The 215,185-nt window shown below is 36.2% G+C and carries 179 protein-coding genes, 4 tRNA genes, 2 other RNA genes and 1 pseudogene; 103 read left to right on the forward strand and 83 right to left on the reverse strand.

The features are described from left to right. The first annotated feature begins 463 nt into the window (after positions 1-463). The 3 genes from BT999_RS05280 to BT999_RS12500 all read left to right on the forward strand — a co-directional run bounded on the left by BT999_RS05280 (position 464) and on the right by BT999_RS12500 (position 1,516). A tRNA-Leu gene (locus BT999_RS05280) sits at positions 464-547 on the forward strand. A gap of 285 nt (positions 548-832) precedes the next feature. Next, positions 833-1,188, forward strand: a transfer-messenger RNA (tmRNA) gene (gene ssrA / locus BT999_RS05285). Between the two features lie 190 nt (positions 1,189-1,378). After that, positions 1,379-1,516, forward strand: coding sequence for a hypothetical protein (locus tag BT999_RS12500; RefSeq protein ID WP_178139319.1), 138 nt, complete (start codon positions 1,379-1,381; stop codon positions 1,514-1,516). A gap of 56 nt (positions 1,517-1,572) precedes the next feature. Here BT999_RS12500 and tig read toward each other — a convergent pair whose 3' ends face one another. The 4 genes from tig to BT999_RS05305 form a co-directional block, all read right to left on the reverse strand. Further along, complete coding sequence (gene tig, locus BT999_RS05290) at positions 1,573-2,895, reverse strand: trigger factor (protein ID WP_072696736.1); 1,323 nt, start codon at positions 2,893-2,895, stop codon at positions 1,573-1,575. 267 nt (positions 2,896-3,162) lie between these two features. Next, positions 3,163-4,077, reverse strand: coding sequence for an NAD(P)/FAD-dependent oxidoreductase (locus tag BT999_RS05295; protein WP_072696737.1), 915 nt, complete (start codon positions 4,075-4,077; stop codon positions 3,163-3,165). 8 nt (positions 4,078-4,085) lie between these two features. After that, positions 4,086-4,400: a thioredoxin family protein gene (locus BT999_RS05300; protein ID WP_072696738.1), complete on the reverse strand. Its 315-nt coding sequence runs from the start codon at positions 4,398-4,400 to the stop codon at positions 4,086-4,088. A 15-nt stretch (positions 4,401-4,415) separates the two neighbouring features. Beyond that, the gene (locus BT999_RS05305; RefSeq protein WP_072696739.1) at positions 4,416-5,795 is read right to left on the reverse strand and encodes an amidohydrolase family protein; all 1,380 of its coding nucleotides are present in this window, start codon (positions 5,793-5,795) and stop codon (positions 4,416-4,418) included. Between the two features lie 386 nt (positions 5,796-6,181). Here BT999_RS05305 and BT999_RS05310 point away from each other — a divergent pair, with 386 nt between their 5' ends. Together BT999_RS05310 and BT999_RS05315 are read left to right on the forward strand one after the other, a co-directional pair. Continuing rightward, on the forward strand, positions 6,182-7,795 hold the full coding sequence (locus BT999_RS05310) for an RNA repair transcriptional activator RtcR family protein (protein ID WP_072696740.1): 1,614 nt from the start codon (positions 6,182-6,184) through the stop codon (positions 7,793-7,795). Between the two features lie 95 nt (positions 7,796-7,890). Beyond that, entirely contained in the window at positions 7,891-8,166 is a 276-nt protein-coding gene (locus BT999_RS05315) for a hypothetical protein (protein WP_072696741.1), read from the forward strand. A gap of 87 nt (positions 8,167-8,253) precedes the next feature. On the opposite strand, the gene BT999_RS05320 is transcribed toward BT999_RS05315, so the two are convergent. Beyond that, complete coding sequence (locus BT999_RS05320; RefSeq protein WP_072696742.1) at positions 8,254-9,849, reverse strand: sigma 54-interacting transcriptional regulator; 1,596 nt, start codon at positions 9,847-9,849, stop codon at positions 8,254-8,256. Positions 9,850-10,424: 575 nt separating this feature from the next. On the opposite strand from BT999_RS05320, the gene BT999_RS05325 reads away from it, so the two are divergent. The 8 genes from BT999_RS05325 to cuyB all read left to right on the forward strand — a co-directional run bounded on the left by BT999_RS05325 (position 10,425) and on the right by cuyB (position 20,084). Further along, the gene (locus BT999_RS05325) at positions 10,425-11,231 is read left to right on the forward strand and encodes a Bug family tripartite tricarboxylate transporter substrate binding protein (RefSeq protein WP_281246535.1); all 807 of its coding nucleotides are present in this window, start codon (positions 10,425-10,427) and stop codon (positions 11,229-11,231) included. A 66-nt stretch (positions 11,232-11,297) separates the two neighbouring features. Continuing rightward, positions 11,298-11,780, forward strand: coding sequence for a tripartite tricarboxylate transporter TctB family protein (locus BT999_RS05330; protein ID WP_072696744.1), 483 nt, complete (start codon positions 11,298-11,300; stop codon positions 11,778-11,780). A gap of 11 nt (positions 11,781-11,791) precedes the next feature. Continuing rightward, positions 11,792-13,300, forward strand: coding sequence for a tripartite tricarboxylate transporter permease (locus BT999_RS05335; RefSeq protein WP_084650605.1), 1,509 nt, complete (start codon positions 11,792-11,794; stop codon positions 13,298-13,300). 17 nt (positions 13,301-13,317) lie between these two features. Then, positions 13,318-14,919, forward strand: coding sequence for a sulfatase family protein (locus BT999_RS05340; RefSeq protein WP_072696745.1), 1,602 nt, complete (start codon positions 13,318-13,320; stop codon positions 14,917-14,919). Positions 14,920-15,382: 463 nt separating this feature from the next. Beyond that, positions 15,383-16,699: a histidinol dehydrogenase gene (hisD, locus tag BT999_RS05345; RefSeq protein WP_072696746.1), complete on the forward strand. Its 1,317-nt coding sequence runs from the start codon at positions 15,383-15,385 to the stop codon at positions 16,697-16,699. Positions 16,700-16,728: 29 nt separating this feature from the next. Then, a complete protein-coding gene (locus BT999_RS05350; protein ID WP_072696747.1) occupies positions 16,729-17,931 on the forward strand; it encodes a DegT/DnrJ/EryC1/StrS family aminotransferase in 1,203 nt (400 codons plus the stop codon). A 277-nt stretch (positions 17,932-18,208) separates the two neighbouring features. Next, on the forward strand, positions 18,209-19,207 hold the full coding sequence (gene cuyA, locus BT999_RS05355) for a D-cysteate sulfo-lyase (protein WP_072696748.1): 999 nt from the start codon (positions 18,209-18,211) through the stop codon (positions 19,205-19,207). A gap of 166 nt (positions 19,208-19,373) precedes the next feature. Then, on the forward strand, positions 19,374-20,084 hold the full coding sequence (gene cuyB, locus BT999_RS05360; protein ID WP_072696749.1) for a cysteate racemase: 711 nt from the start codon (positions 19,374-19,376) through the stop codon (positions 20,082-20,084). Positions 20,085-20,095: 11 nt separating this feature from the next. On the opposite strand, the gene BT999_RS05365 is transcribed toward cuyB, so the two are convergent. Further along, positions 20,096-20,761: a GntR family transcriptional regulator gene (locus tag BT999_RS05365; RefSeq protein ID WP_143145498.1), complete on the reverse strand. Its 666-nt coding sequence runs from the start codon at positions 20,759-20,761 to the stop codon at positions 20,096-20,098. A 406-nt stretch (positions 20,762-21,167) separates the two neighbouring features. On the opposite strand from BT999_RS05365, the gene BT999_RS05370 reads away from it, so the two are divergent. The 4 genes from BT999_RS05370 (at position 21,168) to BT999_RS05385 (ending at position 24,662) form a co-directional block, all read left to right on the forward strand. Further along, on the forward strand, positions 21,168-21,788 hold the full coding sequence (locus tag BT999_RS05370; RefSeq protein WP_072696751.1) for a C1 domain-containing protein: 621 nt from the start codon (positions 21,168-21,170) through the stop codon (positions 21,786-21,788). Positions 21,789-21,977: 189 nt separating this feature from the next. After that, complete coding sequence (locus BT999_RS05375) at positions 21,978-22,742, forward strand: class I SAM-dependent methyltransferase (protein ID WP_072696752.1); 765 nt, start codon at positions 21,978-21,980, stop codon at positions 22,740-22,742. Between the two features lie 201 nt (positions 22,743-22,943). Beyond that, on the forward strand, positions 22,944-24,014 hold the full coding sequence (locus BT999_RS05380; protein WP_072696753.1) for a hypothetical protein: 1,071 nt from the start codon (positions 22,944-22,946) through the stop codon (positions 24,012-24,014). Between the two features lie 72 nt (positions 24,015-24,086). Continuing rightward, positions 24,087-24,662: an HAD family hydrolase gene (locus tag BT999_RS05385; RefSeq protein ID WP_178139320.1), complete on the forward strand. Its 576-nt coding sequence runs from the start codon at positions 24,087-24,089 to the stop codon at positions 24,660-24,662. 106 nt (positions 24,663-24,768) lie between these two features. On the opposite strand, the gene BT999_RS05390 is transcribed toward BT999_RS05385, so the two are convergent. From BT999_RS05390 to BT999_RS05400, 3 genes are all read right to left on the reverse strand, one after another. Then, entirely contained in the window at positions 24,769-26,007 is a 1,239-nt protein-coding gene (locus tag BT999_RS05390; protein WP_245790990.1) for a TSUP family transporter, read from the reverse strand. Between the two features lie 2 nt (positions 26,008-26,009). Continuing rightward, positions 26,010-26,798 carry a DUF169 domain-containing protein gene (locus tag BT999_RS05395; RefSeq protein ID WP_072696754.1) on the reverse strand — a complete coding sequence of 263 codons (789 nt, stop codon included), beginning with the start codon at positions 26,796-26,798 and terminating at the stop codon, positions 26,010-26,012. Positions 26,799-27,155: 357 nt separating this feature from the next. Further along, the gene (locus BT999_RS05400; protein ID WP_072696755.1) at positions 27,156-29,426 is read right to left on the reverse strand and encodes an STT3 domain-containing protein; all 2,271 of its coding nucleotides are present in this window, start codon (positions 29,424-29,426) and stop codon (positions 27,156-27,158) included. A gap of 275 nt (positions 29,427-29,701) precedes the next feature. Here BT999_RS05400 and BT999_RS05405 point away from each other — a divergent pair, with 275 nt between their 5' ends. The 12 genes from BT999_RS05405 (at position 29,702) to BT999_RS05460 (ending at position 44,029) form a co-directional block, all read left to right on the forward strand. Further along, positions 29,702-31,672 carry an N-acetylmuramoyl-L-alanine amidase gene (locus BT999_RS05405; RefSeq protein ID WP_072696756.1) on the forward strand — a complete coding sequence of 657 codons (1,971 nt, stop codon included), beginning with the start codon at positions 29,702-29,704 and terminating at the stop codon, positions 31,670-31,672. Between the two features lie 210 nt (positions 31,673-31,882). Further along, a complete protein-coding gene (locus BT999_RS05410; protein ID WP_072696757.1) occupies positions 31,883-32,446 on the forward strand; it encodes an OmpH/Skp family outer membrane protein in 564 nt (187 codons plus the stop codon). A gap of 106 nt (positions 32,447-32,552) precedes the next feature. Then, entirely contained in the window at positions 32,553-33,596 is a 1,044-nt protein-coding gene (gene lpxD, locus BT999_RS05415) for a UDP-3-O-(3-hydroxymyristoyl)glucosamine N-acyltransferase (protein ID WP_072696758.1), read from the forward strand. Between the two features lie 104 nt (positions 33,597-33,700). Then, positions 33,701-34,171 carry a 3-hydroxyacyl-ACP dehydratase FabZ gene (gene fabZ / locus BT999_RS05420; protein WP_072696759.1) on the forward strand — a complete coding sequence of 157 codons (471 nt, stop codon included), beginning with the start codon at positions 33,701-33,703 and terminating at the stop codon, positions 34,169-34,171. Then, positions 34,171-34,977, forward strand: a complete 807-nt coding sequence (lpxA, locus tag BT999_RS05425) for an acyl-ACP--UDP-N-acetylglucosamine O-acyltransferase (RefSeq protein ID WP_072696760.1) — start codon at positions 34,171-34,173, stop codon at positions 34,975-34,977. The genes fabZ and lpxA overlap by 1 nt, the downstream gene beginning before the upstream one ends. 132 nt (positions 34,978-35,109) lie before the next feature. Beyond that, positions 35,110-35,961, forward strand: coding sequence for an LpxI family protein (locus tag BT999_RS05430; protein WP_072696761.1), 852 nt, complete (start codon positions 35,110-35,112; stop codon positions 35,959-35,961). Positions 35,962-36,044: 83 nt separating this feature from the next. Further along, entirely contained in the window at positions 36,045-37,730 is a 1,686-nt protein-coding gene (locus BT999_RS05435; RefSeq protein ID WP_084650608.1) for a glutamine--tRNA ligase/YqeY domain fusion protein, read from the forward strand. 138 nt (positions 37,731-37,868) lie between these two features. Continuing rightward, on the forward strand, positions 37,869-38,225 hold the full coding sequence (gene yajC, locus BT999_RS05440) for a preprotein translocase subunit YajC (protein ID WP_143145499.1): 357 nt from the start codon (positions 37,869-37,871) through the stop codon (positions 38,223-38,225). A gap of 116 nt (positions 38,226-38,341) precedes the next feature. Next, entirely contained in the window at positions 38,342-39,934 is a 1,593-nt protein-coding gene (gene secD / locus BT999_RS05445; protein WP_072696762.1) for a protein translocase subunit SecD, read from the forward strand. Between the two features lie 54 nt (positions 39,935-39,988). Further along, positions 39,989-41,107 carry a protein translocase subunit SecF gene (secF, locus tag BT999_RS05450; RefSeq protein WP_072696763.1) on the forward strand — a complete coding sequence of 373 codons (1,119 nt, stop codon included), beginning with the start codon at positions 39,989-39,991 and terminating at the stop codon, positions 41,105-41,107. 142 nt (positions 41,108-41,249) lie between these two features. Further along, complete coding sequence (gene metG, locus BT999_RS05455) at positions 41,250-43,253, forward strand: methionine--tRNA ligase (protein WP_072696764.1); 2,004 nt, start codon at positions 41,250-41,252, stop codon at positions 43,251-43,253. Between the two features lie 227 nt (positions 43,254-43,480). Then, entirely contained in the window at positions 43,481-44,029 is a 549-nt protein-coding gene (locus BT999_RS05460; protein ID WP_072696765.1) for a ferritin-like domain-containing protein, read from the forward strand. 319 nt (positions 44,030-44,348) lie between these two features. Here the strand turns inward: BT999_RS05460 and BT999_RS05465 are convergent, their stop codons facing one another. The 5 genes from BT999_RS05465 to BT999_RS05485 all read right to left on the reverse strand — a co-directional run bounded on the left by BT999_RS05465 (position 44,349) and on the right by BT999_RS05485 (position 50,129). Continuing rightward, positions 44,349-45,947, reverse strand: a complete 1,599-nt coding sequence (locus tag BT999_RS05465; RefSeq protein ID WP_072696766.1) for an L-aspartate oxidase — start codon at positions 45,945-45,947, stop codon at positions 44,349-44,351. A 136-nt stretch (positions 45,948-46,083) separates the two neighbouring features. After that, on the reverse strand, positions 46,084-46,755 hold the full coding sequence (locus tag BT999_RS05470; protein ID WP_072696767.1) for a DUF4254 domain-containing protein: 672 nt from the start codon (positions 46,753-46,755) through the stop codon (positions 46,084-46,086). Positions 46,756-46,785: 30 nt separating this feature from the next. Continuing rightward, positions 46,786-47,295 (reverse strand): YdcF family protein, encoded by a 510-nt coding sequence (locus BT999_RS05475; RefSeq protein ID WP_178139321.1) that lies wholly within the window; start codon positions 47,293-47,295, stop codon positions 46,786-46,788. A 130-nt stretch (positions 47,296-47,425) separates the two neighbouring features. Beyond that, positions 47,426-49,180, reverse strand: a complete 1,755-nt coding sequence (locus tag BT999_RS05480) for an ARMT1-like domain-containing protein (protein ID WP_072696769.1) — start codon at positions 49,178-49,180, stop codon at positions 47,426-47,428. 52 nt (positions 49,181-49,232) lie between these two features. Further along, positions 49,233-50,129, reverse strand: coding sequence for an NAD(+)/NADH kinase (locus tag BT999_RS05485; RefSeq protein WP_084650609.1), 897 nt, complete (start codon positions 50,127-50,129; stop codon positions 49,233-49,235). 235 nt (positions 50,130-50,364) lie between these two features. On the opposite strand from BT999_RS05485, the gene BT999_RS05490 reads away from it, so the two are divergent. From BT999_RS05490 to cobU, 4 genes are all read left to right on the forward strand, one after another. Next, positions 50,365-52,293, forward strand: a complete 1,929-nt coding sequence (locus BT999_RS05490; RefSeq protein WP_084650610.1) for a two-component system sensor histidine kinase NtrB — start codon at positions 50,365-50,367, stop codon at positions 52,291-52,293. Between the two features lie 54 nt (positions 52,294-52,347). After that, a complete protein-coding gene (locus tag BT999_RS05495; RefSeq protein WP_072696771.1) occupies positions 52,348-53,817 on the forward strand; it encodes a sigma-54-dependent transcriptional regulator in 1,470 nt (489 codons plus the stop codon). An 85-nt stretch (positions 53,818-53,902) separates the two neighbouring features. Further along, positions 53,903-54,205 (forward strand): c-type cytochrome, encoded by a 303-nt coding sequence (locus BT999_RS05500; RefSeq protein ID WP_072696772.1) that lies wholly within the window; start codon positions 53,903-53,905, stop codon positions 54,203-54,205. Between the two features lie 11 nt (positions 54,206-54,216). Continuing rightward, positions 54,217-54,786: a bifunctional adenosylcobinamide kinase/adenosylcobinamide-phosphate guanylyltransferase gene (gene cobU / locus BT999_RS05505; RefSeq protein ID WP_072696773.1), complete on the forward strand. Its 570-nt coding sequence runs from the start codon at positions 54,217-54,219 to the stop codon at positions 54,784-54,786. A gap of 20 nt (positions 54,787-54,806) precedes the next feature. Here the strand turns inward: cobU and BT999_RS05510 are convergent, their stop codons facing one another. Continuing rightward, positions 54,807-55,718 (reverse strand): tRNA1(Val) (adenine(37)-N6)-methyltransferase, encoded by a 912-nt coding sequence (locus BT999_RS05510; RefSeq protein WP_072696774.1) that lies wholly within the window; start codon positions 55,716-55,718, stop codon positions 54,807-54,809. A gap of 206 nt (positions 55,719-55,924) precedes the next feature. On the opposite strand from BT999_RS05510, the gene BT999_RS05515 reads away from it, so the two are divergent. The 3 genes from BT999_RS05515 (at position 55,925) to BT999_RS05525 (ending at position 59,757) form a co-directional block, all read left to right on the forward strand. After that, a complete protein-coding gene (locus BT999_RS05515; protein WP_072696775.1) occupies positions 55,925-59,161 on the forward strand; it encodes a UvrD-helicase domain-containing protein in 3,237 nt (1,078 codons plus the stop codon). A 12-nt stretch (positions 59,162-59,173) separates the two neighbouring features. Further along, entirely contained in the window at positions 59,174-59,518 is a 345-nt protein-coding gene (locus BT999_RS05520) for a DVU0772 family protein (RefSeq protein ID WP_072696776.1), read from the forward strand. Positions 59,519-59,681: 163 nt separating this feature from the next. Further along, positions 59,682-59,757: transfer RNA gene (locus tag BT999_RS05525), tRNA-Asn, on the forward strand. Positions 59,758-59,906: 149 nt separating this feature from the next. On the opposite strand, the gene BT999_RS05530 is transcribed toward BT999_RS05525, so the two are convergent. After that, positions 59,907-60,830 carry a hypothetical protein gene (locus tag BT999_RS05530; RefSeq protein WP_072696777.1) on the reverse strand — a complete coding sequence of 308 codons (924 nt, stop codon included), beginning with the start codon at positions 60,828-60,830 and terminating at the stop codon, positions 59,907-59,909. A 334-nt stretch (positions 60,831-61,164) separates the two neighbouring features. Next, a tRNA-Asn gene (locus tag BT999_RS05535) sits at positions 61,165-61,240 on the reverse strand. Between the two features lie 169 nt (positions 61,241-61,409). Here BT999_RS05535 and BT999_RS05540 point away from each other — a divergent pair. The 4 genes from BT999_RS05540 (at position 61,410) to leuD (ending at position 66,230) form a co-directional block, all read left to right on the forward strand. Further along, positions 61,410-62,369, forward strand: a complete 960-nt coding sequence (locus tag BT999_RS05540; protein ID WP_072696778.1) for an ankyrin repeat domain-containing protein — start codon at positions 61,410-61,412, stop codon at positions 62,367-62,369. 426 nt (positions 62,370-62,795) lie between these two features. Beyond that, the gene (locus BT999_RS05545; RefSeq protein ID WP_072696779.1) at positions 62,796-64,352 is read left to right on the forward strand and encodes a 2-isopropylmalate synthase; all 1,557 of its coding nucleotides are present in this window, start codon (positions 62,796-62,798) and stop codon (positions 64,350-64,352) included. Continuing rightward, complete coding sequence (locus BT999_RS05550) at positions 64,342-65,625, forward strand: 3-isopropylmalate dehydratase large subunit (RefSeq protein WP_072696780.1); 1,284 nt, start codon at positions 64,342-64,344, stop codon at positions 65,623-65,625. Before BT999_RS05545 ends, BT999_RS05550 begins: the two co-directional genes overlap by 11 nt. 104 nt (positions 65,626-65,729) lie before the next feature. Continuing rightward, the gene (gene leuD, locus BT999_RS05555) at positions 65,730-66,230 is read left to right on the forward strand and encodes a 3-isopropylmalate dehydratase small subunit (protein WP_072696781.1); all 501 of its coding nucleotides are present in this window, start codon (positions 65,730-65,732) and stop codon (positions 66,228-66,230) included. Positions 66,231-66,335: 105 nt separating this feature from the next. Here leuD and phoU read toward each other — a convergent pair whose 3' ends face one another. The 10 genes from phoU to BT999_RS05605 all read right to left on the reverse strand — a co-directional run bounded on the left by phoU (position 66,336) and on the right by BT999_RS05605 (position 77,403). Beyond that, positions 66,336-67,007: a phosphate signaling complex protein PhoU gene (phoU, locus tag BT999_RS05560; RefSeq protein ID WP_072696782.1), complete on the reverse strand. Its 672-nt coding sequence runs from the start codon at positions 67,005-67,007 to the stop codon at positions 66,336-66,338. Between the two features lie 64 nt (positions 67,008-67,071). Beyond that, positions 67,072-67,827 (reverse strand): phosphate ABC transporter ATP-binding protein PstB, encoded by a 756-nt coding sequence (gene pstB / locus BT999_RS05565; protein ID WP_072696783.1) that lies wholly within the window; start codon positions 67,825-67,827, stop codon positions 67,072-67,074. 68 nt (positions 67,828-67,895) lie between these two features. Beyond that, on the reverse strand, positions 67,896-69,650 hold the full coding sequence (locus BT999_RS05570; RefSeq protein ID WP_072696784.1) for a sensor histidine kinase: 1,755 nt from the start codon (positions 69,648-69,650) through the stop codon (positions 67,896-67,898). Continuing rightward, positions 69,643-70,320, reverse strand: coding sequence for a response regulator (locus tag BT999_RS05575; protein ID WP_072696785.1), 678 nt, complete (start codon positions 70,318-70,320; stop codon positions 69,643-69,645). The genes BT999_RS05570 and BT999_RS05575 overlap by 8 nt, the downstream gene beginning before the upstream one ends. Positions 70,321-70,358: 38 nt before the next feature. After that, entirely contained in the window at positions 70,359-71,225 is an 867-nt protein-coding gene (gene pstA, locus BT999_RS05580; RefSeq protein ID WP_072696786.1) for a phosphate ABC transporter permease PstA, read from the reverse strand. 9 nt (positions 71,226-71,234) lie between these two features. Further along, positions 71,235-72,113, reverse strand: coding sequence for a phosphate ABC transporter permease subunit PstC (gene pstC / locus BT999_RS05585; RefSeq protein WP_072696787.1), 879 nt, complete (start codon positions 72,111-72,113; stop codon positions 71,235-71,237). A gap of 132 nt (positions 72,114-72,245) precedes the next feature. After that, entirely contained in the window at positions 72,246-73,064 is an 819-nt protein-coding gene (locus BT999_RS05590) for a phosphate ABC transporter substrate-binding protein (protein WP_072696788.1), read from the reverse strand. Between the two features lie 353 nt (positions 73,065-73,417). Then, on the reverse strand, positions 73,418-75,325 hold the full coding sequence (gene glgB, locus BT999_RS05595) for a 1,4-alpha-glucan branching protein GlgB (protein ID WP_072696789.1): 1,908 nt from the start codon (positions 75,323-75,325) through the stop codon (positions 73,418-73,420). Continuing rightward, on the reverse strand, positions 75,318-76,805 hold the full coding sequence (gene glgA, locus BT999_RS05600) for a glycogen synthase GlgA (protein ID WP_072696790.1): 1,488 nt from the start codon (positions 76,803-76,805) through the stop codon (positions 75,318-75,320). Before glgA ends, glgB begins: the two co-directional genes overlap by 8 nt. A gap of 121 nt (positions 76,806-76,926) precedes the next feature. After that, complete coding sequence (locus tag BT999_RS05605; RefSeq protein WP_072696791.1) at positions 76,927-77,403, reverse strand: NUDIX domain-containing protein; 477 nt, start codon at positions 77,401-77,403, stop codon at positions 76,927-76,929. 212 nt (positions 77,404-77,615) lie between these two features. On the opposite strand from BT999_RS05605, the gene BT999_RS05610 reads away from it, so the two are divergent. Beyond that, positions 77,616-79,007: a sigma-54-dependent transcriptional regulator gene (locus tag BT999_RS05610; protein ID WP_072696792.1), complete on the forward strand. Its 1,392-nt coding sequence runs from the start codon at positions 77,616-77,618 to the stop codon at positions 79,005-79,007. A gap of 381 nt (positions 79,008-79,388) precedes the next feature. On the opposite strand, the gene BT999_RS05620 is transcribed toward BT999_RS05610, so the two are convergent. The 5 genes from BT999_RS05620 to purM all read right to left on the reverse strand — a co-directional run bounded on the left by BT999_RS05620 (position 79,389) and on the right by purM (position 83,434). Then, entirely contained in the window at positions 79,389-80,132 is a 744-nt protein-coding gene (locus BT999_RS05620) for a hypothetical protein (RefSeq protein WP_072696794.1), read from the reverse strand. A 131-nt stretch (positions 80,133-80,263) separates the two neighbouring features. Further along, a complete protein-coding gene (locus BT999_RS05625) occupies positions 80,264-81,052 on the reverse strand; it encodes an enoyl-ACP reductase FabI (protein WP_072696795.1) in 789 nt (262 codons plus the stop codon). Between the two features lie 60 nt (positions 81,053-81,112). Next, positions 81,113-82,015, reverse strand: coding sequence for a phosphoribosylaminoimidazolesuccinocarboxamide synthase (locus BT999_RS05630; protein ID WP_072696796.1), 903 nt, complete (start codon positions 82,013-82,015; stop codon positions 81,113-81,115). Positions 82,016-82,032: 17 nt separating this feature from the next. Further along, on the reverse strand, positions 82,033-82,332 hold the full coding sequence (locus BT999_RS05635) for a hypothetical protein (protein ID WP_072696797.1): 300 nt from the start codon (positions 82,330-82,332) through the stop codon (positions 82,033-82,035). Positions 82,333-82,357: 25 nt separating this feature from the next. Further along, complete coding sequence (gene purM, locus BT999_RS05640; protein ID WP_072696798.1) at positions 82,358-83,434, reverse strand: phosphoribosylformylglycinamidine cyclo-ligase; 1,077 nt, start codon at positions 83,432-83,434, stop codon at positions 82,358-82,360. Positions 83,435-83,545: 111 nt separating this feature from the next. On the opposite strand from purM, the gene BT999_RS05645 reads away from it, so the two are divergent. From BT999_RS05645 to BT999_RS05690, 10 genes are all read left to right on the forward strand, one after another. Continuing rightward, complete coding sequence (locus BT999_RS05645) at positions 83,546-84,892, forward strand: hypothetical protein (protein WP_072696799.1); 1,347 nt, start codon at positions 83,546-83,548, stop codon at positions 84,890-84,892. A 30-nt stretch (positions 84,893-84,922) separates the two neighbouring features. Then, entirely contained in the window at positions 84,923-85,963 is a 1,041-nt protein-coding gene (amrS, locus tag BT999_RS05650; protein WP_072696800.1) for an AmmeMemoRadiSam system radical SAM enzyme, read from the forward strand. A 672-nt stretch (positions 85,964-86,635) separates the two neighbouring features. After that, on the forward strand, positions 86,636-87,394 hold the full coding sequence (locus BT999_RS05655; protein ID WP_072696801.1) for a sulfite exporter TauE/SafE family protein: 759 nt from the start codon (positions 86,636-86,638) through the stop codon (positions 87,392-87,394). Between the two features lie 105 nt (positions 87,395-87,499). Then, positions 87,500-89,230, forward strand: a complete 1,731-nt coding sequence (locus BT999_RS05660) for an L-aspartate oxidase (protein ID WP_072696802.1) — start codon at positions 87,500-87,502, stop codon at positions 89,228-89,230. 23 nt (positions 89,231-89,253) lie between these two features. Next, a complete protein-coding gene (locus BT999_RS05665) occupies positions 89,254-89,592 on the forward strand; it encodes a succinate dehydrogenase/fumarate reductase transmembrane subunit (RefSeq protein ID WP_072696803.1) in 339 nt (112 codons plus the stop codon). Positions 89,593-89,607: 15 nt separating this feature from the next. Beyond that, a complete protein-coding gene (locus BT999_RS05670; protein ID WP_072696804.1) occupies positions 89,608-90,894 on the forward strand; it encodes a 2Fe-2S iron-sulfur cluster-binding protein in 1,287 nt (428 codons plus the stop codon). Further along, the gene (locus BT999_RS05675) at positions 90,894-92,297 is read left to right on the forward strand and encodes a cytochrome b N-terminal domain-containing protein (protein ID WP_072696805.1); all 1,404 of its coding nucleotides are present in this window, start codon (positions 90,894-90,896) and stop codon (positions 92,295-92,297) included. The genes BT999_RS05670 and BT999_RS05675 overlap by 1 nt, the downstream gene beginning before the upstream one ends. Positions 92,298-92,340: 43 nt before the next feature. Continuing rightward, positions 92,341-93,222 (forward strand): fumarate hydratase, encoded by an 882-nt coding sequence (locus BT999_RS05680; RefSeq protein WP_072696806.1) that lies wholly within the window; start codon positions 92,341-92,343, stop codon positions 93,220-93,222. A 67-nt stretch (positions 93,223-93,289) separates the two neighbouring features. Further along, a complete protein-coding gene (locus BT999_RS05685) occupies positions 93,290-93,883 on the forward strand; it encodes a FumA C-terminus/TtdB family hydratase beta subunit (protein WP_072696807.1) in 594 nt (197 codons plus the stop codon). 477 nt (positions 93,884-94,360) lie between these two features. Next, positions 94,361-96,052, forward strand: coding sequence for a sigma-54-dependent Fis family transcriptional regulator (locus BT999_RS05690; protein ID WP_072696808.1), 1,692 nt, complete (start codon positions 94,361-94,363; stop codon positions 96,050-96,052). Between the two features lie 451 nt (positions 96,053-96,503). Here BT999_RS05690 and BT999_RS05695 read toward each other — a convergent pair whose 3' ends face one another. Then, complete coding sequence (locus tag BT999_RS05695) at positions 96,504-97,385, reverse strand: NAD(P)-binding domain-containing protein (RefSeq protein ID WP_072696809.1); 882 nt, start codon at positions 97,383-97,385, stop codon at positions 96,504-96,506. A 518-nt stretch (positions 97,386-97,903) separates the two neighbouring features. Here BT999_RS05695 and BT999_RS05700 point away from each other — a divergent pair. The 3 genes from BT999_RS05700 (at position 97,904) to BT999_RS05710 (ending at position 100,691) form a co-directional block, all read left to right on the forward strand. Next, positions 97,904-99,283: an SLC13 family permease gene (locus BT999_RS05700; RefSeq protein ID WP_072696810.1), complete on the forward strand. Its 1,380-nt coding sequence runs from the start codon at positions 97,904-97,906 to the stop codon at positions 99,281-99,283. Positions 99,284-99,529: 246 nt separating this feature from the next. After that, positions 99,530-100,042 carry a PAAR domain-containing protein gene (locus BT999_RS05705; RefSeq protein ID WP_072696811.1) on the forward strand — a complete coding sequence of 171 codons (513 nt, stop codon included), beginning with the start codon at positions 99,530-99,532 and terminating at the stop codon, positions 100,040-100,042. A gap of 43 nt (positions 100,043-100,085) precedes the next feature. Continuing rightward, on the forward strand, positions 100,086-100,691 hold the full coding sequence (locus tag BT999_RS05710; RefSeq protein WP_072696812.1) for a type VI secretion system amidase effector protein Tae4: 606 nt from the start codon (positions 100,086-100,088) through the stop codon (positions 100,689-100,691). Positions 100,692-100,770: 79 nt separating this feature from the next. Here the strand turns inward: BT999_RS05710 and BT999_RS12705 are convergent, their stop codons facing one another. After that, complete coding sequence (locus BT999_RS12705; protein WP_281246534.1) at positions 100,771-100,905, reverse strand: hypothetical protein; 135 nt, start codon at positions 100,903-100,905, stop codon at positions 100,771-100,773. 144 nt (positions 100,906-101,049) lie between these two features. Continuing rightward, on the reverse strand, positions 101,050-102,336 hold the full coding sequence (locus BT999_RS05720) for a phenylacetate--CoA ligase (RefSeq protein ID WP_072696814.1): 1,287 nt from the start codon (positions 102,334-102,336) through the stop codon (positions 101,050-101,052). A 275-nt stretch (positions 102,337-102,611) separates the two neighbouring features. Here BT999_RS05720 and purD point away from each other — a divergent pair, with 275 nt between their 5' ends. Beyond that, positions 102,612-103,895, forward strand: coding sequence for a phosphoribosylamine--glycine ligase (purD, locus tag BT999_RS05725; RefSeq protein WP_072696815.1), 1,284 nt, complete (start codon positions 102,612-102,614; stop codon positions 103,893-103,895). Between the two features lie 305 nt (positions 103,896-104,200). Continuing rightward, positions 104,201-106,144: an EAL domain-containing protein gene (locus BT999_RS05735; RefSeq protein WP_072696817.1), complete on the forward strand. Its 1,944-nt coding sequence runs from the start codon at positions 104,201-104,203 to the stop codon at positions 106,142-106,144. Between the two features lie 243 nt (positions 106,145-106,387). Here BT999_RS05735 and BT999_RS05740 read toward each other — a convergent pair whose 3' ends face one another. The 13 genes from BT999_RS05740 to BT999_RS05800 form a co-directional block, all read right to left on the reverse strand. Then, positions 106,388-107,047, reverse strand: a complete 660-nt coding sequence (locus BT999_RS05740) for a NirD/YgiW/YdeI family stress tolerance protein (RefSeq protein WP_072696818.1) — start codon at positions 107,045-107,047, stop codon at positions 106,388-106,390. Between the two features lie 81 nt (positions 107,048-107,128). Beyond that, positions 107,129-107,635, reverse strand: coding sequence for a DUF6985 domain-containing protein (locus BT999_RS05745; protein WP_072696819.1), 507 nt, complete (start codon positions 107,633-107,635; stop codon positions 107,129-107,131). Between the two features lie 35 nt (positions 107,636-107,670). Continuing rightward, the gene (locus BT999_RS05750; protein WP_072696820.1) at positions 107,671-108,162 is read right to left on the reverse strand and encodes a hypothetical protein; all 492 of its coding nucleotides are present in this window, start codon (positions 108,160-108,162) and stop codon (positions 107,671-107,673) included. A gap of 53 nt (positions 108,163-108,215) precedes the next feature. After that, positions 108,216-108,854: a TetR/AcrR family transcriptional regulator gene (locus BT999_RS05755; protein ID WP_072696821.1), complete on the reverse strand. Its 639-nt coding sequence runs from the start codon at positions 108,852-108,854 to the stop codon at positions 108,216-108,218. 29 nt (positions 108,855-108,883) lie between these two features. Continuing rightward, positions 108,884-110,023 (reverse strand): ABC transporter permease, encoded by a 1,140-nt coding sequence (locus tag BT999_RS05760; RefSeq protein ID WP_072696822.1) that lies wholly within the window; start codon positions 110,021-110,023, stop codon positions 108,884-108,886. Next, on the reverse strand, positions 110,020-111,015 hold the full coding sequence (locus BT999_RS05765; RefSeq protein WP_084650624.1) for an ABC transporter ATP-binding protein: 996 nt from the start codon (positions 111,013-111,015) through the stop codon (positions 110,020-110,022). Before BT999_RS05765 ends, BT999_RS05760 begins: the two co-directional genes overlap by 4 nt. Positions 111,016-111,028: 13 nt before the next feature. Next, positions 111,029-111,967, reverse strand: a complete 939-nt coding sequence (locus tag BT999_RS05770) for an HlyD family secretion protein (RefSeq protein WP_072696823.1) — start codon at positions 111,965-111,967, stop codon at positions 111,029-111,031. Positions 111,968-112,330: 363 nt separating this feature from the next. Further along, entirely contained in the window at positions 112,331-113,134 is an 804-nt protein-coding gene (locus BT999_RS05775; protein WP_072696824.1) for an ADP-ribosylglycohydrolase family protein, read from the reverse strand. A gap of 23 nt (positions 113,135-113,157) precedes the next feature. Next, positions 113,158-114,558, reverse strand: coding sequence for an MATE family efflux transporter (locus BT999_RS05780; protein WP_072696825.1), 1,401 nt, complete (start codon positions 114,556-114,558; stop codon positions 113,158-113,160). An 8-nt stretch (positions 114,559-114,566) separates the two neighbouring features. Then, entirely contained in the window at positions 114,567-115,883 is a 1,317-nt protein-coding gene (lysA, locus tag BT999_RS05785) for a diaminopimelate decarboxylase (protein ID WP_072696826.1), read from the reverse strand. Positions 115,884-115,997: 114 nt separating this feature from the next. Then, entirely contained in the window at positions 115,998-116,888 is an 891-nt protein-coding gene (gene argB, locus BT999_RS05790; protein WP_072696827.1) for an acetylglutamate kinase, read from the reverse strand. 46 nt (positions 116,889-116,934) lie between these two features. Continuing rightward, entirely contained in the window at positions 116,935-118,365 is a 1,431-nt protein-coding gene (gene hslU / locus BT999_RS05795; RefSeq protein ID WP_072696828.1) for an ATP-dependent protease ATPase subunit HslU, read from the reverse strand. A gap of 119 nt (positions 118,366-118,484) precedes the next feature. Then, positions 118,485-120,107, reverse strand: coding sequence for a glycosyltransferase family protein (locus BT999_RS05800; protein ID WP_072696829.1), 1,623 nt, complete (start codon positions 120,105-120,107; stop codon positions 118,485-118,487). A gap of 211 nt (positions 120,108-120,318) precedes the next feature. Between BT999_RS05800 and BT999_RS05805 the strand changes: the two genes are divergently transcribed. The 5 genes from BT999_RS05805 (at position 120,319) to ruvB (ending at position 124,053) form a co-directional block, all read left to right on the forward strand. After that, positions 120,319-120,921, forward strand: a complete 603-nt coding sequence (locus tag BT999_RS05805) for an RlmE family RNA methyltransferase (protein WP_072696830.1) — start codon at positions 120,319-120,321, stop codon at positions 120,919-120,921. Positions 120,922-121,010: 89 nt separating this feature from the next. Further along, complete coding sequence (locus BT999_RS05810; RefSeq protein WP_072696831.1) at positions 121,011-121,751, forward strand: YebC/PmpR family DNA-binding transcriptional regulator; 741 nt, start codon at positions 121,011-121,013, stop codon at positions 121,749-121,751. A gap of 20 nt (positions 121,752-121,771) precedes the next feature. After that, the gene (gene ruvC / locus BT999_RS05815) at positions 121,772-122,269 is read left to right on the forward strand and encodes a crossover junction endodeoxyribonuclease RuvC (RefSeq protein ID WP_072696832.1); all 498 of its coding nucleotides are present in this window, start codon (positions 121,772-121,774) and stop codon (positions 122,267-122,269) included. Between the two features lie 99 nt (positions 122,270-122,368). After that, a complete protein-coding gene (gene ruvA / locus BT999_RS05820) occupies positions 122,369-122,983 on the forward strand; it encodes a Holliday junction branch migration protein RuvA (RefSeq protein ID WP_072696833.1) in 615 nt (204 codons plus the stop codon). Positions 122,984-123,057: 74 nt separating this feature from the next. Further along, a complete protein-coding gene (ruvB, locus tag BT999_RS05825; protein ID WP_072696834.1) occupies positions 123,058-124,053 on the forward strand; it encodes a Holliday junction branch migration DNA helicase RuvB in 996 nt (331 codons plus the stop codon). A gap of 66 nt (positions 124,054-124,119) precedes the next feature. On the opposite strand, the gene BT999_RS12605 is transcribed toward ruvB, so the two are convergent. Further along, positions 124,120-124,221 (reverse strand): hypothetical protein, encoded by a 102-nt coding sequence (locus BT999_RS12605; RefSeq protein WP_084650611.1) that lies wholly within the window; start codon positions 124,219-124,221, stop codon positions 124,120-124,122. 31 nt (positions 124,222-124,252) lie between these two features. Here BT999_RS12605 and BT999_RS12290 point away from each other — a divergent pair. Next, positions 124,253-124,387 (forward strand): annotated as a pseudogene (locus BT999_RS12290) (Holliday junction DNA helicase RuvB C-terminal domain-containing protein); the annotation flags it as partial. A 66-nt stretch (positions 124,388-124,453) separates the two neighbouring features. Here the strand turns inward: BT999_RS12290 and lpdA are convergent. The 3 genes from lpdA to BT999_RS05850 all read right to left on the reverse strand — a co-directional run bounded on the left by lpdA (position 124,454) and on the right by BT999_RS05850 (position 127,148). Then, on the reverse strand, positions 124,454-125,851 hold the full coding sequence (lpdA, locus tag BT999_RS05840) for a dihydrolipoyl dehydrogenase (RefSeq protein WP_072696835.1): 1,398 nt from the start codon (positions 125,849-125,851) through the stop codon (positions 124,454-124,456). A 66-nt stretch (positions 125,852-125,917) separates the two neighbouring features. Continuing rightward, positions 125,918-126,646 carry a thermonuclease family protein gene (locus tag BT999_RS05845; RefSeq protein ID WP_072696836.1) on the reverse strand — a complete coding sequence of 243 codons (729 nt, stop codon included), beginning with the start codon at positions 126,644-126,646 and terminating at the stop codon, positions 125,918-125,920. After that, positions 126,606-127,148, reverse strand: coding sequence for a hypothetical protein (locus BT999_RS05850; protein ID WP_072696837.1), 543 nt, complete (start codon positions 127,146-127,148; stop codon positions 126,606-126,608). Before BT999_RS05850 ends, BT999_RS05845 begins: the two co-directional genes overlap by 41 nt. Positions 127,149-127,386: 238 nt before the next feature. Here BT999_RS05850 and BT999_RS05855 point away from each other — a divergent pair, with 238 nt between their 5' ends. Then, entirely contained in the window at positions 127,387-128,358 is a 972-nt protein-coding gene (locus BT999_RS05855; protein WP_072696838.1) for a glycosyltransferase family 9 protein, read from the forward strand. Here the strand turns inward: BT999_RS05855 and BT999_RS05860 are convergent, their stop codons facing one another. Genes BT999_RS05860 through BT999_RS05870 form a run of 3 tightly spaced genes read right to left on the reverse strand, consistent with a single transcriptional unit; the run spans position 128,359 to position 132,242 of the window. Next, positions 128,359-129,552, reverse strand: a complete 1,194-nt coding sequence (locus BT999_RS05860; protein ID WP_072696839.1) for a bifunctional 2-C-methyl-D-erythritol 4-phosphate cytidylyltransferase/2-C-methyl-D-erythritol 2,4-cyclodiphosphate synthase — start codon at positions 129,550-129,552, stop codon at positions 128,359-128,361. Between the two features lie 42 nt (positions 129,553-129,594). Beyond that, positions 129,595-131,430, reverse strand: coding sequence for an ATP-binding protein (locus tag BT999_RS05865; RefSeq protein ID WP_072696840.1), 1,836 nt, complete (start codon positions 131,428-131,430; stop codon positions 129,595-129,597). A gap of 5 nt (positions 131,431-131,435) precedes the next feature. Further along, a complete protein-coding gene (locus BT999_RS05870) occupies positions 131,436-132,242 on the reverse strand; it encodes a transglutaminase-like cysteine peptidase (protein WP_072696841.1) in 807 nt (268 codons plus the stop codon). Positions 132,243-132,288: 46 nt separating this feature from the next. Here BT999_RS05870 and BT999_RS05875 point away from each other — a divergent pair, with 46 nt between their 5' ends. Further along, the gene (locus BT999_RS05875; protein ID WP_072696842.1) at positions 132,289-133,179 is read left to right on the forward strand and encodes a cobyric acid synthase; all 891 of its coding nucleotides are present in this window, start codon (positions 132,289-132,291) and stop codon (positions 133,177-133,179) included. On the opposite strand, the gene pssA is transcribed toward BT999_RS05875, so the two are convergent. The 5 genes from pssA to BT999_RS05900 all read right to left on the reverse strand — a co-directional run bounded on the left by pssA (position 133,176) and on the right by BT999_RS05900 (position 137,208). After that, a complete protein-coding gene (gene pssA / locus BT999_RS05880) occupies positions 133,176-133,943 on the reverse strand; it encodes a CDP-diacylglycerol--serine O-phosphatidyltransferase (protein WP_072696843.1) in 768 nt (255 codons plus the stop codon). The genes BT999_RS05875 and pssA overlap by 4 nt on opposite strands. A 23-nt stretch (positions 133,944-133,966) precedes the next feature. After that, positions 133,967-134,629 carry a phosphatidylserine decarboxylase family protein gene (locus BT999_RS05885; RefSeq protein ID WP_072696844.1) on the reverse strand — a complete coding sequence of 221 codons (663 nt, stop codon included), beginning with the start codon at positions 134,627-134,629 and terminating at the stop codon, positions 133,967-133,969. A gap of 510 nt (positions 134,630-135,139) precedes the next feature. Next, positions 135,140-135,529, reverse strand: a complete 390-nt coding sequence (locus BT999_RS05890; protein WP_072696845.1) for a hypothetical protein — start codon at positions 135,527-135,529, stop codon at positions 135,140-135,142. 424 nt (positions 135,530-135,953) lie between these two features. After that, positions 135,954-136,337: a pancreas/duodenum homeobox protein 1 gene (locus BT999_RS05895; protein WP_072696846.1), complete on the reverse strand. Its 384-nt coding sequence runs from the start codon at positions 136,335-136,337 to the stop codon at positions 135,954-135,956. 109 nt (positions 136,338-136,446) lie between these two features. Continuing rightward, on the reverse strand, positions 136,447-137,208 hold the full coding sequence (locus tag BT999_RS05900) for a metallophosphoesterase family protein (protein WP_072696847.1): 762 nt from the start codon (positions 137,206-137,208) through the stop codon (positions 136,447-136,449). A 194-nt stretch (positions 137,209-137,402) separates the two neighbouring features. On the opposite strand from BT999_RS05900, the gene BT999_RS05905 reads away from it, so the two are divergent. Both BT999_RS05905 and BT999_RS05910 read left to right on the forward strand, forming a co-directional pair. After that, a complete protein-coding gene (locus BT999_RS05905) occupies positions 137,403-138,038 on the forward strand; it encodes a 5-formyltetrahydrofolate cyclo-ligase (protein ID WP_072696848.1) in 636 nt (211 codons plus the stop codon). Continuing rightward, entirely contained in the window at positions 138,023-138,802 is a 780-nt protein-coding gene (locus BT999_RS05910) for a purine nucleoside phosphorylase YfiH/LACC1 family protein (protein WP_072696849.1), read from the forward strand. Before BT999_RS05905 ends, BT999_RS05910 begins: the two co-directional genes overlap by 16 nt. 47 nt (positions 138,803-138,849) lie before the next feature. On the opposite strand, the gene BT999_RS05915 is transcribed toward BT999_RS05910, so the two are convergent. The 3 genes from BT999_RS05915 to BT999_RS05925 form a co-directional block, all read right to left on the reverse strand. Continuing rightward, complete coding sequence (locus BT999_RS05915) at positions 138,850-139,965, reverse strand: DUF3179 domain-containing protein (protein ID WP_178139322.1); 1,116 nt, start codon at positions 139,963-139,965, stop codon at positions 138,850-138,852. 215 nt (positions 139,966-140,180) lie between these two features. Next, entirely contained in the window at positions 140,181-141,926 is a 1,746-nt protein-coding gene (locus BT999_RS05920; protein WP_072696851.1) for an SWIM zinc finger family protein, read from the reverse strand. Beyond that, positions 141,926-145,285, reverse strand: a complete 3,360-nt coding sequence (locus BT999_RS05925; protein ID WP_245790991.1) for a DEAD/DEAH box helicase — start codon at positions 145,283-145,285, stop codon at positions 141,926-141,928. The genes BT999_RS05920 and BT999_RS05925 overlap by 1 nt, the downstream gene beginning before the upstream one ends. Before the next feature lie 140 nt (positions 145,286-145,425). Between BT999_RS05925 and BT999_RS05930 the strand changes: the two genes are divergently transcribed. The 12 genes from BT999_RS05930 (at position 145,426) to BT999_RS05985 (ending at position 156,071) form a co-directional block, all read left to right on the forward strand. After that, positions 145,426-146,379 (forward strand): TerC/Alx family metal homeostasis membrane protein, encoded by a 954-nt coding sequence (locus BT999_RS05930; RefSeq protein ID WP_072696972.1) that lies wholly within the window; start codon positions 145,426-145,428, stop codon positions 146,377-146,379. A 584-nt stretch (positions 146,380-146,963) separates the two neighbouring features. Next, on the forward strand, positions 146,964-148,154 hold the full coding sequence (locus BT999_RS05935; RefSeq protein WP_072696852.1) for a saccharopine dehydrogenase family protein: 1,191 nt from the start codon (positions 146,964-146,966) through the stop codon (positions 148,152-148,154). 188 nt (positions 148,155-148,342) lie between these two features. Continuing rightward, the gene (locus BT999_RS05940; RefSeq protein WP_072696853.1) at positions 148,343-148,771 is read left to right on the forward strand and encodes an FKBP-type peptidyl-prolyl cis-trans isomerase; all 429 of its coding nucleotides are present in this window, start codon (positions 148,343-148,345) and stop codon (positions 148,769-148,771) included. A gap of 42 nt (positions 148,772-148,813) precedes the next feature. After that, a complete protein-coding gene (locus BT999_RS05945) occupies positions 148,814-149,983 on the forward strand; it encodes a homocysteine biosynthesis protein (RefSeq protein ID WP_072696854.1) in 1,170 nt (389 codons plus the stop codon). A gap of 47 nt (positions 149,984-150,030) precedes the next feature. Continuing rightward, positions 150,031-150,864 carry an ATP-dependent sacrificial sulfur transferase LarE gene (larE, locus tag BT999_RS05950; protein WP_072696855.1) on the forward strand — a complete coding sequence of 278 codons (834 nt, stop codon included), beginning with the start codon at positions 150,031-150,033 and terminating at the stop codon, positions 150,862-150,864. A 146-nt stretch (positions 150,865-151,010) separates the two neighbouring features. After that, complete coding sequence (rfbF, locus tag BT999_RS05955) at positions 151,011-151,805, forward strand: glucose-1-phosphate cytidylyltransferase (protein ID WP_072696856.1); 795 nt, start codon at positions 151,011-151,013, stop codon at positions 151,803-151,805. Between the two features lie 99 nt (positions 151,806-151,904). Then, positions 151,905-153,023 carry a CDP-glucose 4,6-dehydratase gene (rfbG, locus tag BT999_RS05960; protein ID WP_072696973.1) on the forward strand — a complete coding sequence of 373 codons (1,119 nt, stop codon included), beginning with the start codon at positions 151,905-151,907 and terminating at the stop codon, positions 153,021-153,023. A gap of 3 nt (positions 153,024-153,026) precedes the next feature. Continuing rightward, on the forward strand, positions 153,027-153,509 hold the full coding sequence (locus tag BT999_RS05965; protein ID WP_072696857.1) for a dTDP-4-dehydrorhamnose 3,5-epimerase family protein: 483 nt from the start codon (positions 153,027-153,029) through the stop codon (positions 153,507-153,509). Positions 153,510-153,581: 72 nt separating this feature from the next. Beyond that, positions 153,582-154,097, forward strand: a complete 516-nt coding sequence (locus BT999_RS05970; protein ID WP_072696858.1) for a GlcG/HbpS family heme-binding protein — start codon at positions 153,582-153,584, stop codon at positions 154,095-154,097. Positions 154,098-154,348: 251 nt separating this feature from the next. Beyond that, entirely contained in the window at positions 154,349-154,654 is a 306-nt protein-coding gene (locus BT999_RS05975) for a DUF6506 family protein (RefSeq protein ID WP_072696859.1), read from the forward strand. Between the two features lie 217 nt (positions 154,655-154,871). Next, positions 154,872-155,108, forward strand: a complete 237-nt coding sequence (locus tag BT999_RS05980; protein WP_072696860.1) for a DUF3781 domain-containing protein — start codon at positions 154,872-154,874, stop codon at positions 155,106-155,108. Positions 155,109-155,264: 156 nt separating this feature from the next. Further along, on the forward strand, positions 155,265-156,071 hold the full coding sequence (locus BT999_RS05985; protein WP_072696861.1) for an MBL fold metallo-hydrolase: 807 nt from the start codon (positions 155,265-155,267) through the stop codon (positions 156,069-156,071). Positions 156,072-156,330: 259 nt separating this feature from the next. Here BT999_RS05985 and BT999_RS05990 read toward each other — a convergent pair whose 3' ends face one another. Further along, entirely contained in the window at positions 156,331-159,111 is a 2,781-nt protein-coding gene (locus tag BT999_RS05990) for a tetratricopeptide repeat protein (protein ID WP_072696862.1), read from the reverse strand. 35 nt (positions 159,112-159,146) lie between these two features. On the opposite strand from BT999_RS05990, the gene BT999_RS05995 reads away from it, so the two are divergent. From BT999_RS05995 to BT999_RS12710, 12 genes are all read left to right on the forward strand, one after another. Further along, positions 159,147-159,509: a molybdenum cofactor biosynthesis protein MoaE gene (locus BT999_RS05995; protein ID WP_072696863.1), complete on the forward strand. Its 363-nt coding sequence runs from the start codon at positions 159,147-159,149 to the stop codon at positions 159,507-159,509. A gap of 175 nt (positions 159,510-159,684) precedes the next feature. Next, the gene (locus tag BT999_RS06000; protein WP_072696864.1) at positions 159,685-160,872 is read left to right on the forward strand and encodes an MFS transporter; all 1,188 of its coding nucleotides are present in this window, start codon (positions 159,685-159,687) and stop codon (positions 160,870-160,872) included. A gap of 126 nt (positions 160,873-160,998) precedes the next feature. Beyond that, positions 160,999-161,916 (forward strand): DHH family phosphoesterase, encoded by a 918-nt coding sequence (locus tag BT999_RS06005; RefSeq protein WP_072696865.1) that lies wholly within the window; start codon positions 160,999-161,001, stop codon positions 161,914-161,916. 96 nt (positions 161,917-162,012) lie between these two features. Beyond that, entirely contained in the window at positions 162,013-162,354 is a 342-nt protein-coding gene (locus BT999_RS06010; protein WP_072696866.1) for a DsrE family protein, read from the forward strand. Between the two features lie 89 nt (positions 162,355-162,443). Further along, on the forward strand, positions 162,444-163,574 hold the full coding sequence (gene tsaD / locus BT999_RS06015; RefSeq protein ID WP_072696867.1) for a tRNA (adenosine(37)-N6)-threonylcarbamoyltransferase complex transferase subunit TsaD: 1,131 nt from the start codon (positions 162,444-162,446) through the stop codon (positions 163,572-163,574). A gap of 170 nt (positions 163,575-163,744) precedes the next feature. After that, a complete protein-coding gene (gene trxA, locus BT999_RS06020) occupies positions 163,745-164,068 on the forward strand; it encodes a thioredoxin (RefSeq protein ID WP_072696868.1) in 324 nt (107 codons plus the stop codon). 20 nt (positions 164,069-164,088) lie between these two features. Further along, positions 164,089-165,021, forward strand: coding sequence for a thioredoxin-disulfide reductase (trxB, locus tag BT999_RS06025; RefSeq protein ID WP_072696869.1), 933 nt, complete (start codon positions 164,089-164,091; stop codon positions 165,019-165,021). Continuing rightward, positions 165,014-165,745: an outer membrane protein assembly factor BamD gene (locus BT999_RS06030; RefSeq protein WP_072696870.1), complete on the forward strand. Its 732-nt coding sequence runs from the start codon at positions 165,014-165,016 to the stop codon at positions 165,743-165,745. The genes trxB and BT999_RS06030 overlap by 8 nt, the downstream gene beginning before the upstream one ends. A 153-nt stretch (positions 165,746-165,898) precedes the next feature. Beyond that, positions 165,899-167,989, forward strand: coding sequence for a methyl-accepting chemotaxis protein (locus BT999_RS06035; protein ID WP_072696871.1), 2,091 nt, complete (start codon positions 165,899-165,901; stop codon positions 167,987-167,989). 55 nt (positions 167,990-168,044) lie between these two features. Next, the gene (locus BT999_RS06040) at positions 168,045-169,040 is read left to right on the forward strand and encodes a cache domain-containing protein (RefSeq protein WP_072696872.1); all 996 of its coding nucleotides are present in this window, start codon (positions 168,045-168,047) and stop codon (positions 169,038-169,040) included. A 116-nt stretch (positions 169,041-169,156) separates the two neighbouring features. Continuing rightward, entirely contained in the window at positions 169,157-169,927 is a 771-nt protein-coding gene (gene kdsB, locus BT999_RS06045) for a 3-deoxy-manno-octulosonate cytidylyltransferase (RefSeq protein WP_072696873.1), read from the forward strand. Positions 169,928-169,932: 5 nt separating this feature from the next. Beyond that, entirely contained in the window at positions 169,933-170,517 is a 585-nt protein-coding gene (locus BT999_RS12710) for an acyltransferase (RefSeq protein WP_084650613.1), read from the forward strand. Between the two features lie 389 nt (positions 170,518-170,906). Here BT999_RS12710 and BT999_RS06055 read toward each other — a convergent pair whose 3' ends face one another. Continuing rightward, positions 170,907-171,194 carry a hypothetical protein gene (locus BT999_RS06055; protein ID WP_072696874.1) on the reverse strand — a complete coding sequence of 96 codons (288 nt, stop codon included), beginning with the start codon at positions 171,192-171,194 and terminating at the stop codon, positions 170,907-170,909. A 196-nt stretch (positions 171,195-171,390) separates the two neighbouring features. Then, positions 171,391-172,098, reverse strand: a complete 708-nt coding sequence (locus tag BT999_RS06060; protein WP_072696875.1) for a carbonic anhydrase — start codon at positions 172,096-172,098, stop codon at positions 171,391-171,393. Positions 172,099-172,313: 215 nt separating this feature from the next. Here BT999_RS06060 and BT999_RS06065 point away from each other — a divergent pair, with 215 nt between their 5' ends. From BT999_RS06065 to BT999_RS06090, 5 genes are all read left to right on the forward strand, one after another. Continuing rightward, positions 172,314-173,315, forward strand: a complete 1,002-nt coding sequence (locus tag BT999_RS06065; RefSeq protein WP_072696876.1) for a Tim44 domain-containing protein — start codon at positions 172,314-172,316, stop codon at positions 173,313-173,315. A 103-nt stretch (positions 173,316-173,418) separates the two neighbouring features. Next, complete coding sequence (locus BT999_RS06070; RefSeq protein ID WP_072696877.1) at positions 173,419-173,742, forward strand: pyrimidine dimer DNA glycosylase/endonuclease V; 324 nt, start codon at positions 173,419-173,421, stop codon at positions 173,740-173,742. Between the two features lie 84 nt (positions 173,743-173,826). Then, positions 173,827-174,834, forward strand: a complete 1,008-nt coding sequence (locus tag BT999_RS06075; RefSeq protein WP_072696878.1) for a glycosyltransferase family 2 protein — start codon at positions 173,827-173,829, stop codon at positions 174,832-174,834. Between the two features lie 835 nt (positions 174,835-175,669). Further along, complete coding sequence (locus BT999_RS06085) at positions 175,670-177,514, forward strand: bifunctional lysophospholipid acyltransferase family protein/GNAT family N-acetyltransferase (RefSeq protein ID WP_072696880.1); 1,845 nt, start codon at positions 175,670-175,672, stop codon at positions 177,512-177,514. A 169-nt stretch (positions 177,515-177,683) separates the two neighbouring features. Continuing rightward, positions 177,684-178,412, forward strand: a complete 729-nt coding sequence (locus BT999_RS06090; protein ID WP_072696881.1) for a GntR family transcriptional regulator — start codon at positions 177,684-177,686, stop codon at positions 178,410-178,412. A gap of 74 nt (positions 178,413-178,486) precedes the next feature. Here the strand turns inward: BT999_RS06090 and BT999_RS06095 are convergent, their stop codons facing one another. The 3 genes from BT999_RS06095 to BT999_RS06105 all read right to left on the reverse strand — a co-directional run bounded on the left by BT999_RS06095 (position 178,487) and on the right by BT999_RS06105 (position 181,870). After that, positions 178,487-179,923, reverse strand: a complete 1,437-nt coding sequence (locus BT999_RS06095) for a WG repeat-containing protein (protein ID WP_072696882.1) — start codon at positions 179,921-179,923, stop codon at positions 178,487-178,489. 148 nt (positions 179,924-180,071) lie between these two features. After that, a tRNA-Arg gene (locus tag BT999_RS06100) sits at positions 180,072-180,148 on the reverse strand. A gap of 60 nt (positions 180,149-180,208) precedes the next feature. After that, positions 180,209-181,870 (reverse strand): bifunctional ADP-dependent NAD(P)H-hydrate dehydratase/NAD(P)H-hydrate epimerase, encoded by a 1,662-nt coding sequence (locus tag BT999_RS06105; protein WP_072696883.1) that lies wholly within the window; start codon positions 181,868-181,870, stop codon positions 180,209-180,211. A 150-nt stretch (positions 181,871-182,020) separates the two neighbouring features. On the opposite strand from BT999_RS06105, the gene zapB reads away from it, so the two are divergent. The 5 genes from zapB (at position 182,021) to lpdD (ending at position 185,156) form a co-directional block, all read left to right on the forward strand. Continuing rightward, complete coding sequence (gene zapB, locus BT999_RS06110; protein ID WP_072696884.1) at positions 182,021-182,278, forward strand: cell division protein ZapB; 258 nt, start codon at positions 182,021-182,023, stop codon at positions 182,276-182,278. A gap of 9 nt (positions 182,279-182,287) precedes the next feature. Continuing rightward, the gene (locus BT999_RS06115) at positions 182,288-182,554 is read left to right on the forward strand and encodes a cell division protein ZapA (protein ID WP_072696885.1); all 267 of its coding nucleotides are present in this window, start codon (positions 182,288-182,290) and stop codon (positions 182,552-182,554) included. An 82-nt stretch (positions 182,555-182,636) separates the two neighbouring features. Next, positions 182,637-182,820, forward strand: a non-coding RNA gene (gene ssrS / locus BT999_RS06120) — 6S RNA. 281 nt (positions 182,821-183,101) lie between these two features. Beyond that, entirely contained in the window at positions 183,102-184,661 is a 1,560-nt protein-coding gene (gene rny, locus BT999_RS06125; RefSeq protein WP_072696886.1) for a ribonuclease Y, read from the forward strand. Between the two features lie 111 nt (positions 184,662-184,772). Continuing rightward, positions 184,773-185,156, forward strand: a complete 384-nt coding sequence (gene lpdD / locus BT999_RS06130; RefSeq protein ID WP_072696887.1) for a prenylated flavin chaperone LpdD — start codon at positions 184,773-184,775, stop codon at positions 185,154-185,156. Between the two features lie 17 nt (positions 185,157-185,173). Here the strand turns inward: lpdD and BT999_RS06135 are convergent, their stop codons facing one another. The 5 genes from BT999_RS06135 to BT999_RS06155 form a co-directional block, all read right to left on the reverse strand. Then, entirely contained in the window at positions 185,174-185,662 is a 489-nt protein-coding gene (locus tag BT999_RS06135; protein WP_072696888.1) for a hypothetical protein, read from the reverse strand. Positions 185,663-185,758: 96 nt separating this feature from the next. Next, the gene (locus BT999_RS06140) at positions 185,759-187,891 is read right to left on the reverse strand and encodes a methyl-accepting chemotaxis protein (RefSeq protein WP_072696889.1); all 2,133 of its coding nucleotides are present in this window, start codon (positions 187,889-187,891) and stop codon (positions 185,759-185,761) included. Between the two features lie 224 nt (positions 187,892-188,115). Continuing rightward, positions 188,116-189,714, reverse strand: coding sequence for a hypothetical protein (locus BT999_RS06145; RefSeq protein WP_143145501.1), 1,599 nt, complete (start codon positions 189,712-189,714; stop codon positions 188,116-188,118). An 81-nt stretch (positions 189,715-189,795) separates the two neighbouring features. Next, positions 189,796-191,157, reverse strand: a complete 1,362-nt coding sequence (locus BT999_RS06150; protein ID WP_072696890.1) for an RsmB/NOP family class I SAM-dependent RNA methyltransferase — start codon at positions 191,155-191,157, stop codon at positions 189,796-189,798. A 39-nt stretch (positions 191,158-191,196) separates the two neighbouring features. Then, complete coding sequence (locus BT999_RS06155) at positions 191,197-192,081, reverse strand: linear amide C-N hydrolase (RefSeq protein WP_072696891.1); 885 nt, start codon at positions 192,079-192,081, stop codon at positions 191,197-191,199. A 282-nt stretch (positions 192,082-192,363) separates the two neighbouring features. Between BT999_RS06155 and BT999_RS06160 the strand changes: the two genes are divergently transcribed. Both BT999_RS06160 and BT999_RS06170 read left to right on the forward strand, forming a co-directional pair. Then, positions 192,364-192,639 carry an HU family DNA-binding protein gene (locus BT999_RS06160; RefSeq protein ID WP_072696892.1) on the forward strand — a complete coding sequence of 92 codons (276 nt, stop codon included), beginning with the start codon at positions 192,364-192,366 and terminating at the stop codon, positions 192,637-192,639. Between the two features lie 65 nt (positions 192,640-192,704). Beyond that, the gene (locus BT999_RS06170; protein ID WP_420705168.1) at positions 192,705-193,679 is read left to right on the forward strand and encodes a UshA-like (seleno)protein family 2; all 975 of its coding nucleotides are present in this window, start codon (positions 192,705-192,707) and stop codon (positions 193,677-193,679) included. A 106-nt stretch (positions 193,680-193,785) separates the two neighbouring features. Here the strand turns inward: BT999_RS06170 and serS are convergent, their stop codons facing one another. Together serS and BT999_RS06180 are read right to left on the reverse strand one after the other, a co-directional pair. After that, a complete protein-coding gene (serS, locus tag BT999_RS06175) occupies positions 193,786-195,135 on the reverse strand; it encodes a serine--tRNA ligase (RefSeq protein ID WP_072696895.1) in 1,350 nt (449 codons plus the stop codon). A 92-nt stretch (positions 195,136-195,227) separates the two neighbouring features. Further along, positions 195,228-195,431 carry a dual CXXC motif small (seleno)protein gene (locus BT999_RS06180; protein WP_072696896.1) on the reverse strand — a complete coding sequence of 68 codons (204 nt, stop codon included), beginning with the start codon at positions 195,429-195,431 and terminating at the stop codon, positions 195,228-195,230. Positions 195,432-195,630: 199 nt separating this feature from the next. On the opposite strand from BT999_RS06180, the gene BT999_RS06185 reads away from it, so the two are divergent. After that, entirely contained in the window at positions 195,631-196,386 is a 756-nt protein-coding gene (locus BT999_RS06185) for a tRNA lysidine(34) synthetase (protein ID WP_072696897.1), read from the forward strand. Positions 196,387-196,412: 26 nt separating this feature from the next. On the opposite strand, the gene BT999_RS06190 is transcribed toward BT999_RS06185, so the two are convergent. The 7 genes from BT999_RS06190 to BT999_RS06220 all read right to left on the reverse strand — a co-directional run bounded on the left by BT999_RS06190 (position 196,413) and on the right by BT999_RS06220 (position 215,158). Further along, complete coding sequence (locus BT999_RS06190; RefSeq protein WP_072696898.1) at positions 196,413-196,640, reverse strand: sunset domain-containing protein; 228 nt, start codon at positions 196,638-196,640, stop codon at positions 196,413-196,415. Positions 196,641-196,768: 128 nt separating this feature from the next. Continuing rightward, positions 196,769-208,054, reverse strand: a complete 11,286-nt coding sequence (locus tag BT999_RS06195; protein WP_072696899.1) for a cadherin-like domain-containing protein — start codon at positions 208,052-208,054, stop codon at positions 196,769-196,771. A gap of 193 nt (positions 208,055-208,247) precedes the next feature. Next, complete coding sequence (locus BT999_RS06200; RefSeq protein ID WP_072696900.1) at positions 208,248-210,383, reverse strand: site-2 protease family protein; 2,136 nt, start codon at positions 210,381-210,383, stop codon at positions 208,248-208,250. Beyond that, positions 210,368-211,714, reverse strand: a complete 1,347-nt coding sequence (locus BT999_RS06205) for an efflux RND transporter periplasmic adaptor subunit (RefSeq protein ID WP_072696901.1) — start codon at positions 211,712-211,714, stop codon at positions 210,368-210,370. Before BT999_RS06205 ends, BT999_RS06200 begins: the two co-directional genes overlap by 16 nt. Before the next feature lie 3 nt (positions 211,715-211,717). Continuing rightward, complete coding sequence (locus BT999_RS06210; RefSeq protein WP_072696902.1) at positions 211,718-212,506, reverse strand: efflux RND transporter periplasmic adaptor subunit; 789 nt, start codon at positions 212,504-212,506, stop codon at positions 211,718-211,720. Between the two features lie 62 nt (positions 212,507-212,568). After that, positions 212,569-214,113, reverse strand: coding sequence for a TolC family protein (locus tag BT999_RS06215; protein ID WP_072696903.1), 1,545 nt, complete (start codon positions 214,111-214,113; stop codon positions 212,569-212,571). Between the two features lie 394 nt (positions 214,114-214,507). Then, complete coding sequence (locus BT999_RS06220; RefSeq protein ID WP_072696904.1) at positions 214,508-215,158, reverse strand: DapH/DapD/GlmU-related protein; 651 nt, start codon at positions 215,156-215,158, stop codon at positions 214,508-214,510. Positions 215,159-215,185 lie beyond the last annotated feature (27 nt).

The following is a 215,185-nucleotide window of genomic DNA, read 5'->3' on the forward strand; positions in this document are numbered from 1 at the left end:
AAATTGACGTTATTTCGGTCGCCTCATATACTTATAATAAAATTACATTTTTATTATAATCTATTTAAACCCCTATACTCCCACGAAATTTATTTTATTGGTCGCCTCCGGCAGGGGAAAGGGTTTTGTGTGAAACCCTTTCCAAACCCCACATAAGGGGCTGGTCGCCCCTTAACCCCACTGACGCAAATACATTAGTTGATGCCTAACGGCATCAAAAGTGGGTACGCACTTTAGCCTCTTTTAACGGCAAATATAATACTAGGTTTATTGGTGAAAATTAACTGATTTCTTGTATTTATTTTGCTGCCACGAAATTAAGTTTTTTGGGGCGTCTTTGATGACTTATAATAAAAGTATTTTTTATTAGTCTAATTTATTTTGAAAACTGGATAATTTTAACTTGACTAAAGTCAGTTATTTTGTTTATAAGTTCAAACGTTCTGATGAACTTTTTTATTCTGGCCGGGTGGCGAAATGGTAAACGCGCTGCACTCAAAATGCAGTGTCCTTGGACTTGAGAGTTCGAATCTCTCCCCGGCTACCAGTTATAAGTTTATTCTTTAAGTCTAAAAGAAAATCTTTTAGGCTTTTTTATTTAATAATAACCTCAAAACACGAATAAGAAAAATAAGTAACTTTCTGTAAAATTAGTTGTTTTTGTGTCTTAGAATATTTTATATTCTGTATCAGCAGGGTATAAAATGATGAAAAAAGAACGCAAAGAAGAGTGTTGTAATTATTTTTATTGAAAAGATACTTGTCTTTTGGGTTTAACGTCTTATATTGTGTATTATTCAACAGTTATTATTTAACAGTGTTTTTAATTCATGGGGACGCACTGGTTTCGACGGGGTTGTAAAACCAGAATTGCAGGTCGAGGCGCCGCTGGCCTCGTAAAAAGCGGCAACAATGTAATTGCAGAAAATAACAATTACGCACTAGCTGCTTAATTAAGCAGCCCACCGATGCGACGATGTCTGATAATCGCAAAAGTGGACACTTTATCAGGCTGATTTTCCCTTTAGCTTTTGGGAGGGAAGATGAGTAAAAACAATCTAAAGCTGGCGTCAAGGCGTTTGTTTAGAGACAAACCTTGAGGCGATGACCACTAAGTCTAGACTAAACCTGTAGACGTTCTGAGTGGAGCTTTCTCGGACGCGAGTTCGATTCTCGCCGTCTCCACCATCACTAAGTTTCAAGAAGACCAGTAAAACCCAGAAAGACTTGATAAACAAGGATTTCTGGGTTTTTATTTTTCAGTAGCGTTCGTTAAAGAACTAGACTTTCCACGAAAAGAGGGTATAAACATTTATGAAGTTTATACCCATACAAAAAAGTTTATACCTATGCCCTAAACTAGTATAGCAGTCGAATCATGACGAAAATTACTGACATAACAATAAGCCAAATTCATGCAGCTTTTGATGTTATTAACAGAGGAAGTAGAGAAACAGCTCAACGCATATGTATCATTGTTAAATCAGTTTTTGAGTATGCGTATAACAGACCTTAAAAGGCAATTCGTTTATTACTTTTCTTTGTTTATAGTTAAGACATAACTATTTCAATTTACTTATCAACTCTAATATCTTTTCCATCTTTATCTATCATGATTTTTTTAGTTTTGTTATATAAAAGTTCCATAGCTTTATCAGTTAATAGACGATCTTCTATTTTCTGAATTATATTATTTTCTTGCATAAATTTGTAAAGTTCATCCGGGGATTGTTTATTTTTTATAGCAAGTTGATTAATATGTTTATTAAGCTCATCTTCAGAAATACTTAAATTTTCTCGAATAGCAAGAGAGAGTAAAAATATATGAATTTTAGTATTTTTTATTGCCTCTTCTTCTGCAAATTGACTTAGATCTTTTAGGATCACACTTATTTCATTAGAGTTGTGTCCACATATTTTTAATCTTTCTTTAACTTCTTGTAAATATTCACTTTTATAAAATGCCAAAAGACTTATAGGGAGTTCTATTTTTAGGGGTTCAATTAGCTCGTTTAGAAGTTTCTGTTGTCCTTCGAGTTTGACTTTTTGTGCATGAATATTCATTGCTTGACTTAAGACTGTTCTCTCGAAATCTTTCAGATTTTTAAATCCGAGTGATATAGCAAGCTCCTCTGTCATTTCAGGAAGAGTCTCTTTATAAATTTGTTTCAATTTTACCTTTAAAGAAACCTCTTTTCCGCGTACTAAAGGATAAGAATAGTCTTGAGGTACAACTATTTGTGAAATTTTTTCTTCACCGTTCTTTAACTGAAAGGTTATTTTATTTAACTCAGTGTTATTTCCTTCTTCTAATTTTAGATAGTAGTTTTTCCCCTGCATTCCTGGAACGGGTTTGTTTTGATACAAAGATTCAAAATCAATAATACATATTTCACTTGCCTGCGGAGTTCTCAATTCTTTAATCTCTGTTAGTTGTATTTTTCCTTTGCAAAAACGGCGTGTTACGTTGTAAACATCTTTAGGGGTAATGTTAGGCTCGAATACTTTTATTGTTAACTTGTCTAATTCTGGCAAAGGGACATTCGGAAGAATTTCGAAATAAAAAGTAAACTTAAAACTATTGTTACGTATAAGAGTTTGTTCACCTTCTTGATAGTCAAATCGTACTTGTGATAAAGGGTTAATTTTTGTTTCCTGAAAGATTTTTTGTACTGCATCATCTACGGCTTTATCTGTAGCTTCTTTTTGTATTTTTTCAGAATATTCAGTTTCTATTCTATCATGAGGGGCTTTACCTTTTTTAAAACCTTTAACCTCTATATTTTTTGCAAATTCTGAAATGACTTCATCAAGTGCCTTATTTACATCATCTTTGTTTAATTGTACGAGTATTTTTCGTTCTAAAGAAGTTATTTCTTCTATGGTATATTGCATATTAGTGTCCAATATAAATTATTTGTTAGCTGTAATTTTTTTTTTAAATAATATTTTCAAATTAATGTTGTTTTATCAAATAAGCTTGATGCCGTAATAAGATTCAAAAAAATAATAAAAAATTATGTTATGATATTGAGTTATTGTGATATATTCTACTTGTCAAATCTAAAACAATGCTGTCCTTTTTGTTAACAGGGCAGCATTGTTTTAAAACTCCTAAAAAACAGAGTGATGTTAGCATAGTGTTTTTTCAGCAAATGCTTTTTATTCGATAGAACGAATAAATTTTTCTGCTTCTAAAGCTGCAATTGTGCCGTCACTCATAGCTGTTGTTATCTGTCTATATTTTTTTACAATGACATCTCCAGCGGCAAAGACACCTTTGATGTTTGTGTGCATGTCTTGATTGGTTATTATATAGCCTTTATCCATCTCTAAAATTCCTTCAAAAACTTGAGTCAAAGGTTTTTGACCGATAAAGACAAAAATCGCATCAATTATTTCTGTAAAAACTTTGTTGTTTTGAGAGTTTTCAAAATATACTTTTGCTTTACCTTTCCCTAAATCTTCGACTTGGATAATTTTAGTGTTGGTACTCACTTTTACTTTGCCTGTTTCAAGGGCTGCTTCTTGTGTTGATTTAGCTGCGACACATTGTGGAAAAGCTTCAACAATATGAATGGACTTTATGCCTAATTGAAGAAGGAATAAGCTTTCGTCAAAACCTGCATTGCCACCGCCGAGTATAATAACATCTTTATTCTTATATGCTGATCCATCACAGATTGCACAATAGTGTATATTAGGAAAATCAGTTTCTAATGGGAAAGGATTTGGCTTTCTTCCCGTTGCAACTATTACGGCTTTTGCGGCATAAACATCGCCCATTGTAGTCGTAGCACTTTTAAAATCTTGTGTAAAATCTACGCTTTCAACTTCATCTACTTCAACAATATTGACACCTAAAGATTCAACATGGGCACGGGATTTTTCCATAAGTTCAATACCGTGAATAGATTTATAAGAGGGCATATTTTCAACAGTATGTGTCCAATTGACCAAACCACCACATACTTCCTTTTCCAGAATGGTAACACTAAGATTGGCTCTTGCGGCGTATATTGCAGCAGTCATACCTGTAATGCCACCACCTATAATAAGCAAGTTACTTGTATTCATAAAAACCTCTATGCCTTTGCAAAGAAAGCAATTGTTTCTTTAGGGTTCATAATACCTGAGTTACTTGCTTTTTTCTCACCATTTTTAAAGACTACTAAGGTGGGAACACGCTCAACGCCAAATTTTTCCATCAAAGCACTTTCTTCTTCTGTATCAATAGCAGCAATTTTTATAGAGCTATTTTGTGCGTGAACTTTTCCTAATACTACCCCCATCACTTTACAGTGAGGGCAGAGGGTTTTGTGAAAGATGATAATACCGTTGTTGTTGGCAATAAATTCGTCAACATTTGCTTGTGTAAGACTTTCAATACCTTCTAACATAATTATACTCCTTTTTTATCGTACAGCGACTGCTTTTCTAAAAGTTAATTTTCCTGTTGTTTCTTGTGCACAAAATTCATAATCATTTATTACATGTGATCCTCGTAAGAAAACATGTTGTGGAAATCCTTGTAATGTTAGACCTTCATACGGTGAATAATCACAGTTTTCGTGTAACTGGTCTAACTTTATTTCTTTTTTAATATTTGGATTAAGAATTACAAGATCGGCATCGGTGCCAACTTCAATTCGACCTTTATTTCTCAATCCAGCGATACGTGTAACATGACTAGCCGTAATTTCTGCAAGCTTCATCATGCTGATTTTCTTATTAACGACACCTTCGGTAAACAAAATTGGCAAGCGTAATTCAATACCGGGTGTTCCAAGAGGGCATTTAAAAACGTTACCTGATGATATGTTTAATTTATGTTCAAGGTGAGTGCTATTATGACGAGTTGTTATAAAATGAATAATACCGTCACTTATACCCTTCCAGAGGGCATTCATATCTTCTTTTTTTCTAAGAGGTGGTAGTGCAATGTATTTATAACATTCTCTATCATTTAGTTCATGACTTTGATACTTTCTGTCTGTAAAAATTAAATGCAGGGGAGAAGTGGTAATTGTAACGGGTAGGCCTTCTCCTATTTGTTTATATAAGGCGTTAACAACCTCTTTAGAAGAAATGTGGTCAACACAAAATGCCATTCCACCAGCTCTTGATAGGTTACACATTCTGTCAAAACTTTCTTTTTCACTCCAATAGGGGTGAGCAGTGGAAAGACTATATGGAGCAGTTTTTTGTTTCAAAGTATGCAATTCTTCAAGAAGGATAGACGAAGCGTTGCTCTCGCACTGTATAAATGCAGTGCCACCATAACACGAATGTTCACGCAGGACAGTTGTTATATTCTCGTCGCTCATGTGTCTTTCACCAAAAGTCGATAAGACGCATGATGGAAATCCGTTTAAAGTTTGGGAAATTAGGTCGTTAAGATTGTCTTTGGATAGTGGGGTATTACAGTTTTGGTGAAAAGAATAATCAATAAAAGAATTATTTTCTAAAGCATCTTGGTAGTAATTTAGATAGTCTAGGTTGTTTGGTAATGGTGTTATTTCTTCAACAACTGTAGTTATGCCACCATATAAAGCCGCTATGGAATTTTGTTTAAATGCATTCGCAGAAAATCTTCCGTGAGAATCTAAAGAAAGCTGAGTGTGTAGATCAACCCCTCCTGGTAATATATATGTATTTTGTACATCAATTACTTTTGAGCCTGCTTTCTCTATATTATCACTTATTGCAGCAATCAGACCATTTTCAAGTAAAATATCGGCTTTGTATATATTGTTTGCCGTTACAATGTTGCCGTTTTTAAGTATAGTTTGCATATTATCCTTTATCCTAAGAATCATAAATTTTTTAATTCTAACAATTCATAAATGATATAGCATAAAACATGCCAGACATCGCGAGTTGAAAATGTTAGATAACTATTTTAAATATAACGCATAATAAAAAACTTATCTTTTTTTGTGCTTATTATGCTTTATATCTATCCTATAAAAAAAGGAAAATCATGATAATATATGTTATAACTATGAAATATTAGGCTATGATTATATATACGGTGTAGTTATCTTATGTGTTTGTGTCGTTTTTATGAATATAATAAAGAAATATTTAATTAATTTACTATGTAATCAAGAGGTTACACTTGTGTTTTTAGAGTAATTGCGATATCTTCTGGAATATCATAATATTTTAGGATACCCATATGAAAAAACAATATGTGATTTTTCACGCCTCTCCAGATTGTAATGATACCAGTGAAAGTGTGTTATTTGAATGTGTTAAGTCTGTTATTGATACCTGTGTTTCTGGTGATGTTGCGGTAGATATTATACATATATTATATTTACAGGGTCAGAAAAAAATTGCTGATAAAACTGCAAAGGAAATGTCTGAACAATATCCAGAAATTGAAATAAAGTTAGATGAAGGCCCATCATATAAAGAAGATATACATCAAGATAACTTTTGGCAGGTTTATACAACTTTTTATAATTTTTATAATGCTTTTCCTTTTGATTATCAAAAATATGATTATTTTTTATATTTACCTCAATATAAAGGAACAATAAACACAATAGCAATTGTTCATACATTGAATTATCTTAGGATAAACTGTAAGATTATTCAGCAAAATATCACTTCTGATAACTTAGATAAATCATCGTTTAGCTTTTCACCTTTTGATTTAAAATTTGCTGATTATCTTTTGGCTATACGCAAAATGAAAATGGAAAGTCTTTCTAACTTAGATTTTTTGCGTTTTAATATTCAAACAAAAAATAAGCTGTATAATGGAATAATGAATAAAATAGAAAAGGTTGCGTTGAATTCTACCTCTCCTATTTTATTATATGGAGAGCCTGGTGTTGGAAAAACAAAACTAGCAAAACAAATATACGAATTAAAACGAAAAGCAGGTGTTTTAACAGGAAACTACGTTGAAGTGAACTGTAGCACACTCAAAGGTGAGGGCTTAATATCCACTTTATTTGGACATACCAAAGGAGCTTTTACAGGTGCAGCAGGTGCAAGGAGTGGATTATTAAAAGTAGCACACAATGGTTTAGTGTTTTTAGATGAGGTAACAGAGATTCCTGTTTCTGAACAAGCTATGTTTTTAAAAGCACTTGAAGAAAAGCGTTTTTTTCCTTTGGGTGCAGATACTGAAGTTTCAAGCAATTTTCAAATAATTTGTGGTACAAATAAAGATATAGATTCAGAGGTTGCTAAAGGGAATTTTCGTTATGATTTACTTGCTCGTATAGGGTTATGGCGTTTTGAACTTCCGCCATTACGTGAAAGAAAAGATGATATTCCAAGTAATATTGCTTATGAATTAGAGCAATATACACTAAAGACAACAAGAGCCGTAAAATTTTTACCAATGGCACTTAAAAAATATTTAGCCTTTGCATTATCCGAAGACGCTCAATGGGAAGGCAATATGAGATCCTTAAGTGCTTCTATAGAGCGTATGGCAACCTTTTCGACAGCAGGGCATATTACTATAGATGTTGTAGAAGATGAAATTAAAGAGTTACAGTCTTTTAAAGTAAATAAAGAAAGTAGAACAAATGATAAATTTCCAATTCTACATTCACTTTTGGGAAGTAAGATTAAAGATATTGACCTTTTTGATAAATTCTGCTTAGAGGGGGTATTAGCAATATGTAAGAAAGCTATGTCAAAAAGTGAAGTAGGGAGAATCCTGTTTGCAAGCTCTCGCTTACATAAGCAAAAGACAGACGATACAACAAGGTTGAGTAGTTATTTGAGATCACATGGTATAACATGGGAACAAATAAGAAAACTATAGTCAGTTCATATAAAAAATTGCATGTTTACAAAAGATTGTTTGTTATAGGTTTGAGTAAAACGAATTTTAATTAATGTTTTTGGTAGGGAATGATTATGAAAACAATTATTGTTTGGGACGAAAGTGCTGACCGCATAAATGAAATGCAAATAAGTCTTCCACAAGCACTGAAAGTTATGGGAATCAAAGCACGTATTCAATGGAATAGTGAACCTCCTTTGCTAAGTAGGATGCAACTTTTTGGCACTACTCCTGCGATTGAGATTGATGGTGAGTTTTGGCGGCACACTATTGGCAAAGCAGTTTCTGAAAAAGAATTTATAGAATTATTAGAACATGTTGCTAATTGTAGATCATGTTGTTCTATGTAAAGTAATTACGCAGTATTTTTGATCAATATTAACCAGTGTAATAAATAAATATTATAAGGCTGTGTACATTAAATATATAACATACTGTTAATCTTGTATCATTTGCCATGTTATATTGTATTTTTTTAGGAATAGACGCAATCTATGTGAGTCGTTTTGTGTGCTTTTTATTTGACGTGATTTATTAAATAGTGTTCGCCCTGCCTCAGCTAGTGTTTTATATTTTTTACATTCTTGTAATACGGCTTCTAATTGGACAAGCTCAAAATAGTCTAAATTACTGTAAATTTCTTCATCTAAAAGGCTTTGAGACAATTCAAATGTTTCAGTGGTTGTATTTTGCCAACGTATCCAATTTGATTTTAAGTATTGCATCTCTCGTGATACAATATCAACCGTTATACGCCCATCAGTTGAATGTGCGGCCATTCTTTGGACGCTTGCATGCAGATCACGTAGATTATATCTCCATACTGATTGTTTACTACGTGCGAAATCAATATACATTTTTTTGGCTTCTTTGTGCATAAGAAGAAGTGAACAAATATTAGTTGATATATTATTCAACTCATAATCAAGGTAAGCTTCAAAATCAATAGATCGTTCTTTAAGGCTTGGTAAAGAATATTCCCACATAGATATTCTAGCAAGTAAATCTTCTCTAAAGAGTCCTTGTTTAGATGCGGAAACAAGGTCAACATTTGAAGCACAGATTAAAAAGAAATTTCCATACACTGGTGTTTCTGATCCGATTGGAAACCATATACCGTCTTCAATGGCTCTTAGGAGCATGCCTTGGCATTGCATATCAAGCAAAGATATTTCATCAAGGAATAGTACCCCGTTATTAGCACTTGCAAGAAGACCTTTATAGTTTGCAATTGCACCTGTGAATGCACCTTTAACGTGTCCAAAAAGCTGTGATGCAGCAAGATCGTTATTAAGCGTTGCACAGTTTACTTCAATGAAAGGACCTTGAACGTACCCCTTTTCTTTTAATAATTTTGCCATTTGTTGAGCTATTCGTGTCTTACCGCTACCTGTTGACCCATATAAAAGTAGTGGCCCACGACTGTTAGCTACAGCGTTTTCCATTTCTGATACTATATTCAACATTTCTGGGTGTTTACTTTGAATGCCACCAAGCAGTACATTATATCCCAAAAGTGTATGTTGCTGACACTCATAGGCGATATCACGATATACACTCAAATCAATAGAACGAAGCAAAATTTGTTGAGAGCGATATTCTGAACTTATTGGAGTAAATGGTATCATATACTGGCAAGCCAAACGACTACTGATTCCATAATAAAACATAAATGTGCGTAGAGTGGCTTGTTTGGGGTGTGTAAAATAATAATTATATTTTGATGTGTCATATTTATATGTCAATATATATTTGTAAACAAACTGTGCGACTTTTTTTGTATCATATTGGTCACAATCAAAAACATCGTAAGAAAAATGAATGTGCTTATACTTTTCCTGTAGTTTTTTTAGCATTTTCTCAAAAAGCTTAATATCTTCTATGAAATAAAAAATATGCACTTGTGTGATTGGCAATTGGTTTTGTTCAATACATCCTTCAATTTGAGTCCACCTTTTTTCTTCTCCATTATCATCATTATAAACAAGTAAATCTAATATCTCATAAAAAGCAAACAGGACATTCTCTTTCATAAATTCCCCTTATATTTTTAAAACAAAGAATAAAACAACTCATAAATAGCACTATTTTTCTTCGAGTACTCATGCTTGTGAAAATTATCCCTATCGTTTATATGTGGCTACACTGCCTAATAAAAATGTGATAATTATATATGTAATGTCTTATATTTATTACAACTTTATTTGCATGCAGAGATATTCTATCTAAATAGATATAATATGCAATATTTTTGATATGATTATTTGTTAAAAGTTCTAATAATTAATCGTGTTAATATTTATTGCACCATTGTTCACAAGCTAATTAGGATAAAAACAAAAAGTGGCATGTTTTTTGTAATTACCTTTGTGAAAGGTTATGTGGAGAGAGGTCATTAGTTATAGTCAATAATAAAAAATAACAAAAAACTGTATCAAGTAAAAATGGAGATTACCAAATGAAAATGTTCTTTAAAAGTCTTCTTTTGTTTATCGTTACTCTGTGTACTCTTTTACCTGCAAATGCAGCCGATTATCCAAAACGTACCATTACAGTAGTCAACGCCTGGCTACCAGGAGGTCAGGTTGAACTTGCGTTTAGACCTGTCATGGATGAAATGATGAAATCATTAGGTGCGACAATGGTTTTATCACCTAATGCCGGTGCTGGTGGTCTTATTGGTACGAATAAAGCTTTACAGGCAAAACCTGACGGCTATACCTTGCTATTAACTACAGAAGGTTCAATGGTATCACTTGTTGGTCTTAGAAATGTTCGCTTTGGACTTGATGACTGGGTATCAATTGGTTCGTATGCCACTGGTCCATTATCTCTTTGCATAAATGCAAGTGAGTCTAGATTTAAAACTCTTGAAGAATTTATTGCTTATGCCAAAGAAAATAAAGGTAAAGTATCTATTGGCATAACAGGTAAACTGAGTATCAACCATATTGCAGCAGCATTACTTATCGAAGCTTATGGGCTTGATGTTCGGTTAGTGCCTTTTGACGGTGCCTTACAAGTCGTTGGAGCCGTAGGTAGTGGTCATATTGATGCAGGCATTTCAGAGATGTTGTATAATACAAGCATTAAAGGCATTGCCATGTATTCAAAAGAACGTAATCCAAATTTCCCAGATATACCAACTTTTACAGAAAAAGGCTATCCACAAGTAAATTGGGGTAATCACTTCGCTCTTTATGCAAGTTCAAAAATTCCCAAAGAGTCAGTAACAGTACTTAGAGAGGCTATGACAAAAGCGGTTAATAGCCCAACATCTCTAGATACTCTACAAAAACTCCATTTTAATACTATATTTCTTAGTGGAGACGAGCTTGATGCGTTAATGAGAGACAGAGTTGCCCAGTTAAACAAGCTTGTTGAAAAAGGCGTTATTGAACCTGAGAAACAATAAAGTAGATAACCTGCTAATTTCATAATAATTTATTATGAAATTAGCAGGTATTTCACAGGATTTTATATGAAAACAAAAAATGAATTAAAAAACGATATATTTTTTTCTATAGTAACGCTTTTATTTGCCTTGTTCTTTACCATATCTATTTTTGTTACAATTGAGGCACGAGATGAAACAATTGTTGGTGCTAGAACCTTTCCATATTTCATTGCGGCAGGACTTTTTATCTTAGGTACATGTTTGTTTTATTCAAGCTTGAAACAACTAAAGCTTAATGAGTTTACTTTAGAAGATACTTTAAATTTGTCTTTTAAACAAATTCAAGCAGTTAGTTTGTATTTGCTTATATTAGTACTCTATTGTTTGGGCATTATGTATATCGGTTATATTGTTTCATCTGCTCTTGTCTTGTTAGTACTCATGCTATTTTATGGTGCTAGAAATAAACTAATTATTAGTCTTATGGTCTGCATTGTGCCTTTTGTTATGTGGCTTGTATTTTCCGTTCTTATGGAAGTTCAGTTTCCTCAAACCTTATTATATTAAAAGGATTTTTTATGACAGAATGGATGTCTGATATTTCTATAGGTATAATACATGCTTTAAATGTGTGGGTTTTTTTAGCTGCACTCATAGGCGTAATAATTGGTACTCTTATTGGAGTTTTACCAGGTCTTGGTCCTCCTGTTGCTATTTCGCTCGCTATTCCTTTAACATTTGGATTTGATCCGCTTATTGGTATGAGTGTTATGCTTGGAATATATAAAGGTGGCACATACGGCGGATCAATTTCGGCAATTCTTATTAATACTCCTGGAACTCCAGCTGCTTCGGCTACTGTTTTAGATGGGTACCCCTTAGCACAGCAAGGAAAAGCAGGAAAAGCTTTAGATATCGCTTTGTATGCTTCTGTTTTTGGTGATGCATTTTCTATTCTTCTTTTATGTGTTATCGCCCAACCTATTGCAGCCGTAGCCTCAAAATTTGGACCGATTGAGTTATTTAGTTTACTTTTGTTCGCAATGACAGTCATTGCTGGTTTAGCTGGTAAATCTATGGTTAAAGGACTAATCGGTGCAGGCTTTGGCTTAGCATTGAGCTTGATAGGTCTTGACCCCGTGGAAGGTTTGCCCCGTTTTACTTATGGAATAGATTCGTTAGAGGCTGGCTTAAACGCTATTCCTATAATTGTTGGTTTATTTGCTATTGCGGAACAAATGCAACAGGTTGCCGAACGGGCTCGTGTGAATGAATGTATGGAAGAAGAACCAAAAAGTCTTGACCCTGGTGATGACCATGCAACATGGAAAGACGTAAAGTCTGTTTTACCAATATTTTTTAGCGGTTCATTGATTGGTGCAAGCATTGGAGCTTTACCTGGTACAGGTGCTGCTGCTGCCGCATTTATGAATTATGGTTTAGCTAAAAAACGCTCTAAGAATCCTGAATTGTTTGGTAAAGGCTCGCTAGAAGGTGTTGCTGCTGCAGAATCAGCCAATAATGCTGTATGTGGTGGAGCATTAGTGCCAATGCTTACTCTTGGTATTCCAGGTGATGTTGTAACAGCCATTCTAATGGGTGCTCTGATGTTACATGGAATTAACACTGGACCTTCTGTCTTCGTAGAACACCGAGCATTTGTTTTTACTTTATTTGGAATGCTACTTGTTTCGGTCTTTATGTTGTTATTTGTAGGAAAAATAGCCTGTAATGCCTGTCGGCGTCTGGCGTGTTTACCTAATTATTATATTTTTCCAGTAGTTTTACTCTTATGTGTTGCTGGTTCTTATGCTTTATCATTCAGCATGTTTGATGTTTGGGTAATGTTAGCATTTGGAGTATTAGGTTTTTTCTTAAACTATATGGGAATACCTTTACCACCATTTATTATTGCATTTATTTTAGCCCCAAAAATGGAACAATCACTAAGACAAGGCTTAATTATTTCTGGAGGAGATCTTTCAGTCTTAATTACCCATCCACTTTCAGCATTTTTTCTTATCCTAACCGTTTTTACAATTATTAAGATTGTACTCGGTGCAAGGAAGAAAACTAGTACAATATAATCTTATTTGGAGGATTTATGAAGAAAAAACCAGAAATTAAAAATGCTATCGTTCTTATGTTCGATACATTGCAATTTAACTATGTTGGAGCATACGGAAACAGCTGGATCCAAACTCCTTGGATGGATCGCTTGGCAAAAGAAGGAACTTTGTTTGAAAACTTTTATGTTGAAGGTTTACCAACAATTCCTTGTCGTCGTGCAATGCAAACAGGTAGATATACATTACCTGTTTCAGGTTGGGTTCCATTAAATATGGAAGATACTACCATAGCCGATCTTTGTTGGGGTAGACCAATTGATACAGCTCTTATCTTTGACTGCCCACAATATCGCTTGCCAAAATTTGGTTATACCAGAAGCTTTGACCAAGTAATGTTTACTCATGGGCACGAAGCAGATGATGCATATTTTGAGAACGATGACCTTAACCTTTATGATTGGAAAGATTATGTTGAAGATCATACTTTAGATGCATATTGTGAGAAATATGGTACTAAAGTTATGGAAAACGCAGTTAGAGATGAAATCAACAACTACCTACGTCAACGCCAATATTATGGTGACGAAGAAAGCAGATATGTTTTCAAAACAATATCTAATGCTATTGAATATTTAGAAAAAGCAGATCGTGGTAAGCAGTTTTTCATGTGGATAGACTCATTTGATCCACATGAGCCATGGGATCCACCATCAGTTTGGGATCCTAAAACACCATGCATGTATGACCCTGACTACAAAGGTAAGGATATGTTCTTGCCTTGTGCTGAATTAGTTGACGGTTTGTATACAGAAGAAGAACTTCACCATATTCGTATGCTTTATGCTGAAATGGTTACCGTTTGCGACAGACAATTAGGTCGCCTGATGAAAGCAATCCATAAACTAGGTTACGATGAGAACACCATGCTTTGGATGGTATCAGACCATGGTCAACCTCTAGGTAACGGCGAACACGGACACGGCTTAATGCGTAAATGTCGTCCATGGCCTTATGAAGAACTTGCACACGCCCCTTCTATTATCAGAGTACCAGGAGCAAAAGCTGGACAAAGAATTTCTTCATTTATCCAAAGTGTTGACGTTGCTCCAACCGTTTGTGCTTGGCTTGGAATTGGTATTCACCCAGATATGCAAGGTAAAAACTTATTACCTTTGATTTTTGGTGAAGTAGATAAAGTGCGTGATTTTGCTATTGCCGGCTACTTTGATTATTCATGGTCAATCATTACTGAAGATTGGTCATATATTCACTGGTTACAGCCAGATGAAGATGGTAAAGTTATGCGTTTAAAATTCTATCGTGGTAATATTGATGGTAGTCACTTAGAAGCGACTGGTGGCAAGGGTAAAATGATGGCTCACCTTCAAGATGCTTTAGAAGAGGCGACGGGTATTAACCTTGCTGAAGAGCGTCATAAAAAGAATGCTACTACAGATGGAGCAGCTCAATGGACTTGTACCCCAGCTGCAACTTCAGAAGTTCCAACAAAAGATGAGTTATATAACCGTAAAACCGATCCTTTCCAATTAAAGAATGTCGCTGATCAAAATCCAAAAATTGCCTTAGAATTATTGCAAAAGCTAAAAGGCTTTATGGCTGAATTACGCTCAAGCTAAGGTTTCTTAGGTTTAGATAGTATACTTGGAAAGTTATGTTTAGTTAAATAAAACATAACTTTCCATTTTTTATGATAATATTACTTCCTTAGTAATGATATCGATTGTTAAGATAAAAAAATAAAATCCAGTAGATCAATATTTACTAGTATGAGAGATACAGTCGATAATGTATTTTATTTATTTTATGTATTAACAAATCACTTTTTAAGATTCCTCCAAAGATTTTTATTGGAGGATAGTCATAATAATATAGAAAAATAAAGAATAAATATTATAGTGTTAACCAACTCAGCCAAGGCTTTTGCTATGCAATACCACATAAAATATTACATAAAATATTACATGTAATATTGACAATGAATAAACGTGGTGCTAAAAGTAATTTAAACACATGTTTTGGGATATTTTTAACAATGTTGAAACATATTAAATTTCTTACATGAATAAAAGAGGTTACTTTATGTATTTTGTAAAAAAAGCTTTAATGACAGCTGAAGAAAATAGTGGTGATGCGAGACGCATTGTTGAAGCTACACTAAAAGATATAGAACAGCGTGGAGAAAGCGCAGTTAAAGCATTGGCTATGAAATATGATAAGTGGGATCAAGATTTTATTCTTTCTGATGAAAAAAAAGCACGCCTAATAGCCTCTGTTCCTCAATCTGTAAAAGATGATATTAATTTTTCTTATGAACAAGTTTCTTCTTTTGCAAAGGCACAACGCAACAGCATAAAAGAAATCGAATATACATCCTCTGCTGGGGTACGTTTAGGACAACGCATTATTCCTATGGATGTTGCTGGTTGTTATGTTCCTGGTGGGCGTTTTGCTCATGTTTGTTCTGCTATTATGAGTGTAGCAACAGCTAAAATGGCAGGGGTTAAAACAGTTGTTGCTGCTACTCCACCAAGAGGAACAAGTATTGATGCCGCTACTTGTTATGCGATGGATCTTGCTGGGGCGGATATTATTCTTGAAATGGGCGGAATGCAGGCTATTGCAACTATGGCATATGGATTATTTACTGGTAAAAAGGCAAATATTATCGTCGGTCCAGGAAATGCTTATGTTGCTGAGGCTAAAGCCTATTTATGTGGCACAGGTAAATGCACCATAGACGTTTTTGCTGGTCCTACAGAGTCAGGTATTATTGCTGATGATAGTGCTGATCCTATGACCATAGCTATTGACCTTGTGTCTCAGGCAGAACATGGCTCTAACTCGCCTGTTTGGCTTTTTACAGATAGTAAAGAATTAGCAGAAAAAGTAAACAGATTAGTGCCTCAAATTATTGCCGATATGCCAGACCCAGAAGTGCCTGGTGCAGCTTGGAGAGATTACGGAGAAATACTTGTTTGTGAATCAAGAGAAGAGTTGTGTAAAGTTAATGATATGTATGCACCAGAACATATTCAAGTAATAGCAAAAGACTTGGATTGGTGGATTAAAAACTTACACTCATACGGCTCTTTATTCTTAGGAGAAGGTAGCACAGTAGCACAAGGCGACAAATGTTCGGGAACAAACCATATTTTACCAACAAAAAAAGCTGGTTATTACAGCGGTGGTTTAAATGTTCATAAGTTTCTTAAAATATATACATACCAAGAGATAAACACTAAAGATGCTTCTGAAATCAGTGCTGCTGCCTCTCGTTTATCTAGAGTAGAAGGAATGGAAGGACACGCTCGTGCTTGTGATTGGCGTTTACAAAAATTTTTTCCAAAACAAAAATGGGATTTTACAGTTTACCAACATCCAACCTATAAATACTAATCTTTAGACTGTTTTTTAGGAGTATGGTTATGTCAAATCAAGTCTTTAAAAAAAACTTTAACCAACAAGAAGATATTTCACAAGAAGCGATTGATGCGGCTCTAAAGGTTTTAAAAAGTGGTAGGCTGTTTAGATATAACAATGGAGAAAATGAAGTAGGAGAAACCGCCAAATTAGAAGTAGAATTTGCCTCTTATATGGGTAGTAAATATTGTTTAGCGTGTGCATCTTGTGGCAGTGCTTTATATCTGGCTTTAAAAAGTATTGGCGTAAAAGTTGGAGATGTTGTTTTGTGTAACTCATTTACTTTAGCACCTGTCCCTGGTGCTTTAGAAAATTCTGGTGCTAAAGTTGTTTTAGTAGAAATTGAAAGCGAAAATTATACTATCGACTTGGTTGATTTAGAAACAAAAGCAATAGAAACAAAAGCTAAGTTTTTGCTGTTGTCCCATATGCGTGGACATATTGTAGATATGGATAAACTTATGCAAATTTGTACTAGGCTTAATGTAAAAGTTATTGAAGATTGTGCTCATACTATGGGTGCAACTTGGAATGGGAAAAAAAGTGGCAGTTTTGGTATAGTTTCTTGTTTTAGCACTCAAACCTATAAGCACTTAAACTCTGGTGAAGGCGGTTTATTGGTTACTGATGATCCAAAAGTTATATCTAAAGCAATATTATATTCTGGCTCTTATATGTTGTATGACAAACATGTTTCAAGGCCTGAACTAAGTGTTTTTGATGAATTTAAACTAGAAACTCCAAACTTTAGTTTAAGAATGGATAACTTAAGGGCGGCTATATTAAGAGTGCAATTAAAGACGCTTGATACTCAGTGTCAGCGTTGGAATGAGCGTTATGCTGTAGTCGAAACTATATTAAGAACAGCGAAGCACCTTTGTTGTCCCAAAAGGCATTCTAAAGAAGGCTTTGTCGCTAGTTCTTTTCAGTTTAGCATTGAAAATCAGAGTGAAGACAAAATTAGAGAATTTTTAGCTGCGGCTAATCAATCAGGACTTGTTATAAAATGGTTTGGAGAAAAAAAGCCAGCTGGTTTTACTTCGTCTTATAAAACGTGGCAATATCTTATAACTAATTTTAATCTAACAAATACTGACAATATTTTATCTAAACTATGTGATTTTCGCTTACCTTTAACCTTTAGTCTCGATGATTGTAAGTGTGTAGCGACCATAATTAAAAATTTATCAGATGAAATCTTTAGTTAAATAGTCTTAGTATCAAATACTTATTGAAATAATTTTTTAAGCAAAAAGGATAAATAGCTCAAAAAAATTTTTGACATACGATGTATGACTTTGTAGGCGATAAAAAAATGTTGACAATATGCTAAAAATCATGGGTAAGTTACAAGAGATATTACATACAACGTATTAACCTTTAAACAGGCTATTTACTTAACAGGCTATTTATTTAATGGGCGATTGATGATTAGTTTTATTCCCAACTATAAAATTTTAAACCACTATTTAAAAGGAATATTCCATGAACTTTACAAATTTTCCTCGTAAACAATTCTTACAAGGTGCTACTCCGTTAGAAGCTATGCCTAATTTATCTAAGGCATTAGGAGGTAGAGTAAACCTTTATATTAAACGAGATGACCTTTTACCAGGAGCCGCAGGAGGGAACAAAACTCGTAAACTAGAATTCTCTTTTGGTGAAGCTTTGTCTCTTGGTGCTGATACTATTATTACTTGTGGAGCTGTTCAATCAAACCATGCACGTTTAACAGCATCTTGGGCTGCAAAAGAAAACTTAGAGTGTCATCTTATATTAGAAGAACGTGTAAAGGGTTCTTATAAGCCTAATGCATCAGGGAATAACTTGTTATTTCATCTATTAGGAGTAAAAAGCATTCGTGTTGTGCCTGGTGGTTCTAATATGATGGCAGAAATGGAAAAGACCGCCGAAGACTTAAAAAAACAAGGTAAAAAGCCATATATAGTGCCTGGTGGAGCCTCTAACCCTGTAGGAGCCTTGGGCTATGTCGCTTCTGTTTCTGAAATTTTACAACAGCTTAATTCTATGCAGTTAAAAATAGACAGTTATGTTGTACCTTCTGGTTCAGCAGGAACTCACGCTGGTACCGTTGTTGGTATGTTTGGTGAAAACGGAAATATTCCAGTTATAGGTATAAACGTATCAAGACCAAAAGATGTACAGGAAGACATTGTTTATAATTTAGCTAATGCTACCGCGAAGTTATTAAACCTAAAAACAGAATTACCCAAGGGCAATATTGAGTGTTTTGCAGATTATTTCGCACCAGGTTATTCCTTACCAAATGACGGCATGGTTGAGGCAGTAAAACTTTTTTCTAAACACGAAGCTATTTTACTCGACCCTGTGTATTCAGGCAAGGCAGCAGCAGGGCTTATAGACTTAGTACGCAAAGGGCATTTTAAAGAAGGTTCTAGTATATTGTTTTTACACACAGGTGGTTCACCGGTGCTATACGCTTATTTAGACTCTCTGCTATAAAAACTAAAAAGGGTAGTGCATGTTTGTGTGCTATCCTTTTTAGTAATTAATAATCAGCTTTAAATTAAAGACTTAAAACACTTTTAGATAAAATGATTAAAAGCGATTAAACTAATTTTAACAAAAGAATATTAAAAACACACTTTATACTTTAGAGTAAGTTGCTATGAATAAACCAGAAAAAATAGTTGGCATTTTAGGTGGTATGGGCCCTGAGGCAACTGTTGACTTCATGCAGCGCTTAATTAAATTAGTGCCTGCTAAAGATGATAGCGACCATATCCGCTGTGTTGTGGATAATAATCCTAAAGTACCTTCAAGAATGAAGGCTCTTATCGACGGTGATGGTGAAAACCCTGGTCCTTGTATGGCAGATATGGCACAAAGATTAGAAAAATGGGGTGCAAGTTTTTTAGTAATACCTTGTAACACAGCCCATTATTATTATGATTATGTAAAAAATTCCGTAAATATACCTGTTTTAAACATTTTAGATTTAACAACCAATTATGTTGTTAAACATTTTCCTGAGGTAACAAACATAGGAATTTTAGCCTCTAACGCAGTACAAAAAACTAAAATGTACGAAAAATGTTTTGAACCGTATCACAAAAACATAATCTTTCCTGACAAAATATTCCAGAATAGATTATTATCATTAATAAAAGATATTAAAAAAGGTTTGTGTGGAGAAGAACAACAACAAGAATTACAAGTAATTGTTGATCATCTAATAACAAAAGATGCGAATTTATGTATAATTGCATGCACAGAACTCAGTGTAATTGCAAGTACGTTTAAAAGCCCTTTTGTAGATGCCTCACAAATATTAGCAATGCGTGTTATTGAGATTATCAAAGAAGAGAAAAACAACTAAGTAATAATGTATTATGATTGATTATGTATGATTTTACCATAGGCATTATTAACTAACTTTAAACCGCCCATAATGTTATTTTGTATAAGAGGTATAAGTTGTTTGGTGTTTTTAGTTTTTAACAACTCTACGATTTGTATATGTTCGTTTACAAATATCGTTTGATCTTCGTTTTCATATTGGTAAAGGTTAAGATAGACTTCAATAGTATCCATCATTTTATCAACAATATTACATAAATGAGACATAGAAGAAGCACGATAAATAATGGAATGAAACTTTCTATCTAGTGCAAAAAATGTTTCTGATACATCGTTTAGATTTTTAAAAGATTCTAAAAGCTTCTCTAACTCATCAAAATCTTTTTTTGTTAGTTTGGTCATTGCTTCTAATGTTAATGTGGATTCTAGCTCACAACGTATCTTATATATTTGTTCTATCTCTCGTAGTTGAGGGGGAGGAGCAACCACAATACCTTTATATGGAATATTCTTTACTAAACCAGAGCGATCAAGGCGCATTAAAGCTTCTCGAATAGCACCTCGTCCAAGTTGTAGTTCGGATTCGAGATCAGCAACGACAAGGTGAGTTCCTGGGAGTTTATCCCCTGATACAATAAGGTCACGAATTTTGCTATATGCTAGTAAAGATTTCATAGAATTAGATTGTGTGGTCAACGTAAGATTCCTTTAGTTTTGTATGCAATACCCTAAACATTAATATATCTTATTTATAAAAAAACTCCAGAGCAATTTAAGACCATATTGTTTTTTGAATTATTTTTTTAAGTGGGAATAAAATTGCTTTTTTTACCCTCAAAACAATCAAATTTTAATAAAAGGGTATAAACTTCACCTCGTTGGATTTTACATCTAATAAATTCAGCAACGTATATGAATTGTTCGATTCTCGCCGTCTCCACCAATTTAATAGTTTTTAACGAGCTAGAAATATTAATAAAAAGCTAGACAATCAAGAGATTCTTAGGGTAATTTTAAGGGTAACAAAGCTCTTAGCTAAAAATGTACCCTTGTTTTTTATCCCAAACACACTTTTAGGGATTTATACTTTAGAGGATCTGTCATGACAAAGCTATTTTTTCAACTCGTTGTTTGTGTATTTTTTTGCTCGGTAGCACTCGCTTCTGATTGCCAAAAAGGAGAGATAACACAGACATTAAGAGATTTTGATGATCAAATTATTCAATCGTTTGATATAACATCTAACGGTATTCAAGGGTATCTTGTTAAAGATGGTCAAATCCTTGCAGGGGATCATATAACTGTTTATGCGGTTCCTGAAAAAGGCACTTATTGTTCTTTGTATGGTGAATACATTGTTGGCATGCGTTTATTAGATAGCTGTAAAAACGCCAAGATGAAGACGAAGTATAAATGTTTAGAGATTGTTGAAATAGATTGTATAATGAAACCAGGATATGACTTGGCATACAAATATACCACCCTTGGCTTTGTCGGAGATGAATATATTAAACTTCGTTCAGAACGAGTCGTTTTTGATAAGGCTGATACTAAAAAAAGGTTGTCTGCGATACAAAAAAACAATCCGGGATCAGTTCTATATATGTCTGTTCCTGACCCAATGCCGTCACCTTATCCTAAAAAAATATTTAAGTCCTTTTATAAAACACCAGAACCCATTTATGGCAATCAGCAAAACAGTATTGATACAGACCTCAATTAAGCTTTTATTTGATGAATGCTAAAGGGCAAAGTTTTGGGTTGTGTTCTTTTTCATGCAGTATAAAGATTCTTAAATCACAAAAAATATTCATTTTACAGATTTTTTTCTTATTCATTTGTTATTGAGCAATAGTTTTGAATCTGTTACTAAAAGAAAAAGTGGAGTAATTGTAGATACAAAGGAGTCAATATGAATGATATACAAATGCAACTGTTGATTGATTTGCATAAATCAAATTTAAGGCAGGGACCAGGGGGCGAGGCGGAAACCAAGAAAATGTTGAAACTTGCCGATATTGATAAGTCTAAACCTTTGAAGATCGCTGATATTGGGTGTGGTACGGGGAATTCCTCTATCTTGCTTGCCAAAGAGTTAAATGCCCAAATTACTGCCGTTGACTTTTTACCTGAGTTTCTTGAGGTACTTCAAAGCCAAGCCAAGGCACATAAGGAGCATAAGGTTGCGGAAAAAATTACAACATTGAATTGTTCTATGGATTCTCTACCGTTTGCGACTGAGGAATTTGATCTAATCTTTTCTGAGGGAGCAATTTATAATATGGGTTTTGAAGCAGGGGTTGCCGATTGGAAGAGGTTTTTAAAACCCGGGGGTAAGCTTATTGTTTCAGAAATTACATGGTTAACGGCTAAACGTCCACAGGAGCTTCAAGCTCATTGGGACGCTGAGTATCCTGAAATTGATGTGGCTTCGGCAAAAATCAAAATTCTTGAACAGCATGGTTATTGTCTCGAAGCTTATTTTTATCTGCCTGTGCATTGTTGGAAAGATAATTATTACTTACCCATGCAGAAAGGTTTTGATGCTTTTCTTGAGCGAAATGGGCAAAGCACTCAGGCAAAAGAGATTGTTGAAGGTGAAAAAGCTGAAATAGCCCTTTATGAAAAATACTCTGATTATTATAGCTATGGTGTTTATATTGCAAGAAAACTTTAATCACTTTAAAGGTATCGGCTTTTTATATTTTTAGGGTATGTTTAAAACATATTACTTCTGTGATTCTGTATGATATTAGAGTAGCAGTTTATTTTTGAGAATTTTAAGAACTAATTTATAGTTAAAAGCATACTATTTGATATTTTTCAATATTCCAACTATAATATCACAAAATAACTTGTTTATGACAGGATATATAGAATGAGTATAGCACAAAGCAATACGCCTAACGAAAAAAAATCCCACCAAACCATAGAAACAGGGTTGGACAATCAAGATATTTCAACAACAAGAGTATATCTACCGGTTGAGCCAGATAAGACAGTTAGGAAAAATAAAACCGCTTCCGGTCTAATTGTGCTTTCGCCTCCGCCTTTAGATTTACCCTATGGAATAGGATATTCGTTTGGAGGAAAAGGAGATCCAGAAGATTATTTACGGGCGTGGGTGCGTCAAAAAAACGAGAAGGGTGCTATTCCTCTCGCTAAGACTCCAATGATGTATGTAACGCCAAACTATATGGAGCCGAGTATAGGTTTGTTGGAAATACTTCCGGTTTGTTTACTGTTGCAACTATTGGCTTTTACTGCTTATCTTGTGGGCTTTTGGGGAATATTTGAGCCTTTTATTTCTTCCTTGGTTGCTTTTGCCATTGGACATATAGCTATATTGTCAACGTTTGCATTCTTTTTATACAATGTGATTGTATTGATAAAATGCCCTGTTACTATTTGTTTTAATCGTTTGCGACAAGAAATATATTGTTATGACCGCTCAGGTGAACTGATTATTATTCCCTTTACTTCCGCTCGTTTTGTGCTTGTGATAGAGAAAAATACCGCTGCATATTTGTGTGTTGAGAATTATGGGCAAACAAGTTTCGAGTTTCCCTATATGATGCTTGCCGCTGTTATTACTGGTTCCAAAGATGCTTCCAAAGCTGCTGATATTAATATTCTTTTAAAAGAATGGCAAACAATAGATCATTTTATGAGGTCGGAAGACGGATATAAAGATATTCCTTTATCTTCTTTTGAGTTTTTTGGTTTACGTTCGAGAAAAATAATACCTTTTTTAGTAAGAGATTTCCAAAAAACTCATCGCTGGGCACCCGAAATAGAAGCCTTACTCTGGGAAGAAAATAAAGATGCTCCATTGCCTAATGGTTGGCAATATATGAAGAGAATACCGTATAAAATTCCTTGGGGTGGGTTTGATAACACTAAATTACTTGAGGAACGTGAGAAAAGATTACAACAAAAAGCCTCATAATTATAACAACCAACACTATTTTTATTTATAGTTAAAAGTTTTATTTTATTGTTTTTTTATAAGGAGATATGTTTGATAAAAGCAATATTATTTGATGCGTTCGGTACGCTTTGTGAGATTCGTAATAAACAAAACCCTTATAAGCCGATTATTAGAGCGTGGAGTTTAGGTGTTGCCGCCGCTTATCAAACGCTTATGACCAAAGATATTTCCGAGACAGAATTGGCTATTGAGGCGGGCTGTTCTGCTGAAGAGCTTAAAAAAATACAGGCAGGAGTTCAAACGGAAATAACTTCGATGTGTCTTTATCCTGTGCTTCAATCTATTAAAGAGCGGAATTTAAAATGGGGCATTGTTTCTAATCTTGCTACGCCTTATGCAGCCCCTTTATTAAAGTTGCTTCCGTTTCAGCCTGATGTTTGTGCGTGGTCTTTTACTACAGGTTATAGAAAGCCGGAAGAGGGTATTTATGCTTACGCTTGTGAAAAGTTGGGGTTAGGGTTTAATGACTGTTTGATGGTTGGCGACTCGTTGGAAAATGATTACAATATGCCAAAAAAACTTGGAATGCAGGCGAGATATTTAAAACGATCAGGGGTAGATAAAGACCAGTTTGATTGTATTGCTACGCTGTATGAAATTTTATGATATAATTAAGAACTCTTTGTTTTGTGTTTAAAATGATTGTAAATAAAAGCCCCTGTACACAGAATGTGTTGTACAAGGGCTTAGTTTGTTTTATAATATTATTCTTTTATGGTAATATCTTAATTCCGAATAAACCTTCTGTGGTATACTTGATACCAACATAAAGAGCTAAGACAATAAAGATTCTCTTCATCCATTTATCAGAAAGATACTTTGAAGTTTTAGGTCCTACATAAGAACCGATAATGATACCAACAAGTTCAACACCGATTAAGTTCCAATCTATCGGTGTTCCTGCTGTCAGGAAGGTAGAAATAGAGGTAATCATACCGATTAATACTGCGAGGGCGGAAGTTCCTGCGGCAAGATACATTGGAAGCTGGGTAACACTGGTTAAGAAAGGAACCAATAAAAATCCGCCACCAACGCCTAAAAATGAAGCCATAGAAGCGATAACAAAACCGCCTAAAGCAATTAATACAGGGTTAAAAGAAAAATCAACACCGCAGAAGTTGAAATTTACTTTAGCGAGGCTAATAGAGTTAATTTTAACGCCAGTCATAACGCTTTCACCTGATTGAGTGCAAGCTTTTGACATTTTTTCAAAAGCTTCGGTGGCTGCTTTGGCTTTTTTCTTGGTTGCTTGTCCGGCGGGAGTTGTTTCCCAGAACAGATAACAACCTAAGAACAGAACGAAGAGACCGAAGTAACCGGAATATTCTTTAAAGCTTATTTTGCCTGCTGTTAAAGTAGGAACAAGCCAAGAACCAAAAATAGAACCGGCACCTAAAGCTAAGGCAAGAGGAACAACAACTCTTCCCATACGCCAATAGTTAAAAGAAGAAAAGGCGGCTGAGGTTCCTACCAAACATTGGTTGGAAACACGGATAGAGTCAGTAATAACTTTATTAAGAGCAGGAGAGGTTGTTTTGAAAGAACTAGCATAAGCTCCAAACCCAAAAATAGCCATGTGTCCAACGCTTGCCATAACTCCACCGAACGCACCAACGGTTGAGAAAATCCAACCTACCCAAACGGCCCATAAAAATGCTAAGTAAAGAGGTATATTGGGAGCACCGGGAATACCTAAAAATCCGGGTGCGGCACTTGGGTCTAAATGACCGGGTTTTGGAGCTTCACCGGGTTGAATGGTTGGAGTTGCTTTAATTGCTTTTTCGAGCTTACTTAAGCTGTCGTTTTTAGTCGGTGTTGCCGAGCTTGATTGTGTTGTCGGTGTTGCCGTTGCATTTGTCATATTTTGTGCAAAAGCAAAAGAGCTTACGCCTAATATCGCTAACGCTGTTACAATAAGTATAATCTTTGACAAGCCATTTTTCAATTTCATAATTATTCATCTCCTTTGTCTTTTTTGAAAATCAGTAGAGGACAGTTTTTACAAACGTCAGCACCCGGGAACGGATCTCCGGGTCTTGTAATTGAGCTTGAACCCAAATTGCGTTTACGCTCAAGCAAACGTTCGACTGTCATCAATATATGTTCTCCGGGAATTATAACGTTGACTTCGCCGCGTTCTGTTTTTCCGGAGTTATAGCTACCTGAACATGCCGGTAAAATATTGGCATGTTTGTTAAGATAGGAATATACATTTCCGCCACAAGCCGAAGAACTCATGGTTATATTAGCATGTAAAGGGTGAATGTCTGTTGCTGCCATCCAGTCTATAGCTAAGTGATATGATTGCATATTGTCGCAATAAAAGTGTACAGTACTAGGCGGCATTTTAGCATCGCCTAAAGGGCCAACACCAAGAGCCTTTAATTTTCCGAGAGGAAGACGTGGTTTAGAAAGAGAAAACTTTTTAGCTTGTTCAAAATTACGCACATATTTCATTTGAGTTTTAATTTCATCATCATCGATATCTTTCCAGCCAAAGCTAACTTTCCCGTTGGAACAAGCTAATTTATCAGGAGTTCCAAGTACTGTTTGAGCTTTCATTCGAGCTGAAACTTCCCATTGACAAAAAGTCATTGGTTTTACAGGGAGGTAAACATCATGTTTATCCTTAAATTCTTCTATTGATGCATCGTCGAAAAGAAAAGTTAAGGCAATAGGGTGGTGATATAGACGAAATTCGTCCATTAAAATCTTTTGTGCTTCTGCATAACTAAGACTCATATTTTTTCTCCTTATTTTATATGTTGTTTGATTTAATGGGCTATTGTGAATTAATATACAATTAGCCTAAAACTAATTAAATTCTTACTATGATTTCATAGTAATGTCTAGGTGTAAAAAAATAATGGGTAAAACTTCTTTGTCTTTTTATTTTTACGCACTTAAGCTATTGTAAAAATTTATTTATTTTGTTTGTATCTTAAGCCTAAAAGAAGTGTATTTTTTATATTTATTTTTTTGTATCAATTTGAGGCTTGTGTATTAATAAACTTTTATATGTTTGTAATAAAAAACAACAAGCCTTTATGTATTTTTTGTCATACATAAAGGCTTGTTGTGAAGTAGTTGTGAAAAAAGTTATTTTACTCTAAAAACTCTGGTGAAAGTATTGTCAAAGACAAGTTCAAAATAAGGGCTGAATCTTGGATCGTTTGGTTCCGATAAAAGCAGTTGAACCATCAAGGTATTATATATCTCAGAGCTTACGATAATTTTTTCTTGTGTTTTTGTGTTTAATATAAAGTGTTTTTCGGTGATTCGGAAATAGTTTTTTCTTTCTACTTTTTCCGGTGTAAAAATATCAATACTGGCGGCGTAAACCGGTTGTAAGGTTGGGTGTACTATTATTCCCGAGTCGAAGTTATATGTAATGTTTTTATTGAGATTGTTGACAAGATAATCTTTTCCTTTTTGAGTTTTAAAATCCCAAGTTCCAAAATATGAAATCCAATGAGAGATAGGAATAAGGTCAAAATTAACAACGAGATATTGCTCTCCATATTGTTCAACCGGGGCATTAATCGGTGGTGAGTTTTCAAGCTCTTCCAATAGGGAGTGGATTTGTTCCGGAGTCATGGAATTCATAGTAGTATAGGGAGCATTATTGAGCTTGGCGGTATATTTAATAATTTGGCGAGCTAAAAAAGGGTTTTCCGTACTATAGACCAAAGCGGGAAGATATAGAGACGTTCCGCTATGTCTTGCTCCGTCTGCAATTGTATAGCGTTTGGCAAAATGGTGTGCGGCATAACCCCAGTCCCACCAGATCCAAACAAAGCTGTTAGGAGCTGTATTTTTTTTGATAAAAATTAAGGCTTCTGCGGTTTCTCTGGAAATTGAAGGTCCTAGGCTGATTTGTGATGTTTTGTTTACTATAGGTAAAGAAAGGAATAGGCTTATAATCAGGGCGGTTAAAAGCCCCAAAGATTTAGAAAATGATGTTTTAAACATATAGCTGATAAAAGAAAGCAAGCTTGCCGACCCGACAAAAAAACCGAGGCTGATAATTGGGGCACCGAACATACCCATTCTTCCGCCAAGCTTTAAGCTTGATAAAGAAATTGCCAACAAAGGAATTAAAAAAATAAGACTGGGGTAAAAAATAAGCAGTACAATAAATAGTATTAAACCGCTTACAACCATAAAAGTCCAGGGGTGTAGATAGGTTAAAAGTTCTTTGAATTTTATATCATGCACTTCTACTATTGACTGAGTTACTGCAGGATATGGCAAAACAGGGTTGTTAATATTGGTTGTTGTCGGAGTGTGCTTTATATAACTCATTATTGAGGCGTAAAAATCATTCCATACGGCTTCGCTTAGGCAGAATATAGCAACAGCTAGCCAAAGCAGGGCTGTTATAAAAAAATAGAAATATTTGATTTTCTTTTCAGGTTTAAATAAAATCATTAAAAACTTGTTTAACGTTGAATTTTGTTTGTATGCTTGCTTGTTATAATATTGATAAAGCAAGATAAATAATAAGAGGCAACCACCCAAAATACCGCCATAAAAAGCATTGCTTAAAGGCAACGAAAATAAAAGAGCTTTTAGTAATAATGACTTTTTAGTATTGGGACGGGCGAAAACAAGGATAAAAAGCGGAGTAAATAAAGCAAAAAATCTTGTGAGGTATACAAACAAAGAGTGCCAGTCTTGAGACCAATAACCTAAAAAACCCCCCAAAAACAGTAAAAAGTAAATTCCGATACCGTCTTTGTGTTCGGTTATTATATCAGGTTTTTGAGAGCTGTTTTTCAATTTTAATGATGATAATAAACGTAAAGCAATGGAAAAAGGGGAATCAATATACTTTTTTAACCAATAGGCGGGAATTAAAGGAAGAAGAACCGCAAATAAAAGAGTAATTAGGTCAGTATCATAGCTTCCAAGAGTTGTACGTCCAAAAAAACTTGGAGATAAAGAACAGATTATTCCGGCACCCATTCCGGCAAAAGGATAGCCAAGCACAGCCCCCCATAAAGTTATTGCAACGGCGATAAGACTTGCTAAAATTGGAACAAGCCAAAAAGCGACCTCGGCTGTTGGAAGTTTTGTGATTGTTGTTGCATATTTGGCGAGCAAAGACATGGGGTGTCCTTTGCCAAATTCAAAATCTTCGGCACCGGCTATCCAGTGATAAGCGTCGTGTGTTGAGAGTAAGTGTTCGCCTTCTATCATATATTCACTGTTGTTCCAAACATTCAGTTCATACATTCTTAAACTTAAACTTAGCGAAAATGAGATAATTACGGCAAGTAAAAGAACGCCGAGCGTAACGTTTGATTGATTGCGATATGATAAAAGGTTGTTTGACCAATGATTTTGCATTATACTTTCTGTTTGCATAAATTAAGCAAGGTGTCCTTTTGATTAAATTTTCTGGTTGTTGCCTGTATAAAATAAATTTTTGACTTGTTTTTATTCCGTTAATATTAAATGTGTTTTGTGTGAAGACTATTCACAATAGTCTCATTTTGGTTAAAAATTTTAGGTCTTACTTTTGAAACAATACTTGTATTCTTTTAAAAAATAGTCTAGATATTTTATAAAGTATTGTGCTTTATTTTTTCTCTTACTTTACTTGTATAAATATATAAGATTTTTGAATTGAGATTTTATTGATGATAAACAATAAACATTTTTATATTAAACCGTTTTTGATAAACTTTGTGGTTATCTTGCTTGTTCAAGGACTTTTTTGTTCTATTTTTTTTCAAGCTGCTTTTGCTGCACCCAATAATTCCGCGACGAAAAAATATGATGCTTTGTTGGTGGAATATAATAAGCTAAAAGCAAACAAAGATAAAGTTCGTTTTAGACATAACTGGGAAAAAATTATTAACGACTTTGACGAGTTAAATAGAAGCAATGATAAAGCTCTTGCTACTAAGTCATTGTTTCAACAAGCGAAAATCGCTGAAAGTTTGTCCCAATATACTCGTGCGTCTCAAGATGTTAAAAAAGCAATATCTTTATTTAATGAGTTTATAAAGCGTTATCCGAAAAGTGAATTTATTGATAACGCCTTATATTCCCGAGGGTTGTTGTTGCTTGCTTTAAATAGTGAAACGGCAGCTCAAAAAGATTTTGAACTAATTATTGCAAAATATAAAAAATCGGAATTTGTTGATAATGCCAAGTCAGAGTTGGAAAAAATAAAAAAAGATAAGCCTAAAGTGGCGAACCCTGTTATTCCAACTACTAATGATAAATTTGAAGCTCTTCATACCGAGCTTTTAAATAATTCAAAAAATGATCAAAAAAATACAGTTAAGCCAAATATTCAAGAAAATAAAACAACAGTAAATAACGAGCCTGATCCGGATAAAGCCCAAAAACTTTATGCTCAGGCAGTAAAAGAGTGGAAAGAAACACAAACAAAAAATAGTAAAGCTGTTAAAAATGAAGTTTGGAAGAAGCTTGCCGAAGATTTTTATCAGGCATATTTAACCGCACCAAACGGAGAAGTTGCTCCAAAAGCTTTATATCAAGCAGCCAAGGCTTACGAGTCTTTGGCTTTGCGTACTCAAAAAAACGCTGATTGGGAACAGGTAGCCACTAGTTATTTGTTGTTGGAAAAAAACTTTCCTGAGAATAGCTTGGCTGATGATGCTTTATATTCTGCCGCTCTGATTTTTAAAGATAAATTAAAGCAAGTGGACACTGCCAAAGTACATTTTTCTTCTATTTTAAGCTTGTCAAAAAAAGGTGATATGTATGGCAAGGCACAAAAGCAGCTTTCTTCTTTAACTGCGGTTAATGCGGTTAACGTAGCAAAAGAGAATGTCTCTAAAAAAAATACAAAACTTGAAGAACAAAAAGAGAAAAACACTGAGCCAAAGGTTGATCCAAAAGTTGATTCAAAAGGGAATAGCCCTGTGCCAACAAGACTGGTAGAACAGCTTGGACTGGATATAAAAACCATTATGATTGATGCCGGACACGGCGGTAAAGACCCGGGAGCGGTTGGTAACGGGTTAACGGAAAAGAAGATTGTTTTAAATATGGCAAAAAAACTAGGGGAAAAGCTTACTAAAATGGGGTTTAAAGTAGTTTATAGTCGAGATAAAGATGTTTTTATTCCCTTACAAAAAAGACCTATGTTCGCTAACTCCAAAAAGGTCGACTTATTTGTTTCACTCCATATAAATGCGAATCCCGACTCTCAGGTTTCCGGTATTGAAACTTATTATCTTGACGTAGCCAGCAATAGCGGGGCGATTAAAGTTGCGGCAAGAGAAAACGGAGTGAGCATAGGGAAAATAAGTGATTTACAAGCAATTTTGGCTGATTTTATGTTGGGTTCAAAGTTGAGTGAGTCGCGAGATATTGCAAAACTTGTCTTGGAAAATATGAAAACTAGTGTTAGGGGCGGTAATTTAAAGGTTTCTGATAACGGAGTAAGGTCAGCCCCGTTTTATGTTTTGATGGGGGCAAAAATGCCGGCGGTTTTGGTGGAAGCCGGATATTTAACTAATTCTAATGACCTTGAATTATTAAAAAATGATTTATATTTACAAAAGATAACAGATGGTATAGCTAATGCTATAATGATTTATAAAAAAAATATTACAAATATTGCTCAACGTTAATCGTTTATTTTAAAAAACTAAAAAATAGGCTGAAATAACCTTGACTAATAAGTAAGTGCGATATATAAAAAGTTAGTTTTACGAAAAAAGTCTAGACTTTTTATCGTGATAACTATAATATAAACAACAATGTCTTTTATTTGCTTAATGGATACAAATTTATTTAAAGTCTAAAATATACTTTAGACTTATAACAAGGAGCTATATATTATGGTTAAGTGTTTTTTTCTTGCTCTCGCAGGAGTAATGCTTTTTGCCGCACCTGTTTTTGCAGCAGAGCTTAAACTTGGTATTTTTAATATGCAGTACGTTGCGACTCAGTGTGATGCCGCTAAAGCTGTTCAGAAAAAAATGCAAGATCAGTTTTCCGCTGAAAAAACAGCAATTGAAAAACAAGAAGCTGAATTGAAACGTCGTGCTGAAGAAATGCAAAAAAGTGGTGATAAAATGACTCCTGAAGCCAGAGAGGACAAAAGAACCCAATTTATCCGCATGAAACGCGACTACGAAGATAAGGCTAGAAGCTTCTTGCGTAGAGTAGAGCAAGCAGAAATGAAAGCTCGTCAAGACATTACTTTGCTTATCGTTAAAGCCGTTCAAGAAATTGGAAATGCCAAAAGTTATACTGTTATCATGGACGGTATGAGTGCCGGTGTTCTTCATGCTGATAAGAGCGTTGACGTTACTCAAGCTGTTTTAGACGAAGCAAACAAAATCTATAAAACTAGCGGAATCCCTGCGTTGCCAAGTGCAAATGCAAAGCCTAAAAAGTAAGCTTTTTTAAAAGCAGAGCTTTAAATTTTGGTCGGCTAACGCCTTTTTATGGGTTGCCGACCATTTTTTATGATAAAACTGTATAAATGCAAGAATATAGAGGGTGATGATGGAATTTACACTTAAATTTATTGCCGATAAAATGGGGCTAGAACTTAAAGGCGACGACTGTATTATTACCGGATTAAATACTCTTGAAGTTGCCGGACCACAGGATATAAGTTTTTTGGCTAATCCTAAATATATCTCTTCTATTGAAACAACAAAAGCCGGGGCTGTCGTAATTTCTCCCGAATATGCTCATCTGGTTAAAAGAGCTATTATTAGTTCTAACCCTTATTTTGATTTTGCCAAACTTTTAACATTTTTTTCCAAACCACAAGGGTCTTTTCAAGGAATCAGCCCACAAGCTTATATTCACCCTGAGGCTGAGCTTGCGGAAGATGTTACCGTATATCCTTTTGCTTATGTTGGTGCCAAGGCAAAAATAGGCAAAGGTTCTTGTCTTTTTTCAGGCGTGTATATAGGTGAAGATTGCAAGGTTGGAGATAATTGTATTATTTATCCCAATGCCGTGTTGATGGCTTCGGTTGAACTTGGTTCTGATTCGATTATTCAGGGCGGTGTTGTGTTGGGGGCTGATGGTTTTGGCTTTGTTCCGAATGGGGATAATATTTTTAAAATTCCTCAGATTGGTAAGGTTTCAATCGGAAAAAGGGTTGAAATAGGTGCAAATGCAACTATTGACCGTGCTGCTTTGGATTATACCACAGTCGGAGATGACACGAAAATTGATAACCTTGTTCAAATAGGGCATAACTGCAAAATCGGAAACGCCTGTTTGATTGTTGCCCTTGTTGGTATTTCCGGCAGTACAAAAGTTGGCAATAGGGTAACCTTGGCCGGGCAAGCCGGTTTGTCGGGGCATTTGTCAATTGGCGATGATGTTACCGTAGGTCCGCAATCAGGAGTTGCTAAAGATATTCCTTCCAATAGCGTTGTTGGCGGTAGCCCGGCTATGGATAAAAGAGATTTTTTAAGAAACGCAATCATCGCTCCAAAGCTTCCTGAGATGTATAATAAAATAAAGGGTTTAGAAAAAGAGGTTGCCGAGTTAAAGGCTCTTGTCCAAACTTTGGCAAATAAATAAAATTTTCTACTCTTGTGTTTTTGTTTTTTATCAGTAATAATAAATAAATTCATTTTTATAAATACTGTTTATGTAACTTATAAAATTTTTAATATGGTGAATATATGAGCGAACTTGTTAAACCTTTTCCTGATTTTGACTTAAAAGAAATTTTAAGGCTTTTACCTCATCGTTATCCTTTTTTGCTTGTTGATAGAGTTACTGACTTTGTACAGGGTGAGAGTATTAAGGCCTTTAAACATGTTACTTATAACGAACCTTTTTTCCAAGGACATTTTCCGGGTTTCCCCGTTATGCCGGGGGTTTTAATTGTAGAAGCCTTGGCTCAAACCGGTGGGCTTATGGTTTTAAAGAGCATGGAAAGTGTGCCGACTGATAAACTTTTTCTCTTTTCGGCTATAGATAAAGTTCGTTTTCGCAGGCAGGTTGTTCCCGGAGATCGTTTAGATTTGCATGCTCGTTTGTTACGTCAAAAAATGATCTTTTGGAAAATGGAATGTAAAGCTTATGTAGATGGTCAACTCGCTGCTGATGCTGAATTAACTGCTGCAATTGTTGATCGAGAAGGTGTTTAATGAGTACAAAAATTCACCCAAGTGCGATAGTTGACCCAAAAGCAGAATTGGCGGAAGGTGTAGAGGTTGGACCTTATGCCATTATCGAAGCCAATGTTTTTATTGGCAAAAATTCAAAGATAGACGCACATGCTTCTGTTAAGTCCTATACTCGTATGGGCGAAAAAAATCGTGTTCATTCCTATGCCTGCATTGGTGTTGAACCTCAAGATTTAAAATTTCATGGTGAAGAAAGTTGGTTGGAAATAGGCAATAATAATAACATCAGAGAATTTTCAACGCTGAGCCGTGGTACGGAGCTTGGAAGTTTTTCCACCAAAGTAGGCGATAATAATCTTTTTATGGCTTATACTCATGTTGCCCACGACTGTCAGCTTGGAAACAATATTATTATGTCAAACTGTGCAACTTTAGCAGGGCACGTTCAGGTTGATGACTTTGTTATTTTAAGCGGTCTTTCGGCCGTTCACCAGTTTGTCAGAATTGGTACGCATGCTTTCGTTGGCGGAAAGACAGGAATTGCTCAAGATTTGCCTCCTTATATGCTTGCTATAGGCAATAGAGGCGGGGTGCAGTCGCCTAATTTGGTCGGTTTAAAACGTATGGGAGCAAGTCAAGAGCTTGTTAGCATAATGAAAAACGTTTTTCGTATGTTTTGGAAGTCTGATTTAAGCAGAAGTGAAGCCCTTGACCAAATAGAAAAGGAATATGGACAACATCAAGAAGTAATTAATTTTGTTAACTTTGTTCGTTTGAGTGAGCGTGGAGTTCTCTCAACTTTTGAACAGTCTAAAAATAGTGATTAAGCTTGATTTATTTTGTTTTTAGCCAGCGGTTTTTTTGACGGATAAAAATAAAATATGTTTAAATCGCTTATTTATAGATATTTGCTTCTTAATCGTGTATTTTTTATAAATTATTAAACTAACCTGATAGTTATGGATATTTTTAAACAAAGTCCTGTTGTTGGAATTATTGCCGGTGGTGGTCAGTTTCCTGTTTTAGTAGCAAGAGCGGCACATGCCAGAGGGCTTAAAGTAGTTATGACAGGCTTTGTCGGGCATACAGACCCCTTGATTGCCAAAGAGGCTGATGCTTTTAAAATGATACATTTAGGGCAGTTAACTGCTTTAGTGAATTTTTTTAAAAAACATAATGTGGTGAATATTTGCATGGCAGGAGCGGTTTCTAAACCAAAAGCTCTTGATTTGCGTCCTGATTGGCGAGCCGCTAAAGCTTTATTTAATCTTGCAAGGCGAGGAGATAACGATTTATTGTCTTTAGTTGTAAGAGAGCTTGAAGCTGATAATTTTCTACTTTTTCAGGCGGCTGATTTATCTCCTGATTTGCTTGCTCCGGTTGGCATACTTACCGCTAATTTACCTGATCATGTTTTACAGGAAATGCAATATGCTTGGTCTGTCTTAAAGGGAATTGGCTCTTATGATATAGGACAGGCGATAGTCGTCAAAGAACGCATGGTGATTGCTGTTGAAGCTATAGAAGGTACTGATGCAACTATCAAGCGAGCCGCCGAGCTTGTTGGTGAAGGTTGTGTTTTGGTAAAAACCTTAAAACCTAACCAAGATGGACGCACCGACCTTCCGGCTTTAGGTTTAAAAACAATTGAGTTATTAACCAAATATAAATATGCCGGGTTAGGATATGAGGCGGGAAAGAGCCTTTTTTTTGATGTTCAAGAAGCGATTAGGTTGGCAGAAAAAAATAAATTGAGCATAGTTGGAATTCCGAGTGAAGGCATAGAAAATTTGACTAATTATAATCAATAATTATATAAAAAATTACTTGTTATTGAATTTTAGTTTTTTTGAAATATTAAATCAAAACTTAATTAAGTTATAAGGTAAATAAGATGAATGTAGATAGCATAATCGAAAATGAGAATAATAAAGATTCAGCCGTAAAACAACCCTCTGACTTTATTCGCACTCGCATTCAAACAGATTTGTTAAACGGAAAGAATAATGGGCGTTTACATACCCGCTTTCCACCTGAACCAAACGGTTATCTACATTTAGGACACGCTAAATCTATTTGTTTGAATTTTGGTGTTGCCAATGAATTTAACGGCTTATGCAACTTGAGGCTTGATGATACTAACCCCACAAAAGAAGAAGTTGAATATGTTGATTCTATTCGCAATGATGTTAAGTGGTTAGGGTTTAGTTGGGACGATCGTGAGTTTTTTGCCTCTGATTATTTTGAATTTTTTTATGAACAGGCGGTTCGTTTAATTAAAATGGACAAGGCTTATGTTGATAGTTTATCGGCCGATGAAATCAGGGCATATCGAGGAACTCTAAAAGAACCCGGAAAAAATAGCCCTTATCGCAATCGCAGTATAGAAGAAAATCTTGATTTGTTTAAGCGTATGCGTAATGGAGAGTTTGAAGACGGAACTCATGTTTTAAGAGCGAAAATAGATATGAGTTCGCCTAATGTGGTTATGAGAGACCCGACTTTATACCGCATTCGCAAAGTTGCACACCATAGAACAGGTGATAAGTGGTGCATTTATCCTATGTATGATTTTGCACATTGTTTATCTGACTCTCACGAGGGCGTTACTCACTCTTTGTGTACTTTGGAATTTGAAAACAACCGAGAATTATATGATTGGGTTTTGGAAAACCTTGAGCTTTTTCGTTCGCAACAAATAGAATTTGCTCGTTTAAATATTACACGCACGGTTTTATCAAAACGTAAACTCATTCAGCTTGTACAAGAAAAGCATGTTAACGGTTGGGACGATCCGCGTATGCCGACTTTAAGCGGTTTAAGACGCAGGGGATGTACGCCGGAAGCTTTACGTAACTTTTGTTCTCGTATAGGCGTCTCCAGAGCTGACAATATGGTTGAATACAGCATGTTGGAATTTTGTATGCGAGAGCATTTAAACGCTATTGCTCCTAGGCTTATGGCAGTTCTTGACCCGATTAAAGTCGTAATTGAAAACTATCCCGAAGGGCAAGTTGAATGGTTTGACATGCCGCTTGACCCTGAAGATGAAAGTAAAGGCAAGAGAAAAGTTCCTTTTGGGCGTACTCTTTTTATAGAAAGAGACGACTTTAAAGAAGAAGCACCGAAAAAATATCACCGCTTATCTGTGGGCAAAGAAGTTCGTTTGCGTTACGCTTACTATATTGTTTGTCAAAGTGTAGTAAAAAATGAACAAGGTGATATTGTTGAACTGCGTTGTACTTATGATCCGGCAACAAAAGGCGGTTGGTCTGAAGACGGGCGTAAAGTAAAAGGCACTCTACATTGGGTAGAAGCTGAGAACGCCGTTAAAGCCGAGGTTAGGCTTTATGATTATTTGTTTAAAGTTGATAATCCGAGTGCGGAAGACGACTTTTTAACCTGTATTAATCAAGATTCTTTGAAAAAAATCGAAGCTTATATCGAACCGGCTTTAAATCAACGTGAAATTGGAGATATAGTCCAGTTTGAACGCTTGGGTTATTTTAGAAAAGATGAAGATTCAACTCAGAACAAATCTGTATTTAATCGTACCGTCGGTTTAAAAGAATCTTGGTAAAAACTTAACCTTTAAGCGATTTTTTGTTTAAAGAATGTTTGCAACTTTTTCAGATAAGGTATAAACTCAAAAGGTTGATTGTTTTATTGGAAATATTTTTTTGGTAAAAAAGTTATTTGTTAAATATATGGAGGTTTTATGTTGTTTGTTGAAGTAGCTAGTGCTATGGGCGGAGCCGGTGGCGATGCTGCGGCTCAGGGGGGCTTAGGTGGTTTTGCCTCTTTTGTTCCTTTAATTTTAATGTTTGCGATTTTTTATTTTTTGATTATTCGTCCGCAACAAAAAAAGAATAAAGAATATAAAGAAATGCAGGCATCCTTAAAAGTCGGCGATAAAGTGATTACTGCCGGTGGAATGTATGGCGAAATCACAGAAATTAAAGGTGATTTGGCTGTTGTTGACCTTGGAAATAAAGTTGTTGTTACTGTAGGGCGTGCTTATATTGCGGCGGCTCCTACTCCAAAGGTTAGTAAAGAAAGCGACAAGAAAAAATAAATGTGAATAATCATAAGACCTTTGTAATATATTTTAAATAGTTATATTGCAAAGGTCTTATTTTGATTTTTAATATATTTAACAAATACATACAGATTTAGAGTTAGGAGTTTATTATGACAAACAAGCTGAGCTTTAGAATTGCCGTTAGTTTGGTAATTTTAATTACAGCTGCCGCATATGCTTTACCATTTTTTTCGAGTGTGGAAAATTCATCTTTTATTCAATATTTTCCGTCAAACCGTATTAATCTTGGCTTAGATCTTAAAGGCGGAATGCACTTAACGCTTGGAGTTGGAGTTGATAAAGCAATAGAAAACTCTTTGTTACAAAATGGTAGAGAGCTTATCGTTTTAGCTCGCAAAGAAAAAATTGTCGTTCAAAAACCAAAACTTTTACCTGATGGCAGTCTCGAATTTACTTTACTGAATCAGGACACAAAAAATACTTTGTCTGAACTTTTAACAAAATATTTTCCGACAATAGAGGTTGTTTCAAGCTCTGTTGTAGGTGATGGAAAATCTTTACGTTATGTTGTTAAGTTTTCTGATGCCGAGCGTGGTCGTTTGGCCGATTTAACCTTAGACCAAGCTCTTAAAACAATTCGTAATCGTATTGATGAGTTTGGCGTATCTGAACCTGATATTAGAAAGTTTGCCGAATCACAACGTATTCAAATTCAACTTCCGGGGCTTGAAGATCCCGCCAGAGCGGTTGAACTGATTGGAAGAACAGCGGCTTTAGAATTTCGTTTGGTTGCTTCACCGACAGATAGCGGGTTAGGAGCAACAGAGGTTTTGCCTTATGCTACTTCGAGAGGCGAAAATCAAAAACAAGGCGAAACAGTAACTGTTTATAAAGATACTTTATTATCAGGTAAGAGTGTCGCCGACGCCAGACAAGGTTTTGATACTCGTCCGGGTGGAAATAATGCACCTCTTGTTGAAATTAGTTTTGATGCTAGCGGGGCTACTTTATTTGAACATATCACAACAGAATATAAAGGGCATTATTTAGCTATCGTTTTAGATGATAAAGTTTATTCCGTAGCCAGAATTAATGAACCTATTAAAGGTGGTAAAGCACAAATTTCAGGCTCTTTTTCAGTGCCTGAAGCTACAGACCTAGCACTCGTGTTACGTGCCGGTTCTTTGCCTGCTCCCGTTACTATTTTAGAAGAGCGTAACGTAGGGCCTTCTCTTGGACAAGATTCGATAGATAAAGGGCTTCAGGCGACCATACTTGGCTTTGTGCTTGTTGTTGTCTTTATGACTGTTTATTATAGAGCTTCCGGTTTGATTGCTAATTTAATGTTATGTCTTGATTTAATTTTATTATTGGCAGGTATGGCGATTTTTGGTGCAACTCTGACCTTACCGGGTATAGCGGGCATTGTCTTGACTCTCGGTATGGCGGTTGATGCTAACGTTTTGATTTTTGAACGTATCAGAGAAGAGCTGAATTTGGGAAAAAGTTCGTTAGAGGCCGTTAAAGAAGGTTTTTCAAAGGCATCGGTAACGATTATTGACTCAAACCTGACTACAATCATAGCTGCTGTGATTTTATATCAATTTGGAACAGGACCGATTCGTGGGTTTGCAGTAACTTTATGTATTGGTATTTTAGCTTCTATGTTTACTGCTGTTTATGTTGCACATATTATTTTTGATCTTTGGGTTAAAAAAGACGATAGCAAAATCAGCATTTAATGAAAGTAATTTATAAAGTTTATCTGTTAACTATTGCAGTTATGGAGCAAAATAATGAAATTTTTTAGTTTGGTTCCCAATAATCTAAATATTGATTTTGTACGCTTACGCAGAATCTCATATTTTATTTCGGGTTTTATTTTATTAATTGGTATAATATCTTTAGTATATAACGGTGGATTGCGTTATGGAATAGACTTTGCCGGTGGTGCTATTGCACAAGTTAAGCTTGATAAAAGCGTTGACGCCGAAGCAATCAAGGCGGCGTTAAAAGGTTCTGCTCCTGAGGGTTTTACTGTTCAAAGTTTTGGAGCTAAAGAAGATAACACTTGGCTTATTCGTATTCCAAGTTTTCAAAATGAAGATAGTAATAAGGTTCGTCAAAATATTACGAACGCCTTTGCAAGCAAATTTGCTGATGCTCACCCGATTTTAGAGCGTTTGGAAGTCGTTGGTCCTAAAGTTGGGGCTGATTTAAGAGCCAAAGCCTTGGAAGCCATGTTTTATTCTATTTTGTTTATGGCAGTTTATATCTCAGGGCGTTTTGAACAAAAATGGGCTATTGCGGCTTTATTGACCGTATCTTTATCTGCTGTTTTATATATCTTGGCACAATTTAACGTAAGTATCAGTTGGCTTGTGTTGTTTGCTCTGTTAATTACCATTGGTTTATGTGTTAAATTGCGGCTGACCTTTGCACTTGGAGCTATTGTCTCAATTTTGCACGATATTTTGATAACCGTTGGTCTTTTGTCAATTTTAGGCGTTGAGTTTGACCTTACTACTATTGCGGCATTATTGACCTTAGTTGGTTATTCTTTAAACGATACAATTATTGTTTTTGACCGTATTCGTGAAAATATCCGTGAAAATACTTACAATAAAGTAAAGTTGAATCTGGAAGAAATTATTAATAAAAGTGTTAATCAAACTTTAAGCCGTACTATTTTGACTTCGGCGACGACTTTATTGGTTTTATCGGCTCTTTTAATTTATGGCGGAAGTTTAATTTTTGACTTTGCTTTAGTTATGTTTATGGGTGTATTTATAGGAACGGCATCATCAATCTTTGTTGCCAGCCCTGTTTTATTGGCGTTAGGAACAGCAACCGTGTTGCCTGATGAAAATGAAAATAATAAACCTGTTGTTTATGAAGATGGTTCTCAAGTATAAGTAATTAATGAATGTTTTATTGGAAAAAATGTAGGTTTGGCTTATGTTTTTTCCAATATTTATTATTTTTTATGTTTTAACTTTTTGGGCTTTATTTAAGAACAAAGATTTTTACTCTAAAAAGTTTTAAAGGTATTATCCGATGAAAAATTTTTATCTTTCAACTCCTATTTATTATGTTAACGCAAAACCTCACTTAGGACATGCTTATACCAGTATTTTGGCTGATTCTCTTTGTCGCTTTCATCAGCTTAAAGGTGAAAAAACTTTTTTGGTAACAGGTTCAGATGAACATGGTGATAAAATCGTAAAAGCCGCCGAAAAAGAAAAACTTGATGTTAAAACTTTTACAGACAATATAAGCCAAGCATTTAAAGATATTTTACCTAAGCTTGGAGTAAACAACTCTGCTTTTGTGCGTACCAGTAGTGAAAAACATAAAAAATGCGTGCAAGAATTTTTGCAAAAAGTTTATGATAAAGGTGATATTTATTTTGGAGAATATGGCGGGCATTATTGCTATGGTTGTGAACGCTTTTATACGGAAAAAGAATTACTTGCAGACGGAACTTGCCCTCAACACTTAGTTAAGCCCGAATATATTAGCGAAAAAAACTATTTTTTCAAAATGTCTAAATATCAAGATTGGTTAGTTAAACATATTGAGGAAAATCCTGATTTTATACGTCCGGAACGTTACCGCAACGAAGTTCTCAGCATGTTGAATAGTGGCGATTTGGAAGACTTGTGTATCTCTCGTCCAAAGTCTCGTTTAAGTTGGGGAATTGAACTGCCCTTTGACAATAATTATGTATGTTATGTCTGGTTTGATGCGTTATTAAGTTATATTTCAGCCTTAGGCGGAGAAAAAGGACAAGCGTTTAACGAATTTTGGAATAATGCCGAACATTTAGTGGCTAAAGATATTTTAAAACCTCATGCTATTTTTTGGGCGTGTATGTTAAAATCAGCCGAGCTTCCGATTTATAAACATTTAAACGTGCATGGCTATTGGCTTGTGCGTGATACTAAAATGTCAAAATCTCTTGGAAATGTTGTTGCTCCGTTAGATATGATTGATAAATATGGTTTGGCGACTTTTCGTTATTTTCTTTTAAGAGAAATGCATTTTGGATCTGATGCGAGCTTTTCTATTGAAGCTTTAGTTAGTAGGCGTAATGCTGATTTGGCGAATGATTTGGGGAATTTGTTTAGCCGAGTTTTGGCGATGAATGCTAAATATTTTGGTTCGGTTTTACCGCAAAAAGTTGTAGACGGCGAGCTTGAACTTGAACTTGCTTCTTTAGCAAAAAATTCTTTTCAAAACTTTCAAACCATGTTTGAAAACTTGCGTTTTTCCAACGCTCTTGAGGCATTATGGGAACTAGTGAGGGCTTTGAATAAGTATATAGACAGTGCTGCCCCGTGGGTGTTGCATAAAGCTCAAGAAATTCCTCGCCTTGGAACGGTTATATATACTTTACTTGAGTATATGAGAAAGATAAGCTTGCATTTATGGGCTGTTATGCCTGAAACTGCGGAAGAAATGTTAAGTTTGTTGGGGGTTAAGTTTGATATTAATCAAGTTAACTTAGAAGCCGAAATTGAAAGTTTCGGAAGCTTGCAAGTTGGTTCTCATTTAGCGGCAAATTGCAATTTATTCCCGCGTATAGATGTTGTTAAACCAGATAACTCAATTGGCTCGATTGGCTCGACTGGCTCGACTGGATCAACAGGGAAAACAAAAGCAAATAAAGAGAAAAAAGTTGCCAATGTTCAAAGCGAAACTTTAAAATCAACCGAATCTTATCTTGATTTTAGTGATTTTCAAAAGCTTGATTTGCGTATCGGAACTATTTTGGAAGCAGAACAACACCCGAACGCCGATAAACTTTTATGTTTTAAAATTGATGTTGGTGAAGAGTCAACTCGCCAAATTGTTTCAGGTATAGCCGAATTTTTTAACCCAAAAGACTTAGTTGGCAAACAGGTTGTTGTTTTAACAAATTTACCGCCGAGAAAATTAAGAGGTGTAGAATCGCAAGGCATGATTTTAACTGCCGCTTATAGTAACAATGAAAACAAAGAAGTTTTAAGTTTATTGACTGCTATGGAACATATTAAAAGCGGTGCAAAAATTTCGTAAGCAAAAATATTGTTGTTAATATAGCATATATGTTGAACTTTTTAGGCTGTCTATTTTGACAGCCTATTCTTTTTGTTAATAGAACTTGAGAATAATATTTTTTTATTTTATTATCAGTAATAGACTAATAATAAAAAATGCTTATTGTTATAATATGTTTTGGTAATTAATTGATAAATTAGAGTCTTAACTAATATTTTTTCTACTTTTAACTAAAGGAGTCTACAATGGCTAATAATAAAAAAGACACAAGCAAGAAAAAGGTTATTGATACTTTAAACGAAGCTCGTGCAAGAGAACTACACGCAATCAGCCTTTATATGAGCCAACATTACGCACTTGATGCTATGGATTATGGTGAATTGGCGGCGAAAATGAAACTTATTGCCATAGACGAAATGCGTCATGCCGAAAATTTTGCCGAACGCATTAAAGAGCTTGGTGGAGAACCGGTTACCGGACACGGTTCTAAAGTAGTACGTGGTAATACCGTATTGGAAATATTTAACAGCGATGTAAATGTTGAAGATGATGCGATTGAAATGTATAATCAAGCTGTAAATATTTGTAGAGAAAATAACGACAATATCAGCATGAAACTCTTTGAAACAATTATCGCCGAAGAGCAATTGCACATGAATTATTTTGAAAATATCTCTCAACATGTTAAAAATCTTGGTGATACTTACTTATCAAAAATTGCCGGAACTTCTGCTTCAACCGGTCCTACAAGCAAAAGCTTTGCCCTTAACTTAAACCCCGGGGCAACAGCGTAACATAGACCTAATAATAAACGCTGAACGCAAAACTGAGTTTTGCATGCCCTTACTTTAGAAGTATTGAACAAAAAAAGAGACAAGCTTATTTTTTATCTTGTCTCTTTTTTATTGCTAACTATTAAAGACCATTGCAAAACTCCGTTTTGCGTGCTTTTATTATCGTTTGATGCTCTGTGTGTACATAGCATCAAACGTTTTAAGACACAAAAACCACTAATTTTACAGGAAAATTTAATTTTCCTTATTCGTGATTTTTGGAGCGTCTTTCTGACGAAAGCCACTTTGAGACTATTGTGCAATTGTCTCTACTATGTATTTAGTCAATCATGTTATGACAGCCGAGTTTTTTCGGGTTACGCATTGCCGCTTGTGTTAAGACATAAGCACTCTGGCAACCATGGAACAAGTCTATTAAAGATTTATTTATCGTTGTTAATTTATAAAAATCATGTACATGGGTTGATAAGTCTCTAAGTTCTTCAAAAGCTCGTCTTAAACGTGCATGACTACGAATAATTCCAACATAATTCCAAGTAGTGCTACGAATTGTTGTCCAATCTTGGGCAATTAAGGCAGGGTCGTCATTTTTTTCATTCCCGATATATTTCCAATCAGAGATTGATTCTAAAAGACGATTGGATAAGCGCAAGCTAGTAATATTTTTATTAATGTGTTCCGCCGCTTGATAACCCCAAACCAGAGCCTCCAATAAAGATGTGCTGGCTAAGCGGTTAGCTCCGTGTAAACCGGTACAAGAACATTCGCCTATACTGTAAAGATTATTTAAAGAAGTTTCTCCCCAAAGGTTTGTTAATATTCCGCCGCAAAAATAATGTGCTGCCGGTACAACCGGAATAGGTTCTTTTCGAATATCAATACCTGATTTGAGACAGTGTTCATAGATAGTCGGAAATCTCTCTTTTGGGTCAGTTTTCAACGTTTTTGTATCAAGAAAAACACAAGGTGAACCAGACGTTAAAAGTTCGTTGACTATGGCTTGAGAGACAATATCTCGAGGGGCAAGTTCTTCTCTCTGGTCATATTTTTTCATAAACCTTTCACCCTTTGCATTAATGAGCCTTGCTCCTTCGCCTCTCATTGCTTCCGTTATTAAAAAGCGTGAAGGGGCATGGTCAAAAAAAGCTGTTGGGTGAAACTGTACATACTCAAGATTGGTCATTCGTACCAAAGCTCGACTTGCCATAGCAAAAGCAGAGCCTATTACTGATGGATTATTGGTTGTGTGCAAAAATATTTGTCCGGCTCCGCCACTGGCTAAAATCGTTACGTCTGCTAAGATTGTTTGAACGGTAGAGTTGTTTTCGTCAAAAACATGAGCTCCGCAACATTTATTTATTACTTGATAGCGATAGGTTTTGCTTTGAGAGTGGTGGTGGATAGTTAATAAGTCTATTGCCGTGTGTTGAGTTAAAACTTTTATGTTGGGGTGGCTTGCTACGGCTTTTGTTACGCCTTGCATAATCGCTAAACCCGTATAGTCGGCACAGTGTAAGATACAGGGGCTATGGTGTCCGCCTTCTCTGGCTAAGTCCCAAGCATTTGCGGCGTTATCTGATTTTATTTTGGCAAAAGGTATTTTGAGACGATCAATAAGAATTTTGTCAACAATTTCCGGGCCTTTTCTGGCTAAATGTCTTACTGCCCAATGGTTATTGAGATTATGTCCTGCATTTAGAATATCGCCTTCTAATTCTTTGGGGTTTTCTTTGGCGGCTTTATAGACGATACCACCTTGAGCAAGGGGAGAGTTTCCGCTTAAAAGTTCTTTTTCAGAAGTAATAAGGGTTACTTCCAGTCCTTTGTCAGCAAGTATCAAGGCGGCGGTTGAGCCGGCTAAACCTGAGCCGATAATCAAAGCTTGGGTTTTTATCGTATTTGTTTTATTGAAAGTCATTTGTCAACTCTTTGGTAAAAGCTCTTTAACTCAACCAGTAGTATTTATTAAGTTTTTATCAATTTTTAAGGTTGATTAAGATTTGTTTTTACTCTGATTTCTCAATGTGCAAGTTAGATTTTTTAATAAGTCAATTCTACTGTTTCTTTTTTGTATTATAAAGAGCAGGGTTTAGATTTGGGTCGTTATACATTTTAAACTGATAATAGACTTTCATTTGTTTTTTACCCGTATAGTAATCTTTGATCAGTTCTAATAAAGCGAGGCTGATGTCTTCTCTTTGTTCAATAAGAACATTTAACTTGTTTTGACAGCTTTCTTTATGAGTTTTATCAACGTCTTGCCTATCGATTTGTTCTTGCATGTGGTAAATTTTTAAAGCCAGTATCGATAATCTGTCTATTGCGAGAGCCGGTGGTTCTGTATTATATTTTTCTGATTTTTGTTCTGTTTGTGATTGTTTCAAGATGTTTAATAAACAAAAATCCACGGCTTCCATGCGGTCATTGCGTTTTTGATTACAAACATCAATGCGATATTTACAATCGGCAATTATACTTGCATCTACGTCTTTACGCCTTGCCTCATCTTCTATATGCCAGAGGGTAAAATTCATATAATGTTGGGCGATAATTGTTTCTTGTAAATTTTTAAAAGAAACGTTTTGCTGAGGCGGAATTATATAAGGGTCATCAATTAGTTGTTGATGCCATAACTCAACGGTTTTACACTGTTCTTTAAGGCTTGATTTTATTGTTTCCAATAAAGCAGTTAAATTTTGGGAAATATCATTAGTTTGTTGTTTCATTTAGTCAACTCAAATAGCGGTTATATTATTTTATCGTATTTTGAATAAATAGGCAGGGTAGGCTACACCTTCCCTGGCAATAGAATATAAATCTCTTGCGAAAAAACTTTTTGGGTAAGCTGTTGTGTTTACTTTAAACCCTTCTTGTTCAAAGGTCAATTTTGTTCTGGGTAGGTGAAAAAACTGGCTGATAATAGCAACGCTTGGTTGTTTTTCTGTCTTAAAATCGTTCAATAATTTATTGTTTTGTATGATATTTTTTAAATTAGTTGCTGTTGCTCTGGTATTATTCCCTTGATTATCCATTATAATATTTTGTTTGGGTATACCTTTTTTTACTAAGTAGTTTCGCATAACCAAAGCTTCGTCGTTACCTCTGGGATCAAGTCCGCCGCTAACTATAATTGTTTTGTAACAGTTTTTTTTATAGAGTTCATAAGCAGTATCTAAACGTGCTTTGAGTTGCTTTGACGGTCTGCCTTCATAATGTACCATAGAACCAAGCACTACGGCAATATCAGCCTGATTATGTTTTTGCATTAACAAGCCGGATAGGGGCAAAAGTATTATTGTTGTTACAGATAATATCAATAAAACAAAAAATATTTTGATATGTTTTTTATTAAACATATAACCGTTACCCCGCTTCCCCAACGATATTTTACATCAATTATTTTTTGTGGCTTAAAGTAGCATCAAAAAATTTTCCAACGCCATATTCACTACGACGGAAGAAACGTTCCGGTGCGGGACCTGTAATTTGTAACTCGGGGTGTTCTTTTTGAACGCTTAAGGCAATATGTAATTCTTTTGTGCAACCTGTTGAAAAAGTTGAATCTTTGCCAGACCAGACCGAGGGTACTTTTTTCTTCATCAAGGCAAAACTTTTTTCTATGTCTTCAGTTGTTTGAAAACGCCAGACGTTGAGGTAACCACTGCGTTGCACTCTTTCCCACATATACATAAGATCGTCGCCGTCCATGCCTTGTATAAAGTGTTCGGCGGGGTTAATAATAAACGTATTTTCCAGTTTGTCTCGCAAATACTTGACGAAAGTGCTTACAACCGAGACCGCAACAGAAGTTTGACCGGGAATAGAGCCAATAATAGCACTATAAAACATAACGGTTTTACCTTCTTTTTTGGCTTTTGCCATATTGGTGATAATTGAGTTGGCAATATTTATTAAGTCTTTTTCCGAAAACTTTTTGATGTGATTCGGGCGGGCTTTACATTGTATGAAGAATTCTTTTGTTTTTTTGTCTCGCCAAAAAGAAATAATATCTCTGGTAAAAGAAAGACTACTTCCTATTAATGCAGAATAGTTGCGTTGACCTTTGGCAACTATGAGGTCTGCTTCCTTCCATGCTCGAGCAAAGGTTGTGCTTGTACGATAAAAATTAAGTTGTTCTTTTGTTCCATCATCAATAATCACAAAGCGATGTTCTCTTAACGCTTGAAGTAATTCATTTTTACTGCTTGAGTTGTTATTAAGAAAATATGCATTTTCCAAAAGTGGTTTTAAGGTCGGGTCTGTTTGCACGTCCCAGATTGTTGGAGCATTAAAATAAAATCCGTTTTTTACGGCTAAAATTACTTGATGTCCGAGTTTTAATAAATGTTTTATTATAAGAAGGTCAAAGAAAAAACCTCCGGCAATATCGGGGATAAAAAGAATCTTTTTATATTCGTTGTTTTCTGATTCAAAAATAGGATATAAACACTCTAAATGGTTTCTATTTTTTTTAAATTCCTTTGGTAGCTCCTCGGGAGAAAACGTTTCCTTCTCTTCCCAGATCTCTTCCATTGTTGAAATTGACAATAAACGCCTTAATTCCATTAAGTCTAATTCTTGGCGTAATTCATGGATATTTATTTCTTTTGTGATGATATTGCGAAAAAACAACAACTTTTCTTTAAATTTATCATCATCAAACGCTGTTTTCCCCAACAGATTGGCTTTTTGTTTTTTGAGAATAAAAGGGTCAGGGTCGGCACACTGAGAAAGAACGATATTCACAAGGCGTTTAATCATGCGAGAGGGTAAAATAATATGCAGGGTAATATAAGTTTTAAAACGCAACCTACAAATATTTAAAATACGTGTATGAGTTTTAGGGTCTAATGAATAACTGCGGATAAGTTTTACGATAAATTTCCACGCCTTAAAATACTCGTGCATGATTGAGCGAGAATGCGGACAATTTAAAATTCCCAAAAATGTTTCATCAGAGGCGGGAATATAGACTTGTCCTTCTTGTAGTGAAACAATAAATTTTAACTGTTCGGGAGAGGCAACCGAATTTTTATTTTGGAAATATTCAATATTGTTTTCAGTTAAAAAGTGATTGATCCAAGCTTCTAAAATCGGGTCTTGAGAAAAATCAATATCTTTTACTTGTTTTATTGAAGGTGGGGTTTTCATTTGTACCTCCCGTTATTTTATGATGGTATAAAGATACAATTTGTTTATATTGTTAGGACGGAGCTAAACCTATAAAACCTTTTTGTTGTAATCTTGCAAAGTAAGAAGAACGTCCTTCAATTTTCGCAAAAGCCAAAGCATTGGGCAAACCTTTTATTGTTATACTGTCTCCAACTTTAAGCGGTAACATATCTTGTCCGTCTCTGGTGAGAAATAAGTCAGGGCCGCCTTCTCTTACAGAAAGAGTGAAGGCAGATTCATGACCAAGTACAAGCGATTTAAAATTACATAAAAATGGGCAAATAGGAGTAACGGAAATTACATTAAGCGATGGCAAAATAAGAGGGCCGCCGGCTGATACGGAATATCCGGAAACACCGGTTGGCGTAGCAATAATAAGACCATCAGCTCGAACAGCTCCAACGCACTCATCGCCAACACATAAATCAAGGCTTACTAAACGGGCTAAGGCACCACGCCCGATAACGGCATCATTTACGGCAAAACCTGAAAAAAACAGCTTGTTTTTGCGTTCTACTTTTATACTTAAAGCTAAACGCCACTCAATATTAAAACCTTTGTTTAAAATACGCTCAAAATCATATTCCCATGAGCTTAGAGGAGTTTCAGCCAAAAATCCGACTCTTCCGAGGTTAACGCCTAAAAGAGGAATTTGGCTTTTGACCAATCTTCTGGCAACGCTGACTATAGTTCCGTCGCCGCCTAAAATAATGCAAAGATCAGGACGTTTTTCTTCAAAGGCTTTACCTTCAGAATATTGATTTTCTCCAATCATAACAACGTCTATACCATGTTTGACAAACCAGTTTTTAAACTGTTCTCCTAAATCGGCGGCTTTTGAGTTTGATCTTTTTAAGACTAAACAGACTAAAGAGATTTGATCTTTATTAATCATGGTTGTTGGTTGTGTTGATTGGTTATTTTTCATTTCTGTGTTGTGCCTTTGCTTTCTCTAAATATTAGTCAATATAATATATTAAAAATAAATTGTAAAATATGGTCTTGCTTTTATGTTAAGAGTATTTGTTTGAAAAAAATAATAAAAACAAGCTTGTTATAGCAATATTAAGAGTGTTTTGATTTGGTGAAAAAAATTATGTGTCTTGATAGCTTTTTTTTAGCGAATGTTTTACTTATGAGTTAAAGAAAAATATTGGGAATTAATGATGCAGGTTTATGAAAAAAATCAAGAACGCAGCACTTTGGTCTTGGTGATTTTAACTTTCTTTGTTGTTGGCATTAGCTTAATTTTTTCAACATGGCAAGGGTTAAAAAACCAAGAAGAAATAGGTGATAAAAACTTTTATATAACGGCTCACGCAATCTTTCAGGCGGTAGCCAGTGTGATTGACGTAAATGCGTTAAAATCTCGCACGACTTTAACGGCTTTGGAAGAAAATTTTTTAAATGAACTTGAAAAAGATAATAATTTGGTGTTCGTTGGTATTATTGATGCGTCCGGCGGACGAATTTTAACTTCAGGAAGCCAGGAAGGTAGTTTGCATCTTAGCGAAGAAGCTCTTGCAAAAATGGCGGAAAGCGGAGAGTGGAGCGGACGCACTTTTTTTGATAATACGCCGATATATATTTTCAGTAGGCGTGTCTTGCCACCTCAGTTAAAATCAGAGACTCTTTTTTTAGGTATTACTCCGCCGAAAAATATTGAAAGAGACGGTTTTAAAACAGGCTTAAAAAACAATTCTCCGACTTTACAATCTTTCCCTGCGGAGAATATGGAAAAAGGTGTTTTTTTAGTTGTTGGCGTTAATATTTCTCGCCCTTTGTCGCTTTATCGGGCTTTTAAAAATAACGCATTTTTTCAAGCTTTTTATATCCTTCTTTTGGCGATTTTAATTTTTATTTTGGCGATACGCTTTTTAGCCGGAAAAGATTTGGCAGTTAAAGTTTTTAGGCTTGAACAATTTCAAAACAGCTTGATACAAAACTTACCTGATGGTTTAATTACAATTAACGCAATGGGTGAAATAGAAACGATTAACCCTGCTGCGGTAAATATTCTTTTAAGGGCTTTTCCGGATATGATAAATCTTTTAAACTCCAATTTATCCGAGCAGGAGGTTGAACTTTTAAGTAAAAACGAAAAAAATTATACGTCAGTTGATTATATTAAGTTTAGCCAATTTTTTTCCGGAAAAAACATTAATATTTTACCAAAAGTTTTTATTGATTCTTTTTGTAATTGTATGGAAGTTCAACAAGCTGAGAAAACCCTTGATTTAAGTTGGTCTCAGTGTCGTTTAGATAACTTTGAGCTTGAGATTTTAGCTTTATCTTTAAGCGAAGACTTTAAAAAGGTTGAAAAAACTTGTGGTGATAAACTGATTATTATTCGAGATCGTACTCACCTAAAAGAATTGGAAAAAAGTTTGGCAGAGGCAGAAAAGCTGGCTGCCGTTGGATCTTTGGCGGCGGGAGTAGCCCACGAAATTCGCAATCCTTTGTCTTCGTTACGCGGGTTTGCTCAACTTTTTGCAAAAAAAATGCTCGGAAAAGAACCTGAGTCAAGTTATGCTCAAACCATGGTCAGAGAAGCTGATCGTTTAAACAGGGTAGTTACCGACTTATTGTTTTTGTCAAAACAAAGTAAGTTAAACATTACAGCGTTAAATATAAAAGAAATTGTTAATCATCTTGAAACACTGATTAAATTGGATTTATCAAGGCATAACATAGTAGTATTCAACAGGTTGGAAGTTGAAACAATTTATGCTGATTATGACGCTTTAAGCCAAATTTTATTAAATCTTGTTTTAAATAGTGTTGATGCCGTAACTGAAAGTAAACAAAAAAACAACTTGTCTGAACCTCAAGAGTTGAAAATAGAGAGCGAAAAAGGTACTTATCAAGGTAAACAAGGTGTATGGCTCAGAGTAAAAGACAAGGGTGTTGGGTTTCCGTTAGAATTAAAAGATAAAATTTTAAAACCTTTTTTCAGTACAAAAGGAAAAGGCACAGGTTTGGGTTTGGCTCTTGTTGAACGCTATGTTAAAGAACATGGTGGAACGCTTGAAATTGAATCACAAGAGGGCGTTGGTACAAGCGTGAGTTTGTTTTTTCCTGATTATATTTAGATTTGATCATATATTTTTCAACCGTAATTTGTTTTTTTATAAGATGTGGGACAAATGAAAAAAATTTTAGTGGTAGATGATGAACCCGGACATAGAATGATGTTGCGAGCCGTTTTGGAAGATGCGGGTTGGGAGGTTTTTGAGGCTGAAAGTGCAGAAGAAGCCTTTGACCTGCTTGATTCGGCGTTTGTTCGAAACGGTTTTGTTGAATCGACGCAAGTTGATATGCCTGATGTGATGATTTTAGATATTCATCTTCCCGGTATTGACGGACACGAGGCTTTAGGGAAAATACATAGCTTATATCCAAACTTGGTGGTTGTTATGTTAACGGCTTTTGGAAGTGTTGGGTCTGCTGTTGAAGCAATGAAAAAAGGGGCTTTTGATTATCTTACCAAACCTTCTGATAATGATGAATTGTGTGCCGTATTAGAGAATGCTTTAAGATACGCTCAGGTTTTAAAAGTTCAAAACAGTCAAAATCTGTCAAGTTTTTCAACAGAAAAAGAAGTTTTGGAAAACCTTGTTGGTCAAAGCAACACGATGAAAAAATTACGTGAACTTATTCGTCAGGCTGCCCCAAGCGAAGCGACTGTTTTAATTTTAGGTGAATCAGGTACGGGAAAAGAATTAATCGCTGATGCTTTACATGCTTTAAGCGAACGTGCGGAAAAACCTTTTATAAAAATAAACTGTGCGGCATTACCGGCAAACCTGCTTGAAAGCGAGCTATTTGGATATGAAAAAGGGGCTTTTACAGGTGCGGTAAGGGCGAAACCCGGGCGTTTTGTCTTGGCTGATGGTGGCAGTCTTTTTTTAGATGAAATCGGAGAGTTGTCGTTAGATTTACAGGCAAAACTATTAAGAGTTTTACAAGAACGCATTGTGGAACCTTTGGGCGGTGTAAAGGGCGTTCCCATTAATGTCAGAATTTTTGCGGCAACCAATCGAGACTTAAGACAAGAGGTAAAAGAGGGCAGGTTTAGAGAAGATTTATATTTTCGCTTAAATGTAATTGAAATTGCTTCTCCGCCTTTGCGTGAGCGTTTAGACGATTTGCCCGAACTTTGTGCAAAAATTTTGGCTAGGTTGGTGCAAAAAAATAAAAAGTCAGTAAGAGGGATTGAACAGGAGTTTATGGAATGTTTGTCAAAATATTCATGGTCAGGCAATATTAGGGAATTGGAAAACGTGTTGGAGCGAGCTTTAATTTTAAGCAGGGGTGATAACCTCAGCCTTGGTGTGTTGCCTGAATATATTCTTCACCCTGAACCTTTTGAAACAATTATAGACCCAAAAGAAAACGTTTTGATAAATAATCGCATTCAAAATTCATCGGAATTTTTGGCTGCGTCTCAAGACGCAAGTAATTTTGAAAAATATAAAGAAGAGGCTGAGAAACAAGCTCTAAGCGAAGCCTTGAAAAATTATGATGGACACAGAGAAAAAACTGCAGATGCGCTGGGTATAAGCCGACGAACTTTACAATATAAACTCAAAAAATATGGGTTGACTAAACGCTAAATAATACTATTATCGTTTTAGATAGAGACAGCGTTTTTTGTTGTATTTTTATTTTTCTTTAACCTTTATCTTGTTGAGGTTTATTATGAAAAAACTTATTATTAGCTTGGTTTTAGTTTTTGGTGTGTTCTCTGTTTTTAGCATGGGGGCTTTTGCGGCTGAAGACGGTGCAAGTCTATATAAAGAACGTTGTGCCGGTTGTCATGGTGCCGACGGTGCAAAAAGTACTCCGGTTAAAGGCACAAGTCAGGAAATAGAGAAAAAACTTAAGGGTTATCTCGACGGTTCATACGGCGGAACGAAAAAAGCTGTTATGGCGGGTATTGTGAAAAAACTTTCCGATGAACAAATTAAACTTGTTTCAGCTCATATCGCCACATTTAACTAACTTTATAATAAATGAATCATAAACTTAATGTTTTATTTCTAGGAGGAGCCAGAAGTGGAAAAAGCTCTCTGGCTCTTTCTTATGCCGAAAAGATTGGGAAAAAACGACTTTTTGTTGCAACAGCACAAGCTTTTGATGAAGAAACAAAAGAACGTATCTTAGCACACAGGCAAGAACGAGGTTCTTATTGGCAGACCTTGGAAGTTCCTCTTAATTTAAGTGATATTTTTTATCAATCAGAGGAAAAGGCTGATGTTATTTTAGTAGATTGCTTGACTATGTGGTTAAACAATATGGTTTTTGCCGAGATAAAAGACAGGGTTGAACTTTTAGAAGATAAGGTCAAAAGAAAAGCTTTAATGGTTAAAATTATTGGAGAATTTGAAACTTTTTGTGTAAATATGCAACAGTTTTCAGGTTCTGTTGTTTTAGTTAGTAACGAACTTGGTTTAAGTCTTGTTCCCGAAACTTTATTAGGGCGTTTTTTTAGAGATTTATCAGGTAAAATAAACCAGATAGCGGCACAGCATTGCCAAAAAGTATATTTTGTGGCGGCGGGTTTGTCTTTAACTTTAAAATAATAATATATTACAATATATTATCAGTTGCGTTTTTGATTGCAACTTAAAAATGGGCAAAAGTCCAAAGCTTCCTTAGTTACGCAGTTATTGCGATATAAAGTTAAAGGGGGTAAAAAACTTGGTTTAACGGGTAATTCGTTAATCGCTTCGATCAAAAAAAACGGAGCAACTTTGTTCTCATTTCCGTAAATATGGAGTATGCGTTTGGGATACAAATTTAACTCGGTTAACTGGTTTAATAAATAATCCTTTCTGTTTGTGGGATAAACACAATATAACGCACCTTGTTTTTTAAGTTTGTGTTTTGCAAATAAGGCAAAACTTTTTAAAGAACCTCGCTCTTCAAATAAAGCGATACGTCTTAATTCTGATTGTGGAACTTTTCCGCACTGTGAAAGACGATAGGGCGGGTTTGTTACGATAAAGTCATATTGATTTGTGATTAGGCTTTTATTGTGTAATTGTTTTAAACCTTGTAACGACAAAGGTTTTTGAAGTTTTTTTAAGGCGGAAAATTCTTTGCTAAGATCGAGGTTGATTATATTAAAAAACTCATTAAAACCAAGGTTTAAAGCATTTTTCAAAGCCGCTTTGCACAGATCGGGAATAAGTTCATAACCGTCCGCAAATAAAAGAGGTGTTTTGTTTTTTGAGTTGTTTTGATTCAGTAGGAAAAGAGCAAAAGGAATAACTCCGCAACCTGTTCCCAAGTCAGCGAAATTTAATATTTTTTTCTTCTGTTCATAAGTACTGGCATTGGCACTGACATTAGCACTGGTATCTTTACATGAATTTTCACAGTCGTATACAAAAGAAGCCAAAAGTAAAGCTTCCGCAGAAAAGCGAAAGCTTCCCTCGGGTTGTATTAAGGCTCTTGGAAATAGCGTTCTTGATTCTTGTTGAGAACTTATAGTGTTTTTAGAAAAAATCATAAATAATAGTAGACAAAAATTAGGACTTATTGGTATTGTTAAAATGAATTTTGATAAAATCTTTATTTATTATATATTTTAAAATAAATTTAACAGTATCATCTCGTTAAAAACAATCTGTAGCTTAGCTGTTAATTGATGTAAATAAAATTATTATTTTTGGAAGCATTTTTAAGGGTTATTTTTTATTAGGTTAATTTATTGCTATGCAAACATTTCGTGCGGATCTTCATATACATTCTCGTTTTTCAAGGGCAACCAGCTCTAAACTGACGGCACATTACCTTGCGGCTTGGGCAAAGATCAAGGGTCTTGAGCTTATCGGAACCGGTGATATTACTCACCCCGTTTGGCGTGAGGAGCTTAAAGAAAAACTTGTTTATAATAATAAAACGGGTTTTTATCACTTAAAAAATGCTGTTGATATTGATCACGAACTTCCGCTTTATTCCGGATTAAAAATTTCCGGAGAGACAAATTTTATTTTACAGGGCGAAATTAGTTCGGTTTACAAAAAAAACGGAAAAGTGCGTAAAATTCACAATATAGTTTATTTTCCAAACTTTGAAGTTGCGGATAAATTTTCTGAAAAACTCGGAAAAATCGGGAACATAAGTTCAGACGGTCGACCGACTGTGGGTCTTGATGCAAAACAGGTTCTTGAAATGGTGCTTGAGTCTCACCCTGATTCTTTTTTGATTCCTGCTCATATCTGGACTCCTTGGTTTTCTTTGTTTGGTTCAAAATCAGGTTTTGATTCAGTTGAAGAGTGTTTTGGATCTTTGTCCGAACATATTTTTGCTCTCGAAACCGGTCTTTCTTCAAATCAAGAAATGAACCGCCTGATTAGCTCGTTAGATCGTTTTAAACTGGTTTCAAATTCTGATGCACATTCCGGAGAAAACCTTGGACGAGAGGCAAATATTTTTTCAGGAACCTTGTCTTATCAGGGCGTTTTAAATGCTTTGCGGGGGTCTGATGGAAAAAGTATTAACTCAACAAATTTGATAGGAACAATTGAATTTTTCCCCGAAGAAGGCAAATATCACCTGGACGGACACAGAAAATGCAATATTGTCATGGAACCATCTGAGAGCAGAGCCAGACACGGTATTTGTCCTGTTTGCGGAAAACCCTTGACAATTGGGGTTTTAAACAGGGTTTTGGAACTTGCGGACAGGGAAACACCGGTTTTTAAAAGTGCTAGTAGCGAACAATCTTTAATCCCTTTGGCGGAACTCATTTCGGAAGTTGTTGGAACAAACTCGAAAAGTCGCCGTGTTAGCGATATGCACGCTAGATTAATTTCTCGTTTTGGCGCGGAATTATCTATTTTAAGTCAAGTTCCGGAAGATGAACTTATGCGTTTTTCCGCACCGCTTGGCGAAGCAATTTCTCGCATGAGGCACGGTGCTGTATTGCGAGAGGGTGGATATGACGGAGAATATGGCGTTGTAAGAGTTTTTAGTGAAAAAGAACAGAAAGAACTTTTAAAACGAGGTACTTTGGTTGGTTTTTCCTTGGATAATCTTATTGTTCCGCTTTGTCCTTCGAGAGAAAAGAAAGAAGCTCAACAGCAAGAACAAAGTGATCCTAATGACCATCTTAACGAAGTTCTTATGCCTGCTTTACCCAAAAATTACGAGGAGGTTATAAGAGAAATTCGCTTTAACGTAAATCAAAAGCGTGCTCTTTGTTCCAGTGCCGGACCAAACTTAGTGATAGCCGGTCCGGGAAGTGGAAAAACGCGTACTTTAATTGGACGTATTTTACATCTTATCGAAAACTCAATCAGTATAAAAAATATTTTAGCCCTTACTTTCACCAGACGTGCCGCTACTGAAATAGACCAAAGATTATTACAATATTTAGGAGGCGGAACGCCTATCCCGCGAGTTGATACTTTGTATGCATTGGCATTTGAAGTTTGGCAGAATACACACCGCAGTAAGCCGATTTTATTGTCTTCCGAAAACGCTTTAAAGCTGTTTATTGAGGCAAATGGGGAACAAAATATTACCAAGCTCCGTGATAATTTTCAAGAAATCAATCTGAATCGTGAGCGTTTGCTACCTTTAAAAGACGAGCTAAAAATCCAATATCAAAATTATTGTCAACAAAAAACAGCTTGGAACTTGGCTGATCTCATTGAACTTTTGGAAAGTTGGCGTGAACAGATGGATACGGGAATTTATTCACGCCCTTGGACGCATATTCTTGTTGATGAAATACAAGATTTGTCAAATTTGCAACTGGCTTTAATCAAGGCCTTAACGCCGCCTGATGGTCTTGGTTTTTTCGCTGTTGGCGACCCTGATCAAAGTATTTGTTCTTTTCAAGGTGCCGGTGGTGATGTTGAAAATTCATTAAGAGAAAACTGGCCTCATTTGAACGTAATACATCTTGATGAAAATTACCGTTCAACCCCTGAGCTATTGGAACTTTCTTCTGGTTTTATACGTTCTTATGCTTTGAGTCCGACGATGCATCAGGCTGGTTTAAGCACTGATCAAACGCAGAAACAAGGCGATATTCGAGTTTTTCACGCTTCGAGTGATAAAAGTGAAGCTTTTTGGATAGGTTCGCAAATTAAATCTTTTTTGGGTTTGCCATCACACAATATTATCGACCATGCCAAAAATATAGATAAAAACACCTCTCATTTCGACTCTATTGATGGGAAAGGGGAGTATAGTTTAAGTGATATTGTGGTGTTGGTGCGGACAAAAGAGCTTATTCCGGTAATTAAAAACACTCTTCAAAGAATGGGTGTTCCTTGTTCTACGCCTGAGACAGAAGTTTTTTGGCGAGAGCCGAGAGTTGAAATGATTATTAATGCGGCATCAAGACAGTTTGGTATTAACTTAACCGAAGAAGAAAACTTGAAATGTCCTGAAAAAATTATAGCAAAAGGTCCTTTGGGGATCGCTGCATATTTTTCTGATTCTTTGCCGTTTGATGCACTTTTTTGGCAATCTCAAGCTTTTAAAACCTTAGTCAAAAGTTTTGATAAATATTCAGGTTGGTCGGGGTTGATTAATTGGATTAGTATGCAAAGCGAGCTTGAATTGGCAAAAAATAATAGTGAAAAAGTCCAGTTGCTGACTATTAATGCAGCTAAGGGCTTAGAATTTAAAATTGTTTTTTTACCGGGGCTTGAAGATGGATTAATTCCTTTTATGGGTGTTGATTTTCTTAGTGGAAAGTTGAAAAATAAATCTCTTTCTGTTAATATAGATGAAGAGAGACGGATTTTTTATGTTGGGTTAACCAGAGCCCAAGACGCCGTTTTGATGAGTTATTCTTCTAAAAGAGAATTTTCAGGACATGCCCTTAGACTAAAACCCTCTAAATTTATTCATGAACTTCCTAAACGCAATATTTTATTTTCTACTTTAAAAGCACATCACAGTATCAGGGAAACGCAATTAAAATTATTATAAAGGAGGATTATAATGAGTTCGCTAAAAGATTTTTCTCAGCTTAATATTGATTGGAATTTAAGTCCGGAACACGCTGTAACTATGTATTTGGAGTGGGGTAATAATGATTGGCACGCCGAACACCCACCTGTGCGTTCAAAAGATGATTTTGCTCATTATTTCGTGGTTGATACTTGGGGAGAGTCGCCTATTATTCGTTTAGTCAGGCGTAATTCCGAAAATGCTGTTGAGCTGATTTCCGTACCTTTACCTGATTCGTTAAAAGCGAACTATGTAAAAGAATATGGTAACTTACGTGGCGTTTTTGAACCGACTCAGGAAATTAAAGCTTGGATTAAATCAGAAATGGGTCATTAAGATTATCTTATTGATTTAATTAATGATAAAGCCGAAATAAATATTGGTTATATGTCTTTTGTTGAGTATTTTTTTATATTTATTCTCTTTTTTTGAAGAAACACTTGACATTTTTGAAAAATTCTCATAAACAAGGTTTTCGCACTAATAATGCGTTTATTATTCCTCGGTAGCTCAGTAGGTAGAGCGGGTGACTGTTAATCACTAGGTCCGCGGTTCAAGCCCGTGCCGAGGAGCCAGAATGTTAGAAAGGACTCATCAGAAATGATGGGTTCTTTTTTTTGTTTTTGTCTTATGTATGTATATAAAAAGGAGTATTTTGGTCTGTATTTCACCTGGAGGTTATTGTAGCATTGATACCCACTTGAACACATGAAAGGTCTATAACTTATATTGTCTTGGGACTATTGTTATCTTGGTGGTTGAATAGAGGAAAGTCATATTTGACAATATCAGTAATTATTCTACTGACAGAAGCTCTTTTAGATCCTATTTTTTTGTAACTTGTTGTTATGATCTTAGCATCAAAGTACATGCTTTCAAGCTCAGCCATGTCAGTATCTTTTATATCGTCAATAAATTGATCATTATCTATTGTTGCCCAGAACATTTGCCCTTCACTTGAAAATTGCCATTTTGTTTTAAATGGAGATATATATACAATTTTGACTAATTTATTTTCAGTAGTAATAGACTGTTCTTCTGGAGAGCTAAGTATAAAATATTTTCTATCTTTTTTTTCTAATGCAATGATATTTATATTATCTTGCTTTAATTCTATCTTAGATACATCATTATGCTCAAGCACCTTAGTGAAGTCATCAAGCCCATCTCTAATCTTTGCATCATTGATAAGTTTTATAAGTGTATTTTTTTCCTCGTTGCTCATCAATTCATCTTTAGATATTGCTTCTATAAACAAGTCTAATTCACCATTAGTTGCTTTTAATTTGTTAGATATTACCTTAATAACATTTAATAAAAAACCACCAATAGCTCCTTTTGTCTTTTTGTAATCATATCCAAAAAATTGTAACAATGTCATTGGAGCGAAAACTAATGTTATAATAGAAGCAAAAATTTCGAGAGAACCTTCTTTATTTGCCCCTATTGTGACTTGGATATTTACCCCAAGTATTTCTTTTGATATTTTTTTAAGAGTGGATGTAAGTCCTAGTATTGATAATGCTAGATATTCAGCGTCAACGTTATGAGGAAACGCTTCATTTGATATGCCATATACGATACTAAAATCATCATTTAATTTACCACGCTCAAAACGGGGATCATCTGGTATAAGCGAAGAAGACATTAGCACCCCCTCAATAATTATTATATCAGCTTATAGCTGCCATAAATTATAGGGCATTTATAGAAAATACACAACTCCAAATATAACTCTGTGTATCAAATATACTGTCATCGGTAATGGAAAAGTATTCTTAATAGACAATTCAAGAAATTAAATTACTAAATAGTCTCAAAATAATATAAGTCTTAGATAGTTTCTGTGTTAAAGTTGGTATCAATGCTACGAGAGCCTACAAGTTAGATATATACCAAATACACATCCAATCAATATTTTTGTATACTATAGCATAACAAAAAAAGAACCCACCATTTCTGATGAGTCCTTTCTAAAATTCTGGCTCCTCGGCACGGGCTTGAACCGCGGACCTAGTGATTAACAGTCACCCGCTCTACCGACTGAGCTACCGAGGAATAATAGACACTTTATTAGTGCGAAAACCTTGTTTATGAGAATTTTTCAAAAAGGTCAAGTTGTTTTTTTAGTGATATTTATCTTTTTGATTTTAGCATATTTTCTTTGTGTTCTTGAGTCGTTTTGATACGATATTAAAAAATAAGGCGTAATTTTTTGGAGTGTCCTATGTCTTTTCCTGTGCGTTTTTATGATAGTTGCAAATATTTTCAACTCGTTATCTTGTGCTTTTTCTTCACTTTCTTTTTTTCTTTTAATCAGGTTGCTGTTGTGAGTGCAGTGCCTGTTGGGAAATATAATGAATATTGGTTTGGGCGTTTTGCTGAAGCTGAAATCATCATAAAAGCTATGAGTGATATAAATTATATAGACGAAGATGGTAATACCGTTCTTATATTGGCAATAAAATATAACAGCGATTATAACCAGCTTGAGCAATTAGTTGAGCCATTACTTAAATTGGGTGCTAACGTAAATGCTAAAAATAAACATGGTCTTACTCCACTTATGACAGAGGCATTTTATAATAAATCATATAATATTTTAAGTTTGTTACTTAAAGCAGGTGCAGATGTAAATGTAAAAAATATAAGCGGTTACACTTCACTTATGTTTTTGGTTGACGATTCAAGAATCTACGATTCCGCTGACCCTAACCTAGGCTTAAAATCTGTCGAAATGTTTATTAAAGCAGGTGCAGATGTAAATGCAAAAACTAGTGATGGAGAAACGCCACTTATGATCGCTGTGACTTATCATAACAATCCTGAAGTGGTAGCCCTTCTTGTTAAGAGCGGTGCTGAGATTAATAGCCAAGATAACAATGGCAATACTGCCTTTATGTTGGCAGCAAGCCGCAATAAAAATCATGAAATAGTTAAGTTATTACTGAATAGTGGAGCAGATATTTATTTTAGAAATAATGACGGCAGAACCCCAATAATAGAAGCTGTTTTACACTTAGGGGCAGAAAGAGACGTTGAAGCTATTGAGCGTATTAATATATTGTTTAATGCCGGGGTAAATATAAATGCTTCAGATATAAATAAAAAAACAGCTTTGGCTTATGCAAAAGAGATAGGATATTCTGAGTTGGTTGTTACTTTACTGGGTTTTGGGGCAAAATAATGCAAAAATAGATTTACTATAAATTTATTCTTGACTTTTTTTTTAGATCACATATTTTAAACGAAATGTTTGTATATTTATACAAATAAAATAAAAAATTCAAACTTAACTAAAATAAACTTAACTTTGGAGCCGTAATAAATGTATTCAATAAACCATAATAATATTTTTGGTCTATTACTACTTCTATTACCTGTTGGCTCCGGCAAGTGGGTTTGATTCTTTATGTTTAAAAAACATAATTAGAGTAATAAACTAACGAAAGCCGAGCTGTAAAAGTTCGGCTTTTTTATTTATTTTTGTTTGAGGACTTGAGTTGAAATTTGTGTCATTCGCTTGGTGGAAAAAAAATATTATAAAAATCTGAATAAAAGATTGAAAAGATATCTAAATAACATTAAAATTAAAAAGATAAGGAAGTGTAAAATGGAAGACAATCGTGTTATTATTTTTGATACAACGCTAAGAGACGGCGAACAAGCGGCCGGCGTTAATCTTAATGTTCAAGAAAAAGTACAACTTGCGAACCAACTTTGTAAATTAAAAGTAGATGTTATCGAGGCCGGTTTTGCGGCGGCTTCTCCCGGAGACTTTGATTGTGTTGCGGCGATTGCTAAAGTTGCTAAAGGAACGGGAACTACCGTTGCCTCTTTAGCTCGTACTCGCGAGGCTGATATTAGAGCGGCGGCAAAAGCCCTTGAAGTAACGGACAAAGCACGCATTCATACCTTTATAGCTACCAGCCAGATACATATGGAATATAAGCTTAAAATGACCAGGGAACAAGTTTTAAACGAAGTACGCTCTGGCGTTAGTTTAGCTCATAGTCTTTGTAAAGATGTTGAATTTTCAGCCGAAGATGCCAGTCGCTCTGACTTAGCTTTTTTAATTGAAGTTTTTAAACTTGCTATTGAGTGTGGTGCTACGACTTTAAATATTCCGGATACTGTTGGTTATGCTGTGCCTGATGAATATGGTGCTTTTGTTAAAAAAGTGATTGAAGGGGTGAATGCTCCTAAAAATGTAATATATTCAGTGCATTGTCATGATGACTTAGGTTTAGCGGTTGCTAACTCTCTCGCCGCTTTAAAAGCAGGGGCAAGACAAGTTGAGGGAACTATTAACGGTCTTGGCGAGCGTGGCGGAAATGCGGCTTTAGAAGAAGTTGTTATGGCTTTAAAAACCCGTCGTGATTTTTATGGTTTAACTTCAAATTTAGTTACACAACAATTGATGCGTACTAGCCAACTTACAGCCAAGCTAACTGGTGTTGCTGTTCCTCCTAATAAAGCTATTGTCGGTGGAAATGCATTTAGCCATGAAGCTGGCATTCATCAACATGGAATTTTAGCAAATAGAGCAACCTATGAAATTATGAATGCCGAAGACGTTGGTGCGATTGCTGCTGTTTTAGTGTTGGGAAAACATTCAGGCAAACACGCCTTTAAAGATCGCCTCTCCGCTTTGGGTTATCAATTAAGCGAAGAACAAATTGAAATAGCGTTTAAAGCCTTTAAGCTGTTGTGTGATGCTAAAAAAGATGTAACTGATGCTGATCTTGAGGCCTTGGTTATTGATAATATTTTAGGTATTTCAACAACAGATGCATTTGTTTATAAAAATTATACTGTTCAGGCAGGTTGTGCTGATGTTCCGGCTTCTGCCATGGTAAATTTGACTAAGGGTAAAGAAGGGTTAAGAGATGCCGCTGTGGGAAATGGTCCTGTTGATGCGGCTTATAATGCCATAAAACGTATTATAGGTTTTGAACCAACTTTAACTCAATTCCAAATTAAAGCTACAAGCCAACTTTCTGATGCTTTAGGAGAAGCCATTGTTGTTCTTGAACACGATGGAATTAAAGCTCAAGGGCGTGGGGCTTCGACAGATATTATTGAGGCTAGCGTGAAAGCGTATGTAAACGCTGTAAATCGCTTACTTATTTTAACAACTGCCAAGGAGGCAAAAAATAATGGAAACTAAAAACAGTAAATATACTTTAGTAGAAGCAATTATTGCCAAACATATTGACCCAAAATCAGGCGAAAAAGTAGAGCCGGGTGCAATTTGTCGTGTAAATGTTGATTTTGCTTTTGCCAATGATATTACCACTCCGCCTGCTATTCATGAATTTCACAGAATGGGTGCAGATCAGGTTTTTGATAAACAACGTTGTGCGGTAGTACAAGACCATTTTACTCCTAATAAAGATATTGCATCAGCAACTCAAGTTAAAAAGATTCGTGAGTTTGCTAAGGCGAAAAAAATGTTATTTTGGGAAGTGGGTCGTGTTGGAGTAGAACACGCGTTTTTACCGGAACAAGGTTATGTTTTGCCTGGTGATATTGTGCTTGGTGCTGATAGCCATACTTGTACCGGTGGTGCTTTGGGTGCTTTAGCGACCGGCGTTGGTTCTAGCGACTTGGCGGCGGCTTGGGCCTTAGGCGAAACTTGGCTTAGAGTGCCTGAAACTATCAGAGTAGAGTATACCGGAAAGCGTAAACCTTTTGTTACCAGTAAAGACATGATTCTTGCTCTTATCGGTATGATTGGCGTTGAAGGTGCTAATTATATGGCGATTGAATTTGCCGGCGAAGGTATCGCTGATCTGAATATGGACGAGCGTTTTACCATGGCGAATATGGCGATTGAAGCCGGCGGAAAATGTGGTTTGTTTGTACCTGATGAAAAAACCTTAGCTTATGCTAAAGCCAGAGCGAAAAGAGAATTTACTCCTGTTTATCCTGGTGCTGATGCAAAATATGCCAAAGTTATCAAAATAGACTTGAATAAGCTTGAGCCTGTTGTGGCGTTGCCTCACCTTCCTGATAACGTTAAGCCCGTTACTGAAGTTAAAGACATGAAAATTGACCAAGTCTTTATTGGTTCTTGCACTAACGGTCGTATTACTGACCTTGAACAAGCCGCTTCTATCTTAAAAGGGCGTAAAGTGCATGATGATGTGCGTTTAATTGTTATTCCTGCTTCTTATGAAGTTTATAATCAAGCAATGGAAAAAGGTTATATTCAAACCTTTTTAGATGCCGGTGCGGTTATTACAACCCCATCTTGCGGACCTTGTTTGGGCGGACATTTAGGTATCCTTGCTCCGGGTGAGCGTTGTCTTTCTACTAGCAACCGTAACTTTATCGGACGTATGGGTAGTACGGAGAGTGAAGTTATCTTAGCAAGCCCGCTTGTGGCTGCCACAGGTGCGGTTTTAGGGCGTGTTGCTCATCCTAATGAGCTGAAATAACTTTGTTATTTACGGTGAGCTGAAATAACTTATTATTTACGCTGAGCTGAAATAACTTATTATTTACGCTGATTAATTAAACATATTTTATATCGGAGTATGAAATGAAAAAACAATTAAATGGAAAAGCTTGGGTTTATGGGGATAATATTGATACAGACGTAATTATTCCGGCTCGTTATTTAACGACTATTGACCCTATAGAATTAGCTAAACATTGTATGGAAGATATTGATAAAAGCTTTGCAACTGATGTAAAAGCCGGTGATGTTATGGTTGCGGGTAAAAACTTTGGTTGTGGTTCAAGCCGTGAACACGCCCCGATCGCTATTGTTGGAGCAAATATTTCTTGTGTAATCGCCGCCAGTTTTGCCCGTATTTTTTATAGAAATGCGGTTAACGTAGGTCTACCGATTTTAGAATGTCCCGAAGCGATTAAAGATATTCAAAAGGGTGATGAAATAAGCGTTGACGTTGATAAGGGAATTATTACCAATAAACGCACAGGTAAAAATTATACAGCAAAAGCGTTTCCTCCGTTTTTACAGGAGCTTATCAGCCTCGGTGGTTTAGTTCCTTATGTTAAAGCACGTTTAGGAAAATAGTTTAATCTAATCAAAACGCATATAACCTAAAACGTTAAAAAGCCATTGCACCAGTAAGCTGAACTTATTGTGCAATGGCTTTTTTTATTCGTTTAATGGAATATTTTAACAGTGTGCGTGTTTTAAATTTTCACCTTTATAAATAAAATAAGTGTGTTCGGCTATATTTATTGCACGTCTGCAAATACGATTTAGCGAGCGAGAGACTAAAATACTGTGCATGGTGGTATAAGAGTTAAAACTAGCCGCTTCTTTTTCCGTTTTGGTCATAATATTTTGCATTACGGTCATTTCGGCTTGAGATATTTCATCGTCGAGTTTACAGATATGAAAAATGCTTTCGGCATCTTGATCTTTAAATGCGTTAGTTGCTTTATGCAATATTGTTTGAGCCAAATTAATAAGCATTTTATTTGTTTCTTCTACTAATTTATATGAGCTGTCTTCAATATTAAGAATGCGTTCGGCGATAATAGTCGCTTCGTCTCCAATACGTTCAAGGTCGTTAATAATGCGTAATGTTCCGATAACAAAACGTAAATCCTTGGCTACGGGTTGAGCTTTTACCAATAATGATAGGCAAAGATTGTCAATTTCAACTTCAAGACTATTAATCGTATCGTCGCCCTCTATAACGGCGATTGCTTTGCCAACATTACCGGAGTGTAAGGCATCTAAAGCTTCGTCAAAAGCGATAGTTGTGCTTGCAAACATAACAAGCAGACGAGTTCTTAAGTTTGAAATCATTTGTTGGGTTTGTGTTTCGTGGCTTAACATAAAAGTTACCTTTATCTTTATTCGTTTTTTATTAAGTTTTATATCAGTTTGTTTTTATTGTTTTTTAACCGAAACGTCCTGTAATATAATCTTCTGTTTGTTGATTTTTGGGACGAGAAAAGATTTGTTCGGTTTCACCATCTTCAATAAGTTTTCCCATATAAAAAAAGGCTGTGCGATCTGAGACTCTTGCGGCTTGTTGCATATTGTGAGTAACAATAATAATAGTCAGGTTTTTTTTAAGCTCGTGGATTCCTTCTTCTATTTTTTGTGTCGCAATAGGGTCAAGGGCACTTGCCGGTTCGTCCATCAATAAAACTTCAGGTTCAACCGCCAACGCTCTGGCGATACAAAGGCGTTGTTGTTGACCGCCGGATAAGCCGAGGGCAGAACTATGAAGCCTGTCTTTAACCTCGTCAAAAATAGCGGCACGTCTTAGAGATTTTTCAACACGTTCTTCAAGTTCGCTTGTTTTTTTCATGCCGTTTACTCTTAAACCATAAGCAACGTTTTCAAAAATAGTTTTGGGAAAGGGGTTTGGTTTTTGAAAGACCATGCCGACTTTACGCCTTAAAGCAATTAAATCGGTTTTATTACTGTTTATGTTTTCTCCGTCCAATAGAATTGTCCCTTCGAGTTTAGTATTGGCAACTAAATCGTTCATGCGATTTAAGCAACGCAAAAAAGTGCTTTTTCCACAACCCGAAGGTCCGATTAGTGCCGTTACTTGATTTGTGGGAAAGTTCAGATTAACGTCAAATAAGGCTTGATTTTTTCCATAATAAAAATCTATGTTTTGTGTTTCTATTTTAAAAGTCATTAAAAACTCCGTTATCGTTTGGCTTATATGAATTTGTTGAGTAATTTATCTGGTTATTCTTTTGTCGGTTATTCTTGTGTAGGAAGTTTGATATAAAAAGTTGTGTTAGCGAGTTTACTTGGGCTTTCTACCAATATTTCTCCGTTAAACTTTTCGATAATCTGTTTGGTTATGGCTAGACCCAAACCTGTACTTTGATGATGTTTTGATTTTTCTGTTTTATAAAAACGTTCAAAAATTCTGGTTTGTTCTTTTTTAGGAATACCTTCTCCAAAATCAGAAACAGCCAAAACACAATAAGTATCTTCTTTATATATATTAATAAGTATTGACGCATGGTCAGGTGAGTGGCGATAGGCGTTTTCCAATAAGTTCCTAATGGCTTGCACCAATAAATTTTCATTGGCTAAAACGTAACAGGTTGTACTATTTTCCGCCGTCGTTTCTATAATATTTTTTGTTGTTTGAGAGCCTAAAAGTTGTTTGGCATTATTCAAACAATCCATGAATGATACACGTTTAGTTTCAATTGTTTGATTTTTATTTTCAAATTTTGCCAAAACCAATAAGTCTTCGATCAAATTGTTTAAGAATAAACTGTTTTTTATAATTTTTTGGGAAAAACTTTTAATCACATCTTGTTCACATTCATTATGATATAAAGTCTCGGCGTAACCTTTAATTGTAGTTAAAGGAGTTCGCAATTCGTGGGAGACATTGGCAACAAAGTCTTTTTGGGTGCGTTCAAGTTGTAATTTAGTCGTAATATCGTCAATAATAACAATTAATTTTACGAGGTTGGTGGCTTCTTCGGCTGTGTAAAGTTGAATTAAAAGTTGTTTATTATTAAGAGTTTCATAGTTAAAATTAAGGGTAACACTTTGAGTTTGTTTTAACATTTCTTCCCCTGCTGCTTGAAGTTCGGGGAGTGGAATTATTTCAATCAACTGTTTGTTTAAATAGTGTTTGGTTTCGGGAAAAAAGTTGTGTAATTTTGAATTGTGAGCTGTTACGTTGCCATTTTCATCAAGTATGATTATTGCCTCTTGAAGCCCGTCAAAAATACTTTTAAGTTGACTGTTTTGGTTTTGTAAAGTGTGCATATTTTTTTGTATGCCTTTGGCAATAATTCTAACAGCACGAATTAAAGGATAAAACTCAGGTATTTGGATAGAACTGATAGTTTGTTTATAGTTGCCTTCCGAAATATTTAAAATCATAGTTTCTAAGTTTTGCAGGTTCTTTTTTAGTTTGTGTGAGCGAATAAAAAAGAATAAAAAAGTAACTAAAAATGTTATAATAATTAATAAACCCAAAAGTTTAAAATGAGATTCAAGTTTTTCTTGAACGGTTGAAAGAGGAACGGCTAAACGTAAAAAACTGTTATCATAAAGCCTTGTTATTGCATAAATAGTTTCTATTCCGGAAGTAGCACTTGTACGAACAGAGCTTCCAACTCCGTTTTGTTGGGCAAGGATAAATTCCAACCTGTCGCTGTGGTTATCTATTCCTTTTACAGTATTTTCAGGTAAAGAAGAATCAGCAAGCATTTGTCCGTTTTCTCCGATATGAGAAATACGCACATTTGATTCTTGGTTGATTCTTATAAGGTTTTGTTCTTTTAAAAGTTCCGGTGATTGTTTTGTTAAAATACCGAGCAACTTTACTTGGTTTAACGCTTGATCTATTTCTTCTTTTACTAAAGATTTATAAAGCAGGCTATGAAGAGCTGTTAATATACCGATTAGTGCTAGAGTTGACAGTATAATTAACAAAAAAGAAACACTTTGATTTTTAAGTTGATTTTTAATTTTTCTAAACATCTTTTATCCTATATCCTACGCCTCTTACTGTTTCTATAAGTTCTGATTCTTCCAAAAGTTTTTCTCTAAGGCGTTTAATATGTGCATCAATTGTACGACTATATCCGTCAAAGCTATCGCTCCAGGCGGAATTTAAAAGCTGTTCACGACTACGCACCAAACCTTTATGTAACAATAAATCTTGAAGCAAAGAAAATTCCGTTAGGGTTAAATGTATAGGATTATTGTTGATATGTACTTCATGGCTGTCTGTGAAAAGAGAGATATTTCCTGTGCTTAGTTTTGTTTTATCGGTAGATTTGTGATAGTGTGTTAAAATTGAGCGTATTCTTAAAACTAGTTCTCTTGTGCTAAATGGTTTTACAACGTAATCGATTGCTCCAAGTTCAAAACCGATAATCCTGTCAATTTCTTCACCTCTGGCGGTGAGCATAACGATTGGAATATTCTTTGTTTGTTGTTTTGCCTGTAATCTTTTACAAACGGAAAAGCCATCAATTCCGGGTAACATGACATCAAGAATAATAAGATTTGGGTTATGTTTTTGTGCTAAATCAAGACCTTCTTCGCCGGAAGAGGCTTCTAGTACTTTATAATTTTCTTGTTTTAAATTAAAGCTCAAAAGTTCTCTAATGTCTTCTGTGTCTTCAATAATTAATATAGTTTGCATGGCATATCATCTTATTTTTTTATATCAGGTTATTTTTTCTAAACTTTTTGTTGAATGCGGTCTCTTACTATAATCGCTGTTAAATTCATTAATAAGACTAGCCCAAATAATACGAGAGCTGTTCCGTATTGAAGGGGGAGGGTTTTTTCAATTTCAGTACCAGCCGTTGCTAAAACATACATATGAGTAGGCAGGGACATAACGGGACTAAAGATAGATTCAACGCCTTTTGGAGTAAAAAAGACAGTAGCAGTAAACATAATTGCGGCGGTTTCTCCCGTTGCTCTAGCTAAACCAAGAATAGCTCCCGTTAACATTCCCGGCAAGGCAGAAGGTAAAACAGCTCGCCATATTGTTGTACTTTGAGTTGCACCTAAGGCAAAAGAGGCTTCGCGATAAGTAGAGGGAACTTGTCTTAACGCTTCTTCAGAAGTGCTTATAATAACCGGTAGGGTAACAATACTTAATGTTAAAATACCTGAGATTAAAGATATTTGAAGTCCGCAAAAAATTACAAAAAATGATAAACCAAAAAGACCAAAAACAACAGAAGGAACGCCCGCCAAATTGTTTACGCCAAGGCGTATGTATTTAGCAAAACGACTTTTCCCGGCGTATTCATGAAGGTAAACAGCAGAGCAAACACCGAGGGGAAAAGATATTAACAAAGCTCCGCCCGCCAAAAGACTTGTTCCTATAATACAAGGCAAAATACCACCTTCGGTCATAGAATTTTTAGGCGAAGAACTTAAAAACTCCCAAGTGATTGCCGAATATCCGTTTATTGCAATAAAACTACAGATAGCGACTAAAGCGAATAAATTAATAAAAGTAGAAAAACGAAAGATAAAAAAAACGACTTTTTCTTTTAAATAGCGGTATATTTGAAATGTATGAGCTGACATAAGTTGATCCTAAAGCGTTTGTTTATGTTTTTCTGAAATATAATAAGCAACAAAATTAAACAAAAAAGTAAATAAAAACAAAAGTAGGGCGATACAGAATAAAGCTTGATAATGTTCTCCTCTAAAAGGAGCTTCGGCTATTTCTGCGGCAATAATAGCAGGTAAAGGACGAACGGGGTCAAATAAAGAGCTGGGTATAATCCCCGCTCCGCCGGCGACCATCAATACAACCATTGTTTCGCCTATACTTCTTGACATGCCGAGCATAACGGCTGTTGCCAATCCTGAAAATGCGGCGGGTATAGTAACTTTGGTGATAGTTTCAAGCTTTGTTGCTCCTAAAGCGAGAGAGGCCTCTCTTAAAGAACCGGGAACAGCGAATAAAGAATCTTCGGCAACGGAACAAATAGTTGGAACACTCATAAAAGCGAGCATTAACGCCGCATTAAACAAGTTTAACCCCGTATCGAGGTCAAAAGCTTCTTGTAACAAAGGGGCTAATACAACCATACCAAAAAATCCGATTACAACAGAAGGCAGGGCAGCCAAGAGTTCTATAATCGGTTTAATAATTCTTCTAAGTGTGCTTGGTGCAAGCTCTGTTAAGTAAACAGCCGTCATTAAGCCAAGGGGCATTGCGATCAGCGTTGCAACAATCGTAACTGCGAAAGATGCTATAATCATGGGGAATATGCCAAATTCAGGTGGTGTTTCAGCAGGATACCACGCAAAACCCGTTATAAAGTCCCAAATTGGTATCTTTGTAAACAAAGGAATACCTTCAATAAATAAAAATAAAACAATCAGTAAAAGAAAAAACAAAGAACAAGCGGCTAAAAAAGCTAAGATTATTTTTATAAGTTGTTCTTTTTTTGAAGCTAGAGACATGTGGTTTGATTCCTTAATATACTTACTTTATTTTAGAAGCGTTTAAAATAAGTCATGTTCTTACTGTTTACCTACAAATAGATAGGATAAACAGTAAGAACTTTTATTTGTTATAAAGAGAGCTTTTATAGCTTATTTAACAGGAATAAAGCCAACTTCTTTAACGATTTTTTGTCCTTTTTGTGGGTCAAACATAAAGTCAATAAAAGCTTTTACGCTATCTTTAGGTTCGCCATCAGTAAAGAGGTAAAGTTCACGAGAAATAGGCCATTTTTTTTCTAATACAGATGAAGCAGATGCTTCTACATCATTAACTGTTAACGCTTTGATATTTTTGTTTAAATAACCAAAACCAACATAACCAATCGCACGCTTGTTTTTAGTAATACTTGTTACAACAGCACCGCTTGAAGCTTGTAATAACGCAGCCGGAGACACTTTTTCTTTGTGCATTACAAGTTCTGCCCAGCTTTCATAAGTGCCTGATGAGGTATCACGAGAAGTAACAACTATTTTTCCGTCAACTCCACCGAGGTCTTTCCAGTTAGTAATTCTACCTGAATAAATGTCTCTTAACTGTTCAATGCTAACGCTTTTCACGGGGTTGCTAGGGTGTACGATTGGTACAATAGCGTCCCAGGCAACGGCGAAACGAGTAGGGGTAACGCCTCTTTTTTTAGCGTCTTCAATCTCTGTACTTTTTATATCACGAGAAGACATAGCAATATCACAAAGCTTTTCATTTAAAGCTTTTATTCCGTTACCTGATCCGCCACCAGAGATTGACACGGTAACAGATGGGTTGTTTTTCATAAAAACTTCACCGGCTTTTTGAATAACAGGTAATACAGTTGTAGAACCATTTATTTTTACTTCATTAGAACTGGCGAATGCGGTAGAAGAAAAAACAATAGAAAGTAAAGTTAAACATGAAACGAGTATGTTTTTCATAAAAACTCCTTTAAAAATCAATTTGTTAGGGTGATGTTTGACTGTTGACTTGGAAAATTTCTATATACTTTTTATTAATATATATCTTTTTTCTTCAGTTAAAGACCATTGCAAAACTTAGTTTTGCGTGCTTTTTTCATCGTTTTATGCTCCGTATACACATCGCAGAAAACATTTTAAGTCATAAAAATCACTAATTTTACAGGGAAATGAAATTTTCCTTATCCGTGATTTTGGAAATGCCTTTCTGAATAAAGCCACCATGAGAATATTATGCAATAATCTCGGTTAAGATTTTTATAAGGTTTAAATATGACGATTGTGTTACGAAAAAGTTTTATTTGTGTAATATTTTAATCTATAGGCACTAAACATACCGCACCCAAAGGCGGAAGGGTGAGTGCTATTCTGTGCCCTGCATAATAATCAAAGGCGTTAATTGGGTTGGGGTTCGTTACATTACTGCCGTCATAACGTTCATGGTCGGAGTTGAAAATTTCTTGCCACCTGCCGCCGTGGGGGCAGTTAACATGATAATTATAACGCACAATCGGAGTAAAGTTAAAGACCCAAAGCAAAGGTTTTGCGTTATTTGTGTTACGAGAAAAACTATAAATAGAATTGTTATGATCAGAAAAATCCATCCAACTAAAGCCACTCCAATCATAATCGTGTTGATACATTGCGGGTTCTGAACGCAATACGGCGTTTAAATCTTTTATAAGGGTATGAAACCCTCTATGGCTTTTAAAATCAAATAAAACCCAATCTAGTTCACCTTCTGAGTTCCATTCGTTCCATTGCCCCAGTTCCGACCCCATAAATAAAAGTTTTTTCCCCGGGTGAGCCCACATATAGGCATAAAGCAGGCGTAAATTAGCTTGTTTTTGCCAAATATCACCGGGCATTTTTGATAATAAAGCCCCTTTACCATGCACCACTTCATCATGCGAAAGTGGAAGCAAAAAGTTTTCACTAAAGGCATAAAGCATAGAAAAAGTTAATGAATTATGATTATGTGAGCGATAAATAGGGTCTAGTTGCATGTATTTTAAACTATCATGCATCCACCCCATATTCCATTTATAGGTAAAACCTAAACCGCCTGTGTAGGTTGGCCTGGAAACCCCCGCCCAGTCTGTCGACTCTTCTGCCATTGTAACGGCCCCGGGGTGTTCTTGGTGTATGGCTGTATTTAATTCTCTGATGAAATCAATAGCCTCTAGGTTTTCACGCCCACCATATTTGTTGGGAATCCATTCATTTTCTTTGCGTGAATAATCAAGATAAAGCATAGAAGCGACCGCATCAATGCGCAGGCCGTCAATATGAAATTCTTTTAACCAATAAAGAGCGTTAGACAAAAGAAAGTTTTTAACTTCATTTCGCCCATAGTTAAAGATATAAGTTCCCCAGTCGGGGTGTTCACCTTTTTTAGGGTCTAAATGTTCATAAAGGGCTGTTCCGTCAAAACGCCCAAGCCCCCAAGAATCTTTAGGAAAGTGAGCAGGAACCCAGTCTAACAATACACCTAATTCGTTTTGATGACAAAGGTCGATAAATTCTTTTAAGTCTTCGGGTGTTCCAAAGCGAGAAGAGGGGGCAAAATAATGCCCTGTTTGATAGCCCCACGATTGGTCAAGAGGGTGTTCTGCCAGTGGTAAAAATTCAATATGTGTAAATCCTAAATCTTTTACATAAGGAATAAGGCTGTGAGCTAATTCTTTAAACGATAAAAAAGGGTGTAAACCTTGTTTTGGGCGTCGCCAAGAACCGGCGTGGACTTCATAAATAGAAATGGGCTTGTTTAATTGAATGCCATTTTTTTCACGCTGGTTTAGCCAGTTTTGATCGTTCCATTTATAGTTATCTAAATCCCAAGTGATGCCTGATACTCCGGGGCGTAATTCGGCGAAGAGGGCATAAGGGTCGGCTTTATAATTAACGTTTCCTGCTTGGTCTGTTATTGAAAATTTATAAAGCTGGCTTTTTTTGATGTTTGGTAAAAAAGCTGCCCAGATACCGGAAGAACCCACAGGATATAAGGGTAATTCCGCATGATTCCAGTTATTAAACTCGCCTGTAAGATGAACTGCTCTGGCATTTGGAGCCCAGACCGCAAAACGATAACCTTTGAGCCCATCTTGTTCACAGGGGTGAGCTCCTAATAATTTATACAAATCCCAATGTTTGCCTTCTCCAAAAAGGTAAAGATCAAAAGGTTCAAAATATACCGGTCTTGTGGAATTTGCTTTAATCATTTGTGTTATTGCCTATGTTTTCAGGAAGTTGTTGTCCGAGTTTTCGGTAGATATTGATATATTCCATACAAGACTTATTCCAAGTAAAAGCTTGAGCCATTGCCCGTTGTTTGATTGCCTCCCAGCTTGTTTGATCGTTGGAATATAAATCTACGGCTTGTTTGATGGCGGTTAAAAATTGTTGAGCGTCGCTTTCTAAAAATGTAAAACCGGTGGAGTTATGTGCCGGAAATGGTATTATTGTATCTCTTAAACCGCCCCTCGCCGTAGCAACAGGTGGAGTACCGAATTTTAAAGCATACATTTGCGTTAAACCACAAGGTTCATAACGAGAAGGCATTAAAAAAATATCCGAGGCTGCGTGAATGCGGTGAGCTAACTCTTCGGTATAATTTAGTATAGCAACCACTTTTCCGGGGTAAGTTTCCATCAAGTTGGCGGCATCAGCTTCATATTTTAAGTTACCTTCGCCTAAAATAACTATTCCTACGTCTAGTTTCATTAATTCAGGTATAATATCAAGTAATAAGTCAATGCCTTTTTGACCTCTTAAACGCCCGATAAAACCAAGAATAGGGCGATTTTCAAATTTAGGAGACATGCCTAGATCTTTAATCAATAATTTTTTACAGTTTTCTTTTCCTTTAAGGTTTTCGCTGTCATAACTGCAAGGTATAAAATTATCTTGATTAGGGTTCCAAATATTATAGTCTGCACCATTTAAGATACCGTATAAATTACGTTCTCTTTGACGCAAAATACCGTCTAATCCACAACCAAACTGTTCGGTTAAAATCTCGCGTGCGTAACTTGGGCTTACGGTTGTAATGCTGTCGGCATAAGCGATTCCCGCTTTAAGGAAATTGAAATCACCATAAAACTCAACTCCGTGCGGCCCCCATGCTTCCATAGGAAGGCCGCTTGTAAAAAATAATCTTGAAGCGAAACGGCCTTGAAAGGCTAAATTATGGATAGTCAGTATGCTTTTAGTCTCTTGCCAAAAGGGGTCTGTTTGTCGCCAAAAGTTTAAATAAGCCGGAATTAACGCACTTTGCCAATCATGAGCATGAATAATGGCAGGAGCAGAACCAAGACGTTTAATAACTTCAAGTACGGCTCTTGAAAAAAAGATAAATCTTTCTGCGTTATCAAAATAATCGCCTTTCACCGGGTCATTATAATAATGACGCCGATCATAATATTCACTACGTGCAATAAAATAGATCGGCAAACCATGATAATCGGCAAGATATACGTCGCAGGTAATCGGATCCCAGGGGTAGCCCACATGACAATCAGAAAGAATAAGCCTTAGTTGATAGTTTGGGGTTCGCAGGCGACCATAAAGCGGAGTAAATACTGCAACAGGAACACCAAGTTTATGTAAGGCAAGAGGCAACGCACCGAGAACATCGCCAAGACCGCCTGATTTAGAAAAAGGATATATCTCTGATGTAGTAAAAATGACTCTATTTTGCATTCTCTACTCCCCATTTAAGATATTATGTTTAAATATACAATAAGCTTAAAATAAAATAATATCTATACTTTCTTTGTATTAATTTTTGTTTATCAAGATTTTAGCGTCTATATTATAACTGTTAGTTTATAAAGTTAATAAAGTCAAAGAGGATTTTTTTATGATCAAAAGCCAAGTTTTGAGGCAGGTCTTTTACGCTGAAAAACGTGGCTGTTTTGGCATCATCTGCGGCTATGATTTTTAGTTCTTTATTTAGTTTTATATAATACACAATACTGACTGTATGTTGTCTTGGGTCTCTTTTGGGGTCGGAATAGACTCCGAAAAGAGTTAGATTTTTATTTATGTGTTGTTTTGTATTATTGTTATTTATATCAATGCCCGTTTCTTCTTTAAGTTCCCTAAGTGCGGCGTGTTCCGTTGTTTCGCCATAATCGACGAAACCACCGGGAATAGCCAAGCCGTGTGGAGGGTTTATTCTTTCTATCAATAATATTTTTTGATCAAGGGTATATACGATAATATCAACGGTTAATGCCGGATTTTTATATTCTTGCAAAACGCTGTTACATTTAGGACAAAAAATTTTATTGTTCATAGTTTTTTCTTTATATTGTTAGAGTTTTTTTTTATTATAAATGATAATATCTGAACATTCAATAAGTTAATTAAAAAAAACTTTGTTTTAAAATAAAATTTTCATATTGTTCTTGTGCTTTGCAATAAAAGAGAATTTGTGTATACTGTAAGTGTTCGTAGATTGGGTTTAAAACCTGATTGTTTTGTTAAATTATATATTAGTGGATAGTTATGAAAGAAAGTTCCCCAACCTTGCCTCATATTCTTATTATTGATGACGAAAAAAATTATTTGCTTGTTCTTGAAGCGATGTTGTCTGATGCCGGTTATCAGGTTACAGCTTTAAACGACCCCGAAACGGCTTTGGCTTTTATAGAAGATTCTGAGATTGATATTATTCTTACTGATATGAAAATGCCAAAAATTACTGGTCGAGATATTTTGTTGTTTGTAAAAAAGAACTTTTCTCATATTCCTGTTTTGGTAATGACGGCGTTTGGCAGTATTGAGAGTGCTGTTGAACTTATGAAAGAGGGAGCTTTTGATTATATTACCAAACCTTTTTCAAATGATGAATTAATGGTTTCCGTGAAAAATGCTGTCGCTTTATCTACGGCACAACGTCGCTATCAACTTTTACATGATAATCTTGAAGAGCGTTATTCTCTTCATCATATTATTGGTAAAAGTCGGGCTATGCAAAACGTTATGGACTTAGTTTCAAGGGCGGCGCCGAGTCGCTCCACTGTTTTAATCACAGGTGAATCAGGAACCGGAAAAGAGCTAGTTGCCAGAGCGATTCATTTTGCCTCTTCTCGCAAAGATGGTCCTTTTATTGCTGTAAACTGTATGGCATTAAACAGCGGAGTTTTGGAAAGTGAACTTTTTGGACACGAAAAGGGTTCTTTTACCGGAGCGGTTGCCTTAAGACGTGGTCGTTTTGAGCTTGGACACGGTGGAACTTTGTTTTTAGATGAAATAGGCGAGCTTTCGCTTGAACTTCAGGTTAAACTATTAAGAGTTTTACAAGAACGCAAATTTGAACGTGTTGGCGGAACCGAAGAAATAGAAGTGGATATTCGTATTGTTGCGGCGACTAACCTTGATTTATTAAAAGAAGTAGAAAACGGAACTTTTAGAGAAGATTTATATTATCGCTTAAACGTTGTACAAATTCACCTTCCGCCTTTAAGAGAAAGAAGAGAAGATATTCCTTTATTGGTAAAATATTTTATTGATAAATATAGTCAGGAAAATGTGTCTTTGGTTAAAACTTTTACTGCTGCGGCTTTAGACGCCTTAACCGCTTACGATTGGCCGGGAAATATTAGACAACTTGAAAATGTAATTGAGCGTTGTTTGGTTATGGCGAGTTCTGAAGTTGTTGATGTGAGTGATCTTCCCTCAGAATTATCAGACGAAGAAGCCAAGTTGAAAAATGTTATTGACCTTTTACCTGTTGAACTTGATCTGGCGGCGACTTTAGATTTATTAGAGGCGGCCTTGATACGTCGAGCTTTAGTTCGGGCTGATTTTGTTCAGGCAAGAGCGGCCGAGATTCTTGGAACTTCTCGCAGTAACTTTCAGCATAAACTGAAAAAATATGGTATTACCGGTCATTAAATAAAGACCATTGCCAAACGCTGTTTTGCGTACTTTTGTCATCGTTTTATTCTCTGTATGCAGATAGCATAAAACGTCTTTAGTCACAAAACCCACTAATTTTACAGGAAAATTAAATTTACCTTTGTTTCTGGGTATACCCCGAAGCCCCCCCAAAAAAAAGCTTTAAGGTCCACTGGCAGGTAAAGCCCGCCTAGTTCCTTTGTTTCGGGGGAATACCCCCGAAGACCCCCAAGTCCACTGGCAGGCAAAGCCCGCCTAGTGTCCTTATTCGTGGTTTTTGGAGTGTCTTTTTGACGAAAGCCACTGTCGGAAGCCACTGTGAGCCTATTGTGCAATAGTCTCAAATAAAAATTTTTGAGTTCTGCTATGTTGTAGATATTACTCAGAACTTTTATTTGTAATATCTTTGATCTGACTTTGGGGCAGGGCTTTTAAGCTTTGGCTTGTACTGATTATTTCTATTTGTTGTTGCCCTTCGAAAGAGGGTGGCAATATCGCTTGTGTTTTTTTATCAACAATAATGACACCTGTTTTTTCAAAAATTTCTTGTCTGAATGCGTATTCCGCCTGCAATTTATTGTTTTTGTATTTAAAAACCGCAAGCAATATGGCAATTATAATACTAAATAATACCACTCCGCCAATTAAATATGGAATATATGGCATAAAACTGTGGATTACTGAACTAACAATAGAAACCGCACCATCAATGGTAAAAATTGTGATGCTTAATGCCAATAAGCTGATTATAGTAGCAATAAACGGGGCGTTTTTTATAAAGGCGTATACAGGTTGCCAACGTTTTGGGATTTTTTGTTCCCATTCAACTTTTTTAGTACTTTCTTCGGTGTCGCCATCTTCTTTATCAGCTTGTTTAGCTATATACACAATGCTGAGAATAAGAGCCGGGCTTATCAACATACTCACCAACCAACCAACCCAAGGAAAGCTGATGTCAAAAGAGGCGTTCCCCTGACGTGGTGGGGTTGTAATTAGGGCGTAACAAAGGGCGATTATAGTTATAAAAAATGCTAAGACAAAAATAGCGATTATGGCATGGAACCACAAATCTTTTATTTTAATATAGTTGTCTTTAGTTTCTTTTGATGATTCTTTATTCATTTTAGGCTCTTATTAAGTGCGTGGGGTATGTATAAGTTAAAACCACTGTAAAATATATTTTGAGTCATTTTACAGTGGTTTAAATATTTTATTGTTATATTATTGAGTTGGTAAATATAACGCTTATCTGTTTATTCTTCGTCTTTCTTTTCTATTTGAATGCCTGAGCGATGATAACCGGCATCAACAAATAAAACTTCGCCTGTTACTGATTTTGATAAATCACTTGCCAAATAAACGGCAGTATTACCAACATCTTCGATAGTTACGTTACGTTTTAGCGGAGTAAACTTTTCCATATGATTAAGAATAAGAGCTATTCCGCCAATGCCTGAGGCGGCTAAGGTTCTGATTGGACCGGCACTAATAGCGTTAATTCTAATATCTTTTTCACCTAAATCATAAGATAGATAGCCAACACAAGCCTCTAAAGCGGCTTTTGCAACACCCATTACATTATAATGAGTAATAATTTTTTGAGCTCCATAATAAGATAAAGTCATAACGGAACTTCCGGGGTTCATAATCTCTTCAAACGCTTTACAAAGAGCAACCAAAGAATAAGACGAAATATCAAGAGCTGTGGCGTAACCTGCTCTATTTGTATCGATAAAACGCCCTTGAAGGTCTTCTCTGTTGGCAAAAGCAACAGCATGAACTAAAACATCAATATTTCCCCAGTGTTTTTTTACAATTTCCGCACTGTTTGTAATTTCGCTATCTTGGCTAACATCACAAGGAAAAATAAGATCAGCTCCCAATTCTTTGGCGATTGGTTCAACTCTTTTTTTGATAGCGTCATTAGGATAAGATAAAGCGATTGAGGCTCCGTTATCTTTAAAAGCTTTAGCGATACCGTAGGCTATGCTTTTGTTGTTTGCCACGCCAAAAATAACGGCTTTTTTGTCTTTTAGTAGCATGATTACTCCTGTATCTGTTGTCTTAACAATTGTTAAAATTTATTCTTAAAATATTTTTAGTTAATTTGGTAGATTGATGCTTTGTCCGGTTAGCATTGAGTATGCTTCAAGATATTTTTTTTGTGTTTCTTTGATTACGTTTTCAGGAAGTTCGGGGGGAGGCGGAGTGAAATTCCATTTTTGAGTTTTTAACCAATCTCTTAAATATTGTTTATCAAAACTTGCCTGACCTTTGCCCGGCACATAATCTTTTTTTGACCAAAAGCGAGAAGAATCAGGGGTTAATACTTCATCAATCAGAATAAGTTTATTGTTTAAAAGACCAAATTCAAACTTTGTGTCGGCGATAATAAGCCCTTTTGTTTCTGCATATTCTCTGGCTGTGCTGAACATTTCGAGGGTAGTTGCTTTAACCTTTTCAAAAAGTTCTTTGCCCAAACTATTCTCAGCTTCTTTTTCTGTAATGTTTAGGTCGTGTTCTCCGAGTTCTGCTTTTGTGGAAGGGGTAAAAATCGGTTTTTCAAGTTTGTCTGATTCATTTAACATTTTTGGGAGATTATGTCCACATATTTGCCCTGTTTTTTGATAATCTGACCACCCTGATCCGGTGATGTGTCCTCGCACGATACATTCTATTGGCAAAGGTTTTGCTCTTTTTACCAAAACCGAACGTCCTTCGAGAATATCGCTATAATTTTTTAATTTATCGGGAAAATATTTAACATCGCTTTCTATCAGGTGGTTTTCTATAAGATTTTTAAATCTTTCCATCCAAAATAAAGTAATTTGGTTAAGAATAACCCCTTTATAGGGAATAGGTTTGCTCATGATAACATCAAAAGCAGACATGCGGTCTGTTGTGATCATGAGCAGGGTATTTGAGTCTATTTCGTAAATATCTCTAACTTTTCCGCGAGATAAAAGAGGATATTCTTTAATTTGGGTTTCGGTAACGACTTTCACAATAACTCCTTATGAGCTTAATCGCTTATATTTGGGTTGTTAACCCAGTTACTCAATATTTCAATAATTTTTTTTGCTTGGTCTTGGCTAGAGATAGAAAACTTTGACTGGAGCTTATAATCTCCGTTTAGCTTGCGATAACGTCTGATTGCATAGCGATCAGGGCCATAATCGTTAGTTTCTTTATTCCACTGTTGATAACGATGGATCACGGTTGCCCATGCCCCTTTTGTTAAAATTGCTTTATCTATTTCTTTAATAACAAGGACGCCGTCTTCTTCGTAATCCATAGTGAGTTCATCAACAGTAGCTGCCATATTTTTATCCCGATACTTTAGTTTTTTATTTGTTTTCGTCTAGAAAGTTAACAGTTATTTGCTCTTCGCTTTTTTCTGAATGTAGTTGAATTTTGCCAATTTCCCAAGCCGTTTGGTTTAGCATTTTTAAACGGTTTAAAATGTCGTCTTTGATTTCTTGGTCAACAACCAAAATATAACCAATTCCGCAGTTGAAAATTTGTAACATTTCTGCCCAATCTAAGTTTCCTTGTTTTTTTAGCCAAGAAAAGACTGGTGGAATATCCCATGATGGAAAGTTTATTTCTGCTTTTAACTGGTTTGGCAACACTCTTGGAATATTGTCATAAAATCCGCCACCGGTAATATGAACCATACCTTTTATATCGAGGTCTCTGGTTAAACTGCGAATTACTTCAGTATAAATAATTGTGGGTTGTAATAATACTTCTTTAATCGGACGTGTTTCGCCTTCGATAATATCTTCGGGTTTTAAACCGCTTTCGTTATATATTTTTCTTGCCAGAGAATAACCGTTTGAGTGGAGTCCGCTTGAAGAAAGACCAATAATGGCATCGCCGACTTTGATGCTTGAGCCGTCAACGATTTTATTGTTGTTTACTATTCCGACACAAAAACCGGCAAGGTCATATTCGCCTTCTTTATACATAGTTGGCATTTCGGCAGTTTCGCCGCCTAATAAAGCACAGCCGGCTTGTTTGCAACCTTCGGCTATTCCTTTTATAACAGATTCTGCCGTATCAATGTTTAATTTTCCTGTTGCAAAATAATCAAGGAAAAATAAAGGCTTTGCACCTTGTACAAGAATATCGTTAACACTCATTGCCACAAGGTCTATTCCTATGGTATTATGATAATTAAAGAGGAAGGCAAGCTTTAGCTTTGTTCCTACTCCGTCGGTTGATGAGACTAAAACCGGGTCGTCAAGCCCTGAGAGTTCAGGTTTAAACAGCCCGCCAAATCCGCCTATATCAGATAGTACGCCGTTTGTTTTTGTTTCAGACACTATATTTTTTATGCGAGAAACCAAAGAATTACCGGCATCAATATTGACCCCTGAGTCTGTATACGCTTTGGCTCTTTCAGTTGCATTTTTAGACATTTTTTCTCCGCTGTGGTTCAGTATTAACGTTTGTCTTGCTAATAAGTTTTAAAAGAATTAATGTACAAGCATAAAATTTTTATTTACGCTTGGCAAGTAGGAAGGTGGGTTATGAAAAAAAATCATGTAATAAGTTTTGTTAAACGCTCCGTTTTCTCAATAGCAATCTTATTGAGTTGTGTTTTTTATCCTTTTATTTCAAATTCTTTGGCGAGTGGCTCAAGTTCTTTTGGAATAAGTGGCGGAAATGTATTTTCCGGTTCTAATGATAATACACAAAATCAACAACGACAAGACCAAAATTCTGATAATCAATCAGCACAAGGCGGAAATCAAACATTTATCGGACCAGACGGGCAAGGTAATATGGTTATCAGAAGCCAGAGTCCGCAAAATCAAAATAATGACAATAATAACCAATTTCCTATTATAATTGTGCCTGAGGTGAATGTTGACGGTAATAATTGGAACAACTGGAATAATAATCCAAATTGGAACAATAATCCAAACTGGAACAATAATCCTCGCCCTATGCCTCCAAATAATGATATTCCTATAGTTAGACCAAATGATCCAAACCGCCCATTGCCACCACGTCCTTTACCTCCTACCCCGCCTCCTCCGCGTCCGCTTCCGCCGCGCCCTTTACCTCCGCAATCTAATGCACCGATATTACCACCTTCTGAACAATGGCAGCTTAATAGTCCTTTTGCTCCAAACTTACCACCTTCTTCTCAAGGTGAATTAAATTATTTTAACCGTCCTGCCGGAAGTAATACTTTTCCGCAAAGACCTTCTTACCGACCAAGACCGCCCATGCCTCCAACCCCATATTCTCCGCGTCCTTTGCCTAATCGCCGTCCCCCTCAGCCAATCGTAAATCCCAATACACGCTCGGAAATTTTTGTTCCGTTATTGAGTCAGGGAGAAGTTTTTTTTTCTCCTTTGTACCCGTTGCCCAAGTTACCCCAGTTATTTAACGAATCAGACAAGTTAGAGCTTGGTGTTTTGTTGGCGCAAACAGAGGTGAATGCGACTTCTTCCGTGTCTGATATGAATACGAACGAGTTATTTAACTCACAGGAAAAAAACAACCTTAATAATGTTAAACGCGGTGAAATTCAGTCTCAAGGAAATGATAACTCTAAAAAAGTCGAAAGAAATAGAGCTCCGCTTCCTCAAAATAATTTCGATGTTCCTGAAAGAGAGCAGGTTTTACGCTTACACCCTTTTGTTAAAGATGTGCAAGCCATGCCTAAAAAAGATACAACTCCAAAACCCGGCGAGCGTTATTCATCTAATCAAAAGCTCCCGAAATCTCCGGTTAGACCGTATGTCAGCGATGGAAGTAAACCGCGTAACGGTAATATGAATTATGCCGTTAATGTTCCGCAACAAAAAAAACAAAAGGTTTATTTAACCCCGGAACAAGAAGAAATTTTAAGACAAATGAACTAAACAAAAGAGAGCAAAACCTTGCAGACTCAAATGATTCAAACTCTTTTATGGAAAAAATTGAAAGACAATAAAGTTACGTGCCAACTTTGTGGTCATTATTGCGTTATGAAAGACGGAGAATATGGACGTTGTGGGGTGCGTTTAAATAAAAATGGCGAATTGTTCTCAGAAGTGCTTGATACAATAGCTTCCATTAATCTTGACCCTGTTGAAAAAAAACCCTTGTTCCACTTTTTGCCATCTACTCAAATTTTATCTTTTGGAACTTTGGGCTGTAATATGTCTTGCCTTTTTTGTCAAAACTGGAATATTTCACAGCCAAATGCTATTATCAAAGCCCAAACGCCCCAAAGTAAGGTTACTCCTCAAATTTTAGTCAACGAAGCTAAAAGATTAAACGCCAAAAGCATTGCTTATACTTATAATGAGCCAACTGTTTTTTATGAATTGGTTTTAGAAACAGCTACTTTGGCAACAGAGCAGGGTATTGCAAACGTTTTAGTCAGTAACGGTTTTCAAAGTAAACAGGCGTTACTGGGTTTAAAAGATAAAATTCAGGCTGTAAATATTGATTTAAAATCATTTTCAGCTGATTTTTATAAAAATATCTGTGGTGCAAGATTGGACGTAGTTTTAAAAAACTTAAAGTTGATGCGTTCTTTTGGTTGGTGGATTGAAGTAACCACTTTAATTATTCCGACTTATAATGACAGTCTTGAAGAGTTAAAGGCGATAGCTACCTTTATTTTTAATGAGCTTGGGGCGTATACTCCTTGGCATCTTTCTGCTTTTCGCCCTTGTTATAAAATGAATAATCTTGCTCCGACGAGTGCAAAAACGATTGAACAAGCGTTGGATATTGGTCGTTCTGTTGGTTTAAAGTACGTTTATGCGGGAAATGTTTTTGGACATGAATCAGAGAGTACCTATTGTCCCAACTGTCATAATATTTTTATTAAGCGCAGGGGTTATCAAATAGAAGGGCTGAAAGAAGCAAGCTTAAAAGGCTTTTGCTTGTCTTGTGGCGAGCCAATAGAAGGGTTTTGGAGCTTGGATAGGTTAAAAAAGTAGAAGGGGAAATTATATTTTTTATTATTTGTTAGATAAATTAATGTGTTACAGTATTATTGTGTTTAACTCTAAAATGATACTTCATCTTTAATCCCTACGCTTCCGCTAAATTTATTTTGTTGGTCGTCTCCGACGGGCACGGGGAAAATGTTTTCCCTTTGCATTCCCCCCATAATGGGCTAATCGCCCCTTAACCTCATGCACGCATCACGCATTAGTTGATGCCTAATCGGCAGCAAAAGTTTGAACGCACATTGGTTTCTTTTAATGGCTATTATAAACACAAGTTTCTTTACAAAAACCAAGCGAAATCATCTCTAAAGTTATCTAGACCCAATTTTTTTATATATTTTTATCTGTGTTTTCAAAAAGTAAATGCTAATTTATTGTCTCTTTTTTGAGGTTTTTGACTATTATTGGGCATTGATTGATATTGGTCTGTATAAAAAGATTAATAACTGTCTGAACTGAGCTTGAAATTTATCCCTTATCACCTAATATGCTTATTTTATTGGTTTATTAAAATAAACAATGTTGGCACACCTATTGCTCTCTCTAATATAGATCGAGATATTGTAATTGGTTTAAATAACATTCAAAAATTGTCTAACAATTGTATATCTGAACCTTTGTATTGGCTCTGATTGCTTTTAGGCGTTGGTGTGAGGATTTGTGAGTATAACCGAGATTAGCATCGTTGCTTTTGCAGGGTTGTGTTCAGGCATAATTAAGAACGGAGTAGGAGTTGGCTCGGGCATCTTTCTTTTGCCTACGCTTTCTCTTGCCTTTCCTGCTAAGGTGGCTTTAAGTCTTGGGGCTCCTCTTATGTTGGCATCAGATGTCATCGGTATGCGTTATTATTGGAAACAGTGGATTAATACTCCTGAGCTTATGCGTATTTTGCTTTCTGCTATCCCCGGATTAATTTTAGGAACAATATTGTTGCCGATTATTCCAGGAAAGCTGTTTAATTTGAGCGTTGGCATTTTTGGAATGTTTTATGCCGTCGGTATGCTTTTTCCTTCTTTTCTGCCTATTGTTTTACTTAAAAAATTATTTGCAGTTATAAATGTTAAATATGCAGACAAGCAAATATATATTTATGGTGCTATGGGCGGAGTCGCTACGGTTTTGGCTCATGCGGGTGGGCTTGTTTGGTCTTTATATTTAGTTACACGAAACTTAGATAAAAGAGTATTTGTTGCGACCATTGTTGTTATGTTTTTTATAACAAATACTTATAAAACAATAGCTTATATGTATATTGATATGCTGACTAAAGATATGTTGTTAAGTATAATTCCGGCGATTCCTTTTGTTTTTTTAGGTAGTTATCTTGGTAATTTAGCAAATAAAAAACTAAATAATGTACTTTTTAGAAAATTGGTTTTGGTTACAATATTTATTGTTTCATTGAAGATGTGTTTTTAGAGTGTTTGATTATTGCTGATTAATGTTTTTGAATATTAGAAATATAATATTAAAATAGTTTAGAGTATAAAAAATTCTATAAATGGTTTTAGGAGGTTGGATTTTATGATACAAAAACACACTGTAGACGTACTCATCCTTGGTATGGGTGCCGCCGCAGAACTGGCAGCCATCTATGCCTATGATGCAAACCCCGAGCTAAAAATTCTTATCGCCACAAAAGCGGTTAAGGGTAAGGGTGGGTGTAGTCGTATGGTTCAGGGTGGATTTAATGTTGTGCTTGATCCCGGCGATTCGCATGAAAAACACTTAATGGATACTCTAAAGGGTGGTCAATATATAAATGATCAGACTTTGGCGTTGACTCTTGTAGAACAAGCAACGCCCACGGTAAAAGAGTTGGAAACCGTATCCGGTTGTTTTTTTGATAGAAGAGATGATGGACATATTCACCAAAAAGCCTTTGCCGGACAGTGTTTTGACCGTACTGTTCATAAGGGAGATCTTACGGGAATTGAAATTATCAGCCGTACAACAGAACAAGTTATAAAACGCCGTATCCCTGTTTTGGAAGAAACCAGAGCGGTTGAATTGCTTCTCGATGAAACAGGTAAAATAGTAACCGGTGCTTTACTGTTTAATATGCGTACCGGTACTTTTGTTGTTGTAGAAGCCGCCGCCACTTTGGTTGCCACCGGTGGTGGTCCTACTCAATATCGTTTTCATGCACCCGGACCTGAAAAATCTGCGGACGGAATTGCTATGCTTTATCGTGCCGGTGCATCTATGCGAGATATGGAGATGATCCAGTTTCACCCGACCGGGCTTATTATTCCCGGTAGTGTTGTTGCCGGTGCTTTGCTTGAAGAAGGTTTGCGTGGTGCCGGGGCTCATTTATATAACGGAGCCGGCGAACGCTATATGAAAAAGTATGCTCCCGATGTAGAAGAAAGAGCTACTCGAGACGTAGTCAGCCGCTCTGCATATATGGAGATGATGGCAGGTAGAGCTTGTCCTGAAGGTGGTGTTCATATTGACGCCGCTCACCTTGGTGCAGAGTTTGTTCTTAAAAATTTCCCTGGAATGGCTGAGCGTTGTAAGCAGTTTAACTATGATTTAGCTAGAGGACGTGTTCCCGTATCTCCTTCTGCTCACTTCTTTATGGGCGGTGCAACTATAGATAAAGATTGTCATGCTTCTTTACACAAACTTTTTGTGTCAGGTGAAGATGCAGGTGGTGTGCATGGTTCCAACAGACTTGGTGGAAATGGTATTTGCGAGTCTTGTGTTTATGGTCGTCAGGCAGGTATTTCTTTGGCAAAATTCCTTTCTTCCAAAGAAAACCGCAACATAGTCAAAACGGCTAGCGGACTTGTCGAGAGCATGATTGAAAGACTTTCTATGCCGTTTAATACCAAAGGCGGTCGCAACCCGATAGAAAATCGTAAAGAAATACAAGAAATAAACTGGCTTAAAGTTGGCGTCGTGCGTAATAAAACAGATCTCGAAGATGCCTATCAAAGTTTTAAAAATATGCGTCAAACTGTTGCTGAAGCGACTGTTACAGGTAGCCTCGCTTACAATATGCTTTACACTATTTATCTTGATACTCTCAATATGCTTGATGTTTCTTTAATGTCTTCGTTATCTGCGTTGCAAAGAGATGAAACTCGCGGAGCTCATACAAGACAAGATTTTCCTGATCAACGTGATGACTATGGCTTGTTTAATACTTTTCTTTGGAAAGGTGATGATGGTTTGCCTCAGTTTGAAAAACGAGATGTGGTTTTTAACATTAAGTCTCTTGAAGAATGTCAAAAATTTAAAAAAAAATAAAATAGTATAATGGAGAATTTTATATGAAAACACCTGAATTAGAATACAAAAAAGCAATGCAATGGGGAGAGTCTGACCCATATCGTAGAGGACGCACTCATGTGGGTATGTGGGCATGGCTACTGCAGCGTATCAGTGCCGTTTTTATCATTATCTTTTTGACTCTACATATGTTTTATACTTATAAACCTTTTATACAGTTTATGCTCTTACTGACCTTAGTTTTTCATGCCGCACTTGGGCTACGTGTCATTATACTTGATTGTAACCTCGTGAATATTAAGTATCATACTTATTTGATTCCTTGGTTGTTAGGTATTGGCCTGGCTATTATGGGCGTTGTTTGGTTTGTTATCTATTAGACTAAGGAGTAGTATATGACATCTTCACAAAACCTGCGTACGGTAAAAGTTTTCCGTTATGATCCGGAAAAAAAAGACGCAGGACACTTTGATACATATTCGTTGAATATTGAACACCCGGAAATAACGACAATTCTTGATGTTCTAATTCGGTTACAGAAAGAACAAGATTCATCTTTGTCTTTTCGCTTTGCTTGTCGTGTAAATATGTGTGGTTCATGCGGTATGGTCATTAATGGACGCGAAGGATTGGCATGTAAAACAAACGTAAGTGATGTGCCTGCCGGTCAAGATATAACTTTGCGTCCATTAAACCACTTTCCGGTCATTAAAGACCTTGTTGTGGATATGGGACCTTTCTTTGAAAAATATGAAGACACACTTCCGTTTTTTGAGCCAAAAGAACAACGTGATGAACCTTATGTTATCTTACCTAGCAATAAGAAGCGTATAGATATAGGTATGGCAACCGACTGTATTGCTTGCGGCTGTTGTGTTTCAAGTTGTACTATGGTTAACAATCATGAGGGATATTCAGGTCCGGCGGCTCTTAACCGTGCCTTTACCTTGCTCGCAGATGAGCGTGATGCTTTATTTGTTCCAAGATTAACCAGAGCCTTAGATTCTTGTTACAATTGTCGTACGGAATTTAACTGTACCGAAGTTTGTCCAAAACAGATCAGTGGCACACGTGCGATTAAATATATACAACGTCTTGCGGTTACTCACCTTAAAGATATAGCACCAATTGAAGCTCACCCGGCTGAAGAGTTACCACCTAAACCGCCGAAAGAAGAAAGCACAGCTTCTTGTTGTTGTCATGCTAAACACGAAGAAGTTGATCCTTCACGTCGTAGTTTTTTAAGAAGTACAGCCGGTTTGATTAGCGTCGGTACCGCTCTTGCCCTTGGCGGAGTTCTTGGTGTTGCCGCAGTAGGTCCGACCTTAAACGATCAGCCGAAACAATGGGTATCGGTTGGTTCTGTTGATGGTTTTGCAATTGGAAGTATCAATACAGTAATGTTGAAATATACAAGAAAAAACGCTTTCCACAAACAAGATGTTCAACAACCAGTTTTGGTACGTCGCGACACTGAAAAAGATTTTGTGTTATTTAGCAGTAGTTGTCCACATTTGGGCTGTTCTGTTTCTTGGGATAATGTCAGTGAACGCTTTAAATGTGCATGCCACGGCGGAGCTTTTGATAGAGACGGTAAAGTGTTGGCCGGTCCGCCACCACGCCCTCTTGACCGCTTACAGTGGAGAGTAGAAGACAATATTGTCAAGGTGGAGGTAGTATAATGAACTTTTTAAAAAGTATTGGGTGGGAAACTCACTTAAAACCATTTTTATATAAGAAGCTTCCACAAAAAACAGGGTGGAGTGCTGTTCTTGGTACTTTGTGTGCTGTTGCCTTTATCATTATGACTATTACCGGCATGATCTTGGCGTTTTATTATGTTCCGTCTCCTGATAAGGCTTGGGACTCTGTCCAATTTATTACCAATGAAGTTCCTTTTGGTAGCCTTGTTCGTGGTCTGCATCATTGGGGTGCCGGAACAATGGTTTTATTGGTTTTTTGCCATCTTATGATTAACTACTTAAATGGTAGTTTTATGGCTCCTCGTCAAATAACTTGGGTAACCGGAGCATTTTTATTTTTTGTTGTTCTTGGTCTTGGTTTTACCGGTTATTTGCTTCCTTGGGATATGAAAGCATATTGGGCAACAATAGTAGGAGCAAATATTCCGAATTCTTATCCCGGTATTGGTAATTTTATTACCCGCTTTATACTTGGCGGTGATGGCATGTCAGGGTTTACCCTCTCTCGTTTTTATGCTGTCCATACACTTATCCTTCCGGCTTGTTTGCTTATATTTATGGCAATGCATATTTATCTTATTAGAGTGCATAACCTTTCAGACCCTAGAGAACGTGTTGCCGGTGAAAAATTACCGGAAGAAACAGGTAAGCCATATAGATTTTTTCCAGAGCATATGAATAGATCAAGTATTGCTATGGCTATCTTGTTAGTTGGTTTGTTTTCTCTAGCTTATTTTGTTCCGGTTCATATGGAAGATAAAGCGGGAACTTTTATTGCTGATTACCTGCCTAGACCGGAATGGTATTATATGTGGTTGTTCCAGTTGTTGACCTATTTTTCTGGTACATGGGATATGATAGGCAGCTTGGTTATACCAATAGGTGGTGCTTTACTTGTATTGTTTGTTCCTTTTATCAGCGAAAGTCGTATGAAGGGTATAATCAATAGACCAATATCTCTTGCTATTGGTACAACCTTTATAGTTTGTGTTACCTTCCTTACTGTTATGGCTTATCAAGAGGCTAAACCCTATAATAAAACTATAGTGATACCTTCAGGAACCTTGACAACGGAACAAAAAGCCGGGCTTAAAATATTTGTAGAACGTGAATGTGCATATTGTCATAATATTTTAGGAAAGGGCGGACACCGCACAGGCCCCGATCTTAGCAATGTTGTGCGTAAACACAGAACAGCCAAGTATCTGGCTAATTACATAGAAAAGCCAACCTCAGTATTTCCATCAAGTACTATGCCGGCTTATGCCTTAAAACCAGAGGAGTTAAACAATCTGGCAGCCTTCATTCTTTCTTTGGATTTTAAAAAGAACGGGCAACCAATTGAAGTTTCCACGGAAGAACTACGCAAAAGTTGGAAATAACAGATTGTTTTAACCTTGAATTTTATAAGAGGAGATCATTAAAATGAAAGAACTTGATTATTCCATAGTAGAAGAAGCCGCAAAGCAACTCTATATTAAAGCTCTTTGCGATTTACCACCTGATGTGCGTGAAGCTTTAAAAAAAGCTTATGCTCGTGAAACCAACCCCGCTGCTCGCAGTATTTTTGAAGCTATGTTTAAAGCCATTGAAATAGCAGATACTAAAAAAACACTGATTTGTCAGGATACGGGCTTACCTATTTATAAAGTAAAAATAGGTTCCGGTTATGCGTGGAATGGTGCCGCTATCAAAAAAAGCCTTTACGAAGGTGCAAAAAGGGCAACTCAAGAGTTTCCATTCCGTAGTAGCTCTACTCACACTATTACTCGTATTAATCCACAAACCTCTGTTGGTGTTGGTTTACCAGTCATCTATTTTGATTTTGTAGAAGACTCAGATACTCTTGATATTCTGATGTTACCAAAAGGTTCAGGCTCAGAAAATATGAGCAAAATGCAAATGTTTTATCCTCAACATGGGATCAAAGCCGTAAAAAAATTCATTTTAGATACAGTAATTGAATCAGGTGCTAACCCATGCCCTCCGGGTATTATCGGCGTAGGTCTTGGTGGTACTGCTGACTTGGTTATGAGATTAGCCAAAGATGCAATTGCAAGACCTGTTGGTCAACGCAACCCAGATCCAATGTTAGCTGAAATGGAAGTGGAGTTAGAAGACGCTATTAACGCAACGGGTCGTGGACCTATGGGGCTTGGTGGTGATGTTTCCTGTCTTGCCGTTCATATAGAAGCCGCCTACACCCACATCACCCAAAATCCTGTGGCTGTTAATACACAATGTTGGCCGGCTCGTCGTGCTCGTGCCATAATCACACCTGAAGGCAAGGTTACATACGGGTTTTAAACTCTAGGTTTTGATTTGTAATTAGGCTAAAAGTTTTTAAAAATTTATTTTGCTTAAAGGAGTTACCATGAGCAAAACTCATCACCTTACATCACCTTTTTCAGAAGAGGTTATTCGTTCTTTACATGCCGGTGATATAGTATATTTTGATGGTCCTTTGTTTGGAATTCGCGATCTGACACAAATACATATTTTTGATAAGGGAAATCCTCCGCCTGTTAGCCTTGAGGGAATGCCTTGTATTCATACCGCTCCAAGCTTACGTAGAGTTGGCGATAAGTGGGAAAAAATATGTGTTGGAACAACAACCAGCACTCGTATGGATAGATTTACTCCGGGGTTAATAGGTCAGTATGGCGTGCGTGCAATTATTGGTAAAGGCGGTCTTTATCAGGGTAGCCTTGATGCCATGAAAAAATATGGTGCTGTTTATCTTGCCATTGTTGGTGGGGCGGCATCATTAGAAACAGAACAGATTGAAGAAGTCGAAGCGGTGTATTTTGAAGAACTTCACCCAGAGGCTTTATATAGATTTCGTGTGAAAAACTTTGGTCCATTAACTGTTGCCATGGATAGCCATGGGGTACATTTATATGATCAAGTTAGTGCTAAAATAAAAGAAAAACTCCCAGAGATATATAAAAAGCTGGGAGTAGAATAAGAGTAAACTGTTCTATCTTGCAAAAATAACTAATTTTTTTTAAGATAGTTGTAGAAATAAAACCTTTTATTCTGTTCAAAAAGATCATGTGGTTTTGTATATTGGTGTTAACAATAGATAATAATTTTGATGTTTTTTAAATATGGACAGGGCTCAGGTATTAAATTATAAATTGAATTGTGCATAGGTTTTGCTAGATTTTATTTATATACCTTGTACTTATATTTGTCGCAAAGTAGCAACAGAACTATTAGATTTTCAACAGTGTACCATAGTACAAAAATGTTTAGATTTGAGCCCTGGTGTTACCGTGCATATTTTTGTCGGTGGTGTCAGGGCTTATTTGGTTTTTGTGGTTTAAGATGTTTTATATTCTACATCAGCAGGTTTAACCGGTGATAAAAGAATGTAGAGCGTATTTTTCAATGGTTTTATTTAGTTATGCATAATTTACTATGCCATATCTTGGAGTAGTATATGAATATTCATTCAGACTCGTTTTATGAAACGTTATTAAAAATTAATAACATTTTAGTTCGTGAAGTTACCCCAGATGGGCTTTTTAAGAGTATAGCCAAAGTATTAAAGCCGATTATTGGTTTTGATCGTTGTAGCGTTAGTCTTTATGATTATGAAAACGATAGTTTATCATGGTTTTCACAAGCAGACGGTATTGTTGTTGAAAGTATGGATAGTGTTGATATACCGTTACGTGGTCCGTTTGCCCGTAAGGCTATTGATACTCGTTTATCAGTAATTGAACCAGACTTAACAAAATGTCCTAAAGATGATGCCGTAACCCAGATGATCAAAGCAGGTCTTAAGTCTTCTATGGCATTCCCACTGCTTAGTCGCAATAAATCTATTGGCGGTTTGTGTGTCTCTTTTACCAGAACTCTTAGTGAAAACGATGCTCAACTAAGATTTTTCTTGGAAAAAATTTCTGTTCAGGTTGCTCTGGCTGTTGAAAACATGCTGATGTATGCCAAGTTAAATAAGAAAAATGAACGGTTAAGCAGGCAAGTAAATACTTTGCTTAGTGGCGATAATTTGCAACATGAAGAGTCTCGTTTTTTTTACAATTGTCTAACTATGAAAACTTTGATGAGCCAAGTTGTTCTTTTGGCAAAAAGCGATGCACCTGTGCTGATCTGTGGGGAAACCGGAACGGGAAAAGAATTTATAGCACGCTTTATCCATCGTCAAAGCCTGCGTAAAGCTTATAACTTTGTAAAAGTGAACTGTCCTGCTATTTCTCCAACTCTTTTTGAAAGTGAACTTTTTGGTCATGCCAAAGGTTCTTTTACCGGTGCTTCTCAAAGCCGTATGGGGCGTTTTGAATTGGCAAATAACGGCAGTATTTTTCTCGATGAAATAGGGGATTTAGATATTATACTTCAGGCAAAACTTTTACATGTTTTGCAAGATGCCGTATTAGAAAGAGTTGGCGAAAACCGTTCAATATCAATTAACACACGTTGTATTTCCGCCACCAACGCAGACCTTCATCATTTGATGGTTGAAGGAAAGTTTCGCAGAGACCTTTTTTATAGATTAGGTGTAGCTACCGTTCAAGTTCCACCCTTAAGAGATAGAGAAAACGAATTACCTTTTTTATTGGAACATATTATGAAAATTCATGCTCATGATATGAATTGTCTTCCGGCGTCTTTTCACCCGGAGGCTTTGCAAATGCTCGAAGACTATCACTGGCCGGGAAATATCCGAGAACTTTCAAACCTTTTATCTCGCCTACTTATATTAAGTCAAGGTGGTGTAATTGGACCAAGCGAGTTGCTTCCATTGCTTGAACAAAGTAGCACTCAAAATAGCTTGGAACAAAATTTAAGTACAGGTGCTTATAGAGGAACATTAACGTCTTCAGCGGATAATAAACTTCAAAATACAACAAATGTTCAATCGATAACTGATGTTACCCCTGTTTTACGAAGAGAAAATGATACCGATTTACACTTAGAAACAAAACAAGACTCTCAGTTTCTTAGCTATGCGGAAAGGTCGCACCTTGAAAAAGTGCTTGTTATGGCTAAGGGGAAAGTTGGTGGAGCTAAGGGTGCTGCTGTTTTGCTTGGTATTCCTCGTTCTACCTTACAATATAAGTTAAGAAAATATAACTTGGTTCCTTCAAAGTATAAAGAAGTAACTTAATTAGAGACTATTGCACAATAGTCTCTAAGTGGATTTCGCCAGAAAGATACTCTGGAAAGATACTCCGGAAAGAAACTCAAAAAATCAACGAATAATAAGCCACTAAGCTGGCTTTGCCTGACATGAAGATTTGGGGGCTTGGGGCTTCGGTGTTTCACCAGAAACAAAGGGAAAATTTAATTTTTCTGTGAAATGAGTGGTTTTTGTGGCTTAAGACGTTTTATTCAATGTTTATACAGAGCATAAAACGATGAAAAAAGCACGCAAAACGAAGTTCTGCAATGGTCTTTATAGAGATAAAGTATACTAGCTTTAAGACATAAATATTTAGGCTATGTTATATAAGAAGAATTGCAGTTCATCATTGTTTTTATACGCCTATGGACTGCAATTCTTGTTTTATTGATAAATTATCGTTAAGTTAAGAAGTTGATTATATTTAACTTGAGCTTTATTTTTTTAAGCCTGCGAGTTCATGCATGTGTACCAACATCGCAGTCCAGTCTTCACGACCGCGTCCATGAGTCTGAGCTGTTGTATATACTTGTAGAGCCGCCGCACCTGTTGCTAACGGAACACCGTCTGTTGCACCAACTTGAATTGCCAAACCTAAATCTTTAGCTGCGAGGTCAAGCATAAAGACCGGGCTAATATCGCCTTTAAAAACTTTAGCAGGATAACTTGTTGCCAAGTGAGAACGACCGGCAGGAGTTCCCATAAGTATTTTGATTAAAGTTTCTCTATCGAGGTTGGCTTTATCGCCTAAAGTTAAGGCTTCTGCTGTTAGTACGTTTAATACTATAGACATATAGTTGTTTATAATTTTAGAGCGTATTCCCGCACCATTAGAACCACAATGATATACAACTTCGCCCATAGCCTCTAAAAGAGGGCGAGCTTTTTCTAAATGTGCGGCATCTCCGCCAACCATAAATATTAAAGTGCCTGACCAAGCGTGGTCTGAAGTTCTTCCGACCGGAGCGTCTAACATGGCAAGACCCATTTCTTTAAGACGACTTGCGATGCTTTCTGTTGTTTTTGGAAGGATAGTACTGCTATCAATCACAATTGTTCCGGGTTTCATAAGGGCGGCTGCGTTATCTTTACCAAAAAGAACGCTTTCGACATGGGCTCCTGTTGGCAACATGGTCATAACAACGTCTACGTCTTTCACAACTTCTTGTATAGACTTTGTTGCTATTCCACCGGCTTTAGCGTGCCGTTCCAGTGCAGCGGCTGAAATATCATAGCCTTTAACGGTATGCCCGGCTTTTAAAAGGTTACTAACCATTCCTTCACCCATCATTCCAAGACCAATAAATCCTACATTCATAATGTACTCCTTTGTTGGCACGCCAATGTTCGGCACGCAAGTTTTGAATATATTGTGCAATATGTATTCCACTAAAAGAAACTAAGCCATTTCTAAAGAACAAAGCTGCCTTGATTTAATAAAAACCAGCTTGTGCCAACTGTTGGGTTTATTTTGCAGAAATATGGTCATATTGTGCCAACTTTTGGTTTGTTTTGGTTGAATAACTATTTTTTTGCGAAATAACCTTTTGTTAACTATGGATTCAAATCAATTCAAAAAGCTGAAATTCCCATGAAATACGGAGTGATTTTGCTTTGAACAGGTTATTGGCATCTTTTTTGCCTTAACCATAGATAGCATATTATATTAATTTATTGTTTTACTTAAGGTTCGCATGTTTTACCTAAAACAAAAATTAAATCTATTCTAGAAATTCAATAAAAGGAGGTTGGGAAATATTTATTGCAAAATGTCGTTTTCATTTTGGTAACGAAACTTAACCCGCTTAAAGCGGCAGTGTGAAATGGAGTAAATTTATGGCGAAACTTAACTCATCAACTGTAAAATGGTTAACTTGTTTTCTTATTCCTCTTACAATTTTTTGTATTCCACTCTCAGAAGTATACACACCCCATTTAAGACTTTTCTTTTCAATCACAATTTTTGCTATTCTGCTTGTCGGATTTGAATTATTACCCCTTCTTGTTGCATCTATCTTTATTCCAACAGCGTATCTTTTAAGTGGGCTTGTAGATTCAACGGTTGCCTTTAGCGTTTTTACCGGTGATACGGTTTGGATGATTTTAGGTTTGTTGATTTTGGCAGAAGTGTTAGATAAAATAGGGCTTTTAGAACGGATTTCTCTCTTTTGCATAAGTAAATGTGGGGGAAGCTACACCGGTGTTATTTATGGTATCTTATTCACTGGCTTTGTTCTTAATATTGCCACGTTTGGTAACGCTTATATTATCATGGTTATGGTGTCCTACGGAGTTGTAAAAACTTTGGATCTTCCAATTGGTAAAGAGTCTGCCCTTATCGGTTTTGCCGGTTTTATGGGAGGCATGAGCTGGAGTTGTACTTTTTATGATGCCGTACGGAACTCTCTAGTTGAAACCAACATTCGTACTATTATGCCAGATTTTACAATTCAGTGGTATGATATGGCTGTGTATAACGGTTTATTGGGTTTATTCCTTTTAGTTCTTGTAGCTTTTTTAATTAAACTTTTTCCTTGTGAACATGAAGTTTTGAAACGAGGTAAAGAATATTTTACCAATCGCTATAAAGATCTTGGTGCTATGTCTAAAGATCAAAGAATTGTATCAGTCGTTGTATCTCTTATGATGATATATCTGTTTACAAGTTCATTAACAGGACTAAAGCCTGCTTACGCTTTTATGACCTTACCATATTTGCTTTTCTTACCCGGTATAAACGTAGCAAACGAAGGGACTGTTAAAAAAGTTAACTTCAGTATGATACTCTTTGTTGCCGGCTGTCTCACCATTGGTAATGTGGGGAACGCTTTAGGTATAAGCAAGCTGATTACGACTACGGTTACTCCTATGTTAGCAGGGCACCACCATGTCGTTGCTTTGGGAGCATTAAATATAGTTGGTGTTATTGCTAACTTATTTATGACCCCATATGCTCTCGCTGCTGCGTTATCTGCTCCTTTTGCGCAAATAGCCATGGAACTTGGCATGAATCCGTTAAGTGGTGTTATGCCTCTTATTCTTGCAGGGGATCAGGTTATTTTCCCTCATGAATCAGCCCCCAGTGTTTTTCTTTATAGCGTTGGGATAATTAAGATGAAAGACTTTATTGTGATTGGTACGATAAAGACAGTCGCTACGTTCTTGTTTTTATTGATTGGATTATATCCATTTTGGAAGTTTACCGGGCTGTTATAAGAGCTTAAGCGATAGGAAGTTTGTTGTGTAAGTTTTTTATACTTTCTTATAATAATCACGGTGTGTTAGACCTAATAAAAGCCCTTATTAAAAAAGAAAGGGCTTTTATTGTTGTAGATTGTTTATATTGTTTGTTTAGAGTTGTTTTATTTAAAATTATGTGTCAAAATGTGTTAAAAATTTAGCCTTAATAAGACAAGAACATAATTATTTCAGGAGAATACTAATAAACAGGGGTATGTTATTATGGCACAAGTTCCTATTGCGTGTCTTGGTGATACAGGAAGTCACGGTGGAAAAATCATTACAGGGGCAGAAACCATTATGGTTCATGGTAGACCTATAGCCAGAGTTGGTGATATTTATGACTGTCCTGAACATGGTCCAAATCCAATTATAACTGGTGCAAAAAGTGTATTTGGACGTGGTCGCCAAGTGGCTCATATTGGTTCAAGAACTGCTTGCGGTGCAACAATAACCTCGGGGTGTCCTAATGCAACCCTTGATGTAACTCTTTTAAGCGATGAAATTATATCTCCACAAAGTGCAAATTTTGAGAGTGAATGTAATTATGATGAACAAATTTTAGCTATAAATAAAACCACTGGTCAGCCTATTGCGTATTATCCTTATTTTATTGAATTAGTAAATGGTAAAACATATTTTGGACGCACCGATGAATATGGATATACACAAAGAATTGACTCTCTACAAAGTGCTGAAAACTTTATAGTGTTTTGGGGGGGAAGATGCTGTTGAAAAAGGTGTGTAATAATTTTTTATGGTCAAGGAGATATAAAATATGCCTAATATTCCAAGCAAGGCTGCCACTAATAATATACCTCAATCACACAAAAAAGAACCTTTAAAAGTTATTACTTTTAAAGAATTATGGAGTGCTTATCCCGAAGCTGCACCATGCAACAAACCATCAGATGGTTCATTGTGGGACGAAATTTTTGGTACAAACCCTGCTTTCGATAACCAATGTGCAATTCGTCTAAGTGTGTGTTTACAACATGCCGGTGCTTCATTGAAAACATTTAAAGGCGTCACTTGTAACTATCATAAAGATGAAAAACATGTATTAAGAGCGAAAGAGTTGGCAGAATGGTTGGATAAAAGATATTTAGCGAATTGGCCTAAGTCTATTAACATCACCAGTAAAGACTGGAGAAGCAAGATAACAAATAAAACAGGTGTAGTTTATTTTGCCAATTATTGGATACCAGAAGGAAGTAAATTCCCTACAGGTGGTCATATAGATCTATGGAATGGTAGCCGATTTCCACATTATTCATTCAGGTCTTTTGCCACAAATGTTGGACGGTTTAACATCGATAGTCCAGATTTATTTTATTCTAACCTAGATAACGCAACAACTATTCTATTTTGGGAAATACCATGAAAATAAGAAAGTTATTCGTATCTCTGTTTATTCTTTGTCTAGCCTATTTTATTTGCATATCTTTGGCGTTTATCGTTTTTCAATCAATTCCAAGCTCAGGCAGTGAAGAAACTGGTGGGCATAAACTAACTACTGTTATAGCATATATCTTCATTAACATTGTGTTGTTTTTGGGGATAGCATTACTAGGTGCGGGAAATAATATAAAGCTCATAAAGTACTCTATCGTAGTTATTCTAGTTGAATTACTTATTACTTTTTTAGTCTATATGTATAATTTACATTACTATGCAGGTATGCACTTCATTTGATGGAATTTATATATATTATGTTGGGTCTAGATAATTTTTTCAACCCTCTACTCAAAACGAGTATCAATAGTCCTTTTGCTTTTGCCAAATGAGCGAGGCAGTGAGCCATAATCGACAATCTCGACTTTAGCACTGACGATAAGATGTTTGTGAATTTCTCGCTCTATTTTTGTCGCTAGAGTGGGGCGGTCAAAGTTCATGTTTTCTTTACTTTCAATTTTTAAATCAAACATGTCTTTTCCGTCTTTTCTACTTAAAATAATTTGATATTCAGAGTCTAATTCTGGGAAATGATGAATTATTTCGAGTAATTGACCAGGGTAAATATTAACGCCTCTAACAATAATCATATCATCAGAACGCCCTAAAATATGGTCATGTCTTGGAACTTTTAAACCACAAGCACAAGTTCCCGGCAATAATCGGGTTAAGTCTCTTGTGCGATAACGGATTAACGGGGCGGCTTCTTTTCTTAAACTGGTTACAACCAATTCTCCGACTTCGCCAATCGCTACAGGTTGTAAAGTTTCAGGATTAATAATTTCATGAATAAAATTATCGCCCCAATAGTGTAAACCTTCGTGAGCCGTACACTCAAGAGCTGTTCCCGGTCCATACATTTCTGTCATGCCGGCAATATCAAAGCTATGTTCTAAGCCTAATCTCGCTTCAAAATTTTTACGCATTTTTTTGCTGTGGGCTTCGGCACCGAAAATAATCTTTTTTAAGGCGATTTGGTCATGTAGATTATGTCTTTCTACTTCTTCCGCCATTAAAAGAGCCATAGAGGCCGTAGCACCAAGACAGGTCGTTTTTAAATCGACTAATAATTGAAGCTGAATCTCAAGGTTGCCCGGTCCAACAGGAACGGTTAAAGCCCCAAACATTTCACTGCCTAGTTGAAAGCCAGCTCCTGCTGTCCAAAGTCCATAACCTACGCAAATTTGTACACGGTCTTCTGTGGTTAATTCAGCAAGTTCATAACAACGAGCCATTTGTAAATTAAAATTATAAATATCATTGGCGGTATAGGCCAAGACTTTGCGTTTTCCCGTTGTACCTGAAGAAGAGTGAACCCTAACTACTTCGCTTGTAGGAACGCTAAGTAGGGGGAGGGGATAACCGTCTTTTAAATCATCAGCAGTAGTAAAAGGCAGTTTTGTGATTTGGTCGAGGGTTTTTATATCTCCCGGCTGATAACCGGCATCGCTTAATTTTTTTTTGTATTGTAAACTACCATTAAAGGCGTGATTAAGGGTATATTTTAAACCGTCTTCTTGAATTTTATGTAGGCTAGGTTCGTCATATTCTTTTATAAAACGATATTTACTCATAATATAGTCCTTTAGTTAGTCTTTTTATTCTGATTTTTCATATAAAGATTTTTAATATTATTTTTTGCATTTTTTTACTACATTTTTTTTTCATCTCGGTTTATGATGCATTGAGTAAGCGAATGCTAATAATATTAAAATGAATGCAAAAAAGAAGCTAGATATATTTTAGCGTTGATTTAAAATGATTTTAAATTGTCATATTTAAGTAGTATTCAAATGTCAAAGTTAAAAAATAAAGTTATTAAATTTAAGAACCATATTAGGAGTTTTACATGCGTATTTTAGTAATTGGTCAAGGTGGCAGAGAACACGCACTTGTCTGGAAGTTAAAACAAGACCCTCGTATAAAAGAAATTTTTGTTGCTCCTGGCAACGGTGGAACAGCGGGGATAGCGACTAATGTGCCTGTTGAAGTTGATGATATTAAAGGTTTAGTTAATCTTTGTATTCAAGAGGGCATTAACCTTGTTGTGCCTGCTCCTGAGCTTCCTTTAACTTTAGGTATTGTTGATGCCTGTAGAGATGCCGGTATCGCTTGTTTTGGTCCTGATGCTTATGCTGCTAAATTAGAAGGTAGTAAGAGTTTTGCTAAAGATGTTATGTATGCTGCCGGTGTGCCGACTGCTGAATTTGGAGCTTTTGATAATTATGATGATGCTGTCGCTTATGTTAAAGCCAAGGGTGCTCCGATTGTTATTAAAGCTGATGGGTTAGCCGCAGGAAAAGGCGTTGTTGTCGCTATGAATATGACCGAAGCTCTCGGGGCTTTAGAAGAAATCATGGTGGGCAATATCTTTAAAGATTCTGGCTCAAAAGTCGTTATTGAAGAAATGATGGAAGGCGAAGAAGTCTCTTGCTTGGCGTTTTGTGATGGCGAAAGAGCCTTGTTGTTGCCATCAGCCCAAGATCACAAGAGGGTTTATGATGATGACAAAGGTCCTAATACCGGTGGAATGGGTGCTTATAGCCCCATGCCTTTAGTGCTTGAAAACAGACACCAAGAAATACTAGATTTAATTTTTAAGCCCGTTTTAGAGCATTTAAAGAAAGAAGGACACCCGTTTAAAGGGATTTTATATGCCGGCTTGATGTTGACTAAAAGCGGTATTAAAGTTGTTGAGTTTAACGTGCGTTTTGGCGACCCTGAATGCCAACCTTTATTAATGCGTCTTGAAGATAACCTGCTGGATTTAATGTCAAGTTGTATTAAAGGTGCTTTATATAAAGATAAAATCAATGTTTCTGATGATGTATCCGTTGGCATTGTTATCGCCGCTGAAGGCTACCCCGGTAGTTATAAAAAAGGCATGGAAATCAAAGGAATCACCGAAGCTGAAAAACTCGCCGATAATAAGCTTAAAGTTTTTCATTCAGGTACTAAGCTTGAAAATGGAGTGCTGAGTTCAACCGGCGGGCGTGTTTTATGCGTAACCGCACTGGCACCAAGCTTAGATGAGGCTATTAAGCTCGGCTACCAAGGTGTTTCTTGTATTGATATGCCATATTCACAATACAGAACAGATATTGGGGCTAAAGGAATAAAAAATCAAAAATAATTAAGGAAACGCTGATTTATTCCGTTTGGCGTTACTTCACTTTTTTTAAAATAGTCATGGACGGAAGAGTCCACTCTTGCTTCAAAAAAACCTCGTGCCTTGCCAAACGAAATAACTGTGCGTTTCCCAAAAAAAACGACTGAATACGTAAAAGTATTCGGTCGTTTTTTTTTATGCTGGACAAGCTTAAGAGTATTAGCTATAATTATCATGTTTATGGTATTTGTCTGTATTTATTTGTAATGTAGATTCTCTTGTGTTGAACCTTTCTCGTTAATACAATTCTAAATCAAGAAGAGTGCTGTATGCTTATAGATCTATTTTATTCCGGTTTGTTGCGTGCTATTCCTGAAGCTATTTCTATTTTTCCCCGTGTATTTTTACAGGCAATCGCCTTAATAGGGCTTTTTTCAACTTTTCTGATTTTTTATGATTTCCAGAAGCTTTCACGTAAAAATGATTATATTTTGGGGATATTTTTTGGTGTATCTTGCCTGATACTTTTGCTTTTAATGACTGGTGGTTTAAAAGTACCGATAGAAACACTAATTTTAACAGACTTCATTTTTTTGGCAGGCTTTTTGGGTGGTTGGAGAAACGCCATAATTGTAGGGTGTTTTGCCTTTGGGGGGCGTTTGCTTTTAGGTGGTATTACGCATTGGTCGTTTCCATTTTTTAATATTTTTTCTATTGTGCTTAGCTCTTCTCTTCTTCATTATTATTACCAGAAATATAACAAAGATTATCTTAATATAAAATCAGGGGCTATCCTTGTATTATGGCGTTTTTTTATTATAGAATTTCCTTTGGTCATAATCTTTTTTATTTCTCCTAATGAACGAGATTTGATTATTAATTTAATGGCACGGCGTTTTATAGGAAGTTTTTCATTCTCTGTACTTATTTTGTTTGCTGTTATTTTTCTTTTACAGCGAGAAAAAGAGAGAGGACGACAGCTTTATTTTGATGTCCTTTCAGGATTACCAAATAGAAGAGCCTTGCAAAAAGATATAGAAGAAAATTATAGACAAGATCAACAAATACACCGTTCGTTGTTGTTAATTGATATTTGTAATTTAAGAGATTTAGTCCAAGAGCTGGGTTATAAGTGGGCGGATATGTTTATTAACAACATGAGTCAGAAATTACTCCAACTAACTAAGGAAGACTGGTTGGCTATATATAAGACCCAAGTATATTGTTTTTCAGATCGTTCTTTTGTTTTAATATTACAAAATATTCGAATTGAAAAAGTTGAAGAAAAAGGGATAGCCCTTCAAATTTATAATATCTTAAGCACTAATGAACATTCGCATAATAAAATGATTAAGCCTTGTTTGAGTATTGGAGGTTTTGAAGTTGCTCCTGAAAATATAAAAAATCCAATGCGTTTTTTACGAACTTTGGCTTTTGCCGAGCGTTTTAGTGATGGTAGTATTCGCTATTTTGAGTCTAATGTGATGCACCAAATTCATAAAGAGAAAAAAATACGTTATTATATTGAACAGTGGATTGAAGAAAAGCGGATGCCTTTATGGTTACAACCTAAAGTGTCTTTGACCGATAGCAGTTGCGTTGGTGCCGAAAGTCTTTTGAGAGCATGGCAACCAAATAATACTTCAAGATATTTTAGCCCGCCTGAAATATTTAAGATAGCAGAAACGCACCGTATGCTTCATGAGTTGGAGTGGACTAGTGTTGAGACTATAGTTTCTTATTTGGAAAGTATGCCCTCTGAATTGCATCATATTCCTCTTTCTCTTAATCTTTCTCCCAGCACTTTTTCTAACGCAAATTTTGGACAACGTATTTGCAATCTGTTGTCAGAAAAACAAATTGATTCGAATAGGCTTGTTGTTGAAGTTATAGAGACAAGCAAACTTTCTTTTTCTGATAATATTGTACAAGAAAACTTTAATTGTTTAATTAAAAATGGAATAAAACTCTCGCTAGATGATTTTGGAACAGGTTATGCTTCAATTTCGTTGTTATCACAATTGCCTTTTTCTGAGCTAAAACTCGACTATTCCCTTGTTTCAAATATTTATGAAGAGCGTTCATATTCTGCGATTGTTATGAGTGTTCAAGGGGCTAAACTTTATAATGCCACTATTGTGGCAGAAGGTATAGAGACTATAGAACAGCAACAAATGTTGGCTGAACTTGGAGTAGAAAAAGGGCAGGGCTTTTTGTTTGCTAAAGCCATTTCCTTAGAAGATTTTATTTTATATGCTAAAGATAAAAAGTAAATTAAGATTATTGTAAATAGTCTCAAAACAACTTTTGTCATGAAAAGCTTAAAAAATACATAGATAAGATAAAGTTTCCTGTTAACTTAGTGAATTTTGTGTATTAAGACATCTTATACTGAGTACCAGCATGGTACAAAATGATGAAAAAAAGAACGCAAAACGTAGTATTGCAATAGTCTTTTTAATATAAAAAAAGCACCGACATAATGCCGATGCTTTTTATTAAATGCTGTACTGTTATTATTGTATTATTTCTATTCTGTTAGCGTCAATTTCAATGCTGTTACGTTTTATATCAACTTCGCCAAAGACTCGAATGCGTTGCCCTTTTGCGAGAGGTGCTCTTCCCATAATATCGTCATCAATATCAACAACCACAGTGCCGGTAGCATCACGCAATTCATATCTTTCACGACGATTTAAAGGTGTAACTGTTCCTTCTAAAATGACTTGAGTATCATCTGGGAGTGTGATGGCTTTGGCTATTGTTGTAAGAGTTAGACTTCCCCAACCGCTATTATTTTGTGGACTATTTGTAGCAGATACGACTTCTACTCTGCTTGCATCAATTTCAATACGGTTGCTTTTTACATCTACTTCGCCAAAAATTCTTACTTTTTGTCCGGAGACGAATCTTTGACCACGCCATAAATCGTCATCAATATCAACAACCACAGTGCCGGTAGCATCACGCAATTCATATCTTTCGTGGCGATTTAAAGATGTAATTGTTCCTTCTAAAATAACCCGAGTATCGTCAGGGAGAGTGAGTGCTTGAGCTATTGTTGAGGTTTGGATATTTGACCAGTTAGTCTGAGAGCTTGCTAAAGCCGGCATAGTCGCTAATAGCAAAATAAAAACATTGAGACATAGGCTTGAAAAAAGTGTATTCCTTTTCATTAGTTAACTCCTTTTATAAAAATATAATAATAGCTGTTATTATATAGTATAAAAAAAATAAGTCCAGTATGGTTATAGAAATTAAAATGGAGTATTAATCTTACGAGTTGTTTTTAAGTTCGCATAGTTCCATGAATTATGATAATATGACTCTTCGGCATAAACAGGTTCATCGCTACAAGCTCCGACATATAAGATTTTATCATCTTTAATGAGCCATTCCATGTCGTGCTCTTCTTCCCAGTTACATTCCATAAACAGTTTTATTACCGTGCTGTTGTCTTTTGGGATATTTACGATTAGATCTTGGGGTTTAATATATTTTAGAATATCTCGTTTTGTTTCTAACTTTGGTGCCTCTGCTCCAATCGCATCACAAAAGTCATAACAATATAAAATGGAAAATTCACAAAGTTTATCAATGGTTTCAGGCTTCATATTGTTAAGTGCTACGGCACATTTTTCAGCAAAATTAAAATCAGGAGCTTTTAAATCAATTGAGACATTAATGTCTGTATTAAATAATTTAAAAAAGGTTTGTCCTGTAAAATAATATTGTTCTCGTTGAATATTTTTTATGACGCTCATATCAGTCTCCGTTATAATTATTCTGATTTATGATTTTACTTACTCTTACTTTTAACGACGCTCCAAAGTTTTCGCAAAACTGTGTAGGTCAGTAATAAGATAAACAGGATTATTCCTTGAAGAATAAAAAGAATTTGAATTTCCTGTTCGCCTGTTGTGTATATTTTATCTGCTTTAATAACAGGGTTCCAAGGGTCATGTTCCGACACCCGATCTTTACCGATAACTGTTCCCGTAAAAACATAGATAGGGTAAACAGGTTGAAAGTTCAAGAAAAGTGGAATGGCACGTTCACGTCGTTCTTCAAGATAGGCTTCTGTTGTATCAAAATCATACTGTTTAAGCTCTTCGGGGATAGACGCATCAATATGCTTTTGTCCCCATATAATATGCACATCAGGGCAGGTGCAGGATTGCGTCTCGGCTATAATTTTATCCTGTACAAAATATAACCCCCAAAGGATTTGCGGAATTATTAGTATGATAAATAATAGAAAAAAACGTAAGAAAAAACGCAATAGCTTCATGAAGTCATTAATCCTGATATTTTTGATATGAATGCCACTATATTAATTTGTTGTTATTTTATAAAGATATTTTTTAGGTGAACTTTGAGCATTTCTTCCAGATTAATTGGCTCTTTATTTGAAAAAACGGTTTGCCATATTATTCCAAAAACTAGAGGAGCAACCAGAATTTGTGGATAGTCTGATAACTCTTTAACTTTTATTTCTTTATTATCATAAGCTTTTTTTAAAATATATCTATATTGATTTAAGATCGGTGTGATAAATTCTTGGTGATAAAAGGCGGTTAACTCAGGAAACAGTAACCCCTCTCTAATCAATAGCCTTAAGGCATCTCCGGCGTTAGTCGTTTGTAGTGTACCTAGAATATTGAGCATAATATTTTGTAATAATTCGTGGGCGTTTGTTTTGTGTCCTTCCGGCTGTTGAGCTTTTAACTCATTTGTTTGAATTGTAGTGTTCAAAGTATTTAATACGAGTTTTATATTTTGCCTGATTACCTCTTCAAAGAGTGTATTTTTATTATTAAAATATAAATAAATAGTGCCTTTGGCGACTCCCGCTTGTTTGGCAATATCTTCAATGCGTGTAGTATTAAAGCCTTTTTTTATAAATTCAGATAGGGCTGAATTTAAAATCGCAACACGTTTAGCTTCAACTTTATTATCTTGGTTTAATTTGTTTTTATGCATTGTTTTAACTCTTTTAAATAATTATGTTTTTAATCTAAGGTTTTGCGAGAACGTAACACAGCAAAACTACACACTGTTATTACGATAATTGATAATGCTAAGAGACTAGGAGTCATATCGCTTAATTGTTGGTTTTTCAATAATGCTCCGCGTATTATTCTTAAAAAATGTGTACCCGGAATAAATGAGCCTATTTTTTGAGCCCAAAAAGGCATTCCGTAAAATGGAAAGGCAAACCCTGTTAAAAACATGGACGGCAACATATAAAACAAAGACATTTGCATGGCTTGAAGTTGGCTTTTGGCAAGAGTTGAGACAAGGTAACCTATCGCAAGATTGCCCAAAATAAACAGAACAACTCCTATACTAAACGCTAGCCAAGCTCCAGAGCTGTTTGGCAAGGGCAAGTTAAATAAAAGTCTGGCAATACTTAAAGCGACAATAGTTTGAGCAAAGCCAACTAAAACATAGGGGCTTAGTTTACCAATCATGATTTCAACAGAAGTAGCGGGAGTAGATAAAAGGCTTTCCATTGTTCCACGTTCTATTTCTCTAGTTACGGCGAGGGCGGTTTGCATTACTAAAGTCATAGTTAAAATTACACTCAACAAACCGGGAATTATATTAAAAGTTGTAATATTTTCAGGGTTATAAAGTTTATGTACAATAACTTCAAAGTCATTTTTTTGTGGGGGAAAACCAAGCTTGGCTCGTTCTTGGGTTAAGGCTTCTTGAGCTAAACCGTTGGCAGCCGAAATTGCCGAAGCGATAGTTGTAGGGTCGGCAGCATCAGCTTCTAAGAGAACTTGGGCTTTTTTTCTGTTAACAAAATTATAGGTGAAATCTTCGGGAATAGTGATTGCAAATTGTACTTTACCTTGTTTTAACAAGGCGTTTAGTTCAAGCTCAGATGTAACAACATGATCTATTTTAAAGTATTTTGTGTTTTCAAAGGCAGTAACAATAGATTTTGCGACTGAACTATAATCTTTAGATAATACAGCCGTCGGTAGGTGGTGTGGGTCGTTATTTATAGCATAACCAAAAACTAAAATTTGAATAACTGGCAAGAGTAAAATCATTGCATAAGTGGTGCGTTCTCTTTTTAGTTGTGTGAATTCTTTAGCTAAAACAGCGTAAATACGGTTTAATGATAAAAATTGGTTCATTCTGAGTACCGATGATCCTTTTTGTCTGTCATAAAGTAAATAAAAACATCTTCCAGAGAGCTTTCTACTTCAGACCATCTGTTTTTGTCAGTATGGCTATTGCTGATTGCTTTAAGTAATTTATCTCGATCTAGTCCGCTAATATGAAGTCTTTTGCCAAAAGCCGAAGCACTGATGACTCCGTCTTGTTGTTGAAGGGTTTTGATTGTTTCGCCGCTACCCTCGCACTCAGCTTCAAAAGTAATCAGCTTTGATTGTTTGATAATTTCCTCACTGCTACCTCTTGCAATCAGTGAACCGTTTAAAATATAACCTATATCATGACAACGTTCGGCTTCGTCCATATAATGGGTAGAGACCAAAACGGTTAATCCACCTGTTGCCAAATCATGAATTTCGTCCCAAAAATCTCTTCTGGCTTTTGGGTCAACGCCCGCTGTGGGTTCGTCCAATAAAAGCAATTTAGGGTTGTGGAGGGTTGCAGTTGCAAGAGCCAAGCGTTGTTTCCAACCTCCGGATAAAGTTCCGGCAAGTTGTTTTCGTCTATCATATAACTTGAGTCTGTTTAGCGTGATGTTTACTTTGTCTTTATAGTTTGGCAGTTCGTGAATGCGTGCCATAAAAACTAAATTTTCTTCTATACTCAAATCATCATACAATGAAAATTTTTGAGTCATATAGCCTGTTTGGCGTTTAATTTGTTCTCTATCTTTTCTAAAGTTTAAACCTAAAACCTTACCTTCTCCGCTATCTGCTGTTAATAATCCACAAAGTAGGCGTAAAGTTGTTGTTTTTCCTGAACCGTTTGGTCCTAAAAAACCTGTAATGTGTCCTTTTTTTACTTCGATTGAAACGTTTTGCACAACGTGTTTTGTTCCAAAAGATTTATTCAAGTTATGAACATTAATGGCATAATTTGTGTTTTCAGGATTTTGTTCAGCATTTTGTTTAGTTGGAAGAGGACTGGGGTTTGGTTTTGAGTTTGTATTCATTGGTAAGCCGTTTTTATTTTGAGAGTGCAATTTCAATCGGTTGACCTGAGCTTAAATCTTTTATGTCATCAGGTTTTGCTTCTATACAAAATACTAATTTTTCACTGGTATTGAGGCTGTAGATAACGGGTGGCGTAAATTCTGGTTTTGGGGCGATATAATTTATTGTTGCCGAGCGAGTTTTGTCTGAGCCGATAATATTGAAATGAATCACCGTACCTGTTTGATATTTGGGTAAGTCTTTTGCTCCCACATAAAAACGCAGTTTTATATTATCATTTGGTATAATGCTTAAAACAGCTTGATTGGCAACGCCCCATTCTCCTTGTTGAATAAAAACATCTTCAATCGTGCCTTGAACGGGGGAGACCGGGCTTAACTCCGCTTTATGGCGAAGAAGTATGTCTTTTTCTGCGAGTGCGTTATTTTTTTGGCTTTCTGCAATTTTTATATTGGCAGTAGCGGCTTCAACGTTTTTTGCCACAACATTGTATTCTATCTTTGCACTTTTTGCGGCGATGCGCGCGTGATCTATGTTAATTTCAGAAACCGCACCTTTATTTTTTGCCAAAATATTTTTATAACGCTGAAAATCTTGTTCCGTGCGTTCAGATTCCGCCAAGGCAATCGCCAAATTGTCTTTTGAACGTGCCAACATAGCTTTTTCCAACTCGATTTGTGCTTGATGTTGGCTGATACTTGCCTCAACTTGTTGAATTTGTGCCGAGTTGGTGGTTTCGTCTAGGGAAAAAAGTTTTTGCCCGAGTTTAACGGGTTCTCCTTTTTTGACGTATAGAGATTTTAACTCTCCGGAAACAGGAGCCGCCATATAGATGGTTTCGACTGAAATATATCCCGTGAGAGCGTTGGGAATTTGATTCTGAGTTGTTCTATAAAAGTATATGCCGAGAATAATAAGAATAATCGGAACAAAAAGTATTTTTTTATTCATCAGAGACCTTCTTTACACTGTTTTATTGATTGCTTAATTAGAAAAACTGACTGGTCAGTCATTTTATATAATGAAAGAAAGTGTCTGTCAATAAAAAGATGAAACTATTGCATAATAATCTCAAAGAGCCTTCTTTTAGGAAGACACTCCAAAAAACAAGAATAGGGTAGTGTACTCGGGGCTTCGGGGGGGGGTATATCCTCGAAACAAAGATAAAATTTAATTTTTCTGTAAAAAGAGTGTTGCTGAGACCTAAGACGTTTTATTTTATGTAGATACAGAGTGTAAAACCATGATGAAAGAACGCAAAACGGAGCTTTGCAATTGTCTTAAGATGAAACAGACAAAATCTTTATTCTAAGATTAATTTCTTTTTAACCAATGATTAAAGTCTGTTATAGCTTGTATAAGGCGTTTATCAAGCCGCAACAAACATTGTTGCATAATATCTTCAGGTACACCGCCATAAAAAGCTTCGGCGATACTGCCTGTAATTGCCGCTATTGTGTCGCTGTCTCCGCCTAAAGAGACGGCTTTACGAATTGCATCTTCAAAATTGTTACTTTCCAAAAAAGCGATAATTGCTTGAGGTACAGACTCTTGGCAACTTTCAACATGAGTATATTGCGGGCGTATCTCTGCTAAACTGCGTTCAAGGTTATATTCGTAACGTAAAGTAATATATTGTTTAATCTCTGTTTGAGAAGCTCCCGTGCGAGCCATATATATAGCGGAAGCCGTGGCACAAGCCCCTTTAATTCCTTCCGAGTGGTTGTGGGTTATTTCAGCACTCAGCTTTGCATAATCTTCAACTGTTGCAAGGTCGTTATAAGCCCATGCGACTGGTGAAACCCGCATGGCAGAACCATTTCCATAGCTGTTGTAGGGCTTTCTGTCTTTGTTGCACAGCCATAAATAAAACTTTTGCCCATAACCGACATTTGGAAACATATGACCATAAAGATGCATGGCTTGGATAATGTTTTCTTTTGTTTTTTCAATATTTCCAAAGCCTTTCATTATTCCGACGGCAACGGCAACAGTCATAACGGTATCATCTGTAAATATTGACTTTTGTGTAAATAATGGAAACTCAGTTGTTTTGATGTTATTTACGGTAAATTCATAAGGACTGCCGATAATATCACCTGCGATTGCTCCAAACATGCTGTTTTCCTTTTGTTGCTTTTTTATGTTGTTTTGTTTCCGCCACGTTGTGCAAATCTTGTCCAATTTTTAAATAAAAAGATATATAAACAAAGACTTGATTGCACCATTTGAGAAATCAACATGGCAAAAAACACTCCCGAGGCGTTTTTCCAAATAATATGCCCCATGATATAGGCAAGGGGTAGGCGGACACACCAAATAGAAAAACTATTGGCATAAAATGGATAAATAGTTGCACCGGCACCGCTGAGTAAGCCTGTTAAAATCATGCTGGCAACGGTAAATGGCGTAGAAAGAATGTTAAATTTCAGATAATTCATACATTCTTGCATAACAGCGGGATCAGGGGCAACAAAGGCGGCTATTGTTGGAACAAAAAACCATAATATTGCTGCAAAACTGCTCATTGTTCCACAACCAAGACCTAAGATTTTTAACCCGACTCTTTTGGCTTCAAGTTTTTTCCCTGCTCCGAGGCAATTTCCGATTAAGACGGCTCCGGTTAAGTTAAAAGCCAAAGCCGGCATGAATAACATTGATTCAACACGCATACCGGCGGTCATTCCCGCCATAGCGGTTTCGCTGTTTTTCGGCAATGCGTTGGTTATTCCAATTAACACAAGGTAGCCGATTTGCCATAAAAGTTGCATTCCGGCAGAGGGTATGGCAACTTTTATCAAATAAGGAAGAGCTGCTTTGTTCCAACGCCAACTGGCAATGGATTCGCTTTTAAATAATTGGAGTTTTATGAGCATTACAAAGTTAAAGACAGCTCCGGCAAAGACTGAAATTAAGCTTGCCCAAGCAATTGCGTTTGCCCCAAAAGCAGGCAATCCAAACCAACCAAGTCCAAAACCAAGATCTAAAAAGGCGTTGATCAAAAATACTATAAATGTAGTAATAAGTGGAAGATAAACGGCTTTGTATGCCCTAAAAACTGCGTTGCTCAAAACGAGTAAATAGTGGGCGGGTAATGCTAAAAGATAGATTTGCCAAAAGTTTTTTGTTGTGGGCATTAACTGGTCAGAAACATGCAACAAGTTTAGAAAAGTTTGTTGAAAGATGATAGCAACAGGTAAGACCAAAAGACAAAAAACAAGCCCTAAACCTAACGATAGACCGGTATAACGAATTGCCCTTAGATTAAGTCTTGCACCGATAGCTTGGCTTATAGAGGCTACTGAGGCGTTTGCCAATGCCGTAGCGATTACTATAAGCACAAACTGACATTGTGTTACTATTCCGATTACTGCCTGAACATCGGGGCTGATACGTCCGGCAACAACCACATCGGTAAAACCAATACCAAAATGGAAAATAGTCATTAGTATTTGTGGAAAGGTTAAGTTCCAAATTTGTTTAAGACCAAGTTCTTGATTGGGGTTAAATGTTGTTTTGGTATTGGTAAATTTCTTTAACATTTATTTTCTTAACTTATCACTGTATTAAGCAGAGTAGTTAAATCTTTTGAGGGATTTTTTATTTCAATTGAATTAAACAAATCGGTGATACTTTGTCTTTTTCTAATAAGTTCCAATTTCCCTGAGCTTGTAATAAGAAGTTCGGCAGGACGCAGGCGCATATTATAATTTGAACTCATGGAAAAACCATAAGCCCCCGCATCTAACAAAGCAACAAGATCGCCCTCATTTATTTCCGGCAAATTACGCATTTTTGCCAAAATATCTCCGCTTTCACAGATATTTCCCGTTATTGTTTGCGGAATAAACTCCACAGCCTCTTCTTTATCGTAATTTTCACGAAATACTTCTATTTCGTGATAGGCATCATAAAGCATGGGGCGGGCAAGAATATTAAACCCAATATCGGTTCCAACAAACGTTGTTTCGGCGTTTTGTTTGGTTGAATATACTGTTCCTAAAACCAAACCTGATTCCGCAGGAATATAACGCCCGGGTTCTATCATAAATGAGCCGTTATAGCCTGTTTTTTTGCGGAAACTTGTAAGAAGAGAATCAAGTTTTTCCCCTGTTTGTTTTAAATCAAGGCGTGGTTCTGAGGCGTGTTTATGATAAGGAATTCCAAAACCGCCTCCAAAATCAATGATTTCAAGCTGTTTTAAATCGAGTTGTTCGGCAAAATCAAGCAACCATTCTACAGCTTGAAGGTAAGAACTTGGCTCCATAAACAAAGAGCCAATATGTTGGTTTATGCCTGTAAGTTGTAGATTATATTCTTTTAAAATGTCTTGTACATCAGGAAGCTCATCGGGGTTGACTCCAAACTTGGTTTCTTTTCCTGCCGTGATAACTTTTTTATGGTGTCCTGCTCCTATTCCGGGATTAAAACGCAACATTACTTTTGAGTTTGGTGAAACTTTTCCAAACATTTCAAGTTGTGCCAGAGAATCAAGACCGATTATTTTACAATTTTTTGTTCCTAAGAGCATTTCTTCGCTTGAGATATTGTTAGAAACATAACTGATATGTTCTTTTGTGTATCCTGCGGCTAAGGCGGTACAAAGCTCGCCCGGAGACATTACATCAACGTCGATTCCTTCTTCTCGCATAATATTAAGCAAAAAAGGATTGCTGTTGGCTTTTGATGAATAACTGACGGTAAACTTTGAGTCTTTAGATAGGTTTTTAAAATCTCGACAGCGAGTTCTTAAAACATCTTCATTGTATACATAAAGAGGACTTAGATATTTTTTGATTAAATCAAAGGGGTTGTGTCCTTTAAAAAAATCTATTGAATCAGTATATGGTGCGAATAAACTTTGCATTGTTTTTCTCTTTTCAATAAGCAACATGTTGCTTTTATTTGTGTTTTTATCGTTTTACTTGTGGGTTATAAAAGTAACTGAAATTATTCTTTTAATTTGCGAATAAAGCTGTGTTTACGCTTTTTTACGAACAAGCTCCGTGCCTACGCCGTGGTCGGTAAAAAGCTCTAATAAGATGCCGTTTTCTACTCTTCCGTCAGTGATAATTACCTTTTCCACTCCGTCTTGCAGGGCTTCTAAGGCACACTTTACTTTAGGAATCATACCACCTTGCAGAGTTCCGTCTTCAAATAAACTCAATACGCTTGAAATATCCAAAGAGTTAAGCAATTTTTTGTCTTTATCCATAATTCCGGCAACGTCTGTTAACAATAACAGTCGTTTGGCTTTTAAAGCCCCGGCAACCGCTCCGGCAACGGCATCGGCATTAATATTATAAGTTTCGCCTTCTTCATCGCCGCCAACGGGAGCGATAACAGGAACATAGCTGTCTCGTAAAAGGGCATGAATCAGTTTGGTGTCGATAAACATAACTTCGCCGACTTTACCAAGATCAATAATTTCCGGTGCTTGGTGTGCTGGGTTGTGTATGACCATTTCCATTTTGCGTGCTTTAATCATCTGTCCGTCTTTACCGGAAAGACCAACGGCTTTAACGCCACTTTGGTTAAGGGCGTTGACGATTTCTTTGTTTACTCTTCCGACTAAGACCATTTCAACAACATTCATGGTGGCATCATCGGTAACCCTTAAGCCTTGGCGAAAGGTAGAATTTATATTAAGCTGTTCAAGCATTTTTCCAATTTGAGGGCCACCACCGTGAACGACCACAACGTTGATTCCCACATACTGCAATAAGGCAATATTTAAGGCAAAAGCTTTTTGCAAGGCTTCGTTTGTCATGGCGTGTCCGCCGTATTTTATTACGATTGTTTCGCCTTTAAACTTGCGAATATAAGGTAAAAATTCCATTAATAATTTAGCTTGAGCTTGAATATTTTTCATACCTTTATCCTTTTTTGAGAGGTTGGGTTGATAAGAGTTTTGTTTTTTATAATATATAACGGCTTAAATCTTTATCTTCACGCACGTCTGTCAAATGTTCTTTCACATAGTTGCTGTCGATAGTAATTTTTTCTCCATTTTTATCGGGAGCTTCAAAAGACAGGTCGGACAAAATATGTTCCATAATTGTATATAACCTTCTTGCCCCGATATTTTCCGTGTTTTTATTGGTTTCTTCGGCAAAAGCAGAGATTTCTACCAACGCATCAGAGCTAAAGTCAAGTTCTACGTTTTCTGTTTTTAATAGGGCAGAATATTGTTTTACCAAAGAATTTTCCGGTTCTTGTAAAATGCGTAAAAATTCATCTTTTCCCAAAGCTTCAAGTTCAACTCTTAACGGAAAGCGTCCTTGTAATTCTGGAATTAAATCTGCGGGTTTGGCATAATGGAACGCACCGGCGGCGATAAATAAAATATGATCTGTTTTGATCATTCCGTATTTAGTATTCACCGTACTGCCTTCTACGATAGGCAATAAATCTCTTTGAACACCTTCGCGAGATACGTCTGAACCACGATTTGCACTGTTGGCAACGGCAATTTTGTCTATTTCGTCAAGGAATATGATACCGCCTTGTTCAACTCTTTCTTTGGCAGTTTCAATTACTTTATCGTGTTCTATTAGCTTTTCGCTTTCTTGTTGGATTAAATTTTCATAGGCGGTTCCAATTTTAAAGCGTTTTGTTTGACGCTTTGCCGGAAACGCTTTTCCAAAAAGGTCTTTCATCTGATCGCCAACTTGTTCTAAACCGGGAACAGACAAAATTTCAATGCCAACCGTAGCTGTTTCAACTTCCATTTCAACTTCACGGTCATTTAACTTACCCGCTTTCCAAAGTGAACGCAATTTTTCTCTGGTTGAATTACTTTCACTTGATGCTGTGGTGTTTGTATTTTGTTCATCAGATAATTGTGTTGTCGGAAGGGGTGGTCGTCCGTCTCCGTAAGCGACAAAATCAACGTTTGAATCATTGTTTGGTTGAATATAATTTACTTTTGGTTTTGGTGGTAAAAGAAGATCTAATAGGCGTTCTTCGGCGAGTAATTCGGCACGCTCTTTTACGGCTTCGGCGGCTTCTTTTTTTACTAAGTTTACGCCTATTTCCATTAAATCACGGATCATTGATTCAACATCTCGACCAACGTAACCGACTTCGGTATATTTCGTAGCTTCTACTTTGATAAAAGGAGCCCCGCTTAATTTTGCCAAGCGTCTGGCTATTTCTGTTTTTCCGACGCCTGTTGGTCCTATCATAATAATATTTTTAGGAGAAACTTCGTCTTTAAGCTCTTTATCAAGGTGTTGTCTACGCCAACGATTACGCATGGCAATTGCGACCATACGTTTTGCATCACCTTGTCCAATGATATATTTATCTAATTCTTGTACTATTTCGCGAGGTGTTAAATGACTCATTTTTTATCCTTATAGTTTTTTATATTCATTGTTGTTAACTTGAATATCTAAAAAATAATCTGGTATTTGTGAATATGAAAAAATTTAATATAAAACAAATAAGTTGCTTATGTTATAAGTCAATCAAAAATTTGCTTTAATATACAATCTATACGCTGTTTATAAGAATGTTCTTTTAAAATAAGAGCGTTCCACTCATCTTTGAGCTCAAAATAGAGTTTGGAATTTTCCAAAAAAGAGTCAAGTAGAGGCAAGATTTCATTTTTTTTATGAAAGCTGATCCGTTTGACCATATCAGATGGAAAAATATCCATGCCTTTGTGATAATCTGTGATTAAAAAACCGCCACTACTCCAAACATCAAAACAACGTTGGTTTAAGCCTTGAGGTAATAAAAAGCTTGTTGCATTTAAGGTAAACATACTTTTCTTATAGAGTGTTGGTAATTGAGAGTAATAGTCAACAGGAGGGTTAACTTTTACACTTGGCGGAAGTAAGTTTTTCCAAGCTGAGTCTCCATATACAAGCGGATTATATAAGGAAAGAGCGTTAATGCAATTCATACGCCATAAAGCCGAGCTATTATCGGCACCAAAGGCGGCGAGACGAAAGTTTTTATTGTTTAAACTAAGCTGAATATTTAATTTTTTAAGCCACCAAAAAAAGTCAGGGCGTTCTCCTTGGCTGTTTGTATAAAATTGTTCCGCTTCTCGTTCGATTTCTATAGGTATTTTTAATCCGGAGAAAAAGCCGACTTTATTGGGAAAGGCGGAATTTCCCACAAAAATCAGGCGTGATTCATGATTTTTAAAGCTGTTTTTTAAAGAATCTTTATTTTTATCAAACTTGAATAGAGAGTCTTGGTTTTCGGACTTAGCTTTAAAAATATCCGAATCACAAGCCAAGGGAAGATGGGTAATATTTTTTGTTCCAAGTTTTTTTAAATCGGGAATTAAACTGTTGTCTGTGCAAAACAAATAAAGTTCTTGCCAAAATTTAGACTTTAAAAGAGTTATAATGTTCCATGGATTATCTACAAACCAAGAGGCACATTCAACGCCGAGTTCTCGGAGTAAGAAAAATTTTTCTCCGAAAGTGCCAAACCCTTCACAATTTAAACTGAAATATAAACTCGGTTTATGCTGATAGATAAGGGTTTTTAGATTTAAGTGCGTACAATCTTTTTCTATATGAATTATCTTAAAACCGGCGTTCTGAAAGGCGTTTGTCAGTTCAAAATGTAAAAGATTTTTTTCTGAACTAACTAAAAACAAAGTTTTTTCTGTGGTTTTTTGAAAAGATGAGGCATTATCTTGATAAATTTCGATTTTATTTATAATGCTCCACCAAAATGATGGAAAAAGAGTGTCGGCTTGTTGATATTGTATAATAAGAGTTTTGTGTTGAAGTATCTCTTCTAAATCTTCTTTATTAATACGTTTTAAATAGCTAGGAATATTAGCTAAATATTCAGCACTCATTTGCTTTAAAAAATCATCATTCTCTATATAATAAATTGGAATATTTTGTTTGTGATATTTATTTAGTAAGGTTTCAAGATATTTAGGGTCGTCGCCAAGCCCTAAGATTAAAATAGCCTTTGGAATATTTATATTTTTTGTTGCAGTATTATTGTTTGAAACAGAGCGTAGAATAAAAGCTTCTTCTCCTGAGCTTAAACTTTGTTTTAACCCAATTTCTGAATAGACTTGAAGTCTGATTTTTCTTTGATTATTTGGCATAAATAGCGTGTCTTTATTTGTAACATTCTGTAATTATTATTTATATTTAAACTTGGCTTAGTTGAGTTTTTAATATAAAGTACGAAATTAAGCCTAAAATAGGTTTAGCTGCAATAGGTTTATTTGGTGCTTTTTATACTTTGTTTATTAAAAATGGATATGCAGAGAATAAATATAAAACATATTGAGATAAAATTGAAGTTATAATTATATGAAAAAATATCGTGATTATTATTTTTTGCAAGCCAAGAAAGACAATTATCCGGCTCGTTCGGTATATAAACTAAAAGAAATTGAAGATAAACTCAAACTTTTTAAAAAGGGTATGAAAGTCTTAGATTTAGGAGCTGCTCCCGGGTCTTGGAGCTTATGTGCCGGAGAGCTTGTCGGCTTTAGCGGAAAAGTGCTTGGAGTTGATTTACAAGAAACCCATACGGCCTTTCCCGTTAATGTTAAGTTTATGCAAGGTGATGTCTTTGAACTTAGCCCGGAGATAGAAGAAGCGATTAAACAACTTGAACCTTTTGATATTATTATGAGTGATATGGCTCCTCGTACTATTGGCAATAAATTTACCGATCAGATGCGTTCTGCTGACTTATGTCGAGAGGCTTTAGAGCGGGCGAAACAACATTTATTGCCTGAGGGTGCTTTTATCGTAAAAATTTTTATGGGGCCTGAATATGAGGCATTTGTGAAGGAAATGCGTTGTGTTTTTGATAAAGTTAAGACTGTTAAGCCCAAAAGTTCTCGCTCGGAAAGTAAGGAAATTTTTATCGTAGGGTTAGGATTTAAAAAAGAGCTTTGCGATTAAATTGTTTTCATAAATAATATATTGAATTAATAAAAATTTTTTAATATTAAAAATAAAAATTAGATTGCAAACAAATATTTGGAGGAAAAATGGCCGGACATAGTAAATGGAAAAATATTCAACATCGTAAAGGTCGTCAAGACGCAAAAAAAGGTAAAGATTTTACCAAGGCGGCAAAAGAAATCATTATTGCTGCTAAATCAGGCGGAGACCCGAACTATAACCCTCGCTTGCGTGCAGCGATTGCAGCAGCGAAAGAAGTTAACCTACCTAAAGATAAAATAGACACAGCTATTCGCAAGGGTACGGGCGAAGAAGCTGGCGGAGACCTTGCCGAAATTACTTATGAAGGTTACGGTCCGGGCGGTGTTGCGATTTTAGTCGAAGTTGCAACAGATAACCGTAATCGTACGGTCGCCGAAGTACGCAGTATTATTTCTAAGGGCGGTGGCTCTATGGGTGAAGCCGGCTGTGTTTCTTGGATGTTTGAACGTAAAGGCGTATTTTCCGTTGATAAAAAGAAATATACCGAAGATGAACTTATGGAAGCAGGTCTTGAAGCCGGTATTGATGATGTGATTGATAGCGATGATACTTGGGAATTGCATTGTAAAGCGGTTGATTTTGATAATTTGCGCCAGGCTTTGGAAAATGCCAAAATCGTTGTGCTTGACTCTCAACTTGCAATGATTCCGCAAAATACCATTGCCGTTGATATCGAAGTTGCCAGAAAATTACTTAAACTTATTGATACACTTGAAGATAATGATGATGTTCAAAATGTATTCTCTAATTTTGATATTCCTGAAGAATTGTTGTCGGAACTCTAATCGTTTTTGAAATTTAGATAATGAATAAAGATATTAAAGTAATAGGAATAGACCCCGGCTCGCAAAACATGGGCTGGGGTATTGTTCAAGAAAGTTCAGGTGTGTTGAAACTTGTTGCTTGTGGAATTATACGTCCAAAGGCAAAAGAGTTTTCTTTGCGTTTAGGTGAAATTTTTTCTGAACTTATTGAAATATTAAAACTTCATAAAGTAGATGAGGCAAGCGTAGAAGATATTTTTACCCATAAAAATGTTTCATCTGCTTTAAAACTCGGGCAAGCCAGAGGCGTGGCGATTGCGGCTTGTGCCTTATATAAATTACCTGTATACAGTTTTGAACCAAGAGTGATAAAAAAAAATTTGGTTGGAAACGGGGGTGCTGAAAAAAGCCAAGTTTCTTTTATGGTTTCACGCTTACTTGGAGTAAAAGAAGATTGGGGCGTTGACGCAGGAGACGCTTTGGCGGCGGCTATTTGTCATTTAAACAGCCGACGCATGACTCTATTGACTAAAAGATAAGTCAATTTTATCGGCATCTTTTCTTTCTTTTAAAACAATTTTTTATCTTGCCAACTTTATTTTATTATTTAATAACAAACATACAACAGAAGATTTTTTATGCTCGCTTATATTGAAGGACGTTTACTGGAAACAACAACAAATTCGGCTATTTTACTTAGTGCCGGTGGTGTTGGTTATGAAGTTTTTATGACGAGTGCAAGTCTGTCTCAATTGCCAAATAAAGGTGAAACTGTTTGTGTTTATCTTTATACTGTGGTTAGAGAAGACGCTCTTGAATTATATGGTTTTTTTAGTTGGGACGAACGCCAAACTTTTATTTTGTTAACTTCAATTTCCAAAGTTGGAGCAAAAACCGCTTTAAGTATTCTAGCAACTTTTCGTCCTGATGATTTAAGAAAAATTGTTTTGGAAGACAATATTGAGGCTTTAACCAGAGTTTCGGGAATTGGTAAGAAAACGGCACAGCATGTCTTTTTAGAGCTGAAATATAAGCTTAAAACAGATGATATTAGTAGTGGTTCTATGATCTTAAGCGGCTCGTCTCCGTCTGTTTTAAGAGAGGCGGTAACAGGTTTGTTAAACTTGGGTTATGCTGAAGAGGAAGCAGAAAAAACTGTTAGAGAAGTTTTAAGCTCTACCCCTGAGCTTGATGTTTCCGGGGCTTTAAGAGCCGCCTTAAAGAAACTTGCCTCGTTATCTGGGCGAAGATAAAGAAGTTTAACTTTTGGTTGTTTCTGTTCAAAACAATAAAGATGTGAGATATAACCAACGTATAGGAGCAAGAGATGACGCATTCCGATCAGGGTGTGGAAACCTCAAATATACATAATATTGATGAGACTATTCGTCCGAAAAGGCTTGATGACTTTATAGGACACAAAGCACTCAGAGAAAACCTTAAAGTCTATATCCAAGCCGCCTTAGAACGAGGTCAGGCTTTGGATCATACTATTTTTTATGGTAATCCCGGTCTTGGAAAAACAACTCTGGCTCAAATTATGGCGTCAGAACTTGGGGTTAATCTTGTATCAACTTCCGGTCCTGTCTTGGAACGTAGCGGAGACTTGGCGGCGATTTTAACCAACTTGGGTAAACACGATATTCTCTTTGTTGATGAAATTCACCGTATGCCTATCAGTGTTGAAGAAGTTCTTTACCCAGCTATGGAAGATTTTAAATTAGACTTGGTCGTAGGGCAAGGACCGGCGGCAAGAACCGTTAAGATTGACCTTGAACCTTTTACTTTAGTTGGGGCAACAACACGCATCGGTTTGTTGTCTTCTCCTTTGCGAGATCGTTTTGGCGTAATACAGCGCTTAGAGTTTTATACGCCTGATGAACTTGCAAAAATAGTTACGCGTACAGCTCGTATTTTAAAAGTAAAAATTAGTCCTGATGGTGCTTTGGAAATTGGTAAACGTTCTAGGGGAACTCCGCGTATTGCCAACAGACTTTTACGCCGTGTCAGAGATTTTTGTGCGGTTAACGGAGCCAAAAAACTTGGTGTGGAAGAAGCTTCGCAGGCTTTGGAGCGTATGGACGTTGATGAAATCGGTTTGGATTATATGGACAGAAAAATGTTACAAGTTTTGATAGAGTTTTACAATGGTGGTCCTGTTGGTTTAAAGACTTTGGCAACGGCTTGTTCGGAAGATGTCCGTACTTTAGAAGATATTTATGAACCATATTTGATTCAGTGTGGTTTTTTACAGCGTACCCCAAGAGGCAGAATAGCAACACCCAAAGCGTATCTTCATTTAAAGACAGGGCTTTTAAAATAATACTTATTTCAAAGCGTATGAAAAAACGGAGTAACTTTTTTAATAGGGTTACTCCGTTTTATGTTTTTACATTTCTTCGCTTAAAGAAAGGGCGGCTTCAAAAATCCCTTCTGATAGAGTAGGGTGAGCGTGGATAGTTTGGGCGATATCTTTAACACTTGCTCTCATTTTTAACGCCAAAGTTAACTCAGCGATTAATTCGGAAGATGTCCGTACTTTAGAAGATATTTATGAACCATATTTGATTCAGTGTGGTTTTTTACAGCGTACCCCAAGAGGCAGAATAGCAACACCCAAAGCGTATTTTCATTTAAAGACAGGGCTTTTAAAATAATACTTATTTCAAAGTGTATGAAAAAACGGAGTAACTTTTTTAATAGGGTTACTCCGTTCTATGTTTTTATATTTCTTCGCTTAAAGAAAGGGCGGCTTCAAAAATCCCTTCTGATAAAGTAGGGTGGGCGTGGATAGTTTGGGCGATGTCTTTAACACTTGCTCTCATTTTTAACGCCAAAGTTAACTCAGCGATTAATTCGGTCGCATAAGCCCCTGAAATATTTGCACCAAGCAAACGCCCCGTTTTTGTTTCCGCTACTAGCTTAACCAAGCCGGGAAGTTCGCCGAGAGCGTGGGCTTTTCCTAACTCACGCATTAAGACTGATGTGGTTTTAACCTCTAAGCCTTTTGCTTTGGCTTCTTGTTCGGTTATTCCGACTGTTCCTATTTCGGGCATTGTGAAGATAGCACTTGGTACAACGCTGTAGTCCATTTTTTCAGTTTCGCCAAAAATGTTTTTGATTACACATAACCCCTCGGCAGCAGCGACATGAGCCAACATTATTTTAGTTGGTCCCAGAACATCGCCTATCGCATAAATATTCTTTATAGAGCTTTCAAGATAATCATTTACTTTAATCCAGCCTCGTTCATCAGTTGAAACACCAACTTGTTCAAGATTTAAACCTTGAGTTTGGGGAATGCGTCCGACACTGATTAATACGGTATCGCTTTCCAGCTCTGTTGTATTATCATTATCTATAGCTTTTATTGTAACTTTTAAACCGTTTTCATTTTGTTCGTAACTTTGCACACTTTGTTTTACAATTACGTTAATACCGCTTTTTTTGGCTTCTCTTTGTAAAAGTTTACTTAGTTCAAGGTCAACGGAAGCTAAAGGCAAAAGGCGATCTTGGGCTTCGATAATCGTTACTTTTGAGCCAAAAGCCGCATAAATGAACGCCATTTCACAACCAATTACACCACCGCCGACAATACATAGGCGTTTGGGAACTGATTCCAAATTTAACATATCATCACTGGATAAAATATTTTTTTGATCAAAGGCAAAGTTTTTAAGTTCTAAATTGCGAGAGCCTGTTGCAATAATAATAAAATCACTTTCAATTTTTGTGTTTGTGTTGTCATTAAGTTTTACTTCAACTGTGTTTTCGTTCAACAGAGAAGCTTTTCCGGCAATAAGCTTTATTTTTAAGGCGGAACATTTTTTTTCAAGCCCACTACGTAAGATATTAATAACGCTGTCTTTACGATTTACAACAGTTTTCATATTGATGGAAAAATTAGTTGGTTGTTCTAAACCCAAACTTTCAAAGCGTTTTCCGAGCAGTATGGCATCAGCACTTGTTTTTATCGTTTTGGTTGGAATACAGCCCCAGTTTAAACAGGTTCCACCCAAAGATTCAGCTTCTATTAAAGTAACGGAAGCACCTCTTTTCGCCGCCGCAAAAGCTGCGGTATATCCCCCGGGGCCTCCGCCGATTATTGTAATGCGTAACATAAAAACTCCTCTGCGTTATTCTATTAAAGACTTAAAATAAATTGTTTTTTAATTTAGCCTATTATTTTATTCTTTTGGTAAAAATTCACATTCTCTGGCAGGATAATAACCGAACATTAAGGCTTCTTTGGCGGTTTTAAAAGCTATACGGTTTTGTGGTGCTATTTTCTCTCCGCCAGCACAATTTTTTGGAAAAAATCTTTTGCTTCTTTTATTGGCGATTACTGGTTGATAGCTTTGTTTTAAACTTAATACTTTCTTCCAAAGTCCACGTTCTGCTGTTATTGCTGCTTGTTGGGCTTTTAAAAAGCGTGAAGATTGTTCGGTGCTTAAGTTGGAAAAAGGATAAAAAATTACTAGACCTTCATAAAGTAGTAATTCATTTATTGAATGTTGGTTATTGTCAAATAATTCAACCAGCTGTCTTTTATATGTGTCATATATTTTTTGTTCAGCCTGTGTTGTGAGTGTTTGATTGAGGGCGAGTTCTTCCAAACGTTTTTTTGCCTCTTTTGCGTAATGATAACCAGATTCGACAACGATTCTATTTCTCATTTTAGCTAACTCGGGAGCATCAATCCCTAATAAACGCAGGCTTTCACCGCTTGGAGTTTTGAGGGTATCACCGTCAATAACACTTTGTACCTTTATAGTACCCTGTTCGGCAGGAAGGTTTGTTTGGTTTTGTTGTTCGGTAAAAAACCAAGCACAAAACAGAACAACTAAAAAATATATGAGTTTTTTGAGGGTAAGTTTACCTTTTGGTAGGGGAACTTTGATCGTTTTTTTTCGCATTTTTCTTAGCTATTATTGTGGATATTCTTGAAATTAATAAGCGTAATGAAACATAAAGAGTAATCATTACAAAAGCATAACCAAATTCTTTATTAAAGTATGGAACAATAACAATTGAAATTCCATCAAAATGGAGTTTTAACCAGCCTAAAGCAAAAGGTAGGGGCCATAAAGAAGCTGTAAATAAGGTTGCCCCGATAAAAAAGTTTTTTCCAAAAGAATCGTGTGCCATTTTGTTTACTGATTTAAAAAGCTCTTTATCACCGGTATTGGCGGCTTTAATTGATAGATCATGCAGGTGTTGGAGTTCGTCGTTTTCTTTTTGGTAATAGGCTCTATTTAATCTGTATAACAATTTTTGTGTGAGTTTGCCAATGATAATACATAATAAGGCAAGGCACAGAGTTCCAAACCAAAATGCAAGATATACATTTTCAAACAAGCGATACGGTTGAATTAAGATAAAGTCGATTACAAATAAAATATATGAAAGATTAGGCATTATTGGCGAGTATTGTGTTAAAGTGTTTTTACTTGAAATCAAGTACATTTGCAGTTAAAATAACAAACTAAGGCATTACAAAACTCTGTTTTGCGTACTTTTTTCATCGTGTTCTTATTCGTGGTTTTTAGATGAGACTATTGTGTAATAGCCTCAGACTGTAAACAAGTTAAAACAGTGTTTATCATGTAAGGTTGTCGGAGTACAATATTATTTTAACCTAAAGTGGAGATGTTGAATGTCATTAAGTCGTGAGCATTATAAAAAAATTTTGTGTATAAGAACAGATAGGTTAGGAGATATGCTCGTTACGACTCCGGGTTTTAAAGCTTTACGTCAACACTTTCCTTCCGCACAGATTGATGTTTTAGCGAGCCAAGATAATTTTTTTGCCCTCAATGGTAACAATGATATAGATAAGGTTTTGGTTTTTTATAAAAATAAACCGACAACTTGGCTAAAACTTTTTACTGATCTGTTTAAAGCCAAGTATGATTTGGTCATAGTTTTTAGCGGAGGCTCAAAAACTTCGGCATGGTTGGCAAAATTGACTAATTGTAAAACGATTTATGCCATTACAGGTGGTAAAAAACATTGGATTTATACAAAAAAATTTTTTGTACCCAATTCAACACATCAAATTACTTCTCTTGCTAACGCCTTAAATTTGATGGGAATTAAAGTAGAAGATACTCAAATGAGCTTTTTTATTTCGGAACAAGACAAAGAAAAAATTAATAATTTGTATCCTCGTAAACCTGATTTAAAGAGAGTGGGCTTATTTATTGGAAATATAAAAAAAGAACGCACCAGATGGCCTGTTGAAAAGTTTAAAGAGCTATCAGACAAGCTTTTAAAGCATAATCTTGAGGTTTTTGTTGTTGCCGGTCCGGGTGATGTTCCGCTATTGGAAATATTTAAAGCGAATATGTGTGAACACAGATATTTATATATTAGTTCAAGCTTAAGTGAAGCGGCGGCTTTAATTAAAACCTTTGATCTTTTTGTTACATCATCATCAGGCCCTCAACATGTGGCTGTTGCAATTGGAACCACTTGTCTTGGGGTAACTCATAGGTCGGCTTCTACTTGGACTCCTTTTGGTGAACAACATACTACTATCTTTTCAGATGTTTATGACGATACAAGACCTATTCCGGTTGATATTGTGTATGAAACAGCGTTAAAAAAGCTTAGTTTGTCTGTTTAGTTAGGCTTTAAGTGTTGCTGTTAAACAAACTACGGCTTTTAATCCTTTTTTTTCACCGGTAAAGCCGAGTTTTTCTTCTGTTGTTGCTTTAAAATTTATTTTGTGTTCAGGAATATTTAAGAGATTACTAACGTTTTTCACAATTTGATTTCTATATGGAGCAAGTTTTGGGGCTTGTGCCACTATCGTCATATCGACAAAGTTTAGGGTCAAGCCTTTTTGTTCTGTAAGTTCAAGAACTTCTGATAACAAAACGCCACTGCTGATGTTTTCATAGCGTGGGTCGTTATCAGGGAACATGATCCCTATATCTCCCGCATTAATACAAGATAAAATAGCGTCCATAAGTGAGTGTAACAAGACATCTCCGTCAGAGTGGGCTTTAACTTGCCATGAACCGGGTATAAGAACGCCGCCCAAAACCAAGGGGCGATCTCCGCCGTAGGCGTGTACATCATAGCCAAAGGCTACTCGCATTTCATCTTTGTTTTCTTGTGGACTCAGATATTTTAAATCGCTTTTTGTAGTGATTTTAATATTATCCGTTTCTCCCTCAATGATTACCACTTTAAAACCCTCAAGTTCCATCAAGGTTGCGTCGTCGCTTGCAATAATATTATTTTCTTTGGCTTTTTTGTGTGCGTCTTTGAGTTCTTTAAGCTTAAATCCTTGAGGGGTTTGAACCGCTCTTAATAAATTGCGATCTGGGGTTTGTTTGACTTCAATCGTTCCATTGTTTTCTTGAATTTGTTTGATTGTGTCGCTTACTTTAACGCCGGGAATAACGGCATCGCCCCCGTCATTTAAAACCTGTATTATCTTGTTGGCTAAAGAGGTTGAGGCAAAAGGGCGAGCGGAATCGTGAATTAAAACATGAGTGCAAGAGTGAGGCAAACTATTTAAGGCGGCTTGTACGGAGTCTTGGCGTTCTTTTCCGCCTTTAACTTTTAAATAAGGAAGGTTAAGGCTGTTTTGTGCTTCAAGTTCTTCTACTAGATTGCTTGCAAATATAAATTCTTCTTCATGAGGCGGAAGCACCAAAACAATGCCTTTTAAACTTGGTACTTTGGAAAGATTTAAAGCGGAATTCCAAAATATAGGTAGATTATTTAACTGTAAATATTGTTTTTTTATATCGTTTTGTAAGCGTAAACCTTGACCGGCGGCGAGAATAATACCCCAATAGTTGTTCATAATTTATAGATAATTCCTAATAGTTGGTTTTTTATTAAATTTTTACGGAAGTAATATTTTAAAAACAGTTCCGTTTTCATCGCTTGTTGCGATAATTTTTCCGTTATGAGCCTCAATAATCTTTTGTGTTGTGGCTAAACCCAAACCTGTTCCTTCGGCACGAGTAGTAAAATAAGGATTAAAAATTTGTTCTAAATTTTCGGCTGAAATACCGTTTCCGTTGTCTTGAATAGTAATTTCAACTTTAAAATTTGTAGTTTGCTCTTGAATATTATGCAGGCTGATTTTGAGTTTTCCGCCATTTGGCATAGCCTCTAAGGCATTGAGCAAAATATTTAACAAGGCTTGAGATATTTTATCGGCATCATATTGTTTTTCACCAATATTTTCAAGTTCTTGTTCAATAATAATATTTTTCTTTTGAGCTTCGGAAGAAATAAGAACGCTTAGATGTTCTACCAATTGCTTTAACTCTACGTTTTGAATATTTAGAGAAAAGTCTTTTGAAAGATCGAGAAGGTTTGAAACCGCACGGTTTAAACGTTCTATCTCTTTAATCATGGCTTGTGCGGCTTCTTGTTCCGGGCTTTGGGGTTTAAAAAGGTTATAAAAGATCGTTGCGTAACCTTTAATTGAACTTAACGGGTTACGAATTTCATGAGCAACTCCGGCGGATAAATGTCCGATTGCAGCGAGTTTTTCACTTTTTTGCAAAGAGTTTTGTAAGTCTTTTATCTTGGTTTGATCTCGAATTAAGAGCATATCAACAAGTTTGGTTTTATCTGTTGCATTGATATTATATTGAAGTAATTTTTTCCAAAAAGGTAAGTATTTTCGCCTGTATACTCTTGAGGCCCTTATTTCAAAGCAGTGTTTGTTCTTTTCAGCGTTATCATTTAAAAGATCAAGATATATTTCTTCGCTGTTGATAAAGTTGTTCTTTTCTAATTTAATAAAAACTTTTTGTAAAAAGTCAGGCAAAATTGGCTTATTATCTTTTTTTTGCTTAGTTTTTGTAGTAGTTTCCGGTGTTTCATCTTTTTTCTTGGGTAGTAATAGTGCATTTTTTAATAAATCTTTTGCTTTTGAGTTGAGAAAGATTATTTGCTGTTTGGAATTTAAAATGATCAAGGCATCAGGAAAATTACTCATGATTTCTTTTGATAAGACCTGGGTATCTTTTAACAATTTATAAGTTTTAGTTAAATTTTCCCACCAAAAAATTAAAATCAGAATAATTAGAGAGATTAAAAGTATTGTGATATTTTTTAATGTGTTGTTATAGTTTAAAGTTTCTTGAGTAATTAATAAAGGCTTAGGGTCATAAGCCACAAAAATCAGAGCTGATAAACCTAACCCTCGATTTTCAAAAGTAAAATTTTTAATATGTTCATTTTCATCGTATATATTTGGCTTTGAGCTGTTAAAAGTCCTTCTGAAGGGCGTAAATTCTCGATAAACCAAAAAGACCGAAGAGTCCTCTACATCCATTAATGCCCATTTGACGAAAGTATCAGGCTGTAACAATTCCAAATCATAAGGAGAAAATAGGGCAGAACCGATATATCTTGGGTTTGTGTGTGCCAAAATTTTTCCGTTTGGGTCAGTAATTGCAATAAAATTAATATCTTGTTGTCCGCTTAATTCGTGTAAAATTTGTTTTATAGTATTTTTTAAAGCCGGCATGGAACGCCCATTACTACGAGTTGCCGCTTCGATTGCAATAAAGAGGGCATCGGCTTTTTCTGCTAGAATAGTCGTAGTTTGGTTTTCGCTGTTGTTTTGAGTATTAAAAAATAAAACACCCCAGACTATGGAAATAAGGGCGATAATTCCAATAATTCCCAGAGCGGAGATGCGTAAAGTCAGGTTTTTCATGGTATTTATTGAGATGGGGAGGTTACAGCGTTTTTATTGTTTGTTTTAAAGTGTTGCCATGCGTTTTGTTCGTTAAACGACCAAAGTGGTTTATATTTATTTTTTAGTTGAGTGTCGGGAATAATTAAGTTTGCAGGTTTTGTGTTATTATCTAAAACAAAATTTATATTGTCAACTCTGGCGACTAAAAAGGCATGCCTTACCGGATGGTTGAACATTTCTACGATAACAATACGCAACTCTTGAGGTTTAAAATTTACGGCTCTTAGGGCATAATATTTTGCGATGGCAAAGTCTTCGCAGTCTCCACCTATAGTAGAAAATTCTGTTGGAGTTGACCAGTGTTCATCTTGTTGAAAAAGTTTATTGTCGTTACCACGTTTTTGGCGATTAAAAAATCCGTTTATTGTTCTGAGTATTGTTTTTTTGTCCATCTGTGGTGATTTTTTAAGGATATAAAGCCAGTTTTCGGCATAAGGTAGGGGTAGCCTTGAGCCTTGCTTTGCCTTGTTTGAGTCAGTTTTGAAAAAACTGGGATTATTTTTTTCTTTTTGTTGAATATCTTCCCAAAGTTTTGCGTAATATTGCCATTCCGGTTGATTGCCTGCTAAAACTTCGGAATATTCAAATAAATTCCATGCAATGTCTTCTTTTAAGTTATTGTTGACTGTCTGTTGTTCCGGATTTATTGTGGGTTGTCTTTTATTGTTGCTTTGTGTTTGAGCTATGGCTTGATTTGTTCCAATGGCGACAATGACCCAGACAATCAGGTAAAGAAATACTTTTTTTATAATATATCTATTTATAAACATTTGTAATTGTCCTATTACGCTTTAATTAATAATTGGAAAGTCTATTATGTCATTTAAACAAAATTTTGAACAAGAGGCAAGTAAAAAGCCTCTTTCTCCTGCTTTAATGCTTCAAGGTACTTCGTCTCATGTTGGAAAAAGTATATTGACTGCTGCTTTTTGTCGTTATTATTATCAACTTGGGTTTAAAGTTGCTCCGTTTAAAGCTCAAAATATGAGTTCAAAGCTTTATGTAACTAGCGATGGTCTTTGTATTAGTACGGCTCAAGCACTGCAAGCACAAGCGGCAAAAGTTGTGCCTGATGTGCGTATGAACCCTATTTTATTAAAACCTGAAAAGTTAAAAAACGGAGAAAGCGGGGTAGAGGTTTTTTGGCTTGGAAAAAGTCAAGGAATAATGCCGATTCAAGAATATTTTGCCAAAAAAGAAGAATATTTCAAAGGGGTTTGTGAGGTTTATGCTGAGTTAAGCTCTGAAAATGATATAATAATTTTAGAAGGAGCAGGAAGCCCGGCGGAAATTAACCTAAGAGATCAAGACCTTGTGAATATGCGTATGGCAGACTTTGCCAAAGCTAAGGTGCTTTTGATCGGTGATATTGAACGTGGCGGAGTATTTGCTTCTCTCGTTGGAACTTTAGCTTTGCTTTTACCACCAGAGAGAGACTTGGTTGTTGGGCTGATTATTAATAAATTTCGTGGTGATTTCAGCATCTTACAACCGGGGTTGGAATTGCTTTTACAATATACCGAAAAACCTTGTTTAGGCGTGTTGCCTTATATTGATGTTGAGCTTCCCGAAGAAGACTCTTTGGGTTCGGGTTTAGTTTTGAGTCCACAAAACTTAGATGATTTGAAACAACTTGACCCCGCATTGGATAATTTAGCGGTTTTGATAAAAAAATATTTGAATTTAAGCGAGATAAATTTAATTTAGTGTTTTCCCGAAGCCCCTAAGTTCCGCAGGAGTGTGCTGTTACGTTTTGGCATAATAATATAAGTATAAATTATTCCTGAGATTACATATAATATTAACATACAAAAGCTTAACAATTTTGGCTCGGAAAGCAGTAAAACAAATAAAAATATGGCAGTTGTCATTGAACTAAAGGGGTGAGTTTTAAACATTCCGTAATCTTTAAAAGAAGTATAACGAATACGGCTAACCATACATAACGCCAATATAACCGTTAAAACCAAGGTGAAACCGGGAAGGGCATTTAAGAAAAGGTCAGGTAAATAGGATTGCACAAACACAAGGCTGCTTAAAGTACAACCAGCCGCAGGAATAGGCAGGCCAATAAAAAATTTATTGCTTATACTTGCGGTCATGACATTGAAGCGTGCCAGCCTTAAAGCACCGCAAACTAAAAATAAAAATGCAACGGCTACCCCGGTTCTTCCGAAATCGCCTAAAAACCAGAAATATGCCAAACACGCAGGGGCGGCTCCAAAAGAAACCAAATCAGCCAAAGAGTCATATTGTACGCCAAACTCACTGGCAGTGTTGGTAAGGCGCGCTACTCTTCCGTCAAGTCCGTCCATCAATGCCGCAAAAAAGATTGCTGCTGCCGCACCTTCAAAATTACCTTTTGATGCTAAAATAATAGCAAAAAAACCGGCAAACAGGCTTGCGGAAGTAAACAGGTTTGGCAATATATAAACACCCTTGTGAGGCGATTTTTTTTCTGATTCTTGCATTGAATTATCTCGGTTATATTGAATTATAAAGTTGTTTTTTTGTTGGCAATCAGGCTTTGTCCGGCGAAAACTTTATCACCGATTCTTACGTTTGATTCATAGCTTTCAGGCAAATATATGTCAACTCTTGAACCAAATTTGATCATACCAAAGCGTTCACCTGATTCCAGATTGTCTCCGCTTTCTACTCTGCATACGATACGCCTTGCAATCAGACCGGCTATTTGTATAAAAGTCCAGTTATTCCCTTCATGATCTTTAAGATTATAGGCACAACGTTCGTTGTCTGATGAGGCTTTGTCCCACGATGCATTTAAAAACTTTCCCGGAAAATAGCGAATTTCTTCAATTTTGCCTTTTATCGGGCTACGATTAACATGAACAGAAAAGACATTCATAAAAATGGAGATACAGGTACGCTCTTCACCACTAAAAGGGTCTTGTTGATTTTTTATTTTGATGATGTGTCCATCAGCCGGGCTGACGGCAAATCTATCTTGCAACTCTTTGTCATAAGCCGGGATACGCTCAGGGTCTCTAAAAAAATAAGCAGAGAACCAAGTTAACAACAAAAAGACAAAGGAAAGAAACTCAATATCCATGAGGGCAAAAGCAATAGCACTAAAAGCGGTTAAAGCTATAGAAGGAATACCCTCTGGCGTTATACCTATACGAGGTTTTTGCATTAAAACTCCAGTTTATATGTTTTATTTTTTATTGATACGGTATTATATCTTAAGAGCATTGCAAAACTGTTTTTTGCGTGTTTTTTTCATCGTTTTATGTTCTTTATGCATAACATAAAAAGCCTTAAGACACAAGATCACACATTTTACAGGAAAATTAATTTTTCCATATTATATTCGAGGGAATACCCCAGAAGTTCTCAAGATTCTCACGTCCACTGGCAGGCAAAGCCAGCCCATTGTCTTTTTATTTCGAGGGTTTCACCCCCGAGACCCCGCAAAATTCTCAAGGTCCACTGGCAGGCAAAGCCAGCCCATTGTCCTTAATTCGTATTTTTTGGAGTGTCTTCCAGAATTAAGCTTTTTAAGAGGCTATTCTACAATAGTCTCAATTTATAATTACATTAATCTTTAATTAATACTAAATCATTTTATATGTCAAATTATTCTTGGCATAAAAAAACAGGAAGCTGTTTAAAACTCCCTGTTTTTTTGTAAATATGTATTATTTTATTGAATGCGAAATGTGGTTTCTACGTTTGTCATTGCCAGTAATTGAGATTGACGCACTTCGTGTTGAGCCGTTTTGTTTTTAAATATATTATAGTGGTTTATTTGTTCTTGCGGCGTGGTCTGGGTTTCGTCTCTGGTATCATCTTGGGTATTGAGTTGTTGTGCTTTATCTTGTTGATGAGAAGCAATAATTTCCTCTATTAATCTTCTGGCTTCGGGAGAAATAGAAACCTGATCTCCGACTCCGTATGGATTATTGATAGAACTTTGGTTTTGATTTTGAGGCGTATTTAAACTGCCGAGTAGTGCTTTTGATAATAACTGAGCCGCTGATTGTTGAGTATTATAATCATCAAAGTTAGAAGTATTGTTGATATGATTCAGCATGATTTAGCTCCTTTTCATAATAGGAAATTTTTTCCCTGTTTTTGAATCTAAATAAGTAAATGCAAAAAGCGTTCAAAGACGATGATCTTTAAACGCTTTTAAGCTGAATATATGTTGTTTGAAATATAACTATAAGACTATTGTACAATAGTCTCTACGTGGCTTCCGCGAGGAAGACACTCCAAAAAGCACGAATAAAGCCACTAGGTTGGCTTTGCCTGTTAGTGGATTTGGGGGCTTCGGAGGTATCCCCAGAAACAAAGGGAAAATTAAATTTTCCTTTAAAATTAGTGATTTTTGTGGCTTAATACGTTTTATTCTATGTGTATACAGAGCATAAAACGATGATAGAAGCACGCAAAACCGAGTTTTGCAATGGTCTTACTATAGAGAAACTAGTAAAAAGTTGCCCAAATTAAAAATCTTAAAATGTAACAATTAAAGGAATACTGTGTTTTTGTTTTGATATTTCTTGAGTATTATTCAATTTCCATTTTGCAGTCGAACTATCTTTATTTACTGCCAATAAAAGTTCTTTAACCATTTTATTAATATTGATAATTGGGTGTCTGGAAAAAACTTGAGGTAGCCCGTAAGTTAAGCTACAAACCAAGCATTTTCCTTGGCGTTGTAATAAATCTAAAGAAAATTCAAGCTGATCTTCAGAACCTTGAACAAAGCTTAGCTCAATGTCATACGCCCCTTCTTCAGCTCCGCCAAATAAGGCTTCAAAAAATTCATCAGTACGCTCAGGGGGGAAAACAGAAAGTAACAATTCTTTATTAAAAACAGTATGGTAGTTTGACATTATTACCTCGTTATAAATATCTTAAAAAAATGATTAAGGAATTTTGGTTTTTATCAAAAGCTTTGTTAAAAAGAAAGTTTTTTGTTTGTGAGTAATTTGTAGGGAGAGTTTATTCTTTAATTTTTGTGGAAACAGGCAGGCTAAAATCTTGTTGATATTTTAAATAACATAATTCCGCACTTATTTCTTGATTTTTTATACTAAAGACAACATATCCGCCTGATGCGAAAGCCCCGGGGTTAATAATCAAGGTTTTTCCGATACGATCAACCCCGCTTGATTCATGAATATGTCCACAAATACATAAAGCAGGTTGATATTCTTGAATAAATTCTTTGACTGCGTTACTTCCGACATGGATATTATCTTGAATTTTATCACAAACGGTATCAATCGGCGGCATATGAGATATAAGAATAAGCTGTTGATAACCTTTTGCGTTATGTTCGGTTTCTTCTAGCCATTCTGCCAACCTTGAATCAGGAAATTCACTTGGTGTTCCAAACGGTGTAAAACTAGAACAACCTAAGCCCATTAAGCTTATTTTTGGAGTCAATTTTACAGACTTACGATGAATATTACGCTTTTTTTCTTCAAGCCATGTGGTTACTTCGCCCCTATCCATATTTCCTATTTGTGCTAAAATATTGTTGTTGTATTCGGCTATTGCGTCAATAACTTTTGCCGCTTGTTTGATTCCGCCACAAACCGTTAAGTCTCCGCTAACAATAACTGCTTCCGCCTCTTTAATTCCGGGAATTTCCCCAATGCGAGCAATATCATCATGAATATCTCCAATAACGATCCAAAAAGGGGAGGAGGAATTTTTTTCTGTTGTACATTCCGAAAGTTTTTGGGTTGTGTTTTCCATTTTGATGTTTCCTGTTTAATGCTTCGTAGGGGGGAAATGATTTTTATCTAACTTAATTTATTAAGAACTTGAGCAAGTAAGTTGTTAGTCTATTGTTTTTATTTAACTGTTTGGTTAAGAAAATCATTCAGTAGCTTTTTTGTTATAAAAATTATAAGCTAAATTACTTTTTTTCAAAAGGGCTATTTTCGCAAATGTTAAAAAAAAATAAATCTCAAATACGCCAGGCTGTTAAAGCACTGGAAGCACAAGTTGATAAAACGGTAAAAAATGAATTGCCTTTAAAAATTCAACACAACTTACTTAACTCGAAAGAGTGGAAAGAAGCCGAACTTGTTGGTTTATATATGCCGTTGGCGGACGAAGCTCAAACTAATTTACTATTTAAATCGGCTCTTGCCATGAAAAAAGTAATTTTACTGCCACGTTGTATAGAAATCTATCTTGAGGATAAGGTTTTAGGCAAGACGCTGAGGAGTATAGAATTTGTACCCTGTCATTCTTTAGACGAACTCTCAACTCAAAAATTTGGTATTTTAGAACCGCTACCAACCCTGAAAGCTTTGACCCCCGGCGAAGGTATATTTACGCCAAAAACAAAAAAAACTTTGTTTATTATTCCGGGGCGAGCCTTTGACCTTAATGGCGGAAGGCTTGGGCGTGGTGCCGGCTATTATGATACATATTTATCAAACCCTTTATTAAAAGAAGTTTTTTTAGTTGGCTATGGTTTTTCTTTTTCTGTATATCCTGCTTTACCGCTAGAACCGCATGATATAAAAATGAACGCTTTGTGTACGGATAAGGAGTTTATATGTTTCAAAAGTTAAATAAAAAAGCGCCTCAGGGTTTTATTCCTTTTAGTTTCCCGATTGTCACTAATATACATCACAATAAAAAATTTACAGTGCGTTGTGCGTTTCAAATGGCAAGTTTTGGCAATATGTCATTAAGCAATTGTGAACTAGCCGAACAACAAGATATAATAAACAGAAGGCAGTCTTTAAGCTCTTTATTGGGCTTTGAGCGTTGGGTTGAGTTAAAACAGGTGCATGGTGCAAATTTGGCTGTTAATCCTGATGCAACTGATTTTGCTTGTGATTCCGTATTGGAAGCCGACGGAGCTTGTACTTTTAAAGAAAATACGGCGTTATGTATTAAAACTGCTGATTGTCAGCCAATTTTAATAACACATAAAAGTGAACCCTTTATTTGTGCTTTGCATGTCGGTTGGCGTGGCAATGCTATGGAATTTATTCAAAGCGGTATTAAAAGCTTTTGTCAGGCATATAATTTAAAAGCGGTTGATTTACTGGCTGTAAGAGGCCCAAGTTTGGGACCGTCTAATTCTGAGTTTGTAAACTTTTCGATGGAATGGAATAAGAAATTTACACCTTGGTATAATTCTGAAAATAAGTTGATGAATTTGTGGCAGTTAACTAAAGATCAATTAAAAGATATAGGTCTTAAACCTGAAAATATTTATGCTTTAGATTTATGCACTTATTCTTTATCACCGTTTGGAGCGTTTTTTTCTCATCGCAACAAAGATAAAGGCAGGCAAGTTTCTTTAATTTGGCTTGAGTCTTGTTAGTAGCTATTTAAAAAAACACAACAGAGATGCTTCTCTTTATAATACTTTTATTGTGTTACACATAATGAAATAGGGTGAAAAGCAAACCACGCATACCACATAGTTGATATTGTCAATATTGGTTTTAATTGAGTATTTTTTAAACGCCCTCTGATCGTCAAGCCCTCGGCATTCCATTGAGAATTTGTTTTATTGTCTCTAAAATATTCTCCGTCAAAGCGAAAATCAAGAGGCGGGTCGTTAGGGTCTAATTGTGAGTTATATATTCTTATTGTGTCAAATTCTTCGTTATAAAAGGCTACAAGGTTGTTGATACCTATTGTAAAATTAATAACGTTTTCTTTTTTTACTGCGTTAGTATCAACGGCAAGTGGAGTTTGGTCTAAGATTATGCCTAAAACTAATTGTTTTAGTGGCATTATTTTGTCTTGCTCTGTTGAGTTTATTCCTGATGGAAGGGCGTTTGACTTATAAAAACTTTGATAAGGGTCTTTCCCGTAGCTTTTTTGAAAGCCTGTGTTGCGAGAAAGTACTAAGGCATTTGGATATTTGGCTGCGGCCGCTTTCCAGCTTGTACGATTTAAGGGAAGACGAGTTAAGTTTTGCCCCTCGTATATGCCTTTAAAACATACACCTAAAAGTTGAGACCACAAACTGTCTGTTTTTTGATCAACAAAAACCGTGTTACCGTGGAGCAAGCTTCCGCTTGATCTTAACCATAAAATTTCTTCGTCTATTTTTGCCAGATAGGCAACAGCAGTCGCAGTTAAAGGACTATAGGTAATAAAAATTGGTATATCTTCTTGACCGTTTTCAAGTTTAATCATGTCATACAATATTTCATGCCATAAAAGAATGCGTATGGGATAAATCCGTGGCGGCGTAGTGAGTTCAAGCACTAAAACAGATTCATCGTCTTCAATTCCAAGCTCTGCTTCAATAACGGGGATAAAGCTTGGGTTTGTTATTGGCGGTGTTTGATCAGGGGGAAGTTGGGTTTTAAAAAGAATATCTTGCATGCTTTGTATTTGTTCGTTTGTAAGCAAGACATCAAACCTTTTACTGTTGGCAATAATATCGTTCATTGCCAAATCAGTATCTTGTTTTTCTTCTGTTTTATTTTGTTCCGGCAGCTGGATAGACGGGTATATACCGTTTGACATTTGTGCAAATGCTATACCTGTGTTGAATATGCTAAGGCTTAATATTATATAAAAGAAAATATATAGAATAATTTTATTCAATAATATAGTATGTTGTTTCATTGTTATAACCCGTTTTTTATTGAATACAGCCTGTTTTTGATAAGATTATTGCAAAACTTGGTTTTACTTTTGTTGCATAAATCATATATATAATCGTCATATTTATTTATAAGTTAAGCATAAAGAGAATCAGAATCATCATTTTCTTTAACTGCTAACTGATATACCGTGCTGAGTTCTTGGTTTAAATCTTTGTCTCCACGCCAAAAAGGAAAGGTTCCCAGCTGATTAAGGATAGCATCAGGCGTTTTTGGGGCACTAGCCGTTTCAAAAGTTGGAAGTGCTTGAATTGAAAGTATTTTTCCCCAAAATAAATCGGGAATTGTTGGCAAAGGCTCAGAACAAGTATTCAGAATTTTTGAGAGAGATGACTCTTGTGGTTTTGTTTCGGTTTGATTGTTGTTATCCTGCTCTTCCGCCTCTGTTATTTCATCGTTTTGTTTGAAATTGTTATTGCCACCTATGTCTTTGTGGCGAGAGGCATTATTTAAAATTAAGGAAATCAATTCTCTGCGTTCTTTTCCTCTTAATTTTAATAAAAGCAGAGGGTGGTTTTCGATTTCTTCGCTTAATAAATAATAAACCGCTAAAACGTGTTTGCATATTTTATCTTTGTTGGCACAAGAACAATGTGGTTGAAATTCGTGGTCTATTTGAGGAATAAGAGAAAAGCCCGCTTTTATTAGAGCTGTGTTTACTTCTTCGGGTAGTTCGCCGTTAAGCAATCTTGCCGCCAATTCTGCCTGACTGCCTAAAACACGTCCTATAATATGCCAAGCTTTTTCTTTTAACGGAGAAAACTTTATATTAAGCGAATAAAGCCTAGAACCTTGAACAAGAGCTTTAATTTGCCCTTTGTCTATAGCAATTTGTGTAATATGTCCGTCTTTTGCGTACTGTTTGGCTTGTTCCATAAGCTGTGGTGAATGAATATATTGTTCGATGTTATCAAGCCATAAATTTGTCCACCAATTCTTTATATTGCTGTTGTTTCTAATTTTAATTCCATCTTTTGGAGGAGGTAGTATTTTAGTTCTATTATATTTTTTTTCCTGTTGCTGTTGTGTATATCTTGAATTTTGTAGAGTATGTCTTTTAAATTGGTTGTTTTCTTCCAATAAAAATTTTGAAGCATCATCGTCAAAGTTTTTAATAAAAGTAGGCTTATTATTTTGTTCCGGTTTTTGTTCAGTTTTATTTTCTTGTAACAGAATATTTTTACAAGCGTTTTGAGCCGTATTCAGCTTGTTGTCTAACGCAGAATAAAACAAAGTATTTGATTTTTTTGCCAACTCATATTTTGTGGATATTAATTGGGGTCTAAGTTTATCTTCATAAACATAAAAGCAATGTTTATCTTTTTGATTTAACTCATTAATTTTGCGTGCAAGCTTATCTCTTTCAAACTTTTCCGTTTGATTTGGTTTTGGACGTTGAGTTTGTGATAAAAAACTGTTGATTTGTGGTTCAAATTCAGCATGTGTTTGTATAGATTGATTCTTTTTGATTTCAGAATCGGTGGCAATATTTCTTTTGCTGTTGCTTAGGGGTTGTTTTTTATGCAATGTTTTGCGGATAGTTCTTTTATTTGGTGGTATGTTATGAACATTATTGGTTAAAGGGTCTTGCGACTCTGTTGTTTGTATATGATTTTTAGAAGGTATAGTATGTTGTTTGGTTTCGTTTAACACCTTTGGAGAATTAACTCGGTTGCGTTTAAACAAAGCTCTTTTTCTGTTGCCTGTGAGTGGTTTGGGTTCTGTCATTTTTGTATGTGGTTTTGTTTTTTTATTGTGAGTTGTATTTTTTTCGTTGTGATTATTTTCAAATTCTTTTGGTTGGATATTGGTATTAGGCATTATTCTTCGTCCTCAACGTTTGAAATATCAAGTGCGAGCATTTTGGTGATATCTTGTTTTGAAAATTCGGTAATCCAATTTTCTCCGCTGGCTATTATGCTGTCTGCCATGGCTTTTTTGCTTTCGATAAGTTCGTGAACTCTTTCTTCCAAGGTTCCCGCACAAATCATTTTTCTTACTTGAACGTTTTTATCTTGTCCTATTCTAAAGGCTCTATCTGTTGCTTGATTTTCCACAGCCGGGTTCCACCAACGGTCATAGTGAATAACGTGGCTTGCTCTGGTTAAGTTTAAGCCTGTTCCGCCTGCTTTAAGCGATAAAACAAAAATAGGCGGACCATCTTCGCTTTGAAAGCTTACAACCATTTGGCTTCTGGTTTTCATTGGAGTTGCTCCGTGTAAAAACAAAACTTCACGCCCAAAAGTGTCTTGCAGGTGTTTTTTTAACAAATGTCCCATGCGGGCAAATTGGGTAAAAATCAAGGTTGCTTCGTTATTTTCTATAATTTCCGAACACAAAGATTCTAACATGGAAAGCTTGCCTGAACGTCCGAGAAGCTCTGAGTTATCTGCTAAAAATAGAGCGGGGTGATCACAAATTTGTTTAAGTTTGGTTAAAGATGAAAGGACTAATCCTTTACGAGCAATTCCTTCAACTTGATCAATTTTTGTCTCAAGGTCTTTTAAAACAGCGGAATAAAGACCGGCTTGTTCCTTGGTTAAGTTACACCAAGTTTCTATTTCTACTTTTTCCGGAAGGTCGGCGATAACGCTTTTATCTGTTTTTACACGTCTTAAAATAAAAGGTCCGGTTTGTTTTTGTAATTGTTTAACGATATTCTCGTCTTTTTTGTTTTGAATGGGTAAAAGGTACTTTTGTTTAAAGTTTTGTTTTGATCCTAATAGTCCGGGGTTAAGAAAGTCCATAATCGCCCAAATATCGCCAACATGATTTTCTACGGGTGTTCCTGTAAGAGCGATTTTTGCTTTACCTTTTAATTGGCGAGCGGCTTTTGAGATTGCTGTATCAGGATTTTTTATTTGTTGGGCTTCATCAAGAATTATTCCTGCCCAATCTATACTGCTCAGTGTTTCGATATCTCTTGCGAGAAGTCCGTAACTTGTTAAAACTATTGCGTAATCTTTTAGTTTTTCTTTAAGGGCGATTTTTTCCCTTTGGGCTCCGTGATGTATTAAACAATTTAAACTTGGTGTAAATCTTGAAATTTCTCTTTTCCAGTTTCCAAGTAGACTGGTCGGACAAACCAGAAGATAGGGTTTATCAGGGTTTTTAAGATACTGGCGTAAAACTGTAGTCAGGGTTTGAATTGTTTTTCCAAGCCCCATATCATCAGCCAGACAAGCCCCAAGCCCCCATTGGCTTAAAAAATCAAGCCAAGCATAACCTCTTATTTGATAAGGTCTGAGTTCTGCTTTTAGTTCTTTTGGCGGTTCAAGTTCAAAATTCATTGTTGCGGCATCACCACCTAGGCGAAGCAATAATTCGGCAACAGGATTTGGACTTTTTCTATTTGAGCCTTGGTTTAAATTAAGAGACTCAGGAAGGTTTATTCCGCTTACAATTAAACCTGAAGATTTATCTCCGCTTAGACTGACCTCTGCTCCAAGTGCCAAATTAACAATTTCTTTAAGGGCTAACGCACTCGGGGTATCTTGTTGATGTTGCCAAAAATCTTTTGCTCTTTTTACGTCATCAGGCGTTAATTCAACCCAATGTCCTTTTATTTTTATAAGAGGTGATTTGAGTTTTGATAAGTTTTCGAGTTCTTGCAGGCTTAAGATATCTTCTCCGAGTGCCATTTCCCAGTTAACTTTAATTAAAGTATTAAGGTTAAGCTCGCCGCTTTTCCCTTCGGCGGCAAAAATATTGTTTAAATCAGGAACAGAGGCTTTAAGAGAGAGCTTTTTGTCTAACCCCCCTTTACTCCACCAAGCAGGGACTTGAACGGCAAAACCCGCATTTTTAAGGTCAAAGCTGGAATGAGTCAGAAACTCGTAAGCATCATCGGTTGATAAGTTAATTGTGCTTGGATTGGCACTTTTTAGAGCAGTGGCAACATGTTTATTGATTGTTGCGGCTCTTCCGAGGTCAATAATTAGATGTTCTCTAACCAAAGAGGTATTTCTTAAACGTAAGCGTTTATCTTGAAACCAAACTTCTTCTGCGTTTAACATTAAACTTGGGTCTTCTTTGGCTTGCACCAAAAATCTTAAAACCCAAGTTTCTTGGTGTTCGTTTGGCTCTTCCAGTTTAAAAACCAAACGTATGGGAGAGTTTAAACGGCGGTCTATATTTGCCTTCCAATCTTTAAGTTCAGACGGGAAAGAACCCAGGTCTTTTTTGATGCAACTTTCGTTTTCTAAAAGGGCGTTTAACCAGAGTTGATGGGGAACATCATTTTGGGTATTATTTTTATAACTTGGTATATTTTCTTCCAATAAAGGGTCTTTATTGTTTTTTATTACTGTTCTGACCATAGCGTCTAAAAAGTCTTCGCATAACTGGCGTATGGTATTGTGAGGGTTAAATTTTGGGGCTTCGGGGTATGGTTTTGGCTGCAAACAACACAACACAGGCGGCATATATGCGGCTAATATACGCTGATAGTCTTCGTCTGCGGCGTTTGGAACGGGTTGCCACTTGGCAAAGTAAGAAGTATGGGTTTTGTTTAACCCGGGTAAAAATGAGGCTGTTTTAAAAAGATGTTTTGTAAAATCCAAAACGTAATCGAGATAGACAATTCCCGGTCCTGCAATTATGCCTGATCCGAGTGGGGTGTTGGCTTTACAGGCATCTAAAAACGAGATTGCTTCTTCTGTTGTTAAGCGTAAACAGGATACGTTCCAAGGTAATAGTTTAATATCTTCGGCGTGTTGATTATCTGCATTTAATTTATTGACGAGCTTTGTTTTGTTGTATGCTGAATAACCGATTGTTTTAGATTGGTTTTCATCAACAAGCGGGCTTGAGGCGAGAGCTATTCCCTCTTTGCTTGGTAACCAGATTTGAGTTGAACAGAAATTTTTTAGCCCTGATATATCAGTAGGTATTGAACTTAAAAAATCAAAAATTTCTAAGTTTTGTAAAAATGGTAAGATTTTTTTTATCCAACCCTCTTCACCGGGATCTCTCATTAAGTTCAGTTTAAGGTATTTATTTTGAATAGCGACTGATTTTCCACGTCTTAACCTTCTTGGATTTATATTTTGTATATCTTCATTGGGTGTTAGCTCATCATACTCAGGCGTATTATGTTTTATAACGGTTTGTCCCGGAAGTGGAGTTTGTTCAGCCCAAAGATAGAAGGCGTTTGAATAAGCAAGATGTAGAATAATCATTTTTCTTTTTAATACCTTATAGATTGATATTTTTTTATTTTAAAGATATATTAAATAATAAGCTTTTTCTGGCTTTATTTTTTAGTAATATACTTACTAAATTAATCTGTTTATTATTTAAAATTTATTTTGAGGTTGTAATGATCGGACATTATTCTTGGCTAGAGATTCTTTTATTTGTCGTTTTTGTTGCTGTTGCATTGTTGGTTGACCTTTTTGCCCATAAGAAAGACGTTCATATTTCTATGAAAAACGCCTTATCATGGTCTGTTTTTTGGGTTTTGGTTTCTCTTGGTTTTGCATTTTACGTGGGTGTAACTCATGGCGTTAACGATAGCTCTTTATTTTTAGCCGGTTATTTATTGGAAAAAAGCCTGTCTGTGGATAATCTTTTTGTTATTATGGCTATTTTTACTGCTTTTTCCATTAAGGATAAATATCAACATAGAGTACTTTATTATGGTATTTTAGGGGCTTTATTTTTACGCTTGATTTTTGTTGCATTGGGTAGCTCTATCTTGGAGTTATTTGGCGTTTATGCTCTTACTGTTTTTGGTATTTTTATTTTGTGGTCTGCTTGGAAAATGTGGCAACATATGGACAAAGACCATGAAGAAGTTGAAGATTATAGTAACCATTGGTCTGTTCGTATTGTAAAACGTTTTTTTCCTGTTCATAATAAACTAGTTGGACACGACTTTTTTGTACGCATTGATGGCAAGCTTTTCGCTACGCCTTTATTTGTTTGTTTGGTCGTTGTCGAATTTGCGGATATTATGTTTGCGTTTGACAGCGTTCCTGCGATTATTGCTATAACTCAGGAACCTTTCTTGGTATACACTTCAAATATTTTTGCGATTCTTGGCTTGCGTTCCATGTATTTTTTACTGGCGGCGGCTAAGCGTTATCTTTGTCATCTTGAAAAAGCGGTTATTGCTATTTTAGTTTTTATTGGCTTCAAAATGTTATTGAGCGTTGTTGGTTTTGGACATATTTCGCCAACAATAAGCTTAATTATAGTAATAGGGCTTTTATCTTTGGGGATTATCGGATCTTTTACCCACCCAAAAGTTAAAAAAGACAAAGAACAGTAAACTTTACGGAAAATTTAAAATCATACTTTATAAGTGCGGGTAACGAAGGTTATCGGCACTTATTTTCTTTTTATGATTAATCAACGCCAAGTTCAAATTAGGCTGTAAATATAATATTTTTTCTTTCAAAAACTATTCTTAGTTTATTTTTTTTGAAATTTCAAGTTTTTCTGTTAAAATATTTATATTTATATTTATTTGGATATTTTTTATTTTGAACTTCTTTTGATTTATTTTCTGATTAATTAAAAAAAATATTAAAATCAACATGTTAATTTAATGTATTAAACTCTGGTTTTTTTTATTTTTTGTAGTATTATAAATGGAGACTATTGCACAATAGGCTCAAAATGGCTTCCGCCATAAAGACATTTTCAAAAGCACGCATAAGGGAGATTAAATTTTCCTGTAAAATGAGTGCTTTTTGCGACTTAAGACATTTTATGCGGTCTATCAACAAAGCATAAAATGATGAAAAAAGAACGCAAAATAGAGTTTTGCAATGGTCTTTATAATAGCGATTGATGATTTTTTATTGATTAATATAACATCAATTTAATGTTAACGTATTAAGGAGTTGAAAAATGGCAAGATTACTAATTATCGGAGCAGGTGGAGTAGGTCAGGTCGTAACACATAAAGCCGCTCAGGCCTCTGATGTTTTTACTGATATTATGTTAGCATCTCGTACAAAAGAAAAGTGTGATAAAATAGCCAAACAATTAAAACGTCCTATCCAAACCGCGGTTGTTGACGCTGATAATGTTCCGGAGCTTGTTGCTTTAATTAAATCTTTTAAACCTGATTTGGTTTTAAACGTTGCTTTGCCGTATCAAGATTTGCATATTATGGACGCTTGTTTGGAAACAGGCGTTAATTACCTTGATACTGCAAACTATGAACCTTTAGACGAAGCAAAGTTTGAATATAAATGGCAGTGGGCATATCAAGAGCGTTTTAAAGAAAAGGGTTTAATGGCCCTTTTAGGTTCAGGTTTTGACCCGGGCGTAACAAATGTGTTTTGTGCGTATGCTCAAAAACATCATTTTGATGAGATTCATGAACTTGATATTATCGATTGTAATGCAGGTGATCATGGTCAACCTTTTGCCACAAACTTTAATCCTGAGATTAATATTCGTGAGATTACGGCAAAAGGGCGTTATTGGGAACGTGGCGAGTGGGTTGAAACCGATCCTTTGTCTTGGTCTATGAACTATAAGTTTCCTGATGGAATTGGTTATAAAAAATGCTACCTTATGTATCATGAAGAACTTGAGTCTTTAGTTTTAAACCTTAAGGGAATTAAAAGAGCAAGGTTTTGGATGACTTTTTCCGATAACTATCTTAATCACTTAAAAGTTTTAGAAAATGTTGGCATGACGCGTATTGATCCTGTTGATTTTAAAGGTCAAAAGATCGTACCTATTCAGTTTTTAAAAGAATTGTTACCCGATCCTGCGTCGCTTGGTCCTTTAACAAAGGGAAAAACCTGTATCGGTTGTGTGATTAAAGGAATAAAAGACGGAAAAGAACGTAAATATTATATCTATAATATTTGTGATCATGAAGCCTGTTATAAAGAAGTTCAAGCTCAAGCTATTTCTTATACAACCGGTGTTCCGGCTGTTGTTGGTGCTATTATGATGGTTACCGGAAAATGGAAAGGCACGGGCGTATTTAATATTGAACAACTTGACCCCGATCCGTTTTTAAAGACTTTAAGTGAATATGGTTTACCTTGGAATGAAGTCTTTTTGAGCGAATCAAAATAACTTTGTAGTTTTAGATATTTTTTATTTGTTAAATCAGAAATGATTTATTATAGTAAGTTGTGGATACGGCTGTGATTAACAATTAAATTTATATTTGATTACAGCCGGCAATTGATAAACGTCGTTTTAACCTTTTTGTATTTTACATTAGGTTATAATCTGTTAATTTTAATTTTTGGAGTAACTTAATGAGTACAGCAAAAAAAGGTAATACTGTTAAAGTTTTTTATACCGGAACTTTGGAAGACGGAACAGAGTTTGATTCTAACATTGGTGGAACACCTTTAGAGTTTGTTTTAGGCGAAGGACAATTGATTCCCGGTTTTGAAAAAGCCGTAACCGGCAAAAAAGTCGGCGATAAAGTAACAACAACAATCGCCCCTGCCGATGCTTACGGTGAATATAACGAAGAAGAAACGATTACCATTCCCCGTAACGAAGTTCCTGAAAATATCGATCCTGAAGTGGGAATGGTATTGCAATTAAACATGGAAGGCGGAGTTCCCCTTGATGTTATGATTACGGAAGTTACAGATGAACATGTTGTGCTTGATGCCAACCACCCTTTAGCGGGAAAAACTTTAATTTTTAATATTGAAATAGCAGAAATATTGTAATTTTTTACTAGATAGAGCCAGAGGAATATAAGGGTAATAAGTATGTCTTTTAGCGTAAATAAAACCATAGCACAAATTAATGAGCGTATTCGTAAAGGTAAAGCCGTTGTTCTAAACGCAGAAGAAATGACAGAAGCCGTTAAACGCATGGGTAAAGAAAAAGCTGCCCGTGAGGTTGATGTTGTTACAACCGGTACTTTTTCGCCTATGTGTTCCTCCGGCATGTTGTTTAATACGGGTCAACCCGGACCACAAACTATTAAGACGGCTAAGGTCTGGCTCAACAATGTTCCGGCTTATGCCGGTATAGCGGCGGTTGATGCTTATCTTGGGGCAACAGAACCTAGCGAAGATGACCCTTTAAATAAGGTTTATCCGGGGCAATTCAAATATGGTGGCGGGCATGTTATAGAAGACTTACTTGCCGGTCGCAGTATTAACCTTAAAGCACAGGCGTATGGAACAGATTGTTATCCGTCTAAACTTCAAGAGCGGGTTGTTTCTCTTGCTGACTTGCCTTATGCTCAGCTTTTAAACCCTCGTAATTGTTATCAAAATTATAATGCGGCTATTAATACGACAAAACGTATTATTTATACCTATATGGGGCCGTTAAAACCTAATATGCAAAACGTTAACTATGCAACAGCGGGAAAACTTTCCCCTTTGTTGAATGATCCTTTATTCCGCACTATTGGGCTTGGAACAAAAATTTTCTTGGGTGGTGGTGTTGGCTGGGTGCTTGGAGCAGGCACGCAACACGTTGCCAAACCTCAACGTACCGAACGAGGCTTGCCTTTAAGTGCAGCAGGAACTTTGATGCTTAAGGGAGATATGAAGGGTATGAACTCTCGTTATATAAGAGGTTTGTCCTTTTTAGGTTATGGTTGTACTATTGCCGTTGGCGTTGCTATTCCTATTCCTATTTTAAATGAAGAAATCGCCTGGTTTACCGGAGTTGATGATTCTGATATTTTAATGCCCGTTAAAGATTATGGGCGTGATTACCCGAATTGTGATTTTAAAACAATTCAACATCTTAATTTTGCTGATTTAAAGAGTGGCGAAGTTGAAATCATGGGTAACAAAGTTCCTTCTGTTCCTTTAACCAGTTATGCAATGTCTCTTGAATGTGCAAATACGTTAAAAAGTTGGATAGAAAAAGGAGACTTCTTACTGACAGAAGCTCAAGAAGCTATCCCGGCTGGTTAAGCAATAGTTTGTAATTTCTTTAGCTTTTATTACGAAGGTATTTTTGTTTGGAAAAAAATAAACTTTATGAATTGCTTGAAAGACGGCTTCATAGCTTTAACGGACTTGCTATTGCATTTTCCGGTGGCTTAGACAGCCGTTTTTTGGCTTATACAGCGAAAAGTATAGGGCTTAGACCGCTTTGTATTCATGTTAAGGGAATTCATGTTCCACAGACAGAGAGTAAATATGCCGAAACTTGGGCAAAAGAGCAAGGTCTTGATTTTGTTTCGCTTGTTTATAATCCCTTATTAACGCCCGAAGTGGCTGTGAACGATAAAGAGCGTTGTTATTTTTGTAAAAAGGCAATGTTTGTATTAATGTTAAAATATTTAGAATCACAAAAAAGCCCATATACTTTGGTTGATGGTTCTAATACTTCTGATTCTTTTGAATATCGCCCGGGACAAAAAGCCTTATTTGAACTTGGAGTTTTATCGCCTTTGGCTGAAGTTGGGCTAACTAAAGATTGGGTTCGTTCTTTTGCCCAAAAAACAGGGTTGGATAACCCACAACAACAGGCACGCCCTTGTTTACTAACCAGATTTGAGTATAACTTTAATATAACAGAGACTTATCTTAATATTATTGAACAAGCCGAAACTAAGTTGTTGACTTTTTTTTCTGATAGAGTAGACAGTGGCGAAATATATAAAATGCCTGATTTTCGTTTGCGTTTGACTAACAACGGTTATTTATTGCAATTGAGTGGTGTGCATGAATATCTGATTTCAAGAGAATTTTTATTTGAGGAACTTCAAAAGTTGTTCTTGAGTTTAGATATAAAGCAGATTAAAATAGTAGTAAGTGATAAAATCAGTGGTTATTTTGATACGAAATAAAACTATATAATTTTTTTAAATAGCTTTCGTTTATGTTCTGTATAGACAGTGTGTAAAATGATAAAAAAGATAAAGCTTAGTCTACAATGGTCGTAAGATGATATTAAGCTTTGACATAAAAACTAAATATAAATCCAGAGGAAAATATGAAAGTAGTAATCTTTTGCGGGGGTAAGGGAACTCGCCTTAGAGAAGAAACGGAATATAAACCCAAACCCATGGTTGAAATAGGCGGAAAACCGATTATCTGGTATATTATGGAGCGTTATGCACGCTTTGGACATAAAGATTTTGTATTGCCTCTTGGCTATAAAGGCGATGTTATTAAACAATATTTTTATGATTATAAAATGCGTAATAGTGATTTTACCGTTGACTTGAGTTCCGGTAAAAGCGTTTCACATTGTCGACAAGATGAACAAGGTAATGAAATTGCTTGCACCCCGATTGACTGGAAGGTAACTCTTTGTGATACGGGTGAAGAAACCCAAAAGGGCGGACGGTTAAAACGAGTCGCCAAATATATTGATACTGAACGCTTTATGGTAACTTACGGAGACGGTGTTTCCGATGTTAATATTGATGCACTTTTAGATTTTCATATTCGCTCAGGTAAAATGGGAACGTTTACAGGCGTACGCATGCCTTCTCGTTTTGGAACGGTTCAAACCGATGATCAAGGCAATATTTTAGCTTGGAAAGAAAAACCTATTTTAAACCAATATACTAACTGTGGATTTTTTGTATTTAAACGTGAGTTTTTAGATTATTTAACAGAAGACGAAAGTTGTGATCTTGAAAAAGAACCTTTGGAACGCTTAGCGAAAGAAGGACAGCTTTCAATGTATCAACACCAAGGTTTTTGGCAGTGTATGGATACACTTAGAGATTATCAGTTACTTACCCAAATGTGGGAAGACGGTAAACGCCCTTGGATTTAAGCTAAAAGCAACGTTATTAGTCAACTTGTTGAGTTAAAGCCGAACCAAATAAGTGCTTTAAACAGATATTTAAGGTAGATATTTATGGATATGCAAAACATTTTTAATGGTGTTTATAAAAATACAAGAGTGTTGGTTACGGGACACACGGGGTTTAAAGGCTCATGGCTTACGGCTTGGCTGCTTTCTCTTGGAGCTGAGGTTGCGGGTTATTCTTTGGAAGAACCCATTAGCGAACCAAATAATTTTGAGGTTTTAAATCTTAAGAAGCGTATTAAACACTATATTGGTGATGTGAGAGACCTAAAAACGCTTTCCGCTGCAATTCAAGAGTTTAAGCCGGAAATCATTTTTCATTTGGCGGCACAAGCGTTAGTTAGACCTTCTTACGTTGACCCTGTTGCCACCTTTGAAATTAATGCCGTTGGAACTTTAAATGTGCTTGAATCAGCAAGGTTATTGCCTAATTTAAAAGCTTTGGTGATGATTACCAGTGATAAATGTTACCGCAATGATGAATGGGTTTTTGGTTATCGAGAAACAGACCACTTGGGCGGAAACGACCCTTACAGTGCGTCTAAGGCTTGTGCTGAGATAATCATACATTCTTATATCAAGAGCTTTTTTTCTAAGTCGCCAAAAGCGGTTTCTGTTAGAGCGGGGAATGTTATCGGTGGCGGAGACTGGGGCGTTGATCGTATCGTTCCTGATTGTGCAAAATCTTATGCCGCCAATACGCCCGTAAATATAAGAAGCCCTTGGGCAACAAGACCTTGGCAGCATGTTCTCGAGCCTTTATCAGGATATTTGTGGACAGGAGCAAAATTGCTTTTGAATGATGAATATCCTATTGCCGTTAATGGGGAGGCGTTTAACTTTGGTCCTCCGTCAGATGTTAATCAAAATGTTGCTTCGGTTGTTGAGTCTTTATCAACTTTTTGGACCGGTTTTGAAAGCCGTATGAACAAAGAAGATATAGCCGGAAAAAAAGAATGTACTTTGCTTAAATTATGTTGTGATAAATCTTTGGCACACCTTAACTGGAAGGCGTGTTTGGAGTTTAAAGAAACTATTGCTTTTACTGCTGAGTGGTATAAGACTTATTATGCTAAAGACGGTAAAACGCAAGATATGTACGAATATACTTTAAAACAAATTAAAAATTATACCCAAAAAGCTCAAGAAAGAGGCATTTTTTGGGCGAGTTTAAAGAAGTAAGAAATGCAAAAGACGGAAAGTTCACTCATCACGGAAAGCTCTTTCATAGTTGATGTGAAAATAAAACCTTTGAAAATAATTGAGACAGTCGGCGGACCTGTTTTACATATGTTGCGTAACGACGGAGAATTATTTACATCTTTTGGAGAAGTGTATTTTTCTGAGCTTGAGCCAAAAGCTATTAAAGCTTGGAAAAAACATAAATTACAAACTCAGAATATTTGCGTTCCTTTTGGTAAAGTCTTGTTTGTTATTTATGATAATAGAGAAGCTTCAAAGAGTTTTGGTAGACTTATGAAAGTAGTTTTAGGGCGACCTGAAAATTATTCGCTTTTACAAATTCCACCCGGTTTGTGGTATGGTTTTACTGCTTTAGATGATAAAGGGGCATTAGTGGCAAATTGTGCTGATATTCCACATTTACCGGAAGAATCAGAGCGAATTGACGCAAATTCTACTCTTATTCCTTATCAGTGGGGTTTATAGTTCCTGAGATCATTTTGATAAAATAGTTTTCTTAAATCGCTTTTTGTAATCATTTAAAATATAGGAGTATTTATGAAAAAGGTTTTATTGAGTTTTATGTTAATGGTAACTTGTTGTTTGTTTGCAAGCGTAGCTTTTGCAAATGATAAGTTGTTTTTAAGTGGTGATATTACTTTAGAAGAAGCAAATAAAGTAATAGATGCCGCTAAAGCCAAGGCTCAAGAACAAGGCACTTTAATGAATATCGCTGTTGTTGATGCCGGTGGAAACCTTAAGGCTTTTGCTCGTATGGACGGTGCTTTTTTAGGTAGTATTGATATTTCTGTAAAAAAAGCAAAAACAGCCCGTTATTTTAATATGTCTACTACTGATTTAGGTGCCGCCGCTCAGCCGGGTCAACCTCTTTTTGGTATCGAAGCTACTAACGATGGTTTAGCTATTTTTGGTGGCGGTGAGCTTATTTTAGATACTGATGGCGTTATTATTGGTGCTGTTGGTGTTAGTGGTAGCTCGGTTGAAAATGATGTTGCAGTTTCTAAAGCTGGAGCAAGCGTTTTGTCTAAGCGTGCTAGTAAAAAGAAAAACTAAAAGTATTAAATGAAATCAATTCGTTAAAAGTATTAAATAAGACCGTTATACTGTATTATGATATAGCGGTCTTTTTTATATTTTATGTTGTTATTAGGTCTTAGTTTGGGGCATTAACTTGGGCAATAATTCATTAAATTACTTAGAAAAATAATCCTTTTTCTATGTTAAGATATTATGCAGGGAATAGTTGGTTTATCTGTAGCAGAAAAAATAATGTGTTAAATAAAAAAATGAGAGGAAGATTTGGTATGAAAGTCAATGCAGCATTTATATTTGTAGCTCCAGAGGTAGATTCAAAATTACATAGAACAGTAGTGGATACACCAGTGGTACGTCTTACCGTTGTCGGTGTTAAAGACTATGAAGAAGCTAAAGCGGTAGCAATTGAATTAGTTGAACAGGGAGTAAAAGCGTTGGAATTATGTGCTGGTTTTGGCAATGAGGGTTTAGCAATGATAAGCAAAGCAGTAGCGGGAAAAGCTGCTGTTGGTGCCGTCAGATTTGATTTTCATCCTGGTTTTGATTTTAAAAGTGGAGATGAAATTTTTAAATAGAAAATAAGCATTTTTAACTTAATTATACATAAGTACTTAAACAATTCCCAACCGTTTAACAAAAGAAAAGTTAGGCGGTTTTTTTGTTTCTTCTCTAGACTTTACAATAAGCATTGTGATAGTATAATAGGATGGAAATATTGACTTAATAGCGTTATGTTAGGTCTATAATAAAAAAATATTCAGTTTATATTTTGTATGATTTGTGGAGTACTTTATGAATGACTTAATAATTAATATAGATAAAATTCATACAACTGAATTAGGTTTACAACGCATAAAGAAAAATCTTGCATTGGAAAATGTAGATGTCATAAATTGGTGCAAACAGAAAATCAGAATTGCAGATGACATAATAAGAAGAGGTAAGAATTGGTATGTACAGGTTGATAATGCTGTTATAACCATAAATTCATATAGTTATACTATTATTACCGCACACAAAAAAGTATGAATATATTCAATGTTATCTTAATACGGTCTGTTGGTATTATTGGCAGCTCAGTTGAAAATTTGGATAAAAGTTCACTCTAAGATTCACATAATTAATATGTTGTGTTTTAATCTCTAAATTTAGATTAGAATATTAAGAGAAATAAGGTAGGATAAATTGAAATTAAAAATATTAGTTGATAACAATACTTTTATAGATGAATATTACTATGGTGAACCAGCAGTCAGTTATTACATTGAAGACGAAGGATATAAATTACTCTTTGATGTTGGTTATTCAGACTTATTTATAAAAAATGCGGCTGCTTTTGGGATTGATTTAAAGGATATTTCTACTATTGTTATTTCTCATGGACACAACGATCATACAGGTGGTTTAAAGTATTTTTTTGATAAATTTAACTCCTCTAAAATTAATATAATTGCCCACACTAATGCATTTAACGAAAAGCTTTTTGGTCGTGAACAGATAGGTTCACCTTTGTCAGAAAAGGAGTTAGCTCAAAACAGTAAACTTATTTTATCCTCAAAGCCTATACAACTAAGTAATAATTTATACTTTTTAGGTGAAATTCCCACCTCAAATGATTTTGAAATCAGAAATGCTATTGGCAGTTGCAAAGTAAATAATAAAATAGAAAATGATTTTGTTGTTGATGATACTGCAATAGTCTATAAAACTGATTTAGGTATATATATTATAACAGGGTGTTCTCATGGTGGAATATGTAATATTATAGAATACGCTAAGCAAGTTTGTAACAGTGATAGAGTTCTTGGCGTTCTTGGTGGGTTTCATCTTTTTGAGCTTAGCCATCAACTAGAAGAAACAATTAATTATTTCAAACGAAATAAGATAACACAATTGTATCCGTGTCATTGTGTGTCATTTAATGTAAAAGCAGAAATACACAAAACAATCCCAATTTATGAAGTTGGGGTTGGAATGGATATTGAGTGGTAATTATTAATAATATTTTTAGTAATATAATAAGTGCTAATTAATGGTGTACTAGTCTTGATATGACTTTGTTTGTTCAATTTGCTCTTTAAACTTATATTATACAAGGTGATATTTTTTACCCCACAATATTGCACAATAGATAATTATCTAATTAATATTGTGTTTACAACATAAATAATAATGTTTTTAATAAAAAAGACCATAATATTTTTATATCGTGGTCTTTTTTTATAGTAATAGTTTATTTGATTTATAGAGCTTATATTTTCTTTTTCATCTGGCTCTTTATAACGGCTTCTTTGGCTATTTTACTGGTATCAGGGATTATTCTGCCTTTTGAATCTCTTTTGACTTGTTCTTGTTGCATCATTTTATTCAGTAATTCTTTACGACGTTTTTGTTTGGCAATTTGTTCTTCTTTAGCGGTAGAAAAAACCCTATTTTTTATTTTTTCAAAAGAAAAAGTTGTTCTTAAGGCACTGATAGAGAAGCACAACATAGTTGATATAATTATAATACTTTTTTGAACCTCAAAGCGGTTATCTGATAAAAATTTTAAAAGGGTATTATTCATCATACTTGGGTTTTCACCGACATAAAAAATGCCTAGTGGTATTCCTGCAACAATTAAAAACATAAGAGGCAACCACATTATAAGAAAAGTTTTTCCCGTAGTTAATAAAAATAAAGTAACATCACGGATAATGCGTAATAGTTTCAAGCGTGATTCAAGGTTGGTTAGTCTTTCTTCTTCTTGAGTAATTAATATTTGTGCTTTTCTAAAGGGATCGGCGACTTGAAAGTTGGCTTTTATTGCCCAGTTAAGGTTAATTGCACATTGGTTGTAGGTTTTGTTAAATTCCATAAAGCTACTGGAAAACGGTAACCATGAGGTTTCGTCTCTAATAATCATAAGACGTTCCATCAGGTTTTTGAATTTTGTTTTAAAACTGCGTCCCTCTGCGTTTATATGTAATTGCATATCTCGCTCTATTGCCGAACGCCCTTGTATAACACTTTGATATGGAACATAATTATGTTTTTCGCTAAGTTTTTTTAACGAATCAATTCTATCTATAATTTTTAAGGCAAATGGAGTATTTTCAGGAAACCAACCGCTTAGTTCGTTTTTTATTCGGTCCATGTTTTTGGTTTCTTCAATCATCTTTGTTTCTGCGTTTTTCCAAGCAGTATACAAGCCTGTGAGCATAATAATATGCCCTCGTTCCATTTCTGGGTCGAGCAGGGTTTTGTTGAAATAATTAGCATCTTTATCCATAAGTTTTATTAAAGCGGAAAAAGCTTGTTCCGCAAAACCTGTTTTGACTTGACAGATAATTTTACGATATGAGGCATCAAGCCATAAAGGAGAGATACGAAGAACTTCGTCATAAAGAGCAATTGCTTGGTGGAAGCGTCCTTGAATTTCGTGTAAACGCCCCTCAAGGAATTTATGCCAAGCTTGAAGCATCGGAGAGGCACTATAAGTTTCTGCTTCTCGCCACATAGTTTGAGCCCTTTGGTAATCTTCTCTTTCCATGGCGACAAAACCTTGTAAAGATCTGGGGCGGTAATCTCTTGGATATCTGTTTATAAGAGTTGTTAGTTCTTTATCAATCGGAATAAGATCACCGCTTGGTAAAGAATCAACAAGTTTCCATATAGGGTTTTCGTCTCTTGCGCCGTAATCTTCAAGCCCTTTGGGATATTCCTTTCCTCTGGTTAAAAACATTCTTTGCAACATGCGTTGTTGAACCGCAACGTTGATGTCGAACATACCGTGTATTAAAAGCCCTTGATTTCCGTGAGTTGTCAATAGATTAGTAAGAACTTCTTTAGGGGTTTGAGAGCCTATTCCGTCTTCTATCTTGCTTACTGTTTGTTTTAAAACAGAAAAATCAGTAAAAGCAATCTTTCGCCATAAATCAGGTTCAAGGTCTTTTAGTTGTTTTGAGGGACATTCTGTTGTGGCGTGTCCTCTTTGTCCGCAATAAAAACAGTGGTTTTGTTTTCCGGAAACAAGTTTGATGGGAACTAAGTTTGCTAAGATGCCGGAAGATTTTTCGCCTTCTTCCAATAAGCTGACGCTACACCAACTTTGGTTATCGTCTATATTTGAAAGTCTGACGCTATGGAGATTAAAATCTTTTCCGAGTAAAAGACCATTGCGACTTGTTGTTATGGGGTGATCAGGCATAAGCTGATCCCAGTCTATATTAACTTTTTGAGGCAGGTCATTACTGAAGTTTAAACCTTTTCTGTCGACGACGGCGATTACACAAGGCCAATAGTGGCTTGGCTCGTCAACCGGGTTTTCCATATTGTCTTTTAGTTTTTTGACAAGTGCCAGATAGTCTTTACACCATGTTTGGAAATTTTTTAATGTTTCCAAAGGAATAAGTAAAAAATATTCATGGACGGTATAACGAAATTTATTTCTTTGAAGTATAGACTCTATTTGAGAAAAAAAGTCTCGCCAACCAGTTTGAAAAGCTTTGTCAAGCGGGTTTCCGAGAGGACGCAAAAGGCAATACCAGCCCAATGATGCTTTATATTGAAGGCGTGGATCAGCCTCGATCTCAGTCCACTCATCGCTAGGAAAACCTTCTGGAGTAGTAATTTGATTAAATTTAAGCCCCGGGGTTCCACCGTGTTCTCTGGCTGTAGGGTGAGTAAATATTTTAAATTCTGTAGGTGCTTTTATGTCTAATGAAAGAAATTCGGGTGAAAGTTCAATTTCAAAAAGTCTTTCATTGCCAACCAATAAAGTTGATGGTAAAATCACCAGCGTATAATTGAGTTTATTGAACTTTGCCCAAGAATCCAAACGTCCGGCGGCTAAAAAAACATCACTGGAAAAGAAGAACCATAATCCTTGATTCTCGGCTGTTGATATAGACAACCCACCGTAATCCGTAATGGTTTGTTCGACAACATTGCTAGGTTCGCCTGTCCAGACAGCCCAGACTATGTAACCTTGTGCGTTTATTTGTGGTTCTTTAACTTTTGGCAGGTTTGCAATTAATTCACTGAGTTTCATTCTTTTAACCTTTAAAATATAAATAGGAGCATAAAATGGATATAAATCAAGCTATAGCAAATTTAAAAAAAGAACCCGGTTTTACCGATAAAGTCGGCATGGTTATGGTTCATAACGGAGTTATAAGAGGCAGTTCACGTAAAGACGGTAGCAAGGTAAGCTCGCTTGTTATTACTGTTGACTATAACAAAATCGAAGAGATCAGGCAAGAGCTTGAAAAGCGTCAGGGTATTTTTAGAATTCTGGCTCATGCTTATGAGGGCGAATTAAAACCCGGAGATGACGCTTTAATTTTGGTGGTTGCCGGTGATTTTAGAGAAAATGTTAAGGCAGTTTTTTCCGAGCTTTTAGATAGAATTAAGTCTGAGGCTGTTGTTAAACAAGAAAAATTGGCATAAATCTTTTTAATTTATGACATAACTTGTATATTAGAGAATAATATGCAAGTTATGTTCCATTTTTTATTTTATTTTATTTATGTTTATGTGTGTTAATCGTGATTTATTGTTTTTTACATATAAATTATTGTAAGATTTTTTTTTAACTTGTTACTTCTATTTACTATTTATACTAATGACACACAAACCGCTTCCTGTAAAAAAACAAAAACTGAGTGATTTTGCTCAAAAAGCAACATTGATTAGTATTACCCTCGCTTCTATTATCGCCGTTTCTTCGGTTATTCCTTTATTTCCTCTTTTAGCAAAGCATTTTAATGTTGAGTTGCATGATATAGGAATTGTTTTGGTGCTTATCGCTTTACCCGGTGTTTTTTTATCTCCGGTTGCCGGCGTTTTGGCTGATCGTTGGGGGCGTAAAAAACTTTTACTTGTTGCCTTGGTCTGGCATTCTCTTGCCAGTTTGGCTTGTGCGTTTACCAATGATTTATTGAGCTTTTTGTTTGTTGCTTTTTTGATGGGGGTTGGGGCTGCTCCTTTATTAATGTTATATGCTACAATTATCGGTGATTTATATCAAGGGGTAGAGCGTATAAAAATGCTTAGTCTTAATTCAACGGCTATGGGCATTGGTGTTGCTTTTTTTCCTTTTTTATCCGGTTTACTCGGAGATATTAATTGGCGTTTACCTTTTTTTCTTCCTTTGTTGGCTTTGCCGGCTGCTTTTGCGGCTTCAAGACTGGAATTTCCTCCATTAAAAAATAATGATACGATTTCTCATTATTTGGATAATACGCTACATATTTTACGCAATAAAAAGATATTGGCTGTTTTTGTTGTCAGCCTTTTGACTTTTGTTTCAGGTTATTCCGCGATATATACCGGAATTTCATTTATTGCACATTTAAAGTTTGAGGCTTCATCATCAGAAATCGGTACTGTTTTGGCTTTTGGAGCTTTGTCAACTGCGTGTGGTGCATTTTTGCTTGGTCGTTTTGCCCCGTTATTTAGTCCGCGTTTTTTTATGATGACAAGTTATTTTTGTCATATCGTTGCTTTAAGTTCAATTTATTTTTTTACCGGGCTTTGGTGGTTGATTATACCTGTTGCTATTTATGGGTTTGGTCAGGGTTTTATTACTCCAAATATTTATAGTCAGATTATGCTTAATACGCCCGAAGAATCAAGGGCTGTGGTTATGGCAATTAACGCTATGATTATTAGAGCGGCACAGGTTTTGGGGCCTTTATTGAGCGGTTTTTTATTGAAACATTTTGGATTGGCAAGCATTTTTGAAGTCAGTATTTTGATGATGTGTGTTTTACTGATTTTAGTCTATTTATTTATCCAAAAAAAAGCATAGTTTTTAGCCTTGCATAATTATCTTAATTATCTTATATACACTAAAGATAATAATGTTTTTTATCGTTTTTTAGCTTGAATATATTTTGTTGATTTGTTTAATGTTTTAAATAAATGGAGAATTATTATGAGATTAGTTACTCGTTCAGATTTTGACGGCTTAGCTTGTGCGGCTCTTTTAAAACATCTTGGTTTAATTGATGAGTATAAATTTGCACACCCTAAAGATATTCAAGATGGGATAGTAGAAATCAACAGTAACGATATTTTGGCAAATGTGCCTTATCATCCTTCTGCCGGAATTTGGTTTGATCATCACAGTAGCGAACTTGAAAGAATAGGCGATACAAAATATGTGGGTTTAAGTAAGCCTCTTCCCAGTTGTGCCAGAGTTATTTGGGAATATTACGGCGGAAAAGACAAATTTCCCGGACGTTTTGACGATATGATGTCTGCTGTTGACAAGGTTGATAGCGGTAATCTTACAAAAGAAGAAATAGAAAACCCCCAAGGTTGGATTTTATTGGGCTTTATCATGGATCCTCGCACGGGGCTTGGTCGCTATCATGACTATAGAATCAGCAATCACCAGTTGATGCTTGATATGGTTGATTGTTGTGAAACTATGAGTGCTGCTGAAATTTTGGCAATTCCTGATGTTCACGAAAGGGTAAATCGCTATTTTGAACAAGATAAATTGTTTAAAAAAATGATTCAAGAAAACTCTAAGGTTTATGGCCGTTTATTGGTTACTGATTTGCGAAATACTCCTGAAATCTATACGGGAAACCGCTTTGTTGTTTACTCGGAATTCCCCGATTGCAACATAAGCATGCAGGTTATGTGGGGATTTAAAAAGCAAAACGTTGTCTTTACTCTTGGACACTCAATTTTAAATCGCAGTAGTAAGGTTAATGTTGGAAGTTTGATGTTACAATTTGGCGGCGGCGGACACGATAAAGTCGGAACTTGTCAAGTTCCTGTTGAACAAGCCGAAGAAGCCTTGAAATCATTGATTACAACGATTAATACAACAGATAAGTAAGTAAAAAATATCCCCGTGGTATAATAACATGGGGATATTTGTTTTTGCTGAGTGCATATTTATAAAGTTTGATGAAAAAACACAGGTGATAGAACAATGAGCAATAAAAAAATAAATATTATCTGGAGTTCCGGAGAAAAAGATGTTGCTCTTAAGCTTGTCTTTATGTATGCCAAAAATGCTGTTTTAAAAAAATGGTGGGAATCAGTACACCTGATCGTTTGGGGGCCTTCCATGAAGCTCTTGTCTGAAGACCTTGAGCTTCAAAGTCGATTGGCAGAATTAAAACAAGTTGGTGTTCATATTTCTGCTTGTAAGAGGTGTGCCGATGAATATGGTATTACTGAAAAAATTCTGCAATTTGATATTGACGTGAAATATATGGGAGAGCCATTGACGGAAATTTTGCAGGATAATGAGAAAATTATAACTTTTTAGTTTTCCTCATAAAAATATTTGTTGTGTGAATTTGTTTGTTTTAGTTTATTAATGAAACTAATAATATTTAATTAACGAAGGTTTAGCCGTTGCTTTGTTTAGGAATAGAAAGTTCTTGTGATGAAACCGCCCTCGCTTTATATCAGGGCGATATTGACAAAAGCTTATTAGAAAAAGATTTAAAATCAGAAAAAATAAGCTATAGAGAGTTTCCACAAGGTAAGCTTATAGGCTCTGTGCTGGCAAGTCAGGCAGAATTGCACGCTCTTTTCGGTGGTGTTGTTCCTGAACTTGCCTCAAGGGAACATTATCGTTTAATCGGAAAGTTATATGATAAATTACTTTATGACACAGGTGTGAAAAGTCAGGACATTGATTTGATTTCCGTTGCCAGAGGTCCCGGGCTTTTGGGTGCTTTATTAATAGGAATGGCGTTTGCCAAGGCTTTGGCTCTTGGTACAAATGCAAAACTTATAGGAGTAAATCACTTAGAGGCACATTTATTGGCTTGTGGTTTAGAACAAAAGCTTATATTTCCTGCTCTTGGTTTATTGGTTTCGGGCGGGCATACTCATATTTATCGTATGAACAGCCCAAGAGAATTTATTTTGTTGGGAAAAACCTTAGATGATGCGGCCGGTGAGGCTTTTGATAAAGTATCAAAACTCTTAAATTTACCTTATCCTGGTGGTAAATGGCTTGATTCTTTAGGTCAACGAGGCGAAATTATTCCTAAACTTTTACCCTTACCTTATTTGAATAATGATAATCTCAACTTTAGTTTTAGTGGATTAAAAACCGCCGTCAGTATGTATATTTCCAAAAATCCTCAGTTATTGACCTTATCTTTAGAGCAAGAACAACTAAACACAGATAATATCGAGTTAAATAACTTGGCTGCGTCTTTTAATCATGCCGTTGCGACTACTGTTACGGAAAAATTAAAACGTGCTTTATTGAAAGAGAAAAAAGGAGAGATAAAAGCCGTTTATCTTGCCGGCGGAGTGGCGGCAAACTCTTTTGTGAGAAAATATTTGCTAAATTTTACTAACGAGTTTAAGTTACCTTTATTGATTCCTTCATTAAAATTATGCACTGATAATGCGGCTATGGTGGCTTATACCGGTTGGCTTTTGGGCGGTTTGGGGTTACACCATTCTTTAAGTTTGAATGCCGTTCCTAAAGGGCAAAATATTCCTGATGACTACCTTATTGCTTGACACAATTAACTGTGCCAACTATTAATAAAAAGTGTGCATGATTTTTTTACTTGCACGTGATATTAAACTTTGACAATTTATAGCTTGTTTTGTGATTTTTCATTGTTTGTGGTTATAAATAGTTTTTTTATATGACTTTATTTAAGTATTAATTCAAAAGGAGTTTTATTATGGCAGAACAAATTACCGACAGCAACTTTGAACAACTGGTTTTGAAATCTTCTACCCCTGTATTAATAGATTTTTGGGCGCCTTGGTGTGGTCCTTGTAGAGCTATGGGACCTGTTATTGATGAATTGGCGGAAGAATATAAAGGTAAAGCTTTGATCGCTAAAATGAACGTTGATGAAAATCAAGTTACTCCAAGTAAATATGCAATTCGTGCTATTCCGACTATTATTCTTTTTAATAAAGGTGAAGTTGTCGACATGGTTACCGGTGCGGTTTCTAAAGCCAGCATTAAAGAGCTTTTGGCTAAAAAAGCTTCGTTATAAAATAACTATAAGGTTCTATTATGAAAAGTTTTGATGCTATTGTAATTGGCGGCGGTCCAGCCGGGCTTACGGCAGCACTTTATTTGGTTCGCTCAGGGCTAAAAACGGCAATTGTAGAAAAATTGATCGATGGGGGACAACTCCACCAAACTTCTGCGATTGATAACTATCCGGGTTTCCCTAAGGGAATACAGGGTTATGAATTAAGCGATTTATTGTCTGAACATGTCAATAATCCTGAAAATCCCGTGGTTCGTTTTAGAGATGAAGTTATTGAAATTATTCCTCAAAGCGATAAACAACATCTTGTTAAATTGAGTTCGGAAGAGCTTTTAACAAAAGTTGTAATCGTGGCTTGCGGTGCAAAATATCGTAAGCTTAATATTGCCAAAGAAAGTGAATTTATAGGAAAAGGCATTTCTTTTTGTGCGTTATGTGATGGAAATTTCTTTAGAAACCAAGATATAGCTGTCGTAGGCGGCGGTAACTCGGCGTTAGAAGAAAGTCTTTATTTGTCAAAAATAGTAAAAAAGATATACCTGATTCATCGCAGAGATCAATTTAGAGGCTCTAAAATCTATCAAGAGAAAGTCGAAAAAACGGCAAATATTGAAATTCTTTACGATAGTGTTATTAAAGAGCTTCACGGAGACAACGGGTTATCGGGTATAACCGTTACTAACGTCAAAAATGGCTCTGAACGCAAAATTGACCTTCAAGGGATCTTCGTTTTTGTTGGTTTTGAACCTTCTGCGGGCTTTTTGCCAAAAGGAATTGAGGTTGATTCTCAAGGTTTTATTAAAACAGACCAAGAAATGCTTACCAATATTCCCGGCATTTTTGCGGCAGGCGATATTCGCTCTAAAAACTGCAGACAGATTGCTACCGCAGTAGGAGACGGTGCTTGTGCCGCTAACTCTGCTTTTTCTTATTTGGAAAACTTAAATGCGTAAACAAAACCTAATATTAATTTTTATTTTGACTTTAATGCCAACTCTTTCCGGGTGTGGTATTATTGACTATTTTTACTTACCGCCCGGAGAAGATACGGCTCAAGAACTTTTTGAGGCCGGTAATGATGCCATGAGAGAAAAAAACTATGTGGCGGCGGCAAGTTATTACAGCAAACTAAAAGAAGATCACCCTTTTAGTCCTAATGCCTTAGCTGCCGAACTTGCTTTGGCAGATGCTTATTTTCTAGATGAAGAGTGGGCTGCGGCAGTAGAAACTTATAAAGACTTCGAAAATATGCACCCAAGACATGAGGCTATTCCTTATGTGTTACACAAAATAGGTATAGCTAATATGAAGCTTTATCCTTCTATTGATAGAGCGACCCAACCGGTTCAAGATGCTTATTCCTATTTTCAACGTTTAGTAGAAACTTACCCTGATACAGAGTATGCGAAAGATGCTGCAAATAAAATGGTTGAAGCTCGTGCAATGTTAGCAAAACATGAACTTTATGTTGGTGATTTTTACTTTAGAATGGGGCAGTATGCTTCGGCTTTAAGCAGGTATCGTGAAGTGGAAACAAACTATCGTGATGTGCCTGAGGCTTATGATTATGCTGTTAACCAATCGAAAATAGCCTTTATTAAACATAGAGAAAAGCGTTCTTCTCAAAAGCAAGAGAAACGAGAAGGTTCATGGAAAGAAATGTTTGATTGGTTATAATCTGTTAATTATAAAAGTTTAAAAAAAGACCGATTTATTCGGTCTTTTTTTTGTTGTAAAATTTATAAAATAAGGTATATTACGTTTAATTGATGTAATCGTATTCTATTTACTTACTTAATATTTCCATATTTTTACATAAAAGAGGAAGCCATGACTATTCGTAAAAAACTACTTTTAGCTTTTATTACCACAACAGTTTTAACTGTTTTCATTATCGCCGGGATAGTGTTTAAACAGTTTAAAGATTACGCCTTATCTTCTTTTGTCGCAGAATCTCAACGACAAGTCGAACGCATAGACGAGATTATCAATATACATATGGATAGTGCTAGAAGTACGGTTAAATATATGGCTTCCATTCCTGAGGTTCGTCAGGGGCTTGGAAAGTTTGATAATTACTCGCAAAAAGCAGAAGAAACTGTTGTTACAAGAGATATTATCAACCCTCAATCAAGACAGGTCTTTGATGTATTTCATCTGTTTAAAGGAGTAAATCCTTCTCTTGACTTACTTTTTGCCGGTTATAAAGATGGTAGCATAGTAATATATCCCGGAGCTCCACTACCTGCTGGGTTTAACCCACCTGACAGAGATTGGTATAAAGTTGCAATGAGTGCTTCCGCAGAAACTTCTTTTACCCAACCTTATGTTTCAACAGATAAAACGGTTGTTAGTAGCGTAATGGCACGCATTAGAGATAATAATAACAATGTTATCGGTGTTGCCGGAATTGATTTTAAATTATCTACGCTAACTGAGACCTTAAGCAAGCTTTCTTTAGGTAATACGGGTTATGTTGTTGTTTTGGACGGGAATCAAAATGTTATTGTAGATCGCAAACACCCCGATAATATAGGTAAAAATGTCAAGGATATTAAAGACCCTGTTTTAAGCCGAATTGTCAGCGTTAAACAAGGCAGTTTTGATGACGTAATTAACGGTGAACTTTTTAATATAAATGTTTTTCCATCAGAATCAACAGGTTGGACAATAGTTATTTTACGCGAAGTGTCCGATATTATTTCTACGGCTGTTGATGCAAGTATGTCAGTCTTATATGTTGGCTTGGCGGTCTTGTTTGTTGTTTCTGTGGTCTCATTTTTAATCTCTCGTTCAATCGCTCATCCAATTACGCAGTTGGTTGAGGCGTCTGAAAAAATCGCTCAAGGTAATTTTGATGCTCTGCCTGATGCAAAATTCTTCACAGGCGAACTCGGTCAGCTTTATAAAAGCCTTAGCACCATGATTGTAAATTTACGCAACTTGATAAAAAATTCTGAAACGAAAACATTGGAAGCCGAAGAGCAAAGCAAAAAAGCCAAAATTGCCCTTGAAGAAGCCCACCAAGCGTCTTTAAAAGCAGAACAATCGAAACAAGAAGGCTTATTACAGGCAGCCAATATTTTAGAATCAGTAGTTGCCGAACTTAGTCATTCATCTAATGAAATAAATGGGTTAATTAAAGAAACCGTATCCGGTTTTAATGAACAGTTGACTTTAACAACCGAAACGGCAACCTCAATGGGCGAAATGAACGAAGCGGTTATGTCCGTTGCTCAAAATGCAAGCGAAGCCTCGTTAAATGCAGATCATAGCCAAAAACAAGCTGGCGATGGCATAGTGTTGATGAGTTCTGTTGTAAAATCGATAGATACAGTTAGAAACCACGCCCAAGCGACTCAAAACAGTTTGGATATTTTAGGTAAACAGGCTCAAGATATTGGAAGAATTATGGGCGTTATCTCTGATATTGCTGACCAAACCAACCTTTTGGCTTTAAATGCCGCAATCGAAGCCGCCAGAGCCGGAGAAGCCGGACGTGGATTTGCGGTTGTTGCCGATGAAGTTAGAAAATTAGCAGAAAAAACCATGCTTGCGACCCAAGAAGTTGCTAGTTCGGTCAAAGCTATTCAAAAAGGTACGGAAGACAGCATAAGCAGCATGCAGGGTGCTGATTTGGCGATTAACCAAACGGTTGAATATACGAATACCGCTGAAAACAGCATTGTCAGCATTAAAGATGCAATCGTTCTGACCGCCGGTCAAATTCAATCTATTGCGACGGCTTCGGCGGAACAGTCTGCCTCAACGGAACAAATTGCCAATAGTGCTTCGAAAATCCACCAGTTGGTCGAAGTAAGTTCTCACGCCTTAAATGTTTGCTTAGATCAAGTTTCTAAACTAAAAAGCAATTCAAAACACTTGGAAGAACTGGTTGCCTCTTTAAAAAATAAAAAATAACCTTGATTTTTCATGTGGTTGAAAAATATTTTATTTTTTCCCTAGAGAGGAAAACATGCCTATTCGTAAAAAATTATTTAGAGCCTTTAATGCTATAATCTTTTTATTAGTGTTAACCTTATCTTTTACTCTTTTTACATTGTGGACGGTGCTTAACAAAGACAGCGTAAAAACGCCTGTTTCCACTATTAAGAATGAAAATGATCAGGCGTCTATTATTAGCGAAAAAACAAGTGTTAAAGTTTCAAACTCAAACAATATAAAAGATCAGGCTTCCGCTATTGACCCTCAAGGACAAATTGAGTGCATAGAAGGCATGATAAATATATATCTGAGTAATATCCAAAGTACGCTCAAATATGTTGCTTCTCTTCCTGAATTAAAAGAAGGGCTGGGCAAGTTTAATGATTATTCAAAAATAACAAAAGATATTTTAATAACAAGAGAAAATATTACTCCGGCGGCTCAAAAAGTCTTTGATATTTTTCAGCATTTAAAGAAAAGTAACCCTGTTATTTACTTGATTTATGCCGGTTATAAAGATTCCAGTTTAGTTGAGTATCCCGGAGATACTCTTTTTCCGGGATATAATCCACCGATGAGAGATTGGTATAAAGATGCAATCAGTTCAGAGTCTGAAATATCTTTTATGCAACCTTATGTTTCACAGGATCATACTTTTGTCGGTACTATGGTGGCTCGCATAAAAGATAAACAAGGCGAGGTGGTTGGTGTTGTCGGAATTGACTTTGATTTATCAGGGTTATTAGATAAATTAAACAATATTTTACCGAGAGATAAAAGCTATCTTATTGTTTTAGACCAAACTGAAACTGTGATTTCCGATTTTAGTAATCCATATAATGCGGGAAAAACAGTAAAAGACCTAAATAATCCTTTTTTGAACAAAATTGCGAGTACAAAAGAAGGTTTTTTTGAACATAAAGTAGAAAATCAGCTTTTTAATGTAAATGTTTTTACTTCCAAATCAACAGGTTGGATTATTGCTGTTGTAGAAAAATCTTCTAAGAAAAACTGGTTTGCTTTTTAAGCTCTTTCATGTTGCAATAATTTTTGTTGAAATATTCTTTGATTTGGGTAAGTAAGGGGTTAAGCGACTTTGTCGCTTTATTATAATGTTAATTTATTTCCTTAAAAGAGAGTTTTATGAATATTATAGCTATTATTCCCGCTAGAATGGGTTCAAGTCGTTTTCCTGATAAACCCATGAAAGACATTCATGGTATGCCGATGATTGGGCATGTTGCCTTGCGTACTGCTATGAGTAAAAACTTGAGTGCAACTTATGTTGCGACTTGTGATACTGTTATTAAAGATTGGTGTGAAGCCAACAATATTAAGGCAATAATGACAAAAGATACTCATACTCGTTGCACTGACCGTACTGCCGAAGCTATGTTGAAAATTGAACAAGAAACAGGCAAAAAAGCAGATATTGTGGTGATGGTGCAGGGCGATGAGCCAATGGTAACCCCTCAAATGATTGATGCGGCGATAGATGCTATGTTGTCTAATCCTGAGATCAAAGTTGTTAACTTAATGGCAGAAATGAAAACGGTTGAAGAGTTTGAAGATCCAAATGAAGTTAAAGTTGTAACCGACTTACAGAATAATGCTTTATATTTTTCGCGTGAGCCAATTCCTTCTCGCAAAAAAGGTACTACTATCGTACCAATGCAAAAACAAGTTTGTATTATTCCGTTTCGCAGGGATTATCTTTTAGAATTTAACAGCTTACCGGAAGCACCTTTAGAAATTATTGAAAGCGTTGATATGATGCGTATTCTTGAAAATGGCGAAAAAGTAAAAATGGTTCCGATAACCGAAAGCTCTCTGTCTGTTGATACTCCGTCTGATTTAGAGCGTGTTAAGCTTGCAATGAAAAATGATAAGCTTATGCCTTTATATCTAAAATAGTTTTTATGAATATTAAAAAGCGTATGACGCTTCATTTTGAAGAGGGATTAAAATTTATCGGAAACTGCCTTCCGATGAGTTTAGGTATGTTGTGGCGAAGATTTTTATATGGTTTTTTTTTGCAACAAAGTGGCAGTAAGTTAAGAGTTGGTTCAGCCGTTAGCATTCAAGGTTTAAAAAATATTATTCTTGGCAATAATGTCAGTTTTAACCGATTTTCCTCATTATATGCCTCTCGTGGAGAAATAAACCTTGGAAACAATGTTTTTCTTGGTGATTTTTCGTCAATTAATGCTAATGATGCACACGTTAAAATTGGTTCAAATGTTGCGATAGGTCCTATGACTATTATTCAAGGGGCAAATCATAATTTTCAGCGTCATGATATTCCGATAGTAGACCAAGGACATATAGAAAGCAGGGTAGAAATTGCTGATGATGTCTGGATTGGTGCAAAGTCCGTGATTTTACCCGGAGTTAAAATAGGGACGGGGGCTGTTGTTGGTGCCGGTTCTATTGTAACTAAAGATGTTCCTGATTTTGCTATTGTTGCCGGAGTGCCTGCTAAGATAATAAAAATGCGTAAATAATTTGAAGCTATTTTCAGTTTTGCATCTTATTAATAAAAGTAAAATAAAAAACGACTCTGACCGAACAAGCTAGAGTCGTTTTTGTTTTTTTGAAAAAGCCTAACTCTATAAAAAGTTAATTTTTTATAGGTGTTATATTAATAAAATTTTAGCTTTAGGGATATAGTAATATTTCATATAAAAAAACAGATAGTTTAAATTACAGCAATTGCATAGGTAACTGATACATTAAACTTGTTATATGTTTTTTTCTATATCCCTTTAAGCCAAATACCAAATGCATAATATTGAATTTATAACAAAAAGTTATAATTATTGTTTATCGTAAATCGATATTTTATACAAGTTGTAATTTTGTTTAAGCAAAAGGCAGTAATAACAAACGTTTTTTAGTTTACTTTATATGACCAATAAGAAAAAGCTTTACCTTTAGTTACCTTTGTTCCTTGAAATATGTCGACATATTTACGTCTTTCCAACCAACGAACTGATTCGGTAACGGTTTTCATTTCTCCGGGGATATTTCTCATGTCTAGAGCTTTGCTTCCCAAGATTTTTAATGAGTTAACGATTTTGATTGCGAGTAAAGAAGGATATTCTTCTTCTGTTGTAATTAAATCAGTTGTTAATTGTATAATATCTTCTTCAAACTGAATAGTATTAGTGCTTCCTTGCATAATGTTTCCCTACCCTTTTTTTAAAATTTATTCATACTGTAAGTACAATATGAAGCTGGCTGTATTGTACTGTTCGGCATAAATTTAATAAACTTTAGAAAAAGTCTAGAGATTTTTAAAAAATATTTAACTAATGCTTATCTATATGATATGATTGAAATAAAACAGTTGTTTGAGGTGTTTATTTTGCCTTTTATTACTCATAAATACCAAAATCAACATTACCCTTAGCTTTGTTTTTGCTAAATCTGGCGGCATGTTCTTTTTTGTTGTTTGTTATTTTTTTAAATATTCCGTCGTCTTTGTTATATTCAAACAGCTCTCCGTTCTCAATATCAAAGTACCAACCAAAGAGGCTTAGAGTTCCTTTTTCTATAGCATCTTTTATAAAAGGAAAGGACATTAAGTTTTTAAGCGAGAGGATAATAGAATATTGTTCTGCTGCTCTTTGGCGTGTTTTTGATGAAGAGTTAGGAAGTTTTTGCAAAACTTCAAGCTTGGCGGGTAGGGCGAGAGAAATCCAAGGAGCCAAAAATCCCTTTGCATTTGGATTAAAATCATCACGCATCAATGTTTTTATTCCACCACAAAATGAATGCCCGAGAATTATAATGCTTTGAACTTTTAAATTGCAAACTGCAAATTCTAAGGCGGCGCTAACCCCGTGAAGCCCGGCATCATCTTCATAAGGAGGGATAAGGTTGGCGACATTTCTTGAAACAAATATGTCGCCGGGTTCACACCCCATTAATAAAGCCGGGTCTACACGAGAGTCTGAACAGCCTATGACCATCGTTTGCGGTTCTTGTCCGTATTTTAGGTTGGTAAAACTTGATTCACCGTGTTTGAAGTGTTGTTCTTGGAATTCCAAAAATCCGTCAATAAACTTTTGTATCGTGTGCATATTATTAAAAAAACCTTATATTTTATTTTTGTGTAATATAACTTAAAACCTTGTATTGATTGTAACATTATGTTTATTTTATCTACAATGCCAATCAAAGGCAATCTTTTTATTTTTTCTAATGATAAATGTTTTTCACTGAATTAATCAACTTGTTTGAAATGCTTATATCTGATATAAAGATTAAAAATATATATAATAGGTGTTTTGCAACTATGAAAAAAATAACTATGAAAAAAATTGTTTTAAGTCTTTTTATTTTATTGTTTACAATTAGTCTTTCTTTAACGTTGTTTGAAGATTCCGAAGCCAAGCGTTTTGGTGGTGGAAGATCTTTTGGTGGAAGTCGTAGCTATAGCCAACCCGCACCAAAACCAACAACGCCAAATCGTGATTCAAATCAACAATATCGTGATAGCAACCAGCAAAACACAAAACCTAATCAGGCTAATCCAAACTCCGTTCCTCCACAAGGTAGTCGCTTTGGTGGAATGGGCGGTATGTTAGGTGGTTTGTTAATGGGTGGATTACTGGGCAGTATGTTGTTTGGTGGTGCTTTTGGCGGTATAGGTTTTTTAGATATTTTACTGATTGGTTTGGTTCTTTTTTTCGGGTTGCGTTTTTTGCGTTCTCGCATGGCTGCCAAAGAAAATCTTGGTTTTCAAGGGGCGGGGAACTCGTCGGGTAGTCATACAAGGTCAGCTCGTGAAGAATGGGAAGCCTTGAAAAATAAAATGACAACTCCAAGTTCATCACCTCAGGGTAATTCTTCTTTTGCAAATTCTTCTCAGGCAGATAGCCGGGCAGATAATCAGAATGATAACTCTTTTGGGGGTGGAAGTTTAGATTTGCCGAAAGGTTTTGATGTAAAAGATTTTATAGAAGGTGCAAAAACAGCTTATATAAAAATTCAAGAGGGTTGGGATCAAAGAGATGTTTCTCATATCAGCTTTTTACTTACGCCCGAAATGATGCTTCAGGTGCGTAAACAGCTAGAAGAAAGCTTGAAAAAGGGTAAAACGGAACTGTTGAAAATTGATGCTGAACTTGTGAGCTTTAAACAAAACAACGATAAAGATGAAGCCGGCGTTTATTTTGCTGTTTTAATGCTTGAAGATGAGAACCAAGAATCTTTTACTGCTCATGAACTTTGGACTTTTGTGCGTGATAAAGGAGAAAATTGGCTTTTAGACGGTATTCAACAGATAGAAGAATAATTGAGATGAAATTATATATTGGTCATAACTATGGTTATAGCATTTTTCTATGTTACTCTAGTTTTGACCAGTTTTTTATTTTATCCCAATAAAAATAGAAATTATGACTAGAATGTGGGGCGTAAACCCTAAAAAAATGTGTAGAAAACACCTACTTGGAGAACATGTGGAAATGCACATGCTGGCTTCTTCTATAGATACAGGGCGTTCTGTGAAGGGTTTTCAAGACAATAATTGCCTTGATGCTCCATTAATAGAAGAAAGACACAACCAGCTTGCAGACGAAATGTTGAGGCGAGGCTATAAACATAACAGCCCACTTTATCATCAGAACAACTTAGCATCTACACCCATTGATGTTGACGCTTCGTATAAAGAATTAATCGCTCGATGTCGTGAATGTTATAAGCTCTCACTTGAAGGCTAAATATAAAATCATTTTAATTTGATAGTGATGTTCAAGGTTATCTTTTTTTTTAATTTGTAGCATTAACTTATAAGGAAAAACTTAATGCCTTTGCCTGTTGTAAATATTACAATCCCTGTGTTTAACCGTTTTCATCTTACACAAAAAACGATTCTATCTTTACGTCGTTGTTCTCAACGCATTCCTTTTGTTATAACAGTTGTTGATAATGGAAGTGAACCTGATCTTGCTCAACGACTTGTTGAGTTTTACAAAGACGGTATTATCGACCATTTATTCAGATTGCCGGAAAATATGGGAATTTCTTGTGCTGCCAATATTGGTTGGCAACTTGTTGAGGCTCCTTTTTACATGAAGCTCGATAACGATATTCAAATTCTTGATCCTGAATGGTTAATTAAACTTTTTCGTCTTTGGTCGCATGGACAACCACTTTCTACTCTTTCTCCTGTTTGGTTGAATGGAGCAGTTCTTTCTGATCTTTCTTCTGTATGTGAAGACGATAAAAAATTGTTTGAACATGCACAAAGTATTCATACCCCTGATGGAATTTTGGGGTTTTGTGAAACAAATGGTGCCGGTGCAGGAATTCTTATTCCAAAAGCCTTATCTGACGTGTTAGGACTTTGGAACGAAGATTATGGATTATATGGAGCAGAAGATGGAGATTACGGTTTGCGTATGGTTTGTTCCGGTTTTCCGCAATATCTTTATTTGGCAACAGGGTTGACAGAGCATCTTGGAGCAGTGAGTAATGAAAGTTGGGAAGTTGATAGAAAAAAAGAACACAGAAACTTGTTTATCGACCCTCAAGGCGGGTTAGGGCTTTTTAAAATCAATCACTATCTTTATAGTCAACACATTCGTACATGTAAAGTGCCTTTGCGTTATGAAGTTGTTGATATTGACAGTAATAATGCTGTGCGTTTGGCTGAACGAGAAGAATATTTACGCGTTCGTAAGGCTTTGACAAAATGTAAATATCTTTTAGATAAACAAGTAGATGAAAAAGGTAAATATGCTATTTTTGATCCTGAGTTTGTTGCTCTTTTAAAGAATATTATGGCTCGTTGTGGTCAGAGCTGTTCCTAATATTATGTTCTATTAATATAAAACTAAAGTAATTTTTGATAAAAGTACGGCATAGTATTTTTTCTGGCGCAATGACTAGAATCGAGGTTTATTTTTGATGTTTTTAAAAATTAATTTATAGATGGCTTCTTGTTTATTATTAAGCCTAAGTTCAAATTTTTTCAGTTTGAATTTGTGTTAAATTAATACAAAAAAAGTTTTATTATTTGGTGTAATTTTGCTTCTGAAATTTTTGATCGAAAATATACTTGTTTTTCATTGTCATAACTGGTTTTATAGCACTTTTTTAATGCTGTTTTTTTAATATGATTTATTGAAAGAGGTATTGTTGAACTTGGAAAATATATATTTTATAGTCATTTATTCACTTTTTGTAACGTTTTTGGTGGTGATTTCTTTTTTTGTCAACCTGGGAATATGTTTTTTAGGTGTAAAATTTTTTAAATTCAAGCCTATCGCTTTGATTAGTATCACTTTAATGTTAAGTGTTTTATTTTATTTGGGTTTGGGAATAGTTTTTGGGGTATATGCTGTTAAAGGTGAAGACTTTAATTTTTTTGTCTTCTTGTTTTGGGTTGGAATTTCTATTGCACATTTTTTCTTTGAGAGTCTTGTTAATAAAAAACCTGAATTATTAATGTATTTATTAGCCCCCAAAGGTTTTAAGTTACACTTATTAACAGAGTTGTTTCGGTGGTTTTTTCTTGTGTGGATATTTTTTCTTGTGTGGATATTTTTTCTCCATCCGTAGTTTAAGCATCTTTTTGGTTGCTTATATCTAATAATACCTTTATATTAGATAACAGTAGACTATATAGTTGAATTCGGAGTATATATGAAAGAACATTCTGCTAAGATAGATGATCAATCAAAGCCTCATATTAACCTGTTAGACCGGTGGAATGCCCCTTTACCCGAAACAAGAGTATTAGACACCTCTTTTTTGCCATCATCTTTATCGTCTATTCCGTCAGTTTTTGTTAGTCTTTTAAAGAAAACCTTATATATAAACAGATTGATGGAATTGTTTTATACAATTCCTCCTTGTTCTTCGGCGTTGGATTTTGCTGAAAACAGTTTAAAAGTTATGAATGTATCACTTAAGTGTGATGAAAATTTCGCTGAATCTATTCCTAAAGAAGGTCCTTTAGTGATAGTCAGTAACCACCCATTTGGCGGTATTGACGGATTGGCATTACTACTTGCTTTATTGCCACATCGACCTGATTTAAAGTTGTTGGTAAATTCAGCTTTGGGGATATTTCCTGATTTACGCAGTGCTTGCTTTCCTTTGGATATTCTTTCGGCAAGTTCTTCAGCTTTGTCAGTGAATAGTTCTTCACTGAGAGCTGCGGGAAGCTATTTACAACAAGGCGGGGCTGTTGGTCTTTTTCCGTCCGGTACAGTGTCTTATTGGCGAAGAGGAAAGGGAGTTGTTGACCCTGATTGGCAAATGGCGGCGGCTCGTTTGGCAAAGCGCTATAATGCACAAGTTTTACCCTTGTTTTTTCATGGTAATAATAGTTTGCTATTTAATGTCTTTGGTTGCCTTCATCCTTTATTGCGAACCGTGATGTTACCTCGAGAGTTTTATAATTGTCGAGGCAAAACTTTAAGGTTGAGTAGTGGGCGGGTTGTTGATCCTAGTGCTTTAAATCTTTTAAAAAACCCTGAGTCTATTACTGCATATTTGCGTATGCGTTGTTACGCTTTGGCAGAAAAAAACAACAAACAACTGTCTAAAACCAAAATAGTTGATAACAGACCAATGGAACCTGTTGCTGAAGCTCATGATCCTAAACTTATTATAGAAGCTATAGCCAAACTTCCGCCCAAAAGCCTTTTGGTAGAAGAGGGTGATTATGCCGTCTATTCGATAAGAGGTGGCGAGTCGCCTATTTTATTGGAAGAGCTTGGGGCTTTAAGGGAAGCAACTTTTCGCATGGTCGGAGAAGGTTCGGGTAAGTCAAGAGACCTCGATATTTATGATCATAAATATTATCATCTGCTTTTGTGGCATAAAAAAGATGCTTGTTTAGTCGGGGCGTATCGTCTTGGCAAGGTCCAAGAAATTTTAGCAGAAAGCGGAGAAGCCGGGCTTTATACCAGCACGCTTTTTCGTATGAGTCCTGAGTTTTTTAGGCGTTATGAAAACTCATTAGAGCTTGGGCGTGCTGTGGTTCACCCAAATTATCAACGTGAGTATTACCCCTTGATGATGCTGTGGAAAGGAATAGGGCGTTTTTTATTGAGGCATGATGATATTCACTGTTTATTCGGACCTGTGAGTTTAAGTCTTGATTATACTCCGGCTTCCTTAGGTACTGTTGTAGAGTATTTACAAACTCAATGTGGCAGTACTGAACTTTCAAGTATGGTGCGCGGAAGGACAATTCCTGATAAATTACTGAGTTCCGCAAAAGATATTCCTTTGCCCGATACATTAAATTATAACGGTTTAGTGGCGTTGGTGAAAGATATTGAGGGTGGAAAGGGAATTCCCGTTTTGTTTAAACATTACCTTAAACTTGGGGGAAAAATAGGGGCGTTTCATATAGACACAAGCTTTAATACGTTAGACGCTTTTTTACTCATGGATATTGTAAATTCCCCACAACAAATGTTGGAACGCTATATGACCCCGGAAGGAGCAGAAGCCTTTTTAAAACGTTGGCGTTAGTTGGCTTTGTTTTTGTGTTGTATTAATGTTTTAAGCGTTATAACACTTTGATTTTATTTATAAATAATATATGTTAATATGATAGACAAAATTAATTATATAATATATAAATATTGTAAAATTAACAGCGATTATATTTTTATTATTATGATATAATTAGGAGTTGCCGATGTTCCAGCCAAAACATTCCCTGCCTTTATATTATCAAATTACAGAAGAGTTGCGTACTCGTTTAAAAAACGAAGAATGGAAAGAGGGCGATTTATTCCCCACAGATAAATATTGGGCAACTCAATTTAATGTTTCGATAACAACAATAAGACAGGCCTTGGCACAACTTGTAAGCGAAGGTTTTTTATATAGACGGGCAGGTAAAGGAACTTTTGTTCAGCTTTCCAATATTACTGAAAAAGTAGGTAAGTTATCGGGCTTTTTTGATGAAATTAGAGCAAAAGGAAAAGTACCAACTGCAAAAATTTTGTCTTCCGGAGTGAAAAATTTAGATAGCCACTTACTTTCTCGTTTCCCAATTCTTTCAAGCTTTAAGCAACCGAATTTGTTTTTGATTGATAAAAGACAATGTATGAATAATATGCCTGTTGCCAGAGTTTTAAGTTTTTGGCGAGAAGACCTTGGCAGGCAAATAGAAAAATATGATTTAACAACTCACGGCATGTATGATATTTTAGATATGTTGGGGATTAAAAAAGATTTTGCAGAACAATTTATTAGTGCAGAGGCTGCGAGTCCCGAGTTATCAGAAATTTTGGAAGTTCCTAAAAAAACACCTTTAATGCGTATGGATCGCCTTTTATACAGCAATAATCAGGTTTTGGAATTTTCCGTTAACTGGTATCGTTCCGATCGTTATCGTTATACTTTTAGATTAGACGCATAAAGTTTACAAACATAATTAACTATATTGTTTTATTGAAAAAGCTTTTATTATTTTTTAGATAAAACAAAGTTTAATTATTTTTCTCTGTATTCTCTTTCATTAGAGTCTATATAAAAGCGTTGCGTACCTTTTTGAGCGATTACAAAACCTTTTTGTGAAGAGTCGTAAAGGGAATCATAGTCATATTTAAACTCGGTAGATTTCTTGTTTTTTATATCTATTATTCCCCATTTATTTTCGCTATTTTTTACCCAGAGCTTTGAAATATTATCATATTGATAGTCTTTATACGTTCCTAATAGGTCGCCGTTTTTATCGAAAATATCAATGCGTCCTTGTTTTTTTACGAGAATCAATATATTGTTTTGCTCAATATTGTTTTGTGTATTTGGGCTATTATCTAAACTTAGCACTGAAACGTCATCAAAGAAATTGTCAGGTATTTTCAGTGGTTGAGAGCCGGGTGCGGGGTAAGGGAAGTTGATTGACCAATCACGCTTGTTTTCTATATCCCAGAGCATTCTTTTGCCTTTATATTCGACAATCATCAAGTTAGCAGGCAATACTTTCAGTATTCTGTCAAACATTGGTGGGGCTATAAAATTGGCGTTTTTATCCAGTAAGCCCCAAAATTTACCTTCTTTGACTTGTGCATAATCGTTTTGAAAAGGGTTGGCATCTATAAAACGAGGTTTAACAAGTATAGTTCCGTCAAAGTTTTGATAGCCGAAAAGCTCACCTTGTTTGATTAATTGTGGGGTATAAGGATTAAAATTTGTAGTTGGGTCGGAAGTTGTGTTAGGTAAATAAGCTAAATCATATGTTGGCTTAGTTAAAATTTGTCCGTTTTTGTCCATTATACCGGCTAATGTATTTCTGTAGATTAAGCTGAGTTCTTTATCTTTTTCACTGTATTCAGTGTTTGGTATGAGATAAAAGAAAAAGTTACGTTGGTAGTCTGTTCCCACTATTTGGGTTTTCATTTCCATAGCTCGTTGTTTCACTACACTTGGAATTTCACTTTGCAAAGCTTCGTAAAAGCTTGAATATATTTGATTTACGCTATTTATATAATAGCTTTCTTTTACCCCTTCGCTAACTTTAAATTTGATGCCAAACATACCTTCGGATAAGGTAAGTGTTTTTGGGTCTATATCAATATTTCCGTTTGCGATTTTTCCGTTACTCAAAGAAGTAAATTGAGGTTTAATCAACCAGTTTCCCTCAGAGTCAATAAAACCCCAGCCTTTTACAGCATTTGTAGCTACAGCAGCCCTGCCAAACTCAAAGGGTTCGGCCAGAACAAAGCGTGGCTTTATATGAATATTGCCTTGTCTGTCGGCGTATCCGTATTTTCCGTTTTTACCAAGCCACGGAATCCAGTCTACATTTTGAGTTGTTGGCTTGGCAAGTGATTGATTTGCTTTATTATTTGAGTTTGAACATGCCGTGCAACCCAAAATCAGGGAAACAAGGCAAATACAGCTAAGGATAAGTTTAAACTGTAACATTGATAACTCCAATGTTAGTTTGTTATATTTTTTTATTGTCGATGATATATGTTTTCTGTTTTAGCAAGTATAACAAAAAAGCCAACAAAAAAGTTTATCTAACATTACTAAGTTCAACTATCAAATATTGCTCTAATTTCTTTAATCATGGTGGGCAATGCGGGAATCGAACCCACGGCCTTTGACTCCGGAGGTCAACGCTCTATCCAACTGAGCTAACTGCCCACAAGCAAAGATTTATAACTGTGCTATACTTTTGAGTCAAGTTTAATATGAGTTACATAACTAAACAATGTTTTTTTCAAGATTCGCTAAAACGAAGGGAATGCTTTCTGCTATTTCTGATGCAAGGTTACCTCTTAGGGGAAATTTTTGTTTTAGATATTCACCGCATAGTCCGTGGATATAAACTCCCAAGGCGGTACTTTCAAAAGACCCAAAGCCTTTTGCCGCTAAGCTTCCGCAAATACCGCTTAAGACATCGCCGGAACCGCCAACAGAAAGATTTGGTTCGGCAAAGTGAGAAATAATAATAGGATACTTATTGTTGTTTTGTTTGGAGATTAAAGTGCCTGCACCTTTTAGAATAACAGTAGCAAGAGTTTTTTTAGATAATTCTTTTATTGCCTCAAACCTGTTGTTTTCTATATCTTCAATTTGACATTTTAATAGTCTGGCGGCTTCACCGGGGTGTGGGGTTAAAATATCTTTTTCCGAAAGTTGAGTCCATTCAAAGACTCCGTTTGCAAGATGGAAAAGGGCATCAGCATCAACTATCAAGGGCATTCTTTCTTCTATTGAGATTGGAAGTTTAAAAAAGAGAGAAAGAAATTGTGCTGCCTCCGGGCTACGTCCCATTCCCGGTCCAAGAACAAGCGATAGGTTATTGTATTTTTTAGTTTTAAGTCTTAACCAAAGGTCTTTAATTAAAGTCGGGTGCCAATCTTCGTTAAGATTTTCTTGAATTGTTTCCGAGTTGATATTTTGTTTATAAAGCGGAATAGTCATTATATTGGCGTTTCCGCTTTTAATTTGAGGGCATAATTCGGAAGGGGCTGCTATACTGACTAAACCTGAACCTGTTCTGATTGCTGCTAAGGCACTTAGAAAAGGAGCTCCCGTTAAACCTTTTGATCCACCAACAACAATAACCGAGCCTGCACTGCCTTTATGAAGGTTTTCGTTTGGACGTAATATTTCTTTTAGTTTTGAACTTATATTAAAACAAGCGTATGAAGCGGGGTAAGTGTCTTTGAGTTTGCTTGGAATACCAATTTGTTGAATATCCAAACAACCCACATAAGTTTTTGCTTGAGGTAAGAGTAAAGCCGGTTTTGCAGCTTCAAAGCTGACTGTAAGATGAGCTTCGATTGCTACGGGTAAAGGCTCGGCGGTCATTGCGTTTAATCCGCTTGGAATATCAATAGAAAAAATATAGCTGTGTTTTCTCTTGCTATTGATCCAGTTAATCAGGTCTAGGAAATCTGTGTTAAGCTGTCCTTTAACGCCTGTTCCGAGAATAGCATCAACAATGATGTCAGGTGTTTGTAAATTATTTGGAATCGAATGAAGCCCACGGCGTAAGTATAAAAAATTTACACCGCATTTTTTTGCAAGGTCAATATGTAGCTTTGCCGCACCAGTATAGCGACTAAGTGGTTTTAGATGAGCTAAAGTTACATTGCAACCAAAGTCATGTAAACAGCGACTTAAAACAGCTCCGTCTCCGCCGTTGTTTCCTGATCCACAAATAACAAGAACAGAACCGTTGTCGTCTAAGTTGATATGCGATTTTAAGCTGTAAAATGCGGCTCTTCCGGCGTTTTCCATAAGAATATTAGTATGTAATCCGTATTCTTCCGAGGCTTTGTTGTCCCAAAGAGACATTTCCTCTACGCTTGTAACGGGCTTGGTTATATCTTTAAAATTAAGAATAGTTTGAGACATAAGCCCACCTTTATTTTATGGTTGATACTTATAATTTATACTAAATTCACAAAATATCAAAACAAAAAGTTGTTTAATAAACGGCTATGATATTTTTTTATTTGTTAACCCTCTTGCTTTTCAAGATGATTTGAGTTATACGCATTAATTATGGAAACATTAGATTTGTTGGAAAAACGTATAAATTCTTTGTTAGATAAAGTTACATTTTTAAGTAGCGAAAACAATAGACTTCAACTTGAAACAGAACAAGGGCTTAGTGCTTTTGCTGAAGAAAATCGAGTTTTGGCTGAAGAAAATCGTAAATTAAAAGAAGCTCTTGATAAAGAATTACAATGTAAAGAAGCTGTTGGGGGGCGAATAGATGCTCTTGTTGAGCGTTTAAAGTCTCAGCTTGATGAGTCTTAAATCGTGAACATGCACTCTTATAATCTTACTGTTTTGGGGCATCAGGTTTCTTTTAAAGCCAAAGCTGAACCTGAAAGAGTAGAAAAAGCGTGTTCTCTTATTGAAGACAGATTTAAGCAACTTAAAGAACAAGGTGCTCAACTGAGTAATGAAAGAATTTTGATCTTCTTATCTTTGGCTTTAGCTGATGATATGTTAGAAGTTCAAGAAAAACTTCTTGCAACGGAAGAACGCTTAAAATCTTTTTTAACCAGTTTAACAGGGCTAGGTGATTAATCTAGTTTTTATAACTATATTCTGTTTATGATTTATATATAAATAAAATGTTAGATACTTTAATATAAAACTTTTAGAGTTTAATTCCCTGAGTCTCACGTGATGTGTTTCATGTCGCAGACCTCACAAGCATAATAAAGGATTCTTGCCGGAATGTGGTGTGCATGCCCAAATTTTATTGGGAAGCCTGAAACAAACTTAATAGAATCCACCTAGTTAACCTAGGTCTTGGTGATGTGTCTCACACACGGCTACTTGGGGTGTTTATATAGTTTTACGTCTTTTTATTGCTGTAATTATATAAATTATATTGATAATCTTGTGATAACAATTTTATTTAAAATAAACAGCTGGTTAGGTTAGTTTAGACTTGTTCTGTAACAGCTTGTTGCAACTCCTTCAAATAATAACCAATCAATTGCAATTCAGGTTGGCTCTGCTCAGTATAAACTTTTAAAATAGTGGTTTATATTGCCTGAATATTAGTAACTGTCTTAGATTTTTTCTAAGATTTAACCAAGTTTTGAAATATAGAGGGGAGTTGAATATGGGGGCTTTAGAAGCAACCATTATTATTGGCGTTCTTATTGTCGGATTGGTGATAGGTTATATCATTCATAAAACAGTAGGGGTTAAACGTCTTAATGATGCTCAAGAATTATCTAAGCGTATTATCGAAGAGGCCAGAAAAGAAGCACTGGCTCAAAAAAAAGAGATATTGATACAAGGTAAAGATGAGGCTATTGAACATAAACGCTTGGTACAACAAGAATTAAAAGAACTAGAAAGAGAACTGAAAACAAAAGACAAAAAACTTCAAGATCAGAGTGAAAAACTTGAAGAAAAATTTGAAAAAATCACTCAAAAAGAACAAGAAGTCTTAGGTGTTGAAAAAGATCTGACGCGTAAAGAGCGTAAAATTACAGAACTTGAAGAAACATTAAATTTGAAAATTAATGAACAAGAAAAACGCTTGCAAGAAGTTTCCGGCTTAACCCAAGAAGAGGCCAGAAGCTTGATTTTACAAGACGTTGAAGGTAAAACTCGTCATGATGCCGCACGCATGATGCGCCTTATTGAAACAGAGGCGAAAGAAATCGCCGACCGTAAGGCAAAAGATATTATCGCTAATGCTATCCAGCGTTATGCCGGTGATTATGTTGGTGAACAAACGGTTACGGCGGTTACTCTTCCTAGTGAAGAAATGAAAGGGCGTATTATTGGTCGAGAAGGGCGTAATATAAGAGCGTTAGAGGCTGCGACCGGCGTTGACCTTATTATTGATGATACACCGGAAACCGTTATTTTATCGGCTTATAGCCCTTTACGCAGACAGGTTGCTAAAATGGCGCTAGAGCGTCTTATTCAAGATGGGCGTATTCACCCGGCAAGAATCGAAGATATTGTAAAAAAAGTAGAACAAGAACTTGATGTTCAAATTAGAGAAGTCGGCGAACAGGCAACTTTTGACGTTGGCGTACACGGAATTCACCCTGATATAGTCAGACTTTTAGGACAGTTACGCTATCGAACCAGTTTTTCTCAAAATGTTTTGCAACACTCTCTTGAGGTTGCGTCTTTATGTGGAATGATGGCGGCTGAGCTTGGCTTAGATATTAAAAAAGCTAAGAGAGCCGGGTTGTTACATGATATTGGTAAAGCTGTCGATCATGAAATAGAGGGACCGCATGCTTTGATTGGTGCTGATATTGCTAAAAAATACGGCGAAAGCAAAGAAATTATTCATGCGATTGCTGCCCACCATGAAGATGTGCCTTTAAAGTCAACCTTGTCTGTTCTTACTCAAGCGGCAGACTGTTTATCAGGAGCTAGACCGGGGGCAAGAAAAGAATTGCTTGAAAACTATGTAAAACGTTTGGAAGACCTTGAAAATATAGCTGTTTCTTTCGAGGGTGTATCTAAAGCTTACGCTATTCAAGCGGGTAGAGAAGTTAGAGTTATGGTTAACTCAGATGATGTTGATGATGATTCTACTTATTTATTATGTAAGGATATTTCTGATAAAATAGAAAAAAATCTTACCTATCCCGGACAAATTCGAGTTACTGTTATTCGTGAACGTCGTGCGGTTGGGTTTGCAAAATAATTATATTTTTTTAATTAAAGATATGATAAAACCGTTGCATATTAGTTATGTAACGGTTTTATTTTTTTGTGTTTTTAATTTAGCTAACTCTTTAACAACAACTAATGTCTTATGATTGATTTAAGTTTAACAAAAGATAAGATTACTCTTAGGCTCGTTGCTCATTTTTTAGGCGACGATTTAAACATTAGCCTTTTTGGCGGAGACAAACCGCATATTGGAGCTGTGGCTTTGGCTCAAGCTTATCCGAGTCGCAGTCAAGTCGGTGAATCTAGTTCAACCTGTTCCGTGCTTACAGTGCTTGGACACAAAGAAGATGAACTCGCAAAATCGTTGGCAGAGTATATTTCAAAAGCTTTAAATATCACAGTCTGTGTTGCTTGCGGAATTCATCTTAATACTTTTAAGCCTGAACATATTAATATTATTAAACAAATTGTTGATGAGCTGATTCTCGAACTGTTAGAAGAGATAAAGAATAAGCCACGATCTTAGTCAGACAAAAAAACTTATTAATTGTTTTTGTTATAAAACATTAAGGAGTTTAAACCGTCGACACCCATCTCTTTATTGAGTTTGTAGATAATTGTTTCGAGTTTGGCGAAATCTTTAAATATTGGGCTATCTGATTCCATAGAACCCGGTCCGAGGTTGATAATTTTTTTTCCATCAGAAAAGGTAAGTTCTAAAATAATTTTCGGCTCTATGGCAAAAGTACCCAATGGTATTTTTTTATCATACCCCATTTTTTCTATTAAACCAATTAAGGTTTTATAATCTTCGTCGGAGATTTTAGTTGCTTTTTTCTCTGTGGATTCAGTAAAAGTACGCCCGGAAGACCCGTTGTCCCAAGTTACTTCTTGTTTTGAATTTATATTCACGGTCCATGGTGTCCATGATGACAACAAGTTAATATAGCTAATATTTTCTATTGTTGCCGCAAAGCTGTTTGTTGAAAGAAACAAGACAAAACAGATTGATAAGATTATCTTTTTTAACATGGTACGTTCCTTTATTCATTAGGTCTAAAAAATAATGCCAATACATGAGAAATAAACATATATTGGCATTATTGTATAGTGTTTTTTAGTTAAAAACTATGCATTACTCTTTCTAAGGTTTGCGACTAGGCTTTCCAATTCTTGAGCTTGGTGTGCAAGATCTATAACTGCTTGTGATGATTCATTCATGGTTTGAACCATATGTTCCGATTGTTTACTGATATGATCAAGAGAGCTACCAATATGTTGGCTAGTAGCAGACTGTTCCTCAACGGCTGTCGCAATACTGCTTATCTGAACAGCTGTTTGTTCAGTTGCATTAACAATGTTTGAAAGCGAATCTCCAGATGTACGCACTTGTTCTGTGGCTTTACTGAGGTTGTTTGTTGTTGTTTCCATCGCACGGATACTTCTTTCAGTGAGTTGTTGAATTGTCGAGATTGCGTTTCCTACTTCGCTTGTTGCAGAAATTGTTTTTTCGGCCAGTTTTCTTACTTCATCAGCAACGACAGCAAATCCTCGTCCGGCTTCTCCTGCTCTTGCTGCTTCAATTGCAGCATTAAGAGCCAAGAGGTTTGTTTGATCTGCGATATCATCAATAACGGTAATGATAGTACCAATAGACTCTGCTTGTTTTCCAAGAGTCGACATCTCTTTATAAAGCTCTTCAGTATTTTTTTGTACAATTTGCATGGAGTTTATAGATGTATGCACAATTTCTGAGCCTTGCAAAGCGTTTGTTTTTGCAGTGCTTGAGCTGTTGGCGGCATTGCTTGCATTGTGGGCTACATCTACAACAGTACTGTTCATTTCTGCCATTGCAGAAGCCGAATCGGCCAGTTGTAAGCGTTGATCTGCTACACTTTGCTTAACAGTTTCTACTTGAGCAGAAAGCTGTTCGGCGGCTGTTGAAAGTCTGGTGCTTACATTTTCAATATGTTCTGCTGCCAAGAATATCTTTTTTTGCCCTTCTTCTGCATTCATACGGGCTTGTTCTGCGTGTTCCGTTGCTTGTTTCGCATTAGTCATTTCAGTTTCTGCGATATTTTTACTGTTTTCTGCATCTTTTAAGGTATGAAGAAGATTCTCTAACATGCTGTCAAGTGCTGTATTTAGTTCATTAATCTCGCGACAAGAAGCAGTAGAGTCTCCTTTGTTGGAATAATTTCCTTTAGCGATTTCGTTAGCGGTATTAACAAGTTTTTGTAAAGGTTTTGTTATGCTGTTTGCTACAACAAATAAAAGTCCAAGAGATATTAAAATGCCTATTACACAAATTCCCAGAGTTAAATAAAGTTGTTCTGTGGCTTCTGCCAAAACTTTTTCTCGAGGTAATACAACACCAAAAAACCACGGACGTTCACCTTCAATAAGTGTAAACGAATTTAATGAGGTGATAACTTTTTCTTTCGAGCCGTCAAGCACCAGATCATATTCAAAATGTTCTTTGCTTTGTAGATCTTTTAATATATTTTGCTTATCTACAGATGGTAATAGTGTTGCGTCTTTGCCAATAAGTTCAGGATTTGGGTGTGCGAGAATAGTTCCTTTTTCAGAGACCACAAAGGCATATCCTGTTTGATACGGTGTAATGTTTTTTATAAGCGTAGATAAATTTTCAAGCGATATATCAGCCGTTGCCACAGCAATAGGGTTTCCATTAATTGAAATTGGGCTTGAAATTGTTACCATCATTATCGGATGTCCGCTTGTATTATCTACATATGGATCTGTTAGAATACTTCTTCCTGCTTTGATAGGTAAAGTGAAATAAGGTTCATTCTGAAAATTATCCAACTGGGCATAAGTTAGTTGACCTTGATTGTTTCGAGACCAATAAGCCCCAAGCATTCCTTTATTATTACCATGTTTGGTATTTATTAATTCTGCATTTTTTCCGTCAATATCAAGCCAACAAGCACTCATTCCGGCTAATTTAGGAGCAGCTTCAAAACTTGCATGCACAATATTCATTATTTGTTCTCGAGAAACTTTGCCTGAGTTATATTCAAGACGATTCATTGCCGCCATGTCTTCAGTTCGCCCAAGAGCTTCACTCACAATTTGCTGAATATGAGTTGACTCTTCTGCTGCAATTGAATTTGCTCTTAAATAGGCGTTTTGAACCGCTTGGTTGCGAGCAGTATATTGAGTGTATATAGTAATAAATAGAAGCAGTAATAAAATAACAGGAGTAAGTTTTATTATAAGTTGCTGTTTTAAAGTCATGATTATCCTCTTTTTATGTTTTCCCGAAAATCACAATCATATTGACAAAAGCCAGATATTAATATTTAGGGATTTTCTTATTCTCTTTTAATATGCTTTGAATATGAATTTGTCAATCAAAGGTATATCAAAAATTTTTTAGCCATATACCATTAATATTAACTAGATGAAAATCATTATGATTTTGCAACATGATTTGCTATATTTGTTTTTATGTTAAAATGTTAGGACAACATATTATATTCTGTTTCGGCGTTTTCTGAAAACTCATTTTTGTTTTTATGCTCTACCTCTGTGTTTGTTGGAAAATATGCGCCAAGTTTCTGGTCTAAAATTCGAGCGAGGCAATCCAACATATCATCGTGAGTTGAGACGGGAAAGTTTAGAAATTCTTCTTTGATAAACTCTTCAGTAAAATCATGCCATTTTCCATCATAACCACGAAAAGGGCAACGCTTTGGAAGATAAATGCGTCCTTGTTCAAAATAAGGGGCAAGGGCTTTAATGCGGCTGTTTTTTGCGATCGAACCGCCTAAACTGATAATAGGAAAACGATAATTATAATGTTCTTGTTCCGATTCGATAAATTCTATATCTGCCTGCATACCATATTTTTCATAACCTACAAGTTCGGGAAGATATTTTTTATGTAAGTTAAATAGGGCTGTTGCACGGGATTTTAGGTTTAAGCGATCTCTGATTGCATCGATAATATACCAGTTTTGATCAGCTCCTAAACCGACAACAAGCATAACTGTATAGTCGCTGTTTTTCTTTTTTTCTCCGGCGGGGTCAACAAGAATATAACGATTAAAGTCTTGCCAGTTGTAGATAGTGCTTGTTTTTTCACTAAACTCGGGCGACCAAAAACGTAACCAAGTTTCTTTAAAACTTTGAGCTTCGTCTGCCAGAGGGTTTTGCAACATTTGACAACCAAAGATATATGCCCCCATTTCTCTACGTTTCTCCGCTAATATATCTGGAGTTAATAAAACGGGCGTTCCGGTTGTTTCTCCGTTATGTGTAGCAGGATAAATTCGTAATTTTGCCGCCTTACGATTGATGATTTCTTGATAAGTATCATTAAGATGATAACGTGTTCCTATATATCGACGTTTTCCGCCTTTTGCCCCAAGGTTTAAAGATAATGCCCAAGCTTCGGTTGTTTTTAAACTTTGTTCGGCTGTATTAACGCTGTCTTTTGTTACGACATCATCATAGATAAGTAGGGAAAAGTGTTTGCCGATCGGTTGTCCGTCTACTAGCCCCCAGCCTTCTAAACTTGCTTCTTTGGGGTTGTTTTTTCGCTTGAGAATTAAACCTTTTTCTAAAGACCACAAAGGGGCTTCTTTTTGTGGATTTTTCCATAATACATTAGGATAACATAATTTAAGTAATATGTTTTGTTCAAATTCTCTTTTGATTTGAGAAAGAAAATTCTTTGCCATGGTGCGAGTATGCGAAAAAATTCCAACCGTCAATTCAGGGTCGTTTAATACGCTTTGTATGGTTAAACCAAAGGTAATAATTGTTGATTTATAATGTTCTCTTGCCCATAAATCAAGGTAGCCGTTAGGTGAGTTCATCACCTCGTTACAGCGTTCATAAAGCCATTGATGTCGTAAATCATGGCGTTTTAAGAGCTGGGTCAAAAGAAAATATAAATCGTTTTTTCCAATCGTTGCCAAAAAAGCCAAACGTTCTGGAAGCTCAAGTTTTTTTAATGTTTCAAACTGTTTTAAATAAAAGCTTTCTCTTTCTTGAAACGTGATAAATTTAGCGTAATTACTTTGAATTAAAAGTTTTTCTGTTTCATATTTCATCTTAATCTCCTTACTTCAAGGAAAGATGATACAAAACAGAGCCAAGCTAAGGATATTAAAAACAGTTAAAGCTTTAGAGCCTTAAGATTTTTGTAAATGTGCCGCCCAAAAAAATTCGTTAAAAGGCGAATCATAAGGGGTGTGCCATGTTTTAATTAACTTTAACTCAGGGTTTTCTTGCAACACTTTTTCTATTTGTTCTTCATTTTCGGCGGGATTAAGGGTACAGGTAATGTATATTAGATGTCCGCTGTTTTCAAGCTGAGCTATACAGTGAGATAACATTTTAGCTTGAGTTTGAATAAGTCTTGTGAGGTCTTCCGGCTTACGATTAAGAGCTATATCCGGGTGTCTTGATAGCGTTCCCAACCCTGAACAGGGTGCGTCTAATAGAATTGCATCAAACTTTTGTTTTAAAGCGGCATAAGGAACCGAGAGTCTTGCGATTGGGATAGATAAATTTAAACGCAACAGCTCTTTTTTTAAACCTTTTAAGCGAGAAAAGGATAGATCGCTGGCAAGAGAGACAGGTACGTTTTGTTCCGCTAGAGCCGTACATTTTCCTCCGTGTCCGGCACAAGCGTCCCACAACACCTTGTTTTTATTTTGTTGTTTTTTACAGGCTTCCCAGACTGTATTAAATTCCCATAAAATTTCTTGCGAGGCGGCTGATTGGCGGGAAATTTGCCCTTCTTTTTGTAAAAGATTAAGTTTTGCTTTTAACTCGCTTGGGAGGGTTTGAAAGCCAAAACCGGCATTATGAATTTTATAGTTTGCGTGATCTTTTATTTCGTTGATTAAACTTTGAGCGTCTTTGTGATTTAGATTTACTCTTAAACCGAGAGGTGCTTTTGTAGAAGACCCTTTAAGCAACAATAACGCCTGTTCTTCGCCATAGGCACTAAACCACAACTTAACTATCCAAAGGGGCATTGAGTAAAACGCCGAATATATAGAGAGTTGGTCGAGTTGAGGTTCTTGGGTTTTAAAATAATCTATGTTTAAAACTTTTTCGCCAAGCCTTTGAATTTCTCGTAAAACAGCGTTGGCAACATTGGCTAATTTTTGACCGTGTTCCGCTTTTATACCTTGTACATGTAGATATAAACTAGCGTAGTCAGGCGTTCCTTTTAAAAACAATAACTCATAAACAGCGATTGTGAGGCGTATTTTAAACGTATCAGGCAGTTTATTGGGTTTTTGCAAGAATTTTTTTAAAAGTTCGCTTATATATTGATATTTGCGTAAACAACCGTAACTTAACTCAGTAGTAAGGGCAGTATCTTGTTCGGAAAAGTTGAGTTCTGTTTTTGATTTATAGATCTTGATTGTGTTGTCTAAAGTTGCTTGCAACTCTTCTTTTTTTAAAATGACCTTGGTTAAGACTTTAACGGCACATTCACGAGCAGAACCGGAGTTTTGTATTAAAGATTTATGTGGCATTTTACCGTAAAGCCTTTTATTTGATAAATTGAGAAACGATTATTGTTTGAAACTATATACATTATTTAGCTTTCCATCGCTATAAAAAAACAATTTCTTATCTTGTAAATCTTTTATAACGTACCATTGGGTATAAGTTTTTTTGAACTGAAAAGGAATATGTATAGAATTAAAATATTTTTCTGTTGCTTTTTGTGCTTCTATCTTGTTGTTATAGTTTTGTTTTTTAGCGAATTTGGCTGCTCTGATAAGTCTTCTGCTTCCGCTGTTTACGCCTTTGCCAGTTGCACAAATCTGTTTCATTGTGAGAAACTCAGGGTCATTTGTTAAGGCTTTATAAGGGTTATCATAAACCTTGGTCTTGCCGTTGATAAATTCAACAACAATATAATTTCCATCAGCATCGGCACAAGCTAAATGGACTGTGGGAATTTGCCCTAATCTTTTGAGAGGCTCACCCCATATTTTGAGTTTTTGTATAGTATTTTTTAATTCGGGGATATTTTTACAAGTTCCGAGAAGGTAGCTTATAAGATGGGTAGACGCAATGGCGTTTTCATCTTCTGCTTTTGCTAAAAATTTTGTGTTGTTTAACCATAAAGCCGAAATAGACAAACCTTCTTCGTTAATTCCGTCGAGAGGGTCTCGATATGCTATTACCGGGCTGTCTATTCCTATATATGCGTATTTATTTTTCCACTCGAGGCTTGTTTCATTTTTTGAATTGGTACTTTGAAACTTAGTATTTTTTTCTACTTTAAAAATGGAAGAGGCCAGAGGAATTGCAAATTCCATTGTTCTTGCGTGAATTAAATTGTTTTTTCCTCTAAGAAAAATATCTGTGCAGGCTAATGCGTTGTAATTACTGAATAATAGATAAGCGAATAAAAACAAGAATAATATTTTTTTATTATAATTTAACATATTGCATTCATAATATTGGGTTGTATTGTTTTAATAATATTAAGTAGGATAATTATTTTTTTAGATAACTTATAGAAAGTTATTGCATTTTTTTTTAATTGTTTGTATAAGAAATAATCAAATTGTATGGTCTATTTTTTTTATAAAAGGATAACCAATAAAATTCTTGCTTGTTTTTTATAAAAGTAGTATTATACAAATGAAAGTAATCTTTTGTGTTTAGTTAGATGAATGTTTTTGGCTGTAATGTTTTTTAAATTTTACTCTACTATGGAGTTTTGTATGAATAAGAGCGAATTAATTAAGGCTTTATCAGAAAAAAGTAATATTCCTGTAGAAGAAGCTACTATAATCGTAAAAGAGTTTTTTGACAAGATGAAAGATGCCTTAACAAAAGGTAATCGTGTTGAAATTCGTGGTCTCGGAAGCTTTAAACTAAAAGAATATCCTCCTTATTCAGGGCGTAACCCCAGAACCGGTGCAATCGTAAACGTTTCTGCTAAACGTCTTCCTTTTTTCAGAGCCGGTAAAGACCTAAAAGACTTTATTAACAAATAAATTTATTTTGTTGTTTTTTATTGGTTCTTTTTATATTTGTGAAAATTATGAACTATACTATACTTATGCTAAAGCCTAAAAAATTTACCGTTTGGGCTTTAGCTTTTTTATGCTCATTACTATTGAGTAATATTGCAGAGGCGAGATACTTAGAGGAATTGACAGATAGTAAGGCACCTAAGCCTGTTTTGCGTCTTGCATATATCGCCGAAAGTTGGGGTGAATTATATCCTTGCCCAGGTTGAGGTAAGACCAAGATTGGTGGACTGGCTCGGCGGGCTAGTGTGTTAAAGGCTTTACGACAAGCTGCAAAAGATGGAAATTATCCTTTACTTGAAATTATCGGACCACATGAGTTTTTAGCTGACTACCGTGGATATGGTTCAAAACCGACTTTAGACAAAGAAAAAGCTATAAAAACTTTTTGGCTTTATAATGCCCTTCAGCCTGATTTAGCTTATACTAGTAAAGAAACTGAAGAATGGCTTAGGACTGCTGCCTTAAAATTAAATAGTGGATACTTTACTTTTACCGACAATAGTCTTGTTTTTAAAAAATTAAAAATAGCTGATGCAAATCTAAATATTGGCTTCGTGTTAGCTCCTGAAGCGTTAGGAGCAAAGAATACTCTTACGGCGAATCAAATTGACGCAATAAAAAAGATGGCTGAAGAAAAAAGAAAAGACGTTGATTTATTGGTGTTAATTTCTCCATGGGGGTTTGCGACTGAAAATTTAGCTATTTCTACTTGGCTTAAAGAGTTAAATTTATTTGATTTACTTTTAGGGGCAGGCGAAGGCTCTGCGTTATCTCTAAGTCTTAGTTCAAAAAATCTTTCTTTAGCTTGGTCTCGCTCAGATAAAAAAGGAGCAGGGATTAACGTTATTGACTTTTTTGAACTGCCACCTAAAGATTCACGAAGCGATTGGGCTTGGGTCGCTGATGATAATATTAAAGGTGATATAATTCCTTTATCTGATGCTATTCATGATGACCCTGAAATTGCTAAACTTATTGAAAGCCGTGTAAAAACTAATTGATTGCTATAATTAACATATTAATTTGATTTAGGTAAAACAAAAGGCTCTGTAGTTTAATATTCAGAGCCTTTTTTGATGTTCTAAATTATCTAATCAAATAATGAGGTTAAGCTGTAATATGTTCTAGCCCGCCCATATAAGGCACAAGGGCTTTAGGCAGTTTTATGCTTCCATCTTTTTGTTGTCCATTTTCCAGTACAGCCACAAGTGTTCTGCCTACCGCCAGACCTGAACCGTTTAAGGTGTGGACATATTCGGCTTTTCCGCCATTTGGCTTAAACTTAATATTGGCACGGCGTGCTTGAAAGTCAGTGCAGTTAGAACAAGACGAAATCTCACGATATTTATTTTGTCCGGGTAGCCAAACTTCAAGGTCATAAGTTTTTGCCGATGAAAATCCCATATCGCCAGTGCATAAAGTAATAACACGGTATGGAAGTTCTAAGCGTTGTAACAGCGTTTCGGCGTGTTCACGCATTTTTTCTAGCTGATTGAAGGAATCATCAGGGTGAGCAAAACGCACCATTTCTACTTTAGTAAATTGATGTTGACGAATTAAGCCTTTAGTATCTTTTCCGTAACTTCCGGCTTCTGAACGAAAGCATGGAGTCGCAGCAGTTACACCCATAGGTAGTTTATTTTCTTCAATAAAATCATCAGCAAACATATTGGTTAAAGGCACTTCGGCTGTGGGAATTAAAAAATAATCCCAATTTTCAAGTTTAAAGAGGTCTTCTTCAAATTTAGGCAGTTGCCCTGTGCCTGTCATTGTTTTGCGGTTTACCATAAATGGTGGAATTACTTCGAGATAACCATGTTCAGTGGTCTGGACATCAAGAAAAAAGTTGACTAAGGCACGCTCTAATCTGGCTGCCCAACCTTTATAAACGGTAAAACGACTGCCTGTTAATTTTCCTGCTAGGTCAAAATCTAAACCGTTAAGGTTTTGTCCTAGTTCCCAATGTTCTTTTGGAGTAAAGTCAAAGTTTTTGATTGTGCCAAATTTATGGAGTTCTGGATTATCTTCTTCACTTTTTCCAAAAGGCACACTAGCATCAGGTATATTAGGAATGTTAAGCAAAAAGTTGTTAAGGTTTTGCTTTACAGCTTCGGTTTCTTGGTCTAATTCTTTGATTCTTTCTCCGAGTTTAATGGATTTTTCCATTAGTTCAGAGGCGTCCTGCCCTGGCTTTTTAAGTCTGGGAGCTAAATCGTTGCGATCATTCCAAGGCGAACCAGCCATTTGTTCAATAGTTTCTTGCCCTGACTTTTTAAGTTTGGCAACTTCACTACTAATTTGGTTGCGTTCTGCTTTTAAAAGTTCGACTTCTTTTAGTAATGTTTTACGTTTTTCATCTAATTCTATGAATTCATTTAAGTTAATATTTGAATTGCGAGCGGATAAAGCTTTAGCAACTTGGTCTAAGTTTTTTTGAAGTAATTTAAGATCAAGCATTTTTGTTTACCTTGAAATTGAGTTTAAATTTTATATGAATTATTAGTAGGGGATATATCTTATAATAACAAGAACATCGGAGACTGTAAACTTTAAATACGGTCGCAATTTATTGCTTCCATAAATTCTTCCATAGCGGTATCCATAATAGGCAGGTATTCTTGAATTGTAAATTTGGTATGACAATGTTCACAAATAATATAGGCTTGATGACAGCTTCGCAGAATTTTAACAGCCTGATTACATTTTTTACATGGCATAGTGGTTTGAGCTTCTCTTGGGGTTGGTTTCCACATTTTTATGTCCTTTAATTTATGCAAGTAAGTGTTTATTATTCCAATATGGTTATTTTAGCAATATCTTAAATTTGAACAAATCTTACTAATATATTTACTATAAATATGTAATTTATTAATTTACCGCAATAAGATTATTCTTTTATAAAAAATGTGATTTAAACTTTAAACAATATTTTAATATGATATAGGATTTTTAATGAGTCGTCATCAGGTTAATTATGTACAAGCACAATGCATTAAGGCAGCCGGAAAACTAATGCAAGAAATGCAAATGGTTAAAAGCGGTTCACGCATAGGAGTGGCTGTTTCTGGCGGGGCAGACAGTTATGTACTTATGAAAGTTTTAAAAATTCGCCAAAGTATACTCCCTTTTAAATTTGAACTTTTCGCTCTACATATTAACCCGGGTTTTGACCCTAATGACCACCTTATTTTACAAGAATGGTTGTTAAGCGAAGGCATTCCGTATCATATGGAGCTGACCGATCATGGTCCGAGGGCTCACTCAGAAGAAAATCGCACTGGTTCTCCTTGTTTTTTATGTGCAAAATTAAGACGTAAGCGTTTGTTTGAGTTATGTGGTAAATATAATTTAAGCCATTTAGCTTTTGGACATAACGCAGACGACTTAGTCAGCAGTTTTTTAATGAATTTATTTCAAACGGGCAGAGTAGAGGGAATGTCTATGGCTGAACCGTTTTTTAGGAATACATTACAAATAATTAGACCATTAATGTTGTTAGAAAAGAAAATTATTGAAAAAGCCGCAAAAGCTTGGAAGTTGCCAATAAGCAAAAATAGTTGTCCTTCTAGCGGAACAAGCAACAGGGCAAAAATTATGCAAGATTTGAATATTTTTTGTGATGGGCATAAAAATCGCAGAAAAAATATCAGTAATGGGCTTGTGCGTTGGCAATTAGAAAAACATATGGCTTTATTAAACAACGAATAATTTAAGCTAAAATTAATCGTTAAGCTTTAAGGTTTACAAACTTTACAAGGTCTAAAGCCCGCTTGTTCTGCTTTTTGTTTTGAGTCAAAAGAAGCAGTACACTTTTTACAGTCGTAAAATCTGCAATGCGGTGCATGATATATTTTTGATTCAATATTGCCTTTATAAAGGATTTTTTGTGCTTGTATTGAACTTAAAAGCATCAAGAAGACAACAACAGAAAGCAAAAATATTTTTATACTTTTTTTAAGCATAAAATAAACTCATAAAGATATTGCTTAATAGTTTTAGAGATGATTATTTATTTGATTTAGTCAAATCTATACTCTGTTTCTTTTAAAAGCAATAAAAATATCGTCTGCTACTTTTTACTTCTAGTTTTTTAGCCGTGATATTCGATTAAGTTGCGTAAAGATTCTTGAGCTTTATACAATAAGCCTTTTTGCCCTTGCATTGATATTTGGCTTGCAAGGTCGAGATTACCTAGCGTAAGCGATATTTCTTGAGCTTTGTTTTCTTCGGTTTTTGTATTTGTCTCTTCGTTTGTGTTTTGCTCTATTGGCTGTCCTTCTAACGTATTATTTTTTTCTTGAGGATTATCGGTTGCTTGTTCCGTTTTTTCTTGTGAGTTATCAGGTTGAAGAATTTCACTTTTCTCTGACTTAGTAACATAGATGCGGAAGATGCTGACTGCCTTGTTATTAAAGCGATCGGTAGCTATAATTTTTATGCTGAGCGGAATTTGCATGGCTTGATCAGGGTTAGCATAAAAACTTAAACTGCGAATATCAAAGTGTAACCATTCGGGTAGCGGGCTTCCGTCTTCTAAGCTGACTATATAGGCGAGTTGTTCACCTGCTAGACTGTGGCGGAAAAGTTTTTCAGGTAATGAAAACTTTTGTTCAAATCCGCTGAAAATCATTTGGTCGCCCATTTGTCCTGAAATAATAATTTGAGCTCGTTCAAGATTACTTTCCATATTGCGAAGGCTTTGAGCCAACGAAATAAGACTGTGATTTGTTGAACGATCCAACGTTTCTTGGAATAGAGCAGCTTCTCGCACAACAGGTTTGTCGGCTGCTATGGATGTATTGTGTGTGGTGTCGTTATCTATATGTTGCCTTTCATTGTTGTCAGGTAGCGACTCTTTATTTTTTTGAGAGTTGCTCTCATCGACTATTACTGGTGGTGGTAATGGTTTTTCAATATTAATTGTTAAGGTGGCTGTTGCTAAAGCCCCGCTAGCATCTCTAATAGTATAGTTAATTGTTTCAATTAAACTTTCTCCGGGTTTTAGTCCGGCTATAGCTGGGTGTAGCGAGTTGATAATATAATTATAACTACCGTCGGCATTAATAGTAAGAGTTCCATATTTAGCAAGATGTGCATCGGAAGAGTTAACGCTTACCGCCCCTTCATAGTCAAAATCATTATCAATAACAGAGCCTTGTAGTGCTTGTTTGCTTTCGCTACTGATTTTTGCGACGTCATCTTTGGCGGTTGGGTTGTCGTTAATTGGGGTAATGTAAACCACTTGTGTGGTAGAAGTTTTACCGGAGCTTTGTCCCGGCTGATTGTCTCCTTGATGGAAGAAACCATTTTTTTCGTAGTTTCCATCATCAACTAACCATTTTAACTCAACACTTGCCGGTGGGTTGTGTGAGGTGTTGGTATAGTTTATCGCTTGTAAAGCGCTAGCGATCAAAGCACTTGTTGCATTGTTATTAAAAGTAAGAACAAGCACACCGCCACTATTGCGAGTTACTGTTCCAATATGATGACCGCCTATGATCAGTTGTCCACCTTGATTGAGAGCCGAAAGCCCTGAACCGTTAGTGAAGACATCATCGCTATTTGCTCCGCTGTTTCGGCTAAGGGTTATGGAAGCACCGCTCCAGTTTTCGGTGTTGGTTTGGTGGTCAAGGTCAGAGTCTGAGACTGTAATACTCGGTGCCAGATTGACTGCTGATCGCTCTGTAGTTGTTACGCTGCTGATATTGCTTACGGTCGGTGCGTAATTCAGCTGATGAATAGTCAACCATAGCGGGATAGATTTTTCAGAAATAGCAGTATTTCCCCCACGATTAGAACTTATATCAGCTGCTGTTGTACCATTTGTAATATTTTCGCTAGAATCGGCAAGAGCTACGTTTAACCCGATATGTGGTGAAGTTCCAACATTTAAGTCTACTGTTATGTCGGCGGCAAAGCGAATAAAGGTAGAACTTGCCAAGAACAGGGCGTCGTTATTTGCTAAGCTGATATTTGTCCAGGTTGTGCCATCAGTGGAATATTGCCACGTTCCAAGTGTGCTTTCTCCTGAGATACCTGTTACCCAAACCCCGTTTAGAGTATTAGCAGAGCTACCGCCCGTAATATTGTCTTTGCTGTCATTAAATGCCGAGCCAAAGAGGTCGTTAACTGTTTTGGGTATGGAAAAATTATCACTGCTTGCAGAGTTGCTCCTATCTAGGTCCAGCCCTCCGCCATAAATGAAATGGTTACCGCTCGGACCTTCCAGGGGTGAAAACGCAGTAGAATCCCAAGTTGGTGCATCGTTAATAGCTGTAACTGTGGTTGTTAAGGTTATAAAATTACTTGAAATAGCCGAAGAGCCCCCTGTGTTGCTCAGGCTGTAACCTGGTCCGCTGTTTGGTAAAGTTCCAGAATAAATTCCTGAATTTTCAACTAAATGTACGGTAAGGTTGTTGGGCGTTCCGTTAAAGTCTGTTTCGGGTTGAAAGCGAATAAGGTGTCCACTTTGTATAAACATATTGGCACTAATATTTATCCAAGTTGTTCCGTTAATGGAATATTGCCACAAGCCTTTATTTGCGTCTTGGGTAATATCTTTAACAATAATACCAGCCAGGGTGTTACTAGAAGAACCACCACTAACGTTGTCTTTAGTGTCGTCAAAAAGTGAACTAAATAAGTTGTTTACTGTGTCTCCCGTGGCTGTGCTGTCTTCATTGACGGCGCCTAGAGTAACAGTGTTTGAATTATCGGCTATTGGGGCATCGTTAACCGCCGTTACCGTAATACCCACGTTTAAGGCGTCGGTATAGCGATTGACGCTGTTTTGTTGTAGGGCAGCAAGAGCATAGTTGCTTCCCGTAGTCAAATCGCACTGGCTAGGATTAGTATATTGGCTAGCCGGAATGTTTGATTCCACCAAGCGAACGGACATAGCTGTTGGTTGACCATTATAGTCGGCTACTGGTTGAAAACGAATATTCACATCACTGCGTATAAACATACCTTGAGTAATGCTCACCCAAGATAAGGCACTCGAATCGTAATATTGCCACTGACCTTTGGTGGCCTCAGTTGCCACGCTATCCACCCAGATACCGATAAAAGCATTGGCTTCCGAACCCCCCGCGACATTGTCTTTAATATCGGAAAAGCGACCGCTAAACAGAGACGCAACCGAACTTCCACCATTGTTTTGACTGGTGGTATCTTCGTTAATGGAAGTGAGGTTTACTTGATTATTATTGGAAAGAGTCGGGCTATCGTTAACAGCAGTTACCGTTTGCTTAAGGGTTATAGTTTCGACGGAAACGTGGCTAGAGCCACCTCTTGACCAGGCGGTGCTGAGGTTTTCGCTTGTTGCGTTAGTAAACGAGTTACCGCTTTCAATGAGAGCTACTTTTAAATCGGGAACTGAGCCGTTAAAGTTAGCCGCCGGATTAAAACGCAACATGGTATTGGGGTCTAGCAAAATAAAGGCATTATTTGCGGTTGAAGTGGGAATGTTTTTCCAAGTTGCACCATCTAAATATTGCCATTGTCCTTTGCTTGGTACGGCGGTGTAATTTACAATTGCTACCCCATCAAAGATGTTTGACGAAGAACCACTCAGTATCTGATCTTTGTTATCACTGAAACGTCCGTTCAAAAGACTTGAAAGGCTTTGACCGTTATTTGAGGCGGTCGCTATATCTTCGGCTATGTCGGACATTGTAACATCGCCCGTGTTACTGGCAACAGGTGCATCGTTAACGGCGGTTACGCTACCTAGTAAGGTTACGGAGTTATCACTTATTTGGGTAGTTCCACCAATATTTATTCCGCTTACATCATATTGCGTGCCTGTTGCGTAAGTTGTTGTTCCATTTTCTACCAGATTGAGAGAAAGTGTTCCAATTGTACCGTTAAATTCTGGGCTTGGTGCAAAGCGTATTTGGGTATTTTTGGCAAGATATAGACCACTTGTTTCGGAAATATTATTTGGGAAATTAACCCAACTTGATCCGATATAATATTGCCATTGCCCTTGGGAGCTTGTGGTTAGATTATCGGTAATAATAATACCCATAAAACTGTTAGCAATACTTCCACCGCTGTTGTCTTTGGCATCACTGAAGCTGTTTTTAAAGAGTTCGTCAACAGTTTTAGTGGTGGTGGTGTCTTCGGTGTGGTTGAGAGTAACGCTTTCATTACCTGTAGCGATAGTCGGAGCGTCGTTGGTCGGGGTGAGGTCTATTTTCCAGAGAACAGCGTTGTTTACATCGGAATAGCGGGTGATTCCCCCTGAGTTGGAGACGTCGTAGTTAGTGCCACTGACCGGCTGAGTGCCACTGGAGTCATCAACGAGTCTGGCGGTGAGTCCGTTGACCTCGCCGGAGGTGTTGACATTGGCAGCCGGGGTAAATTTGATAATGGTGGTTGAGCTTAAAAACAGAGCGTTTGCTTCGTTAACCCCGCTGATGGTTGTCCAACTCATACCGCTATTGGTTGAATATTCCCATGTGCCTAAGCTGGTGTTTATAGCAGTAATGGCAATTCCCGCAAAAGAGTTTGGGTTACTACCGCCTTTGGTTGTTTGATCGTCTTTAGAGTCGTTAAATAGGTTGTTAAACAGATCGCTGACCATGCGTGTGGTGGCTCCGCTGTCTTCGCTAATGGTGTTAGAGGGCATGGTTGCGCCACCCTTGAGAGTCGGGGCATCGTTAACGGGATTTATTGTCGTTGTAAGGTTTACTGAACTATCAGAATAGCGGGTAGTTCCACCTTGGTTTAAACCTGAGATGTTAACTCTTGTTGCATTAGTAGGTAAAGTTGTGCTGTTATCTGCCAAATAAGCTACTAAAGCTTCTGGTGTTCCGTTATAATCAGCCACCGGTACAAAACGTATTTTGGCGTTTGAAGCTAAAAAAAGACCGCTGTTTTCGCTTAAATCAGTCGGAATATTTGTCCAACTTGAGCCACTATTTGTGGAATATTGCCAAATGCCCTTGCTTGACGGGGTGGTATTTTCCACCAAGACAACTCCGCCAAGGACATTGGCGGAAGACCCAAATGAACTATCTTTTATATCGTTAAAGTTACTAGTAAAAAGATTGCTTACCGTGTTTCCTGCGGAGTTGGTTGCATCTTCTGAAATGTTTGCAAGGGTGGCGGAACCGGAAGCCACCGGGGCATCGTTAACCGGGCGTATATAGTTAGAAAGAGAAATAGTACTGGCACTATAGCGGGTTGTGCCTCCGCTACTGCTCACACCAGACAAGTCGACTGTATTGCCTGTGCTCAGGTTGTTGGTACTGTCGTCAGCCAGACGGACGCTTAAAGTTCCGGGCGTTCCGTTAAAATTAGCGTTTGGCAGAAAACGTATTTCAGTAGTTTTGGAAAGATACAGACCGCTTGCAATAGAAACACCTGTAATATCAACCCAGTTTGTGCCGTCATGATATTGCCAAGTACCTTGGGTGGGGGCAGCAGTGTTGTCAGTAATCACAATCCCTGCGAAGTTGTGGGCTTCTGAACCTGTTGGGTTGTTTACGGTCTTTTGGTTGTCGGGTGTATCTTGGAACATAGTGCCAAATAAATTGTTTACTGTTTTTGCGGTCGGAGTTGTGGTGTCTTCCAGATCGCCCTGGGTGGAGCCGGAGTTGTCCCAGAAGTTTTTACTGGTGTTACTGCTAGTAGGGGCGTCGTTGACGTCGGTAATATTAATAGTTCTTGTTTGCTCAGAAGCCAGACCTGTTCCCGTTAGTCCAAAAGGGTTTGTTGGTATGGGGACTGAGATGTTTCCAAGGTCATCACCCCATAAGCCACAGTCGTTAACATAAACCTTAACGCTATCTTTGCCGTTATAGTTATCAGGAGCTTTATAACGTATCTCTTTTAGAGCCGCATTGATTTTGTCAATACTGGCTTTAAAGTAAATAGTTTTACCATCAGCGGAAATACTAAATTTATCTTGTAAAGCTGGGTTGCCACTAAAAATAAATTCAGCGTTTATCAAGTCTGTTTGAGTAATGTTTAAAGTGCCATTCCCAACGCTTATGCTGGCAAAAACCTGCCCATCGAAAGTGTCTTGGTCGTAAAGGGTTATTGTCTCGCTTCCGTTAAATATTTTAGTTTCCACATCGTCTTCGGGAACTGTAACATCAGGCAAGTCTATAGTTGGGGCATTGTTATTGTTATTACAATTTATAGTTATTGTATGATTGGCGGTAAGTTTTGAGCCTATATCTGTGCTACCGTTTGATTCATTAGTGTTTGCCACGTCTGAAAGGGTAAGCGTTAATGTTACAGAGATATTATCTCCCCAGTTTAATCGGCTGTAACCGAGCTTGGCAAGGGCATTGTTTAGGTCGCTTAAGCTACCTTGTAGAGTCAGAGTTTGATAACCGGTGGCAGCACCTATTCTTGTTACGCCGTTAAGGTCAATGTCCGCCAGTTCAAGCCAGCCACTATCTACATTAATAGTAAGAGTAAGGGTATCATTTATATAAGTTCCTGATCCTGTTATATCAATATCCGAAAGTTCAATGCGTGCCGGATTGCCTAATTCGTCTACTCCGCCAAAGATCAGCGGTTCTGTAATAAACACTTTTTGAGGTGCTTTTATAGCCGGAGCATCGTTAACCGCCTTAACCTCAATATCGACTATTCCGTAAACCCCAAGCCCATATATGATGTTGTTGCCTGCGTCTTTTCTTCCCGTGTCATATCTAAATTGTTCGTTATGGGCAGTATGATTTTCATTGTTAAAGGTTGAGGAAATCGAACCGGAGTTGGCGTTATCTTTAACGATATATTTTATAGCGTCTAAACCATTATAATTGGCATTAGCTTTATATTGAAGAGACGCCAAAACAGAATTGATTTGGTCAAGCGTACCTGTAATGGTAAGCGTATTAGAGCCACGTCCTGTAATGCTTGGTCCGCTTATTGGCGTTACCAGTAAAATACCGTGTTCTACCGTAAGGGTAATACTATTACCCATACGGCTAAAGGCATCAATATCTTCTATGAAAATAGGGTTAATACCGTCTTTAACGGCTATGGCGCTACCGTCTTCGTTTGTTGTAAGGCTGGTTGGGCTACCTGTTTTTATTGTGGGGGCTTCGTTTACTGGGCTGATATAAACTTTTACCGTACCATTAACTCTATACACATTAGTATCGCCACTACCGTTAGCATTTTCCCAAGAGAGTGTAGTATCGTTATATACCCCGTCGTGAACGGTAATATCAAGATGTATATCACCATTAGGATCGTAAGTTGTCCCTGAGTCGGTTTTTGCCTGTATTTTAACTTGAGAAAGCCAAGTTTGAATTTGTTCGAAACTTCCAACAAGGGTATAAGTATTGCCATTGCGGTTTGCGTTAAGATCAATAAATTGAGTTCCGTCCCAAAAGAACAACTCAATTTTAGAAAGGTCAAGGACAGAACCATTTGGGTCTCTAAGGGTTAACTCTACGGTCATCTCGTCGTTTTTAATACCCGTATCGCTTGCTCCGTCATATTGGTTATTTGAACCGTAATCAGGGTCGGTAATTTTTATACCTCCGACGATAACACCGCCGGCAATGGATTCTACATAAATAATATTAGGAACTTCTACAGTTGGGGCATCGTTGATCGGAGTTACATTAATTTCAAAGGTACTCGCTTCGCTGTCAGACGCCATATAAATGCTGTCGCTTAATTTATACTTGAAAGAGTCGGTATGGTCTTCACTTCCATTATGTTTGTATTGTATTTTTTCGTCATTAATATCTTTTTGGGTGAAAACAGAACCAACACCAAGAACTTTACCATTTAGAGTTAGTTCTCCATATTTTGGAATTTCCGTAACAATAAATTGTATAGCCGAAGGGGTTCCGTCAGGGTCAACACATTTTATATTAGCGTCTGTAATAGTCGCTGTAGCACCTTCATCAAGTTGAAATGGCGTTGCCGGCTGTTCAAGTTCCGGTCTGTCATTAACGGGCGTAACCACAATATTTACGGCTTGTTCTGATCCGTTTACGCTTCCGCCGTTTTGTTCCGAGGCGTGGGCTTGGTCTATTCCTTTGTTATCTGAAACAAAATAGCTAAAGGTGTCGGAATAGTTTTCTGATCCATTGTGTTGGTAAGTCAGCTTTCCTGCTTTAATATCCGCAAGACTGATTACGGTAATACCATTCATCGCTGAATTACTGCTCCAACTAGAATAACCTTCGCCGTCTTTTATATTAGAAAGGTCGGTAAGGTCGGTGAGGGCAGTTATAGGCGTGCCGTTTAAATACAAAGTTCCGTTTGTTGGGAGCTGGGTAATAATAATATAAAGGTCGTTAGGAGTAGCATAGCCTATTCCACTTTTTTCGCCTGTTCCGTCTACATCTGAAATTACGATATTACTTGTAGTTATTGTGGCTATACCGCCGGCTGTGGTTGTTTGAGCGTTATCTTGGTCGTGTTCTTTAACGGTTACGTCAGTTCCTTTACTGGCTGTTGGGGTATCGTTTAAAGGTATTATATCAAATTTTAATTCAAAAAGTTTTGAGTTATCGTTTGTGTTAATAGCTTCGTTTCTTCCGTCAGATAGGGAAAAGTTAAAACTGTCATGAAATATTTCAGAACCGTTATGAATATAATAAACTTTACCGTTAATAATATCTTGTTGGGTGAAAGAACTGTATAAGCCAAGAATGGTAAAGGTTGATCCACCATCAGTGCTGATTGCCAAGTGTCCTTGTTCGGTCATGCCTTCAATACGATAGACCAGATTTTCAGGGTTACCAGCCGGGTCGGTCGGGAGTATGTCGGTATTGCCATTCCTTTGATCCTTAAACCATGCTTTAAGCATGTTTTCAGTGAGCTTGGTATTTTTTCCTTCATCAACTAAAGCAGTATTTTGATCACTTTTAAAATTAGGAATTGGGTCAACAACAATAGTATTATCGGGAATTTCTTCTGTCAGAAGAATATCTTTTGAAACTAAGGTGAGGGTATGCAACGTTGGAACCCATTTGTAGCTCTCTGAACCCGGGCTTGTTTCTTGCCATGTTCCTATAGCGCCTTCGTGAGAGCCTTGACCATGTTCCCAACCACTGGCTGAACTGCCTGTATAAGGATAGTCTAAAGGCTGATCGCCATCGTTTGGAACGGGTGTAGCAGTTATAGAACCATCACGCACAATAAAAGTTAGATCTGTGCTTTGGTTACCGTCTCCGTTAAACCACCAACTAACGTTACCGCTGTTAATATCGGCTTGTGAAACCTTTTCTCCGCTTGCGATCACACGGTAAATAGGGTTTCCACTACCACCATCTATTTGTCCTGTATCATAAAGCAGAGTTCCGACACTACTGTTATAATTTACGGTATAGGTAATATTGGCATCACTTGAATCGCTATCTTGTGCATTTAAAAAGCTATTGTTTATTGGAATTTTACGTGAGTCATTAACGGTAACGGTGTGTGTGTTGTCTGACCACAGGTTTTTAACAGACGAATTCCATTCAGGGTGGTCGTTATTTGGTAATATGCTCATACTTAAAGAACATGCTGTGGTTTTTGATCCGTTTGAGTCTCCACCGCCATCATCGCTAACCTCAAGTTTAAAATTGAAAGTACCGATTGCCGTTTCTTTTCCTGAATGGTTAAAACGCAAATATCCTTTTTGTACAGCTTCTAAAGAAATTTCTGTACTTGTTGTTACTTTTTCGTATGCTAATCCATCAACAGAATACCAAAAAAAACCATATGCTTCATTGGGCAATTCTGTAAAATGGACTTTATAATCGGAGCTTGGAGATTGATCGGGGTCTTGTACGCTAAAAGAAAATTTTATGCCTTGTTCTCCCTCATAAGCTTCGATAATACCGCCGTCTGTAACAAGAGTTGGTCCTTGGTTAACTGGTTCTAAGGCTATATACATAGTGGAACTTCCACTACCGCCGGCACCATCAACTATAGAATAATTAAAATGATCTTGAGAACTACCGGGATCAAGAGCTTCGTTGACTTGAAGGCTTGTGTTGTGGGAGTATTTTACGTTGCCCTTATATACGTCCATCAAAGAAAAGGTGCTACCTACACTAAGTTTTATCCATGTACTGCCCACTTGTCGCCACAAAGTACCTTGTTGCGGAATACTGTCTACTTTAATCATTAATTGTTCAAGGTTGTTGTCTACATCAAAAAGGAGAATTTTGTTGTCGGCGTTAGGCAACGAGCTGTTGTCATGATCAATATTAAAGTTTTTCAGAGTTAAAACTCCCTCTGATAACCTACCGTTATCATTTGTTTCCGCAACGGTAAGCTGATTATCTCTATCGTTTGCATCGGCAGGTTTAAGAACAGGGGCGTCGTTAACAGCCAAAACGTCAATTTCAAAGGTTTTTACAAGTGGATCATTGGAAATTGTTGGGTCGGTGTCGGTAATACTAAGAGTAAAATCAGCTTTACCATAAAAATCTTTGTTGCCTTGAAACTTTAAGCTCTCTAATATCTCATTGATTTCAGTAAGAGTCTTATCGTTTAAGTTATAAACGAGGCTATCTACGTCTTGTGTGCCTGTTCCAAGCCCCGTGCCTGAGAGCGTTCCGTTTTTAATACGCAGTTCAATATTGTATCTATCACTTGTTCCATCAGCATCATCAATTTTAAGAGCTTTCCAATCAGGATTTTCTTTTGTTCCGTGGTTGAAGACTAAAGAACTTTGCACGTCTTCATCGGCTTGAGTGCTATCTTGTAAGGTCGTTGAATCGATAAAAAACGGTTTATCCGCAACGGAATTTATTGTAATATCTTGAGTAAAATCAGTTTTTTTCCAGTTGTTTTCTCCGTCTTCTACGGATATTTGTAATGAATCTGTTCCGTTATAGTCTTTGTTTGCCTGATATTTTAGGGTGTTCAATACTTTTTGAACGGTTTCTTTATCGGCTTCAAAGCTAACTTCGCTTTTGTCGGCATTAAAATTATACTGATTTCCTATTACGCCTGCGACATAGTCAAGAGCTAAAGTTCCATGATCAACTTTAATAGTAATGCGAAAGTTGTCGGAATCAGTATCGTTAAGAGTTATACCTCCATCGCCTATAGTTAGTAAGATATCTTCGTTAACAGTAAACGTTCCGCTACTGAAATCAAGCTCAGGGTCGGCATTCCAGTCTCCGCTTGCCGGAGTTATCTCCATGCTGCTTGCTGCTGTTTGTTCAAACGGAGTAGTCTGTTCAGTTTGCTCATGACTTTCTGTGGGTTGATCATTCACAACGTGGGCTTCATTATTCAGAGCCTCAGCTCCTGCGACTAAAGAAGCATCAAAAACCATGCGAGGTTCAAGAGCTAATAGAATAGAGTGCATGGCAAGGGGCTGTTTATTAGGTGATGATTTTGATAAAGAAAGTTTGGTTATTTTTTTAATATATGAGCGAAACAACATAGGAACCTCCGTTGTTTTTATGCAAAAATAGTTTGTGCCTTATCTGTCTGAAAAATTTATTATTAATAGTTTTGGCACTATAAAAACATATTGACCATTATACAAAATATATCACAGATGATTTATTGTCAATTTAATAAGGTTAATAGATTAAAAAAATAAACATAGCTTTGTGATGGTTTTTATTTAGGGCTTAATCAAAGCCACTTTCACGAATTATTATGCCAACGCCTGCCTGCCATAAACGCACGGCTAAGCTTTGGCGTAAACCTTTTAAGCTAACAGTTCCGCTTAAGGAATGAGGGGGAAGAGAGTTTGTGGTTTCAACGCTACAGACTACTTTATATAAGGCTTGTTCAGGCACAATACGTTTGTCTGCACCCTGTCTTGCGGGGATAATTCCCCCAATTGTTGTTGAAGGAAGTTCTTTATGTATAATATCTCTGACTGCCGCTGTTTCTATAGAGATAACTTTAAGGGGAATTGGCGGAAAATAACCGCTAATAGGATAAAAAATACCACTTGCACCAAGCTGAAGGCGTCCTAAATCTTCTTCTGCTATATATGCGGTTACTTGAGACTTTTTGCTTGCTACTAATCCAAGTTGAGTGTTTTCAGGTACCCAAACCCCTTTTTGCAACCATAATGGAAGGTCATGTAAAGTTCCGTTTAGAGGACTTAAAAGAGTAAGACGCTCTTGAGCTTGGAGCAGTCCGTTTAACTCAGATGTCGTCGCCTGCATTTCTTGTAAGTCTATTGTATAACTAGTTCGCAGTTCGGAATCAAGACTTGAAGTTGCCAAACTTAAACGTAAGGTTTCTACTTTTTGTCTCATTAGTGCTATTTGTTTATCTAAGTTTGGCGATGTAAAACGTAACAATATTTTATCTTTTTCAACCTGATCGCCGGAATCAACTAATTTTTCAAGCAAGATCCCCGGTTGTTGAATATAAAGTGTGGCAATATGTTCTGGTGCTAAAATTCCAGAGCCTTTTACTCTCGTATTCCAAGGAACAATAAAGATTAAAATCAGACCTAAAGTGAGTGTGATACTGCGTAAAGATTTTAGATTGAGTTTGATGTTGGTTCGTTTCGAATACCAATAGCGAAATTCTTTATATATAGGCAGGGCAATAAACCAAATAAGCTCAACAAGCATAAGAGCAAGCCCAAGGGCTTTAAAAAACATATGATATACCAATAGGGCTATTCCCATAAACAAAAAGAAGCGATAAAACCAAGTTCCATAGGCATAAAGAATTAATTGCGTTCTTTGTCCCGGTGTTAAAGCTTCCGGAACTGGTTCGCCGAACCCAAAGAGCCATTCACGCAGATGCCAACGAGCGAGAGCAAAGGAGCGTTGTTGTAGTCCGGGAATATCCCATAAATCTGACAGTATGTAATATCCGTCATAACGCATAAACGGATTGGCGTTAACCGTAATTGTTGCAAGCCAAGTAACGCCAGATAGCGTTAATAAAGAACTTTTAAATGCCCCTTGAGGGAATAAAGGCCATAAAAGGGCGGCTAAAGTAGCAAGGGTGAGTTCTGCCCAGATCCCTGCCGTATCGACAAGTAAGCGGTCTTTTTTGTTTGGCAATTTCCATGCTTCCGTTACATCTGTCCATAAAACAGGGGTAAAACACATTAGAGCCAGACCCATACGTGGAACTTTCAAACCAAGATGTTTGGCAGCAAAGGCATGACCTAATTCGTGTACACTTTTAGCAAGCCCCAAAGCGGCAATAATCATAAGGCTTTGTTGCCAACTCCATAAATTTGTGAGTTGAGTTAAAAACACTGTCCATTCTCGTGAAACCAAATAGAGGCTAAAAAACATCAAAAGAACAAGACCGAATAAAAAACGCCGAGTAAAGACCCAACGTATATATGGCAAACTTTTTTCAAGCCAATGATCGGGGGCGAGAAGGGGTATTCGCATAAACAAGTATCCATGAAGTATTTTATGTCCAATACTTGTCATGGAAAGTTGTTTAATTGAGACAAGTCGCTCGCTATCTTCTTGTGAAGATGTTTGTACGAGCTGATTTCGCAAGGCAAAGTCATAAACAGCCTGAACCTGTTCTAAACTTGGTTGCATTGTTGTTTCTTGGATAATAGACTGTAATATTTCCTGAGTTGTGCCGTATTGCCAACGAGATAATACTTCAAATTCCAGCCAACCTAACCTAAAAAAACGATGAGCACTCGGATCATGCAACGTCCAACTTGGAGCTCCGTGTTTGCTGGGTGGTCCTTGGTTAATTCGCAGTTCATTGCGTAACGGTAGCCACTGGGGGACTGTTTGTGGTTCTATAGCCCCAGCCATTGTCTTACCTGTAAAATCGGTTTGCGGAGTATTAATAGAATAAACGGGCTACGGTCGCCATAGAGCTTAACCGTACCACGTAAACCAAGTTTGGGTAAGGGTTGACCTGGGAGTAGTTTTGCTCTTAGCGTAAAAGCCAATCCCGTTGCCGGATATTCTGAGGCTTGGTAGCCAATATAATCAAGCGTGGCTGATAGAGGTGAGTGTGGTGATATATTTGAAAAAAACAATACACTGTCGCCTTGTTGCAGGGGCAAGCTCTCGCTTATAGGCAGGGTTATCTCCAATTGCACCGCCTCAGGTTTGGCAAGTTCCATTATTTTTTCCCCAATTCTTACGGGTCTTCCAAGCCATATACTCGGGTTGTCAATCAAGACAATCCCTTCTGACGGGCTTATAATTACAACTCTTTCAAGTTGAGAACGAACCAGTGAAAGCTCTGCGGCGAGTTGTGCTATCCGCCCTTGTAGCATGGGCAGGCGTATTTTACTACGAGGATCTGTAAGGCTTAGTTGTTGAGTTTGTTGCAATTCTGCCATAGCTACGTCAATACTTTTTTGTGCAACCGTAATTTTTGTTTTCAGTTGGTCGTCTTCCATGGCTATTAGGGGAGTCCCTATAGAAACTTTCTGATTGGGTTGAACAAAAAACTCTTTTACTACGCCGTCTAAACCGGCCCTGATATGCACCGGTTGAACGGCGATAACCTCTGCGGGAGCAAGGACTGATTGACGCACGGGTATCCATAAAAGAATAAAAATAAACAGTAACAACCATAAGCGTTTAGTTGATGAGTTTAATGTTTTTTTAAGTTTGACTAAGGTTGTCTGTTCAGATTTACGGGGAAGGCATAACGCATAACAACCACAAAGATGTTCAAGTAATTCTTGTTCATCTTTGCGAAAGGCTTGTTCTCTAAATAATGCCAGTGCACCTATTAGTTTTGACCCAACAAAAAAAGGTAACCATAACCCCTCTGGTGGAAGCCATTCTTGCCAAGCCGATACTTGTTTTTGTGGAAACATATTGGCTTGTATCATTTGGGTTTGAGTATGTAACCCTAACCCTTCAAACTCTTTTGCCAACTCTTGTAACCACAAAACAAAAGGGGCTCCTTGGTCTGGTGTTGAAAGCCCTGAAACCGCAGTAACTCTCCATGTTCTTTTTGAGTCATAACTCCAAAACACTGCTTGACGATAGGGAACAAGAGTTCTGGTTTCGTTTACAAAGACAAAAGGCAATTCATTGGACGATGCCTTTTGAGCTCGTTTTTGCAGTTGTAATAAAACACCTAGCCTTAATAAGGCGTTTTGTGTGTTTGAGTTAGGCACAAGCTAATTTCCGTCTAGAGAATTAATAATTGCACCGCCACTCATTCCGGGTAACAATTCACTATGGGCTTCGGTAAAACGTGCATAGGCTTTGATCGACTGGCTAACCGCATCAACTGTTCCACCAAGTCGCACAAGTTCGGCTTGATAGTCTTTATTGGTTTCGTCAATATGTACGATAAATTTATAACCCGGCTTGAACCAAGGCAACCATATAGAAGGGGCAATAAACTCTAATTCCAAAGAATTTGGGTCTACGAGCGTAAACATGGGTTGACCTTCATTGACAAATTGATTGGGTTGTACCATGCGTTCTGCGACTCGACCGGAAAAAGGAGCATTAACGTTACAACGTTTTATCATTTGTTTTGCCATTTCAAGTTCGGCTTCTGCTTGATTTTTTTCTGCTCTGGCAATTTCCATTTCAAGAGGGCTGCGAGATTTTAAGCGTTGTAACTTTTGAGTTGTTTCATAAAGGGCGGCGTGTTTGTTTAAGGTTGCCGTTGCCCTTTTAAGTTGAGCCTTTGGCAGGCTGCAATCTAATGATGCCAGTTGTTGACCTTTTTCAAAGCTTTCGCCGTCAAGTACGTTAACTTCTAAAAGTTGTCCCGCCATGAGGCTTGAAATTACTGTATGGTTTAAAGATTTTACCTGTACTCGAAAAGTCGGCATAGGTTTGTCGGGATTATTTTGTTCCGTGGCGTTGCTGTTATTGCCCAATAAATGTACAATACTTGTACTGATGACCAAGAAAAAAAATATTCTTAGGCAAGTATAAAGGCGTATATTCATAAGATTTTAATCCTCAGGCTTTACTCTTCGGGTTTTACTCTTTAGGTTTTACTCTTCGGGTTTTACTCCTCAAAGGGTAATTTACCTTGCCACCAGAGTGCTATTTTTTGGTGAATGACATCTGTCATTTGTTTTAGTTCGCCTTGTTCAATGCCTGCCGGAACCATGTCTCCGCCAACAGAAAAATACATATTACCCCAAAGCATATAAGCATCAGAGAGGGTTCTGTCTTGTTCTATTTGGGCTCTTACGGCATCAACAGAACTGCGTATTAGTGCAAGTTCGCTTTGAGCCTGATTTTCTTCTTCGTTGCGAGCGATGTTATAAATTGCTTTTTCTATGCGACTTACTTCTTTGGCATGTTGAAATTCTTCTAATGCTTCTTGATATTGATAATAGCTTAGGTTTATTTGAACAAGTGCGGCAACGGTTTGAGCCAAGCGTCTGGTTTTGGCTACTTCGACTTTGGTGTTTGCGGCCCTTATTTGAGCCGGGCCTGTAATCAGGTTAAACAACCCCATAGTTGTTTTTGCCCCTATCTCAGCCCAAGTATTGTGTAAAGAAAATTTATTTGATTCATAATTATAGCCGGTAAAGACAGAAACACCCGGTAACATACGCACGATTTCTTTATGTACTTCTGTTTTATCAATACGCTCTTGGTAGGCTTCTTCTCTAAGATCCGGTCTAAAGGCGAGTCCTTTGTTTTCCATTTCTTCGAGTGAAACGGAAAGAGGGGGAGGTGTTAACATTTCTTTATCTGGTTCGGCGAGAGTAAAAGAAGTCTGGAGTGGGCAGTTGATTAGTGCCGCCAATCTTATACGCGACATTTTTAAATCTGCTTGAATACGGCGTAAATGACTTATTATATTAAGCAGGTCTCTGTGATGTTGCAAGGTTTCAAGAGGGGAGTCTAAATTTTGTTCTTGAATGGTGCTATAAGCTTTAAGGGCTTTTTCGCTATCAGCAATTGATTGTTCAACGATAGGTAAAAGTTTATCGGCACTAAGCACTTTCCAGTAAGCAGCAATGACTTCTTTGACAATATTATTAACAACGCGTCTTTTACGTTCTTGCATAATCAACAATCTGTCTGCTTGTTGGTTTGCTTGAAAATAACTTAGACCAAAGTCGAGCATAGTCCAAGTAAGAGTAAGATCAAAGCTACGTTTTTCTCTTTCGGAAGAAAGCGATGGTTCTAAAGTTTCTTTGCGAGTTTCGTAAGAAATAGATGAAGAGGCCGCATCATTGTCTCTATTGGAATAGCCTGCGTTTGCGGCTAACTTTGGTAGCATGGCAAGGTTGGCAGAGGTAAGTTGTTTGTCTTGAAATACTGATTCCATCAAGGCTAAGCGGTGATCATAATTATATTTTAAGGCTCTGGCGATAGCTTCTTCAAGAGTAAGAGGACCTTGTATGGGTTCTTGATTAACATATAATTGTTGACGATCACTCGCCACACGCTCTTCATGTTCGGCTTGACTTATCGGTTGTGGTTTGATTGCACAGCCTTGAAGCAACAACAAGACGCTTAAACATATTGTAAAAATGAAAGTCGATTTGCTACAAAAAAAAGAATTATGTTTTGAAGTAAAATATTGCGACATTGGGTTTGTCCTAAAAAGCTGATTTACTGGTTGAAATGGCGTGTATTGTATTGAATGAGCATTGAGAGTGCCATTGTCATATTTTGACAAAAATAACCATTTCTTATTGTATATTAGTATCTTTAATCATTAGATTTATTATATACAAGATACACTAAGTCAGTTTTTATACATGATATTATTTTTTTATGCAATAAATTTATAGGCATATAATAACAATATCATATTGAATACGCTTTTAAATATCTATATTGCTTTATAGATTGTTGTTGTAGGTATAGCAAAAAATAATATTTCAAGTTTTTTATGAAAAAAATATGCAGATATTCATCAATCTTATATTTTTTGTTTTGTTGAGTTTATTTCTTAAGTAAGCCCCTTGGGTAGTGTTTTTTTATATATCAAAATGTTCAACAAACTCTTTTGCATCTTTTTGAAAGAGTTTTAGATTTTCTTTTATTTTCTCGTCGTTCCAATCCCACCAAGCGATACGCTCAAGTTTAGCACCTATACTTTCATCTTGAAAACGAAAACGCAAAAATTTAGCAGGATTACCAACAACAATAGACCAAGCGGAAACATCTTTGGTAACAATAGAACCAGCTCCGACAATCGCTCCGTTTCCAATATTAACGCCGGGTAAGATTATTGCACCGTGTCCAATCCAAACATCATGCCCGATTGTAACTTTATCACCTGCACGCCATTCAAAAACTTCTTGGTCAATATTGTCTTCAGAAAAACCAAATTTACCGGGGCGATAGGTAAAATGGTGTAGAGTCGGTCGCCAATAAGGGTGGTTACTGGGGTTAATACGCACATGAGAAGCGATAGAGCAGAATTTTCCCAACTTTGTAAACATTAAATCGCAATCATTTTGAATATAAGAATAATCGCCTATTTCTACATTATTTAAAATACAGCGTTCACCGACTTCTACCCAAGCTCCAAAAGTGGTATTATGCACATTAGTATCATTTGATATACTTGGTTGTTTTGATAATTTTGTTGAATCAGGTTGAGAGGCTTGTGCCTGTAGGTGCATGATGTACTCCGATATATAGCATCATAA

It is taken from the genome of Desulfovibrio litoralis DSM 11393, from assembly GCF_900143255.1.
GTDB lineage: Bacteria > Desulfobacterota > Desulfovibrionia > Desulfovibrionales > Desulfovibrionaceae > Frigididesulfovibrio_A > Frigididesulfovibrio_A litoralis.

Excerpts from the sequence above, each read along its gene's own strand:
- ruvA (WP_072696833.1), top strand. The coding sequence starts at position 122,369 with ATGCTCGCTTATATTGAAGGACGTTTACTGGAAACAACAACAAATTCG.
- metG (WP_072696764.1), top strand. The coding sequence starts at position 41,250 with ATGAAAAATTTTTATCTTTCAACTCCTATTTATTATGTTAACGCAAAA.
- BT999_RS05485 (WP_084650609.1), bottom strand. The coding sequence starts at position 50,129 with ATGAAAAATAACCAATCAACACAACCAACAACCATGATTAATAAAGAT.
- BT999_RS05325 (WP_281246535.1), top strand. The coding sequence starts at position 10,425 with ATGGATGAAATGATGAAATCATTAGGTGCGACAATGGTTTTATCACCT.
- BT999_RS05500 (WP_072696772.1), top strand. The coding sequence starts at position 53,903 with ATGAAAAAACTTATTATTAGCTTGGTTTTAGTTTTTGGTGTGTTCTCT.
- BT999_RS05695 (WP_072696809.1), bottom strand. The coding sequence starts at position 97,385 with ATGAATGTAGGATTTATTGGTCTTGGAATGATGGGTGAAGGAATGGTT.
- BT999_RS05860 (WP_072696839.1), bottom strand. The coding sequence starts at position 129,552 with ATGAACAACTATTGGGGTATTATTCTCGCCGCCGGTCAAGGTTTACGC.
- BT999_RS05515 (WP_072696775.1), top strand. The coding sequence starts at position 55,925 with ATGCAAACATTTCGTGCGGATCTTCATATACATTCTCGTTTTTCAAGG.
- BT999_RS05900 (WP_072696847.1), bottom strand. The coding sequence starts at position 137,208 with ATGGAAAACACAACCCAAAAACTTTCGGAATGTACAACAGAAAAAAAT.
- BT999_RS05380 (WP_072696753.1), top strand. The coding sequence starts at position 22,944 with ATGAGTATAGCACAAAGCAATACGCCTAACGAAAAAAAATCCCACCAA.
- BT999_RS05850 (WP_072696837.1), bottom strand. The coding sequence starts at position 127,148 with ATGCCTAATCTTTCATATATTTTATTTGTAATCGACTTTATCTTAATT.
- BT999_RS05775 (WP_072696824.1), bottom strand. The coding sequence starts at position 113,134 with ATGTTTGGAGCAATCGCAGGTGATATTATCGGCAGTCCTTATGAATTT.
- lysA (WP_072696826.1), bottom strand. The coding sequence starts at position 115,883 with ATGCAAAGTTTATTCGCACCATATACTGATTCAATAGATTTTTTTAAA.
- BT999_RS06105 (WP_072696883.1), bottom strand. The coding sequence starts at position 181,870 with ATGTCTCAAACTATTCTTAATTTTAAAGATATAACCAAGCCCGTTACA.
- BT999_RS06195 (WP_072696899.1), bottom strand. The coding sequence starts at position 208,054 with ATGTTGTTTCGCTCATATATTAAAAAAATAACCAAACTTTCTTTATCA.
- BT999_RS05620 (WP_072696794.1), bottom strand. The coding sequence starts at position 80,132 with ATGAATAAAGAATCATCAAAAGAAACTAAAGACAACTATATTAAAATA.
- purM (WP_072696798.1), bottom strand. The coding sequence starts at position 83,434 with ATGTCTAAAAATGCAACTGAAAGAGCCAAAGCGTATACAGACTCAGGG.
- BT999_RS05685 (WP_072696807.1), top strand. The coding sequence starts at position 93,290 with ATGAGCAAAACTCATCACCTTACATCACCTTTTTCAGAAGAGGTTATT.
- BT999_RS05770 (WP_072696823.1), bottom strand. The coding sequence starts at position 111,967 with ATGAATAAAAAAATACTTTTTGTTCCGATTATTCTTATTATTCTCGGC.
- lpxD (WP_072696758.1), top strand. The coding sequence starts at position 32,553 with ATGATGGAATTTACACTTAAATTTATTGCCGATAAAATGGGGCTAGAA.
- BT999_RS05475 (WP_178139321.1), bottom strand. The coding sequence starts at position 47,295 with ATGCAAAAACATAATCAGGCTGATATTGCCGTAGTGCTTGGTTCTATG.
- phoU (WP_072696782.1), bottom strand. The coding sequence starts at position 67,007 with ATGTTAAGCCACGAAACACAAACCCAACAAATGATTTCAAACTTAAGA.
- BT999_RS06085 (WP_072696880.1), top strand. The coding sequence starts at position 175,670 with ATGAAAGAACATTCTGCTAAGATAGATGATCAATCAAAGCCTCATATT.
- BT999_RS12705 (WP_281246534.1), bottom strand. The coding sequence starts at position 100,905 with ATGAGCTTTATATTATTTCCCGCACCTAGTAATGCTATCCCCAAAAAC.
- BT999_RS05920 (WP_072696851.1), bottom strand. The coding sequence starts at position 141,926 with ATGCCTAATACCAATATCCAACCAAAAGAATTTGAAAATAATCACAAC.
- BT999_RS05855 (WP_072696838.1), top strand. The coding sequence starts at position 127,387 with ATGTCATTAAGTCGTGAGCATTATAAAAAAATTTTGTGTATAAGAACA.
- BT999_RS06065 (WP_072696876.1), top strand. The coding sequence starts at position 172,314 with ATGAAAAAAATAACTATGAAAAAAATTGTTTTAAGTCTTTTTATTTTA.
- BT999_RS05625 (WP_072696795.1), bottom strand. The coding sequence starts at position 81,052 with ATGCTACTAAAAGACAAAAAAGCCGTTATTTTTGGCGTGGCAAACAAC.
- glgB (WP_072696789.1), bottom strand. The coding sequence starts at position 75,325 with ATGATTAAAGCAAATTCCACAAGACCGGTATATTTTGAACCTTTTGAT.
- BT999_RS05935 (WP_072696852.1), top strand. The coding sequence starts at position 146,964 with ATGGCAAGATTACTAATTATCGGAGCAGGTGGAGTAGGTCAGGTCGTA.
- BT999_RS05610 (WP_072696792.1), top strand. The coding sequence starts at position 77,616 with ATGAAAGAAAGTTCCCCAACCTTGCCTCATATTCTTATTATTGATGAC.
- BT999_RS05750 (WP_072696820.1), bottom strand. The coding sequence starts at position 108,162 with ATGAAGCTATTGCGTTTTTTCTTACGTTTTTTTCTATTATTTATCATA.
- BT999_RS12500 (WP_178139319.1), top strand. The coding sequence starts at position 1,379 with ATGACGAAAATTACTGACATAACAATAAGCCAAATTCATGCAGCTTTT.
- BT999_RS05895 (WP_072696846.1), bottom strand. The coding sequence starts at position 136,337 with ATGTCAAACTACCATACTGTTTTTAATAAAGAATTGTTACTTTCTGTT.
- BT999_RS06155 (WP_072696891.1), bottom strand. The coding sequence starts at position 192,081 with ATGTTAAATTATAATAAAAAAATATTATTCTTGTTTTTATTCGCTTAT.
- BT999_RS05670 (WP_072696804.1), top strand. The coding sequence starts at position 89,608 with ATGACATCTTCACAAAACCTGCGTACGGTAAAAGTTTTCCGTTATGAT.
- pssA (WP_072696843.1), bottom strand. The coding sequence starts at position 133,943 with ATGCAAGAATCAGAAAAAAAATCGCCTCACAAGGGTGTTTATATATTG.
- BT999_RS06150 (WP_072696890.1), bottom strand. The coding sequence starts at position 191,157 with ATGCCACATAAATCTTTAATACAAAACTCCGGTTCTGCTCGTGAATGT.
- serS (WP_072696895.1), bottom strand. The coding sequence starts at position 195,135 with ATGCTTGATCTTAAATTACTTCAAAAAAACTTAGACCAAGTTGCTAAA.
- BT999_RS12605 (WP_084650611.1), bottom strand. The coding sequence starts at position 124,221 with ATGAGAGCAAGTGTTAAAGATATCGCCCAAACTATCCACGCTCACCCT.
- BT999_RS06010 (WP_072696866.1), top strand. The coding sequence starts at position 162,013 with ATGAGCAATAAAAAAATAAATATTATCTGGAGTTCCGGAGAAAAAGAT.
- BT999_RS06140 (WP_072696889.1), bottom strand. The coding sequence starts at position 187,891 with ATGACTTTAAAACAGCAACTTATAATAAAACTTACTCCTGTTATTTTA.
- BT999_RS05315 (WP_072696741.1), top strand. The coding sequence starts at position 7,891 with ATGAAAACAATTATTGTTTGGGACGAAAGTGCTGACCGCATAAATGAA.
- BT999_RS05705 (WP_072696811.1), top strand. The coding sequence starts at position 99,530 with ATGGCACAAGTTCCTATTGCGTGTCTTGGTGATACAGGAAGTCACGGT.
- BT999_RS05690 (WP_072696808.1), top strand. The coding sequence starts at position 94,361 with ATGAATATTCATTCAGACTCGTTTTATGAAACGTTATTAAAAATTAAT.
- BT999_RS06055 (WP_072696874.1), bottom strand. The coding sequence starts at position 171,194 with ATGCAAGGAAGCACTAATACTATTCAGTTTGAAGAAGATATTATACAA.
- BT999_RS05530 (WP_072696777.1), bottom strand. The coding sequence starts at position 60,830 with ATGTCTTCTTCGCTTATACCAGATGATCCCCGTTTTGAGCGTGGTAAA.
- BT999_RS05760 (WP_072696822.1), bottom strand. The coding sequence starts at position 110,023 with ATGAACCAATTTTTATCATTAAACCGTATTTACGCTGTTTTAGCTAAA.
- BT999_RS05735 (WP_072696817.1), top strand. The coding sequence starts at position 104,201 with ATGCTTATAGATCTATTTTATTCCGGTTTGTTGCGTGCTATTCCTGAA.
- BT999_RS06160 (WP_072696892.1), top strand. The coding sequence starts at position 192,364 with ATGAATAAGAGCGAATTAATTAAGGCTTTATCAGAAAAAAGTAATATT.
- BT999_RS05765 (WP_084650624.1), bottom strand. The coding sequence starts at position 111,015 with ATGAATACAAACTCAAAACCAAACCCCAGTCCTCTTCCAACTAAACAA.
- BT999_RS05590 (WP_072696788.1), bottom strand. The coding sequence starts at position 73,064 with ATGAAAAACATACTCGTTTCATGTTTAACTTTACTTTCTATTGTTTTT.
- BT999_RS05660 (WP_072696802.1), top strand. The coding sequence starts at position 87,500 with ATGATACAAAAACACACTGTAGACGTACTCATCCTTGGTATGGGTGCC.
- BT999_RS05350 (WP_072696747.1), top strand. The coding sequence starts at position 16,729 with ATGTCAAATCAAGTCTTTAAAAAAAACTTTAACCAACAAGAAGATATT.
- BT999_RS05755 (WP_072696821.1), bottom strand. The coding sequence starts at position 108,854 with ATGCATAAAAACAAATTAAACCAAGATAATAAAGTTGAAGCTAAACGT.
- BT999_RS05780 (WP_072696825.1), bottom strand. The coding sequence starts at position 114,558 with ATGTTAAAGAAATTTACCAATACCAAAACAACATTTAACCCCAATCAA.
- BT999_RS05995 (WP_072696863.1), top strand. The coding sequence starts at position 159,147 with ATGGATATAAATCAAGCTATAGCAAATTTAAAAAAAGAACCCGGTTTT.
- BT999_RS05540 (WP_072696778.1), top strand. The coding sequence starts at position 61,410 with ATGTCTTTTCCTGTGCGTTTTTATGATAGTTGCAAATATTTTCAACTC.
- BT999_RS05905 (WP_072696848.1), top strand. The coding sequence starts at position 137,403 with ATGTTAAAAAAAAATAAATCTCAAATACGCCAGGCTGTTAAAGCACTG.
- BT999_RS05460 (WP_072696765.1), top strand. The coding sequence starts at position 43,481 with ATGGCTAATAATAAAAAAGACACAAGCAAGAAAAAGGTTATTGATACT.
- secD (WP_072696762.1), top strand. The coding sequence starts at position 38,342 with ATGACAAACAAGCTGAGCTTTAGAATTGCCGTTAGTTTGGTAATTTTA.
- BT999_RS06070 (WP_072696877.1), top strand. The coding sequence starts at position 173,419 with ATGACTAGAATGTGGGGCGTAAACCCTAAAAAAATGTGTAGAAAACAC.
- BT999_RS06210 (WP_072696902.1), bottom strand. The coding sequence starts at position 212,506 with ATGAATATACGCCTTTATACTTGCCTAAGAATATTTTTTTTCTTGGTC.
- BT999_RS06075 (WP_072696878.1), top strand. The coding sequence starts at position 173,827 with ATGCCTTTGCCTGTTGTAAATATTACAATCCCTGTGTTTAACCGTTTT.
- BT999_RS05635 (WP_072696797.1), bottom strand. The coding sequence starts at position 82,332 with ATGGCAGCTACTGTTGATGAACTCACTATGGATTACGAAGAAGACGGC.
- BT999_RS05430 (WP_072696761.1), top strand. The coding sequence starts at position 35,110 with ATGGATATTTTTAAACAAAGTCCTGTTGTTGGAATTATTGCCGGTGGT.
- BT999_RS05310 (WP_072696740.1), top strand. The coding sequence starts at position 6,182 with ATGAAAAAACAATATGTGATTTTTCACGCCTCTCCAGATTGTAATGAT.
- BT999_RS05720 (WP_072696814.1), bottom strand. The coding sequence starts at position 102,336 with ATGAGTAAATATCGTTTTATAAAAGAATATGACGAACCTAGCCTACAT.
- glgA (WP_072696790.1), bottom strand. The coding sequence starts at position 76,805 with ATGCAAAATAGAGTCATTTTTACTACATCAGAGATATATCCTTTTTCT.
- BT999_RS05915 (WP_178139322.1), bottom strand. The coding sequence starts at position 139,965 with ATGTCAAACGGTATATACCCGTCTATCCAGCTGCCGGAACAAAATAAA.
- BT999_RS05885 (WP_072696844.1), bottom strand. The coding sequence starts at position 134,629 with ATGCAAAAACCTCGTATAGGTATAACGCCAGAGGGTATTCCTTCTATA.
- BT999_RS06145 (WP_143145501.1), bottom strand. The coding sequence starts at position 189,714 with ATGAAATATGAAACAGAAAAACTTTTAATTCAAAGTAATTACGCTAAA.
- BT999_RS05965 (WP_072696857.1), top strand. The coding sequence starts at position 153,027 with ATGCAAAAGACGGAAAGTTCACTCATCACGGAAAGCTCTTTCATAGTT.
- BT999_RS06115 (WP_072696885.1), top strand. The coding sequence starts at position 182,288 with ATGCACTCTTATAATCTTACTGTTTTGGGGCATCAGGTTTCTTTTAAA.
- BT999_RS06200 (WP_072696900.1), bottom strand. The coding sequence starts at position 210,383 with ATGGCTGGGGCTATAGAACCACAAACAGTCCCCCAGTGGCTACCGTTA.
- BT999_RS05410 (WP_072696757.1), top strand. The coding sequence starts at position 31,883 with ATGGTTAAGTGTTTTTTTCTTGCTCTCGCAGGAGTAATGCTTTTTGCC.
- BT999_RS05550 (WP_072696780.1), top strand. The coding sequence starts at position 64,342 with ATGGAAACTAAAAACAGTAAATATACTTTAGTAGAAGCAATTATTGCC.
- BT999_RS06135 (WP_072696888.1), bottom strand. The coding sequence starts at position 185,662 with ATGTTAAAAAAGATAATCTTATCAATCTGTTTTGTCTTGTTTCTTTCA.
- BT999_RS12710 (WP_084650613.1), top strand. The coding sequence starts at position 169,933 with ATGAATATTAAAAAGCGTATGACGCTTCATTTTGAAGAGGGATTAAAA.
- BT999_RS05575 (WP_072696785.1), bottom strand. The coding sequence starts at position 70,320 with ATGCAAACTATATTAATTATTGAAGACACAGAAGACATTAGAGAACTT.
- leuD (WP_072696781.1), top strand. The coding sequence starts at position 65,730 with ATGAAAAAACAATTAAATGGAAAAGCTTGGGTTTATGGGGATAATATT.
- BT999_RS05495 (WP_072696771.1), top strand. The coding sequence starts at position 52,348 with ATGAAAAAAATTTTAGTGGTAGATGATGAACCCGGACATAGAATGATG.
- BT999_RS05510 (WP_072696774.1), bottom strand. The coding sequence starts at position 55,718 with ATGATTTTTTCTAAAAACACTATAAGTTCTCAACAAGAATCAAGAACG.
- pstB (WP_072696783.1), bottom strand. The coding sequence starts at position 67,827 with ATGACTTTTAAAATAGAAACACAAAACATAGATTTTTATTATGGAAAA.
- BT999_RS05745 (WP_072696819.1), bottom strand. The coding sequence starts at position 107,635 with ATGAGCGTCATAAAAAATATTCAACGAGAACAATATTATTTTACAGGA.
- BT999_RS05465 (WP_072696766.1), bottom strand. The coding sequence starts at position 45,947 with ATGACTTTCAATAAAACAAATACGATAAAAACCCAAGCTTTGATTATC.
- BT999_RS05740 (WP_072696818.1), bottom strand. The coding sequence starts at position 107,047 with ATGAAAAGGAATACACTTTTTTCAAGCCTATGTCTCAATGTTTTTATT.
- BT999_RS05340 (WP_072696745.1), top strand. The coding sequence starts at position 13,318 with ATGAAGAAAAAACCAGAAATTAAAAATGCTATCGTTCTTATGTTCGAT.
- BT999_RS05930 (WP_072696972.1), top strand. The coding sequence starts at position 145,426 with ATGATCGGACATTATTCTTGGCTAGAGATTCTTTTATTTGTCGTTTTT.
- BT999_RS05605 (WP_072696791.1), bottom strand. The coding sequence starts at position 77,403 with ATGAACAATAAAATTTTTTGTCCTAAATGTAACAGCGTTTTGCAAGAA.
- BT999_RS05335 (WP_084650605.1), top strand. The coding sequence starts at position 11,792 with ATGACAGAATGGATGTCTGATATTTCTATAGGTATAATACATGCTTTA.
- BT999_RS05980 (WP_072696860.1), top strand. The coding sequence starts at position 154,872 with ATGAATGACTTAATAATTAATATAGATAAAATTCATACAACTGAATTA.
- BT999_RS05570 (WP_072696784.1), bottom strand. The coding sequence starts at position 69,650 with ATGTTTAGAAAAATTAAAAATCAACTTAAAAATCAAAGTGTTTCTTTT.
- BT999_RS05480 (WP_072696769.1), bottom strand. The coding sequence starts at position 49,180 with ATGAAAACCCCACCTTCAATAAAACAAGTAAAAGATATTGATTTTTCT.
- hslU (WP_072696828.1), bottom strand. The coding sequence starts at position 118,365 with ATGAGTCATTTAACACCTCGCGAAATAGTACAAGAATTAGATAAATAT.
- kdsB (WP_072696873.1), top strand. The coding sequence starts at position 169,157 with ATGAATATTATAGCTATTATTCCCGCTAGAATGGGTTCAAGTCGTTTT.
- BT999_RS05875 (WP_072696842.1), top strand. The coding sequence starts at position 132,289 with ATGTCATTTAAACAAAATTTTGAACAAGAGGCAAGTAAAAAGCCTCTT.
- BT999_RS05405 (WP_072696756.1), top strand. The coding sequence starts at position 29,702 with ATGATAAACAATAAACATTTTTATATTAAACCGTTTTTGATAAACTTT.
- argB (WP_072696827.1), bottom strand. The coding sequence starts at position 116,888 with ATGAAAAATATTCAAGCTCAAGCTAAATTATTAATGGAATTTTTACCT.
- BT999_RS05400 (WP_072696755.1), bottom strand. The coding sequence starts at position 29,426 with ATGCAAACAGAAAGTATAATGCAAAATCATTGGTCAAACAACCTTTTA.
- BT999_RS06220 (WP_072696904.1), bottom strand. The coding sequence starts at position 215,158 with ATGCACCTACAGGCACAAGCCTCTCAACCTGATTCAACAAAATTATCA.
- BT999_RS05870 (WP_072696841.1), bottom strand. The coding sequence starts at position 132,242 with ATGTTTATAAATAGATATATTATAAAAAAAGTATTTCTTTACCTGATT.
- BT999_RS06030 (WP_072696870.1), top strand. The coding sequence starts at position 165,014 with ATGCGTAAACAAAACCTAATATTAATTTTTATTTTGACTTTAATGCCA.
- lpdA (WP_072696835.1), bottom strand. The coding sequence starts at position 125,851 with ATGTTACGCATTACAATAATCGGCGGAGGCCCCGGGGGATATACCGCA.
- BT999_RS06040 (WP_072696872.1), top strand. The coding sequence starts at position 168,045 with ATGCCTATTCGTAAAAAATTATTTAGAGCCTTTAATGCTATAATCTTT.
- BT999_RS06035 (WP_072696871.1), top strand. The coding sequence starts at position 165,899 with ATGACTATTCGTAAAAAACTACTTTTAGCTTTTATTACCACAACAGTT.
- BT999_RS05395 (WP_072696754.1), bottom strand. The coding sequence starts at position 26,798 with ATGAGTCTTAGTTATGCAGAAGCACAAAAGATTTTAATGGACGAATTT.
- BT999_RS05545 (WP_072696779.1), top strand. The coding sequence starts at position 62,796 with ATGGAAGACAATCGTGTTATTATTTTTGATACAACGCTAAGAGACGGC.
- secF (WP_072696763.1), top strand. The coding sequence starts at position 39,989 with ATGAAATTTTTTAGTTTGGTTCCCAATAATCTAAATATTGATTTTGTA.
- rfbF (WP_072696856.1), top strand. The coding sequence starts at position 151,011 with ATGAAAGTAGTAATCTTTTGCGGGGGTAAGGGAACTCGCCTTAGAGAA.
- trxA (WP_072696868.1), top strand. The coding sequence starts at position 163,745 with ATGGCAGAACAAATTACCGACAGCAACTTTGAACAACTGGTTTTGAAA.
- ruvB (WP_072696834.1), top strand. The coding sequence starts at position 123,058 with ATGACGCATTCCGATCAGGGTGTGGAAACCTCAAATATACATAATATT.
- rny (WP_072696886.1), top strand. The coding sequence starts at position 183,102 with ATGGGGGCTTTAGAAGCAACCATTATTATTGGCGTTCTTATTGTCGGA.
- lpxA (WP_072696760.1), top strand. The coding sequence starts at position 34,171 with ATGAGTACAAAAATTCACCCAAGTGCGATAGTTGACCCAAAAGCAGAA.
- fabZ (WP_072696759.1), top strand. The coding sequence starts at position 33,701 with ATGAGCGAACTTGTTAAACCTTTTCCTGATTTTGACTTAAAAGAAATT.
- BT999_RS05805 (WP_072696830.1), top strand. The coding sequence starts at position 120,319 with ATGAAAAAATATCGTGATTATTATTTTTTGCAAGCCAAGAAAGACAAT.
- BT999_RS05390 (WP_245790990.1), bottom strand. The coding sequence starts at position 26,007 with ATGAAATTGAAAAATGGCTTGTCAAAGATTATACTTATTGTAACAGCG.
- cuyB (WP_072696749.1), top strand. The coding sequence starts at position 19,374 with ATGAATAAACCAGAAAAAATAGTTGGCATTTTAGGTGGTATGGGCCCT.
- BT999_RS05925 (WP_245790991.1), bottom strand. The coding sequence starts at position 145,285 with ATGATTATTCTACATCTTGCTTATTCAAACGCCTTCTATCTTTGGGCT.
- BT999_RS05910 (WP_072696849.1), top strand. The coding sequence starts at position 138,023 with ATGTTTCAAAAGTTAAATAAAAAAGCGCCTCAGGGTTTTATTCCTTTT.
- BT999_RS05295 (WP_072696737.1), bottom strand. The coding sequence starts at position 4,077 with ATGAATACAAGTAACTTGCTTATTATAGGTGGTGGCATTACAGGTATG.
- BT999_RS06095 (WP_072696882.1), bottom strand. The coding sequence starts at position 179,923 with ATGTTACAGTTTAAACTTATCCTTAGCTGTATTTGCCTTGTTTCCCTG.
- BT999_RS05890 (WP_072696845.1), bottom strand. The coding sequence starts at position 135,529 with ATGCTGAATCATATCAACAATACTTCTAACTTTGATGATTATAATACT.
- BT999_RS05490 (WP_084650610.1), top strand. The coding sequence starts at position 50,365 with ATGATGCAGGTTTATGAAAAAAATCAAGAACGCAGCACTTTGGTCTTG.
- trxB (WP_072696869.1), top strand. The coding sequence starts at position 164,089 with ATGAAAAGTTTTGATGCTATTGTAATTGGCGGCGGTCCAGCCGGGCTT.
- cuyA (WP_072696748.1), top strand. The coding sequence starts at position 18,209 with ATGAACTTTACAAATTTTCCTCGTAAACAATTCTTACAAGGTGCTACT.
- BT999_RS05320 (WP_072696742.1), bottom strand. The coding sequence starts at position 9,849 with ATGAAAGAGAATGTCCTGTTTGCTTTTTATGAGATATTAGATTTACTT.
- BT999_RS05865 (WP_072696840.1), bottom strand. The coding sequence starts at position 131,430 with ATGAAAAACCTGACTTTACGCATCTCCGCTCTGGGAATTATTGGAATT.
- BT999_RS05970 (WP_072696858.1), top strand. The coding sequence starts at position 153,582 with ATGAAAAAGGTTTTATTGAGTTTTATGTTAATGGTAACTTGTTGTTTG.
- BT999_RS05845 (WP_072696836.1), bottom strand. The coding sequence starts at position 126,646 with ATGCGAAAAAAAACGATCAAAGTTCCCCTACCAAAAGGTAAACTTACC.
- BT999_RS06180 (WP_072696896.1), bottom strand. The coding sequence starts at position 195,431 with ATGTGGAAACCAACCCCAAGAGAAGCTCAAACCACTATGCCATGTAAA.
- lpdD (WP_072696887.1), top strand. The coding sequence starts at position 184,773 with ATGATTGATTTAAGTTTAACAAAAGATAAGATTACTCTTAGGCTCGTT.
- zapB (WP_072696884.1), top strand. The coding sequence starts at position 182,021 with ATGGAAACATTAGATTTGTTGGAAAAACGTATAAATTCTTTGTTAGAT.
- BT999_RS06185 (WP_072696897.1), top strand. The coding sequence starts at position 195,631 with ATGAGTCGTCATCAGGTTAATTATGTACAAGCACAATGCATTAAGGCA.
- BT999_RS05300 (WP_072696738.1), bottom strand. The coding sequence starts at position 4,400 with ATGTTAGAAGGTATTGAAAGTCTTACACAAGCAAATGTTGACGAATTT.
- yajC (WP_143145499.1), top strand. The coding sequence starts at position 37,869 with ATGTTGTTTGTTGAAGTAGCTAGTGCTATGGGCGGAGCCGGTGGCGAT.
- BT999_RS06005 (WP_072696865.1), top strand. The coding sequence starts at position 160,999 with ATGAGATTAGTTACTCGTTCAGATTTTGACGGCTTAGCTTGTGCGGCT.
- BT999_RS05370 (WP_072696751.1), top strand. The coding sequence starts at position 21,168 with ATGACAAAGCTATTTTTTCAACTCGTTGTTTGTGTATTTTTTTGCTCG.
- purD (WP_072696815.1), top strand. The coding sequence starts at position 102,612 with ATGCGTATTTTAGTAATTGGTCAAGGTGGCAGAGAACACGCACTTGTC.
- BT999_RS05330 (WP_072696744.1), top strand. The coding sequence starts at position 11,298 with ATGAAAACAAAAAATGAATTAAAAAACGATATATTTTTTTCTATAGTA.
- BT999_RS05990 (WP_072696862.1), bottom strand. The coding sequence starts at position 159,111 with ATGAAACTCAGTGAATTAATTGCAAACCTGCCAAAAGTTAAAGAACCA.
- BT999_RS05975 (WP_072696859.1), top strand. The coding sequence starts at position 154,349 with ATGAAAGTCAATGCAGCATTTATATTTGTAGCTCCAGAGGTAGATTCA.
- BT999_RS05375 (WP_072696752.1), top strand. The coding sequence starts at position 21,978 with ATGAATGATATACAAATGCAACTGTTGATTGATTTGCATAAATCAAAT.
- BT999_RS06060 (WP_072696875.1), bottom strand. The coding sequence starts at position 172,098 with ATGCACACGATACAAAAGTTTATTGACGGATTTTTGGAATTCCAAGAA.
- BT999_RS05680 (WP_072696806.1), top strand. The coding sequence starts at position 92,341 with ATGAAAGAACTTGATTATTCCATAGTAGAAGAAGCCGCAAAGCAACTC.
- BT999_RS05305 (WP_072696739.1), bottom strand. The coding sequence starts at position 5,795 with ATGCAAACTATACTTAAAAACGGCAACATTGTAACGGCAAACAATATA.
- BT999_RS05710 (WP_072696812.1), top strand. The coding sequence starts at position 100,086 with ATGCCTAATATTCCAAGCAAGGCTGCCACTAATAATATACCTCAATCA.
- BT999_RS06090 (WP_072696881.1), top strand. The coding sequence starts at position 177,684 with ATGTTCCAGCCAAAACATTCCCTGCCTTTATATTATCAAATTACAGAA.
- BT999_RS05700 (WP_072696810.1), top strand. The coding sequence starts at position 97,904 with ATGGCGAAACTTAACTCATCAACTGTAAAATGGTTAACTTGTTTTCTT.
- pstA (WP_072696786.1), bottom strand. The coding sequence starts at position 71,225 with ATGTCAGCTCATACATTTCAAATATACCGCTATTTAAAAGAAAAAGTC.
- BT999_RS05800 (WP_072696829.1), bottom strand. The coding sequence starts at position 120,107 with ATGCCAAATAATCAAAGAAAAATCAGACTTCAAGTCTATTCAGAAATT.
- BT999_RS05645 (WP_072696799.1), top strand. The coding sequence starts at position 83,546 with ATGAAAAAAAATCATGTAATAAGTTTTGTTAAACGCTCCGTTTTCTCA.
- pstC (WP_072696787.1), bottom strand. The coding sequence starts at position 72,113 with ATGTCTCTAGCTTCAAAAAAAGAACAACTTATAAAAATAATCTTAGCT.
- BT999_RS05520 (WP_072696776.1), top strand. The coding sequence starts at position 59,174 with ATGAGTTCGCTAAAAGATTTTTCTCAGCTTAATATTGATTGGAATTTA.
- BT999_RS05470 (WP_072696767.1), bottom strand. The coding sequence starts at position 46,755 with ATGAAACAACAAACTAATGATATTTCCCAAAATTTAACTGCTTTATTG.
- BT999_RS05665 (WP_072696803.1), top strand. The coding sequence starts at position 89,254 with ATGAAAACACCTGAATTAGAATACAAAAAAGCAATGCAATGGGGAGAG.
- ruvC (WP_072696832.1), top strand. The coding sequence starts at position 121,772 with ATGAATAAAGATATTAAAGTAATAGGAATAGACCCCGGCTCGCAAAAC.
- BT999_RS05435 (WP_084650608.1), top strand. The coding sequence starts at position 36,045 with ATGAATGTAGATAGCATAATCGAAAATGAGAATAATAAAGATTCAGCC.
- cobU (WP_072696773.1), top strand. The coding sequence starts at position 54,217 with ATGAATCATAAACTTAATGTTTTATTTCTAGGAGGAGCCAGAAGTGGA.
- tig (WP_072696736.1), bottom strand. The coding sequence starts at position 2,895 with ATGCAATATACCATAGAAGAAATAACTTCTTTAGAACGAAAAATACTC.
- BT999_RS06190 (WP_072696898.1), bottom strand. The coding sequence starts at position 196,640 with ATGCTTAAAAAAAGTATAAAAATATTTTTGCTTTCTGTTGTTGTCTTC.
- hisD (WP_072696746.1), top strand. The coding sequence starts at position 15,383 with ATGTATTTTGTAAAAAAAGCTTTAATGACAGCTGAAGAAAATAGTGGT.
- BT999_RS05810 (WP_072696831.1), top strand. The coding sequence starts at position 121,011 with ATGGCCGGACATAGTAAATGGAAAAATATTCAACATCGTAAAGGTCGT.
- BT999_RS06000 (WP_072696864.1), top strand. The coding sequence starts at position 159,685 with ATGACACACAAACCGCTTCCTGTAAAAAAACAAAAACTGAGTGATTTT.
- BT999_RS05940 (WP_072696853.1), top strand. The coding sequence starts at position 148,343 with ATGAGTACAGCAAAAAAAGGTAATACTGTTAAAGTTTTTTATACCGGA.
- BT999_RS05675 (WP_072696805.1), top strand. The coding sequence starts at position 90,894 with ATGAACTTTTTAAAAAGTATTGGGTGGGAAACTCACTTAAAACCATTT.
- BT999_RS06215 (WP_072696903.1), bottom strand. The coding sequence starts at position 214,113 with ATGTCGCAATATTTTACTTCAAAACATAATTCTTTTTTTTGTAGCAAA.
- BT999_RS05945 (WP_072696854.1), top strand. The coding sequence starts at position 148,814 with ATGTCTTTTAGCGTAAATAAAACCATAGCACAAATTAATGAGCGTATT.
- amrS (WP_072696800.1), top strand. The coding sequence starts at position 84,923 with ATGATTCAAACTCTTTTATGGAAAAAATTGAAAGACAATAAAGTTACG.